This is a genomic window from Stenotrophomonas sp. 169 (genome assembly GCF_014621775.1).
Lineage (GTDB): Bacteria > Pseudomonadota > Gammaproteobacteria > Xanthomonadales > Xanthomonadaceae > Stenotrophomonas.
Genome location: NZ_CP061204.1, coordinates 172,758 through 390,000 on the forward strand (window position 1 = coordinate 172,758; position 217,243 = coordinate 390,000).

Consider the following 217,243-nt stretch of genomic DNA (forward strand, 5'->3'; position numbering starts at 1 on the left):
AGCGACCTGATCCAGGCGGGTGGCTTCCCGCCGTTCTTCCTGCAGCCGATCAACTTCGAAGGCCTGTACGCGGAAACCCTGCGCCAGCGCCAGGAGCAGGGTGAAGCGCCGTCGCTCGCCAACTCCGAGCCGGCCGGCAACGCCTGATCGGCGTTCCGACCCAGCGCATGAGCGATAACGCTGAAAAAGTAGCCGTCCTCGGCGCCGGTTCCTGGGGAACCGCGCTGGCCAGCCTGCTCGCCCGGCACGGTCTCCAGACCGTGCTGTGGGGACGCGATGCGGCGATGGTGGAAGCCATCGACCAGCGCCACGAGAACACCCGTTACCTGCCGGGCATCCCGCTGCCGGAGTCGCTGCGTGCGACCACCGACATGGCCGCTGCCGTGGAAGGCGCATCGTGGATCCTCGTGGTCACCCCGTCGCACGCGTTCAATGAAACGGTGACCGCGCTGGCGCCGCTGCGTCCGGCCGGTGCCGGCGTGGCCTGGGCGACCAAGGGCTTCGAACCCGGTTCGGGCCGCTTCCTGCATGAGGTGGCGCGCGAGATCCTGGGCGATGACGTGCCGCTGGCCGTGGTCACCGGTCCGTCGTTCGCCAAGGAAGTCACCCAGGGCCTGCCGACGGCCATCACCGTGCACGGCGACGTGCCCGAGTTTGCGCAGACCGTGGCCGAAGCCATGCATGGCCCCGCGTTCCGCGCTTATACCGGCGATGACATGCTGGGTGCCGAGCTGGGCGGTGCGATGAAGAACGTGCTGGCCGTCGCCACCGGTGTCGCCGATGGCATGCAGCTGGGCCTCAATGCGCGTGCCGGCCTGATCACCCGCGGCCTGAACGAGATGCTGCGGCTGGCTGCGGCGATCGGTGCCAAGCCGGAGACCCTGATGGGCTTGGCCGGACTGGGCGATCTGGTGCTGACCTGCACCGGCGATCTGTCGCGTAACCGTCGCCTGGGCCTTGCCCTCGGCCGCGGGCAGACGCTGCAGGATGCGATCCGCGAGATCGGCCAGGTGGTGGAATCGGTGCAGACCGCCGACGAAGTGATGCGCCAAGCGCGTCGTTACGGCATCGACCTGCCCATTTCCGATGGCGTGCGTGCCGTGCTGCACGGCGAACAGACCCCGTCCGAAGGCCTGCGTACCCTGCTGGCCCGCGAGCAGAAGCCGGAATACCCGGACACCCTGTTCCGTTGAACCCGGTAGTGACGGCCGCCGGCCGTCACGCCCTTGCCTGATGCATGTCGCCGAGCATGGCTCGGCGCTACAGAGCACCCACCGAACTTCCCCGCAGCGCGGTCGGGCCGAGCAACGCTCGGGGCAGTAAAGTTCAAAAGCTTCGATGACTTTTAAACTTTAAGCCTGTAAAGTTAAAAAGGCCTGCGGGCTTTTAAACTTTCGAGGCACCTGAGCATGCGACAGAACGACGTCGTTAAACGGCTGCACCCGTATCTCGTGCCCGTGGACGGTAAACCCAATGTCCGCGCAATGATTGCGCCACCGACGCCGCGGGTGCTTCCGCCGGGATCAGGCACTCCTGCGCTTGCCCACGCCGCCAGCCAAGCACTTGGACGCCTGAGCGGAGCGATGCAGGGCTGGAGCAATCCCGACATCCTCACCCGCACCTTGGCCAGGCGCGAAGCCGTGCAGAGCTCGCAGATCGAAGGCACGAGGACCGAGCTGGACGAGTTGCTGACCTACGAAGTGACGTGGAGCGCCGAGGGCCTACCGCCTGATGTCCGCACTACGCAGCACTACGTGGAGGCGCTTCAGCATGGTCTGTGCGCCGTGCGTGCGGGGGGGCGTGACGCATTGACTGCTGAGCTGGTCAGGGGCATCCATGCCATTTTGATGCAGGACGAAAACGTACCAAAGGGCGTCTATCGAGATGTCCAGGCGTGGATCGGTACCAGCAGGATCGAGGATGCGAGTTTCATTCCCGCGCCGCCTGCCGCGATAGATACCTGCATGCAGGATCTCGAGCGGAACATACTCCGTTACGCACGCAGCGAAGACGAGCAAGGCGAACTGACGGTGCTGGCTCAGATGGCCATCGCGCATGCTCAGTTCGAAACCATCCATCCCTTCAATGATGGAAACGGCAGAACTGGCCGTATCGTGATGCCACTGATCCTGGCGGCCGAAGACCTACCGCCCTTGTACCTGTCGGGGATGCTGATGCGCAACCGCGAGGGGTATTACGCCGCGCTGAAACAGGTGCAGCTGCGCGGAGAGTGGCAACCGTGGACGGACATGGTCTACCGCGCCGTCATCGAGGCGACCGATGACTGGATCGCGCTGGCCAACGACCTGCGCGCGATCGAAAGCCGCTGGGCAGAGAACACGGCGGCCTATCGCAGCGACTCTGTGACCAGACGACTGCCGTCCTTGCTGATCGATCATCCGGTCGTTACGGCGAGCAACGTAGCAAGCCTGCTGGACGTCTCAGTGGTCGCTGCCACCAAGGGGGTCAAGGAGCTGGCTTCGCTTGGCATCCTGAAGGCCAAGGATGAACGCAAGTGGGGTCGGTCGTTCCATGCGAGCGCCGTGATCGAGCGCCTGAATCAAGCGCCAGAAAAGCAGGCAGCAATTCGGTAGCGCCGAGCCACGCTCGGCGGGCGACTGACGCGCCGCATTGCACATCGGCAGGGGCTGGGACCCGGGCGCTGCGGTGACCTGGCCATCGCCAGTCGCAGCCTGCAGGCATTGCACGGTGTGCTGCAGATACTGCACGCCGCGCAGCGCACCCGTCGCCATGCCGGCCCAGAGCAGCAGCTGGGCGATCACCTGGAAGAGGCACTGTATTTCGCCGGGCGCCAGCTGGCGCAGACCGCGTCCGATGCCCTGCACGGGCGGCGGTAGTTCCACTCGACAGCGCGCCGAACGACTGCTGCACCTCATCGCACAAAAAAAAGAAGCCCGACCAAAAGGCCGGGCTCCGATGGCGTGTGGGAGAGAGAGCACACACCGGTAACGCACCACATTACTATTTTTTCAACAACGTATTACGCACTAACGACAGGCGTTCTTACCAGGTGAAGCGCGGACCCACGAACCACTCGCGGTCGCCGGCCTTGGCCAGCTTCACTTCGCCACTCAGGCCCCAGTTCTGGTTGAACTTGGCGGTGGCGCCGACACGGCCGTAGAACTCGCCGTCCGGATTGATGCCGTGCTTCTTGCTGTAATCCTCGTAACCGGCCAGCGCATACCCTTCAATCATCGGAGTGAACGCGGTGCGCACGCCGACTTCGGTCGAGTAGCCGTTGAAATCCAGGCCGCGCTTCGGATCGAACTTCTGGTACGCGACACGGGCCACCAGGTCGGTGGTCGGCGCGATGCCGTAGTTGTAGCCGACACCCAGGCGCCACTGATCGACGTCAGCATTGGTGCGCTCGGTTTCCTGCGCGGTGTAGTCGCCAAAGATATGGAAGTTCGGGTGTACCGCGACCGAACCCTTGACGCCCCAACCGTCGGCATCGCCGCCGCGGGCATCGGTGTTCACGTAACCACCTTCCACGTAGTTGTACGACAGGCCATCAGCTGCCGATGCCGCGAACGGCATGGCAACGGCGAGGCCCAGAGCGAGCAGCGAATTCTTGATCATCGGGATACACCTGTTTCTAGTTTTGGTAGATCGGACGAGGCTGAAAGGCCGCGTTCGACAGATGTGAATTATCCGTTTGCCAGCGCAATCAATCCTGAATATTGAACTGACTGGTACATAAACGAAGGCCCTGTTCAGGGAACTTGGGCGGATCGTCGCGAGGGGCGTGGTGGTTCCCGATGGAAATCTGCGCATGTAGAGGGATTCCCTGATAGCGGATGTAGCACGTGTCCTATTAAGGTTCGCTCCGGAAAAGGCGCCTTACCGCGCGGAACGACCGAACTCAGGGGACATCGTGTGAAGCAGAACAGGCGTAAGCGCAGCGTGGGACTGCGCCGGGGCGTAGTAGTGGGCGTGATGTTGGCAATGGCCAGCATGGAGGTGGCCGCACAGGCGGTAACGCCGCTGCCGGATCAGGAAATCCTCCGCCAGCAGGACCGCGAACGCGCCCTGCGCGAGCAACAGGAAAACCAGCCCGATGTGCGCCTGCAGACTGCGCCTGATGTCGCGATCGGCCGATTGCCCCCGGAAGAGTCACCCTGCTTCGTCATCAACCACATCGCGCTGGAAGGCGACCAGGCCGAGCGCTTCCGCTGGGCGCTGCGTGCGGCCGACCCCGCTGCCGATCCGGCCAATGGCCGTTGTCTGGGCACGGCTGGCGTGGACATCGTGATGAAGCGGGTGCAGAACGCCATCATCGCGCGCGGCTACGTCACCACCCGCGTACTGGCCGCACCGCAGGATCTGAAGACCGGCGTGCTCACCCTGACGGTCGTGCCCGGGCGCATCCACGCGATCCGCTTCAACGATGAAGGTACGCCCCACCCCGCGTTGTGGAACGCGCTGCCGTCCGGCCCAGGCGACCTGCTCAACCTGCGCGACATCGAACAAGCACTGGAAAACCTGCAACGTGTGCCGACCGCCGCCGTGGATATCCAGATCGCGCCGCCTGCCGAAGGGGCCGCAGCCAAGCCGGGAGAAAGCGATCTACTGATCAGCTGGAAGCAACGTACGAAAGTGCGCGTCAACCTCACCCTGGACGATGCCGGCAGCCGGGCCACCGGCAAGCTGCAGGCCGGTGCCACGCTGTCGTTGGACAATCTGGCCGGGCTGAGTGACCTGTTCTACTTCAATGCGGGCAAGTCCGCATTCAACGGCAGCGACCGTGGTACTGACAGCTGGGCGGCGCACTACAGCGTGCCGCTCGGGCGCTGGCTGCTGGGCGTGAATGCCAGCGACTACGACTACCGGCAGACGGTCGCCGGTGCCTTTGAAACCTACGAATACAGTGGATCCAGCCGCAACGCGGAAATGCGCCTGACGCGCATGCTGTTGCGCAACGCCCATTCCAAGACCAGCGCGTACGCCCGTGGCTGGTACCGCGAATCGGACAACTTCATCGACGACACCGAGATCGAGGTGCAGCGCCGGCGCATGGCGGGCTGGGAGTTCGGCCTGTCGCACAAGCAGTTCATCGGTAACAGCACGCTGGACGCCACGCTGGCCTACCGGCGGGGTACCGGCGCCTTCAACGCCCTGCATGCACCGGAAGAAGCCTTCGGCGAAGGTACCGCTCGCAGCCGCATCCTCACTGCCGACATGCAGCTGCTGGCGCCCTTCCAGTGGGGCCGGCAGAACCTTCGCTACATCGGTAGCTGGCGCGGGCAGTGGAACCGCTCGCTGCTGGTGCCACAGGACCGGCTGTCGATCGGCGGGCGTTACAGCGTGCGTGGTTTTGATGGCGAGCTGACGCTCACTGGTGAACGCGGCTGGGTGCTGCGCAACGAACTGGCCGCTGCGCTGGGCGGCGGCAACGAGGCCTATGTCGCCTTGGACCACGGCCATGTCAGTGGCCCGGCAGTGGCGTGGCAAGTCGGCAACCAGCTGACCGGCATGGCGCTGGGCCTGCGCGGTGGCAGCGCGCACGCGCAGTGGGATGTCTTCGTTGGCAGCCCGTTGCACACCCCGCGCGGCTTCCAGACCGCCTACACCACCTTCGGCATCAACCTCGGCGCGTCTTTCTGACCGCGACGTCCGCCCCCTCTTCAGCGTATTGATCAAGGAAACACCGCGATGAATCGTGTCTACCGTCTGGTCTTCAACCGTACCCTGGGTGTCATGCAGGTCGCATCGGAACTTGCCAAGGGCGCGCGCGGTGGCGCCGATACCGGCGGTGGTGCGGCCATGGCAACACTGCAGCCGATCAGCTTCGCACTATGGGTCGCGTTGGGCTGGGTCGGCATGGTGCAGCCGCTGTCGGCGCAGCAGGCCGGGCAGATCATCGCCGACCCCGGTGCGCCGGCGCATCAGCGTCCTACTGTCCTCACCACGGCCAACGGTACCCCGCAGGTCAACATCACCACCCCCAGCGCAGCCGGCGTGTCGCGCAACAGCTACCGGCAGTTCGATGTCGGCAGCCAAGGCGCGGTTCTCAACAACGCACGCGGCAACGTGCAGACCGAGATCGGCGGCTGGGTGCAGGCCAATCCGTGGCTGGCTACCGGCACCGCACGGGTGATCCTCAACGAGGTCAACAGCAGTGCGCCCAGCCAGCTTCGCGGCTACGTGGAAGTGGCCGGTGACCGTGCCCAGGTAGTGATCGCCAACCCGGCCGGCATCCAGATCGACGGCGCCGGCTTCCTCAATGCCAGCCGGGTCACGCTTACCACAGGCACGCCGGTGATCAGTGGCGGCAGCTTGGACGGTTACCGCGTGCAGGGCGGCCGCATCAGCGTCAGCGGCGCCGGGCTGGACACCAGCCGCGCCGACTACACCGACATCATCACCCGCTCGCTGGACGTCAATGCCGGCATCTGGGCCAACCGCCTGCAGGCCAGTCTGGGTGCCGCCGTCGTCAGTGCCGACCCGTCGAGCGTGGTTGCGCAACCCGCAGACAGCGCGGCGCCGGCGTACGCGCTGGATGTGGGCGCGCTGGGCGGCATGTACGCCAACCGCATCTGGCTGGTCGGCAACGAACACGGCGTTGGCGTGCGCAATGCCGGCCAGATCGGTGCGCAGGCGGGTGAGCTGGTCGTCACCGTGGACGGTCGGCTGGAGAACAGCGGCGCACTGCAATCGCAGCAGGACACCGTACTCACCGCCACCGCCGGCATTGCCAACCAAGGCACCATCAGCGCCGCGCGTGAAGCACGCATCAGCACAGCCGGCGAGGTCGACAACAGCAGCGGCACGCTCAATGCCCGTCGTATCCAGGTAAGTGCAGATACGCTGCGCAACGCCGGCGGTGCGATTGAGCAGGCCGGTACGCAGGCACTCCACGTGCGTGCGGACATCTTGGACAACCGTGCCGGCGGGGTGATCGGCACGGTCGCCACGACACCAGCCGGCGGCAGCAACGGAGCGCCGGGCAGCATCGATCCGGGTACCGGCATCTCACCGGGTAGCGGCACGACGCCGCCCGGGACCGGCACGCCCCCCGGCGCGATAATGCCCCCCACGCAGGGCCTCGCCACGGGCATGCTGGACATCGCCAACCGCTTGGACAACGACGGTGGCCGTATCGACGCAGTGGGCACGCTGGACCTGCAGGTCCGCAGCGGCCTGGACAACAGCGGCGGCAGCTTCGGCGTAGACGCGCTGCATCTGCAAGGCGGTGCGCTGCGCAATGTCGGTGGCACGCTGAATGTCCAAGGCGACGCCACGGTGCAGGCCAGTGAGGTGGACAACAGCGGTGGCCGCCTGAGCGTCAGCCGGGGCTTCGCGCTCGGCGCGCAGACGCTGCGCAACCAGGGCGGGATGATCGCCCATGGCGATACCCGTGCCACGGCGTGGTCGATCACCGGACACCTGGACAACCGCGATGGCAGCATCGCCAGCAACGCCACGGCCTTCGGACTCGCCGCCGGCAGTTTGGTGAATGCCGGCGGCGCGATCACTCACGCCGGTGCGCAAGGGTTGACGCTGCGTGCGGAGACCATCGACGGCAGCGAGGGCGCCATCTCCACGGCCGGTGCGCTCAGCCTCCATGCCGGGACGGTAGACCACCGTGGCGCTGCACTGACCGCTACGCAGATCAGCGTACAGGCCGATGCCTTCGACAACCGGGGCGGTACGGTTGCGTCCACCGGTGAACGTGGGGCCACGCTCAGCGTGCGCGACACCTTGGACAACGGCAACGGCGGTACGTTGGCCAGCAATGGTGATCTGTCCATCGCCGCGGCGACCTTCGGCAATGCCGGCGGCACCGTGCAGCAGGCCGGCAGCGGCCAGCTGCTGATCAATACCGGCACGCTGGACGGCGCCAAGGGCACGCTGCTCAGCAATGGGGCGTTGGCTGTGCGTGGCGACAGCATCGACCTGCGCGATGGCGTCACCTCCGCCCAGCGCATCAACATCATCGGCCGCGATCTGACCACCGCCGGTGGCAAGCTCACCGCCACGGGTACCGACGCTCTCACGCTGATGGCTTCGCGCCGGTTGGACAACAGCGGCGGCACGATCGGCAGCAACGGCGCGCTGGAGGTGCGTGCAGGCTCCCTCCTCAACAACCAGGGCACGCTGATCGCCGCTGGCACCGCCCCCTCCCTGCTGCGCGTCGACGGCACATTCGAGAACCGTGGCGGCACGCTGTCCGTCAACGGTGACACACAGGTGCAGGCCGTCAGCATGGACAACGCCGGCGGCCGGGTTGCCACTGCTGCCGACGCACGCCTTCAGCTCCATGTTGAGGGCCTGCTGGACAACCACAACAGTGGACGCATTGCGTCCGGTGGCGACCTGCAGCTGAGCGCAGCGCAGCTGGACAACCGCGACGGTGCCATCGAGCAGGCCGGTGACGGCGCGTTGGCCATCATCGTGGGCGACCTGCAGGGCGCCGGCGGCACCATCGCCAGCAACGGCGGGCTGGATCTGCAGGGCGGCACGTTGGACCTGCGCAAAGGCGATACCCGCGCACGACGCATCCACGTCGCCGCCGATTCGCTGACCACGGCCGAAGGCTCGCTGTCCTCCAGCGGCGACGACGCCCTGCAGCTGGACATCGCCGACACGCTCAACAACGACGGCGGGACCGTCGCCGCCAACGGCGCACAGCACATCACCGCCGGCGCGCTGTCCAACCGTGGTGGCACGCTCAGCGCGGCCGGCAACGCCGATTCGCGCGTGCAGGTCAGCGCTGCGTTCGACAACAACAACGGCACCGTGGCCGCCAATGCACGCGCGCTGCAGCTCAGTGCAGCCCACCTCGACAATACGCGCGGCAAGATCCTCCATGCGGGCGACCAGGGCTTGCATGTACAGGTCGGCACGCTGGATGGCCAGCACGGCAGCATCGCCACCGCTGGCGCAGTCGCGCTTTCGGCGGGCACAGTGGACCACCGCAACGCCACGATCAGCGCAACGCAGATCACGCTGGACGCAGTGCAGTTCGACAACCGCGGCGGCAGCGTGGTGGCGACGGGGCAGCAGGCCAATGCGCTGCAGGTAGCCGGTGCGCTGGACAACAGTGATGGCGGCACGCTGGCCAGCAATGGCGATCTGTCGATCACCGCCACGACGTTCGGCAATGCCGGCGGTACCGTGCAGCAGGCCGGCAACGGCACGCTGGCGATTACGGCGGCGACGCTGAACGGCGAGGGCGGAACGCTGCTCAGCAACGGCGCGCTGGCCATCAGCGGCAACGCTACCGATCTGCGCGGTGGCACTACATCGGCGCAGCGTATCCAGATCGCCACCGGTGACCTGACCACGGCGGGCGGACAGCTGACCGCACTGGGTACCGACGTGCTCGACCTGCAGGTACGCGGCACGCTGGATAATCGCGCCGGCTCACTGGCCAGCAATGGCGCACTGAGCGTCGGCGCGACCACGCTGCTCAACCAGCGGGGCACGCTGATCGCGGCGGGCGCCGATGCATCGCGCATCGCAGTGCGCCAGCAGCTGGACAACCAGAACGGGTCGATCACCAGCAACGGCGCGGTGCATCTCAGCGCCGGTGTACTGCGCAACGTCGATGGCACCGTGGTGGCCGCCGGCGAAGGCGCGTTGCGTATCGACACTGACACGCTGGACGGCGCGGGCGGCACCCTCGCCAGCAATGGGGCGCTCGACCTGCACGCCGACCACGTGGACCTGGCCAAGGGCAAGACCACGGCCAAGCAGGTGACCGTCACCGCCAACAGCCTGGTGACCGCCGACGGCACGCTGGTATCCACCGGCGACGACGCCATGACGCTGCAGGTGCGCGATACCCTGGACAATGACCGCGGCAGCATCGGTGCCAACGGCGCGCAGCACATCACCGCGGGTACGCTGTCCAACCGCGGCGGCACGCTGAGTTCGGCTGGCAGCGCAGACAGCCAGATCGGCGTAAGCGGCACCTTCGACAACACCCAGGGTACCGTGGCCAGCAATGGGGCCGCACTGGGCCTGCAGTCCGGCAGCCTGATCAACAGCGACGGCACCATCAGCCATGCCGGCAGCAATGGGCTGACCCTCAGCACCGGTGTACTGGACGGCCAGCGCGGCACCATCGCCACGGCCGGCGCCCTGCAGCTCACCGCAGAGCGGATCGACCACCGCAACGCCACCCTCAACGCCACGCAGCTCACGCTGCAGGCGGCGGACGTGGACAACCGCGGTGGCCGCATCGTGGCAACGGGCCAGCAGGCCAATACGGTGGATGTCAGCGGCCTCCTGGACAACGGCGCCGGCGGCACGTTGGCCAGCAATGGCGATCTGTCGATCACCGCCAGCACGCTGGGCAATGCGGGCGGCACCGTGCAGCAGGCCGGTACCGGCCTGCTGGCGATCACGGCCGACACGCTGGACGGCCAGGGCGGCACGTTGCTCAGCAACGGCACGCTGGACCTGCGCGGCGACCACACCGACCTGCGCAATGGCACCACGTCCGCACAGCGTATCCGCATCGCCACCGGTGACCTGACCACCGCTGGCGGCCAGCTGACCGCGCTGGGCGCCGATGTCCTGCAGCTGCAGGTACGTGGCACCTTGGATAACAGCGGTGGCACGCTGGGTGGCAACGGTACGCTGGATCTGCGTGCCGCGCATCTGCTCAACCACAGCGGCACCCTGCAGGCCGCGGGGGACGGCAGTAACCAGCTCACCATCGGCAGCAGCCTGGACAACCGCGACGGCCGCATCCTCACCACGGGCAACGCCACGGTGACGGCTGCAACGCTGGACAACCGGGGCGGCACCGTCAGCACCGCGGGCACCTCCACCCTGACCGTCGACGTGGACGGCGCGCTCGACAACAGCGCCAAGGGCATCCTGTCCAGCGGCGGTGACCTGCGCGTGGCTGCCGCCACCCTGGGCAATCAGGGCGGCAGCATCGAGCACGCCGGCGACGGCACGCTGGACATCGAGGTGACCGCGCTGATGGGCGAGGGGGGACGCATCGTCAGCAACGGTGACCTGCAGCTGCGCGGCGAGACCCTGGACCTGGCCGAAGGCAGCACGGCGGCCAAGCAGGTCAGCATCACCGCCGGCGCGCTCAGTACGGCCGGGGGCACGCTGTCCTCCACCGGCGACGCGGCGATGTCGCTGCAGGTGCGTGAAGCGCTGAACAACGACAACGGTCGCATCGCCGCCAATGGCGCACAGCACATCCAGGCGGGCAGCCTGTCCAACCGCGAGGGCGTGCTCAGCTCGGCCGGCACGGCCGATACCCTTATCGCCGTGGCGGGCGCCTTCGACAATACCGCAGGCACGCTCGCCAGCAATGCCGATGCGCTGGCGCTTTCGTCCGGCAGTCTGGTGAACCAGCACGGTACGATCAGCCACGCTGGACGCGATGGCCTGACCCTCACCACCGGTGCGCTCGATGGCCAGCACGGACAGATCGCCAGCGCAGGTTCCATCACCCTCAGCGCCGGCACGGTCGACCACCGCAATGCCACGCTCAGCGCCGCGCAGATCAACCTGCAGGCCGCCGGCTTCGACAACCGCGCCGGCAGCGTGGTCGCTACCGGGCCACAGGCCAGCAGCCTCACGGTCAGCGGCACGCTGGACAATGGTGCAGGCGGTACGCTGGCCAGCAATGGCGATCTGTCGATCACCGCCAGCACGTTTGGCAATGCCGGCGGTACCGTGCAGCACGCCGGCAGCGGCCTGCTGGCGATCACAGCCAGCCATCTGGCAGGCGAAGGCGGCACCCTGCTCAGCAACGGCACGCTGGAGGTGCGCGGCGACACCACCACGCTGCGCGATGGCACGACCTCCGCGCGACGCATCAGCATCAGCACGGGTGATCTGACCACCGCAGGCGGCACCCTGTCGGCTACCGGCACCGAAGCCCTCAGCCTGGACGTACGCAACCGCTTGGACAACAGCGGCGGCACGCTGGGCAGCAATGGGGCGCTGGATATCCGTGCCGCCGAGCTGCTGAACCACCAGGGCACCCTGCAGGGCGCAGGCACCGGCGGCCACCAGATCATCGCCAGCAATGCGCTGGTCAATCAGGGCGGCCGGATACTCACGGCAGGCGATACCACAGTGCGTGCCGGTACGCTGGACAATCGCAGCGGCACGCTCAACACCGGCGGCACCGCATCACTCACCGTCACCGTGGATGGCCTGATCGACAACACCGCGCAGGGTCTCGTCGCCAGCGGTGGCGATGCACAGATCACCGCGCAGTCGCTGGACAACCAGGGCGGCACGCTGGCGGCGGGCCAATCGCTGGCGCTGACCACCCAGGGCCGGGTCCACAATGACGCCGGGCTGATCCAGGCCAGTGGTGATCTGCAGCTGGCCAGCAGCGGTCTGGGCAACGCTGCTGGCAAGCTGATCGGGGCCTCGGTGGCCGTGGATACGCGTGCAGCGCAGCTGGACAACCGCGGCGGCACCATCGCCAGCCTCGCTGGCCCGCTCAGCGTGCGCAGCGGCGCACTGGATAACACCGCGGGTCTGTTGCAGTCCGCTGGCGCGCTGGACATCGATACGGCCGGGCAGACGCTGATCAATGTGGATTCCAACGGCAACGGCATCGTCAGCAGCGGCGCGCTGGTCATCCGCAGCGGATCGCTGGATAACCGCAACGGTGCGGTATTCGCGCAGCAGGGCGCGCAGATCAACGCGAATGACATCGACAACCGCAGCAACGGCTCGCTGGTCAGCGGTGCCGATCTGACCGTGCGTGCGCAGCAGCTGGACAATGCCGGTGGTGCCATAAAGGCTGCCACCAGCGCAGACATCGCCCTTCAGGGCACGCTGGACAACACGGCCGGGCTGGTCGCCGCTGGCGGCACGCTGCACCTGCAGGCCGGCGCCATCGACAACCGCAACACCTTCACCGCCGCAGATGCTCCTGCGCTGGGGCTGCAGGCCGGTGACCTGCGCTTGACCACCGGCGCGCTGGACAACCGCCAGGGCCAGGTACTGGCCGACAACGCCGTGCTGCAGGTCAACGGCCAACTGGACAACCGCAACGGCCAGGTGTCCACTTCGGGCAATTCGGATATCCGCGCCGACACGATCCTCAACACCGCCGGCACGCTGGCATCGGGCGGCAACCAGCTTATCGATGCGCGCTACCTGAGCGGCGACGGCAAGGTCCTGTCGCAGGGCGATGCCACCTTGACCCTGCGCGAGGGACTGACACACACCGGAGAAATGGCCGCCAACGGCACGTTGTCGCTGGCCATCCAGGGCACCTTGGACAACCACGGCAAGCTGCAGGGCGGCGGCGTGAGCGTGCAGGCCGGGCAGATCGTCAACGCGGCCACTGGCGAAATCACCAGCGTCGGCCTTACCCGGCTGGTTGCCGCGGATGCGCTGGTCAATCGCGGCCTGCTGGATGGCACGGTCAACCACATCACCGCCGCGACGCTGGAAAACCTCGGCAGCGGACGCATCTACGGCGACCACCTGGCCATCCAGGCCGGCACCCTGATCAACCGTGCCGAAACGCTGGATGGCGCCACCAAGGCCGCCACCATCGCCGCCCGCGAACGGCTGGACATCGGTGCGGGCAGCGTCACCAACAGCGGCCAGAGCCTGATCTACAGCGATGGGGATGCCGCCATCGGCGGCGCACTCGACGGCACCCGCGCGGTGGGCAGTGCGCAGAGGGTCGACAACCTCAGCTCGACCATCGAGATCACCGGCAACCTGGACGTCAACGCGCTGGCGGTCAACAACATCCGCGAGAACGTGGTGGTGGAACAGGTGAGCAGCACCGATGCGACCGTGCGCATGGATCAGCCGGGCTGGTTCAGCAACGGCCAGAACGACACCAACAACATCCGCAGCACGTCCAACTATGTCGCCAACGAGATCTATTACCTCAACCCGGCCGACATCCTCGAAGACACGCCTTACATCACCCCCGATGGCTACCAGATCCGCCGGGCGGTGGTCCGGCTGACCGCCAACACCAGTGCGTACTTCTTCGGCCGCGGTGGACTGAACGCCGGCAAGGGCGAGCGCTCGCGCATGGTGATGCAGGACGGCACCGTGGTGCTGTACTACACCAGCCGCCAGGACAACCAGAGCAATCCGGACCAGCTCGGCGCCGGTGCGGAAGATCCGTTCAGGGAAGTGTCGTACATGGAGCCGGGCAAGCCTGCCTTCTCCTACGTCAACGGCATGGACACGCTGAACTATTCGTCCGCCTACGGCACCTGCACCACCACCTGCGTGCAGCTGATCACGTGGGCGCAGTACAGCGATCCGGACCACACGCTGACCAACATGCAGCGGCATCCTTCCAACACGCGGGACAATGAGCAGTATCGTCTTGCCACCCACTCAACCGTGGAAGACGTGGTGCGCTCGGCGGGTGCGGAAGCCACCATCCACGCCGGTGGCAACATGCGCATCACCACAGATGCGCTGCTGAACCAGTACGCGCGCATCGCCGCGGGCGGCAACCTGGACATCGTGGGCCTGAACCGCGACACGTCCAAAGTGGAGAACGTCTTCCAGACGCTGTATCGCACGCATTCCTTCGACAACACCTCCGTGACCTACCGCGAGAATGTGAGTCACTGGAGCAATCCGGACATCTCCGAACAGGTAGGGGTGATCGGCGGCGGCATCACGGCAGGCGGCACGCTTACCGTGGACGTGGGCGACCTGAGCAACCTCAACACTGGCCGTGATGCGCCCAATGTGCAGGACGGCGACAGCGTCGCCAACCTGAACACCCAAGGGCCGGGGGGCGGCGCAGTGGGGCCGGGTGTCGGTCCGGTGCGCGGCCCGGGCCAGGCGCAAGGACAAGGTGCCGACACCGCTGCGGCGCAGGGCCCCTCGTCGGCCACCGCTGCGCAGGGCCAGATCGGCACCGGGCTGCAGGGCCCTGGCCGGCTGGGCGGCAACGGCGCGGAGGGCAGCAACGCACAGGGCCCGGATGCGGTGGCGGCGTTCGATCCGGGGGCCGGCAACGGTGTAACCCCCGGGGTCTCCGGTGCCGATGCCGGGCGTGCCATCGCGACCGGCCCACAGGGCGTGCAGGCGGGCCAACACGCCGGCAGCAGCGGCACAGCCGGCAACAGCGCCCTGGCGCAGACCACGGCGGTGAAGGCCGCAGGCGACGACCCGCGCATGGTGGTGATGACGCCGCCCAATGGCACCGCGCCGGTAGCGAGCCTGTTCAACGTCAATGCCAACCACGGCAGCCATCTGGTCGAGACCGATCCGAAGTTCGCCAGTTATCGCGAATGGCTCAGCTCGGATTACCTGCTGACGCGTGCCGGCTACGACCCAGCCACCCTGCAGAAGCGGCTGGGCGATGGCTTCTATGAGCAGCGGCTGATGCGCGAGCAGATCGGCCAGCTGACCGGACGCCGCTTCCTGGACGGCTACGCCAGCGATGAAGACCAGTACCGCAGCCTGCTGGAAGCCGGTGCCACGGTGGCCTCTGCATGGGGCCTGCGTCCGGGTGTGGCATTGAGCGCCGAACAGATGGCCCAGCTGACCAGTGACATCGTGTGGCTGGTGGAGCAGGACATCACCCTGGCCGATGGCAGCACCACCCGCGCGCTGGTGCCGCAGGTCTACCTGCGGGTGATGCCGGGCGACCTGGACCGCAACGGCACCCTGTTGGCAGGCGCCAACGTGGATATCACGCTGCGCGGTGACCTGGTGAACAACGGGGCCATTGCCGGCCGCCAAGTGGTATCGATCGATGCGGGCAACATCCGCAACATCGGTGGCGCGCAGATCAGTGGCCAGCAGGTGGATCTGCAGGCCACGCAGAACATCGACATCATCGGCAGCACCGTGACCGCCACCGATGCGCTGAGCCTGAAGGCCGGTGGTGACATCACCGTGGCATCCACCCTGCACACGTGGGAAAGCAACGGTGAGCTGTTATCGCAGCGCACGACCACCTTGGACCGGATGGCCGGGCTGTATGTCACCGGCGCGAACGGGCAGGGCATGCTCAGCGTGGATGCCGGTGGCGATGTGAACCTCAAGGGGGCACAGGTCATCAATGCGGGCAGCAACGGACTGACCGTGCTGGCCGCCGCGGGCGACGTCAACATCGCCGCGCTGACCGAACAGCGCAGCGTGGGGCTGGTCCACGACGCCCGCAATTTCAACAACCAAAGCGCGTTGAGCCAGATCGGCTCCAGCGTCAGCGGCGCCGGCCACGTGGTGCTGCAGGCCGGCAACGACATCACCCTGCGTGCCGCGCAGATCAACGCAGGCAAGGCGATGGTGGTGCAGGCGGCAGGAGACATCAACGCACTGGCGGCGATCAACACCGCGTCGGGTGACAGTGGCCACCACAGCCGCAACCACGCCGGTGCCGTGCAGTGGCAGGACCAGCAGGTAGTGGGTACCACGCTCAACGCAGGCAGCGACATCGCCCTGCAGGCCGGCCGGGACATCGTGCTGCAGGCCACCCAGGTGCGCAGTGAAAACGGCGGCATCGCCGCTGCGGCAGGCCGCGATCTGCTGCTGAGCACGGTGGATGAAACCCACACGCTGAGCATCGACCAGCGCGACAAGAAGCGCGGCACGCTGTCCAGCACGACGACCACCACGCACGATGCCTACCGCGACACCTATGCCATCGGCAGTTCGCTGTCCGGCGAGCGCGTGGACCTGGCCGCCGGCCGTGACCTGACCCTGGAAGCGGCCCTGGTGGCGGGCGACCAGGGCGTCAGCCTCACCGCCGGCAATGACATCAACATTCTGGCGGGGCAGAACACCCACAGCGAATCGCACAGCCGTGAGCAGGTCAAGCGCGGCGCGCTCGGCAACGGGGGAATCGGCTTCACGGTGGGCAAGCAGACCACCGGCGATACGATGGACCTGGAGCGCACGCAGCACACCGGCAGCATCGTCGGGTCGTCGGCGGGCCGCGTGGATATCCTGGCGGGCAACAACGTGGATATCGCCGGATCGGACGTGCTGTCGCAGGCCGGTACGTTGATCAGTGGCGAGAACGTGACCATCCGCCACGTGGAAGACAGCGAGACCGTACGGCAGACGCAGTACAGCAAGAGCGGTGGCTTGAACGTCAGCCTGCGCGGGGGAGCGGCCGATGTCGCCACGGCGGTGTACCAGAGTGGCAGGCGCGCAGGGGAGTCCGACGATGACCGCCTGAAGGCGCTGTACGCGGCGAAGGGGGCGCAGACGCTGTTCTCCGGTGGGGCGGGCAGCGGCATGAATGCGATCCGCGATGTGCAGAATCTGGATCCACAGTTGGTGCGCGATGCGGCCGGAAACACGCAGGTGGCTGGCACCGCCGGCATGAGCCTGCGGGTGGGTGTGGGCGGCTCATCGAGCAGCAGCGAGATCAACAGCAGCCAGACCACCGCGCAGGGCAGCCGCATCGCCAGCGAGGGCGACGTGGCGATCGTGGCGCGCAGCGGCGACATCAACGTCACCGGCAGCCATATCCAGGGTGACAACGTGGCCCTGGCCGCCGCCCGCGACCTGGTCCTGAAGAGCGCCGAACAGCGCCAGGAGCAGACCGAGCGCAACAAGGCCAGCAGCGGCGAGATCGGCGTGACCGTGGGCACCGAAGCGGGCCTCGGTGTGTACGTAAGCGCCAGCGCCGCCAAGGGACGCGGCAATGGCAGCAGCACCACGCACGCCGAAACCACGGTGCAGGCCAACAACACGCTGACCCTGGTCAGCGGCCGCGACACCACGCTGGAAGGTGCACAGGCCATCGGCGAGCGGGTGATCGCCAACGTGGGTCGCGACCTGACCCTGACCAGCCAGCAGGACCGCACCGACTACGACCGCAGCGACAAATCCGGTGGCATCGACGCAGCGATCGGTACCGGCGGCGGGCAGGTCAGCGGGTATTACAACCAGCAGAAGATCGACAGCAACTACGTCAGCGTAGAAAAGCAGACCGGCATCCAGGCAGGCGCGGGGGGCTTTGACATCAACGTCGGCGGCCACACGGCCCTGACCGGCGCGGCGATTGCCAGCACGGCCGATCCGTCCAGGAACGTGCTCAGCACGGGCAGCCTGAGCGTGCAGGATCTGCAGAACGAAGCACGCTACAAGGCGACCAGTGCCGGTGTGAGCGCAAGCTCGCAGGGTGGCAATCTGCTGGGCAATGCGGTGGGCGCGGGACTGAACCTGGCGGTGGGGCAGACGGACAACGCCAGCAGCGTAACGGCCAGCGACATCGCGGCCGGGACGGTGGTGGTGCGTGATGGGACCACGGCGGCGCTGGAGGGCATGAGCCGGGATGCTACGGCGCTGCAGCAGGATGGGCTGAAGGCCATCTTCGATGAAAAGAAGGTGGTGGATCGGTTGGAGATGGGGCAGTTGGCGGGGGAGGTGGGGTTCACCGCTGTGGGCGATATCGCGATTGCGATGCAGAACAAGGCTTTGGACAACTACCAGTCCGCACTTACGCAGTTCGACGAAGCGCAGGCGAAGGGGGATCCGGCCGGGATGGCGCAAGCGACGCTTGCAGCGAGCAACGCGAAGCAGGATCTTGCGCGATGGGCAGACGGCAGCCCAGCCAAGACTGCGCTCCATGTTGCAGCCGGCGGACTGCAAGCCGCGTTCGGCGGGGGGAATGCACTGGCCGGAGCGCTTGGCGCAGGCGCCAACGAGGTTGCCGCCGGCAGGTTCGACAGCGAGCTGGTAGGGGCAGGGATTGCCTTGGGTATGGGCATGCTGTCAGGAAGCGGAGGTTCCGGGCTGGCCACGGCAATCAGTGGAACGTCCCACAACAGACTGCTCCATGCATCAGAACAGGATGCAATCAAGAAACTGGTGGGAGAGGGTTACCCGCGCGAACTCTTGAATGCTGTGGCATGCAGTGAAGTGAGGTGCTGGGAAGGCAGCGATCTGGGCGTGATGGCGGAGGTAGTGCAGAAGCAGACTGCTGAAACGATGGCGAGCCTCGATCCGGCGCAGAAAGCAGCGCTGCTGACCAAGCTCAAGCAAGATGCGCCCAACCTGTTTAATTATAGCGTCGGGGACTATCTGGCGGACAACGAGGTTGTGCCCAAGCTGAAGTCGTTTGGCAATCTCGTGCTGGACGTCACGCCGGTGATCGGAGATGGCAAGGGATACTACGAAGCGGAAACACCTTCCGACTACTTCTGGGCGACCGTTGGCCTTCTGCCGCTGGCGGGTGACGCTGTGAAGGGAATTGCGAAGGCGGAGCGGAACGTACTGAAATCTGCTGATTCCGGGCTTCTAAATCATCTAGATCATTCGGCTCTCCAAGGCCCCTACAATCCAAAAGCATATCGATCAGAGCTTGAGGCGGTCTACGGTTCGGCGAATATTGTTTCAACAACAGTGCCGCCAGCCGGAGCGAAGAATGCAAGACTAGCTGGTAAATCACATCCTGTAACGGGCGTCGTCTTCGACAGTCGCGGATTTCCAATATTCGACGATATAACCGCATTTGACGTGAAAATACCTCCCCAAAAATTCTTGTCTGCAAGTTATGAAAATCAAATGAGGCTAGCTACTCAAGAGCTAGCTGGAGCGATACAGGCCGGAGCCGTAAAAGTGGCTGGGTTCACTCCACGTCAGCTTGAGCAAATCAGGAGTGGTTCAAAAAAAATTGAAGGATACACTTGGCACCATCATCAAGAAAGTGGAAGAATGCAGCTGGTCCCAGAAATTGTTCATCAGAAGACTGGACATGTCGGTGGTGAAGCAATCGGAAGTGGAATGTGAAAAAATGAATAAAGATATTTATAGTGATGAAAGATTAGGCTTTGTCATAGCATGCCTATTGTCCCAAGCGATTACGATAGATGAGTTCAATGACTGGGCTGGAAGAGCGCTCCTTCTAGAAGGTGCGCCAAATTTTTTGGTGGATTTGGCGGATTTTCATGAAGCGCCTTTCAAGGTGTATCGGGTAATCGGGTACGTTCCTGATTGGACTTTGGAGAGGTCTGTTGAGCACGCAATAATTGGCATAGCAGTTTCAAGAGGCATCATCCCGTTTGAGATGCCTATAAGTCGAGATGAGGCTTTGGAGAGTATTAGAAGTAATAAATTAGTATGCGATATGTTTTCGATGGAGTTTCCTTTGATAAGGATATAGTGCTATCGCTTTATCTCATTAGAATCAATTTCAAATGAAATACTCACTAAGGATTGAAAGAGTTAAGGCTGAAGTTGCCAGTCAAGCAGGAGATGCCTGATGACGAGATTCTTGACGCTTATCAAGAAGAGATGCAGGTAGAATTTACCAATGATTTTCGTTTCTTTTTGAAAGAGGCGAGTGATTCAATCTATAACGGAAAAGATGCTTTGGTCGTGACGGCATCAAGAAAGAGCTCGCGTGAACTCATTGTTGAGGCAAGGAGCGCTTGGGAAGCTGGGTTGCCCCGCGGAAACATCCCGTTTTGCGGGGATAACGGCAACTACTACTACATCTCTAAGCACGGTGGGGTTGGGTATTGGTCGCACGATGGCGTTTCGGGTGAGACGTGGCCTAATCGGGCGACTTGGATTGAAGAAGTGTGGATAGGTGGGGGCTGAAAAAATAGGCTCTTCGCGGATTCGTGTGGGCGTGGCGGGGCTCACTGGGTGGCAGAGAGGCCCTGAAAGAAGGGCTTCCCATGGCCCATGAGGGTGCTGCATTCTTGATGGGAACACGGCGGCGCTGGAGGGCATGAGCCGGGATGTGACGGCGCTGCAGCAGGACGGGCTGAAGGCCATCTTCGATGAGAAGAAGGTGGTGGATCGGTTGGAGATGGGGCAGCTGGCGGGGGAGGTGGGGTTCACCGGCGCCGGTGACCTCAGCAGTGCATTCTTGAACCAGGCAACGTCCGACCTTCAGACGGCGCTGGCCAACGGGGATGTCGTCGCTGCCGAAAAGTCCCGCAGCCAGGTCGAGGCATGGGCCGATGGCGGGACATATCGGGCGATCGTCCACGCAGCAGCGGGCGCGGTTACCGCCGCATTGGGGGGGAGCGACGCACTCAAGGGTGCCATTGGCGCCGGAAGTGTCGAAGCAGTCAGGGACAGCCTCGCCCGCTACCTGATCGACAGTGGCGTGACGTACGGCTCCACTGCCTTCGACACCTTGATGGAGGCGGCAAGCCTCGCGGTGGGGGCGGCCATCAGTGGGCAGAATGGCGCCGCAACGGCGCTTGCCGGTGACAAGTTCAACCGGCAGCTGCATCCCGACGAAACGAACTGGCTGATCGCCAACGCAGGCGAGTTCGCCAAGCAACTCTTCGGGTGTGCAACGCAGTGCACAGCGGAGCAGCTTCGTGAAGCGCAGAGCCGTCTTATCATCGAAGCCAGCGCAAGTCTTGACGCAAAGCTTGCAGCGAAGGCCGGCGGTGTAGACCTCGAGGCTCAACGCTTCATCAATGCAAACCCGGTGACCTTCGGCTGGGGCCAAGCATTCACCGCTACCGAAGACCAGTACTACGACTTCAAGTACTTCGCCGACTTGATGTCCAAGGACAAGCAGGCCTTCACTGACCTGACCAACGCGTTGAGCGATGCGGGCTGGACCAAGCGTGACATGCAGGACGCGTATTACGATCAGTTGCTTGCGTTGGCCTCGGCGCAGCGCGGTGCGGACGGCAAAGCGATTATCGAGACGTTCACCGGCGACGTCGGCATGGCGCTCGGCATCGTACGCAAGTTGATGGAAGGCGACACCGAGGGTGCCAGCTTTGATGCAGTGCTGGCGGCACTGCCATTCGGTATCGCCAAGACGCTGGGCGCGGTGAGGCCACTGGCTAAAGCCGGTGAGAACACCGTATGGCTGAACGGGTATGTGATTGACGCAGGATGGGTGAATGCCAAAGGTCAGCTAACGTGGAGGCATCCGCTGACCAACGTGATTGAAGCGCTGCCTGATAGCGCGCGCGTTCACGTAGACCGTATATTGCCTCAGAAGGCTTTGCATTCAATTGATGGGTTTGACGAGCTACCATCATTCTTGCAAAAGAAGCTGCTTGAAGACCCGCGCAACCTACAGCCAATGATTGCATCCGCCAACTGTTCCAAGGGATGTAGAGTGGAGTCAGGGCCAGATGGATGGATGACATGGAATGGTCAGCCAGTCTCTCCTGAATACAAGATGCAAATAGAGAGGCTACAGCGCTCATTCCGCGAACAAGTGCTGCGTGCGGTTAAAGAGTATCGAAAGAGCAATACCTAAGAGTGGGTGAATTTGTGATCTCTGAAAATTCTAGAAAAGATATTCTTGCAGGGCGTGTTGCAACAGCTGATTTCTACCGGTCCATGACCGGTGGCGTTTATGCGTCAATTTGCGAAATGCCTGACCAGCTCAAGATTCTAGCTGAAAGCGGGTTTAGTGATGAATCATGTCGGGATTACATGGGAGTTTTAGAGAAAGGAAAAAACTGGCTGATCGAGCCACTGAGGGACGTTCAGCCTCATTCCTACTCCGCTTTCAATGATGTTGTAGGGGACTTGAAAGTTGGCGTGGTGTGGATTGAAGGATTTGTTCCAGATAGTGCACCAGGTGCAGTACCTGTCATGTTCATGGACGCAGGTGGATACGTAATTGAGATAAATCCCACATGCAAGGGAGAAAGCTATGAGGAGGAGGACACATCCTTTGGATCATTGCTGGCCCTTCCCGAGTCGCTCGCTACATCTTGGCTATGGCGAACTGATGGATGGCGTGCTCCGAGTGAACCGTTCCAAGGCCCACTTAGAAATCGAATGCTTATCGGCCACCCATCATCCGCGTGGATACCGTTCGACAACTATCTCGATTCGCTGGGCGAGGGGTTCCAGGACGAATATCTTGAGAGGTTCGTCAGATTTTTGCCGGATATGGCTGTAGTGAAAGGGACGCGCCGCAGCTATAAGCTCAGATGCTTTTTGGATACTCGGCCTGCAAATTCGTGCGGGCCCTTTGGCGACCAATTTTTTGTGTGTTCCACACGTCTGGATCAAGTCGTTTACCATCTACGTGGTGGGGATCTTGAGCGTCCTTGCATCCTTGTAAATCCAGCCGAGGCAATCGATCTATACTGCGCCCATGTTCTGCGTGCGCAGTCAGGGGAGTTTGATTTCTCGCCGTGGAGCAGGCCAGTAGACGAGCTGGCGGCCTTCTAGGATTGTCCTGAATCAAACCGCATCTGGAAGAGATGCAAGTGGAATTCACGAAGAACGTTCAGCTGGCGGTAGATAATTACAGGAGATACGGCGAATGATTGATCCTATTCTTGGGGTGATTGACGATGCATATCGCACGAAGTCATCGGATTATATGGGTCGGCTAGACGGTGGAATATATACCTCATTCAGCCAAGTTCCCTCGGAGCTGCGCAATCAGATCAAGGGTGGAAGAATAGGCGATGGAAAATACGATTTCGCTGGTCTACTCGATAAGGGAAAGCAGTGGCTCATTGAGCCGCTGAGACAGTTGCAGCCGAATTCATACGTGGCGTTGCAGGAGGTGGCGGGCCCATTGCTCTTGGGCATTGCAATGACGGCCCAGAGATTCAAGCCCGATGAGCTTACAGATCCATTCCCCGTCCTATTCATGGAGTCGGCGGGATCCATTCTGCAGATATATCCTCCCTTCCAAGGAGAGACCTACGAGGGTGGAGACGACAGCTTTGGATCACTTCTGAGTCTCCCTTCTGCGATTTCAAAATCATGGCTCTGGAGGTGCGATGGGTGGCGCTTGCCGCTTCATACAGTTGAGGGACCCATGGTCAATCGCGGTTTAGTGGGTCACCCGTCCTTCATGTGGGTTCCGTTTGATCAGTACCTCGACTCCGCGGGAAGGGGTGTCAAGAAAAAATATCTCGAAAAGTACGTCACTGTCTTGCCCGACATGGTGACTTATCCAAATGGTACACCCGCATATAAGCTCAGATGCTTCCTGGATACCAGGCCCAGAGGCTACGGTGGTACTTCGGGAGACCAGCTTTTCGTCTGTTCCACGAGAACCGATCAGATCGTATATCACATCCGTAACGGAGACCTGGATTGCCTCCGCGTTATTGATAATCCAGCAGAGTCAATCGATCTTTACTGTGCTCATGTGATCCGGGCACTGCCTGGAAGATTCGATTTCATGCCGTGGAGCAGGCCGTTTGCGGACATGACGTAAAGCCCAGCAGTCAAGCATGAAGCCCACGTTGCATCGAATGATTCAATTGTTGAAGTCATTGAATCTTTCGTCGCCGCAGTAATTTGAAATGCGATAGCCGGCATGCCCGGCTCTAGCACGCAGCGGCGACATCAACGTCACCGGCAGCCATATCCAGGGTGACAACGTGGCCCTGGCCGCTGCGCGCGACCTGGTCCTGAGGAGCGCCGAACAACGCCAGGAGCAGACCGAGCGCAATAAGGCCAGCAGCAGCCCTGGCGACGCCGAGCATCGCGCAGAACATGGCGGGCATGGCGACGGTGGAGGCAATGTCCCAGCGCGAGTACGGCCGCAGCTTTGGCTCGCTGGATATAGACACGCAAACAGAGTTGTTGGGTCTGGTGGCGGTTGTCTATGTGGGCCAGCTGGAGAGCCTTGGCGCGACAGACCCCTCAGTACGTTCGGACGGAGGCCACCCGGCTTCGCAGGGAGCAGACGGTAACAGCGCTGGGGGCATGCTGCAGGCCGGCAAGCTGATCAGCGGCGTTATTGAGAGCGGAGGCAGAGGGGTAGAAAAGGCCGTCAACTGGATGGGCGAAGACACGGCCATGGCATTGGCTTACGTGGCAATGGCTGCAGCCGGCGGGCCGGTAAAGGCTTTGGGGAGCATGGCGTGGGAGGCGTCGCCTGCCGGCCAAGGCATCCAGCAGAAGAAACAGGACTACCTGGTGAATCCGCTGGGCGAGGTCGTGGGACGGTGGGGCTTCGGTGCGAAGACCGACGACCAGTTGCAGGCGGTACACCCTGCGAGCAACACCATGGCTGGGCTGGGTGTAGATGCTGTGTTGTCAGCGGTTGGTGTGCAGGCGGTGCGCACCGGTGCCAAGGGCGTTGTCGAGGGCTCGAAGGGCATCGGCGGAAAAATTTATGGGGCTGAGGCAGCTGTAGACGGAGGTGTGCTTGGGGGCGCGCATCGTGATACGAGTAAGCCAGCTAATGACGGATTCGACTCACATCACTGTCCGGCAAAAAATTGTTACAAAGCAGCGCCTGTCAGCTCAGATGATGGCCCGGCGATCAAAATGTCGCCCCAAGATCACCGCCGGACTCGCAGTCACGGGGGGTCACATGAGGCGCAAGCTTACCGGGCGGAACAACAGGCTCTTCTAAGGGATGGGAAGCTGATGGACGCCGTGCAAATGGATGTCGATGACATACGTTCAAAATTTGGTAATAAATATGATGATAATATTAAGCAAATGCTCGATTATGCAAAGACACTTGATCCGTCGCAATTCAAGGTGGGAGTTAAGCCATGATATTTGAGTATCAAACAGGCAAAGTTGGCTGCGTCTCAGCTGGAATGGATCGTAGTGAGGTTAGGAGGCTCTTGGGAAAATTCGAAGAGTTCCGTAAGAGTCCCGATAGCATAAACACTACCGATGATTTTGCGGATGCCGCAGCTCACGTATATTATGATAATCATGATCACGTGGTAGGTGTTGAGGTCCACCGAGAGTCAGGACTATTTTACAGGGGACTCTCTGTAATGGAGAAGACGCCCGAACAAATAGAAAGTTCATTGTCGACGTTGAGTGTGGAATGTGATCGTTCTGATTCTTCCATGATATCAATCGAGGGCGGGAAAGTAGGGATGTACTTGATGGAGGATAATGGAGGGGTTGACGTGGTTGTTTCCGTCTATGTGGATCTTTCAGAAACTTGACCTGTAGTAAATGACTGCATCCTCTATATTTGTACCTACTATAAGGAGGCGATTGGCGGGCGGCTCATCGAGCAGCAGCGAGATCAACAGCAGCCAGACCACCGCGCAGGGCAGCCGCATCGCCAGCGAGGGCGACGTGGTGATCGTGGCGCGCAGCGGCGACATCAACGTCACCGGCAGCCATATCTAGGGTGACAACGTGGCCCTGACCGCTGCACGCGACCTGGTCCTGAAGAGCGCCGAAAAACGCCAAGGCTGGAAGGTGCACAGGCCATCGGCGAGCGGGTGATCGCCAACGTGGGGCGCGACCTGACCCTGACCAGCCAGCAGGACCGCACCGACTACGAACGCAGCGACAAATCCGGTGGCATCGACGCAGCGATCGGTACCGGCGGCGGGCAGGTCAGCGGGTATTACAACCAGCAGAAGATCGACAGCAACTACGTCAGCGTATAAAAGCAGACCGGCATCCAAGCAGGCGCGGGGGGCTTTGACATCAACGTCGGCGGCCACACGGCGCTGACCGGCGCGGCGATTGCCAGCACGGCCGATCCGTCCAGGAACGCGCTCAGCACGGGCAGCCTGAGCGTGCAGGATCTGCAGAACGAAGCACGCTACAAGGCGACCAGTGCCGGTGTGAGCGCCAGCTCGCAGGGTGGCAATCTGCTGGCCGTTCCCTGACGGAAACGGCCGCAGCTCGCGACTGATGGCTGACCTGTTCCTGCAGTCGCGCGGTGAGCAGCCTTTCTCGTGGGGGCCAGCACCGCACAACAGCACCGTGCGGAAAAGCTACCTGCAGGCCGTACGGGAAGCTGACGCTGGCAACTGGCAGCCACTCCTTGGATTCGTCCGAAGCTAGAGGGATGGCCTGAGCAGATCACCCGCAACGCTGGATTCATGAGGCGAGCGTGTCCCGTGATCGCCTGCTGAGGTGGATTTCGATGGAAGTGGGGTTTCGGCGACACCGATGGGCACCTGCAGACGTACTTATCCCTTCCTCACCCATCCCGTGAAAACTCTTTAACGCTTGTCGCATTCGGCCAGTACCATGGCGAGAAAAAAGGAATTCCATGCTCGAGACAGGAAGCGCCCGCGGCAGCCGGGAGTGGCTGAGCCGCAAGTTCCCGGACCATGCGCAGTGGCCGCGCATCCAACGCCTGCTGCGCTTGAGCGGTGTGGTCTGTGTGCTGCATGGGGTGATCTGGGGCGCGTTCTACGGCGCTCACGGCATGGACGTGCTGGCCATCGTGCTGTTTTCCCTGATCCTGGTCGGTCTAGGCTGCCTGGGCATCGCCCGCAAGCGCGACCGGATCCCGCTGGTGTTGATCGCGCACGTGCTGCTGGTGATGACGATCTTCGTCAGCTTGGCCGAGACCCCGACGGCGGCGGCGGCGCGTTCGACCCACCTGTTCCTGCTGCCGATCGGCGTGGCCAGTTTCTTCCTGTTCCGTAGCGAGCGCGTCTATCTGCGCTGGCTGTTCCCTGGCATGTGCATCGCCGCGCTGGTGGTGCTGGCCATCAGCCCGGTCAGTCTCGGGCCGCAGCTGGAGCTGCTTACCGATGATGTGCGACGGCTGCGCCACGGCCTGAACACCCTCACCGCCATGGTGCTGACCTGCAGCGTGCTGGCGATCTTCCGCGAAGACCTGAGCGAGCAGATGGATCAGTATGCCGCGCTGGTACGTGGGCTGGCCCAACGCGAGCTGCGTGCCTATCTGCAGCCGCAGGTCGGGCTGGACGGACGCGTGCTGGGCGCGGAGATGCTGCTGCGATGGGACCGGCCGGGCCATGGCCTGCAGTCGCCGGACAAGTTCATCCCGCTGGCCGAAGAAACCGGTCTGATCCACGATATCGGCCTGATGGTGTTGGAACGCGCGTGCGTGCACCTGAAGAACTGGTCGACCCTGCCCGGTGTGGATGCCTGGATGCTGTCGGTCAATGTCAGCCCGCTGCAGTTGGCATCGGACAGCTTCGTGGACGATGTGCGTGCGACCCTGCGCAGGGTGGGCGCGCCACCGAATCGCCTAAGGTTGGAGATCACCGAATCGGCCCTGGCGACGGATCTGTCCGTGCTGGCCGCGAAGATGGGCGCGCTGCGCCAAGATGGCATCTCCTGGTCGCTGGACGACTTTGGTACGGGGTTCTCTTCGTTCTCCCTGCTGCAGGCGTTGCCGCTGGACGAGCTGAAGATCGACCAGACGTTCGTGCGGGGCATGGGCGATGACCCGAGCCAGCGCGAGCTGGTGCGCAAGATCATCGAGATCGCGGAAATCCTGGGCATCGCCACCGTGGCCGAAGGCGTGGAGACCGAGCAGCAGCGCGAGTGGTTGGCCGGCATGGGCTGCCGGGTGTTCCAGGGCTACCTGTTCGGCCGCCCCGTCAGTGCCGAGGCGTTCCATCAGGCGCACGTGCCGCAGGGGCGGTAGCTACGGCGTTGGGGCACCGGTGCGCACAGGCTGACGGCCGGCGGCCGTCACTACCGGGGGCAGGCTACCGGGGCATTGCTCGCCGCACTCCAGCGGCGCAGGCCCAGCACGGCCAGGCCGATGAACACCGCATACAACGCGGCGGTCACGTTGAGCGACTTGAACAGGTACAGCCCCACGTACACCACATCCACCACGATCCACATCCACCACGCGGCCACGTGGCGACGCGCCTGCCACCACTGCGCCACCAGGCTCATGGCGGCCAGCATGGCATCCAGCCACGGCAGCGCGGCGTTGGTCCAGGTATGCATGGCTGCACCCAGTGCCAGCCCCACCGCCACGCCGGCACCTAGATCGATGAAGCGGCGCCGCGCGGGCAGCGGCACGATGCTGACCAGGCCATCCGCCTGCGCGCTTTGCCGCCAGCTCATCCAGCCGTACACCAGGAAGCCGCCGAACACGATCTGCAGCAAGGTGTCCGAGTACAGCCGGGCCTCGGCGAACACGAAGGCATACAGTGCCACCGACACCAGGCCGATCGGCCAGCCGATCATCCGTCGCCGGGTCATCAGCCACACACCGAGCATGCTCAGCGCGGCGGCGGACCATTCCAGCAGTTCCGCGCTCATAGCGCGATGGTGACCGACAGGCGGGCCTGGCGCGGGGCGCCAGCGAACAGGTAGTAATCGCCGGCACTGCTGCCCGTGTCACGCCAGTAGAATTTGTCGAATACGTTGTCCACCGAAAGCCGCCAGGTGACCGGCCGATCGCGCAGCGCATGCTGGTAGCGCAGTCCGGCGTCGAACACGCTGTAGCTGGGCGCACGCACGCTGCCATCCACCGTAGCTGTGTTGGCCGACGCATAGCGCCAGCCGCCGGTAACGCCCAGCCCTGCAGCGAACGGGAGCTGGTAATCCACGTGCACGTTGGCGCGCGTCTTGGGCACGTTAACCAGCTGGTGGCCTTCGTATGCCGGTGTGCCCGCATCACGCGCACGCGCCTGCAACACGCTGGCGCTGGCGTTGAGCTGCAGGCGCTCGGTCAGTCTGCCGTTCGCGGTCAGCTCCACGCCGGTGTGGGTCTGCTGGCCGCGTTGCACGAAGGTGAAGCCGGCATCGCTGTCATCGGGCATGGCGTACTGGAAGGGCTGCGAGGTACGGAACAGTGCCGCTCCCAAGGTCAACGTATCGGTCGATGCGTACTTCACGCCCGCCTCCAGCTGGCGCGACAGAAGGGGCGGCAGGAAGGTGCTTTCGTTGGACGTCCAGAACGGCGCTTCCTGGCCCAGCGAAATGCCGCGCACGTAGCTCACATACGCGTTGACCTGATCGGTGGCGTTCCAGATGACAGCGGTCTGCGGCAGGAACCGCGACAGAGTGCTGTGCCGCTCCGGAGTGCCGCGCTTGTCGTAGGCGCGCTCATCCAGCTTGACCATGCGGCCACCCACCAGCCACTGCCAGTCATCGCCGAAGCGCATGCGGTCCAGTGCGAACAGTGCATCCTGCTTGCTGTAAAGGCGGCGCGCGGAAGCGCCGGGCATCAGCGGCGACGGCGCGTACTGCGGCACCCGGGCATCGCCGATGTTGGCGGTACCCACGTACTCGTTGACGTTCTGGCGCTTGTTCACCGTGCGGCGGAAGGTGTCAGCGCCGATGCTGAGCTCGTGGCTGACACGGCCGGTATCGAAGCGGCCACGCAGCTCTGCACGCAGTTCCTGGTTGACGCGGGTGTCGTCCGGGCTGCGGTAATCGTAGATGTCGTAGTCGCCATTGGGCGCGAAGTAGTTGCCCGGTACGCTGCCATCGGCGCACTGTGCAGCGTAGTAGCAGCCGTACGCGAACGCGACGTTGTCATCGATCACCGAGCGGCTGTGGCTGGCCGACAGGCGCGACTGCCAGCGCGCGTTGATATCGTAGGTATGCAACGCGGTGAGGTTGGTGCTGGCGATGCCCACCGGCTGCTGCCACGCCTGGTAGCCCAGCATCTTCGCGCGGTCCACGCCGCGCGGAAGCGCAGTCGCCCCCAGCAGCTGATAGCCCGATGCCGAGCGCTGCGCGCTGGTCTGGTAGTTGGCATCCACTTCCAGCTTGCTGCGGTCGCTGATCAGCCAGTCGGCGGCCACCGAGTAGAAGTTGCGGCGGCCGTCGGCATGGTCGATGTACGAACCGCTGTCTTCCCATGCGGCATTCAGGCGCACGCCGAAGCGGGGGGTGAGCCAGTGACCCACGTCCACGGCGGTGTAGCGCGTGCCTTCGGTGTCCGTGCCCAAGGTGACGGTGCGCACCTCGGCCGGGCGCTTGCTGACGTAGTTGATGATGCCGCCCGGCGCCATTACCCCGGCCGCCAACCCGGCTTCACCCTTCAGGATCTCGACCTGCTGGATGTTCTCCAGCGCGATGCGCTGCTCGCCGGCGGTGGCCAGTCCGTTGAAGCGGTAGCCGGTGGCGGTATCCAGCGCGAAGCCGCGGATGGCGATGTTCTGGTAATAGCCCACCGGGGCGTAGCTGTCGCCCAGTGATGCATCGTTGGCGGCGATCTCGCTGAGCGTGCGCACGTGGCGGCTGTCCAGCACCGTGCGGTCCAGCAGGTTCACCGATGCCGGCGTGTCCTTCCAGCTACCCGCGCCGAAGCTGCTTGATGGTGCGGTGGCGGCAGCCGCCTGCTGGGCCTGCACGCGCACGGCGGCCAGCTCGGTCGGCGTGCGGTCGGCCGCATCGGCAGGGGCATCGGCAGCGTGCAGCGGCAGCGCGGCACAGAGGGCAACGGTCAACAGCGTAGGGCGCAGGCAGCGGTTCATTCGATTCGTCATCAACAGGAAGAAAGACGAAGCGACGGCGCGCGCGCAGTGACCCGACGGGTCCATGTGCTTGCAGCTCAAAGCTCCCTACGCCGGTGCAAACCGGATCAGGTTCCAAGGGACTCTCTCAGCCTGGTCAACCCAGGCACCCCCGCTTCAGGGTGTCATTTCACACCAAATTGGCCGAAGAAGCGAATCAGCCGCTCAGGCCGCCGCGCGCAGCGTCGCCAGCAGGGCCTGCCCGTGGGCGGTTCTGAACCAGTCCGCATGGCCCAGCAGGAACGTGTAATACGCCACGTCGGCGTTGGCGGTGGATCCGGTGATGCCGTGGAAATACTCCACCTCGGACAGCGCGAAATCCAGGTGCACCAGCGGCAGCAGATCGGCCAGCAGATGCACCTGCGCGGCCGTCAACGGGCGTGCGTCGCGGTAGCCGACGATCAAGGCCAGCGCGATATCGCCACGTACCGCCGCGCCGCCGCGCTCCAGTTCCAGCCAGGCGATGGCATTGCGCTCAATGGCCGTGGCCAGGTCGAACAGGTGGCTGGCGGGCGAGGCGAGGCCGAAGTCCAGCACGGCGGCCACCGCGTTGGCGCGGCCGTGCTGGTGCCAGAGCAGGTTGGAGACATGCCAGTCGTTGTGTCCCCACCGATGCGGCACCGACGCCAAGCGCGCCGCCACGCCGAAGTGCCACGGCAGGATGGCGCGCTGCAGCTCTGCTTCCCATGGCCTGCCGGCCAGATAGTCGGCCAGCCCCGGTCGCTGCGGCAGCTGCGTCTTCAGCAGGGCAATCGGATCCTCGGCGCGGATCAGCTCGTCGCGGGCCACCAGCACGTGCGTGCCGCGCTGTGGCGCGTGGTAGCTGTCGGCCGCGTTGTGCAGGGTGGCCAGCATGCGCCCGGCCTGCCAGGCCTGCTCGACATCGTTCGGGGGCGTCCACGACGGCACATCGCGGTATACATCCTCGCCCGGTGCCTCGGCATGCAGTTCGAAGGTCCAGTCGCCGTGCTCCACCGCCGTGGCGCGGGCATGGTCTGGCAGCACCTGCACGACCGGAACGCCTGCGTCGGCCAGGTGCGCGATGAAGCGATGTTCTTCTTCCAGCACCGCTGCGCTGCGCACGTGATGGTGGTGGCGTTTGACGAAGAACCGGCCCTGCGGGCTCTGCAGCAGGGCTGCGGCAGAGAACGGACGCGGGCTGTGCCAGACCACCTCGCAATCGCCCGCCAGGTGCGGGTACCGGCCTTTCAGCCACGCCACGTCGGCGACGCTGATCGCAGGCCAATCGGCGATGACCTGGTCGTTGTCGAGGCCTTGGACGTGGTGGTCGGACGTGTGCATGGATATCGGTCGGGCGCGGGGCATGGTGCGCACGGCAAGCTGCCCGCGCGGCGCCCCATGGTACGCCGTCGGACCGATGCTGCCGCAGGCGGCTTCCCGCCAGATCAGGCTCTGTCCCCGTCTTCGACATCGGCGCAGAATGGCCCCATGTCCAGATTCAACACGGCCCGCCACTGGCTGCAGGCCCACTTGACCAGCGAGCGCTGGCGTCGTCGAGCGGCGCTGTGGGGCGGTGCGGTCGTCGTCGCCCTGGTCGCCATCGTGTTCGCCAAGGCCAGTGACGCGGCGTTCCAGGTCTTCCAGCGCATCATCCAGCACTCGCCCTGGTGGGCGCTGCTGCTGACGCCGGGCATCTTCGCGTTGCTGGCATGGGCCACGGGCGGCGTGCTCAAGCCCACCCGCGGCAGCGGCATTCCCCAGGTCATCGCGGCGCTGGACAAGCCGGATGAGCAGTTCCGCGCGGTGAACCTGTCGCCGTTGGTGTCGGTCGGCAAGCTGGCGTTGACCAGTCTGTCGCTGCTGGGCGGGGCGTCCGTGGGGCGCGAAGGCCCCACCGTGCACGTGGGTGCCAGCCTGATGTATCTGTTCGGGCGCCGCTTCGGTTTCCAGGATCCGCGCGAGCTGTCGCATTTCCTGCTGGCCGGTGGCGCGGCAGGCATCGCGGCGGCATTCAACACGCCGCTTGCGGGCATCGTGTTCGCCATCGAAGAACTGAGCGGCCGCTTCGAACATCGGTTCTCCGGCACGTTGCTGACGGCGGTCATCGTCGGCGGCGTGGTGTCGCTGGGGTTGCTCGGCAACTACACCTACTTCGGCCACGTCTCCGCGCGTCTGCCGCTGGGGCAGGGCTGGGCAGCGATCGTGCTGTGCGGGGTCGTGGCGGGATTGCTGGGCGGCCTGTTCGCGCGCGCTGTGCTGCTCACCGTGGCCGGCAAGCCGCGCTGGCTGGGGCGCCTGCGCGCGCAGCATCCGATCCTGCTCGCGGCCGGGTGCGGGTTGACCGTGGTGCTGCTCGCGTTCGCCTTCGGCGACGGTGCGTATGGGACCGGCTATGAGCAGGCCCGCAGCCTGGTGCAGGGGCATGCCGAGGTCGGCCACGAGTTCGGCCTGATGAAGCTGATGGCCAACCTGGCCTCGTACATTGCGGGCATTCCCGGCGGGCTGTTTTCGCCGGCCCTGGCGGTCGGTGCAGGGCTGGGCCACAACCTGGCCGTGCTGATGCCCGGGGTGGATCCCACTGCGTTCGTGCTGCTGGGCATGTGCGCGTATCTCACCGGTGTCACCCAGGCGCCGCTGACGTCTGCGGTGATCTCATTAGAGCTAACCAACACCAGCGACATGCTGCTGCCGATCCTGGCCACGGTGCTGATCGCCCGCAGTGTCTCCGGGTTGGTCTGCCGTACGCCGATCTATCGCGGCCTGGCGGATCAGCTGGCGCGGTAGGTACACCTGTTTCGGACAAGGGCCATCCAGCGCACGCCGCGCTCATATCGAAGTGTTTCCATTGAGCAGCATCGTGTTCGGGTGTCTGCTAGGCGACCTTGATCGCCGCAGCCCCGGAGGGGAGCCGGCGCGGTTGCGCACCAAGGGTGGGGGCCGGGACCAGGAAGGTCACCGGCCCCCTTTTTTTTCTCGTGAACGTTTTCGTGCCCTTCCGCGGGTCATCAGATGCGCTTGATCCTGGAAGCCAGATAGTCGGACACCCGTTCATGCGCCTCCAGCAGCACATCCACACATAAGCCTTCCCGTCCGGATCCGGGGAGGCGTGTGCCGTCCGGAAGCTCCGCAGCGACGAGGCACCACCGGTGCTCACCGCAGTTCCAGACCCTTGCCCTGTAACACTGACCGTCGATCGACAGGTCAACGAACATCACGGCCTCCGATGTCAGCCCTCGTGCCATGCCGCTCCTTTCAAGAAAAAAGAAAAAAGCAGTGACCCCCGCGAAGGGCTCACGTACCCCCTAGAGGAATTACTCGACTGCGCTTCGCACTCAAGCCTGATCAGTATCGTCACGGCTCAATCTGCACGACTTCGTGATGCATGGGTATAGCGCACATGCATTTTCGAACTGCTTCCATGGCATCGGCTGCGCCCGTGCGCTGAGATGAACTCCCCGCCGTTTCCCGACGGTACGGCGTCAACGCTGGTCAGTCTCTCGTTCAGCAATGCGCCGTTGCTGCCTTGATCCCCTTGGGGCAGTAGTGGGTAGGGCCGGCCCCCGCCGGCCCTCTTTTCTTTCCACGCCAGCAAGGACGTGATGAGCCTTATCAAAGGATGCGCGGTGCTGCTTGCCGTGCTGCTGGCCGGCTGCAGCAACCAGCAGACAGCGAATGAGGAGAATTTCGCATATGCCATCACGCGGCGTCTCGAGCAGGACGGGCATCTGTGTCTGGGCTTGCGTGCCTGGCCGATCGACGTGGATCTTGTGCAACGCCTTCGTGGCGTAGAAGGGTCTCTTGTTGCACTTGAGGCGGCCGGGCTGATCCGGGGAGAGTGGATGGGCAGCGGTGACGCATTTCTGGAGCCGGATGCACGCGTGAAGCGCTACACGCTGACCGATGCTGCTATCCCCTATATCCACCAGCGGCCGGCCGCCGAGCGACGCGTGCGCACAGGCAGCAGCGCGCCAGGGCGAGATCTGTGTTGGGGCAGAAAGGAGCTGGAGCGCATTGTGGACTGGTCGGGTCCCCTGCGGCTTGGGGAATATCGGACAGCGGACGTGACCTATCGCTATCGGATCGCTGACATGGCCGGCTGGGCGCTGCTGCCCCAGGTGCAGGAGGCGTTTCCGGAGATTCCTCGAATCATCGAACGGGCGGCGACGGATCGCAGGCAGATCGTGTACCTGTCACCGACAGGGTGGGAGGCAGGAAAACACGAAGAGTGAGGATCACTATCGATAAGCTCGGAAGAAGTGCCGGTGCAGCTTTTTGGGGGCAAGAGGGGCCGCATGCGCCGACCCCTTTTCTCTGTCTTAAGCGAGCAGGAGCAGACTCACGCCTGTTCGGCCGCTGCTGTAAATCGATGGCTGCAACCATCCGCTGCAAGCAGCGCACGGCTTACAGCCTGTCGCGTGTTGCAGCGAAGGCACGTCAATACCATTCCGCCACTGATCTCAAAGATCGATCTGGCTCCTGGCATGTTCCTTGTTCCGCAGCGATGACAGTCAAACGAAGACACTCCATTGCCCGATTCCACTCTTGAGGATTCACCGGACGTGGATCTATGGATACGGAAGACACCCGTTTCGCGCATGGTGGTTGACTCGGAAGGATTGAAGGGGTGAGAGGACGCGCCATGGACGCGGACTAGCGAACCTACTTACCTGCGGCCCGCTTCTCCATAGCGATACTTCGATATCTCAGCTCGCATTGGGTACGTGGTCTGCCGCTGTGATTTCCTTAGCGCAGAAGGCGACAGAAATATAGAAATCCTTCGGTTGAACATGGCGCGAGAACGCGCTGATATGTAATCCCGCCTTTCCCGAACGGCATGCTTCGCAGCCGTCATCAGCCTGGAAGTCTGGCTGCGCGGCATGCGCCCTCCCTCGGGGCGGTGCGGGAAGGGGCCGTTGAACGGCCCCTTTTACCTTGGTAACCGGTGGGACGAGACTACCGAGGAATTACCTGTTTCCTTTTTGCGACCCATCAAGGAGGACAGGATTGGCCGCTCTCGGGGGCGGCCACTTTTTTTAGCCAGCGGCTCCGAAAAATGACTGTGGACCCAATGGGTCGATGCTCGTTACCTTGGCTGCGCACCATTTAGAAGTTCTTCGATACCGTCCTCAAGCACCAGAAAATATCGTGAAGCCTGAATTCTCAAAATGGGCTGGCGACATGAAAACCTCGATCTCCAATCGACATGCTCTGGCGCTTGCGGTCAGCAGCGCGCTTCTGATGACCTCCTGGAACACAAGCGCGACGCCGGTAGTGGCCGATGGCGTACACCGCGAGGTGTCGGACATTGACGCTGACAGCGACGTGCGCGATTGGAGCCACGGCCTGTCAGCGGTAAATGGCGGCACGATCACTGCGACCGATGTCCATGCCACAGGCAATGGAGCCAACAGCTCCCACGGTGTCCATGCCGAGGGAAGCGGGAGCCGTGTCGATTTCACCGGCGGCGAATCAAGCGCCGTGGGATTCCAGAGCAACGCTGTGAACGCGCGCCTTGGCGGAATGGTGGTTGTCTCTGGTGCGTCCCTCTCCACGTCGGGCACAGAGTCGGCGGGTATGAAATCGATCACTGAAGGATCTGCGGTTGCCTTCTCTGACGTGGATATTGCGACAAGCGGACGCGGTAGTCATGCCATGCTCGTCATGGAGCAGGCCACCATGACCGGCGCCAATGCTCGTATCTCCACGACCGAAGAAGTAAGTGACGGCGTCCACGTGCTGGGGGGATCAAGTTTTACGGGTACAGGCTTGCAGATTGAAACGACCGGCGCCCAGTCGCGTGGCGTGGCCACGGGCGATGCCGGCTCGCGGCTGACGATCTCTGACAGCTCGATCGCCACCTCAGGGATGGTGGCCCACGGCGCCCGTGCGCGCGACGGTGCCCTCCTGGAGATGACCAACGTGCAGGTTAAAACCACCGGCGCACGCAGCAAGGGCGTGGATCTACAGGGCGGCAATGGTGTGATCATCGGCTCGTCGTTCGAGTCTGCGGGCCATGGTCTGGATGTGTGGCAGGGAGGTTCAGGTGACATCACAGACAGCGACTTCACGACCACCCAAGCTGATGCGTTTGGACTGCGGGTGATGCAGGGTGGGACGTTGGCCGTGCAGGGCAGCTCGATCACGACGCTCGGTGCCAATGCGCATGGCGGGGTGGCGTCTGCAAACGGGGCGGCAGAGCTTGCCGACACCCGCATCGAAACCCTGTCCAACCTGGCCGATGGGCTCAATATCCAGGATGGGGGGACAGTGATCGCTACGAATGTCGACATTCTCACTCAAGGTGGAGTGGCCTACGGCATCAAAACCGTAGGCACTGGCAGCAGCGCTGTTTTCACCGGAGGCTCCATCCGGACCGAAGGCGAGTCTTCGGACGGAGCGGAGGCTGCGGAGGGGGCTACGGTACAGATCGACGGCACGGAGATCGCTGGGACGGGCGCCTATGTGATCGGTGCGGGCGCAAACACGGGCGGGCAGGTGGAGGTGCGCAATGCATCCATCACGTTGGTCGGCGGCATCACCCAGCATGGACTTGATGTCCGCGACGCGGGGAGCCGTGTCGCTGCATCCAACACGACTGTCGATATGTCCGGCTACAACGGATCGGGGCTTTTTGCGAACACGGGCGGCGAAATGAACGCGACCAGCATGACCGTGACCACCTCTGGTGAGATGGGCGATGCGGTACGCGTGGGCGATGGCACGATGACGATCGCCAACTCCACCCTCTCCACCACCGGGGGCTATTCCAACGGCGTGCGCACCGTATCGGGCGGCCAGACAACCGTGGTGGGCTCTGGAATCAGCACCCAAGGCAAGGACGCTTATGGGGTGAAAGCCGAGGGCGCGAGTTCGCTGGTTTCCTTGTCAGGCGGTGAAATCACCACGACGGGAAGTGCGGCCAGGGCGATCTCGGCGGAAAGTGGTGCAAAGGTGACGGTGGACGGCACGATCCTCGACACCGCCGCGCTTGAGGGGCGGGACGCGCACGGTGTGTATGTGGCCACCGGCGGTTCGGCCGAACTTGCCAATGCATCGATCACGACCACCGGAGAGCGGTCTCGTGGCCTGCTAAGTGACGGCGTGGATTCGAGGATCACGGCGACCAACACCGCAGTGCAGACCAGTGGGCTTCAGTCCTTCGGTGCGATGGCCATTGCAGGCTCTGGCATTGAGCTGGACCGTGTGGACATCACCACCACCGGTGACAGTGCGCATGGCCTGTTCGCCAACCAGCGCAGTACGCTGACCGCCAACAACATCGGTGTGGCGACGTCGGGTGCCGGTTCCATGGGCATCAATGCCAACTCGGGCGCAACGATCGACGTCACTGGCGGTGATATCAGGGTGCTGGGCGCGGATGCGCGCGGCATCCTTTCCACGGCGGGGGCCACGGATCTCAACGCGGTGCGGGTGACCGACAGTCAGATCCTGACCGGCTCAGCCGCCGCCATCGAGGTGCGCGATGCGGGTCTTTCCCGTATCGAAGTGACGAACTCTCGTATCGAAGGCGGCGGCGGGCTGTTGATGACCAACGGTGCTGGGTCAGTGGGCCAAAGCGTGCTGCAGGCTCAGCGCTCGGAGCTCGTGGGCGATATCGTGTTCAGTGATGGCTACGCCGCGGTTGTCGATCTGTCTGAGGCAACCACGCTCACGGGGGCCGCTCAGAACGTTGCCCTGATGGACCTGAAAGACAGCGCTTGGGACATGACCGGCGATTCCCGCGTAGGGGGCCTGTCAGCCAGCAACAGCACCATCGCTTTCAATCATGACGACGGGGCATTCAAGACCCTGACCGTAACCGGCGATTACGTGGCCGACAACGCAGTGCTGCAGATGAACACCGTGCTGGGTGACGACACCTCGCTGACCGACAAACTGCACGTGCTGGGCAGTACCGCCGGGCAGAGCGGCATCCTGGTCAGCAACGTGGGCGGGCAGGGCGCGGAGACCTTCGATGGCATCCAGCTGGTGCAGGTGGATGGCGATTCGGCCGGTGTGTTCAACCTGCTGGGCCGTGCGGTGGGCGGCTCGTACGAGTACTTCCTGCATCAGGGCGGGCTGACTGATCCGACCGATGGTGACTGGTACCTGCGTTCGGAGTTGCCGGTTGAGCCGCCGGTGGATCCGGATCCGTGCACGATAAACGCCGGTGGCCCGGGCTGCCCGGTGATCGACCCGCCGACCGACCCCGTTACTCCGGTGGATCCGGTTGACCCGGTTGACCCGGTCAATCCGCCGGTCGATCCCGTGGAGCCGCCGGTGGATCCGGTTGACCCTGTCGACCCTGTCGACCCTGTCGACCCGCCGACCGACCCCATCGTCATCGACCCGCCGGTGGACCCGGAGATCGTTGATCCCCCGGTCGTGCCGCCGCCGACCAAGATCTACCGCCCGGAAACCGGCGCCTATCTGGCCAACCAGGCCGCAGCAGTGGGCATGTTCGACATGACCCTGCACGAGCGCCTGGGCGAGCCCAACCTGGCGCAGCGCCTGAAGTCGGACGACACGCTCGCCTCGGCATGGGTGCGTACGACCTCTGACCACACCCGATTCAACGTGGGCGAGGACCAGTTGGACGTGGCCAGCCGCCAGTCGATGCTGCAGGTGGGTACAGACTTTGCCAAGTGGGGCGATGACAGCCGCGGCCTGGCCGGCATCATGCTGGCTACCGGCAAGTCCAGCAGCCAGACCACCTCCAACGTCACCGGTTACGGTGCCAAGGGCGAAGTGGATGGCAAGGCGCTGGGGCTATATGCCACGTGGATGCAGAGCGCCGACTCGGAAAAGGGGGCTTACCTGGATGCCTGGCTGCAGACGGCGCGCTTCAAGAACGAGGTGCAGGGCGATGCCTTGGCGACCGAACGTTATGACAGCAAGGCGCTGATGGCCTCCATCGAAGCGGGCTACGCAATGCAGCTGCATGAAGGTGCAGATAAAGCCTTCTACCTGGAACCGCAGGCTCAGCTGACCTACACGGACTATTCCATGGACGGCGACAAGCACGTGGAGACCAATGGCACCACGGTGCAGACGGCTGATACCGGCGGCCTGCAGACCCGCTTGGGCGTGCGTTTGTACGGGCATGACACCTCCAGCAAAGGCAACCGCGTGCAGCCGTTCGTGGCCGCCAACTGGATCCATGGCGAAGGCGACAACGCGGTGGCGTTCAACGGCGTGCGCTTGGCCGGTGGCCAGCCTAGCGAGGTCTACGAGCTCAAGGCCGGTGCACAGCTGCAGATGGGTGGCGGCTGGACGGGCTGGGGCGAGCTGAGCACGCTGCGCGGCAAGAACGATTACCGCAACTACGGTGCGCAGATGGGTGTGAAGTACAGCTGGTAAAGGGACCGAAGGGGCGCTCCGGGAAGGGCGCCCCACTTCATTGGGGTCAAAACATGACAAACACGCTTGATCTGGATGCCCTCACTCGACGCGAGAGGGCCGTTGTCGAGCTGCTGGCGCAAGGATATGGAACGAAGGAGATCGCTGCTCGACTTGGCCGGGCGGCTCCTACGATCAGCACACAGAAGAAGAGTGCTCTTCGCAAGCTCAAGGTGAGTTCAGCTGTGGAACTTGCACTTCAGATAAATGGAGTCACTATGCGGAATTCTGAGTGACTGGCAGTCCCTGATCGTTGGCTGCTGTCCGCCCACCAATCCGGTCCGGGCCAGCGAAGCGAGTCGCGTGACACCTTTCAGGTCAAGGCTGGTGCGCAGCTGCAGCTGGGCGGTGGCTTCACCGGTTGGGGCGAAATGAACAGCACCCGGGGAAAGGGCAGCTAGAGCAACTAAGGCGGCCGGATGGGTAGGGCATACAGTTGGTAACGAGAGGCAAAAACGCATCACCACTACAGGCGCCGAAAGGCGCCTCTCTTGTATCTGAACTTTGTGCGGTGTATCCGATTGAAGAGCGCAACGCCCGCCATCTGAAAATGCGACGTGTTCAAGGAGGATTCTATTGAAGGAATTCATTGAATATTTAATCAGCGGGCGTGCATTCGAAGGAATTCGATAGGACAGCACGCGCCCAAAATCTATCGTGGTGCCCTGAATCTCAATCAAGGCACCCTCATGACGATGCAAGAATTTTCCAAGCGGCGCCTTTCGCTCGCCGTTGCCACCAGCCTACTGATGTCGGCGGGCGCAGTTCAGGCCGCTGACGCGGATCGTGTCGTCGCCGATGGCAGCAATGAAGTCGCTTCCCCAGGCCCCATCGATACCACGGGCGAAAGGTCCGCCGGTCTGGAAGCGCTCAACTCCGGCACGATCGTAGCTTCTCGCACCGCCATCACCACCGCGGGAGGCCTGGCCCATGGCCTATTCGCCAACGGAGCCGGAAGCGAGATAAGCCTGGACGGCGGCAGCATCGTGACCACCGGCGTCGCCGCGGAGGGAGTCCGTGCACAGAACGGCGGCAAGGTTCTCATCGATGGAACGAGCATCCATACGCTGGGTACCAGCGCACAAGGCGCCGGTGCGTTCGACGGCGGAATTCTGGACGTCCGCACCTCCACGATCATCAACAATGGCACGGTCACACACGGTCTGCAGGCGTCGACTTCAGGAAGCGCCACTGCTATGGAAACCAGCGTGACCATGACGGGTTTCCGGAGTTCGGCGATCTATACCGAGACGGGCGGGTCCCTTGTCGGCGAGGGTCTCGACTTGCGTACCGAAGGCGATGCCGGTAGCGGTATCTTTATGAACGGCGGCACTGAATCCGTGACAGTGTCCAACTCGCGGATCCATACCTTGGGCGCCGAAGCCACCGCCATCAACAACACTGCTGGCGTAGGGCGGTTCGAATCCACAAATGCACTCACCGAGGGCAACCTCTCCCATGGAGCAGCGATTCGTGGGCAGGTAACGCTGCGCAGCAGCTCCATCGTGACGCTGGGGCCGCGCGCGCTTGGAGTGGGTGTCTATGATGGGGGGGCGGGCGACCTGATCGATACATCAGTCGAGACGTTCGGCTCTGCTGCGCATGGCATCAGTGCCACGACCGGCGGCAACGTAAATGCTTTACGCGTGGACGTCACCACTCATGGATTTGGTGCCGCCGCGCTGCTGGCAAACGGCACCGGCAGCAGCATCTCACAAGACGGTGGTACGTTGCGCAGCAAAGGCGGCATGTACAACACCGCTTCGCCCGACCGTCTGGCCACCGTGACCGCGCAGGATGATGCAACCATCACCCTGGACAACGTGCGCATCGAAAATCTGAATACCAACACCGTATCCGGACCGGAAGGTGCGATTCCCGACGTGCGCCTAGGAATGGGCATTCTTGCCGACGGTGCAAATGTCTCGGTGTCCAACAGCAGCATCCAGGCCGAGGACGGTGTGACTGCGCTGGAGGGTAGCCGCGTGGCATTGGCCGATACCGCGATCGAAGCCTTGGGTGGGCGCGGCCTCCTGGTCGGCGACAGCTCGACGGCGACGGTTCAGGGAGGCAGCATCCTGGTGCGCCAGTCCGCAGTAACCCCCAACACCCCCAACGCGCATGCTACTGGCGTGTGGGCCACTGGTGGAACCGTTAACCTGACCGATACCACGATCGAAGTGCAGCAGCGTGGCGCAATCGGACTGCTGGCCTTCTCGGCCGGCTCGCAGATCGACATGACCGGTGGCAGCGTGCTGATGACCGCGGACAATGCCTATGGCGCCATGGCTGGCTACGGTGACTGGGTGCCGGGTCTGCTTGAAGGCACCATCAACCTCACCGGCACTCAAGTGGAGTTGCGCGGCAAGGAATCGATCGGCTTGCTGGCCCACCACGCAGGTGATATCCACGCCGTGGATACTACGGTGCTGGCATCGGGGGCGGACTCTTACGCCGCCTATGTCGACAATGGCAAGCTGGATCTTGACGCCAGTTCATTGGTGGCCGCCGGTGAATCCGGTGTCGGCCTGATGGCAAATGCAGGTTCCCAAGTGGATGCTCACGGGAGTGAAATCCTGAGCAGTACAGGCACCGCGATCATGGTGGACGGAGATGCCACCATTGACCTTGTCATGTCCAATGCATGGAGCGGGGCCGGTTCGCTGTTGGCAAATGATGTATCCGAAGATGGGACCGGCCTGGGCACCACCCGCTTCAACGCTGCCCGCTCCGAGCTCACCGGTGACATTGTCTTCAGCGATGGCTATACGGGAGTTGTTGATCTGTCGGACGGAAGCAGCTTGCACGGCGCCGCACAGAACGTCGACGATTTGCGCTTGGCGGATAGTCGTTGGGACATGACGGGTGACTCGCTGGTAGGAATGCTGTCAGCCAGCAACAGCACCATCGCGTTCAACCACGACGACGGGGCATTCAAGACCCTGACCGTGACCGGCGATTACGTGGCCGACAACGCAGTGCTGCAGATGAACACCGTGCTGGGTGACGACGCCTCGCTGACCGACAAACTGCACGTGCTGGGCAATACCGCCGGGCAGAGCGGCATCCTGGTCAACAACGTGGGCGGGCAGGGCGCGGAGACCTTCGATGGCATCCAGCTGGTGCAGGTGGATGGTGAGTCGGCGGGTGTGTTCAACCTGATGGGCCGTGCGGTGGGCGGCTCGTACGAGTACTTCCTGCATCAGGGCGGGCTGACTGATCCGACCGACGGTGACTGGTACCTGCGTTCGGAGTTGCCGGTTGAGCCACCGGTCGACCCTGTCGATCCGCCGGTCGATCCGGTGGATCCCGTTGACCCGGTCGATCCGCCGGTCGATCCGGTGGATCCCGTTGACCCGGTCGATCCGCCGGTCGATCGGGATCCGGACCGGTCCGGTCGATCCGGTGGATCCCGTTGACCCGGTCGATCCGCCGGTCGATCCGGTGGATCCCGTTGACCCGGTCGATCCGCCGGTCGATCCGGTGGATCCGGGGATCCCGTTGACCCGGTCGATCCGCCAGTCGATCCGGTGGATCCAGTTGACCCGCCGGTCGATCCAGTTGACCCGCCGACCGACCCCATCGTCATCGACCCGCCGGTGGACCCGGAGATCGTTGATCCCCCGGTCCTGCCGCCGCCGACCAAGATCTACCGCCCGGAGACCGGCGCCTACCTGGCCAACCAGGCAGCAGCAGTGGGCATGTTCGACATGACCCTGCACGAACGACTGGGAGAGCCCAACCTGGCGCAGCGCCTGAAGTCGGACGACACGCTCAATTCGGCATGGGTCCGCACAACCTCAGACCACACCCGGTTCAATGCGGGCGAAGGCCAGTTGGACGTGGCCAGCCGCCAGTCGATGCTGCAGGTGGGTACGGACTTCGCCAAGTGGGGCGATGACAGCCGCGGATTGGCCGGCATCATGCTGGCCACCGGCACGTCCAGCAGCCAGACCACCTCCAACGTCACCGGTTACGGTGCCAAGGGCGAAGTGGATGGCAAGGCGCTGGGCCTGTATGCCACGTGGATGCAAAGCGCCGATTCGGAGAAGGGGGCTTACCTGGATGCTTGGCTGCAGACGGCGCGCTTCAAGAACGAGGTGCAGGGCGATGCCTTGGCGACCGAACGTTATGACAGCAAGGCGCTGATGGCCTCCATCGAAGCCGGTTACGCGATGCAGCTGCATGAAGGAGCAGATAAGGCCTTCTACCTGGAACCGCAGGCGCAGGTGACCTACACGGACTATTCCATGGAAGGTGACCAGCACGTAGAAACCAACGGCACCACGGTGAAGACGGTCGATGCCGGCGGCCTGCAGACCCGCTTGGGCGTGCGTTTGTACGGGCATGACACCTCCAGCGAAGGGAACCGGGTGCAGCCGTTCGTGGCCGCCAACTGGATCCACAGCGAAGGCGACAACGCGGTGGCGTTCAACGGCGTAGGCCTGTCCGGTGGTCAGCCGAGCGATGTCTACGAGCTCAAGGCCGGTGCGCAGCTGCAGATGGGCGGCGGCTGGACGGGTTGGGGCGAGCTGAGCACGCTGCGCGGCAAGAACGAGTACCGCAACTACGGTGCACAGATGGGCGTGAAGTACAGCTGGTGAAACACAAGGCATCGGGTGCCCGCCGGGCGCCCGATGCCTCACGCATTGCTGGTGGTTCCCCTGATCGTCAACACCGAGGCCGCGACCGACTTGAAGATATTCAGCTCCTATCTGCTTCTCCAGCAGAAGCATAAGCAGGCAGAACGAGAGGCCCGCGCCTGGCGTCGGGCGGCGGTAGGAATAGGTGCTATCGCCTTGGTGGCTGTCGCCGGGCTGGCTGCGTCGGTAAACCGACCGCCGCCCAAGCCACTCATCACCCGGGTCGATGCGGATGGCAGCGTTGCCGTGCTTGGGCGGGCGACTGCCGATTACACCGCGGCCGCACCGGAGATCGAGCACTTTCTCAAGACGTGGATACTGTGGGTGCGTGCCGTGCCTGCGGACGCGTCTCGGCGTGAACAGAATCTTGCCAGTGCGATGCGTGTCCTCCGCCCAAGGGCGCTGTCCAGGCTGAAGGGCTGGTTGGCGCAATACCGACGCCCGCACGATCCGCCGCCGTTGACGGTGGAGATCATCTCAATCACCGCAGAGTCGGGAGAGCGTTACGAGATCCGCTGGAATGAGGTCGCATCAGATCCTCAGGGTGCCGACCCGCTCACCTTGCGGTGGACGGCAGAGGTGAATGTCCAGCAGGTAGCTCCCGCCCACGACGTGGACCTGACCAACCCTTTGGGGCTGTACATCACCGACTTCCGCTGGATGCCGTCCTCCGGGATGCCGGCAGGCTCTCCGTCTTCACATCAATTCGAATAATTTCGAATTGTGGTGCGTGCTACGGTGGCACCCCGTCGATGGTTCCGGTTGCCTGCGGCAGCGCCTCGTCCTGCCAACGTCGGATATACGGCCCGCCAGAGGAAACTCCCTGTGACTGCTGCACTTCAGCGATGGTCCATCGCATTGCGGCGCGGCTGGCCAAGCGCGGTCGCGATGCTGATGTTCACCCTCCCGGCCTTGGCCAGCACGCCTGGCTTCACCGCGGCCGAGCGCCAGTGGATTGCGGAGCATCCGGTTGTCTACTATGCCGGCGCACCGAACGTCAGTCCCCTTGAAGACATTGTGGACGGCACATACCAAGGCCTGATCGCGGCGTATCTGGAGACGCTTTCCGAGCGCACCGGATTGTCCTTCCAGCTCGTTCCCACGCGCACCTGGGAAGAGTCCCAGCAGGTCTTCCTGCAGGGACGCGTGGACCTGTTTCCCAATGCCAGCCCCACCACGGTAAGTCCCGAGGTGGACCGCTCACTCCGCTACTCGCAGGCGTACTTCGCCAGTCCATTGATTCTGGTGACGCGCGGCGACGCCGCCTCGACGTTCGGGCCGGACACATTGACGGGCAAGCGTGTGGCGATCCGTGGCGGCCCTGATATCCAGAAAGTCCTGACCTATCGTCGGCCCGGCGCTATACCCATCGAGGTCATCAGCCCCGAGGACAGCCTGCGGAAAGTGGTGGACGGAGAGGCCTACGCTTCGGTGGGCACCGAAGCCACCCTGTCGCCGCTGCTGCGACGCAAGTACGGGCGCCAGCTGGGTATTGCCAGCACGCTGGACATCCCGCCTTACCGGGCGCGGATGGGGGTGCGCGCCAGCAATCCAATGTTGCTGACGATTCTGGACAAGGCATTGGGATCAATCACCGCGCGCGAGAGCAACGAGATCTACGAACGTTACCTGTCCCAGGCAGATTACGGTGCGCCCACCATCTGGTCGATCCTTCACTACCGCCGCGTGGAACTGACCCTGTTGCTGCTGGCGGTGGCGTTGTTGGCCTTCTTCGGCTGGCGGGCACGCGAGGCGCGACGTCGCGCCGTACGCAGCGAACAGACCAAGGCACGCTTCCTTGCGACCATGAGTCACGAGATCCGCACGCCGATCAACGCCATGCTCGGCTCGATCGAGCTGCTGGGCCGTACTTCGCTCGATGAGAGGCAGAGAGGCTTTACCGACGGTGCCACGGTCGCGGCCGAGGCGCTGATGGACCTGCTGGACAACGTCCTGGACTTGTCCAAGCTGGATGCAGGAAAGCTGACGTTGGAAAAGCTGCCCACGGATGTCCGCGTGCTGCTGCAGCAGGCGGTCGACCTCATCCGCCCGCGTGCAGATGAAAAAGGCTTGATGATCAACTACGGGCTGGAGTACCAGGTCGATGGCTTGGTGATGATCGATCCTACGCGCCTGCGTCAGATAGTGAACAATCTGCTGGGGAACGCGGTCAAGTTCACCAAGCGCGGATGCGTCAACCTGGACGCCCGGCTTGAACCATCGAGCCCGTCGGATCCGCGTAGCGCCACGCTGCTGATCCGGATCACGGATACCGGGGTGGGCATTCCCTTTGACCAGCAGCACCACCTGTTCCAGGCCTACTCCCAAGCTGATGGGTCGACGACGCGTGAGTTCGGCGGCACCGGCCTGGGACTCACCATCTGCCGCGAGCTGGTCACGATGATGGGGGGCAGCATCACGCTGGACAGCATCCCGGAGACCGGGACCACCGTGGCGCTGGCGATCCCGGTCAGTCTGGTCGAGGCGGCCTCGCGCCTGACCTTGCCGGCCGAGACCGATCGCGCTCGAACGGCCACGGCCGCTGCTGCGCAGCATGCGCCCCCCGCTACGGTATTGGTGGTCGAAGACCATCCTGGTAATCGGGCGCTGATCAGACAGCAGCTGCACGAACTGGGTGTCGCGCCAACTCTGGTTGAAAGTGGCGAGGCTGCCTTGGAGGTCCTTGCACGTGAGTCCTTCGATCTGGTGTTGATGGACTGCCACATGCCGGGCATGGATGGCTATGAGACGACACGGCGAATCCGGGCGGTGCCCCGGGCCGAGCATCTGCCGGTGGTGGCTATCTCGGCATCCACCGGCGCAGAGCATCTGGCGCGGTGCCTGGAATGCGGCATGGACGGCGTGCTGCGCAAGCCACTGCGCCTGCAGGAGCTACAAGGCATCCTGGAGCTGTGGCCCGTCCGGATCGGTTCACCCCGCATCGAGCCCGTAGAGCCGACAGTGATCGGGATCGACCATGAAGCACTGCTGCGGGAGGACATGAATGCGCTGGATGCTGCGTTGGCCAATGTCGATCTGGATCGGGCACATCACTACGCACACCGGATCAACGGGGCCGCGTTGATGTTGGGCTGGACAGCGTTGGCGCGCTGCGCGCAGGCGGTGGAGTCAGCAATAAGCGAAGGCGCTATGCCTCCCGACAGCTTCGTCGACGCGCTGCGTACGGCATTGGACGCAGCAACAAGATAATGTCACGCACGGTAGAGTGAATGGAGGCAGCCAGCCTCCATCAATACCGTGGCGTTGAATCAACACGCTCTGGTAATCTCGCTTCGGCAGCTCACTCCGGGATTATCGACGATGCATCCGAAAAAGATTCGCGTGGTGCTGGTCGACGACCACCCCATCGTCTTAGAGGGTATCCGTGGGCGGCTTTCCGGCGTGGAGGGTATCGATATTGTGGGTACCTACACCAGTGCGCGCGATCTCATCCGCGCACTCGGCGCAGCCGGTAATCCAGCGGATCTGGCAATCGTGGATTTCTCGCTGGGGCCGCAGGATGTGGACGGCGTCAACCTGCTGCGCTCGCTGCGCACGCGCTTTGGCGACCTCGCCATCCTGGTATTGTCCTCCCACTTCAACCCGGCGACCGTATCGCTGGCGCTGCAGGCTGGTGCCAATGGATTCCTATCGAAGGGAGAAGGGGCCGATGAGTTGCTCGTGGCGATCCAGGCCGTCACCAGTGGCAAGACCTACCTGAGTGGCGCCATGCGACAGCAACTGGCCGATCTGAGCGGCCTGCGCGCCCAGCGCGACGCCCTCCCGCAAGGTCTTGCAGAACCGCTTACACCTAGGGAGCATGAGGTGCTGCGCTGTATCCTCGATGGCATGTCGACGACGGAAATCTCAGCCAAGTTCTCGCGTGCGGTAAGTACCATCAGCACGCAGAAGAAATCGGGCTATCAGAAACTGGGGATCCGTACCGATGCCGAGCTGTTCAAGGTGCGCGCCTTGATCGAGAAGACCGGCTGATCCTCTGCGTTCCGATCAGTGGAGCGGCCAGCGGAAATCAGGCGGCAGCAGTTTCAGGAACTCGTTCTCACTGCTGACCTGCAGTTTCCGCAGCCCGCTCCATTTCTGCGCACTCACCGTGCTGGTGGCACGATCCAGCGCCTTGGCAATCTGGGTCGTACACAGGCCATCGGCAACCAGTTGCATCACTTCCTTTTCCCGAGGCGTGAGCTCGTGCAATGCCGAAGCAAGAAAGTCGATTCCGGCCCCGGGGATGCGTGGCCGGCTCATCTCGACGACTGACCGCACCGTGGATGCCAGCGTGTCCAAGACCTCGCACTTGCCAACATAGGCATCTGCACCTGCGGCGATGCACATGGCACGTGCGCTGCTTGTCAGATCGGAACTGAAGACCACCAACCTGCAGTGGGAGCGGTGCTGTATGGCTTGGAGCAGTGCCTGCGCTTTGGCGGCATGCTCGCCCTGGAAGCAGTCGAGTACCACCACGTCTGCATGATGATCCTGCAGGTGCTCCAGCAATGCGCCGGCGCTACGGAAATCTTCAGTGATCCGGATGCCATAGAGCGTGTTGAAGAACGCGCGCAAGCCGGTGCGCACAAGCGCATGCTGATCGAGCACGATCACGGTTGTATCAGAACGCATGCGACGCCCTCCATCTGTTAATTCATGGGCCGCACCCATGATCAGATAAAAGCGATCCGAACGATTTCGAAATGCAGGGCTGCACGACAATGAATCGTCTCGAATGGGTACTGCAGACCACGGGCGCGAGGTATCGTGCGGGCACGCGGACGACGAGCGCCGCCCGCTTGGTCATCTGTCTGCACGCTTTACCCCGGAGTACCACGAAATGTCATCTGTTCACGACACTGACACCATGGAGGTCCTGCCCCACACCTGCGAGGCGGGTGACTTGCGTTCGGGTGATCTGATACTCGCGTGCATTCCAGGCTGCGCCGAGTTTCTGTGCCGCGTTGGACGTGTCAGACGTAACGAGCGAGGACAGGTAAGGGTGGATCTGACGGATGGATTCGGCAGCATCTATTTCCACCCGCATGACAGGATCCGCTGCTTCTGAGGCGCGGCCGCAACGCATTTCGAGGTTCTTCGATTCTTAATTCGGAGTGTCCTTCCTATTCTCCGTCGGCAGCGCCGGATTCCTGGCCAGTGAGTGAGGGAATAGATGGAAACCGTGTTGAAGATACTGCTGGTTGTAGCCGGTGCATGGACCGCGGTAGCGGCGTGTCTGGGCCTGATGCTTGGGCGTTGGATGAGCCTGCAGAAGGATGTGTCCGACCGCGATGGGCTGACGGGGCAGGTACGGTGAGCCTGTCAGGTCCATCGATGGACGCTACTGACCCCTTGCGCAACCGGTTGGCAACGATCGTCCACGCATGGCTGACCCACCTGGCCATGAACGACGAAGAGTTCGAGATGGTGGCCGGCAAAGACAAGCTGCGGATGACGATGGCGACCGCTGCGATCCTGCAGGTTCTCATTGGTGACGATGCACGCCTGGGTGCTGCCACCAAACGCATCACCACGCTGCTGCAGCGACGGGATCTTGCAGTAGGGACAGGCGACACCAAGGCCGAGAACGCACCGAAGTTTGAAGCACGTGTGGTCCGCGACGGCGATGCCAGTACTCCGACTTCACTGGATCGGCGCTCGACGTTGCGGTAGCTCGCCGCTGTGCACGGAGTCTGCCTTCTTTCATCAGAGCAAAGCATGAGCTGTAGAGCTATCCCGAACCGATTCACCACCGGCTTCACCTTGTTGGAATTGATGGTCGCGTTGGCGGTGCTGGCGATCCTGGTATCGCTCTCGATGCCCTCCTTCTCCGCGCTCATTGCACAGACGCGAATTGCCAGTGCAACCAACGACCTGTTGAGCGACATGGAGTTTGCTCGTCATGAGGCCATTCGCCGCAATGACAGCGTGGTCCTGTGCGGTTCGCGAGACCGCTCTGGATGCGCGTCCGACGGCTGGCAGCAGTGGATCGTCACCACAGGAAAGGGGCTTGTGCTGCGTACTGGTCACATGCCGGACAGGAGTGACGTGACGGTTTCCGATGCGCTCCGACGTGGCCTCGTCTTCCAATCGACCGGGCTGGTTCGCATGGGCGGCCGCATGCCGGCAGAGGGTTCGATCCTGGTTTGCAGCACGGCGGTACTGAAGCGTTATCGGGTGGTCATAGGGAGTGGTATCTCGCTCCAGCGTCAGAAGGAGGATCAGGGGTGCGGATGATGACGCGGGGAGCGGGTTCGAGGCGGGGCGTGGAAGGAGCAGGCCTGATCGAAGTCATGGTGGCGGTGCTCTTGCTATCCATCGGCGGGCTGGCTACGGCGTCTGCGCAGTTGGTTGCACTGAAGCGCAATGAAGGGGCGCTGGTCAGAACGGCCGCCGTCTACGCCACGTCCAGCCTCGCCGAGGCAATCCGTGCCAACCCGGCCGGATTCCAGTCGGGTGCATATGACACGAAGGGCAGGGTCTGCACGCATGACGAGGCCCCGATCGGGGATCTGGCACGGCAGGACATCAGTCGCTGGTTGCAGGGGCTGAGCGGCCAGGGGGATGCCACCATGCAGGTGTGCGGTGCAGTGCGCTGCACGGCCGACGCCTGTATGGCGTCGATCATGTGGGACGACCAACGCGCCGGTGCGGGCACGGATCCGGGTGTGGTCGAGATCGAACTGGGATTCACGCCATGAGGCGCGCGGCGTGCAGTGGACTCAGCCTGGTCGAGCTCATGGTGGCGCTCGCGCTTGGCCTGATGCTCATCATGGCATGCGGCAGCATTTACCTGAACTCGGCCGCCAATGCCCACAGCACGATAGGCGTGTCACGGACCCAGGAAGCTGCCAGGGTCGCCATGGAGCTTATCGGCCAAGACCTGCGTGGCGCGGGCGATACGCTGTGCGACAACCGGCATGCGGTGGTCAATCTTCTCGCCCAACGGGACAGCCTGTTCTGGCAGACGCTGTCCGAGCCCGTACGAGGGGCCGATGAGGCAAGCAGTGGACAGGTCTTTCAGATGCCTGCCCTCGACTCTGGAACCGCTGAAGCCGAGCGCCTGGCCGGAACAGAGAGCATCCGGCTGTGGACGTTGACTCCGCTGCAGCTCTCGGTCACCGACACGGCGCAGTCCACGCATCCGATTCCGGTAACGGGTGTCGACACGCCGGCGGTAGGCGATGCGTTGCTCGTATGTGATTTCAAGGTCACCACCCTGCTGCGCGTGACCGCAACGGGCGCTGCCATCGGGCATGCCGCTCCCGCCAATTGCGTGGATTACTTCGTCCGTGCCAATGCCTGCGCGGGCGCCATGCCACCGCTGGCAACCATGCAGCGCTATGGTCCTGATACCGCGATGGCGCTACCGGAACAAGTACGCTGGTATGTGGGCACCGGCCCGGACAAGCGCGCGGCCCTGTATCGCAGCGTGGTGCGTGACGGTATACCGGCACGCGCTGCGGCGATCGTGCCCGGCATCGACAGCTTCCAGCTCAGGTACCTGGTCCGGGGTGGGTCGCGCTACGTCACGGCCGCCGAGGTCCCGGATGCGGAGTGGCACAACGTGACCGCCGTCTCCGTGCGCTTCTCTGTCGTACCCCAACTGCCGGGGCGCACCGGCGACACGGCGGCGCGGCATTTCCAACACACGTTCCAGATAAGGTCCCGCAGCTGATGCGCGCCGTTCAAAGCAATCGCGGCGGACAGCGTGGCATCGCCCTGTTCGTCGTCCTGATCACCTTGTTGCTGCTGTCGATCGTCGCAGTGATGAGCTTGAATGCCGGCGTACTGCAGGAGCAGATGACATCGTCCATGCGCGACCGCGCGCTGGCGCTGCAGAACGCGGAGGCCGCACTCGCGGCGGCCGAAAAGACGATCCAGCTGAAACGGTTCGGTGCTGGTGGCGAAGGGACGAACTGCTCTGAAAGCGGGCTTCCTGGCAGCCCTGCGTGCCGTCCCCTGCCCATCAGCAGCGGCGCAACCGAGGCCGGCCGAAGCTGGCAGGTGGCGCCGGATGTTCAGAGCAACGGGATCAGCGCGGGTGCGCCTGAGTATTCAGTGCAGTACATGGGCCGGCGCGAGACACATGTCGAACTGGGCTTGGGTAACGAGCCCAACTACGGTGAGTCACCGGGTCTGGTAGAGGCGGAATACTACCGCGTGCTGGCCCGTGGCTCGAACCCGGATGCCAACGGGCGGGCACGCGTGGTGCTGCAGACCGTCGTCGTACGTGAGTGAGGTGAAGTCATGCTGAGATATGGATACGCCGCCGCAGTAGCGGGCTTGACCCTGGCACTGGCGCTGGGCAGTGGTGGATTGCACGCGGAAGTCGCACAGACACCACTGACTGCGGAGATCCAGGTGCCCGCCAATCTGGTGCTGGTGCCGTCGGTGGAGTTTCCGACGCTGATCAGTGCAGCGAACCTCGGGAACTACGATTCGACCAGCGCTTATGTGGGCTACTTCGATCCTGGCAAGTGCTACCGCTACGTATATGCAGCGCAGGAAGCGCAGCGTCATTTCGCACCCGCATCGCTGCGCCCTGCAGCAGGCTGCGCTGGCAAGCTATGGGATGGCCGCTTCATGAACTGGGCCGCCACCCAGACGATCGATCCCTTCCGCAAGGGCCTGACCGGCGGCTACAGGGTGCGTGACACACCGACAGAGACGTGGCTTGAGAAAGCCGACTTCTCCATCCAGGGACGGGCCGCCAATTTCGAGACGCGGCGGCTGCCCAGTGGCACGGCTGCCAACGAGCGCGCGGTCAATGCGGCCACTGCGGCGCAGTACAGGGCGTTCTATGCGCGTGTGTACGGGTTGGGTGCACGCATGTATTTTTCGTCCACCAGAAACCTGGACACGGCGACATCATCGGTCGCCTACAATCCAGACAACACGCGGCATACGCTCTCGCCGCCACGCGGTAGCAACCCAGGCGACGAGGGGGTCATCTATGAAGTCAGCATCAGGGTAAAGGTCTGCGACCCGTCCGTTGGTCTTGAAGAAAACTGTGTGGCCTACTCCAACGGCTTCAAGCCAGAGGGTCTGCTGCAGAAGAACAGCGATCGCTTGCGTTACTCAATTTTTGGGTATCTCAATAACGGCGGGCCCGGCGCCGCCGATACCGGCGGGTATGAAACCGCCGCCGAGGGCGGCGTGTTGCGGGCCCGGCAGAAGTTCATTGGTCCCTTTGCCCACGATCCATTGACGCCACCGACGATCAATCCGGCGCGCGAATGGGACCCTGTCACCGGGGTGCTGCTGGACAATCCGGATCCGGCCGACGCGTCCTCTACAGGGGGCGGCGTTCGGCACAGTGGCGTGATCAATTATCTCAACCGCTTTGGCCAGATGAGGACGGGTCGTACGCCCAAGTATTACGACAACGTCAGCGAGCTGTACTACGCCGCGCAGCGCTATATCCGCGGCCTGGGTAACGTGAAGGAATTCAGCGAACTATCGAAGAACACCACGACGCGCTACCGTCAGGCGGACGGGTTCCCCGTCATCGCCGCATGGGACGATCCGATCCGATACCAGTGCCAGAGCAATACCCTGCTCGGCATCGGCGATACCAACACCTGGACCGACAAGAACCTGCCCGGAGCAACCAACAGGGGGGGAGAGCCTACTAAACCTGCAGGGGTTTCATCGGACACGTCGGTGGATGTGGTGAAGGCGTTGAAGCAGATCTGGTTGATGGAAGGGCTTTCTGCTTCCCAAGCCAGCTCACGTGCGGTTGCGCCCTGGTACAACGGTGTGGCGGCACAGCAGAACTCTGCCTACATCGCGGCCCTGGCCTATCTGGCCAACACGACGGACATCCGGCCGGACGACGCGCGCAACGGCTTTCCCGGCAAGCAGACCCTGCAGACATATTGGGTTGATGTGGTCGAGAAGGGCGATTACAAGCTCACCAACAACCAGTATGTTTTGGCTGCGAAGTATGGCGGCTTCGAGGTCCCCAGTGGCTACGAGACCTATAACCCAAAAGCGCCGCCGTTGCTGCCGGAGTGGTGGTGGAATGGCGTTGACTACGTGAACAATGACAGGCGGGAACGTCGTCCGCGCAACTTCTTCGCCGCTTCCGATGCGACGCGGATGGTGGCCAGCCTTGAGCAGGCCTTCAAGGCAATCACCCAGGTCAAGCTGGGCGCCGGCTCTGCCGTTTCGACCAATGGCGGTGAGCCCGGGGACGATGGACGCATCTACAGTGCGACCTATCAGACAGGGAGCTGGCGCGGAGACCTCAGCGCATACGAGGCCGATGCGCGTACCGGAGTGGTGGGGACTACGGCGGTCTGGAGCGCGTCGACGCGGCTGGATGCACGCCCGTGGCGTGATCGGAAGATACTCATCCCAAAGGGTGGCGCGCTGGTGACGGCAAGCTGGAGTGCCCTGAGCGCAGAGCAGCGCAGTGCATTGGGTGAAGAGCGGGTGCTGCAGTATCTGTTGGGAGACCGCAGCATGGAGGGAAAAGAGGACTTCCGGCTGCGTGCAGGCGTACTCGGTGATTTCGTCAACTCTTCGCCCGTGTACGTCGGTCCGCCCAATCCCAATCTTTACTGGGGCAAACGCTTCCAGGGCGCTGACCGCTATGCCGCTTTCGTGCAAACGCTGTCCGGGCGCAGGCCGGCGCTGTACGCCAGTGCGAACGACGGCATGCTGCATGGCTTCGATGCAGCCAGTGGCGACGAGAACGTCGCGGTGATGCCAGGCTCGGTTCCGTTTGAGGGTCTGCAGCAGTATGCCCGGCAAGGCTACCAGCACCGTTACCTGCTCGATGGCGAGCTCACCGTCGCGGACGCCTATGTCGGCGGCAGCTGGAAGACCATCCTGGTGGGAACGCGCGGCCGCGCTGGCCCGGGGGTCTTCGCGCTCGACATCACCCGGCCAGGCGACGTCCGTCTGATGTGGGAGCTGGATGGCAAAGCCCTTGCAGGCATGGGCGCTGTGATCGGCAAGCCTTTGATCGCGCAAGTGGCCGATGGGGATTGGCGCGTCGTGCTGGGCAATGGTGCAGACGGTGGCGATGATATGTCTCGGCTCTACAGCATCACACTCGATTCCGCGCAGGTGCATACCACTGTGCTGGATCGAGCCGGTGGTGGCGCGTTCGGTGCGCGGCCATGGGATGCCGATGGGGATGGGTTTGCCGAGACGGCCTACGTGGGCAATGCCGCTGGTGGTCTGTTCCGCGTGGACCTGGTCCGCTCGCAATCACAGCGTCTGTTTACCGCACAGTACGGCGGCGCACCGCAACCCATCACGGCAACCCCCTTGGTTGGCCGCAATCCGGAAGACGGTACAACGTGGGTGTTTTTCGGTACGGGCGCACTACTGGAAACGCGTGATCTGACCAACATGGGCGTGCAGTCCTGGTATGGCATCCGCGATCGTGGACAGACCGTCGCCGGGCGCTCAGGGCTGGTGATGACACGCATCCTTGCCGAGACGGTGACGGGGCGGGCGCTGGACAAGAACGACCAACCGGGAGCGGATGGTTGGGTGATCGACTTCATTTCACCCGGCGCTGCGCCGCGTGGCGAACGCATGGTGTTGCCCAATCAGTTCCGCGGCCGGACGCTGGTCGGTACGACCCGCATTCCCGATGCCAGCAACCCTTGCAATCCATCAGGGTCAGGCTATTTCATGGCCATCGATCCGTTTACCGGCGGGCGACTGGACGACAGCTTCTTCGATATGGACGGCGATGGCACGGTGGGCAATCCTGGCGACCTGATCGATGCGGACGGACATCCCGTGCCGTCATCGGGCTTTCTGGTTGGACAGGGACCCAACGGTCCGGGTTTCCTGGGTGACTGGCTGGGCGGGTCGCTGGAGGATGGTGGCCTGTCCGGTGTGATAACCAATCCGATCGGCAACCGGCTGCGTCGGGCCAGTTGGCGCGAGCTGCGCTGGCGCGGTGATGCAGGCCTACCACAGTGAGGCGCCGCAACCGCGGTATCACGCTGCTGGAGCTGATGATCGTGTGCGCGATCGTGGCGATCCTGGCGTCCATCGCGTTTCCCTCCTACACCCGATACATCATCAGAACCCGTCGAGTGCTGGCCCAACACTGCATGCTGGATCAGGCTTCGGTGCTGGAGCGGCTATACACCCGGCAGCTCAGCTACCAGAATCCTCCGACACCTGCCTGTGCGGGCGAACTGGTCGGCTACCGCTTGGACGTGACAGTACCCACTACGGGCGGGTATCTGGTGCGTACCACGCCCATCGACGCGCGAGCAGACAGCCGCTGCGGTGTCATGACGCTTGATCGCGCAGGCAAGCGCATGGCCGCGGCAGACGATTGCTGGTAGTGGACACATCGCACTTCATGTAACAGCCACGTCACCGCCCCCGCCAATACTCCGCTGGACCCCACCCCATGACCTGACCCGATGCCCGCTTACGGACGTAGCCGCTATCCCCGTGCTTCTCTGCTCACCGTCATGCTGCTGCCCGCCCTGCATGCGTACGCCAACGATGCCGCCCCCACACCGGCCGACGAGGCCCGTACCCTCGACCAGGTGCAGGTGATCGGCCAGGCCACCAGCTACGCCAAGACAACGGTCAGCAAAGAAACCCTCAACCGCCAGACCATCCTGAGCAGCGTCAACAACGCGCTCAACGAGCTGCCCGGCGTGGTCGTCAGTGAAGCAGACGCCACCGGTTCATCGGTCTGGGGTACGCAGATCAGCATGCGCGGCTTTGTCACCAACCGCGATACGCAGCAGATCGGCACCACCATCGATGGCCTGCCCAACGGGGGATCGGGCTACGGCGGTGGTTCGCTGGCCAACCGCTACATCGACACGCTGGATCTCGAAACCGTGGAGGTCAGCCAAGGCACGGCGGATATCTCGTCGCGTTCCAACGAAGCCCTCGGTGGCACGCTGAACTTCCTGACCAGTGATCCGCTGCACGAGCAGCGCGTGCGCTTCGTCGTCGGTGGCGGCGATAACGATGCACGCAAGTATTACGCCCGCTACGACACCGGCCTGCTGGCCGGGCACACCCGCGCCTGGATCAGCGCCTCATCGGCTGAAGTGCGCGATTGGATCGACGGCAGTGGCCGGACCAGCAACGACCACGTGGCGGCCAAGTTCATCACTGAGCTGGACCGCTGGACGTTGACCGGGTACGCGTCGTACAACGATGCCAACGAACCGGAGTACACCAGCGTGTCGCCCGCCAGCTTCGCCACCAACCCCGAGCGTGACGGCCTGGTCGGCACCCTGACCGGCATCCCGAACCTGGACCAGAACTTCCGTTCCGGCTCGCGCGCGCTGCGCGAGAACACGTTCGGTTACCTGCGTGCGGCATTCGACGGCGGCAGCGGATTCAAGGCGTCGGTGGCGGGCTATGCGCACCGGATGGAGGGGCGCGGTGACTGGCTGCCGCCGTATCTGGTGCAGGCGCGCGCAGATGGCGTGGGCAATCCGGAATCGGAATACCGCGGTGGCGATACGGTTTACGGCGGCTCGGCCTTGGGCCAGTTCTACTTCGTCAATCCTGATGGCAGCGCGGCGCAGGTGCGTCCGGGTTGCACGCCGCGCGCGGGCTTCACTGCCGACTATGATCCGGCCTGTTACGACGCGGGCGTGCAGGGCGTGCAGTCGTATCGCCACTCGCACTACGACAACGACCGCGCCGGCCTGACCGCCGACGTGGAATGGAAGCAGGATTTCGGCGATATCGACAACACCGTGCGCGCCGGCCTGTGGGTGGAGAACGTGGACCGCAGCGTGCGCCGTGACTGGCATCGTCTGCTCAACGTGGGCACTGACATCAGCTTCGACCACGTGCCGTACTGGGTGCAGTTCGAAGACCGCTACACCGTGGACGAGCAGATGTACTACGTGGAAGACGTGGCACGCTTCGGTCCATTCAGTGCGCGCGTGGGCGTCAAGCAGTTCTTCGTCGACCAGAAGCGGGAACGCCGTATCGGTGCGGCCGAGAACGTGCGGTCGGATTCGAAGTCTGATCCGCTGCTGTCGGCGGGCGCAACGTGGACGCTACCGGTGGAAGGGCTGGAGCTGTTCGGTGGCTACTCGCAGAACTTCGCCGCCATTCCATCCGGGGTGCTGGGCGAGACCGATGCGCAGCGCTTCGCCCGTGTCGAGCCGGAGACCGCGGACAACATCGAGCTGGGCCTGCGCATCAGCCGCTGGCCGTTGACCGGCTCGATCACCCTGTACAACATCAAATTCGACAACCGCATCGTCTATCTGCCGGCGCGGTTGGCCGATGGCATCGATTACCTCGACGAAACCGATGGCGTCTACGAGAACTTCGGCGGCGTGGAAAGTACGGGCGTCGAAGCCGCGTTGGGCTATGGCTGGGACAACGGCTGGCGGGTCAATGGTGCGTACACCTATAACCGTTCGGAATACCTGGGCAGCGGCAACGCGGCCCGTGACGCCGAGCTGGATATCGTGGATGGCGCGCAGGTGATCGGCCAACCGCGCCACACCCTGGTGGTGTCGGCGGATTGGCAGGGCGACAGCTGGAATGCCGGCATTTCAGGCCGTTACCTGGGTGCGCGCTACCTGGATGCCTCCAACGCCAACAAGCTGCCCTCCGCCACCGTCTTCAACGCCAACATCGGCTTCGACCTGCAGAACCTGTCGCCGCGCTTGAAGGGCGTGGGTGCCAGCTTCGTCGTCAGCAACCTCACCGACCGTCGCTACCTGGCGGGTGTGGACGGCAGCGACAGCGCGTTCATCGGTGCGCCGCGCACGGTGGGGTTCTCGGTGCGGGTCGATCTGTGAGCCACGCGCCGACGCCGCCTTCCGACATCGGCCGCCGCCGCCTGTTGCAGGGTGGCGTGGCAGCGGGCATCGCCGCGTTGATGCCGAGCATCGCGCGCGCGGCGTCCATCGCACCGGACGCCCGCACGCGCAGCCTGCAGGACCTGCAGCACATCGTGGTGCTGATGCAGGAAAACCGATCGTTCGATCATTACTTCGGCACGCTGCCGGGCGTGCGCGGCTTCGGTGATCGCTTCGTGGTGCCGGCCCCCGGCCTGCAGCCCGGCGAGCCGCATCGCACGCTGTGGCTGCAGCCCAATGCGGCCGGTACGCACGGCATCGCCCCGTTCCCGCTGGATACCGCCGCGCACTTCGGTTACATGCGGGTGGAAGGCACGCCGCATACCTGGCCCGATGCGCAGAAGGCATGGGACCACGGCCGCATGGCGCATTGGCCCGCGGCGAAGCAGGACCATGCGATGGGCTATTACCGCCGCAGCGACCTGCCGTTCCAGTTCGCCCTGGCAGAGGCCTTCACCGTCTGCGATGCGTACCACTGCGCCATGCAGGCGGGCACCAATCCCAACCGGCTGTTCCTGTGGACCGGCCACAACGATCCGCAGGCGCAGGGCGGTGGCCCGGCGGTGGCCAACTCGCACGACAACTTCCCCGAGCTGGGCGGCAACCCGGCGTCGTACACCTGGACCACCTATGTCGAACGCCTGCAGCAGGCGGGCGTGGACTGGCGGATCTACCAGGACATGGCGGACAACTTCACCGACAACCCGCTCGCCGGCTTCCAGGCGTTCCGCGCGGCATGGCGGGACGCACCGGGCCACGACCCGCAGCTGCGCGAACGTGGGGTCAGCACGCGCGGGCTGGCGCAGTTGCGGCAGGACGTGCTGGACAACCGGCTGCCGCAGGTCAGCTTCCTGATTGCCGATGCCGCCGGCAGCGAGCATCCGGGGCCTTCCAGTCCCGCTCAGGGCGCGGCCTATACGGCGCAGGTGCTGGACGCATTGACCGCCGATCCGACCGTCTGGAGCCGCACCGCGCTGCTGGTGATGTTCGATGAGAACGATGGCTTCTTCGACCATGTGCCACCGCCCGCTCCGCCATCGGCGGACGCCACGCAGCAGGGGGGATGGGCCGGTGCATCGGTGATCAGCACCGTGGGTGAGTATCACCGGCATCCTTCGCCGGGCAACGAAACGCATGACGAACCGGCACTGCGTGGCCGGCCTTACGGCTTGGGTCCGCGTGTGCCGTTGTACGTGATATCGCCGTGGAGCCGAGGGGGCTGGGTGGATTCACAGGTGTACGACCACACCTCTGTGATCCGCCTGATCGAGCGGCGCTTCGGCGTGGCGGCGCCGGAGCTTTCGCCGTGGCGGCGCGCGGTATGCGGCGACCTGACCCAGGCATTCGATTTTACCCAGTCCGATACGCGTCCGTTCGTACGCGCGCTGCCCGACACCGCAGCGGTAGCCTCGCGGGCGGCTGCCTTGCCGGGTCGCACGCTGCCGTCGCTGCCCGAGGCCCTGCAGCCAGCGCGGCAGGAGCGCGGCGTGAGACCTTCGCGTGCAGTTCCCTATCGCCCGGCGATCGCCATCCAGACCGATGCGGTGGCCGCCGAGGTGCGGCTGACGCTGGCCAGCGAAGGCGCGGCGGCGGTGATCCATGTGTACGACCGTCTGCAGCTGGAGGCGATCCCGCGCCGTTATACCGTGGCCCCTGGCCGCGACCTGCAGGGCAGCTGGCCGCTGCACGCGGTGCACGGCTATGACCTGTGGGCGCTGGGTCCGAATGGCTTCCATCGGCACTACCAGGGTGATGCAGCGGCCGCCATGCCCGTGGAAGCCCGCATCGAGCGTGTCGCAGATGACATGGTTCTGCAGCTGCGCAACCCGGGTCCGCAGACGATTTCACTGGATGTGCGTGGGGGTGCGTATGCGGACCTCATGCCCACGCGCACGCTGCGTCTGGCCGTGGGTGAAGAGGCAGAGATCCGCTGGGCGGCGACTACGACCGGTGGCTGGTATGACCTGCATCTGCAGCAGCAGGGGGCACGCCAGCGGTTGGCCGGGCGTGCGGAGAACGGGCGCCATGCCAGCAGTGATCCCGCATTCGGCAGCGAGCCGATGCGCTTCGCTGCAGGTTGAAACCGGGAGTCACCGCCTGCGGCGGTCAGCGTCTTACAGCTGGCCGTTGCGCAGGTAGTCGAACAGTTCGGCGTCGCTGTTCAAGCCCAGCTTCAACATCGCATCGCCCTTCTGCCGGCTGATCGTGCTGGCACTGCGATGGAGCATGTTGGCGATCTCTTTCACGGTCATGCCTTTGCCCAGCAGGCGCAGCACTTCCACCTCGCGCGGTGACAAAGGGCGACTCTCGCCTTCCACCATGGCACTGCTGCCGGTCATTTCCACGCGTTCCTTCAACGAGTGACTGATGTAAGGCAGGCCGCGGTGAACCGTGCGGATGGCGACCGGCAGTTCGTCCATCGACGACCCTTTGTCGACCAGTCCCAGCACGCCGGCGTCGCGCACCATGCGCAGGATCGCCAGGTTGCTGGATACACTCAGCATCAGCACCGGCAGCTGCGGATAACGCCTGCGGATCATGCTGATCATGGCGAAGCCATCGGGCACGCTGCTGTCGGGCATCGAGTAGTCGGTGACCAGTACGTCGCAGGGCAGGTTCGACAGATGGGTCAGCAGATCCTGGGCGGTGGCCGCTTCGGCGATGACGTCACCGACGCCGCTGTCATGGATGACCGAGCGGGCGCCGATCCGTACTACCGGATGGTCGTCAGCGATGATGATGCGAAGCGTCATGCTCTAGTATGGCCCCGGGTGTCATGGGTTGGGTGGAAAGCAGGCATCGACGATATCCCTATTTCATGGAGAACGAACCTGGTGCGGACGATCCTGGCTCACGGCAGGCGGTGGGGAATGGGCATCGTCCTGTCACTGCTGACGGCGTCGGCGTGGTCCGTCCCGCGTTCGCCGGGTGGTGACACCCAGGCATGGATCGCAGCGCATCCCCAGCTTTCGGTGGGGGTCTACGACAGCGGTTGGCCTCCGCTGGAGTATGTGGAGGGCGCGCAGGTACGTGGCCTTGCACCGGATGTGCTGGCCTCCTTGGCTGCGGGGCTGGGGGTGACGTTGCATTACCGCCATTATCCCAGCTGGGCGCAGGTCCTGGAGGCGGCCTGCCGCGGTGAGATCGACATTGTGATGAACGTCGCACCGAGCAGTGACCCGGCGCGTTGTCTGGCCTACACCGGTGCCTATGCGGACGCACCGTTGGCCGTGGTGGGACGTCCCGGTGATCTGCGTGCATCCGACGACCCGGATTTGTCCGGTCTGCGCGTGGTCAGCGAGCAGGGCTTCCTGACCCAGGAAAAGATCCGCTCACGGTTCCCCCGCGCGCGCCTGATGGCGGTGCCGACCACCCTGGATGCGCTGCGGAAAGTAGCGCAGGACCAGGCCGATGTGTTCATCGGCAACGCCTACGTCGCCGGTCATCTCATCCAGGCCCATGGGTTGGACAACGTCGCCCTGCTGCGGCCCAGTGATCTGCCGGTGGAGTCGCTGCACTTCGGCGTGCCGCTGTCGAAAGCCCCGCTGGTGGAAGCGCTGGACGAGGCGATGGCCCGCCAGCCCGTTTCCCTGCGCGCCGAGCGCGCGGCCCGCTGGCTGCGCGTACCGGTATGGTCCGATCCGGCACGGCAGGCACTCAACCAGGCCGAGCGGCGCGCGCTGTCCACGCCGCTGCGGCTGGGCTTTGCGCCGAATGCCGCGCCGTTGTCGTACGCCGATGGCAGCGGCGCGCCCAGCGGGCTGGCCAGCGAGTACCTGCAGCGGCTGCGCCAGGCCGGTGCCACGCTGGACGTGGAGGGCAGCCATGACTGGTTCGACCTGCGCGAGAAGATGCGCAGCGGCCGCCTCGACGCGGTGATGGGGGTGCCCACCGATTCGCATTACCTCGGCACCGACTGGGTGTTCAGCCAGCCCTTCATCAGCGTGCCGAACGTGATCGTCACCGGACCCGGCAGCGGCACCGTGCTGCAGATGGGCGACCTTGCCGGCAAGCGCGTGCTGCTGTCCGATCCCGAACGCCTGCGTGCGCAGGTACTGCAGCAGGCACCGCAGGCCCGCATCCTGGCCGCGCGCAGCGCCGAGCAGGCACTGCAGCGGCTGCTGGATGGTGAGGCGCAGGCGTACATCGGCAACCTGGCCATCGTCGATCGCCTGCTGCGTGAGCGTTTCCCCGGCCAGCTCCAGGTGGCCGCGCCCGCAGGTTTCGACGATCACCTTTCGCTGGCGGTGAAACGCGAGTACGCCCCCTTGGCGACGCGCTTCGATCGCCTGTTGCAACAGATGGGCCCGCGTGAACGCGAAGCGCTGCGCAACGATTGGCTGGCCGTGGAATACCGCAGTGGGACCGACTGGCGCACTGCGGCCCGTTGGGCGGTACCGATCGTACTGGTGCTGCTGACGGCGTTACTGGTGCATGCGCTCGGCTACTGGCGGCTGCGGCGCGAAGTCGCCGGCCGACGTGCATTGGAGCAGCGCTTGGCCGATGTCACCCGCAACCTGCCGGCCATCGTCTACCAGATGCGCCGCACCGCCGATGGTACGTTGGGATTCCCGTACGTGGCCGGCGACATGCAGGCCTTGTTCGGCATCCAGCAGGAGGTGGCGATGGCGTCGGCTGCGGCGCTGCTGGACTGCATCGACGCACGCGACCGGCCGCAGGTGGAGGCCGCGATCGCCCACGCGGCGCGCGATTTCCTGCCGTTGTCGCTGGAGTTCCGCACCACCGCCGAGCCCTCGCGGTGGGTGCGCAGCCAGGCGCAGCCGTATGCCACCGATGCCGGTACGGTGACGTGGAGCGGGTACTGGGTGGATATCACCGATGCCCACCGCCAAGCCGACGCACTGGCCCAGGCCAACGCCGCCGCCGAGCAGGCGGCCGATGCCAAGGCGCGTTTCCTGGCGACGATGAGCCATGAGATCCGTACGCCGATGAGCGGCGTGCTGGGCATGCTGGAGATCCTGGCCCATTCGCCGCTGCAGCCGCAGCAGCGCGTCCATCTGGCCGAGGCCGAGCAGGCCGCGCAGTCGCTTCGGCGCATGCTCGATGACATTCTGGATTACGCCAAGATCGACGCCGGTGCACTGCGCCTGGATCCCTTGCCGTTGCCGTTGCAGCCTCTGCTGGAATCGCTGCAGCGGCAGTTCGATGAAGCGGCTACCCGCAAAGGGCTGGCACTTCGGCTGGACATCGACTCGCGCCTGGCCACCGCCCATGAGGTGGACGGCCTGCGGCTGCGTCAGGTGCTGGGCAACCTGCTTGCCAATGCGATCCGGTTCACCGACACCGGCACGGTGCTGTTGCGGGTGGAGGTGCTGGAAGGCAGCTCGCCCAGCCTGCAGGACCTGCGCCTGCAGGTCATCGATACCGGTGTGGGAATGGACCAGGGTCAGTTGCGGGGTGTGTTCCAGCCGTTCGCTGCGGGCGACGTGCCGGTCACGCGTGACGTGGGCGGGACGGGGCTGGGACTGACCCTGTGCCAGCGCCTGGTGCAGCTGATGGGCGGCCGCCTGCTGGTGCACAGCACGCTGGGCAGCGGTACCGAGGTGGATGTGCTGATGCAGCTGCCGGTGGCCAGTGACGACGACATCGCCGCCGCGCTGCCGGGCCCGGGCAGCGTGCCGCCGTTGCCTGCCAACCTGCAACAGGCCCGGGTGCTGGTGGTGGAAGATCACCCTACCGCGCAGGCCATGATGGCGTGGCGGCTGGAGCAGCTGGGCGTGGCCCACGCCGTTGCCAGTGACGGACGGGAGGCCCTGCAGATGCTGGCTGCTTCCGCACAGGGTGAAGCATTCGACCTGGTCATCACGGACTGCCGCATGCCGGTGATGGATGGCTACGCCTTCACCCGCCTGCTGCGCGAGCGCGAGCAGCGCCAGGGCGGGGCGCGCCTGCCGGTGGTGGCGCTGACCGCCAGCCTGCTGGAGCAGGACCTGCGCCGCTGTCGCGAAGCGGGCATGGATGAAGTGCTGACCAAGCCGCTGTCACTGGCCCACCTGCGCGAGTGCCTGCTGCGCTGGCTGCACCCCACCGACCCGCCCCCGGTAGTGCCGACCGGGTAGTGCCGACTTCAGTCGGCACCGTGGACCAGCAGCCGACTGAAGTCGGCTCTACCGAGGGCGACTCCGGACCAGCAGCCGACGCACGTCGGCTCTACCGGTTGACGTGGCACGCGGCGGGGTCACTGCGCGTTGTGCTGCAGGTACTCGATGACCAGCCGGCGCCGTTCGGGATCGGGAAACGCGTTGTACATGCGCGTACCGGGTACGCGGGTACTGGGCGAGCGCAGGAATGCGTCGAGGGTTTCCGCGCTCCACACAATGTCAGCCGCCCGCATGCCATCGGAATACGCGTAGTCGGGCAGGCTGCCAGCGCGTCGGCCGAGTACGCCGTGCAGGTTCGGTCCGTAGCGATGGATGCCGCCCGCCTGCACCGTATGGCAGCCCGCGCACAGCGCAAAGGCGCGTTCGCGCTCCAGCGCCGCGGCCTGTGCAGGATCCTGCGGAACCGGCGCGCCGCACGCGGCAAGGGACAGCAGCAAGGGGGCGAGGAAGACGGTGCGCATGGCGGAATCCGGGTGGGTCCCCTCGCGGGGACCCATACCCGGTCTGCATCACATGCCGGAATAGTTGGGGCCACCGCCGCCCTGCGGTGTCACCCATACGATGTTCTGGGTGGGGTCCTTGATGTCGCAGGTCTTGCAGTGCACGCAGTTCTGCGCGTTGATCTGCAGCCGCTCCTGGCCCTGCGCGCCGACGAATTCATAGACGCCGGCCGGGCAGTAACGTGCTTCCGGCCCTGCGTATTCGGCCAGGTTCACCTGCACCGGAATGCTCGGATCCTTCAGCGTCAGATGGCTCGGCTGGTCTTCCTCGTGATTGGTGCTGCTGAGGAACACCGAGCTGAGACGGTCGAAGGTGAGCACGCCATCGGGCTTCGGATAATCGATCCGGGTGTGCTGGGCGGCAGGTTCCAGGCAGGCGTGGTCCGGCGTGCTGTGGCGCAGCGTCCACGGCGCGTTGCGGATGCCCAGCTTGGGCAGCAGCCATTGTTCGATACCGGTCATCAAGGTGGCCACGGTCTGGCCCTTCTTGAACCACTGCTTGAAGTTCTTCGACTGCTGCAGTTCGGCGTGCAGCCAGCTCGATTCGAAGGCCTGCGGATAGGCAGTCAGTTCATCGTGCTGGCGACCCGCGGCGAGCGCATCGAAGGCGGCATCCGCGGCCAGCATGCCCGTCTTCAGCGCGGCGTGGCTGCCCTTGATGCGGCTGGCATTGAGATACCCGGCCTCGCAACCGACCAGCACACCGCCGGGGAACACCGTCTTCGGCAGCGACAGCAGGCCCCCGGCGGTGATCGCGCGGGCGCCGTAGCCGATGCGCTTGCCACCTTCCAGGTGTTTGCGGATGGCCGGGTGGGTCTTGAAGCGCTGGAACTCTTCGAAGGGGCTCAGCCAGGGGTTCTTGTAATCCAGGCCGACCACGTAGCCGATGGAGACCTTGCCGCCCTCGGCGTGATACAGGAAGGCGCCACCGTAGGTGTTGCCATCCAGTGGCCAGCCGGCGGCATGCACCACCAGCCCGGGCTCATGCTTGGCCGGATCGATCTGCCACAGCTCCTTGATGCCCAGGCCGTAGGCCTGCGGGTCCTTGCCCTGGTCCAACTGGTAGCGGGCGATCAGCTGGCGGCCCAGATGGCCGCGCGACCCCTCGGCAAAGACCGTGTACTTGGCATGCAGGGCCATGCCGCGTTCGAAGTTCGGACCCCGGCTGCCATCCTTCTCGATGCCCATGTCACCGGTTGCCACGCCGATCACTTCACCGGCATCGCCGTAAAGGACCTCGGCCGCGGCAAAGCCGGGGAAAATGGCCACTTCCAGCGCTTCGGCCTGCTGCGCCAGCCAGCGGCCCACTTCGCCCAGGCTGACGATGTAATTGCCTTCGTTGTGGAAACATTCCGGCAGCAACGGCTTGGGTGTGGTGCGGGCACCGGTCTCGCTGAGGAACAGGAACTCATCGCGGGTGACTTTCTGCTTCAACGGCGCGCCGCGCTCGGCCCAGTCGGGGAACAGCTCGGACAACGCGCGCGGATCCATCACCGCGCCGGACAGCAGGTGCGCGCCGGGCTCGGACCCTTTCTCCAGGACGCAGACGGACAATTCGCTGCCGGCTTCGATGGCACGCTGGCGCAGGCGGATGGCGGTGGCCAATCCCGCCGGTCCGGCGCCGACGATCACGACGTCGAATTCCATTACTTCGCGGGCGGGCAGTTCGATGGCTTCAGCGCTCATGGATAACCTGACTCTTGGGTAGGCCGCCCTCCAACACGGGGCGACGGTTGCCTGGAAAACGCGCGTGCTGCCACGGCGAAACGGGTGTTTGAATCCATCAGGTTAACGGTAGTGGCGGCTGTCGGCCAGCCGGGCGCGTCGGCGTGGGAATGCTGCAGCGCAATAGATCGAGCGGGGTGACAGGACCACGCCGTGCAGGACCACGGGATAGGCCGCATGGCTCGATTTGTCATATCTGATCGTTTGTACAGAAGCCCAGACGTTTTGAGCACAGCATCGCCCCTCGCGACAGCGTTCCTTCCTAGGCTGGTCATGTCCAGTGGGATTAGGGGGACGTGCGATGGCTCAGGAGCTCTTTGTCCGCGATGTATCGCCGTCGTATGCGCTGCACATCGCCTCGCCCCTCCTCGCAGCAGCAGATACGCCGGCGGACTGTCGTGGGGTATCGGTGTACGCCGTGCTGGCGTGTCTGCTGCTGCGCCTGCATGACCGACTGCGGTGTGGGACCGCATCGCAGATGCCCTGCACGTGTCTGCGTTTCTCCACGCAACGCTTGCCCTCGGCGAAGTTTGTCGAGCTGGATCGGCAGTTGGCTGGCCAGCAGGCAGGCCTGAACGCATTGACGGTGGCGGAATATCTGCAGGCGCGTGCCGGCTTCAGCCCGGCAGGTCGTGATCCGCAGGTGGCCCGCCGCGCGCGCGCTTCCTGGCGCAGCAAACTGGTGCAGGCCCGTAGCGAAGCACTGACGCATGCGGGGGGCGGGGAAGCTGACGCGACCGCGCAGGCGCAGTCCCACGCGGACCGGCAGATGCGCTCGCTGCATGCCCTGCACAATCCCGATCGTATCGCCGGTGGCCATGATGTCATCGCCGACTTCGGCGATGGCCAGGTGAACTCGACCATAGGTCGGCAGTGGAACCTGATGCGGGGTAGGTTGCCCTCCCGTGTACAGCAACTGGACGCGGCGGCATCCTCCGTGCCGGAAGCCGTCCGGGCCGAGACGCACATGAATGGCATGCTGGTGCGTGACACGTGATAACGAGCAGAATGCAGCCTGCTCCCATGACGCTGCCGGTGTGCTCGATGAGTCTTGATCCGTGTGATCTGTTCGATGTCCGTTCCCTGCTGAGTGAGCAGGAGCGCGCCGTGCAGGATGCCGTGGCACGCTTCGTCGACCAGCGCGTGCTGCCGATCATCGGTGACTGCTTCGATGCGGCACGATTCCCGATCGAGCTGGTGCCGGAGATCGCTGGCCTCGGCCTGCTCGGTGCGACCCTGCCGACGGAGCTGGGCGGCGGCGGCCTGGATGCGGTGGCCTATGGGCTCATCTGCCAAGAACTGGAGCGTGGCGACTCGGGGCTGCGCAGCTTCGTGTCGGTGCAGAGTTCGCTGTGCATGTATCCGATCTTCGCCTACGGCAGTGAGGCGCAGCGTCAGCGCTGGCTGCCGGCGATGGCGCGCGCTGAGCTGATCGGATGCTTCGGCCTGACCGAGGCCCATGGCGGATCGGACCCTTCCAGCATGAAGACCCGTGCGGTTCGTGATGGCGACGACTGGCGCCTGACGGGAAGCAAGATGTGGATCACCAACGCGCCGATCGCGGATCTGGCGATCGTGTGGGCGCAGACCGACGAAGGTGTGCAGGGCTTCGTGCTGGAGAAGGGCATGCCCGGTTTCAGCGTGCAGGAGATCCTGCGCAAGATGAGCCTGCGTGCCTCATCGACCGGTGCGCTGTTCTTCGATGATGTGCGGGTGCCGGACGGCAACCGCTTGGGTGGGGTAAAGGGGTTGAAGGGACCGCTGGGCTGCCTGAACCAGGCGCGCTACGGCATCAGCTGGGGGCCGATCGGCGCAGCCATCGCATGCCTGCGCGAAGCCATCGCCTACGCCAAGGAGCGCGAGCTGTTCGGGCGCCCGTTGGCGGCCACCCAGAGTGCACAGATCAAGCTGGCGAAGATGGCGCGGCGGATCACCACCGCCCAGCTGCTGGCACTGCAGTTGGGTCGCCTGAAAGAGGCGGGCGCCGTGCAGCCGCAGCAGGTCAGCCTGGCCAAGTGGAACAATTGCCGCATGGCGATCGACATCGCCCGCGAGTGCCGCGACCTGCTGGGCGCGGCGGGTATCACCACCGAGCACGCCGCCATCCGCCACGCCTTGAACCTGGAGTCGGTGATCACCTACGAAGGCACCGAAACCGTGCACCAACTGGTGATAGGCCGCGAACTGACCGGGCTCAACGCGTTCTGAGCATCAGCCGCGCTGTTTCGCGCGCCCCCGACGCGTCAACAACGCCTGCGGTAGCGCCGACCCATGGTCGGCGGAATGTTCCCGCCAACGGCCCGCTGCGCTCGCCGACCACGGGTCGGCGCTACCGCTTTTCTCTTTTTTTCATACGCGGCGGGCGGCCACGGAACCCGTCAGGGGGCCGGGCGGTGGGGCGGGGCGGGGGCGTTGAGCGCCACGGATGGCGCGAAACGAGGCACGCAGGAGCGGCTTTTGCCGTCCCCCGCCCCGCCCCACCGCCCGGCCCCCAACACGTAATCCGCTTTTCGCAGCAGCCCACCGCGAGGGGGTCTCACCCGTTCGACCAACCTCACACCCCGCCGGCAAACCCGTGCTGCCGCCACGCCTCGTACATCACCACCGCCACCGTGTTGGACAGGTTGAGGCTGCGGTTGTCCGGGCGCATGGGAAGTCGCAGGCGTTGCCCACCCGGTAGCGCATCCAGAATGTCCTGCGGAAGGCCGCGGCTCTCCGGACCGAACAGGAACGCATCCCCATCGGCGAAGGGCACGCTGTCGAAACGCACGCTTGCACGGGTGCTCAGGGCAAACAGGCGCTTCGGGGCGATGCGCGCGAGGGCGGTGTCCAGATCCGGATGGACCTGCAGCCGCGAATACTCGTGGTAGTCCAGGCCGGCGCGCTTGAGCTGCTTGTCATCCAGTGCGAAACCCAAGGGCTCGACCAGGTGCAGCTGCGCGCCGGTGTTGGCGCAAAGACGGATGATGTTGCCCGTGTTGGGCGGTATTTCAGGCTGGAACAGCACGACGTGGAACGTTGGGACCTGGCTCATCGACGCAGTGTAATGCGCGGCGCGGAACTTCGCGGCTGGCCGGGTCCTCTCGGGTCAAGGGAGCCCGGCTTTCAGGGGATCAACAACCGGTGAGGCGCAGCGACAGCCATCAGGCGTGAACTCACGGACGCACCAGCACCATCGCGGTTTCCATCGCCAGCGCCTGCAGCTCGCTCTGGCTCGGGCGCACCTGCACGACCGGCAGGTTGACGATCACGTTGTTGGCAAACGCGCTGGCCGCCGTGGCCAGGGCGACGGTGTAACGCTCGGCCTGCAACTCGGCGGCCAAGGCGACCTTCTGCTCCAGGCTGGGGCGCACTTCGACGGCAGCCAGCGTGGTGATCGGCGCGGCGACCGCTGGGGCCAGCACGACGACATTCTGTTCGCCCAGCTGGTCAGCACTGGGGCGCACCTGCACGGCAGCGAGCGTCGGGATGGTGCTGCTGCGTTCCCATGCCTGCTGGGCCAGCTGCGCCGTGTCGGGGCGAACCTGCACGGCCTGCAGGGTCGCGATGGAGGGAGCAGCCTGCACCGGAGAAACAACAGCCGTACCGGCGATCAGGGCGATGGCGATGGCGAGGATCTTGGTGTTCATGGCGGGGCCTGTTTAGTGTGTGTGGGCGGTGGTGTGGTAGTAAGGTAGTACACCAAAACTGGGGTTGCAAGAACAATCGGGGCTTTTTTACTTGCGTTCAGCTTTCAGTCAGGTTGAGCTTGATCGCTGGCTTGGTGCAGGTAAGGCACAGCAATCGCCGTGCCATGTTTTAGTTGTTTAAGTTCAATGGCTTGGCGAGTGGCTGTGCTGTCCGCCGTCCGGACACCTGTCCGCAGGTAGAGCGGACTTCAGTCCGCTTGCCTTGGACCGCAGCCGACTGAAGTCGGCTCTACCGGTTGCCTCTACCCCACACCGCAGCCGACTGAAGTCGGCTCTACCTAAGCCGCAGCGGAACGTGACGCCTGGCCGATGCCGGGGTAGCGCCCAACGCGCTAGCATCGGCCCTCACTCAGATGACCAAGGATCCGGAATGACATCCCGACTGCGCCCGCGCACTGCACTGCTTGCTGTCGCTCTCACCACAGCGCTCGGTGGGCTGGCGCCCGCCCCGCTGTTCGCCAAGCCGGCTGCGGTGGCCAAGGTCGACATTCCATTCGAGCAGTTCACCCTGCCCAATGGCCTGCGCGTGGTGGTGCATACCGACCGCAAGGCGCCGATCGTCGCGGTCAACGTCTGGTATCACGTGGGCAGCAAGGACGAGCCGGTAGGCCGCACAGGCTTCGCTCACCTGTTTGAACATCTGATGTTCCAGCGCAGCGAAAACCACGACGGCGAGTACTTCGAGCCCTTCAAGCAGGTCGGTGCCACCGGCCAGAACGGCACGACCAATACCGACCGCACCAACTATTTCGAGAACGTGCCCACCACGGCGCTGGATATGGCGCTGTGGATGGAATCGGACCGCATGGGCCACCTGCTGGGGGCCATCGACCAGGCCGCACTGGATGAACAGCGTGGCGTGGTGCAGAACGAAAAGCGCCAGGGCGAGAACCAGCCCTATGGGCAGGTGTGGACGCAGCTCAACCGTGCGCTGTATCCGAAGGGGCACCCGTACCACCACAGCGTCATCGGATCGATGAACGATCTCAACGCCGCCTCGCTGGATGACGTAAAGAACTGGTTCCGCACCTGGTACGGCCCGAACAATGCGGTGCTGGTGCTGGCCGGTGACATCGATCTGGCCACCGCCAAAGAGAAGGTGGCCAAGTACTTCGGCAGCATCCCGGCCGGCCCGACGATGGCCCAGCCGCAGGTGGACGTCGCCGTGCGTCCTGCCGATACCCGCGAGACCATGACCGACAAGGTGCCGCAGGTGCGGATCTACCGCGCCTGGAACGTCGCCGAAGTCGGTACCGCCGACGTCGACCAGCTGCAGCTGCTCGGTCAGGTGCTGGGCGGTGCGAAATCATCGCGTCTGGCCAAGCGCCTGGAGCACGAAGAGAAGCTGGTGGACAACATCAGCGCCGGCGCGTACGCCTCGCAGCTGGGCTCGAACTTCATGGTCATGGCGACGGTGAAGCAGGGCGTGGACCCGGCCAAGGTCGAGGCGATCATCGACGAAGAGATCGACCGTCTGGTGGCCGAGGGTCCCAGCGCTGAAGAGCTGAGCCGCGCCAAGACCGCATTCCGCGCCAGCTTCATCCGCGGCATCGAGCGCATCGGGGGCTTCGGTGGCAAGGCGGACGCCCTGGCCGAATGCACGGTCTACACCGGCGACCCCGGCTGCTTCCGCGACTCGCTGAAGAACATCGACGGCGCCACGGTCGCGCAGCTGCGCACCGTCGGTGGCAAGTGGCTGGGCAAAGGCAGCCACACGCTGATCGTCGAGCCCGGCGATCGCGTGGTGCTGGAAGAAGAAGCCTCGCAGAGCCCCAAGCCGTTCGAGCTGCCGGCCGCGGATGCCAAGTACAGCACGCTGCCGGCGCAGGTCGATCGCAGTGCGGGCGTACCGCAGACCAAGACGTTCCCGGAGCTCAAGTTCCCGGCCCTGCAGCGCGCTACGTTGAAGAACGGCACGCGGGTCATCCTGGCCGAGCGTCATGAAATCCCCGTCGTGCAGTTCAGCTACCAGTTCCCGGGTGGGTTCAGTGCCGACCAGGACCGCAAGCCGGGCACCGCGAACTTCGCCATGGGCCTGATGAGCGAGGGAGCCGGCAAGCTGGGTTCGCTGGCGTTCTCCGATGCGGCCGATGCGCTGGGTGCGGATCTGGGCGCATCCGCCGGATTGGACTTCAGCACGGTGGATCTGTCCGCACTGAAGGAAAACCTGGCACCGTCGCTGGGCTTGTATGCCACGCTGCTGCGCCAGCCGCGCTTCGACCAGTCGGAGATCGACCGGGTCAAGGGCAGCTGGATTGCCGGCATCAAGCAGGAGAAGGCCAACCCGACCGCATCAGCGATGCGCGTGCTGCCGCCGCTGCTGTACGGCAAGGGTCACCCGTATGCGATTCCGTTCACCGGCAGCGGTGACGAGGCGGCCATCGCCAGCCTGACCCGCGACGATCTGGTGGACTTCCACCGCGATTGGCTGCGTCCGGAAGAGGGCACGCTGATCGTGGTCGGCGACACCACCCTGAAGGAAATCGTGCCGCTGCTCAACCGTCAGTTGGGTGATTGGAAAGCGGAAGGCCCGGCGCCGAAGGTCAAGGCGGCCGTGGATGTCGCGCTGCCCAGCACCGCCCGTGTGTTCCTGATCGACCAGCCCGGTGCGGTGCAGGCGAACCTGTTCGCCGGTCAGGTCGTGCCGTCGTCGGTGGACCCGGGTTCGATCCGCTTCGATATCGCCAACGGCGTTCTTGGCGGTGACTTCACCTCGCGCTTGAACATGAACCTGCGCGAGGAAAAGCATTGGTCCTACGGCGCGCGCAGCAGTGCCAGCAGCACCGTCGGCCAGCGGCCGTGGATGGCGATGGCGCCGGTACAGATCGACAAGACCGGTCCGGCACTGGCGGAGATGCGCAAGGAGATCGTCGAGTTCGCCAATGGCAGCAAGCCGGCAACCGCCGCTGAAGTGCAGCGCATCCGCAACATCCAGACCCTGAGCCTGCCGGGTGCGTATGAAACGGCGAGCTCGGTACTGGGCACGATCGGCAGCATGGTGCAGTTCCAGCGGCCGGACGATTACGTGTTCCAGCGCAAGGCGGAGATCGAATCGCTGACCCCGGCACAGGTGCAGCAGGCCGCCGCGGCGATCAAGCCGGATGCGCTGACATGGGTGGTGGTCGGTGACCTGAAGCAGACCGAGGCGGCCGTGCGCGCGCTGAAGCTGGGCGAGGTCAGCGTGATCGACGCCGATGGCAACCCGGTGAAGCCCGCGAAGTAATGCAACAGGGTGGCGACCTTGGTCGTCACCCTGCTTCCGGATGGGACCGGATCGGATCGGATTGGGTTGGATTGGATTGGATCGGTAGAGCCGACTGAAGTCGGCTGCCTTTCAAGGCCCAGCCGACTGAAGTCGGCTCTACCTGTAATGCGGCAGCCGACTGAAGTCGGCTCTACCGGTCACACACCGTGCGGGGTTATTTCTTTGCCGGCACCGGCTCGTTGACGATCGTTTCCAGGTCTTTCTGCAGGTCGACGAACAGCGGCTGCATGCGGGTCTGGATCGCCACCATCACGTTCTGCATCAGCGCTGGGGTCTTGTCCAGCAGACTCTGTCCCGCGGAGCTTTCATAGAATTCCGCCATGGCCAGCACGTCTTCCTTGCTGAAGGTCTGCTTGTACAGGTCCACGTACATCGGCCGCAGCTGCTGCCAGGACAGGGCCTGCTTCAACGTCTGCCCGGTGCGTACCTGGATGCGCTGCAGCTGTTCCTGCTGCTGCGGGCTCAGCTGGCGCTGCTGGGTGATCTGGTCGAACTGCTGGCGCTGCATCGCTTCGATCTGCGGCAGCATGGAATCAAGCATGGCCTGCGCGCGCGAGGCTGAAAGCAGGCGGTTGATGTCGCCATCGGACGGCGGCGCGGCCAGCGCAGGCAGGGACGCAAGCGCGAGGGCCAGCAACAGGGCGGCGCGTGGCAGGTGGCGGGAGAAGCGGATCATGCGGACGTCCTGGATGGATGATCTGGCCAGCATACCCGGCTATCTGGCGAAGGCGGCGTGTTGAGCCCCTGATCGCGGTGGAACGGCCCGCGATGCCGACAGCCAACCGTCACCGCCAGCCGCTACAATGGGCACATGGGTAATGGACCAGTCGTCATCTCCGCGCAGCTCGTGATCCCCGACGATGAACTCGTCGAGCGGTTCGTGCGTGCCAGTGGCGCAGGAGGCCAAAACGTCAACAAGGTATCGACCGCGGTGGAGCTGCGGTTCGACCTGGCCGGCTCGCCGTCGCTGCCGGAACCGTTGCGTGCGCGCTTGCTGGTGCGCCGCGACCGACGCGTGACCGGCGAAGGCGTGCTGGTCATCGATGCGCAGCGTTTCCGTACCCAGGACCGCAACCGCGAGGATGCGCGCGAGCGGTTGGCCGAGTTCATCCGCGCCGGACTCAGCGTACCCAAGCCGCGTAAAGCCACCAAACCTACCTACGGGTCGACCCTGCGTCGCCTGGACGCCAAGAAAGGCCGCGCGCAGGTCAAGCGCGGCCGCACAACCCGCAACTGGGAGTAAGCCTTGAACCACCCCTCACCGCTGCTGCCACCCGTTCCGCCGAACATGCCGCAGGTAAAGCCGAATGCCTTCATCCGCTGGATCGCCCGCAGTGCGCTGCGCCTGCGCGGCTGGAGGGTGGTCGGCACGCTGCCCGACGTGCCCAAGGTGGTGATGATCATCGCCCCGCACTCGTCCAACTGGGACGGGTATTGGGGCATGGCGGTGAAGCTCGCGTTGGGCCTGGACGTGCGCGTGCTGGGCAAAGCCTCACTGTTCTGGTGGCCGCTGGGCCCGTTGCTGCGCAAGCTGGGCGTGATCCCGCTCGATCGCAGTTCGCCGCAGGGCACGGTGGAACAGGCCGTGGCGGTGATCCGTCGCTCGGAAAAGATGTGGTACGCCATCACCCCGGAAGGCACCCGCAAGAAGGTGACGAACTGGAAGGCCGGCTTCCTGAAGATCGCGCGGATGGCGGACGTGCCGATCCTGGCGGCGTATTTCCACTACCCGGACAAGATCATCGGATTTGGGCCGTTGTTCCGCGCCACCGGTAATGACGCGGCTGACATGGCCAGCATCCGCGAGTGGTACCGGCCGTGGGTGGGCAAGACCCGCGGCACCGTCTGAGTGGCCACGCCCCGGCAGCGCACGCGCCACGTCCGGCACATGCTGGCGCGACGGCGTGGGAGTAGGCTGGAAGGCTGGCGGTCGGTCCTGATCGCCCCTCTAGGAGCCTTTTGCATGTCGCGTACCGTCATCCTGGCCGCCGCCATCAGCCTGGCGCTGGCCGCCTGTTCCGGCAAGGAGTCCACCCCCGTGTCCGAAGCCCAGAATGCCCCGGCCCAGCAGCCGGCCGATGCCTCCACCAACCCGCTGCTGAGCGCCAGCACGCTGCCCTTCCAGGCACCGCCGTTCGACAAGATCCAGGACAGCGACTACCTGCCCGCCTTCGAAGAGGGCATGCGCCAGCATCTGGCTGAAGTGCGCGCCATCGCCGACAAGAGCGAACCGGCGACCTTCGACAACACCATCGTGGCGATGGAGCGCAGCGGCGAAACGCTGACCCGCGTCTCGCGCATCTTCTTCGGCTTGGTACAGGCCGATACCAACGAAGCGCGCCAGAAGATCCAGGAAGAAGTGGCGCCCAAGCTGGCTGCCCACCAGGATGAAATCAACCTGGATCCGAAGCTGTTCGCGCGGGTGAAGTCGCTGTACGACCAGCGCGCCACGCTGGGCCTGGATCCGGTGCAGACGCGTCTGGTCGAGCACTACTACGATGGCCTGGTGCGGTCCGGTGCGCAGCTCAACGACGCCGACAAGGCCAGCCTGCGCAAGCTCAACGTGGAAGAAACCACGCTGTCCACGCAGTTCCACACCCGCCTGGTGGCGGCGACCGCCGCCGCAGCCGTGGTGGTGGATGACAAGGCCAAGCTGGCCGGGCTGAGCGAAGATGCGATCGCCACCGCCGCCGCCGATGCCACCGCGCGCAAGCTGGACGGCAAGTTCCTGCTGCCGTTGCAGAACACCACCCAGCAGCCGGTGCTGGGCTCGCTGAGTGATCGCGAGCAGCGCGCGGCCGTGCTGAAGGCATCGGAAACCCGTGCCCTGCGCGGTGATGCCAACGACACCCAGCAGACCGTGCAGCGTCTCGCCCAGCTGCGTGCGCAGAAGGCCAAGCTGCTCGGCTTCGCCACGTATGCCGATTACAACCTGGGCGACCAGATGGCCAAGACGCCGGCTGCTGCCTTGAAGCTGCTGACCGACACCGTGCCGGCGGCTACCGCCAAGGCGCGCGTTGAGGCCGCCGACATCCAGAAGGTGATCGACGAACAGAGCGCTGCATCGAAGACCGCCAGCTTCAAGCTGGCCGCATCGGACTGGGACTTCTACGCCGAGCAGGTGCGCAAGGCGAAGTACGACCTGGACGAATCACAGATCAAGCCGTACTTCGAACTGGACAACGTGCTGCAGAACGGCGTCTTCTATGCCGCCACCCAGCTGTATGGCATCACCTTCAAGCCGCGCACCGACATCCCGACCTACCACGCGGACATGAAGGTGTACGAAGTGTTCGACAAGGACGGCACCTCGCTGGCGCTGTTCTACACCGACTACTTCAAGCGTGACAGCAAGTCCGGTGGCGCATGGATGGATGTGTTCGTCGAACAGGATGGCCTGACCGGCACCAAGCCGGTGGTGTACAACGTGGCCAACTTCACCAAGCCAGCGGCCGGCCAGCCCGCGCTGCTGAGCTTCGACGACGTCACCACGCTGTTCCATGAGTTCGGCCACGCGCTGCACGGCATGTTCTCCAACGTGAAGTACCCGTCCATCGCCGGTACCGCCACCTCGCGCGATTTCGTCGAGTTCCCGTCGCAGTTCAACGAGCATTGGGCGCTGGACCCGAAGGTCTTCGCCCACTATGCGAAGAACTACAAGACCGGCGAGCCGATGCCGCAGGAACTGGTCGACAAGATCCTCAAGGCACGCAGCTTCAACCAGGGCTACGCGACGACCGAGTATCTGTCGGCCGCGCTGCTTGACCTGGCCTGGCACACGCAGAAGGCCGACGCCCCGCTGCAGGATGTGCCGGCCTTTGAAGCTGCCGCCTTGAAGAAGTTCAACGTCGATCTGGCGCAGGTGCCGCCGCGTTACCGCACCACCTACTTCGACCACATCTGGGGCGGTGGCTACTCGGCCGGTTACTACGCCTACTTCTGGGCCGAAGTGCTGGACCACGATGCCTTCGCCTGGTTCACCGAGCACGGTGGCCTCACCGCCGAAAACGGCCAGGTGTTCCGTGACAAGGTGCTGTCGCGCGGCAACAGCGTCGAGCTGAGCCAGCTCTACCGCGACTTCCGCGGCAAGGACCCGTCGGTGGAACCGCTGCTTGAGTTCCGCGGGCTGAAGTAAGGTGAACGAACGGCGGGGGAAACCCCGCCGTTCTGCTGTTGCGCCCCCTTCCGCGTGCCGGCTTTGGTAGCGCCGAGCCGTGCTCGGCGGCTCTTCGTTCCGGCACTACGATGCCTGACACAGGCCGCGCGCTGCGCTCGCCGAGCGTGGCTCGGCGCTACCCGGTTTCCGCTCGGCTCACGTGCCGACGTGCACGCGTTCGGCCTGCTCAGCCAATCCCAGGTGGTCCAGCGCGATGTCCAGCGCCAGCACGTAACTCTGCGCACCGTAGCCTGCGGCGATCCCCAGCCGCTGCCCCATGCCCGCCGGCAACCAGGGCTCGGCGACCGCCCCATCGTCATGCACTTCCACGTAGGCGTTATGCAGGTGCGGGAGCAACTGCTGCAGACGCATGCTGTCCGCGCAGGAACCCGGATCCAGCAGCGTCACCTCGCCACGCGCGTGGTCGGCCACACGTAACGCATCCAACAGTTCCTGCTCCGAGCCGCACGCCCGGATCGCCACGCTGGTGCCGGCATCCACGGCGCGGTGTACCAGCGTTTTCAGTACCAGCCCCGGCAGCGGCTCGGCGGTACGGATCAGCGCACCCGCAGTTTCTGGCCCCCGGATGATGAAGATCGACATGACGCAACTCTTGTTCGCAAGTGCGCCTGCGGCGCGGTAGACACACAATGCGCGCACCGCCCGTAACGCCTCCATGGCACGCACCGCGCAGCAGCGTAAATTCTGCGTAGCGTTCGTAGTGTCCCGGTAGAGCCGACTTCAGTCGGCTGCTTTCAGCTTGCCTGGGGCTTGCCTTGGTAGAGCCGACTTCAGTCGGCTGCTTCCAGCGCACGCAAGGGCAGCCGACTGAAGTCGGCTCTACCTGTCGGCTCTACCCGTCGGCGCTACCCGCCAGGGAACCCAACCGCCTTTCCGCGGTCTTACCCCCACACCCACCCGAGCCTCGCCATGGACGCCACTGCCCGCCTCCCCGTTACCCGACGCGCCCTGCACTGGCTGAAGAAGGAGGCCCTGCCACTGGTGGTGATGCTCGGTCTGCTCGCTGCCGCCCGTGACACGTTGGCCAACCACTACGTAGTGCCCAGCGGTTCCATGCAGCCTACGTTGGAGCCCGGTGACCGCGTGGTGGTGGACATGCGCGCCTATGGCCTGCGGCTGCCCTTCACCGCGCACGGGCTGGTGAGCACCGGCACCCCGCAGCGTGGCGAAGTGGCGGTATTCGATTCGCCCGCCGATGGCACCCGGCTGATCAAGCGCGTGGTCGCCGTGGCCGGTGACAGGGTGGATGTACACGACGGCCATCTGAGCATCAACGGGGTGCCGCTGCGGCTCGGCAACACGGCGGCCGCCGAGCAGTTCGGCACGCGCACCGCGCAACTCGACCTGGACATGGGCGGCGGCCCGGATGTCGCTGACGTGGTGGTGCCGGCCGGCAAGCTGCTGGTCATGGGTGACCACCGCGGCAACAGTTTCGACGGGCGCTTCTTCGGTTTCGTCGACGCCGACAAGGTGTATGGGCGTGCGGTCGCGGTGTATTACCGGCGCGGCGAAGGGGTGGAGTGGTTGCGTCTTTGACCACCAACCCGCGCCGAGTGCCGGATGCCGATGTCTGATGCCCGATGCCGATGCCGATGCCGATGTCGGGTGCCGGGGAACGGCGAACGGCGAACGGGGAACGGCGAACGGTAGAGCCGACTTCAGTCGGCTGCTCTTTGACCGGGGATCCGGACCATCGCGTCCAGGGCAGCCGACTGAAGTCGGCTCTACCCCAGCCTACCCGTGCCGCCACTAACCAAGACGTAATACATATCAATCCGTACCGATCAGGTTATGGATCGACTCGTGATCGGGGTCTAGCCTAGTCATCTCCCCACCCCGGCCACTTCTGTGGCCTCTCGATCCCATGAACGGTGACACCGCGGCAGCCATCGCGCACCGCACGTCCCACACGGACACCACTTCAGCGACGGCCACCCACATCGAGCAGGGCACCCCGGCGTTCCGGCGCACCGCGGTCGCGCTGTTCCTGGCTGGCTTCTCGACCTTCGGGTTGCTCTACACGGTGCAGCCGCTGCTGCCGGAGTTCAGCCGCCACTTCGGTGTATCCGCCGCCAACAGTGCGTTGGCGCTTTCGCTCAGTACCGGCCTGCTGGCGGTGATGATGTTGATCGCCGGCCTTGTCTCCGACCGCATCGGCCGCCGCAACGTCATGATCACCGCGCTGCTGGCCTCCACCGTGCTGTCGGCGGCCAGTGCGATGGTGGACGACTGGACCACCCTGTTGATCCTGCGCGCGCTGTTGGGCGTCGCCCTGAGCGGCGTGCCTGCCGTGGCCATGACCTATCTGGTCGAAGAGATGGACAGCCGCGCGATGGGCTTGGCGATGGGGCTGTACATCGGCGGCAACGCGGTTGGCGGCATGAGCGGCCGGTTGATCGCCGGCATCATCGCCGACCACTGGGGCTGGCGCTGGGGCATCGGGGTGGTATCGATCATCGCCGTCGCCAGTACGTTGCTGCTGTGGATGCAACTGCCGCCGTCGCGGCACTTCCAGAGCCGACGCGGCGGGCTGCGCCAGTTGCCATCGCGCTGGCGGCAGCTGTTCGCGGACCCTGGGCTGCCGTGGCTGTTCGCTACCGCGTTCCTGCTGATGGGCGTGTTCGTCACCACCTACAACTATCTCGGCTACCACCTGCTTGCCCCGCCGTATGCATTGAGCCAGACCGTCGTCGGCCTGATCTTCAGCGTGTATCTGGTCGGCACCTTCAGCTCGGCGTGGATGGGCCAGCAGGCGATACGCCATGGCCGCGGTCGTGTGCTTTCCATCAGCTATGCATTGATCATTGCGGGCATCGTGTTGCTGGTGATGCCGTGGCTGTGGACCATGGCGCTCGGCATCGCACTGGTGACGTTCGGTTTCTTCGGTGGCCACTCGGTAGCCAGCAGTTGGGTCGGCAGCCGCGCCGGATCGATCCGCGCCGAAGCGTCTGCGTTGTATCTGTTTTCGTACTACCTCGGGTCCAGCGTGCTGGGCGCCGTGGGCGGGCTGGCGTACACAGCGTGGGACTGGGTGGGCGTATGCGCCTTCACCGGTGCGCTCACGCTGATCGGGGCCGGCATTGCCTGGCGCCTGTGGCGCTGCCCCGCGATGGCCTGAGCGGCGCCCCTCATTGCATTTGGTAGAGCCGACTTCAGTCGGCTGCCCTTGGGTGATCGCGCGATGTTGCAAGCCGACTGAAGTCGGCTCTACCGGCCGTCGTCAACCGGACTTACCAAACTCCGCCTGCAGCAGTGCGGTGAAATTGCGGATCAACGGGGTGATGCCTTCGCGCCGCCACACCAACTGTACTTCCGAATGGGCACCGCGGTCGCCGAGGGCCACGAAACATGCGCCTTCAATCTGTATGTGGTCGCACGACGAAGGCAGGATCGCCGCGCCCAGTCCGGCGGCGGCCAGGCTGATCAGTGTTGATGCTTCACCGGCCTCCTGCACGATGCGCGGGGTGAACCCGGCTGCCGCACACAAGGCAATCATCTGATCGTGGATGCCGGCACCTACACTGCGGTGGAAACCTACGAAGGGCTCGTGCGCGAACTGCTTCAGCGGCAGCACGGTCGTCGCGGGGTCACGTCCACGCAGGGCAGGGTGGTCGCGATGCAGCACCAGCGCCAGTGGGTCGGTGAACAGGCTGCGCGCCACCAGTTCCGCCGGCAGCACGCGCTTGCGGATGATGCCCACGTCCAGTCGATTCTCCAGCAACGCGTCGATCTGCTGCAGGGTATTCATTTCGCGAAGCTGCAAGCGCACCTGCGGGAAGCGCTCCCGGTAACCGAAGATCGCGCGGGGGATCTGCGGCACCAAGGGGGTGGCGCGGGTCAGGCCGATGTGCAGTTCGCCTTGTTCGCCGCGCTGTACGCGCTGCACCTCGTCGACTGCGACGTCCACCTGCTGCAGGATGGCTCGCGCCTTTGCCTGAAGCAGTGCGCCGGCTTCGGTCAGTTGTACGCGCCGATGGCTGCGCACGAACAACGGCGCACCGAGCAGGTGTTCCAGCTGGCGGATCTGCTGGCTGAGCGGCGGCTGAGACATACCGAGCCGCTCGGCGGCCTGACCGAAGTGCAGCGTGTCGGCCACGGCGAGGAAATAGCGGAGATGGCGCAGTTCGATGGACATGGGGGCATTGTAGGTAACCGTAGACCCGTCAGGCGATGCCGAGGGTAGAGCGGACTTCAGTCGGCTGGCGGGGAGCAGCCGATGGGAGAGCCGACCTCAGTCGGCTGACCGGAAAGCAGCCGACTGAAGTCGGCTCTACCAAGTGCGGAGCAGCGCAGCGCCAGCACCAAGTGCAGAGCAGCGCAGCGCCATCACCGAGCGCGGGGTAGCGCAGCGCCAGCACCAAGCGCAGCGCCAGTACCTCGCGCAGCGGCACCAGCGCCGCCGTCGTCGCTATCAGCGCTCGGAATGCCCACTCTGGTCGTACTCGCGCGGTGAGAACAGCTCCGGCTGGATCATCTCCACGAACGCGCGCGCCTGCGCCGACAATGCCTTGCCACGCCGCACGATGACGCCATAACTGCGCTCGGGGAACCACTCGCGCATCGAACGCGCCACCAGCTTGTGGGGGTCGGCATCATTCAGGCACAGCGACGGGACGATGGAAATGCCCATCCCCATCGCCACGTACTGCTTGATCACTTCCCAGCCGCCGACTTCCAGCGCCACGGTATAAGGCAGGCGGTGGCGCTGGAACACCTGGTCCACCAGCCGGTAGGTGATCTGGCGCTTCGGTGGCAGTACCAGCGGGTGTTGGGAGATCGCCTCCAGGCTCAGCTTGCCGCGCGCCAGCGGGTGGTCGTGCGGGGTGATCAGCATCTGCTCGAAGCGGTAGGCGGGGGCGTAGGTCAGGTCGGCCGGCACGTCGGTCATCGAGCCCACGGCCAGATCCACGGCATCGTCGCGCAGCAGGTCGGTGCCGTCGGCGCTGATGGCGTTGTGCAGGGTCAGGCGCACGTCCGGGTGCAGCTGGCGGAAGCGTTCGATGATGCGCGGCAGCAGGTACAGGATGGTGGAGCTGTTGGCCGCGATGTTCAGCTCGCCGGCGTCCATGCCGCTGACCTTGTCGCGGAACCGCGCCTCCAGTCCGTCCAGGTCTTCCACCAGCGGCTGGGCCATCTCGAACAGCAACTGGCCTTCGCGGCTGGGAACCAGACGCCGCCCACTGCGCTCGAACAGCACCACGCCCAGCTCGCGCTCCAGCGCCTGCAACTGCTGGCTGATCGCCGGCTGGCTGACGAAAAGCGCCTCCGCGGCGCGTGACACCGACCCGAGTCGCACCGTCTGGCAGAACGCCCGCAGCGGTTTCAACCGGTCGGATTTGTAGGAAAAACGAGGACTTGGCGGTGGTCGCGTGGACATCGTGTCATGAGTATAAGCGCAACTTATCCAACGCATTGCAATATCTGCTTTGTCAAATACATTGCCGGCACGTCACGGTAGGGGCGTCCCTCGATCCAGGAGTGTCCCGATGCCTGCCGTTGCTACTGCTCTTCCATCGCCGCCCGCCAAGCCGACGCCCGGGATCTCGCTGACCACCCAGGTGGCCGGCCAGGCCGCCCTGCTGCCTGCCCCGCTGCTGGCGCTGCTGGTGTCGTTGCACCGCGCCGTCGAGCCGGGTCGCCAGGCCCGCTTGGCCGCCCGCGTGCAGCGTCAGGCGTTCTTCGACCAAGGCGGTCTGCCGGACTTCCGCGCCGATACCGCGCCGATCCGTGCGGAGGATTGGAAGGTGGCACCGCTGCCGACGGCGCTGCTGGACCGCCGCGTGGAGATCACCGGGCCGACCGACCCGAAGATGGTCATCAACGCGCTGAACTCCGGGGCCAAGGTGTTCATGGCCGACTTCGAGGACGCCACGGCACCGACCTGGCGCAACCTGCTGGCTGGCCAGCAGTCGCTGATCGGCGCGGTGCGCGGCGACCTGCAGTTCACCGCCCCGGCGAGCGGCAGCAAGCCGGCCAAGCACTACACGCTGCGTCCTTATGAAGAGCGCGCGGTGCTGATCGTGCGCCCGCGCGGCTGGCACCTGGACGAAAAACACGTGCTCGTGGATGGCCAGCGGCTGGCCGGTGGGCTGTTCGATGCGGCGGTGTTCGCCTACCACAACGCCCGCACGCTGATGGCCAACGACCGCGGCCCGTACTTTTACCTGCCCAAGCTGCAGAGCATGGAAGAAGCCGCGCTGTGGGAAACCGCGCTCTCGCACATCGAAGGCATGCTGGGCCTGCCGCAGGGGCAGATCAAGGTCACCGTGCTGATCGAAACGCTGCCGGCGGTGTTCGAAATGGACGAGATCCTGCACGCCCTGCGCGAGCGCATCGTCGGCCTGAACTGCGGCCGCTGGGATTACATTTTCTCGTACCTGAAGACGTTCCGCCGGCATGCCGACAAGGTGCTGCCGGATCGTGGCCAGGTGACCATGACCCAGCCGTTCCTGAAGGCCTATTCGGAGTTGCTGATCCAGACCTGCCACCGGCGCGGTGCACATGCGATGGGCGGCATGGCTGCGCAGATCCCGATCGGCAACGATGCGGCCGCCAACGAACAGGCGATGGCCCGCGTGCGGGCAGACAAGCTGCGCGAGGTCACGGCCGGCCACGACGGCACCTGGGTGGCGCACCCGGCGTTGATCCCGGTGGCGATGGCCATCTTCGATGACCACATGCCCGGCGCGAACCAGCAGCAGGTGCTGCGCCAGGACGTGCGCGTGGACCGCGACCAGTTGATCGCGCGTCCGCCGGGCACCATCACGCGTGCCGGCTTCGATGGCAACGTGGAAGTGTGCGTGCGCTACCTGGCGGCCTGGCTGGATGGGAACGGCTGCGTGCCGATCCACAACCTGATGGAAGACGCCGCCACCGCCGAGATCAGCCGCAGCCAGCTGTGGCAGTGGCTGCACACGCCCGGGCAGCAACTGGACGACGGCACGGCCATCGACCCGCCGCTGCTGGACAGCGCGTTGGCGCAGCTGCCGGCCCGCCTGGGTGACCGCGCGGCACTGCCCGGTGGCGGCCGCGTGGACGAAGCCATCGCGCTGCTGTCCGAGCTGAGCCGCGCCGATGAACTCAACGATTTCCTGACCCTGCCGGCCTACGCACGCATCGACTGATGCCTGCGCCCGCCCGCTTTTTCTTCCTGCTGTAGCACCGACGAACTGGAGATAGACATGAGCACGCTGCCCACTGCCGAACAGATCCAGCACGACTGGGACACCCACCCCCGCTGGCAGGGGATTGAACGCAACTACACCGCCGCCGACGTGGTGCGCCTGCGCGGCACCGTCCACGTGGAGCATTCGCTGGCGCGGTTGGGGGCGGAGAAGCTGTGGACGTACCTGCAGGAAAAAGAGTTCGTCAACGCGCTGGGTGCGCTGACGGGTAACCAGGCGATGCAGCAGGTGAAGGCCGGTTTGAACGCCATCTACCTGTCCGGCTGGCAGGTCGCCGCCGACGCCAACCTCGCTGGCCAGATGTACCCGGACCAGTCGCTGTACCCGGCCGATTCGGTGCCGGCGGTGGTCAAGCGAATCAACAACACGCTGCTGCGCGCCGACCAGCTGCACCATGCAGAAGGCAAGGATGACATCGACTTCCTGCAGCCCATCGTAGCGGACGCCGAGGCCGGCTTCGGCGGCGTCCTCAACGCCTTCGAGCTGATGAAAGCAATGATCGAAGCCGGTGCTGCCGGGGTGCATTTCGAAGACCAGCTGGCCTCGGTGAAGAAGTGCGGCCACATGGGCGGCAAGGTGCTGGTGCCGACCCGGGAAGCCATTGAAAAACTGAACGCGGCTCGGCTGGCGGCCGATGTGCTGGGCGTGCCGACCCTGCTGGTGGCCCGCACCGATGCCGAGGCAGCCGACCTGCTGACCAGCGACATCGACCCCAATGACCAGCCCTTCGCCACCGGCGAGCGCACCACCGAAGGCTTCTACAAGACCCGCAACGGCCTGGATCAGGCCATCAGCCGCGGCTTGGCCTACGCGCCCTATGCCGACCTGGTGTGGTGCGAGACCGGCAAGCCGGACCTGGAGTTCGCCCGCCAGTTCGCCGAAGCCATCCATGCCAGGTTCCCGGGCAAGCTGCTGGCCTACAACTGCTCACCCAGTTTCAACTGGAAGAAGAACCTGGACGACGCCACCATCGCGAAGTTCCAGACCGAGATTGCCAAGTACGGGTACAAGTTCCAGTTCATCACCCTGGCCGGCTTCCACGCGCTCAACTACTCGATGTTCAACCTGGCCCACGGCTACGCCCGCCGCCAGATGAGCGCCTTCGTGGAGCTGCAGGAGGCCGAGTTCGCCGCCGCCGACCGTGGCTTCACAGCGGTCAAGCACCAGCGCGAGGTGGGCACTGGCTATTTCGATGCGGTCACCCAAGCGATCCAGCAGGGCCAGTCCTCGACCACCGCGCTGACCGGATCCACCGAAGAAGAACAGTTCAGCGCCGGCCGCGCCGCCTGACGATCAGGATAGTGACGGCTGCTGGCCGTCAGCCCTGCCCGGCATGCCCCGGGCAGGGCCGCTGACGCCTTCTTTCAACTAGCTGAAATCATTGGGCCCGGCCCTCTAAACTGAGACGCAGCGCACGGTTGAAAGCGGTGCTATGCTCCGCTCCTCAGAATGGGCAGTCTGATCACTGGGGCAGGGAATGAGCGGCAGGGGTGCGGTCGCAGACGCGTGTGCACGGACAGGCATTGCCACCACGGCGATGGCTGAGATCGTGCACGCCGTCCTGAGTCCCGAAGAGTTCGCCCTGTTTGCCAGCTTCGCCAACCAGCGCAGCCTGCGTGATGGCGATTGCCTGTTCCGCCGAGGTCATCGTGGCAGCAGCATGTTCGTCATCGCAGAAGGCGCCATCGAGCTCGACTTCGGCGAAGACCTGGTGATGAAGCGGCTGGGCCCGAACGAGTTCTTCGGGGAGCTGGGCCTGCTGATCGGCGATCACCTGCGCAGTGCTGATGCGCGCGCGACCTGCGATACCGAAGTCCTTGAACTCGGTCATGTCGACTTTCATCGGCTGGTGGAAAGCGAGCCGGGGCTGGTAGCTTATTTCCTGCGCCGTACCATCATGCGCGTGGTGGGCAACGAGCAGGCACTGATCAGCCAGCTGCGCCGCCGCAACCATGACCTCGAAACAGCGCTGGACAACCTGTACGTCACCACCCACCAGCTCAGCCACACCCGCGAGCTGGTGCGTACCGACGAGCTGACCGGCCTGCACAACCGGCGTGGACTGGCGCTGTACCTGCAGGAATGCCGCGGACACGAAGAGGGACCCGCGCAGGGACTGCTGCTGATCGACTGCGACCACTTCAAGCAGATCAACGACCAGTTCGGCCATCAGGCGGGCGACCGCGTGCTGCAGAGCGTGGCCAACATCCTGCGCTCGATGGCCGGTGCCGACGATCTGGCCTGCCGCCTGGGCGGTGATGAGTTCTGCCTGCTGCTGCGCCGGGCCAATGCGCAGATCGTGCAGCACGCCGCCGAGTTCGTGCTCAGCGCGGTGCACGGCCTGCTGGAACGCAGCCATGGTACGCCGCATGTGTGCCATCTCAGCATCGGCGCCAGCCTGGTCGATGCCACCGCCGACTGGAGTGAGTGGTATGCCAATGCCGATCGCGCGTTGTACCAGGCCAAGCGCGATGGTGGTGATCGGCTGCGATGGGTGCATGATGTGACGGACAGCGACTAGGGCGGAAATGACCATGCGCGGCGACAAGGAACCGTCCCCCCACGTCCCGCAACTGCGGGCGTTGTTGTTCACCGATCTGGTGGACTCCACATCGCTGGTGGAGCGCATTGGCGACACTGCCGCTGCAGAGTTGTTCCAGCAGCACGATCGCCTGGTGCTGGCCATGCAGCAGCGCTGGCGCGGCCAGCAGATCGATCGCTCCGATGGCCTGTTCCTGCTGTTCGAACGCCCGGTGGATGCGCTGGGATTCGCGCTGGACTACCAGCAGGGGCTGCGCCAGCTCGGCCAGGCCAACCACGTGCCGCTGTTCGCGCGGGCCGGCCTGCACGTGGGCGAGGTGATCCTGTGGGACAACAGCGCCGAGGCCATCGCCTTGGGTTCCAAGCCGGTGGAAGTGGAAGGCCTGGCCAAGCCGATGGCCGCACGCCTGATGCAGCTGGCGCGGCCGGGGCAGGTGCTGCTGTCGGCCACCGCCGAGTCGATGGTGCGGCGCGCGACCGATCGCTTGGGTGACGTCGGCAAGGGGCTGAAGTGGAAGTCGTACGGCCGGTGGCGTTTCAAGGGCGTGGCGCAGCCCATGGATGTCCATGGCGTGGCGACGCCCGAGTTGCCGTCGGTGGGCCGACCGCGGCCGACGCCGAAGGCCATGCGCGATATCCCGTTCTGGCGCCGGCCGATGGCGATGGCGGCGGAGGCCACGTTTGCGATGGTGCTGCTGGTGGGAGGATGGTTCCTGCTGCGCCCACAACCCGCGATTGCGTTTGTCGAGCGCGACTGGGTGGTGTTGGGCGATGTAAACAACCGGACCACCACCGCGCTGCTGGGTGATGGCCTTCAGCAGGCGCTCTACATGAGCCTGGGCCAGTCGCGTTTCGTCAACGTCCTGAGCGAGCTCAAAGTCCGCGAAACACTGCAGCTCATGCAGAAGCCTGTGCGCCAGCCTCTCGACAGGGATCTTGCCGTGCAGGTGGCGATCCGCGAGGGGGCGCGGGCCGTACTTCTCCCCAGCGTCTTCGAAGTAAACAACAAGGTGCGTATCAGCGTCGAGGTGCTTGATCCGCGGACGGGAAAGACGGTGTACACACGGTTCGCAGATGGCCATGGCCTGGAGTCAGTGCTCGCCTCGACAGACAAGGTCGTCGCATCGTTGCGCGATGATCTGGGCGAAGCCATGCGCGATGTGTCGACCGATCACAAGCCGCTACCGACCGTGGCGACCGCTGATCTCGATGCGCTGCACGCCTATGCCAAGGGAGTGGAGGCGCTTGCAGAGGCACGTTACAGCGATGCGGTGATGTTCTTCGAGCAAGCGACCCGTCTGGATCCTGAGTTCGCGTTTGCGTACGTAGGCCAGATGCGCATCAAGTATGCGATGGGAAATCTTGCAGAAGCCGCCGCACTTTACGAGACGGTCAGAACCAGGCGCGCTCGGCTGACTGCACGAGATCAGCTGTATCTGGATGCGTGGGCGTTGGAGTTCACGGGTGAGCAGGCAGCAAAGACAGCCGAAAAGTGGCGGCTCCTTACTGAGCTCTATCCGGACGACAGTGCCGGCTGGATGAATTACTCGAAAGCACTGTTTGCCTACGGTTCCTACGATCTCGCACTGGACGCGGCAACGCCGCTGCTGGGTCGACAGCAGCCGTATCGTGCCCAGGTTCTTGTCTGGATTGCACGCGTGCACCTTGCCAATGGCAATACGGCCGCAGCGAGAAGTCTACTCAACGAGGCGGCGCGGCAGCCGGGATGGCGGGGTGATGGACTGGAGGCCGCGCTTCTTGCTCTTGAAGGGAATTTTGACTCTGCGAACAGCCGATTCAGTGCCATGACGTCTCCTTCGCTGGGCACGCGTCTGGAGCATGCTGCGGTTCTTGGCCTTCAGGGAAAGCCTGGAAGCGCCGCAGCGATGGCGGAAGAGGCCGTTACTCAGTGCCGGACCGTTGCAGAGATGTGCAGCGTAAGTCGGGCGCAGGCCGCCGCTTGGGAAGATCAGCAGGGGCACCCCACCGCTGCAGTCCAGTACCGGAAACTGCTCGACGCAGCAGTGGCGGAAGCGGATGTTCCCCGGACCGCGTCAAGCCGGCACCTTACGTTGGTAGCACTTGGCATTGCCTATCAGGCCGTGCGTGCTGGGCACGGTTCTGCCATTCCCAAGCAGCTGGCAAGACTTCAGGTGCTGGCGGGACAGCAGGACGACGATCCGCGTGTGCATGAGCTCAGTGCGATGCTGGGCGCACGGATGGCGCTGGACGAGGGCGACCTGGAAAGAGCGACGGCCCAGATGTCCCTGGTTCCAGCGGGGACGCTGTACCAGTGGCGAGTACTGGCGCACGACGTTGCGGCGGCGAGGGGTAATGAGCCCGAGTCTGCCAATCAGGCGAGGTGGTTGCAAGGTCATCGCGGACTCGCATTCGCGGAGGATGCGGGCGGCTATGTGCTGCTGGCGCTCAATATTGGCGACATGCGCAGGCTGGCTGCCAAGGCAGTCCAGCCCGCGACGTGAAACATCGTCGGTGTTTCAGCCGTTCAGGCCAGGCAGCCCGCTCAGGAACAGGAAGGGCACGTTGAACGGACCTTGTACTTCAAGGCGCTCAGCCAATTGCAGCTCCGCCTGAGCGAACTCGTCCTTGGTTCCCAACGAAGGAAGTGGATCGCAGCAGAGCACACCGAACGACGCATCGGCGCCCAGCCCGACCAACGCATCGCCGGGATTGGAGGCGAACGAGCTGCGGAAGAGATCGTCGGAGGACAGCAGTTGAAGGAGCTGCTGGACAAGAGCGGGGGGTAGGGTCGGCGAAGCGGTCATGTCGGACTCTGCAGGTGGGAGAAACCTATATAGCGGCCAAGCCTGCTGACAATTGATGGATGACTCCTGCAGATTCTCCCGATCGATTTCGTCTGCGGCGTGACCACGTCTGTCACCGGCTCGGCTACCCTATCCGCGTCAATCGCCATCGAGCTTTTTGAATGCGCTTTCGTCGCTGCGCGGCACTGGTTGTCGAGACCGTTGAGTCACACGTGTTCGATCTTGCGGGGGTTCTTGCTGGCACAACGGGTGTAACCGCGGAGCAGTCGTTGCAGGTGCGGGCTGCCCACTTGGACGACCCATGCGTGGTTGATCGTGATGACTGTGCGCTCCTGCTGATGCTGAGCCCGACGATCTGGCAATCCGTTCCAGAAGAGGAATCGTCTCGACGTCAGGTGTTGGGTCTGCTCGATCGCGGGCTGTTGGTAAGCGATGATCCGGCTCATGCAGATCATCACGCCTCCGATGGACGCGTGCGCAGTGCACACTGGTGGCCACTTTCAGCGATCCATTACCGGCATTCGCGCTGGAGCGCAACGGATAGTGTTGCGGAAATGGAGGATCGGCAGATGGTGACCGCGCAGGACCTGGTCAGGCAGCTCGGACCGCCGCCGCCTGCATGGCCACCTCGTGCGGCAGGGGCCATTTCTCTGCCGCTTCGGCCTGCAGCGCCGCCTGACATCCTGCTTCAGGAACGCGCTACCTGCCGGAATTACGACGCTGCCCGCAGTCTGCCCCTGCAGACCGTATCTGACGTGCTCCAGCAGGTCCTGATGGCACAGGCCACCGTGGAGACAGAACCCGGCGTCCACTTCCTGAAGAAAAACGTGCCTTCCGCGGGGAGCATGCACCCGCTCGAGGCATTCATCGTCGCGCGGGGCATAGAAGGGCTGGAGGATGGCCTGTACCACTATCACGCGATGGCGCATGAGCTGGCGAGGCTTCCCGAGCAGCCTGCCGATCTGGCCGCCTTTTCGACCAAGCTTCTCTCAGGACAGCACTGGTTTGCCAACGCGCATGTGCAGGTTGTGCTTGTCTGCCGCTTCCAGCGAAATTTCTGGAAATACCGTAACCACGCAAAGGCCTACAGGGCCGTGATCCTCGACGCCGGGCATATATCCCAAGCGTTCTACACGGCAGCGACACGGCAGGGTCTGGGGGCTTTCGTCACGGCGGCGATCAATGAGGCTGAGATCGAAACCCTGCTGGGGCTGGATCCCATGGCGGATGGCGCGCTGGCGGTCTGCGGCTTTGGTTGGCGCTCGGGTGAACAGGCCACCGCAGAACTGGATCCTGCTGGACACGTGTGGACGAACGGATCGCTGAGCATCAAGCAGACAGGCGGCTGAGCCGTCTGCTGCAGCCGCCTCCACTCGGATCAACGCGACAGGTTCTTCGGAGCAGCTTGCATCACGCCGCCTCGAAATCCACCAGCACCGCGCCGTCTCCCACCTGCTCGCCCGCCTTCGCGCGGTACCCGTGCACCGTGCCATCGGCCGGTGCCGCCAGCGTGTGCTCCATCTTCATCGCCTCCAGCACCACCAGCGGCGTGCCGCGGGTGACCTTGCTGCCCGGCTCCACCAGGGTGGCGACGATCTTGCCGGGCATCGGCGCCAACAGGCTGCCGGCATCGGCGCTGGCCTGTTCGGATTCCCCCACCGGGTCGTGCACGGTGTAGCGCTGCTGGCCCTGCGCGGTGAACAGATACACCTGCACGCCATCGCGCTGCACGCCCACACGCAGGCGCTGTTCCTGCACGACCACAACCAGGTGGCCGTCATTGAACGAACCCTGGACCCTCACGGCGGGCTCTGCGTCACGCTGAACCTGCCAGCCGCCCGGTTGCACGGTCACGCGCACGACATGCTCGCGCTCGCCCTGCTGCAGCGGCAAGGTGCGGGCGGCGGTCGCACCGATCCGCCAGCCATCCTGCGCCTGCCACGGTGACTGCGCATCGCGCGCATCCACACGTGCAGTGGGTGTGGTGACAGCGGCAGCGATGGCAGCCAGCGCCCAGAGCGATTCGTCGCCTGCCGCGGGCGCGGCCAAGGCCTCCTGCTCGCGTTCGATCAGCGCCGTGTCCAACTTCGCCTGCGAGAAGGATGCGGTCCCCACCAGCCGTCGCAGGAAGCCGGCGTTGGTGGTCACGCCCACCACCTGGCAGTCGGCCAATGCCTGCTGCATGCGGCGCAGTGCCGCGTCACGATCGATGTCCCAGACGATCAGTTTGGCGATCATCGGGTCGTAAAACGGGGTGATGGTGTCGCCTTCCTCGACGCCCGTATCCACCCGCACGTTTGCCGTCGGGGTGGGCAGGCGCAGGTGGCGCAGCGTGCCGATCGAGGGCAGGAAGCCCTTGTCGGCGTCTTCGGCGTACAGCCGCGCCTCCAGTGCATGGCCGTGGATGGCCAGCTCGTCCTGGCGCTTGGGCAGGGGCTGGCCAGCGGCCACCTGCAGTTGCCATGCCACCAGGTCGGTGCCGGTGATGAACTCGGTGACCGGATGCTCCACCTGCAGGCGGGTGTTCATTTCCATGAAATAGAAATCGCCGTCCGGCGAGGCGATGAACTCCACCGTGCCCGCACCGACGTAGCCCACCGCGCGCGCTGCATCGACGGCTGCCTTGCCCATCGCGGCGCGACGTTCCGCCGTCATGCCCGGGGCAGGGGCTTCCTCCAGCACTTTCTGGTGGCGGCGCTGCACCGAGCAGTCGCGCTCGAACAGATGGACGACGTCGCCGTGACGGTCACCGAACACCTGTATTTCGATGTGGCGCGGGCGCAGGACGTACTTTTCAACCAGCACGTGCTCGTTGCCGAAGGCCGAGCGCGCTTCGCGCTGGCAACTGGCCAGGGCGTCGATGAAGGCTGCGCTGTCGTCCACGCGACGCATGCCCTTGCCGCCGCCGCCGGCGCTGGCCTTGATCAGCACGGGGTAGCCGATGGCATCCGCCTGCCCGCGCAGGAACTGGGGGTCCTGGTTGTCGCCGTGGTAGCCGGGGGTAAGCGGTACGCCGGCCTGTTGCATCAGCGCCTTGGCCGCGCTCTTGTCGCCCATTGCACGGATCGCGCTGGCCGGTGGGCCGATGAACACGATCCCGGCCGCTGCGCAGGCATCGGCAAAGGCGGCGTTCTCGGACAGGAAGCCGTAGCCGGGGTGGATTGCCTGCGCGCCCGTTCGCCGCGCTGCGTCGAGGATCACCTCGGCACGCAGGTAGCTCTCCGCGGCGGGCGCCGGGCCGATCGCAACCGCCTCGTCCGCCAGGCGCACGTGACGTGCGTTGCGGTCCGCGTCGGAGTACACCGCCACGGTGGCGATGCCCAGCGCGCGGCAGGTGGCGATGACGCGGCAGGCGATCTCGCCGCGGTTGGCGATGAGGATCTTGTTGAACATGGTGGAGTGCTCGGTCATGGCGCAGGTCACATGCGGAACACGCCGAAGCGTGTCTCGCGGGCCGGGGCGTTGAGGCTGGCCGACAGGGCCAGGGCAAGCACGCGGCGGGTGTCGGCCGGATCGATGATGCCGTCGTCCCACAGGCGCGCGCTGGCGTAATAGGGATGACCCTGGCGCTCGAACTGGTCGCGGATCGGTGCCTTGAAGGCGTCCTCTTCCTCGGCGGCCCACGCGCCTCCCTTGGCTTCGATGCCGTCGCGCTTGACCGTGGCCAGCACGCTGGCTGCCTGCTCGCCGCCCATCACGCCGATGCGTGCGTTGGGCCACATCCACAGGAAGTTGGGCGAATACGCGCGCCCGCACATGCCGTAGTTGCCGGCACCGAACGAGCCGCCGATGACCACGGTGAACTTCGGCACCTTGGCGCAAGCGACGGCCATCACCAGCTTGGCGCCATCCTTGGCGATGCCGCCTTGTTCGTACTTGCGTCCGACCATGAAGCCGGTGATGTTCTGCAGGAACACCAGCGGGATGTTGCGCTGGGTGCACAGCTCGATGAAGTGCGCCCCTTTCAGGGCGGACTCTGAAAACAGGATGCCGTTGTTGGCGATGATGCCCACCGGATAGCCGTGCAGATGAGCAAACCCGGTGACCAGGGTGCTGCCATAGCGTGGCTTGAACTCATCGAAGCGCGAGCCATCGACCAGGCGCGCAATCACCTCGCGCACGTCGAACGGCTTGCGCGTGTCGGCCGGGATCACCCCGTACAGCTCGTGTGCCGGGAACAGCGGTTCCTGCGGCGGTTGCAACGCCATGGCCGGCTCGGGCTTGCGCCAGTTGAGCTGGGCAATGATCGCCCGCACCCGCGCCAGGGCCTGCAGGTCGTTGTCGGCCATGTGGTCGGCCACGCCGGACAGGCGGGTATGCACATCCGCACCGCCCAGGTCTTCGGCGCTCACCACTTCGCCGGTGGCGGCCTTCACCAGCGGCGGGCCGCCGAGGAAGATGGTGCCCTGCTCGCGTACGATCACCGTTTCATCGCTCATCGCCGGCACATAGGCGCCGCCGGCGGTGCAACTGCCCATCACGCAGGCGATCTGCGGAATGCCCTGTGCGGACAGGTTGGCCTGGTTGTAGAAGATGCGGCCGAAATGATCGCGATCCGGGAAAACCTCATCCTGCAGTGGCAAAAAGGCGCCACCGGAGTCCACCAGGTAGATGCAGGGCAGGCGGTTCTGCTCGGCAATCTCCTGCGCGCGCAGGTGCTTCTTTACCGTCATCGGGTAATAGGTGCCGCCCTTGACCGTGGCATCGTTGGCCACGATCACGCATTCCACGCCGCTCACCCGGCCGATGCCGGCCACCACGCCAGCACAGGGCACCGCATCGTCATACATGCCGTGCGCGGCCAGCGGGGCGATTTCCAGGAAGGCACTGCCCGGGTCGAGCAGGGCATCGATGCGATCGCGGACCAACAGCTTGCCGCGTGCGGTGTGCTTGTTGCGGGCCGCTTCGCTGCCGCCCAGCGCGGTGCGCGCCAGGGTGGCGTGCAGGTCATCGACCACCGCCTGCATGGCGCTGCGGTTGCCTTCGAAGGTATCGCTGCCTGCCTGCAGCTGGGTGCTCAGTATGCTCATGGGAGGCCCTTACAGCGTGCGCTGGAACAGTTCGCGACCGATCAGCATGCGGCGGATTTCCGAGGTGCCCGCGCCGATCTCATACAGCTTGGCGTCGCGCCACAAGCGTCCGGTCGGGTATTCGTTGATGTAGCCGTTGCCGCCCAGGATCTGGATCGCCTGGCCGGTCAGCCAGGTGGCCTTCTCGGCGGCATACAGGATCGCGCCGGCCGAATCCTGGCGCGTGGTGCGGCCCTGGTCGCACGCGCGTGCCACCGCATAGACGTAGGCGCGACAAGCGCCCAGGCCGACATACATATCGGCGATCTTGGCCTGGATCAGCTGGAAGCTGCCGATGGCTTCGCCGAACTGGTGGCGCTCGTGTACGTAGGGCATCACCACGTCCATCGCCGCGGCCATCAGGCCCAGTGGACCGCCGGACAGCACCACGCGTTCGTAATCCAGCCCGGACATCAGCACGCGCACGCCACTGCCTTCCTGGCCGAGCACGTTCTCCACCGGTACCTCACAGTCCTGGAACACCAGCTCGCTGGTCGGCGAGGAGCGCATGCCGAGCTTGTCCAGCTTCTGCGCGGTGGTAAAGCCCTTCATGCCCTTTTCCACCAGGAAGGCGGTGATGCCCTTCGCGCCGGCATTCATGTCGGTCTTCGCGTAGACCACCAGCACGTCGGCATCCGGGCCGTTGGTGATCCACATCTTGTTGCCGTTGAGCACGTAGTGGTCGCCGCGCTTTTCCGCACGCAGCTTCATCGACACCACGTCCGACCCGGCACCCGGCTCGCTCATGGCCAGCGCACCGACCAGTTCGCCGCTGCACAGGCCCGGCAGGAAGCGCTGCTTCTGCGCTTCGGTGCCGTTCTTGCGCAGCTGGTTGACGCACAGGTTGGAGTGCGCGCCGTAGGACAGGCCGATGCCGCCGGAGGCGCGCGAGACTTCTTCCATCGCCACCACGTGGGCCAGGTAGCCCATGCCGGTGCCGCCGTATTCCTCTTCCACGGTCATGCCGAGCAGGCCCTGCTCGCCGAGCTTGCGCCACAGGGCCAGCGGGAACTGGTTGGTTTCATCGGCGTGCGCGGCCAACGGGGCGATCTCGGCGGCGGCGAACTGGGCCACGCTCTCGCGCAGCAGGTCGATGTCTTCGCCAAGGTCGAAGTTGAGGGAAGGAACGTGCATGCGGGCGACTCCACGACAACGGTTGGAAAGGGGGCGCGCCGGCGGGGGAGCAGGCAGGTGGCCCGCACAGGCGATGGATCCAGCCTACGCCCGATCGGCTAAAAAGTGAACACAAGTTCAAAAATTGAATCTACAATCATCCCATGGCCTACAAACGCTCCCCGCTGATGGAAGAACGGATGGCGGGAGCGCGCGAGCGGATCCTGCTGGCAGCCCGCGAACTGGTGGCGGCCGGCGGCTACCGCAATGCGCCGGTGACCGCCGTTGCGACCCAGGCGGGGGTGTCGACGGGGCTGATCTACCGGCACTTTCCGTCCAAGGCCGAACTGTTCGTGGAAGTGCTCAGCGCGGCGGTGGAGCATGAGGTCCAGATCCTGGAAGGCATCGCGGCGGGCACTGAGCCGGCCCCGCAGCGGCTGCGGCTGGCGATTACCGCCTTCGTGCGTCGCGCGCTGGCCGGACCTGGGCTGGCGCACGCCTTCATCGTGGAACCGGTTGACCCGGAGGTCGAAGCCGAGCGCATGCGCGGGCGGCGGCGCTTCGGTGACGTATTCCGTCGGCTGGTGCAGGACGGCATGGCCACCGGGGCTTTCCCTGCGCAGGACGTGGACGTCACCGCCGCCTGTATCGTCGGCGCGTTCACCGAGGCCCTGGTCGGCCCCACCGCCCCCAGCCGCCAGACGCCGCGCGACGAACACGCCCTGGCCGATTCGATCAGCGCCTTCTGCCTGCGCGCGGCCGGTGCCCCCGCCCCTGACGGTAACGCGCCTGCCCCCCGGTAGCGCCGAGCCATGCTCGGCGAGCGCAGCGGCGCTGCTCCCCCACCGCAGCCGGTAGCGCCGAGCCATGCTCGGCGAGCGCAGCGGCGCCGTTCCGCCTGGTGCAGCCGACTGAAGTCGGCTCTACCTCGCGCCCGTACCCGCGACCCCACCTGCGACGCTTTGCTGCACTGCGCTGTTGTTGCCGATGAACAGCGTTCTATACTCGGCCGGCAGGCTCATTCGCTCAGCCATGGTCCACCGACTATCAGCCAGGGGTAACGAAGAGTGCGGAATCATGATCTTGAGTTCCTGAAACGCTTTTCCATGATCATCGGCCTGTTGGTCATGATCACCCTGGGGTTGATCCTGCTGGCCGCGTGGTTGCATACCCGGATCCCAGCGGAGGTATCGCCCACGGCGGCCAAACGCACCGAGCAACGCATCGCCCCGGCGGGCGCGGTGTATGCGGGCAGCACCGGCGCGGCAGCCCAGGCATCCGCGCAGGCAGCCGCTGTGGCCAAGGCGGCTTCGCAGGTCGCGTATGGCGGCACCACCGACGGCAAAGTGATCTACGACAACCTGTGCACGGCCTGCCACACCACCGGTGTCGGCCTGGCCCCCACGCTGGATCATTCGCACTGGGATGCGCGCATCGCGCAGGGCAAGGAAACCCTCTACAAGCATGCCATCGAGGGCTACACCGGCCCGGATGGCGGCATCATGCCGCCGAAGGGCGGAAACCCGGCGCTGACCGAAGCCCAGATGCATGCCACGGTCGACTGGATGATCGGCAACCTGAAATAGGGCCGACCATGCCGCCTGTGGCCGCTGGTCCCATGACGCATCAGGCTTTCATGTTTTGTGGTTACAGTGGCGGCCTACCCCTTCCGTTGCCGCTGTAACTGTCTGGAGCCGTTGTCGATGCGTCGTTGCCTGCTTGCCCTTGCCGTGGCTTTGTCCGTTTCTCCCGCGTTTGCCCAGCCGCAGCAGACGGCGCAGCCGCAGCCCGTGCCGCAGGCGATGCCCGGCCAGTTGGCGAGCGCGGACGGCGCGACGATCACCCTTGCCCGTGCCCCCAGCGACTGGCGCGCACTGGACGGCAAGTACGTGCGCATCGCTGCCCCCCTGACCTTGGCGGGCACCGACGGTCTGGAACGTTTCGGCCAGCTCACCGTGGCCTTCGAAGGTCGTCTCTGGCAGCCCACGGAAGTGGCCGCGCCGGGCACGGCGGGCTACAGCCAGGTGGTGGCGGACAACCAGCGTCGCCGCCTGCTGCTTGATGACGGCAGCGATGCCCGTGACCCGCAGCAGGTGCCCTATCTGGCCACCGACGCCGTGCTGCGCACCGGCATGTCGCTGCGCGGCGTGGAAGGTCGGGTACGCGTGGATGCACAGGGTCGCCCCAGCCTCCAGTTGGGGCGTGCCTTGGCGCTGCCGCCGCTGCAGCGTCCGGCCGCACCGGCGGTGGACGGCGCCTTGAAGGTGGCTGCGTTCAACCTGGAAAACTTCTTCAATGGTGACGGGGAAGGGGGTGGCTTCCCGACGCTGCGCGGCGCGCGCACGCTGGAAGAACACCAGGCCCAGCTCAAGAAGCTCATCGCCACGATCGGCCCGCTGGATGCCGACGTCGCCGCGTTGATGGAACTGGAAAACGATGGCTACGGACCACGCTCGGCCATCTCCACACTGGTGGAGGCGCTCAATGCGGCGTCGGGCAGTCCGGGTGACTGGCGCTTCGTCGATGCGGGCAAGGGGCCGGGTGACAATCCGATCCGGGTGGGCATCATCTACCGCGCCGGGCGCGTGACGCCGGTGGGCAAGCCGGCCACCCTGGAAGGCGGGCCCTTCGCCGAGCACAGCCGGGCGCCGCTGGCGCAGGCCTTCCGGGCAACAGCGGGCGGGGCTCCCTTCATGGTGGTCGCCAACCACTTCAAGTCGAAGGGTTGCCGGGACGCGGTGGCACCGGATGCCGACCGCGATGATGGCCAGGGCTGCTGGAACGCCACGCGGGTGATGTCGGCGCAGAAGCTGGATGCGTGGATGAAGGGCGACCCGACCGGCACCGGCACGCGCGATGCCGTCCTGCTGGGCGACTTCAACGCCTATGCGATGGAAGACCCGATCCGCACGCTGCGCAGCGCCGGTTGGCAGGATGCCTTCTCCGTGGCGCGGGTGGAGCGCCCTTACAGTTATGTGTACAACGGCTTCAGCGGGCGCCTGGATCACGCGTTGTTGAATGCCGGCATGGCCAAGCGGCTGAAAGGTGCGGCGGAATGGCACATCAATGCCGATGAGATGGATGCCAGTGGGTACCAGAAGCGCAACGTGGAGGGTGCCTGGCGCAGCTCGGATCACGATCCCCTGCTGTTGGGCTTCGACGGCTGACTCCTCGCACAACGCCCGGTAGCGCCGAGTCACGCTCGGCGCCCCCGGCGATCGCATGGTGCGCGTGCCCTGCGTGCCCGTGCCGTGTCGCGCGGTACCTCAGCCCAGCGCGATCATCGCAATCGCCACCACCGCCAGTGCCAACCCTGCGCGGTTCCAGCCGCTGGTGCGCTCGCCGAACACGAACACACCGACCAGCGCGCCCAGCACCACCACGCCGATGTTCATGCCAGCGAATACCGTGGCCGGGCTGTCCGACAGATGTTGATGCGCGCGGACATAGAACAGGATGTTGCCGAAGTTCAGCAGGCCCAGCAGGGCGCCGCCGGCAAGATTGCGCCATGCCATCCGGCTGCGGCCCGTGACATGGCGCCACGACTGCACCGCCAGCATCAGCGCGAACGCGAGGCTGAAACACACCAGCAGGGCTGCCATCGAGGGCGTGCCGGACAGCGCGACCTTCTTCAACAGAATGTCCACCAGCGCGAAGCCGACCCACACCCCCAACAACCAGCGCCAGCTGCCAGCTGACTGCCGGTCGGCGCTGCCGCTGCGCGCGGTGATCGCCGCGATGGCCAGCAGGCCGATGGCCAGGCCCCCCAGCCGTAACGGGCCGGCCTGTTCACCGAAGAAGACGAATGCGGCCGCCAATGACAGCAGCAGTGACAGGCGCTGCGCCACGTCACTGCGCACGATGCCGGCCTGCGCCACGGCGCGGCCCAGCACGAGGAAGATCGTCGGCAGGATCACCGCCAAGGCCAGCAGAGCGCCCCACGGCGCATGACCGTGGGTCAGCGAGTCCAGCGAGGGTCGCAGCAGCAGGGCGCTCAGGCTGGCAGCGACGAGATAGTTCCAGGTCACCATCTGGCTGATATCCAGCTGCCGGCGGCGTGCGAGTTTCAGCACCACCGACACCAGAACGCTGCAGATCACCGCAAACACGAGGAAGAGCATGGGGGTCGGGCGCAGGGGACGGGTGGGGGACGCTATCATGTTGCCATGCGCAATCCCTCTTTCCCCACGCAATCAGACACCCTTGTCCTTGCCGGCCCAGTGGGTCCGCTGGACGTAGCGGTCGATCTGCCCAAGCCGGAGGTGCCGGTCCAGCCGGTGACCGCCATTGTCTGCCATCCGCTGTCCACCGAGGGCGGCACGATGCACAACAAGGTGGTCACCATGGCCGCCAACACGCTGCGCGATCTTGGTGTCACCACCGTGCGCTTCAACTTCCGCAGCGTTGGCGAATCGGCCGGCAGCTTTGACCACGGCGATGGCGAACAGGACGACCTGAAAGCCGTCGTGGCCTGGGTGCGCGAGCAGCGCCCGGATGACCAGCTGTGGCTGGTGGGCTTCAGCTTCGGCGCCTTCGTTTCGTTGAAAGCAACCGCCGACGTGCAGCCGCAGGCGCTGGTCTCCATCGCGCCGCCGGCCGGACGCTGGGATTTCAGCGGCATCCAGCCGCCTGCCCAGTGGCTGGTGATCCAGGGCGAGCAGGACGAAATCGTCGACCCGCAGGCCGTGTATGACTGGCTGGAGACCGTGGACGCACCGCACGAGCTGGTGCGCATGCCGGACACCAGCCACTTCTTCCACCGCAAGCTGATCGACCTGCGCGGTGCGATCACCCATGGGGTGAAGCGCTGGCTGCCGGTACAAGCGGATCCGGCGGCATGAGCGAGGCGGTGATGACGCCGTCGCTGCGGTACGCCGACGGCGTGGCGCGCGGTGAGTGGCAGGACGATGTGGCCCAGCACGCAGCGCTGGCCGAGCTGGATCGCATCCACCTGGCGCTGCTGGAAGATGCCGACGACGGCTGGCTGGACCGGCTGTCCTCCTTCTTCAAGAAGCCCGAGGCGGTCAAAGGCCTGTACTTCTGGGGTGGGGTAGGGCGCGGCAAGACCTTCCTGGTCGACCTGTTCTACGACGGGCTGCCGATCCAGCAGAAGTACCGCACGCACTTCCACCGTTTCATGCGCGGCATCCACGAGCGCCTGCGCGAGCATCAGGGGCAGAGCGACCCGCTGGCGAAGATCGCGCAGGAATGGCGCAGCAAGCTGCGCGTGCTGGTGCTGGACGAGTTCTTCGTCACCGACATCGGCGATGCCATGCTGCTGGCCCGGCTGCTGGAGCGTATGTTCGCCGAGGGCGTAACCCTGGTGACCACGTCCAATACCGCAGTGGAAAACCTGTACCTCAATGGCCTGCAGCGGGACAGCTTCCTGCCGGCCATCGGGCTGCTGCAGCGCTATTGCGTGGAGCTGTACGCTGAAGGCACCGAGGACTACCGCATGCGCGCGCTGACCCGGTCGCCGGTATACCGCGCGCCGCTGGCGTCTGACAGCGACGACTGGCTGGGCACGCGCTGGGCTGACCTCAGCGGGGGCCAGCCGGCAAAGGCCGGCAACATCGAGATCGAAGGCCGCAAGATCCCGGTACGGGGCCGTGGCAAGAGCATCGCCTGGTTCGATTTCACGGCGCTGTGCGAAGGGCCGCGCGGGCCGTCGGATTACATCGAGATCGCCCAGGAGTTCAACACCCTTCTGCTCGGCGGCATCCCGGCGTTCGACCGCAACAACGAAGACGCCGCACGCCGCTTCGTCAATCTGATCGATGAACTGTACGACCGCCACGTCAACCTGGTCTGCACCGCCACCACCTCACCGATCGAGCTGTACACCGGCACCCGCCTGCAGGGCGCCTTCGAGCGCACCGCCTCGCGCCTGATCGAAATGCAGAGCGCCGAGTACCTCGGCACCCCGCACAAAGCCTGAAAAAGGGGACGGAGGGGATTAAGTCGCAAACGGCCGCCTTCTGGCCGTTTGCGACTTAATCCCCTCCGTCCCCTTTTTGGTTGCACAGCCAGCTTTGTGCACGTGGCGTGAGGGCGGATTGTTGCGTTGGTTGGACCCCGCTGTCGCGTCAAAAAGACGACTTCCGGCCTTGACTGCGCAGCCGATTCTGGCGGGGTCCCCGCCGCGCCGGGGGGTCGGAATGGAGCGGTCCTTGCGCTGCAAGGGATTGGGTCAATTCCCTACATTTGGCGTTGACGCACCCCTTGGACCCCACTATCTTGTGGCCGTCGGTTCCGGTGACCCCAAGTCACCGGTGCAGACGGGACGCCCGGAACCCCTGTCATCAGAGGTCCCGGCACTGCCCCGCAACGGTACCTACGGGAGCACTTCCGTTTTACCGACAGCCGCTCATGCACATGTGCGGCGCTGGCTGCGTGATCTCTGATCGTGTGACGGGTTTTGCAGGGAGCGGTGCGCGGTCATTTCCGTCACTGTCGCGCCTGTTGCGACACCCTCACCCCATTCTGTCGGATCCGCACCGGAACGTGCCTGCCCAGGCGCGCCGTGCATCCCATCTCACGCTCAGAGGACCACCCGCCGTGACCAGCGAAACCAGTGCCACCATCGACAAGGAAAGCGAGTTCCTGCTTACGTCGCCGCCGACTTCGAACACCATGAGTGTGACCAAGCGCAATGGCACGACCGAGCTGGTGGATCTGAACAAGATCGTGCGCGCGGTGCAGCGTTCTTCCGAGGGCCTGCATTCGGTGGACCCGATGCGCGTGGCCACCCGCACCATTTCCGGCCTGTACAACGGCGCGACCACCCAGGAACTGGACGAGCTGTCCATCCGCACCGCAGCGCTGCTGATCGGCGAAGAGCCGGAGTACGGCCGCTTGGCCGCGCGCCTGCTGGCCAACTACATCGCCAAGGAAGTGTCCGGCCAGGAAATCCACGCGTTCTCGCAGTCGGTCGGCCGTGGCCACGAAGTGGGCCTGATCAACGATCGCCTGCTGGGCTTCGTGCAGACCAACGCACGCAAGCTCAACGATGCCATTGATCCGACGCTCGACCTGCACTTCGATTACTTCGGCCTGCGCACCCTGTACGACCGGTACCTGCTGCGCCACCCGCATACCCGCAAGGTGATCGAGACCCCGCAGCAGTTCTTCCTGCGCATCGCCAGCGCGCTGAGCGAAGACGTGCTGGAAACCCTGGCGCTGTACAAGCGCATGGGCAACCTGGATTACCTGCCGTCCAGCCCGACGCTGTTCAACTCCGGCACCACCCACGAGCAGCTGTCCTCGTGCTTCCTGCTGGACTCGCCGCAGGATTCGCTGGAGTCCATCTATTCCAAGTACGGCGACATCGCCCAGCTGTCAAAGTTCAGCGGCGGCATCGGCGTCAGCTACACCCGCGTGCGTTCGCGTGGCTCGCTGATCAAGTCCACCAACGGCCACTCCAACGGTATCGTGCCGTGGCTGAAGACCATGGATTCGTCGGTCGCGGCCGTGAACCAGGGCGGCAAGCGCAAGGGCGCGGCCTGTGTGTACCTGGAAAGCTGGCACGCCGACATCGAGGATTTCCTCGAACTGCGTGACAACACGGGTGACGAGTCGCGCCGTGCGCACAATCTGAACCTGGCCAACTGGATCCCGGACCTGTTCATGAAGCGTGTCGAGGCCGACCAGGAATGGTCGCTGTTCGATCCGCGCGTCGTGCCGGAGTTCACCGATCTGTTCGGCGAAGCCTTCGAAGCCGCCTATGTGCAGGCCGAAGCGCAGGGCAAGGCCAACCGCACCATCTCCGCGCGCAAGCTGTACTCGCGGATGATGCGCACCCTGGCCGAGACCGGCAACGGCTGGATGACCTTCAAGGACAAGTGCAACCGCGCCAGCAACCAGACCCTGCGTGCGGGCAACGTGATCCACCTGTCCAACCTGTGCACCGAAATCCTGGAAGTCACCTCGGCCGAAGAGACCGCGGTGTGCAACCTGGGCTCGATCAACCTGGGCAACCATTTCGACAGCCACGGCGAGTTCGACTTCGACAAGCTGGCCGACACCGTGCGCCTGGCCATCCGCCAGTTGGATCGCGTGATCGACCTGAACTTCTACCCGATCGAATCGGCACGCCGCGGCAACCTGCGCTGGCGTCCGGTCGGCCTGGGCTGCATGGGCCTGCAGGACGTGTTCTTCCGCAAGCGCCTGGCGTTCGACAGTGTCGAAGCCCGCGCGCTGTCGAAGAAGATCGCCGAAAGCATCTACTTCCATGCCCTGGAAACCTCGTGCGAGCTGGCGCAGGAGCGCGGCAAGCATCCGTCCTTCGCCGACACCCGTGCGGCCAGCGGCGAGCTGCAGTTCGATGCATGGAACGTGGTGCCGGAAGACACCGCACGCTGGGATGCCCTGCGTGAGCGCATCAAGGAGCACGGCCTGCGCAACTCGCTGATGATCGCGATCGCACCGACCGCCACCATCGCCTCGATCGCCGGTTGCTACGAGTGCGTCGAGCCGCAGGTGTCCAACCTGTTCAAGCGCGAAACGCTGTCCGGCGACTTCCTGCAGATCAACCGTTACCTGGTGACCGAGCTGAAGAAGCTGGGCCACTGGACGCCGGAAATGCGCGATGCGATCAAGCTGGCCGAAGGCTCCATCCAGGGCATCATGCAGATCCCGGAAACGCTGCGCCACGTCTACCGCACCGCGTGGGAACTGCCGATGCGTTCGCTGATCGACATGGCTGCCGAGCGCGGTGCCTTCATCGACCAGTCCGCCTCGCTCAACCTGTTCATGGAAAGCCCGAACATCGGCGCGATGTCCTCCATGTACATGTACGCCTGGAAGCAGGGCATCAAGACCACCTACTACCTGCGTTCGCGTCCGGCCACCAAGATCGCCAAGACCACGGTCAGCACGCACGTCGCGGCCGTCGATCCGGTCGATGCCGTGGCCTGCTCGCTGGAGAATCCGGAAAGCTGCGAGGCGTGCCAGTAATACGCAGCACCGATGTAACGCCGAGCCCTGCTCGGCGTTTTTACCCGTAAACCCAGGAAACACCCATGGCCGATAAACCCACCCAGATGCTGCTCGACCCAGGTTTCGAACTGACCCTGCGTCCGATGCGCTACTCGCAGTTCTATGAGATGTACCGGAACGCGATCAAGAACACCTGGACGGTGGAAGAGATCAACTTCCAGATCGACATCAGCGACCTGCACAGCAAGATGTCGCCGGCCGACCGCCACCTGATCCACCGCCTGGTCGCGTTCTTCGCCACCGGCGATTCGATCGTGTCCAACAATCTGGTGCTGAACCTGTACCAGCATCTCAATGCGCCCGAAGCGCGCATGTACCTGTCGCGCCAGCTGTATGAAGAAGCGCTGCACGTGCAGTTCTACCTGACCCTGCTCGACAACTACCTGCCGGATCCGGACGAGCGCGTCAAAGCCTTCGCCGCGGTGGAGAACATCGACTCGATCAAGAAGAAGGCCGACTTCTGCTTCAAGTGGATCGACTCGATCCAGGACCTGCGCCGCATTGAAACGCGCGACCAGCGTCGTCAGTTCCTGCTCAACCAGATCTGCTTCGCCGCCTGCATCGAAGGTCTGTTCTTCTTTGCTGCGTTCGCCTACGTGTACTACTTCCGTTCGCGCGGCCTGCTCAACGGCCTGGCGTCGGGTACGAACTGGGTGTTCCGCGATGAAAGCGCGCACATGGAGTTCGCCTTCGAGTGCGTGGACGTCATCCGCGAAGAAGAGCCGGATCTGTTCGACGATGCGATGAAGCAGCAGGTGTACGACATGCTGGCCGAAGCGATCGAATGTGAAGTGCAGTTCGCCGAAGACGTGCTGTCCGGCGGCGTGGCGGGCATTTCCACCCGCGACATGCGCCAGTACCTGCAGCACTGCGCCGACAACCATTTCCATCGCCTGGGCATGGACAAGAAGTACAACGTGCGCAACCCGCTGTCCTTCATGGAACTGCAGGACGTGCAGGAGCTGACCAACTTCTTCGAGCGCCGTTCTTCGGCGTACCAGGTCGGCGTGAAGGGCGAAGTCGCCTTCGACATGAACTTCTGACCTGATCGTTTCTGCGTGATTTCAAGGCCCCGGCACCAGACCGGGGCCTTGTGCGTCCAGGCTTCACCATTCGGCTCGATGGGTTCATGCACATCGCATGCCTTCGGTAACGGCTTGCAGCTCGCGCACGATATCTTCTGCTCCGGTCCGGTCCGGGGTGTCATCTGCATTATTGAAGCCGCCTGTCTCCGCGACGTTCTGCACGAGTATCCCGTCACGACGTGGCATGACCAGAAAGCGGCCGGAACGCAGCGCATAGCGTACGGCGGGCTGTACCGATAGACGCACGGTTTGCCCTCTGACGGGAATGACGGACTCATCCCCGACCAATGCTCTGGCGCCGTAGCCTGTGGCATTGATGACCACGTTCTCAGGCAGAGCCGCCAGCTCGCCCAGAGAGCGGAATTCACGGATCTCGATGCGCCCCCCACGCGCCAGGAACTCATCCATCAATGCCTGCGCGTAAAGAGGGAGATTGAACATCATCCCCGTGAAGCAGCGTGCATGAGGCAATGGAAAAGGATGGCTGCCGGGAGGCAGTTCAACCGATGGGGGGAGAAAGTTGCTGGCGAACTTCGCGTAACGCGGTTCGTCCATTGCGTACGGTAGCGCCTCGAAGGAACGGTCGTCGTCGCGCAATGAGTTGTGCGACAGCCTGTAGCCATTGAACCATTCCACTGACATGCCCGGCTGTGCGATCGCTTGGGAATGTTCCTGGAATGAGAAGTTCGCCATGTCATTCCAAGCGCGGGTCCAGTCATCACCGTAGTCCGAAGCACAGAAGCGGGAGTCAGGCGACCACAGGCCGGTGGCACCCAAGGAAGCGATGGTGGGGGGCAATGCCTTGGCGTAGATGCGGACGGAGATACCCGCACGCTGTGCCAGCAACGCAGCACTGAGCCCCAACGGTCCGCATCCGGCAACTGCCATGGAATCGACGTTGCCCGAGGATGCTGCCTGCGCCAGGCCCAGCGCCTGTCGGCTGGACCCCCAGCACAGTGACCAGCCGCTTCCGCCATGACCATAGTTGTGGATGATCAGCTTTTCACCGATCTTTTCTGCTTCGATCCGCGGTCCAGCATGACGGAACGGACGCCTGCAGGTATTTACCCGGGTTATCAGGTCAACATGCGCCTGTAGGGCGGCGACCAGACTGCAGTCGTGCGGGCATTGCGGAGGTAAGGTCGCATTCCGGTGACGATGAGCGGGCTGTGCCTGTACCGCCCGGGGAAGAAGAGAGGACGGCACGCTGGTGATCAACGCAGCCGCAGTGCCGGCAAGTAGCGCACGTCGCTTCATGTTTCGCCCTCCTCGTCCAGGGGTCCGAGTTTCTGCACGGATCGGCTGGTTCTCAAGAGAAGGGGCTCACGCATTGCAGTATCATTGAAAAAATCACTCATTCGCCGATGGTTGCCGCTATGACGTCACTTCCTGCTGAGCTGCCGCCCATTGAAGTGCGCATGGCCGAGATCGTGTTTCCCAACCACACCAACCACATGGGCACGCTGTTCGGTGGCCAGGCGCTGGCATGGATGGATAAGGCCGCCTTTCTCGCCGCAGCACGCTATTCGCGCCGCACCGTGGTCACCGCGCGCAGCGACCAGGTCGATTTCAAGCTGCCGATCCGCATCGGACAGATGGTGGAAACGATTGGCCGCATCGTCGAGGTGGGCCGCAGCTCGATGAAGGTGCAGGTGGAACTCATCGCCGAAGACCTGCACAACGGCGAGCGCCAGCTGTGCACGCGCGGCCACTTCGTGATGATCGCGCTGGACGACGAAGGCCATCCCACGGCGGTGCCGGCCCTGCCGGATATCTCCCCGATCGTCTGATCCGACGCTTGCGCGGGGGCGCCGCTGCCCCCATTTGATTGCGTATGAGCCAGCCGCTTACCGATTTCATCACGCGCGCCCGCCGCCTGTTCGTCCTGACCGGCGCCGGCTGCAGCACCGCGTCGGGCATTCCGGATTACCGGGATGCCGATGGCCAGTGGAAGCGAACCCCGCCGGTGACGTATCAAGCCTTCATGGCCGAACCGGCCACGCGCCAGCGCTATTGGGCGCGCAGCCTGGTCGGTTGGCCGCGCTTTGGCCACGCCGTGCCCAATGGCACCCACCATGCGCTGGCGGCGCTGGAGGCCACCGGCAAGCTGCAAGTGCTGCTGACCCAGAATGTGGACGTGCTGCACCAGCGCGCCGGCAGCCGCAACGTCATCGATCTGCATGGCAGGCTGGATCAGGTGCGCTGCATGGGCTGCGAACAACGCACTGGGCGCGAAGACCTGCAGGATCGCCTGCTGCAGGCCAACCCTGGCTGGGATGCGTTGGACGCCGGCATCGCGCCCGATGGCGATGCGGATCTGGAAACCGATTTCTCTGCGTTCAACGTGCCTGACTGCCTGCAATGCGGTGGTCTGTTGAAGCCCGACGTGGTGTTCTTCGGTGAAAACGTTCCACGCGATCGTGTCGCTGCCGTGCACGATCATCTGCAGCGCGCCGATGCGGTGCTGGTGGTGGGCTCGTCGCTGATGGTCTATTCGGGCTTCCGGTTCGTGCAGGCGGCGGCGAACGCCGGCCTGCCGGTGGCCGCGCTGAATCGCGGCCGCACCCGCGCGGACGGGTTGCTGGCGTTCAAGGACGAACGTGACTGTGCCGAGGCATTGGCACCGTGGCTGGCAGGATGCTCTCCCGCCGCGTGAGGCCAGACGCAGGCCGCGCTTCGCGCTCGCCGAGCACGGCTCCGCACTACCGGACTGCCCGCAGCGTGGTAGCGCCGAGCCACGCTCGGCGGATTGTTTCCGGCATCGAGGGGCCTGACGCAGGCCACGCCACCCCCCGCGCAATCCTGTGATCCAACACAGCGCTTGATCTGAAACCCCATCGGCGCTGCAATAGACCCCTGTCTTTTTCCCCCTGCGAATCCCCCCACGTGAGCCAGCTGCTGTCGCCCGTCACTCTCGGGCCCCTGACCCTGCCCAACCGCATCGTGATCGCGCCGATGTGCCAGTACTCCGCCGAAAACGGCCAGGCCACGGATTGGCACACCATCCACCTCGGCAACCTCTCGCAGTCCGGCGCCGGCCTGCTGATTCTGGAAGCCACCGCCGTAGAGCCGCGCGGCCGCATCAGCCATGCCGATCTGGGCCTGTGGGACGACGCCACCGAGGCGGCGCTGGGCACGGTGCTGGAATCGGTGCGGCGCTGGTCGCCGATGCCGATCGGCATCCAGCTCGGCCACGCCGGTCGCAAGGCATCGGTGTCGCGGCCTTGGGAAGGCGGCAAGCAGATTCCCGCCGATGATGACAATGGCTGGACCCCGGTTGCACCGTCGCCGCGTCCGTTCCACGCCGGCAACCCGGCCCCGCATGAACTGACCGAAGCCGAGATCGCCGGGATCGTTGAAGCGTTCGCTGAAAGTGCGCGTCGCGCCGAGCGTCTGGGCATCCAGCTGATCGAACTGCACGCAGCGCACGGCTACCTGCTGCACCAGTTCCTGTCGCCGCTGAGCAACCAGCGCACCGACGGCTACGGTGGCGCGTTGCCCAACCGCATGCGGCTGCTGATCGAGGTGTACGACGCGGTGCGTGAGGCGGTGTCGCCGAAGATCGCGGTTGGCGTGCGCATCTCCGCCACCGACTGGGTACCGGGCGGCTGGGACATCACCCAGACCGAGACCGTGGCGATGATCCTGGAATCGCGCGGCTGCAACTTCCTGCACGTTTCCAGCGGCGGACTGGACGAGCGCCAGAAGATCGAGATCGGCCCGGGCTACCAGGTGCCTTTCGCTGCGGCGATCAAGGCCAAGGGCCGCATGCCGGTGATCGCCGTGGGCCTGATCACCGAGCCGGACCAGGCCGAGTCGATCCTGCGCCACAACCATGCCGACGCCATCGCCTTGGCCCGCGGCATCCTGTACGACCCGCGCTGGCCGTGGCATGCCGCCGCCGCTTTGGGAGACAGCGTGGCCCCCGCGCCGCAGTACCTGCGCTGCGAACCGCGCGAAGCCCGCGGCGTGTTCGAGACGCGCTGATCCGAGAACCGTCGGTGCGTGGGATGCCCACGCACCGCTTAGGTAGAGCCGACTTCAGTCGGCTGCTCTCCCGAACGCAACCGGATTCCCGTGCAGAGCAGCCGACTGAAGTCGGCTCTACCCCGTCGGTTCTACCGCGTCGCGGCGTCAGCTCGCCTGCACCTGCCATGCCGTCGGCAACCCCGCCTGCAGATGCTCGAACAACACCCGGATGCGGGCAGTGAAGTCGCGGCGGTCGCTCAGGCAGAAGAACATCTCCATCGGTTCCGGCATCCAGCGCGGGTCGTCGGCCAGCACGGTCTGCAGGCGTCCGTCGCGCAGGTAGGGTTCGGCAACGAAGGCGGCCAGCCGGGTGATGCCGCCGCCTGCGGCTGCCAGTTCAGCCAATGCGTCGATGTCATCGCAGATCATGCCGGTCTGCATCGTGGCTTCCACGCGTCCCTGTTCCCCCAGCATCCCCCAGCGCAGCGGCCGGCCATCAGCGGGGAAGCGGAACAACAGCGCGCGGTGAGCGGCCAACTGCTCTGGTGACGTGGGCGTGCCGGCCTGTTCCAGATAGGAGGGCGCCGCGCAGAACACGAACGGGATGCGCGCCAGGGGCCGTGCCACCAATCCGTCCTGCAGTTGGGCGCCGATGCGGATGCTGACATCCACCGACTCTTCGGCATGCCGCACGGCGCGGTCGGACAGCCGCAGTTCCACCTGCAGTTGCGGGTGGCGCCGCTGCAGCGCTGGCAGCATGGGGGCCAATACGTGCCGGCCGAACGCACGGCTGCAGGCAATCCGCAGGGGTCCCACCGGCTCGATGTCGCCGCTGCTCACGGCGGCCTGCGCGCCGGCCAGGTCGGCCTCGATGTGCTGCACTTTGGCCAGGTACAGCGCGCCGGCCTCGCTGAGCGACAGCGAGCGGGTGCTGCGGTTGAACAAGCGCACGCCCAGGTGCGCCTCCAGCCGTGCGATGTTCTGGCCGACGGCGGTGGCGCTGATGCCCAGGGCACGGGCTGCGCCGGCAATGCTGCCGGCCTCGGCGGTACGGGTGAAAGTGCGGATGAGCTGGAGCAGGTTCATGACCGCACAGCGTGCCACGGTCGCCCCCAAAGATCTGCTTCGGTCTGTCCCAAGCAGCGGACGGCTGTGCCGGCCGGCCGTCTCGGGCATGCTGGCCCGCTGTTCCCGCAGCGCCCGTCTGATGACCGATTCCACCGCCTCTGCCCGCCGCGGCCTGAAACTGAGCCACCGCACCACGCCCTACGTGTTTGCCTTCTTCATGGCCGGCATCATGGCGATGCTGATGTGCATGGTCATCACAGCGGCGCATGCCGGCGTGGACGGGGCTTACCTGGCGCGCGTGCTGCAGGCCTATGCCCTCGCCATGCCGGTCGCGTTCTGCTGCGTGCTGGTGGTCCGTCCCCTGGTGCTGCGGCTGGTGGCCTTGACCGTGCACCCGCCCGGCTGACGCGGCAGGCGCTGGCTCCGCGCATCGCTTCGTGGCAGGCTCAAGGCGTTCAATCTGGAAAGGAATTCCCGATGCACTCGATGACACGCGCCCTGCTGCTGTCCCTGCTGCTGTCTTCCTCGGTGGCGGCGGCTGCGCCTTTGGATCCGGCGACGGGCCTGGCGGAACGGCTGCAAGCGCTCGACGAAGGCAGCGGAGTGCAGCCGATCGCGCAGCGCATCCAGCATCTGCGCGCGGTCTATGTATCCGACGCACGCGTTGCAGCGCTGGACACGCAGCCATCCGACCTGTGCGATACCGTCGCCGCCAGCGACCTGGACGAGCTCTTCGCAGGGACGTGGCGACTCAACTTCTACGCGCGCGAACCAGCCCTGCTGCAGCGGATGACCTGCCTGTTCCAGCGCATGAAGCAATCCGGGACTGCCAGCGCACAGGCGGCGCGGGACCTGTACGGCGCACTGGTCGCACAGCGTCGGTTCGTGGCCGCCAACGCGCTGCGTCAGAGCGAAGCGTTGAAGGTGGACGAACTGCCTGTGGTCAGTGGTGAACGCACGACCGGTCTGCAGGTGCTGCAACTGCAGGATGCGCTGCATGCCCGCCTGGCTGAGTTGCCACGCGATGGCACCCGGGTGATCGCACTGGTGCATCCGTACTGTGGTTTTTCGATGGACGCGCTGGCCGCGATTGCCGACGACCCCACGCTGGCCTGGCTGCGGCCACAGCTGCAGGTCGTAGTGCCCAGCGACAATAACTGGCCGGTCACCCGGATGCTCGAGTGGAATGCCGCACATCCGGATCTGCCGATGCAGCCGATGCAACCCGGCACTGCATGGGCTCCGTTGTTGACCGGCTCGACCCCGACGTTCCACGTGCTGCGTGACGGCGAGCTGCGGGCCAGCGCCAGCGGGTGGGCAGACGATGGCGCCGCACTGCGCAAGCTGCGGCCCGTGATCGGGGAGGGACGCTGACAGTTGCATCTGACAGCATCCATTCCGCAGCGCAGCATGGTGGCCTAGACTTGGCCGGATGCGACCCGACTCCATCCTTACCCTGTCCTGCCCTGACCGTACCGGCATTGTGTACCGCGTGTCCGGACTGCTGTACGAGCATGGCTGCAACATCCTCGACGCTCAGCAGTTCGGCGATGAGGAGAGTGGCCGATTCTTCCTGCGCGTGCATTTCGACCGCGATGCCGGCTTGCCGCTGGAGACGGTGCACACGGCGATGACCGCGCTGGGCGAAGGCTTCGGCATGGACTGGCAACTGCATGACGGCCGTCGCCGGGCGCGCCTGCTGGTGCTGGTCAGCAAGCAGGGCCACTGCCTCAACGATCTGTTGTTCCGTGCCCATAGCGGCCAGTTGAAGGTGGATATCGCGGCGGTGGCCTCCAACCACGCCGACTTCGCACCGTTGGCGGCCTCGTATGGCATTCCGTTCCATCACCTGCCGGTCAACGCGGATACGCGCGACGTGCAGGAACGGCAGCTGATCGATTTGGTCGAGCGTGAGCAGATTGATCTGGTGGTGCTGGCGCGCTACATGCAGATTCTTTCGCCGACGCTGTGCCGCGCGTTTGCCGGGCGGGCGATCAACATCCATCACAGCTTCCTGCCCAGCTTCAAGGGTGCGCAGCCGTACCACCAGGCGCACGCGCGCGGGGTCAAGATCATCGGGGCCACCGCGCACTACGTGACCGAAGACCTCGATGAAGGGCCGATCATCGAACAGGATGTGGCGCGTGTTGACCATGCGATGACCCCACGCGACCTGGTGCGGCTGGGCAGCGATACCGAATCCCAGGTGCTGGCCCGCGCGGTACGCCGGCATGTAGAGCACCGCATCCTGCTCAACGGGCATCGGACCGTGGTGTTCCGCTGAGGCCGAGCCCGGGTAGCGCCGAGCCACGCTCGGCGAGCGCGAAGCGCGGCCTGCGTCAGGGATCACGATGTCGGATGGAATCCGCCGAGCACGGCTCGGCGCTACCATGCGTAGCGCTCCCATTCCGGGTAGCGCCGAGCCACGCTCGGCGAGCGCGCAGCGCGGTCTGCGTCAGGCATCATGAAGCCGGATGGAATTCGCCGAGCATGGCTCGGCGCTACAGCGCGCGGCGCGGCCTGCGTCGGGCATCGCGTTGCGCGTTCCCGCGCGGGGCCTCAGGTCACAGCAGCGCGATACCCGCGGTCGCCAACGCCTGTCGGGTGGCATCGTCGTTGTCGGCACTGACCGGTCGGGTCAGGTCCCAGTGGAAGCCCACGGCGAAGCCGGCACTGACGGCGTCCTGTGCGGTCCACAGCACGCAGTAGTCACGCGCCAGCCCACACACATGCACCTCGCTGATGCCGCGCTCGCGCAGCCAGCCGGCCAGACCGGTTGGCGGACGGTTGCCGTCCGGACCGTGGTTCTCGCGGAACGCGCTGTACGAATCCACCTGCGGGTTGCTGCCCTTGCGCAGCACCATGTCGGCTGCATTCCAATCAACGCCCGTATGCAGCGCGGCGCCTGCCGAGCCTTGGATGCAGTGATCCGGCCACAACGTCTGCGCATGTCCGTGCAGCGGGATCTGGGCGAACGGCTGCCCGCCAGGGTAGTGACTGGCGAAGGACGCGTGGTTGGCCGGGTGCCAGTCCTGGGTGGCCACCACCGTGCGATACCGCTTCTGCGCCAACAGTGCGGCAATGGGCGCGACCAGCGCATCACCCTCAAGACAAGCCAGGGCGCCACCGGGCATGAAGTCCGGTTGCAGGTCGACGACGATCAGGGCCACGTGGGCGGGCAGGGTGTTCATGGCATCAGGGTAACGGCAGGGCCGTCAGCGGGGTAGAGCCGGAAGGGTAGAGCCGACCAGGTAGAGCCGACTTCAGTCGGCTGCCTCCCGCATCGCGCATCGTGCTGATGGCAGCCGACTGAAGTCGGCTCTACCTTGGTCGCCCCCCACGTCCGACCCGCAGGTCTGACCGACAACCGGGCCCACAGGTGGACCCAACCGTCCTCTCCCGGTCAGGCCACGCTGGACTCCGCATGCTCGGCACGCAGTTCTGCTGCAGCGGCCACCAGCGCTTCCAGCGCGGCGCGGGTTTCCGGCCAGCCGCGGGTCTTCAGGCCGCAGTCCGGATTCACCCACAACTGCTCCGGCTTCAGCACCGACAGGGCCTTGCGCAGCAGGTCCACCATCTCCGCCTTGTCCGGCACGCGCGGGGAATGGATGTCATACACGCCCGGGCCGATCTCATTGGGATAGTTGAAGCGCACGAAGGCATCCAGCAACTCCATCCGCGAACGCGAGGTCTCGATCGAGATCACATCCGCATCCATCGCCGCAACGGAGTGGATGATGTCGTTGAACTCCGAATAGCACATGTGCGTGTGGATCTGCGTAGCGTCGCGTACCCCACTGGTGCTGATGCGGAACGATTCCACTGCCCAGTCCAGGTAGCCGCGCCACTGTGCGCGACGCAGCGGCAGTCCTTCGCGGATGGCCGGCTCGTCGACCTGGATCACGCCGATGCCGGCCGCCTCCAGGTCATTCACTTCATCGCGCAGGGCCAGCGCGATCTGCCGGCAGGTGACATCGCGTTCCTGGTCATCGCGCACGAACGACCACTGCAGCACCGTCACCGGTCCGGTCAGCATGCCCTTCATCGGCTTGCGGGTGAGGGACTGCGCATAGCGAGACCAGCGCACCGTCATCGGCTGCGGCCGGCTGACATCGCCGAAGATCACCGGCGGCTTCACGCAGCGCGAGCCGTAGCTCTGCACCCAGCCGTTGCCGGTGAAGGCGAACCCTTCGAGCTGCTCACCGAAGTACTCCACCATGTCGTTGCGCTCGAACTCGCCATGCACCAGCACGTCCAGTCCCAGTTCCTCCTGCACGCGCACACAGTCAGCGGTCTGTTGCTCGAGGAACGCCTCGTAGTCGGCCAGCGAAAGTCTGCCGGACTTGTGCCGGGCGCGGGCGTCGCGCACGTCCAGCGTCTGCGGGAACGAACCGATCGTGGTCGTCGGCAGCAGCGGAAGTCGCAGCGCGGCATGCTGGGCCAACCGTCGCTGCGGATAGGTCCCATGGCGCTGTGCGTCGGCCTTGCCCAAGCCGGCCAGACGCGCGGCCACGGTGGGGTTGTGCACGCGGGGCGAGCGACGGCGCGCATCCAGTGCATCGCGGTTGGCGGCCAGCCCGGCGTCCGCAGACGGCTGGCCATCAAGTGCGTCGGCCAGCACGCGCAGTTCCTGCAGCTTCTGCCGCGAGAACGCCAACCAACTGCGCAGGTCATCGTCCAGCTTCTTTTCCAGCGACAGATCCACCGGGGTGTGCAGCAGCGAGCACGACGGTGCCAGCCACAGCAGATCAGGACCGCGATCGGTCTGTGCATAGCGCGCCAGGATCAGCGCATTGTCCAGTTGGGTACGCCAGATGTTGCGCCCGTTGACCAGGCCGGCCGACAGCACGCGGTCGGCCGGCAAGGCGTTCAGCACGGCATCCAGCTGCTCGGGCGCGCGCACCAGGTCCACGTGCAGGCCCTCCACCGGCAGCGACGTGGCCAGGGCCAGGTTGTCGTCCAGCGCCCCGAAGTAGGTAGCCAGCAGGAGCTTGGGTCGCGCTGCCGCGTTCGCACCCAGCACCGCATACGCGCGCTCGAACGCCCCCTGTGCCGCCGCATCCAGGTCCTGCACCAGCAGCGGTTCGTCCAGCTGCACCCAATCGGCACCCGCTGCCTTCAGGTGCGCCAGCAGGTCCACATAGGCCGGCAGCAGTGCGTCCAGCAGGTCCAGCGCGGAAGACCCATCGGTCGTCTTGGCCAGTAGCAGGAAACTCACCGGCCCCAGCACGACCGGGCGGGTGTGGATGCCCAGTGCCTTGGCCTCGCGGAATTCGCTCAGCGGCTTGTCACCGCGCAGGGCGAACGCCTGCCCGGCCTGCAGTTCCGGTACCAGGTAGTGGTAGTTGGTGTCGAACCACTTGGTCATCTCCAGCGCGTGCAGGTCGATGCCATCGCGCTGCAGGCCGCGGGCCATCGCGAAATACGCGGCCAGCGGCTCACGTTCGGCAAGTGCGCGGTAGCGCGTGGGAATGGCGTCGAACAGGAAGGCGGTATCCAGCACCTGGTCGTACAGGCTGAAGTCATTGCTCGGCGGCACGTCGACACCTGCGTCGACCTGCAGTTGCCAGTGGCGTGCGCGCAGTGTGGCGGCGCTGGCCTGCAGGGTGGCGGTGTCATCCTCGCCACTCCAGTGGCGTTCGAGAGCCCGCTTCAATTCGCGCTTGGCGCCGATGCGGGGAAAACCCAGGTTGGTAACGATAGTCATTGCAGCGTGTCCTCATTGCATGTCGGCATTGAGGAACGAAGGAACCGCAGGACGTCGCGCGCCGTTGCCGGCCTACGCCCATCCTGCCAGCGACCTTCGCCCCCGCGGGCGAACCGGATGCCGTGGACAGGTGCACGTGCCGACGCATCCCGCAGGCGGCGGGACGGCATGGGCCCGGGCAACCTCCCCGCGGAGATTCCAGGTCAGATCGGGGGACGGTCGTGTCCCCCGGCCGGGGCCGGTATTCGGGCTGTTGGACACGGGCGTTACCGCCCACCTAGTGTCCGCCGCTTCCCAGGCGTTGGCCCAGTGCTGTTGGCGGAGGTCGTTTCCATTCACCGCTGCGGGGCAGCTCCGGAATGCGTGCACAGGGCACGGTCACCGGATTCCCGTTTAAATCCATCCCTTCATCCGAATGAAGCGATGGATACCTTCGGCGACCACACGTTAGGCCGAAGCGGCTGCGCGGTCAAGCGCCGTTTCGGTCACCCTGCATCCAAAGTGCCGCCTGCGCCGTATATGCCCATGAGCCCCCTGCGGACCCACGCCATGCGCGCCTCTTTCGCCCCGTTCCTGTTGCTGACCGCCTTCATGCCCCTTGCCGCGGGTGCGGCCCTGACCCGCGTGGAGGGCGTAGCGGTGTCGCCCAAAGAGGGGCGTCCGCTCTACCGCGAGACCCACTACCTGCAGGACGTGGACGGGCGGCAGGCGCGATTGGTGCTGTATCGCTGCACCGACGGGCGGGCCTTCGCGCGCAAATGGATGCCGCCCGCCACCGATGCGCAGGCGCCGGATTTCGACTTCGTCGACGGGCGCGACGGACGCCGCGAGTCGGTGCAGCGGCAAGGGAGCAAGCGGGTAGTCAGCATCCGCTCCGCTACCGCCGCGGCCGAACAGGGCAAGGCGCTTGAGATGCCGGCCGGGGGGGTGATTGATGCCGGATTCGACGCCGCCGTGCGTGCGCACTGGTCAACGCTGCTGAAGGGCGACACCGTGTCCTTGCCGTTCCTGCTCACCAGCCGCCAGCGCTGGGTGCCGGTCACGCTGCGCCGCGTCGCCGCCATCGACTGGCAGGGGCAACCGGCCGAAAAGCTGCAGATGCAGCTCGATGCCTGGTTCGGCTTTGCGGTGCCCGCCGTGAGCCTTGTCTATGCCCGTGAGGGTCGCCGCCTGCTGGAGTTCGAAGGCACCGGCAACGTGCGCGATGCCAACGGGGCGTGGCCGCAGGTCCGCGTACGCTTCAAGGATCCGCCGCAGGCCACCGATGACAACGCGCTTGCACAGGCGCGCGCGCAGCCCCTGGTGGCCTCATGCACGGGCTGACGGGCTTGCGATATGCGTCACGAGCAACGAGGATGCAGGTCTATCCCAGTGTGATGCGGAGCCTGCGATGCCCCAGCTGGACGCCCACGACGGTGCCGACGCGCGCCGCCTCGACGCCCTGCTCGAACAGGTGGCGGCGCAGGATCGGCCGGCCTTCGATGCGCTGTACCAGCAGTCTGCGGGCCGTCTGTTCGCTATCTGCCTGCGCCTGTTGCGCGACCGCGGTGAAGCCGAGGACGTGCTGCAGGAGGTCTTCGTGACCGTCTGGCACAAGGCCCCGCGCTTCGACCGCAGCAAGGCATCGGCGATGACCTGGCTGTCCATGCTGGCGCGCAACCGGGCCATCGACCGCCTGCGTGCAGCGCCCCCGCGCGCGCTGGACGATGTGTCCATCGCCGAGGAACTGCCGGACGGTGATCTGCAACCGGCGCAGTTGGCCGAGCACAACGATGAAAGTGCACGGCTGACGGCCTGCCTGCAGGCGCTGGAACCGCGGCGGCGCAGTCTGATACGCGCTGCTTTCCTGGATGGCGCCAGCCACGATGAACTGGCGCGCCGTCTTGCCACACCCCTGGGCACGGTCAAGAGCTGGATCCGCCGTGGCCTGTCCCAGTTGCGGGTATGCCTGGAACCATGAACATCCGAGACCTCCAACAGGAAGACGAACAGCCACCCAGCGCCGATCAGTTGGCCGGTGAGTACGTGCTGGGCGTGCTGGAAGCCGGGCAGCGTGCCGACGCCGAGCAGCGGATCAGCGCCGATGCAGGCTTCGCGCGACTGGTGAGTCAGTGGGAAGTGCGGCTGGCGCCCTTGCTCGAGGAAGTCGGCAGCGCGCCGGTGCCTGCGCATGTCTGGCTGCGCGTCCGCCGCGAACTGGGCTGGGCGGCCTTCGATGCGGCGCCCGCTCCCCGTCCGTGGAAACGTACCGGCTTCTGGCAGGGCGCGACGGCGCTGGCGGCGGCGTTGGCGTTGGTCGCGGTGTTCACCCGCCCGGCACCCGAGCAGCCGTTGCCGACTCCGGTCGCCACGACGCCGACGCCGGTACCGGCCAGCGAGCCGGAGCAGGCCACCCGCCCGGTTACCCCGCTGCTGCATGACGATGGGCGAGCCGGCTGGCTGGCCTCCGTGGATGCCGCACTGGGCAAGGTGCTGATGGTGCCGGTGCCCAGTGCAGCCGACGCGCAGGGCCGTGCACCAGAGCTGTGGGTGATCCCGGCCGGCGGCGCGCCGATATCGCTGGGCCTGGTGTCCAATGACCGCGCCCACACGGTGGACGTGCCGACCGAACTGCGCGCTGCGCTGGTCAACGGCTCGGTGCTGGCCATCACCCTGGAGCCCACCGCAGGCGCACCGCATGCCGCGCCGACCGGGCCGGTGGTCGCCAAGGGAGATATCGCCAACCTGTAGGGGTCCGGAATTTATTTTCCGGACACTGCATCCACACGGCCGTTGTCATCGTATCTCCTGTCAGTAGCTCCAGGAGGGATGCACGATGTCGGCCACACCTGCTTCACCCCCGCGCCGCCCGCGGCGCTGGTCCACCCTGCTGCGCTGGTTCGACACCGATGCGCGGTCGCCTGCGGCTGCAGAATCGGCCGACCCGGACGGTCATCGCATCGACTGGCTGCGGGCAATTCCGTTCGTGGGCCTGCATCTGGCCTGCGTGGCCGTGATCTGGGTAGGGGTGTCCTGGGTAGCCGTGGCCGTGGCCGTCCTGCTTTACGCGGTGCGCATGTTCGCCATCACCGCGTTCTACCATCGTTACTTCTCCCACCGCACCTTCCATACCTCGCGTGTCGTGCAGTTCCTGTTCGCCCTGATCGGGGCGTCCAGCGTGCAGCGTGGCCCGTTGTGGTGGGCTGCCCACCATCGCAACCACCACCGCCACGCCGACCAGCCGCTGGATCCGCATTCGCCGCGCGAGCAGGGCTTCTGGTGGAGCCACATGGGCTGGTTCCTGACCCGTGAGGGCTTCCGCACCGACTGGTCGCGCATCCCCGACCTGGCCAAATACCCGGAACTGCGCTGGCTGGACCGGTTCGACACCCTCGTACCGGTCGCCTTGGCCGCCGCGCTGTTTGGCCTGGGCGCGCTGTTGCAGCACGTTGCGCCGTCGCTGGGCACTACGGGGCCGCAGATGCTGGTGTGGGGCTTCTTCGTGTCCACCGTGGTGCTGTTCCATGCCACGGTGACGATCAACTCACTCGCCCATCGCTTCGGCAAGCAGCGCTACGACACCGGCGATGACAGCCGCAACAACCTGTGGTTGGCCCTGCTGACCTTTGGCGAGGGCTGGCACAACAACCATCACTTCTTCCCCGGCACGGCCCGCCAAGGCTTCCGCTGGTACGAAGTGGACATCACCTGGTACGGGCTCCGGCTGATGCAGGCGCTGCGCCTGGTGAACGGCCTGAAGCCGGTTCCCGCCTGGGTGCTGGCCAAGGCGAGGAGCTGACATGCGCATCGCCGTGATCGGGTCGGGCATCGCAGGATTGGCGAGCGCCTGGTGGCTGGACCGCCAGCATGAGGTCACCCTCTTCGAAGCAAACGACTATCTGGGTGGCCATACCCACACGCACGCGGTGCAGGTGGATGGCCGCACCGTGGCGGTCGATACCGGCTTCATCGTCTTCAATCCCCAGCACTATCCGCTGCTGACCGGCCTGTTCGACGAACTGCAGGTGGCCTCGCAGCCGACCACCATGAGCTTTTCCGCCCACAGCGAACGCAGCGGTGTCGAGTACAACGCGACCTCGTTGAACACGTTGTTCTGCCAGCGCCGCAACCTGGTGTCGCCGCGTTTCTGGGGGATGCTCGGCGACCTGCGCCGCTTTTATCGCGAGGCACCGGCATTGCTCGAAGGCGATGAAGCCGGTCCGACGCTGGGCCAGTACCTGCACGATCATCACTATGGCGAGGCCTTCATAGAGGAACACATGCTGCCGATGGCCTCGGCGCTGTGGTCATCGCCGGCCAGCACGGTGCGCGATTTCCCGGCGCGCTATCTGGTGCAGTTCATGGCCAATCACCAGATGCTGCAGATCAGCGCGCGCCCGGAATGGCGCGTGGTGCAGGGCGGATCGGCACGGTATGTGGATGCGCTGCGCCGCCGCTGGCAGGTGCGCGAGCGGCTGGAGTGCCCCGTGCTGGCGGTGGAACGGCTGGCCGATGGCGTACTGATCCACAGTGCGGCCGGTGCCGAAGGCTTCGACCACGTCGTGATGGCCTGCCACAGCGACCAGGCACTGGCGCTGCTGCAGGATCCTGACGCGGTGGAACGCGGTGTGCTGGGCGCCATCCGCTACCAGCAGAACGAGGTGGTGTTGCACACCGATGCCAGCCTGCTGCCGCGCAACCGGAAGGCGTGGGCCGCCTGGAACGCCCACGTGCCGCGCGACCCGTCGCAGGCCTGCACGGTGAGCTACTGCATGAACCTGCTGCAGGGCCTGGATACGCCGACACCCCTGGTGGTGACCCTCAATCGCAGTGAGGCCATTGATCCGTCGAAGGTGCTGCGCCGCCTGCGGTACGCGCATCCGGTGCACGATCACGCCATGGTGCGCGCACAGCGCCGCTGGCATGAAGTGCAGGGACGCCGCCACACCTGGTTTGCCGGCGCCTATTGGGGGTGGGGTTTCCACGAGGATGGCATCCGCAGCGCACGCCGCGTGGTGGACGCCCTGCATGCCGTCAGTGCCGAAACGCACTGGCCGCAGCGCGAGGCAAGCACGGTATGAGCAACAGCGCGATCTACCGCGGACACGTCGTGCACCGTCGGCACCTGCCGCATGCGCATGCGTTCCGCTACCCGATCGCGCAGCTTCTGCTGGATCTGGATGAAGTGGACACCGTATTCGACCGACGCTGGTTGTGGTCGGTGGGTCGCCGCAACCTGGCCGAGTTCCGTCGCAGTGACTACCTGGGCGACCCGGATCAGCCACTGGCCGAGGCGGTGCGTGACCGCGCTGAAGCGGTGCTGGGCCATCGTCCGGTCGGCCCGGTACGCCTGCTTGCCCACCTGCGGCATGCCGGCCATGTGTTCAACCCCGTGAGTTTCTATTACTGCCACGCCGCCGATGGCGAGACCCTGGACTGCATCGTCGCCGAAATCACCAATACGCCCTGGAAAGAGCGCCATGCCTATGTGCTGCCGGTAGCCGATGCGGAGACGCGTGGCCGTGCGCTGCGCTGGCGCTTCGACAAGCAGTTCCATGTCTCGCCCTTCATGCAGATGGACTGTCGCTACGACTGGCGCTTCACCGTACCCGGCGACGACCTGCGCGTGCACATGCAGGTGTGGCGCGAAGGGCAGCGGCAGTTCGATGCAACGCAATCGATGCAGCGGCGTGCGCTGGACGGCCCCGGTTTGGCGAGCGTGCTGGCCCGACATCCGCTGATGACCCTGCAGGTGGTGGGCGCGATCCACTGGCAGGCAGTGCGGCTCTGGCTCAAACGCAATCCCGTACATGACCACCCTTCGCTTGCAGGCAAAAACCAATGAACGACATGAGCCACCGCATCGCCCTGCCCCAACCCGGTCGCTTGGACGCATTCCTGCGCCGGCAGCTGCTGGCCAAGCTGGCACCGCTGCAGGGCGGCTGCCTGCAGGTGCGTGACGCGCTGGGCGAAGTGCAGCTCGGCGTGGCGGGCAGCGGGCCCATCGTGACCGTGACGGTCGACGATCCTGCGTTCTATCGCGCCGTGGCGACGCAGGGCAGCGTCGGCGCCGGCGACAGTTACATCCGCGGCCAGTGGCGCTGCAACGACTTGGTCGCGCTGGTGCAGTTGCTGGTTCGCAACCGCGACCTGCTCGACGGGGTGGAGCGCGGTCCGGCGCGGATGGGGGGTTGGATGCTGAAAGCCTGGGCGTACCTGCGCCGCAATACGCGCGAGGGCAGCCGACGCAACATCGCGGCGCATTACGACCTGGGTAACCCGTTCTTTTCGTTGTTCCTGTCCGACGACCTGATGTACTCCTCGGCGCTGTATGAAGACGGCGATACCCTGGAGCAGGCCTCGCAACGCAAGCTGGCCCGCATCTGCGAGCAGCTGCAGTTGAAGCCGACCGACCGCGTGGTGGAGATCGGCACCGGCTGGGGTGGCTTCGCGCTGTATGCCGCACGCCATATCGGCTGCCATGTCACCACCACCACCATATCGGTGGAACAGCACGCACTGGCCAGCCAGAGGATCGAAGCGGCCGGGCTCAGTGATCGCGTGACGCTGCTGCTGAAGGACTACCGCGACCTGGAGGGGCAGTACGACAAGCTGGTGTCCATCGAGATGATCGAGGCGATCGGCGCGCAGTACCTGCCGACCTACTTCGCTACGCTGACCCGCCTGCTGAAACCAGAGGGCCTGGCCCTGCTGCAGGCGATCACCATCGAAGACGAGCGCTACCAGCAGGCACGACGCAGCGTGGACTACATCAAGCGCTTCGTGTTTCCCGGCAGCTTCATCCCGTCCATCAACGCCATCCTGGCGGCGAAGACGCACAGCAGCGACCTGCAGCTGATCGGCCAGCACGACTTCGGCTATTCCTATGCACTGACGTTGCGCACATGGCGCACGCGCTTCATGGCGCAGTTGCCGGCAGTGCGTGCGCAGGGGTTCGACGAGAACTTCATCCGCATGTGGGAGTTCTACCTGGCGTATTGCGAAGGCGGTTTCCTGGAGCGGTCGATCGGCGTGTCGCATCTTCTGATGGCACGCCCGGGCTACCGTCCCGTTGCGCTGAGCGGAACGCGCTGACATGCATTTCTGGGGCAACGTGATCGGCAACCAGCTGGTCTGGTTCTGCGCGGTGGCCGGGGCCGGCCGCGGCCAGTACTGGCCGGCCGTGCTGGCCGCCACGGCCTACATCGTCAGCCAGTTGCTGCTGTCGGCACATCCGAGCATCGAGCTGAAGCTGATGGCGGTGGCGATCATCTGCGGGCTGCTAGTCGACGGTGTGGCCGGTGCCAGCGGGCTGGTGGTGTACGCCGCCTTAACCCCGGCCGTGTGGCTCGCCCCTGTGTGGATTCTCGCGTTGTGGGCATCGTTCGCGATGACCTTGACGGTCTCTTTCGCTGCCCTGCAGCGACAGTGGAGGCTGGCCGCCTTGGTCGGCCTGCTGCTGGCCCCGCTGGCGTATCTGTCTGCTGCGCGGGGATTTTCTTCAGTGGCCTTCGCCGCGCCGGCATGGCGGGGCATCGCCGTGCTCGGCATTGGCTGGTCGCTGGCACTGCCTGCCCTGGCCGCCTGTGCGCGGCGATGGCAGCCGCCGTATCAACGCAGCGCCCGGCTGCAATCAGGAGAGGGTCGATGAAGCTGTTGTGGTGGGTATGGTTGTATGCGGCCGTGGTGATGAGCTGGGGTTGGTGGTGGCAACGTCGCAACGAGAATATCGGTGTCGTGGATGTGCTGTGGGCAAAGAGTGTGGCGGCCGCCGCGCTGCTGCTGGCGCTGCTGGGGGAAGGCGCGCTGCTGCCGCGGATGGCGCTGGGCGTGCTGGGCGGGCTGTGGGGAGCCCGCTTGGCGCTCCACCTGTGGCAGCGCGTGCGCAGCGAGGATGAAGACGGCCGCTACCGTTACCTGCGCGAGCACTGGAACGGGCACCAGGGCAAAATTTTCGGCTTCTTCCAGGCGCAGGCGCTGCTGGTGGTGCTGTTCGCGCTGCCCTTCATCGCCGTGGCGCTCAACCCGCGCACTGACGGCGTGGGTTGGGTGATCGCGGCGGCGGTGGTGTGGTTGGCGAGCGTCGGCGGTGAAGGCCTGGCCGACCGCCAGCTGGCCCGCTTCCGCGCCAAGCCGGAGAACAAGGGCCGTACCTGCCGCGATGGGCTGTGGCGCTACTCACGGCACCCCAACTACTTCTTCGAGTGGCTGCACTGGTTCACCTACGTGCTGCTCGCGGTGGGTTCGCCGCTCTGGTGGTTGTCGTGGTCCGGTCCGCTGGTCATGTACGTGTTCCTGCGCTGGTTGAGCGGTGTGCCCTTCACCGAAAAACAGGCGCTGCGCAGCCGCGGTGATGACTACCGCGAGTACCAGCGCACCACCTCGATGATCTTCCCGTGGTTTCCCCGCAAATCTGCTGCATCCAAGGAGTTCCGCCCATGAGCACCGATATCCAGAGTCTGCCTGCGGCCGACTACGCGCCGGGGCTGACCGGCCTGGCAGAACGTGGCCTGCTGCCTGATGCGCTGCTGCGCCTGGGCATCCGCCAGCAGTGCGCACAGCGCCTGCGCGAAGAGCAGGAAGGCGGTACCGATGCGCAGTCCGCGCGCTTCTCCGAGCGTATCGCCGAGCTGGCCGGCAGCCCACTGGCACTGCATGTGGACGCCGCCAACCGCCAGCACTACGAGGTACCCGCCGCGTTCTTCGAGGCCTGCCTGGGCAAGCGCCTGAAATACAGCAGCTGCTATTACCGCACCGGCCATGAAACGCTCGACCAGGCCGAGGAGGCCATGCTGGAACTGTATGCCGAGCGTGCGGGTCTGGCAGACGGTCAGGACATCCTGGAGCTGGGCTGCGGCTGGGGGTCGTTGACGTTGTGGATGGCCGAACGTTATCCGAACGCGCGCATCACCGCCGTGTCCAACTCCAACGGCCAGCGGACGCATATCGAAGCGCAGTGCAAGGCGCGCCGGTTGGGCAATGTCACGGTGCTGACGCGCGATGTGAACCACTTGGAGCTGCCCGAGCGCGCGTTTGATCGCGCGATCTCCATCGAGATGTTCGAGCACATGCGCAACTACGACCGCCTGCTGGGCCGCATCGCCGGTTGGCTGCGCAGCGACGGCGCGCTGTTCGTGCATATCTTCGTGCATCGCACGCTGATGTATCCCTTCGAGACCCAGGGGGATGACAACTGGATGGGGCGGCATTTCTTCACCGGTGGCCTGATGCCCGCCGCCGATACCCTGCTGCATTTCCAGCACGACCTGCTGCTGCAGCAGCGTTGGCTGCTGGACGGCACGCACTACGAGCGCACCGCCAACCATTGGCTTGCCAACCAGGACAGCCAGCGCGATGCGCTGATGCCCGTGCTGCGGCAGACCTACGGCGATGCCGCTGCCGCGCTGTGGTTCCAGCGCTGGCGGATGTTCTGGATGGCGTGTGCCGAGCTGTTCGGCTATGAAAACGGCCAGCAGTGGCAGGTCGCCCATTATCTGTTCCGTCCCCGCTGAAGGAGAACGCCATGCGTCTGTACAGCCTGCTTCCCGTCGTTGCGATGGCACTATCGGCCAGTGCCTGTTCGTCCAGCCCCGAGCGGCCGCTGCCGCGTGCACCGCAGGTCGATGTGCCACGTTTCATGGGCGACTGGTACGTCATCGCGCAGATTCCCACCTTCATCGAGCGCAAGGCCTTTGATTCGGTGGAAACGTACGCACTGCGTCCGGATGGCCGCATCCAGACGACCTTCACCTACCGCAAGGGCAGTTTCCAGGCCCCGGTGAAGACGATGCACCCTGTCGGTCGGGTGGAGAAAGAAGGCAACGGCGCCGTGTGGGGCATGCAGTTCATCTGGCCGATCCAGGCCGAGTATGTGATCTCGTGGCTGGACGCGGATTACCAGCAGACCATCGTGGCGCGCAGCAAGCGTGACTACGTGTGGTACATGGCGCGCACCCCGCAGGTCAGCGACAGCGACTACCAGCAAGCGATCGAGCGCATCGCCGCGATGGGCTACGACACCAGCAAGATCCGCCGCGTCCCGCAATCAAACCGCTGAACGGCGGCAGAGCCGACTTCAGTCGGCTGTCTTCGAAGCCCAGGTAGAGCCGACTTCAGTCGGCTGCCCCGAAGCCGACTGAAGTCGGCTCTGCCACCCCATCCCAACCCGCCCACGGCACACTCCACCCAACCCGCCCACACCCCACCACACCCCACAAACTGCGCCACCCATCTCATGCCGTGAGAGGCACACTTGCCATAATCGGAGCCGTATCCAGCAGAGGGTCGGCCCATGGCAGCCAAGTACTGCGATCTGGTCATGAAGGGGGGCATCACCAGCGGGATCGTCTACCCGAACGCGGTGCTGTCGCTGGCCAAAGCGTATCGGTTCAAGAGCATCGGTGGCACCTCGGCAGGCGCCATTGCCGCGGCCGTAGCGGCGGCTGCCGCGCTCGGTGACCGCCGCCGCCACGCCGGCGAGGCGATGGACGCGCAGGCAGGTTTCGAGGGGCTGTCCGCCGTATCCGCGCAGCTGTCCACGCGCGGATTCATCTACCGCCTCTTCCAGCCGGCGCGTGGCGGGCGTGCGGCCTACCGGCTGCTGGTGGTACTGGCCAGCCACGCTGGCTGGCCGCGAAAGATCGTCTGTCTGCTGGCCGCAGTGTTCACCATCGCGCCAGTGGAGGTGCTGGTATCGCTGACCCTGCTGCTCGGCATCGGCGCGTGGGCCGGCGGCGGCCCTGGCGTGCTGGCCACGCTGCTGCCCTCGCTGCTGTGCGCTTATGGAGCCGGCGTAGCGGCGGCGTTGCTGCGCGTAGCGCGTGTGGCACGCGGCAATCTGCTGGGGCTGTGCAACGGCCGCAGCGAGGACCCGCAGCGCCCCGCACTCACAGACTGGCTGCATGCCAGCCTGCAGGCGTTGTCCGGGCGACCGCTGGACCAGCCGCTGACCTTCGCCGACCTGCATTCGGCGCCGCGTTACGCGGGCGAGCCGCAGGATGCGCATGCCGTGACCCTGCAGATGATCAGTACCTGCGTCTCGCACAACGAACCGCGCACGCTGCCCTTCAGCGATGCGACGTTCTGGTTCCTGCGCGAGGAGTTCGATCTCCTGTTTCCGTCCAGCGTGGTGGACTGGCTGGTGCGACACGCCGGGACGCCCGAGACCTTCGACGGGCGGGACTACCATCGGCTGCCCGCAGGAGATCAACTGCCGGTGCTGGTTGCCACGCGGATGAGCCTGAGCTTCCCGCTGCTGATCAGCGCGGTGCCCCTGCATGAGCCGGCATGGTCGGCCACGCGGCCTCCGCTGCAACGCGTCGAGCCCGGTCGGGGGGGCAAGAACGTGGCAGACAGCATGGAAGGGCTGACCCAAGGCGGGCAGGGGGCGCCAACGGCACCCGCTGCAGCGGAGGCGCCGCGCTTCCGGCGCTGCTGGTTTTCCGATGGCGGCATCGGCAGCAACTTCCCGATCCACCTGTTCGACGCGGCGCTGCCGCGCTGGCCCACCTTCGCCATCAACCTGGTGTATCCGGGCGGTGCCGTGTCAACCGTGGACCCTGAGGATCCGCAGGGCGCGCTGGAACGTGCCGTGGTATTGCCCGCCGGCAATCGCGAGGGCTGGCAACGCAGCTACCGCGACATCAGTGCGCCGCTCGCCGCCAACGAAGTGCTGCGGTTCCTTTTCGCGGTGATATCCACCATGCAGAACTGGCGCGACCTGTTGCAGGCGCGGGCACCCGGCTACCGCGACCGCATCGTCAACGTGGCGCTGGAGGGGGACGAGGGCGGCATGAACCTGGACATGCCACAGGACGTGCTGAGCCGAATCGCGGAGAAAGGCACGCTTGCCGGGGAGCGCTTCTGTGCGTTCTCTTTTGAAAACCACTACTGGGTGCGTTGGCGCAACCTTGCCTCGGCCTACCAGCGTTACACGCTGGAAGTTTCACGCACCGATGATGCCAGCCAGCAGGTGGTCGCCTACCGGGCGGTGTATGCCAGCGTGGCGACCGGGCAGCCTCTGCCACCGTCGTATCCACTGGGCTCGCAGGAAAGGCAGCGCGCGTCGCAGGCGCTGTATGCGCGCATGGTGGAGCAGGGCACCACGTGGGAAGACTGCGGCCCGGACCTCACCGAGGGCGCACCACGCCCCCTGCCGCAGATGAAGGTCACGCCGATCTATTGAGCAGACCGTCAGGGTAGAGCCGACGGGTATAGCCGACTTCAGTCGGCTGCCTTTGCATCAGGCGAAATGCAGCCGACTGAAGTCGGCTCTACCCCGCCATCCCCACCATTCCCATCATTCCCATCATTCCCATCACCCGCCACCCGCCAGCCACCCGCCCGCCCGCCCGCCACCCGCCGCCCCCCTGCCTCAGCGCCCCGGCAGCTGCGCGAACGCGCGCTGCATGCAGTCCTCGCGCGGGCATACCCGGCAGCCGGGTCCTATGGATACCGAGTTTCCTGGGCTCTGGATATCCAGCCCCCGGGTGTAGACCAGCCGCTCTGCATGCTGCAGATCGCAGCCCAGCGCCACGGCAAAGGTCTTGCGTGGCTGGCCATGGCCGACCGGGCCGCTGCTCACCTGCCGGGCCAGCCAGAAATGGCGCCGCCCATCCGGCATGCGGGCGGTCTGGGTGAGGATGCGTCCGGGCTGGTTGAACGCCTCGTAGACGATCCACAGCGGGCACGAACCGCCTACCTGCGAAAAGTGGAAGTCGGTGGCCGAGTGGCGTTTGGACACGTTGCCGGCACGGTCCACGCGGATGAAGAAGAACGGCAGGCCCGGTGCACTGCGCCGCGCCAGCGTGCTCAGCCGGTGGCAGACCGCTTCGAACCCTACGCCGAACTGGTGCGCCAGCAGTTCGATGTCGTAGCCGCTGTGCTCGGCTGCGCGCAGGAACGGGCCGTAGGGCATCACCAGCGCGCCGGCAAAGTAGTTGGACAAGCCGATGCGGGCCTGGGCGATGCGCGCATCATCGCGGAAGTCGGCACGCTCGATCACCGCATCCACGGCCTCGCCGTGCCCGCGCAGGGCCAGCTCGGCGGCCATCTGGAAGGCCTGCTGGCCCGGTTCCAGGTAATCCGGCAGCCACAGCGTGCGCGCCTTAGCATCCAGCAGGCGCTTCTCGCGGCCAGCCTGCAGCGGTGCCACTTCCACCATCACGCCGTGACGGTCGGCCAGCAACTGGCGTAGCCGCGGCGCCATGTGGCCGACGGTCAGCCCCCACTCGGCAAACAACTGCTCGGCCAGCTCATCCAGCTCCGGGATGTGGTTGTGCATGCGGTTGAAGAAGTCGCGCACCTGGTCGCCCGCGGGCAGGCTCAGTCCGGCGCCGGGCTCGCCCAGCTGGAACTCCAGCGCTGCTGCATGCTCGCGCAGCGCCAAATGGCGGCGGTGCAGGTCCAGCAAGGCCTGGCTGACCTGCGGCAGGTTGCCGGCCATGGCCCGCAGTTCGGTGGCACTGACATCGGCCAGGCCGAGGTCACGCAGCGTCTGCCCCAGCGCATCCTGCAGCGCCGCCGGTCCCCCGGCATCGAACAGGTCGCCCAGTTCGCCCAGCACGGCGCGCAGACGCTGCTGCACCGCCGGGGTCAGCGGCCGCTTGTTGCGCTCGATCTGGTTCAGATAGCTGGCAGAAACGCCCAGCCCCTGCGCCAGTTGCGCCTGGGTGTAACCGCGCTGCTCCCGCAGCTTGGCCAGGCGCAGACCGAGATGACGCTGGGGCACAAGGTCATTCACAGGATTAACAATAATCAGCAGGCCGGTTGGCCAGATTAAGCGCAGACAGCTCAGAAATCGAGCAGTGGCCTGTGAATAATGCCAAGTATCTTCAGCACTCCGATGGAACCGCCATGACTGTTGCAGCGCCCCGTATCCGTCTGTTGATCGATGGCCAGTTCATCGAGTCGTCCACCGCGCAGTGGCAGGACGTCGTCAATCCGGCCACGCAGGACGTGCTGGCCCAGGTGCCGTTCGCCACCACCAGCGAAGTCGACGATGCCGTCGCTGCCGCCAAGGAAGCTTTCAAGACCTGGCGCAAGACGCCCATCGGCACCCGTGCGCGCATCTTCCTGAAGTACCAGCAGCTGATCCGCGAGAACATGAGCGAGCTGGCGCATACCCTCAGCGCCGAGCAGGGCAAGACCGTGCCGGACGCCGAAGGCGATGTGTTCCGCGGCCTGGAAGTGGTCGAGCACGCCGCAGCGATCGGCAACCTGCAGCTGGGCGAGCTGGCCAACAACGTGGCCAATGGCGTGGACACCTACACCTTGATGCAGCCCTTGGGTGTGTGCGCGGGCATCACGCCGTTCAACTTCCCGGCGATGATTCCGCTGTGGATGTTCCCGATGGCCATCGCCACCGGCAACACCTTCGTGCTCAAGCCGTCCGAACAGGATCCGATGGTCACCATGCGCCTGGTCGAACTGGCGCTCGAAGCCGGCATCCCGAAGGGTGTGCTGAACGTCGTCCACGGCGGCGAAGAAGTGGTCAACGCGATCTGTGACCACCCGGACATCAAGGCGATCTCGTTCGTGGGCTCCACCCGCGTCGGCACCCACGTGTACAACCGCGCCTCGCTGGCCGGCAAGCGCGTGCAGTGCATGATGGGCGCGAAGAACCATGCGGTCGTGCTGCCTGATGCCAACAAGGAGCAGACCCTCAACGCGATGGTTGGCGCCGCCTTTGGTGCGGCCGGACAGCGCTGCATGGCCGCCTCCACGCTGGTGCTGGTGGGTGATGCACGCGCCTGGGTGCCGGACCTGGTGGCGAAGGCGAAGACGCTCAAGGTCAGCGCTGGCTCGGTGACGGGCACCGATGTCGGCCCGGTCATTTCCTGCAGTGCCCGCGAACGCGTGGAAGGCTTGATCGCTTCGGGCGTGGAGCAGGGCGCAACGCTGGACCTGGACGGCCGCAATCCGCAGGTCGATGGCTTCGAGAAGGGCAACTTCGTCGGGCCGACCATCTTCTCCGGCGTCACCACCGACATGCGCATCTACCAGGAAGAAATCTTCGGGCCGGTGCTGGTGATCCTGGAAGCGGAAACGCTGGAAGACGCCATCGCGCTGGTCAACAGCAACCCCAATGGCAACGGCACGGCGGTGTTCACCCAGTCCGGCGCCGCCGCGCGTCGCTTCCAGGAAGACATCGACGTCGGCCAGGTCGGCATCAACGTGCCGATCCCGGTGCCGGTGCCGCTGTTCTCCTTCACCGGATCGCGCGCATCCAAGCTGGGTGACCTCGGTCCATATGGCAAGCAGGTGGTGATGTTCTACACGCAGACCAAGACCATCACGGCACGTTGGTTCGATGACGAGACGCTGAGCCACGGCGTCAACACCACCATCAGCCTGAAGTAACCACGGAGTTGCAGACATGAGTAACTCGATGACGACGGAACTCGACGAAGCGCAGCAAGCCTATCGAGAGGCAGCGCGTGACTTCGCCCAGGCAGAATTGGCGCCACACGCAGCGCGGTGGGATGCGGAGGGCATCTTCCCGCGCGAGGCAATCGCCAAGGCAGGGGAACTCGGTTTCTGTGGCTTGTACATGGATCCCGAGGTCGGTGGCAGCGGCTTGAGCCGTCTGGACGCCGCCGTCGTCATCGAGGAACTCGCCAACGTGGATCCCTCCACGGCGGCCTATGTCAGCATCCACAACATGGCCTCGTGGATGGTCTCCACCTGGGGCCAGGAAAGCCTGCGCGCCGCGTGGGGCGCGGATCTGTCGGCCGGCACCAAGCTGGCCTCCTACTGCCTGACCGAACCGGGAGCGGGCTCGGATGCGGCATCGTTGAAGACCACGGCCGTGCGCGATGGCGACGACTATGTGCTCAATGGCGCGAAGGCCTTCATTTCCGGCGCTGGCGCGACCGAGCTGCTGGTGGTGATGGCACGCACCGGCGGCCCCGGCGCGAAAGGCGTAAGCGCCATCGCGGTGCCGGCCGACCTGCCGGGCATCAGCTACGGCCGCAAGGAAGAGAAGATGGGCTGGAACAGCCAGCCGACCCGTGGCATCACCTTCGACAACGTACGCGTGCCGGTCAGCCACCTGCTGGGCGAAGAGGGCGGCGGCTTCAAGCTGGCCATGAAAGGCCTGGACGGCGGGCGCATCAACATCGCCGCCTGTTCGCTGGGCGCCGCGCAGGGTGCGCTGGATGCGGCACGACGCTACATGGGCGAGCGGCGCCAGTTCGGCAAGGCGCTGGCCGAGTTCCAGGCGCTGCAGTTCAAGCTGGCCGACATGGCCATCGAGCTGGTCGCCGCACGGCAGATGGTGCACACCGCGGCCCGCAAGCTCGATGCGGGTGCCAGCGATGCCAACGTGTGGTGTGCGATGGCCAAGCGCTTCGCTACCGATGCGGGCTTCACCGTGTGCAACGAAGCGCTGCAGATCCACGGCGGTTACGGTTATATCCGCGAGTACCCGATCGAGCGCCTGCTGCGTGACTGCCGTGTGCACCAGATCCTGGAGGGCACCAACGAGATCATGCGGGTGATCGTTGCCCGTCACCTGCTCAATACCGAAGAGGAACTGCGATGAACGATTGGCGCATCCATGAACATGCCGGCCTGAAGGTCGAGGCCGATGGCCACGTTGCGGTCATCACCCTGCACAATCCGCCCGCGCATACCTGGACCGTGCACAGCCTGTCGGCCCTGCGCGACCTGGTGGGTGCGTTGAACGCGGACCGTGATGTCTATGCACTGGTGATCAGTGGCGAGGGCGAGAAGTTCTTCTCCGCCGGCGCCGACCTCAACCAGTTTGCGTCCGGCGACAAAGCCGCTGCGCGGGAAGCCGCGCGCCGCTTCGGTGAGGCATTCGAGGCGCTCTCCGCGTTCCGCGGCGTGTCCATCGCGGCCATCAACGGCTATGCCATGGGCGGCGGCCTGGAATGTGCGTTGGCGTGCGACCTGCGCATCATCGAAGAACACGCCCAGGTGGCGCTGCCGGAGGCCACCGTCGGCCTGTTGCCGTGCGCTGGCGGCACGCAGAACCTGCCGCGCCTGGTCGGCGAAGGCTGGGCCAAGCGGATGATCCTTCTCGGTGAGCGCATCGACGCAGATACCGCCGTGCGGATCGGTCTGGCCGAGCAGAAAGCCGGCAAGGGCGAAGGTAAAGCGCTGGCGCTGGAGTGGGCGAAGAAGGCCGGCAAACAGAGCCCGACCAGCATCGCCGCCTGCAAGACGCTGGTGCAGTCCACCCGCACCGGTACGCATGCATCGGCGCTGGTCGCAGAGCGCGAAGCGTTCGTGGACCTGTTCGATACCGCCGACCAGGTAGAGGGCGTCAGCGCCTTCCTGGAAAAGCGCAGCGCGCAGTGGAAGAACGCATGAGCCGGGAAACCGACATCGTGGTTGATGAAGCGCCGGTGCTGTTTGAAGAACGCACCGCGGCCAACGGCACGCGCATCGGTATCGCCACGCTCAACGCACCGCGCACGTTGAATGGCTTCTCGCTGCCGATGGCCCACCTGCTGTTGGAAAAGCTGCGTGCGTGGGCAGACGATGACGGCGTGGCCATGGTCGTGCTGCAGGGCGCTGGCGAGAAAGCATTCTGCGCCGGCGGCGACCTGCACAGCCTGTACCAGAGCATGCAGGCCTACCGCGCGGCAGGGCAGGTGGACATCCGCCAGAACACGCATGCCGCCGAGTTCTTCGATGTCGAATACCGCGTAGATTTCCTGATCCATACCTACCCCAAGCCGATCCTGTGCTGGGGCCACGGCATCGTCATGGGCGGCGGCATCGGCCTGATGTCCGGCGCCAGCCATCGCGTGGTCAGCGAGCGCTCGAAACTGGCGTTCCCGGAGATCACCGTCGGCCTGTTCCCGGACGTCGGCGGCAGCTGGCTGCTGCAGCGCGTGCCGGGCAAGGGCGGACTGTTCCTGGCGCTGACCGGCGCGCTGCTTGGCCCGGGTGATGCGATCCATGCCGATCTGGCAGATCTGCACATCGCCGAATCGCAGCGCGCCGAAGTCTTCGACGCGTTGCTGCAGGCGGACTGGGGCCGCGACAGCGAGGGCAACCACGGCCGCTTGGACACGCTGCTGCAAGCCTTCGCCAGCGACGCACCCACGGGGCCGCTGCAGGCCCATGCGGACCTGCTGGTAACGCTGTGCGCCGGCGATGAACTGCCGGCGATCATCGAACGCATCCGCGCCCTGCAGACCGACGACGCGTGGCTGCAGAACGCACAGAAGACGCTTGCCGCCGGTGCACCCGGTTCGGCGCGGCTGGCGTTTGAACTGCAGCGCCGCACCGCCGGCGCGGACCTGGCGACGGTGTACCGGCTGGAGTACGTGACGGCCCTGCATTGCGCCGCGCACGGTGACTTCGCCGAGGGCATCCGCGCGCTGTTGGTGGACAAGGACCGCACCCCGCACTGGAGCCCGGCTTCGCTGGCGGACGCCAGCGCGGCGTGGGCCGAAGACTTCTTCATTTCCCCGTGGCCGGCCGACCAGCACCCGCTGGCCGACCTTGGCGCCACCGCTGCTGAAAGGACCGTCGCATGAGTCGCATTGCATTCATCGGGCTGGGCAACATGGGCGGTCCGATGGCCGCCAACCTGGCCAAAGCGGGCCACGCCGTGCGCGTGTTCGACCTCGTGCCCGCCGCCGTGCAGGCGGCCGTGGATGCCGGCGCAACGGCTGCCACCTCCGCATTGGATACGTTGACCGATGCCGAGGTGGTGATCTCGATGCTGCCGGCCAGCCGCCACGTCGAAGGCGTCTATCTGGGCGATGACGGCCTGCTGGCCGACATCCCGGGCGGTGCGCTGGTGATCGACTGCAGCACCATCGCACCGGCCACCGCGCGCAAGGTTGCCGAAGCCGCCGCGGCGCGTGGCCTGCAGATGCTGGACGCGCCGGTATCGGGGGGCACCGCCGGGGCCACCGCCGGCACGCTGACCTTCATCGTCGGTGGCGAAGAGGACGCATTGGAACGTGCACGCCCCTACCTGCAGGCGATGGGCAAGAACATCTTCCATGTGGGGGCCAGCGGCGCCGGCCAGGTCGCCAAGCTGTGCAACAACATGGCGCTGGGCGTGATCATGGCGGTGACCGGTGAATCCATCGCGCTGGGTGTGGCACACGGGCTGGACCCGAAGGTGCTGTCGCAGATGATGGCGGTCAGTACCGGCCGCAGCTGGGCGACCGAAGTGTGCAATCCGTGGCCGGGGGTGCTGGACAACGCGCCGGCCTCGCGCGGCTACAGCGGTGGCTTCGGCAGCGACCTGATGCTCAAGGACATGGGCCTGGCGGTGGAAGCGGCGATGAGCGTGGGCGCCTCCATCCCGCTCGGCGAGCTGGCGCGCAACCTGTATTCGATGAATCACCAGGCAGGCCGCGGCAAGCTGGACTTCTCCAGCGTGGTGCAGCTGGTGAGCAACGAGAAGTAACCGCGAGCTGGGTCGGATCGCTTTCGCCGAGCGAAAGCGATCAGGCGCTTGGTGTTTTGCTGCTGTCGCGTGTCCCTTCATCCATGAAGCGGATCGACGAGCGCCCCCCGATCCCGTTGCCATGGCTGAGCAGATCCCCGCGCAGGTCGTCACGATCTGCGGTGGAGGGCAGACCCTTTGCCGTGGCGTAGGCCTGTGCCTGGTGATCACCGCATCCACGTAGGTCTTTTCGCCCGCCTGCGTTGGGCGACTTTCGATGGAACCCACCGGCCACGTGCCGAGCTGGCCGAAGTCCACCTGGATCGCGCCCAGGCTGTATCCGCTGCTCTGCGCAACGCTGCTGACGGTTCCCCAGTCGGGCTCGCGCATGCCGCGCGTGATCCCCGCGATGGACAGGTGGCACGACGCTGGCCCACCCTCGGTCAGCCGCTTACTCCAGCAGGTCCAGATACTGCTGCAGCTGGTCGGCGCGCGCGCTCAGGCGGCGCATCTGCGCATCGCTGCCCTGCAGGTTGCCGGCCTGGGTGCTGTCCTGCACGTATGTCTCCAGCTCGGCATCGCGGTCACGCGATTGCAGCCACGCACGCTGGGCTGCGGTGAGGGCCGCCTTTCCGCTTGCGTCCAGCTTTGCCTGCAGCGCTCTGTAGACGCGGTTGAGGCGCTGGTCCTGGCGGGTGGTTTCTGCGGAAATGCACGCAGCCTGCACGATGGCGCCCTGGGCGCGCTGCTGGCAGGTCGTGAAAGTGGGGCTGATGCCCTTCGCCGGGGTGGCCGGAACAGGCGACAAGGCGAGCGCGGCGCTGCTGGCCAGCAAGGCGCTGAGCAGCGTGATCGAACGACAGAACGGCTTCTGCAACAGCTGCATGCGCTACTCCACGATCATGGGGCGTGGAGTATACGAAGCGGTTGCTGACAGGCGCGTTAGACCCGACCCGGACACCCGTGCACACGGCCGGGCGATCCGGCCGCGTGCAGGGGATGAAAGTCAGGCCACGATCAGCTTGACGTCGATGTTGCCCTGGGTCGCATTGGAGTACGGGCAGAGGATGTGGGCTTTCTGCACCAGCTCTTCCAGCTGTTCGCGCGGCACACCCGGGGCGGTGATGGTCAGCTCGGCCTCGATGCCGAAACCGGTCGGGATCTGGCCGATGCCGACCTTGCCGGTAACGGTGGTGTCAGCCGGCAGCGCGACCTTGGCCTGGCCGGCGACGAACTTCAGCGCGCCGAGGAAGCAGGCCGAATAGCCGGCAGCGAACAGCTGCTCCGGATTGGTGCCCGGGCCGCCTGCGCCGCCCAGCTCGCGCGGGGTCGACAGCTGGATGTCCAGCACGTTGTCGGAGGACACAGCGCGGCCTTCGCGGCCGCCGGTTGCGGTGGCCTGGGCGGTGTACAGAACCTTTTCGATCGACATGGCGGAGTTCCTTGTTGGGGTGGCCGGTTGGCCGGTGAGGTGTACTTTGCGCGCCTTGGCTGGACGTGTGGCAACATGGAGTCCGGAAAACTTGATGGATCGTCCAGCCATGCTCGATCGACTTGAATCCCTGCTCGACCGCTTCCCGGTCAGTGCGCGGCTGCTGCAGGGTGGCGAGATCAGCGGCCACTGGGTGCCGGCGCAGGCCGCCAGCCAACCCCTGCTGCACCTGCTCAGCCAGGGCGGCGTGGAGGTGATGGACAGCGATGGCACCCGCCTGCGCATCGATCAGCCCAGCGTGCTGTTGTACACCCGGCCGCGCGAACATCATTTCAGCATTGATGACGGGCTGCAGGTGCCGCTGGTGACGGCGGGGCTGCGTTTCGAAGCCGGCGAAGGCAGCCCGGTGGCCGACGCGTTGCCGAGCCCGATCTGCCTGCCACTGGCCGACCTGCTGGGTAGCAACGCGGTGCTGGGTGTGCTCTTTGAAGAAGCCTTCACCGAGCGCTGTGGCCGGCAGGCGATGCTCGACCGCCTGTTCGAACTGGTGATCATCCAGGTGCTGCGCACGCTGATGGAAAACGGCCAGATCCAGGTCGGGCTGCTGGCCGGAATGGGCCACCCGCGGCTGCGCCATGCACTGGTGGCCATGCACGAACGACCGGCCGAAGAGTGGTCGCTGCAGACGCTGGCCGAGCGTGCCGGGATGTCACGCAGCGCCTTCGCCGAAGGGTTTCGCGATGTCGTAGGCAGTACGCCCGGGCAGTACCTGCAGGCGTGGCGGACGCGACTGGTGCAGCAGGCCCTGCGCCGTGGCCAACCGCTGAAGCGCATTGCCGGCGACGTCGGGTATGGCAGCGAGGCCGCGCTGTCGCGCGCGTTCAAGGCCCAGACCGGGCAGTCGCCGAGGGAATGGAAACAGGCCGCGCGGTGACGCTGGGTATGGCAATTGCCGTGGTAGCGCTGAGCCACGCTCGGCGAGCGCCCCGCGCGGTGAAGCATTCCACCGAGCACGGCGTGGCCCTACCCGGTCATACCGCCCATTCCAGGTCGGTGGTGAACATGATGGTCAGCCAGCGATCCGGCGACTCCTCACCCAGCAGGTCGCCGATCTCATCGCGCAGGCGATCCCATTCGGCCAACGCACGCGGCGGATCGTCCGCACGGACGACGAAGAACAGTTCGATCTGCTCACCGCGACCGACCTGCGCCACGTAGCTGCGGTAATCGATGAATCCATGTCGAGTGACCACATCGCGGGCCACCGCATCCACGTGCGCCCGCAGCTCCTGGGGCGCCACCAGCAGGATGCCGGCCAAGGCTTGGCGCACGGTGCCCAGCGGCGCCACCATGACGAACAGGCAGACCACTGCCAGGATGCCCGGATCGATGTACGGCCCGATCCAGTCCAGCGACGTGCCACGCACCAGTGCACCGCCGATGAAGGCCAGCAGATAACACGCGGACATGCTCGCTGCGATGATCCAGTTCTTCGCATCCAAGGCGATGAAGTCCGAGCCGATCTGCCGGTTGGCACGCAGCACGAACGCCGCCAGCGCCCCTTCGGCCAGCAGCGAGATCACCCCGAAGGTGATGGCCGGGCCGAGCGCGATCAGACGCCCGCCCGAGGTCAGCGCATCCACCGCATTGACGAACGCGTACAGCGCCGCACCAATCATCAGCGTGCCACTTACGCCCAGCACGATGGGTTCCAGATGCCAGAATCCCATCGAAAAACGCTGGTTCAGGCGCGACTGCAGGGTATCGGTATTGGTGGACTGGGCAATCAGCCGGGCGACCAGCAGCGACAGCCACGTCATCACCACATCGATCATTCCGTAGATGCCATCGAAGATGATCAGCGAGGAATTGGCGTACAGCCCGAAGCCTACCGCCATGGAGGCCATGACCAGGGTGCCGGCGATCGAAAGGCGCAGCACCCCCTGCTCGGTGCGGGTATCGAAGAAACGTGGGGGAATGATGGCCATGCCGTGATTGTAGGCCGGGACCATGACCAGCCCGTAGCGCCGAGCCACGCTCGGCGAGCGCGCAGCGCGGCAGCACGCAGCATGCAGCGTCAGCAGCCCTAGGCCGGTCCCCCGGTAGCGCCGAGCCACGCTCGGCGAGCGCGCAGCGCGGCAGCTTCGTTCTTCCGCCGAGCACGGCTCGGCGCTACCACGGCGGCAGCATGCAGCGTCAGCAGCCCTAGGCCGGTCCCCCGGTAGCGCCGAGCCACGCTCGGCGAGCGCGCAGCGCGGCAGCTTCGTTCTTCCGCCGAGCACGGCTCGGCGCTACCACGGCGGCAGCACGGCTCGGCGCTACCCGCCAGGCCGTGGCTGCCGTAGACTTGCGCGCTTCCCGCCCTCCGCGAAGCCCGTACGCAGTGACCACGCCACCCTGACCCCTGCCGCATGGCAGCCGGACCTGTCCGGCATCAGGAACCCGCGTACCCATTGCAGCGCTGCGTGGCCGTGACCACGTGCGCCAAGGAAATCCCATGCAGACCCATTACCCGCTGCGCCAGCAGTGGCTCGGCAACGTCCGTGGCGACGTGCTGTCCGGCATCGTCGTCGCGCTCGCGCTGATCCCCGAGGCCATTGCTTTCTCCCTCATTGCCGGGGTCGATCCCAAGGTCGGCCTGTACGCCTCGTTCTCCATCGCGGTCATCACCGCCATCGCCGGCGGCCGCCCGGGCATGATCTCCGCCGCCACCGGTGCGATGGCGCTGGTGATGGTCGATCTGGTCAAGGACCACGGCCTGCAGTACCTGTTTGCCGCCACCATCCTCACCGGCGTACTGCAGATGTTGGCCGGCGCATTGAAGCTGGGCTCGCTGATGCGCTTCGTCTCGCGCTCGGTCATCACCGGCTTCGTCAATGCGCTCGCGATTCTGATCTTCATGGCGCAACTGCCGGAGCTCGTCGGCCGTGGGCCGACGGTCTACCTGCTCTGCGCGGCTGCGCTGGCGATCATCTACCTGCTGCCACGCATCACCCGCGTGGTGCCCTCGCCGCTGGTGGCGATCGGCGTGCTCACCGCCGTGGTGATCGGATTCGGCATCGACGTACGCACGGTCGGTGACATGGGCCAGCTGCCCGACAGCCTGCCATCCTTCTTCCTGCCGGACGTGCCGCTGAACTGGGAGACGCTGCGCATCCTGCTGCCGGTGTCGGCCACGCTGGCGGTGGTGGGGCTGCTCGAATCCATGATGACCCTGCAGATCGTCGAGGACATCACCGAAACCCCAAGCGAGCGCAACCGCGAGTGTGCCGGGCAGGGCCTGGCGAACACGGTGACCGGCTTCTTCGGCGGCATGGCCGGCTGCGCGATGATCGGGCAGTCGGTGATCAACGTGACCAGCGGCGGGCGCGGGCGCCTGAGCTGCCTGGTCGCCGGCAGCGTGCTGCTGATGCTGGTGGTATACGGCAGCGAGCTGGTGCGGCAGATCCCGATGGCTGCCCTGGTGGCGGTGATGATCATGGTCAGCATCGGCACCTTCAGCTGGCGCTCGCTGCGTGACCTGCGCACCCATCCGCGCAGCTCTTCGATGGTGATGCTGCTGACGGTGGTGGTTACTGTGGCGACGCATGATCTGGCCAAGGGCGTACTCAGCGGCGTGCTGCTGTCAGCGCTGTTCTTCGCGCGCAAGGTCGGCGGCATGTTGGACGTGCAGCGTGATGACCACGAAGGCGCGCAACGGTATGTGGTGCGTGGACAAGTGTTCTTCGCATCGGCCGGGCAGTTCGGTGCGGCCTTCGATTACCAGCACGTTGCGCCGCGGGTGGAGATCGACCTGCAGCACGCGCACCTGTGGGACCTCACGGCCGTGGGTGCACTGGAACGCGCTGCCGAAAAGCTGCGTGCGCATGGCGCCGTGGTGGACATCGTTGGCCTCAACGCGGCCAGCCGGACGCTGGTGGAGCGGGTGGGACGTAAGGGCGCACCGGACAGCGTGCACTGACCGCTGCGACCCGAGCCGTAAGGCGCGCTGTGCTTGCCTCAGCGCGCCTTCCAGACTGACGCATGGTCCGCCGAGCAGCGGTCGCGAACGCAGCACCGCGCGCGTGCCGTTGCAGCCAGACACGTTGCGCTACCTGCAGCATCGCCCGGTTGTTGGCGTTGGGCTTGCGGCCCAACCGGCCGTAGACATCACTCACGCTCTTGTCCTTGGCGGGATCATTCCGCGGCGATGCAGGCCTTCTACTGCGCCCGCCCTCCCGGATTTCAGGGGGCGGTAAAGATAGCGGTGGAGCAGCTCACATCAGGAGAACCTTGCCGGTCGAAGACGAACTGGAACTTCACGTTGCCGGGTCCGGCCGCCTTGGGCCGACGCACGGTGGTCAATTTGTCATGCCACCTGCCGTCCATGATCAGATCATCTCCGGAATCCTTGCGCTATCCCGTGCCGATCATGTTCAGGTTGTTGCGAAACGTCGGGTTTCCGTTCGGCGGCACCATCTTGTAACGCGTGAGCGTAAAAACATGCTCGTCGCCGTCCAGGTGATAGCTCAGGCTGCCCTCACCCTCCCAGATCTGGGTAATGGTGCCCGTCGTCAGCTTGGCTCTGCATCCGAGCACGTAATTACCGGCATTTCCGCCATCATTGGCCGGGCGAAAATAGGCGTCCCCGATGGGGGCATCCTCCGTTCCTATGCGTTCGACGGGCGGAGTGTTGAGTGCCAGCAAGCCGATGAGTGATGCGTTGATGAGCGCGTTCATAGCTGTCTTCAAAAGAGCGGGTGGAGCTTCCAACGTAGTGCTTCGAGAGCCGGGAATACGGCTTTGGGCGAATGGGGGGCCGGTCTGTGCGCGGGCTCACGGATCAGACCAGAACGACGTTCAGCTCAGGCACAAAGGACTACGCCGCGTGCGCCGAGCTCCGCTTATGCCGGCGCCATCGATGTCCAGCATGGTCGGCAGGCATTTCCAGCGTGCGGCTGGGTGTCCGCGTTGCAGACGGCCCGGTAGCAGGCGCGAATGCGGGAACGTCAGGATGGGAACTGGGGCAACGTGCGGTGGGAGGACGCCAAGGGTCGCGATGGAAACGCATCAACGGGTGCCGCCAAACTGCACTCGGGTCCGTGCGTGCAGCCGCTCGGGCCCATGGCCGAAGAAGGGCGGCCTGTCCGCATGCCTTCATTCTTCCATCCGGGCTACCGCCGTACGGCAGCCCGCGCGCTTGGGCGCTGTCAATGTTCGCAGTTCTGGTGGACGATTACGGTGTTGGCATCGATGACGTTGACCTTGGGCTCACCCACCAGTTGGCCAACCAACTTGTCGCACCCGAACTTCAGCAGGCGATCTGCCTCCCGACGTTGAGCTTCACCAAATTTGCCTTTGAATGTCACGCTGAGGGGAGTGACGGCAGCGTTGGCGCTGGGGGCCATGACGAGGGCAACGAGCAAGCCAGACAGAACAGACTTCAATCGGTGATTGTTCATGATGTCTCTCTTCAGGGTGAGCGCGGCGACCTGCCGCGAGAGGCATGGTGGACGGCTGGTTGAAGAAAGGCTGTAGGGCAGCGCGCCGCAGACGGCAGCAGGCTTGCTGGTAGCCGCATAGGAGACTCCGATGCGACGAAGCGGGCAGCTCCCGCGTTGAGGCTGACAGCTCCGGCCTTGTATCCCGCCCCGCAGTCGCCGGACACGTTCATTGCGCCACGTTGCCGGGCAAGGCCGGTCTTGCTGCGTGGGTGCTTGGCGTCCCTGAGCATCGTCCTGGGGTTCGCCGCGCCGAGGTCAGACCACAGTAGCCGGGTGATCCCGCCTCCACGCTGCGCCGTGAGAATGACGAAAGGCAAATTACCAAGCGCCAGGCCTCGGCCACGAATCGGTTGTCGACTTCAACACCTTTCATCGGCCTGGCCGGTTTGAGTCGTCGGAAAGGAATCCCGCGGCTACGTTCATGATTGCAGGCGCGCGCGAGGGATAATGCGCCCCTTGGCGTTCATGTGGCGCCCCGCACCTGCTGTCGGGAATGCGCGATCACACGGGGGGCGGTCAGCTGTTTGGCCACCCTGGTGCCCAGGGCTTCACTCAAGCGAATTGCTGTGGCCGCCAGTCGATCTTTATGACCTTAAGTACATGAAAATATTGAAATCTGAACGTATCCGCCTGTGCGTCGCCCCTATGATGGATTGGACGGACCGCCATTGCCGCGTGTTCCATCGGCTGCTGGCGCCCGGCGCGCGGCTGTACACGGAAATGGTGCACGCCAACGCGGTGATCCATGGCGACCGCGAACGGCTGCTGGGCTTCGATCCGGTGGAACAGCCGCTGGCGCTGCAGCTGGGTGGCAGCGAGCCGGCCCTGTTGGCGCAGGCCGCGCGTATCGCGCAGGACTGGGGCTATGACGAGGTCAACCTCAACTGCGGGTGTCCGTCTGATCGCGTGCAGGCGGGGCGCTTCGGTGCGTGCCTGATGCGCGAACCGGCGTTGGTGGCCGACTGCGTGGCGGCGATGGTGGCGGCCGTGGACATCCCGGTGACGGTCAAATGCCGCCTGGGTGTGGACGATGACAGCGAGTACGAGCGCTTCGCGGAATTCGTCGACCGGCAAGTGCAGGCGGGTGCCCCGATGGTGGTGGTGCACGCGCGCAACGCGTGGCTGAAGGGCCTTTCGCCCAAAGAAAACCGTGAAGTACCCCCGCTCCGTTATGACTGGGCGTACCGCCTCAAGCAGGAGCACCCGCAGCTGCCCGTGGTGCTCAACGGCGGGCTGGCCAGCATCGACGCCGTACAGGCGCAGCAGGGCAAGGTGGACGGGGTGATGCTGGGCCGTGCGGCCTACCATGACCCCTACCTGCTGCATCAGCTGGAGTCGCTGCACACGGGCGCACCGCTGCAGACGCGGCAGGCCCTGCTGCGCGCGCTGCGTCCCTACGTCGAAGCGAAGCTGGCGGAGGGCGCCGCGCTCAAGCACATCAGCCGCCACATCCTGGGCCTGTTCCATGGCCAGCCCGGGGGGCGCGCATTCCGGCAGATCCTCAGTGAAGGCGCGCACCGTGAGGGAGCCGACTGGTCGTTGGTGGAACAGGCGCTCGCGGTCACCGAGCGGGATGGCGGACGCGTCGCGGCTTGAGGACTTCTGCAGGGCGACATCCGGCGCAACATACCTGCTAGTATGTTCACTTACCTGAACATAGACATCCGATCTTCAGAAAAGTTCAGACCGGATTCACTGGTAAAAGCCGAAATTTGGGAAAGATATGTAAAGCCCCGGGTCCCTGATCCGGACGCGGACTTCACATTTTTTGAACGAATTGCCGACCTCGGCTAGGATCGCAACGATGTTCTTCCGTTTCCACACCTGCCAGCTCACCCTTGCCACCTGCGTGGCGCTGGGTGCATTGGCGCCGCTGCCGTCCCATGCGCAGGCGCCTCCACCGGCGCAGATGCAGCAGGGCGTGCCGCAGCGCATGCAGATGGCCGAGCGTGCGGACATGGTGCGCGGTGGCCCCAGCGAAGAGCGGCGGTCGTTGTCCGATGCGGTGCGTCGGGTGCAGCGGTCTACCGGTGGACACATCCTTGGCGTGGAGCAGGTGCCCTTTGATGGGCGCAACATCAACCGCGTGAAGTACATGGATGAGCGTGGTCGCGTGCGTTACATGGACGATCCTGTGCAGCAGCGTTCACAACCCCGCCCGCCCCGATCGGATATGTCTTCACTACGCGGCGATAACCCCTGAACAGGGATCATCGTCGCATCAAACCCGATTTCCACCGGCCCAACAGGCCGACCCCAGCACACTAGGGAGAGTTCATGCGTATCCTTCTGGTCGAAGACGAAGCCCCGCTGCGTGAGACCCTTGCAGCCCGGCTCAAGCGCGAAGGCTTTGCCGTCGACGCGGCGCAGGATGGCGAGGAAGGTCTCTACATGGGCCGCGAAGTGCCGTTCGACGTGGGCATCATCGATCTGGGCCTGCCCAAGATGTCGGGCATGGAACTGATCAAGGCCCTGCGCGACGAGGGCAAGAAGTTTCCGGTGCTGATCTTGACCGCACGGTCCAGCTGGCAGGACAAGGTCGAGGGCCTCAAGCAGGGCGCCGACGATTACCTGGTCAAGCCGTTCCACGTTGAAGAACTGCTGGCGCGTGTCAATGCACTGCTGCGCCGTGCAGCCGGCTGGAGCAAGCCGACGCTGGAATGTGGCCCGGTTGCGCTGGACCTCGCGGCGCAGACGGTCAGCGTGGCGGGCAGCAATGTCGATCTCACCAGCTACGAGTACAAGGTGCTGGAGTACCTGATGATGCACGCCGGTGAACTGGTCTCCAAGGCCGATCTCACCGAGCACATCTACCAGCAGGACTTCGACCGCGACTCCAACGTGCTGGAGGTCTTCATCGGCCGCCTGCGCAAGAAGCTGGATCCGGACGGCGAACTGAAGCCGATTGAAACCGTACGCGGCCGCGGCTACCGTTTCGCGATTCCGCGTAACGAAGGCTGAGCCTGCACCTGGCGAGCATCTGATGTCCGGCCGTCTGTGGTTATTCCGACGCTGGCGGCCGCGATCCCTGCAGGCACGCCAGCTGCTGGCTGCGTCGGTGGGCCTGGTGGCCTTCCTGGCGCTGGCCGGTTACGCATTGGATGCGGCCTTTGCCGATACCGCGCGTGCCAACCTGCGCGAGCGCCTGAAGAACTACGCCACGGCCTACGCGGCGGGCAGCGATTTCACCCGCGACCGCTCTTTGTACCTGCGCGAGCAGCCGCCGGATTCGCGTTTCGACGTCCCCGGCAGTGGCCTGTACCTGCAGGTGGTGACGCCCGATGGCAAGGTCACCTCGATGTCCGCCGAAGGTCCCATGCTGCCTACGGTGGGCGGTGGCCTGCTCGCGCCGCGTCAGGAAGTCTTTGAAGGCCCGTTGCCGATCATCCAGATCGATGGCAGCGAGGGTTCGGTGTATCGCTACGGCCAAGGCCTGGTGTGGGACGTGGAAGCCGATCCGGCGACCGAGTTTCCGTACACGATCTACGTGATGGAAGACAGCAGCGCACTGGGTGCGCAGCTGCGCGTGTTCCGTGGCCGTGTGTGGTTCTACCTCGGTGGTATCGGCCTGATCCTGCTGCTGCTGCAGACGGTGATCCTGCAATGGAGCCTGCGGCCGATGCGTCGGGTGATCACCGAGCTGACGCGCGTGCAGCGCGGCGAGAGCGAGCGCATGAGCGAGCGCCACCCGCGCGAACTGGAACCGCTGACCGACAGCATCAACGCCTTCATCGAGAGCGAGCGCGATAATCTGGAGCGGCAGCGCAACACGCTGGCCGATCTGGCGCATAGCCTGAAGACGCCGATCGCGGTGCTGCGTACGCAGATGGACAGCGGATCCAGCAACGATGCGTTGCGCGAAGAGCTGGATGTGCAGCTGCAGCGCATGAACAACCTGGTGTCCTACCAGCTCGCACGTGCCGCGTCGTCGGGCCACAAACTGTTCTCCGCGCCGCTGCCGATCGAGTCCAATGCCGAGGAGATCGTGCGCGGGCTGGAGAAGGTGTACGCCAGCAAGGGCGTGTTGTGCGAGTTCGACATCGATCCGGGTTCGCGCTTCCACGGCGAGCCGGGTGACCTGCAGGAACTGTTGGGCAACCTGCTGGAAAACGCCTTCAAGTGGGCCAGCCGCCGCGTGCTGCTGACCGCGCAACCGCTGCCCGCACCGAACATGCGTCGACCCGGCCTGCTGCTGGCGGTGGACGACGATGGTCCGGGCATCGCGCACGATGACATCGCCAAGGTGCTGCAGCGGGGTGTGCGCGGCGATGAGCGCGTGCAAGGCCATGGCATCGGCCTGTCGATCGTGCAGGACCTGATCAAGGATTACCGCGGCGAACTGCTGGTGACGCGCTCGTCGGAATTGGGTGGCGCGCGTTTCGAAGTGCGGCTGCCGCCCGGCCCGTAAGCCGGCGTTCCAGCCGCTGCAGGATCCATCACCGCGCGGGCATCACGCACCGCGCGGTGCGCTCGCCGAGCACGGCTCGGCGCTACCGGCTAGCCACTTCACCGTGCGCGCGGATCGATCACCTCGCGGCATCTTCGGTAGCGCCGAGCCACACTCGGCGGAATCCATCACCGCGCGGACATCACGCACCGCGCGGGGCGCTCGCCGAGCATGGCTCGGCGCTACCGGCTCGCCACTTCACCGTGCGCGCGGATCGATCACCTCGCGGCATCTTCGGTAGCGCCGAGCCACGCTCGGCGGAATCCATCACCGCGCGGACATCACGCACCGCGCGGTGCGCTCGCCGAGCATGGCTCGGCGCTACCTGCTCGCCATTTCACCGTGCGGCATCATCCAGCGCAGGCACTGTCGGCGGCTCACCATAGAAGCGCCGCAGGTGCGCGGCGACGACCGGCAGCGCCTCGGCCAGCACATCCGGCGCGGAAAAATGGTACTCCGTGGTCACCGCGAAAAACTCTTCCGGCGCCTCCGCTGCATACGGGTCGATCAACGTCGCTTCGCCGGCATCCACCTGCGCGCAGAACGCATCGTAGGCCTGCTGGAAATCGTGTGCCCACTGCCGCTGCCACTCACGGGGCAGCGGGGGCGTGCCATCGATCGCACCGTCCAGTGCATCTATCTTGTGTGCCATCTCGTGTACCGCCACGCAGTAGCCATCGAACGGCGCCTGCAGGTCGGCCTGGATATCCGCCCACGACAGGATCAACGGTCCACTGTCCCAGCTCTCACCGATCAACTCGTCATCCCACTCGTGCAGCACGCCTGCGGCATCGACGTGGCTGCGTTGCACGCGGAAGGCGTCCGGATACAGGATCAGCTGCGACCATCCGCGCAGCCCGGCCTCGCCCAGTTGCAGCAGCGGCAGGCAGCACAGCGCGGCCAGCAGCAGCACGTCTTCATCGTGCAGGGTCAGTCCCCCCACCGGGCTGATGGTCTTCTCGTGCAGGAAGCGGGTGGCCAGCGCGCGCAGCCGCTGCTGTTGATCGTCGCTGAGGCCGCGCAGCCACGGCACATCCTGGCAGGCCTGCTGCCATAGCGCGTCAGGGACAGGACGGGGGGCCGGCCGCAGCCAGCGCAACAACGCCTCGATCAGCGGAACATACCCGGCAGGAAGCTGTGCCACTTCGGCGCACGCAGGCGCTGCAACACGTCGTCGTCACCGCCGCCACCGCTGGACGTGGCCTGCGCGGGCACCGGCTTGGGCGCGGTCGGCACGGCTGCTGCGGCACTGCGCGCGTTCGGCGGTCGCTCGGCATCGGGCGTGGAATAGACACAGTCACCTCGCCCTTCGCTGGCCATCGCCGTGGCGGCGTTGGCAAGTACGGGGGCCATCAACAGGACCAGGCAATGGGCAAAGCAGCGCATCGTCGACATCCGTGGTCAAGGGCGGGTGAGCTCTCGATTCTAGCCCGATTCGCGCCCTCAATTGGAACCCCCGCGGGCAGGCTCGATTCCTTTGCCGCATACTTTCCCCGTTTACTTGACGGAACCTGCCGTGGACGACCGCCAACTGCTGGCCAAACTGGCCGCCGGACCGCTGTCCGGCGATGCGCTCGCGCGTGAGCTGGGCCAGACCCGCGCTGCAATCTGGAAGCGGATTCAAGGACTTAGATCTGCAGGCGTGACGATCGAAGGCCGTGCCGGGGGCGGATACACGCTGTCCCAAAGCGTCGACCTGCTGGACCCCACGCAGATCCGTGCCGCACTGTCGGCGCCGGTGGATGCCCTCGTTGATGACCTGCAGGTGCTGTGGAGCACCGGCTCCACCAACAGTGAATTGCTGCGCTGCAGCGCGCCGCCGCGCGGCAATCGCGTGCTGCTGGCTGAGCGCCAGACCGGTGGGCGTGGCCGTCGCGGGCGCGAGTGGGCCTCGCCGCTGGCCGCCCACATCTACCTCTCGGTGCTGCGTGGTTTCGCCGGCGGGCTGGCCCAGTTGGGCGGCCTCAGCCTGGTGGCCGGCGTAGCGATCGCCGAGGCGTTGCAGGGCCTGGGCCATGCCCAGGTGCAGCTGAAGTGGCCCAATGATCTGGTGGTGGACGGCCACAAACTGGGCGGCCTGCTGGTGGAAGGGGGCGGCGAGTTCGCCGGCCCGGCGCGGGCGGTGATCGGCATCGGCATCAACGTGCACATGCCTGCCGCGGCGGCTGAGCACATCGACCAGCCGTGGACCGACCTGGATCGTCTCAACGGTGCGCCGGTTCAGCGCAACACCGTGGCCGCTGCCGTGCTGTCCCATCTGCTGCCCGCGCTGGAGCAGTTCGAAGCGGAGGGTCTGGCCCCGTTCCTGGCACGCTACACCGCGCTGGACAGCCTGGCGGGCCGTGAGGTGCAGGTGGAGCAGGGGGGACACTGGCAGCACGGGCGCGCGCTGGGGCTGGCCGATGACGGCGCGCTGCGCGTGCTGATCGATGGCCGCGAGCACCACGTGCACGCCGGCGAAGTCAGCGTGAGGGCGCGATGAGCGACTGGTTGTTCGACCTCGGTAATTCCCGTTTCAAGTACGCCCCGCTGCTGGGCGACCGTGCCGGTGAGGTACAGGCGTGGACGCACGGTGCCGAAGACCTGCGTGGCGACGCGCTGCGAACCTTGCCGCAGGGCCGCGTGGCGTACGTTGCCAGCGTGGCAGCAACCGGCCTGACCGCGACCATGCTGGAAATCCTGCGCATGCGCTTCACCCACGTGCATGTGGCACGCACGGAGGCCGCGTTCGCCGATGTACGCATCGCCTATGCCGACCCTGCGCGCTTCGGCGTCGATCGCTTCCTGGCGCTGCTGGCGGCGGCGCGCACGCATCGGCATGTGCTGGTGGCCGGCGTTGGTACCGCGCTGACCATCGACCTGCTGGATGCGCAGGGACAGCACCATGGCGGCCGTATCGCGGCCTCGCCGACCACCATGCGCGAAGCGCTGCATGCGCGTGCGGTGCAGCTGCCACCGCAGGGTGGCCATTACATGGAGTTCGCCGACGACACCGACGATGCGCTGGCATCAGGTTGCGACGGGGCGGCGATCGCGTTGATAGAGCGCAGCCGGGAACAGGCCCGCCAACGCCTGCAGGCGCCGGTGGACCTGTTGCTGCATGGCGGCGGTGCACCGGCGCTGCTGCCGCACCTGGCAGACGATGCGGGCCACCAGCCGCTGCTGGTGCTCGATGGGCTGGCACGCTGGGCCGTGCACCTGCCTGCGGCGACAGGCTAGGATCAGCGGATGCTGACTCGTGCCCTGATCGTCTTTCTGGTCCTGCTCAACGTGAGCGTCGCGCTGTGGTGGATGCTGCGTGGCGAGCCGGTGGTCGCGGACGTCGAGCCACCCGCTGGCGTGGCGCAGTTGCAACTGCTGGACGACACGGAAACCCGACAGCCTCAACAGGGCAGTGTCGCTGCGCCGCCGTTGCAGGACACGACGGTCGAGAGCCCATCGGCATCGTCGCCCACGCAGACCCCGTTACCACCGTCCGCGACGCCGTCGGCGCCGGAGACGCCGCCCACCGTGGAACCGGCATCCGGGACGCTGGCTGCAACGCCGGCCGCCGCCGTGACGCCCGCGGCCGCCTCGCCGGCCACTCCGCAGCGCTGCATCGCGCTGGGACCTTTCCCTGACCGGACCGGCGCCCAGGCCGCGCAGGGCAAGACGGGCAACGCCCTCACCCAGGCGCGCCTGCAGGAGCAGGCCGTGCCCGGCAGCACGACCCGCTTCCGCGTGATGCTGCCGCCCGCCGCCAGCCGCGAGGCCGCACAGGCGACGGTCCAGCGCATCGTCGCGGCCGGTCTGAGCGACTACTACATCATCGCCCAAGGCCCTGACGCGAACGCCATCGCACTGGGCCAGTACCGCAACCGCGAAGGCGCCGAGCGCCGCTTGGCGGCGGTGCAGGCCGCCGGCTTCCAGGCCCGCCTGAGTGGCGGCGAGGGTAGTGCCACGTGGTGGCTGCAGGGCGCGTTGGCCGAGGGCCAGACCCCCGCCGGCGTGCGCCAGCGCAGCGGGGCCGCACAGCAACGCTCGCTGGACTGCGCAGGTCTGCGGTAGAATCCACCCTGCTTCGCGGCCACGCCGCGGACGCGTCAGTACCCCGCCGCTTTAGCTCAGTTGGTAGAGCAACTGTCTTGTAAACAGTAGGTCATCCGTTCGATTCGGATAAGCGGCACCATCCTCCTAGCCTCGCTCGACCGCTGCGGTGCCCGTATGGGGTTCAGCTCCCTCCTGCGGGGCGAGCGGAAACCGACCCCCACCCGTGCGCGTCAGCTCGATTCCGCGTACCGATGCGACAGCAGCGACCGCACCAGGAAAGTCACCTGGGTGGCCGAGCGCGCATCCACGCGCAGGACCGGCAGGCGAAAGCCAGCCGCGAACAGGGCGTCACGGACCGCGGTCACCATCAGCTGCGGATGCTCATCGGTGCGGGTGATGCCCACGGCCAGGCTGGCGTCGGGTGCGATGCGGGAGAACTCCTGCAGCAGCTCCAGCGTCGAGCCCACCGGGTCCGGCGATGCCGCGCTGACGAGCACGATCACGCCCAGTGCGCCTTCGCAGACCATCGGCCACATGAAGTCCAGGTAGCGCTGGCCGGGTACGCCGTACAGGTGCAGCAGCTCGCCGTCATCCAGTTCGATGGAGCTGTAATCCAGCGCGACGGTGGTCTCCACCTTGTCTGCCGTGGCGTCCTCGCTGAGCGGCATTTCGGTGCTTACCGGTTCGATATCGGAGATCGCGCGCACGGCAGTGGTCTTGCCGGCCCCCATGCCGCCGACGAACACCAGTTTGTTGGCCGGCAGGTTCATGCGCGGCCACCCTGCAGATCCAGGCCGAAGCGGCGCGCCACCCAGCCCAGGAACCGTGAATCGCGAAGACCGGCGGAGCGCGGTGGTGAGGGCACGGTGTTCTCCTGGTGCGGGACAAGGCCGCTGGCGATCGCGGCGGAGAAAATGGATTGCACGGTATCGTGCGGCAATCGGCACGCGGCGGCCAGCGATGACGAAGTCCAGCGGCGCGCGTGCAGCTGGGCGATCGGCAGCAACCACTCTGCGGGTACGTCGCTGTGTTCCAGATCGGGCCAGTGCTGCAATCGCACCGGGGTGCCTGCGGCGGGCCTGTCGAGCAGGCTCGGTCGATGCCGGGCGATGCTGAAATACAGCGCTTCGAACGAACGTCGTCGCGGCAGCAGATAGCCGTATTGGTGTTGGAAGGTGGCTGCATCCAGCGGGGTCGACGACCACGCCTGGTCATCCAGCAGCGGCACCAGTTCGGCCAACGAAAGTCCCGGCGGCAGCGCAACGCTGCGCGTCGCCGCGTCTACCGCAAAGCGCACCGCACCCCGCTGCAGCAGCAACAGGCCACCTTCGGCAGGCGACTGCAGGGCCTGCAGCAGTGACACGGGCAACGCGGCCAGTGACGCAGCATCGTCCTCGGCCGTTCCGGTCGAGGCGAGCAATACGGCGAGCTGCTGGTTGATATCGCGCACGCTGGCGCCGTGTGGCAGCGCACCTGCCGTGGCGGCTTGTACGCTGCGCGCGATGGTCAGCCGCGCAACGCCCAGCGCCTCGGCCTCGCGGGTGGCCTCGGCAGCAGACGCATCACCGCCCACCACCAGCAGGTCGGCGTCCTGGCCATTCCACGGATGCAGGGTGACGTCCATGCGTTCGGCAAGCAGCAGCGAACACGCCAGCTTCAATCGCGTGGCATGCAACAGGTCGAGGCCGGCCACGGCGACCTTGAAATGGCGGATGGGTGCGTTCATGCAGAAAGAGGCCGAGATGCCGCCCACCGCGTCCGTGCCGGCACGCGGCACCGGACAGGGCAGGCGTGCGGGCTCAACTGAAATCCAGGGTCTTTTCGAACGACTTCAGCTCATGGCGCGCCATCGCCAGGTTCGAGCGGCTGCGATCCAGCACGACGTACAGGAACAGCATCGGATTGCTCTCCAGCGGCCGGATCAGGTGGTACTGGCTGCTCAGGCTGATCAGGATGTCTTCGAGGGTGTCGGACAGGCCGAGCGACTGTGCCACGCGACGCTTGGCGCGCACGACTTCGGTGTTGCCCGCAGCAGCCAGTTCGAGGTTGACGTCGCCGCCACCGATCATTCCCAGCGCCATGCCGCTGTCACTGTCGACAAGGGCGGCACCGACGAAGCCGGCGATCGAATTGAGGTTTTCCAGATTGAGCTTTGACACAGTCATCCTTTTTTGGGTCGTGCAGAGTGGCAGGGCAGACCGTGTGGCCTGCCTTCGGAAAAGCAAAGAGGGGAAGCGCGGTCAGCCTGCGCGTGTGCGCAGGGTGGTCTCGAGGCGGGCAGCGCATTCGCGCGCATGGAACAGCAGCACGGCGAGGTTGACCTCCGCGGAGGCAACGGCGGTGAGTGTCATCGGCTTGTCGGCGTTTACCCGGATCAGCACCACGTTGCCCTGCCGGGTGCACACCGTGGCGTACTCAGCCTCGCTCAGCGAGAGCTCGCGCGACACGGTTTCGCCCAGCGTAAGGAACGAGTTGGTCATCGCCGCCAAGCGGCGACCGTCTACGCCCAGCGCTGAATCTTCGGCCACCGCACGCCCATCGGCCGTGGACAGCATCAGCAGCGTCAGTCCGGCCTCGCGCTCACGTGCCTGGCGGAAGATGTCGGTGATGCGGGTCGTATCGTAAAGCTGGCGCACGGGCTGGCTTTCGCCGGTCGCACCGCGGACGATCTGGTTGATGGCACTGCGTTGCACTGGTTTCCCCCTGGAACCGTTCGCGGACCGCCGAGTGGCGACGCATTTTCCAACCGTTGGAAGGCTGAAAGTGTGAACCGTAGCACAGTATATCGGACCACTTTTGCAACGCAGGATTAACCGTGCCGCGTGTCAAGTCTTTGACAGGGCAGCCTTTTAACGTGAAAGGCAGTGGCCTTCCGCTCCTGCGGCCGTAATGGCTGCTGCACTGCCGCGAGAGGACGCCGGTCGTGCTGGATAGACTGGCTTCTTTGTTCTGTACAGAGGTTGCAATGACCCATCTTCCCGTCTCGCTGATCGGCGTCCCCACCGACATCGGCGCTGGCCATCGTGGTGCCCGCCTGGGGCCAGAAGCCTTGCGCATCGCCGGGCTGCCCGAGGCGCTTGCGGCACGTGGTGTCGAGGTACGTGACCTGGGCAACCTGGACGGTCCGCGCAATCCCTGGACGCCCCCGGTGGCTGGCTATCGCCATCTGGACGAAGTCGTGGAATGGAACCGGCTGCTGATGGAGGCCACGCTGGCCGAGCTGCGCGATGGGCGGATGCCGATCATGCTGGGCGGCGACCATTGCCTGGGCGTGGGCTCGGTCACGGCCGTGGCGCGCTGGTGCCGCGAACAGGGCAAGGACCTGCGCCTGCTGTGGCTGGACGCACATTCGGATTTCAACACCAGCGATGTCACTCCGTCGGGCAACGTGCACGGCATGCCGGTTGCCTGCCTGTGCGGCCTGGGTCCGGACGCACTGACCCGGCTCGGCGGTGATGCGCCGGCGCTGCTGCCTTCGCAGGTCCGGCAGATCGGCATCCGCTCGGTGGACCCGGAAGAAAAGCGTCTGATCAAGCAACATCGGGTGGATGTCTATGACATGCGCTACATCGACGAAGCAGGCATGAAGCGCACGATGGAGGCCGCACTGGCAGGCATCGATGAAAACACCCACCTGCACGTCAGCTTCGACGTCGACTTCCTCGACCCCAGTATCGCGCCCGGCGTCGGCACCACCGTGCCGGGCGGGGTGAATTACCGCGAGGCACAGTTGGTGATGGAGATGATCGCCGACAGCGGGCGCATGGGTTCGCTGGACATCGTGGAGTTGAACCCGCTGCTGGACAACCGCAACAGCACGGCCGAACTGGCCGTGGATCTGGTGGAAAGCCTGTTCGGCAAGTCCACCCTGATGCGGGACTGAGGGGGGCGCCAGCCTGCCGCGGGGGTCGCCGATGAACAGGCGACCCCCGCGTTCACACTCGCTCCACGCCGATAACGCCAGATTGCTCCTCACGCGGCACGCCCGGTCGTTCCGGACGCCGCGACTTGAACCAGGAGAAGACGATGAAGCGAATCATTTCCGTACTGTTGTTTGCGCTGTGCACCGCAGGTTCGCTGACCGCCTGCAATACCGTTGCCGGTGCCGGCAAGGACATGCAGAGCGCTGGCGATGCTGTCCATGACACCGCGCAGGACTGCAAAAACGGCAAGTGCTGAGCGACGGCTTCTTACCCCTCTTTACCGCATGAGCGGTGATGTAATTCAATCAACCAGGAGAAACCCATGAAGCGTGCTATTGCCCTGATGCTGTTGTCCATGTTCTCGGTCGCCATGCTGGCCGGCTGCAACACCGTTGCCGGCGCCGGCAAGGATGTGCAGGGTGCAGGCGAGAAGGTGGAAGACGCCGCCCGCAAGAACTGATCGCACTCGCGCATCAAACGGAAAGGCCCGGGATTCCCGGGCCTTTCTTCGTTCTGGGCGCTGCGCTGCAGGGCGATGTCTGCGGTTCAAGTACGTGAGCACCCGTTTCATCCGCGCTTGACTGTTCCTCAACGTGCTGTGTTGCAAGCTGCAGATGCGGTAACACCACCGTTCCATTCTGCAACGAGGCCATACCATGAACGAAGACATCATCAAGGGTAAGTGGAAGCAGCTGAAGGGCAAGACGCAGGCCAAGTGGGGCGAGCTGACCAATGACGAGCTCGACGTTGCCGAAGGCGACTCGACCTACCTCGCCGGCAAGGTCCAGGAACGCTACGGCGTGACCAAGGACGAGGCCGAGAAGCAGGTCAGCGAGTATCGCGATTCGCTGCACAAGGATTATCCGGACTTCAAGTAGTGGCCTGAGCCGTTACTGATCCGAAAACAACGGGCCCTTGCGGCCCGTTGTTGTTTTCGTGCGTCAACGACGCGGTGGGTCGGCCACGAAGCGCTGTGGAAACGCCTGCGGGATACGATCGCCGTTCGAAGCTCGATCCTCCAGTACGATGCCGCGTGCACGCAGGTTGCGCGCGCTGTCATAGCGCAGTTGACTGATCTGCACGGGCTGCGCCGTGGCCCGCTCGAATGACGTGTCGCGCACCGACGAAAATTCGCGATCGCCGTGGGCGGTACCGAGACGTTGCGCCGGAGCCGGTGCGGACGACATTTCAGCCATGGAGCGCGTGCTGCTGTCTGCAGCGGCCTCCGCCCGCGACGCGGGCTTGGCGATCCGCCCGCGCGGCGTGGGCGGGCCAGGCAGCCAGCGCACGGCGCGCTTCTCGCCGAACACGGCGATGCCGACCACGCCCAGGTCCTCGCCGCGCCCGGTCCGCTGCGCGTAGCTGTCGCGGGGACTGCTGAAGACGAACTGGGCCACTTCGTCATTCGACTTGCGCCAGCCGGTGATGTCCGTCGATTGCCAGGGTGCCAGCACATAGCCGGTCTGATCAGGGGTCGCCGACTCGCCACTGACCGCGTTGATGCCATCGACCGACAGCACGACGAGCACCCGTTCCGGGCTGGCGTTGTACAGCCGAACGGCATAGCGGTGGCCACGCTCGCCCGCGACCCAGTATTGGCCGTCATGACGGTAGCGGGGCAGGGCGTCATCGCGGTCGCGGTCCACCAGGGTCAGCTCGACCGGACCTCGCTCGACGCGCGACTGCTCGGGTGCCACCGGCGTGAAGCCGGCCAGCAGGGCAATGCTAAAAAGGGGCAGCAACAGGCGTTTCATCGTGGTTCTCCGTGGCAGGGTGACAGGGAGAACGCCCCACCAGGGGCGGCGGGGTTGCGCCGTTCGAGGGTAAACTGGGGCCGTTCACCGCAGGTTTCCCGTCGAGCAGTCAATGACCACCCGAGTCCTTACCGGTATTACCCCCTCCGGCACCCCGCACCTTGGCAACTATGTGGGCGCGATCCGCCCGGCCATCGCCGCCAGCCGCGCGCAGGGTATCGAAAGCTTTTTCTTCCTGGCCGATCTGCACAGCCTGATCAAGGCGCAGGAACCGGAGCGCACCCAGCGCTCCACGCTGGAAATCGCCGCCAGTTGGCTGGCCTGCGGGCTGGACCCGGAACAGGTGTGGTTCTACCGGCAGAGTGACATCCCGGAAACCAACGAGCTGATGTGGTTCCTCACCGTCGTTGCCAGCAAGGGCATTCTCAATCGTGCCCATGCCTACAAGGCCGCGATGGACAAGAACGAGGCCGACGGACTGGACCAGGACGCCGGTATCAGCGCCGGGCTGTTCATGTATCCGGTGCTGATGGCAGCGGACATCCTCATCTTCAAGGCGAACCGGGTACCGGTCGGCCGCGACCAGATCCAGCACATCGAGATGGCGCGCGATTTTGGCCAGCGCTTCAACCATGTCTACGGCAAGGAATACTTCCCGCTGCCCGAGGTGGTGATCGACGAACAGGTCGCCACGCTGGCCGGCCTGGACGGCCGCAAGATGAGCAAGAGCTACAACAACACCATCCCGCTGTTCGCCCCGCGCGAAGAGTTGAAAAAGCTGGTGTTCTCCATCCTCACCGACTCGCGCGCGCCTGGCGAAGCGAAGGACACCGAGGGCTCGCCGCTGTTCCAGATGTACCAGACATTCGCTACACCGGAACAGACGGCGGCCTTCGCCGCCGCCTTCGCAGCAGGCATCAGCTGGGGTGACGCGAAGCAGCAGTTGTTCGAGCGCGTCGACGCCGAGCTGTCGCCCCTGCGCGAGCGCTACGATGCCCTGATGGCTGAGCCGGAGAAGATCGAAGCGCTGCTGCGCCGTCGTGGCCGGCAGTTGCGCGAGCAGTACGCGGTGCCGCTGCTGAAAGAGCTGCGCCACGCCGTTGGCCTGCGTGACCTGGCCGACGTACCGCAGGCGCCGGCCGCGGCGTCAGTGCGCGTCGCGCTGCCTGTGTTCAAGCAGTACCGTGAAAAGGATGGTCGCTTCTATTTCAAGCTCAGCGACGGTGAAGGCGCGTTGCTGATCCAGAGCACGGGTTTCGACTCGCCGCGTGATGCGGGCCAGCTGATTGCCGTGCTGAAGCAGGCCGAGCAGGGTGATGCCCTGCAGAGCGAGTTGTTCAAGCTGGAAGCGGAAGTAGACCAGGTCCTGGCCGCGCTGTTGGCGCTGCGCGAGGCGGCCTGAGGTCAGACGGATCAGGGTCGACGCGTCGACCTGGCCCCATCGCCACACCACGTCCGAGGACACCCGCATGGCCTGGCTGTCGTTGCTGCTGTTCCTGCCTTGGTTCGTGGTACTGGGCACGCTGTTCTGGTGCTATCCCCGCGGAGCCCGTTCGGCGCGCCGTCGCATGATCGATGTGTCGACGCTCGTGCTTTCTCTCGTGCTCAGCGTCCTCGCCATGCACTGGGGATACCGCATCGGCAGCGCGCAGCCGGATGCGGGACCGATCTGGCCGCAGGTACTGGCCGTGTTGTACGCCTACGGTGCGTTCCTGGCGGTAATGAGTGCCGCACTGCTGCTGCGCAGGCGACGCGCGCCAACGGTGTAGGGCGCCGGCGCCTGCCCGTCCGACCAAAGCCGCATCGAACCCGAGCGGCCTGCACGTCTACCATGGGGGCCTGTCCTTGACCCTGCCAGGTGCGCGCCGATGTCCGCCGATCCCAGCATCCATACCATCGATACCGGATTCCAGCGCGCCGCGTTCGATGCGGCCTACCTGATCGTAGAGAACGGCCGCGCTGCCTTCGTCGATTGTGGAACGTCGCTGGCCGTACCGGCGATGCTGCAGGCGCTGGCCGATGCCGGGCTGACACCCGACGCGGTGGACTGGCTGCTGTTGACCCACGTCCACTTGGACCACGCCGGCGGTGCCGGCCTGCTGATGCAGCAGTTGCCGAGCGCACGCGCCGTGCTGCATCCGCGTGGCGCGCCGCACATGATCGATCCCGCGCGGTTGATCGCCGGCGCTACCGCCGTGTACGGCGAGGAAGAGATCGCACGCAGCTACGGCCGCATCGACGCGATTCCTGCCGAGCGGGTAGTGATTGCCGGCGACGGTCACCGCATCGACGTGGGCGGGCGCGCGCTGCTGCTGGTGCACACGCCGGGGCATGCCCTGCATCACTACTGCGTGTGGGATGAACGCAGTCGCAGCTGGTTCACCGGCGATACGTTCGGACTGTCTTACCGCGAACTGGACAGCGCACAGGGTGCTTTCATCATCCCGACCTCATCGCCCGTGCAGTTCGATCCTGATGCGATGAAGTCGTCCATCCAGCGCCTGCTGGCCCGCCAGCCCATTGCCATGTATCTCACCCACTACGGCCGCGTGGAGGGGGTCGCGGCGCGCGGCGATGATCTGCTGGAGCAGATCGATGCGATGGTGGCCATCGGTCGCCAGTGCGATGGGCGTCCCGACCGCCACCGGCACCTGCTGGCGGCACTGCGCGCGCTGTACCTCGAACGTGCGTTGGCACACGGGTGTTCGCTGGACCAGGAGGCCGTGGCGCGGGTGCTGGCGATGGATATCGAGCTCAACGCACAGGGCCTCGCGTGCTGGCTGGACCGCGACCGCCGCTGATCATTCCGCGTCATCGCGCTGTCACGTACACTCGGGGGCATCCCTGTTTTCCTGTCCCGGTGATCCGTGAATCCGATGCGCGTGCTGTTGTTGTCGTCCTGCCTGTTCGTCGGTGGCCTTGCCCATGCGGCGAATGATCTTCCTGGCGGCGGCATCGATCCGCAGGCGCTCTCCCGCCATGTGCGCGTGCTCGCATCGGACGAGTTCGAAGGACGTGCGCCTGCCACCGAGGGTGAGGAGCGCACCGTGCAGTACCTGATCCAACAGTTCCGCAGCTACGGCCTGCAGCCCGGCGGCGTTGATGGCACCTGGGTACAGCCGGTGCCGCTGGTGCGCGCGCAGCTGGCGGGTCCGGCGGTCGCGACGCTGTCGTTGAAGGGCGGCACGCGTCGCCTGGTGAACGGTGAGGATGTGACCCTGCAGAGCCTGCAGCCGCGCGACAGCGTGCAGCTGAAGGACGCGCCGCTGGTGTTCGTCGGCTACGGCATCGATGCGCCGGAGCGCAACTGGGACGACTACAAGGGCACGGATCTGCGCGGCAAGATCGCGGTGATGCTGATCAACGATGCCGACTTCGAGACCGATGCCCCGGGCGCGTTCGATGGCAAGGCCGTTACTTACTACGGTCGCTGGACTTACAAGTTCGAAGAAGCGGCCCGCCGCGGTGCGGCCGGCGTCCTGATCGTGCACGAGACCGCACCGGCGGCCTATGGCTGGGCCACGGTGAAGAGCTCGGGCACCTCGCCGCTGTTCGACATCCAGCGCAGCAACGACGACGCGATGGCGCAGCACACGCCGTTGCGCGGCTGGATGCAACGCTCGCTGGCCGAGGCGATCTTCGCCGATGCCGGCCTCGATTTCGATGCGGAGAAGCGCAAGGCGCAGAAGGCGGATTTCAAGCCGGTGGTGCTGGACAATGCCACGCTGAGTGCGGCCTTCAAGCTCAAGCGCGAAGCGGTGGTCACCCGCAACGTGGTGGCCAAGCTGCCCGGTGGAGAGCACGGCGATGAAGCGGTGATCTTCTCCGCTCATTGGGATGCCTTCGGCATCGGCCAGCCGGATGCCAAGGGTGACCGGGTACGCCACGGTGCCATCGACAACGCCACCGGCGTGGCGACCGTGCTCGAACTCGGCCGCGTGTTCGCGGCGGGCCCGCAGCCGCAGCGCACCCTGTACTTCGTTGCGCTGACCGCCGAAGAAAAGGGCCTGCTGGGCGCGAGTTACTACGCCACGCATCCGCTGGCGCCGCTGGAGAAGACCGCGGCGGTGCTGAACATCGAGATGTTCAGTCCGGACGGGGCAACGCGCGATATCGCCTCATGGGGCAAGGGGCGTGTGTCCCTGGAAGGCGATCTGGAGCGGGTGGCGAAGGCGCGCGGCCGCACCTACAGCCCCGATCCGAATCTGGAAGCGGGTTTCTTCTACCGTGCCGACCACTTCGCGTTCGCCCGTCTGGGCGTGCCGGCGATCACCGTAGGCCCAGGCCTGGACAAGCGGGAAGGCGGTGTCGAAGCGGGCCGCGCGTTGCGGGAGAAGTACTTCGCCGACTGCTACCACCAGGCCTGTGATGCCTGGACCCCGACGTGGGATCCGGCCGGCCATGCCGCTGACACGCTGCTGGTTTACGACCTGGGCGCGGAACTCGCCAACAGCCGTACGTGGCCGACGTGGGAAGAAGGATCGGAGTTCCGCAAGGCACGCGAGGCCAGCGACGCCGCGCGGCGCTGACGCGGGCGATTATCCAGGAGGTAGCGGGGTCGGCACGCGTTCGCCATGCGAAACGGCGCTGACCCCGGTTGGTGCGCGGTGCCGGCTTCTGTCCAACGTCCTGTCGGCCACACGTGCACGTCAGGGCGTTGGTGACTTGCTCGCGGGCAGCAGCAGGTTCAGTGCGATCGCCACCACCGCGCACAGCGCGATGCCCTTCAGGCCGAAGTCGTCCGGGCCCGTGCCGGTGCCGACCAGCACGCCGCCGATGCCGAACACCAGCGTCACCGATACGATCACCAGGTTGCGGGCTTCGCCCAGATCGATCCGGTGGCGGATCAGGGTGTTCATGCCCACCGCCGCGATGGAGCCGAACAACAGGCACAGGATGCCGCCCATCACCGGCACGGGAATGCTCTGCAGCAGCGCGCCGAACTTGCCGATGAAGGCCAGGCTGACGGCGAAGATCGCCGCCCACGTCATGATCTTCGGGTTGTAGTTCCTGGTCAGCATCACCGCGCCGGTCACTTCAGCGTAGGTGGTGTTGGGTGGGCCTCCGAACAGGCCGGCCGCGGTGGTCGCCACGCCATCACCGAACAACGTGCGGTGCAGGCCCGGCTTCTTCAGGTAATCACGCCCGGTCACGCTGCCCACCGCGATCACCCCGCCGATGTGTTCGATGGCCGGCGCCAGCGCGACGGGCACGATGAACAGGATGGCCTGCCAGTTGAAGGCGGGCGCGGTGAAGTGGGGCAGGGCGAACCACGGTGCGGCGGCGATACGCGCGGTGTCGACCACGCCGAACGCGAACGACAGCCCGAACCCCACCAGTACGCCGAACATGATCGGCAGCAGGCGGAACATGCCGCGCCCGAACACCGCCACCACCAGCGTGATCAACAAGGCGGGCATCGAAATCAGCATGGCGGTCTGGTAGGGGATGAGCACCGTGCCGTCGGCATCCTTGCCCATCGCCATGTTCGCTGCGATCGGTGCCATCGCCAGACCGATCGAGATGATCACCGGGCCTATCACGACGGGAGGCAGTACGCGATCGATGAACCCGGTGCCTTTGATCTTCACGGCGAAGCCAAGGAACGTGTACACGAAGCCGGCCGCCATCACCCCGCCCATGGTTTCGGCCAACCCGAACTGTTGCTTGGCAAGAATGATCGGGGTGATGAAGGCGAAGCTGGAGGCCAGGAATACCGGCACCTGCCGGCCGGTCACCAGTTGGAACAACAAGGTGCCCAGTCCGGCGGTGAACAGCGCGACGTTGGGGTCCAGGCCAGTGATCAGCGGCATCAGCACCAGCGCACCGAAGGCCACGAACAGCATCTGCGCACCGGACAGCACCTGGCGCCACAGCGGGTCGTTGAATTCATCCTGCATCGTCAGGCCTTCCTCGGTGTGGCGCCGGCAAACTATTCGCGGGCAGTGCCGGAGCGCCATGATATAGACGGCTGCGGCCATCCGTCGAAAACAGCATGCCGCGTTATTGACTGCTCGCGGGGCCGGCAAAGGCCTAGAATCCCCCTTCCCCCGCATCGTGGTGGCCCATGGCCGTCGTCCCTGAATCTCCCGCCGCCCCGCGCGGCGGTGCCGTCGCCCTGGCCTTGCTGCTGGTCTATGTGGTGTGGGGCTCGACGTACCTGGGCATTGCCAAGGCGCTGCAGGCCGGCGTGCTGCCGCTGACGTCGGTGTCCGGGGCGCGCTTCATCGTGGCGGGCAGCCTGATGTATGCGGCGCTGCGGCTGTTCTGGAAGGTGCCCCGGCCGACGCTGCCCCAGTGGCGCAACCTGGCCATCATGGGCTTCACCATGCTGCTGCTGGGCAACGGCATGGTGGTGCTGGCCGAGCGGGATGTGTCGTCCGGCCTGGCGGCCACCGCGGTGGCATCGGTGCCTTTGTGGATGGCGTTGTTCTCCGCCGTGCGCGGCCAGCATGCCACGCGCGGGGAGTGGCTGGGCATCGCCATCGGGTTCCTCGGCGTGGTCTGGCTCAATGCGGGCAGCAGCCTGGCCGCCTCGCCGACCGGCCTGGTCCTGCTGCTGGTGGCACCGGTGGGCTGGGCCTTCGGCTCGGTCTGGGTGCGCGGGCAGAACCTGCCCACGCCGTTCATGACCGCGGCCGGGCAGATGATCTGCGGTGGCGTGCTGTTGGTCATCACCGGGCTGGCCGTCGGCGAGCGGCCGACCAGCCTGCCCACCCGCGAGGGCCTGTTGGCCGTCGCCTACCTGTGCGTGTTCGGTTCCATCATCGCCTTCACCGCCTACGTGTGGCTGCTGCACAACGTGCGCCCGGCGCTGGCCGGCAGCTATGCCTACGTCAATCCGGTGATCGCGGTGCTGTTGGGCGTGCTGCTCAACGGCGAGCATTTCGGCTGGCGCGACCTGGTGGCGATGGCGGTGATCCTGGTCGGCGTGGTGGTGCTGATGCTGGCGAGGGCGCGCAAGTGAGCGTGGCACTGGTCAGTGAGCAGGAGCAGCGACGCGGCTTTGCGGTTACCGCCTTCACCTTCGTGTTGTGGGGGCTGGTGCCGGTGTACTGGCATCTGCTGCGCGAGGTGCCCTCGTTCCAGATCATCGCCCATCGCATCATCTGGAGCACGGTGCTGGTGGTGGCGTGGCTGCTGCTCAGCAGCCGGCTGCAGTGGTTCAGGGCCATCGCCGCACAACCGCGGGCGCTGGCGACGCTGGCCATCAGCAGCATCGCCATTGCCTTCAACTGGGGGTTGTACATCTGGGCGATCAACGCCGGCCATGTGATCGATACCAGCCTCGGCTACTTCATCAACCCTTTGGTGAGCGTAGTGCTGGGCGTGGTGGTGCTGAAGGAGCGCCTGCGCCGCCTACAGTGGCTGGCCGTGGCCTGCGCCGCCGTGGGCGTCGCGTGGCTGACCTGGCAGGCCGGCGCACCGCCGTGGATCGCCTTGGGTCTGGCCGGCTCGTTCGGCCTGTACGGCCTGCTGCGCAAATTGATCTCGGTGGATCCGGTGGCCGGATTGGCGGTGGAAAGCCTGTACCTGTTCCTCCCCGCGCTGGGCTTCGCGCTGTGGAGCGAAAGCGGTCATGGCGGCGGTTTCTTCGGCGGCTGGGGCTGGCGCAACGACCTGCTGCTGATCTTCGGTGGCGTGGTCACTGCCGCCCCACTGATCGGTTTCGCTTACGGCGTGAAGCGCATCGCGCTCTCGACGGTGGGCGTGCTGCAGTTCATCGCGCCCAGCCTGGGCCTGGTGCTGGGCGTGTTCTTCTTCAACGAATCGTTCGACAGCGCCCGTGCCGTCGGCTTCGCCGCCATCTGGGCCGGCCTGGCCCTGTTCGTCTTCGACGGCCTGCGCCGAACCCGCCGCTGAAAAAAGGGGACGGAGGGGATTAAGTCGTTTTTGGCTCTTCGGGTGCCAAAAACGACTTAATCCCCTCCGTCCCCGTTTCTTTGTGATTTGCAGCATTTATGGAAGTCCTGCAGCGGATATCCACTTTCAATGACGGCTCTTGCCCAGCGGGCTGCACGGAGAGTCACCATGCGATGCGTTGCATTGTTGTTCCTGCTTTTCGCCCCCTCGGCCTGGGCAGATGATCCGATCGCCTACACCTGCTACTACTGCACCCCGGCAGAGATGGAGCATGTCGCCCTCCAGCAGGGGCTGGGTGAGCATTACGTCTATGATGCGGCCCGCGTGGACATCACCGGATTCACGGTAACGGCGCAGGGCAACCAACTGCGTGCAGTGTCCTTCACACCAGCGGCCTGGATCACGACCCAGTTCGAGGCCATGTTGGCGGCCTATGACACCGACCGTGACGAGACCATCCATGTGTTCTCGAACACCTATCTCCATGCACCCGGCAGCTCCCATGGGCGGAGCATGACCGTCCTTTGGGGACATCACCTGGGTGGGCTTAATCCGGATCGCGAAACCGGGCGCGAGATCGTACGGCGGCATCTGTCTGATCAGCCTGGACTGGCCTACCTCTCCGCCGATGTGCAAGAGGGGCGCGTGCTGCGCTTCTGGTTCGAGCGTGATGATGCAAAGCCTTTGCTCGCCCGTCTGAACTTCACCAGTAGACCCGGCTACCTGAGGTCCCTCGGCAATGCGACTTTCTACTTCGACCGTGGCACGCGTCGATGGGAGTATCTGGCGTCGGAGGGAATCTCGTCCCGTGCCGTACCCGACAGTGCAGAGGATATTGTTGGTCCGGACGGATCTGAATCCTACAGCTTTCCCGTTTATACATCGGCCGGGGACGAGCTGCCGGCCTTTCTGCAGTGGCTGGACTGGGCGGGGATTCCGGTTACTGGCGAAGTAAAGCCCGGTAGTTCGGTCTCCTTCAACTGCAGAAAGACCAACGGGCACATTGCTTGCGAACGCAGATGAAAAAAGGGGACGGAGGGTGCTAAGTCGTTTTCCGCACCTTAAGGGCCAGAAACGACTTAATCCCCTCCGTCCCCTTTTTGCTCAGACCTCGCGCAGGGCGGTGGTGATCGGCAGGCGGGCGGCGCGCAGGGCGGGGAACAGGCCGCCGACCAGGCCGATGCCGAGTGCCCACTTCAGGCCGCTCCACAGCAGCTCCGGCGAGACGTGGAACTTGAACACCACGGCGCTGAAGTTGCTGCCGATCGTCGATACGCTGTAGCCGTTGAACAGCAGCCACGCCACCGCGCAGCCCAGCAGGCCACCCAGCAGGGCCAGCAGCATCGTTTCCAGCATCACGGCGGTCACCACAGGCAGGCCGCGGAAACCGATCGCGCGCATGGTGGCGATCTCGCGGGCGCGCGTGGCGACAGCGGCATACATGGTGTTCAGCGCGCCGAACACCGCACCGATGGCCATGATCGTGCCGATCACCTTGCCCAGGATGTTGATCAGGGTGGTCAGGCCGCCGCCCTGCTTGCTGTAGTAGACCCGGGTGGTTTCCACGTCGAGCTTCAGCCGGGGATCGCCGGCGACCGCTGCCTTGAACTGTTCGAAACCGGGCTTGCCGTCGGTGCGCACCGTCACCGACTGCAGGGCACTCCGCTGGTAGGTGGTGGCCAGCGTATCGACGTCGGTCCACAGCTCCGAATCGTGCGCATCGCCGGAGGCGAACACGCCCACCACTGTCCACGTCTGGTTGCCCAGGTTCAGCGTGCTGCCCACGTCCATGTCGCGGAACTGGGTCTTCGCCCCTTGGCCGACCACCATCTCGCGCTTGCCGCTGGCGAACTTGCGGCCCTCGATGATGCGCACCTTGTCGTGCACCGCCCAGGCCATGTCGCCCACCCCGCGGAACTGCGCGTTGACATCGGTGCCGTCGGACTTCGATACCAGGTTGACCACCTGTGACAGCTCCGGCGACAACAGGGCGCGTCCCTTGTCGTCCCGCGCTACGCCGGGCAGGGTCGACAGCAGCGGTACCTGCGTGCGGGTGATCACCGAGTTGGTCTCTGCCTGCGAGCCGCCACGCAGCACGATGGCGGTGGTGTCATCGCCGGTACTGTTGAGCGTGGCCTGGAAGCCGGCACCCATCGCCAGCATCGCCACCAGTACGCCGACCACGCCAGCGATGCCGACCACGATCACCGACGAGGCGCCCCAGCGCTGCGGCAGGCTGGCGATGCCGATGCGGGTGGCCGCCAGCGCAAGCCGTCCACTGCGGCCCAGCAGCAGCCACAGCGCCAGCAGCACGGTGACGGCCAGCACCCCCCACCAGGGCAGCCAGACCCAGAACGCCAGGCCGACCGCGAGCGCGAACAGCATCGCGGCATTGAGCAGCCACTTCTTCAGGGTGTTCTTCATGGTCATGTCCTCAGCGTCCGGCCAGCGCGTCGACGATCTTCAGCCGCTTGGCGCGCAGCGCCGGCAGCAGTCCGACCACGATGCCGATCACGATGATCAGGGCGATGCCCACCAGCCACGTGGCGGTGGGTACATGCGGCGGCAACAGGCCGCGCGTCTGTGGCGCCAGTACCGGCAGGATGAGCGCCGCCAGGCCCATGCCGATCGCGCCGCCCAGGCCGACCAGCAGGATGGCTTCCACCATCACCAGGGTCAGTACGGTGCGGTCCTGGAAGCCCAGTGTCTTCAGCGTGGCCAGCTCGGGTATGCGTTCGCGCACGGCCTGCGCCATGGTGTTGCCGGTCAGCAGCAGCAGGGTGAAGAACACCGCGCCCATGATCGACGTCACGATCATGCCGATGTCCGCGAACTGTTTGACGAAGGCCTGCTGGAACGCCGATTCGGTCTGGGTCTTGGTCTCATGGTCGGAGTTGGCCGAGATCGCATCGATGGCCTGGGCGACGCGCGAGGCGTGGTCCGGATTGTCCAGGGTGATGGTGTACCAGCTCACCTGGCTCTTGATGTAGTCGTTGGACTCATCGAAATATTTCCAGTTCATCACCAGCTGCTGCTCTTCATTGCCGGCCACGGTGCGGTCTTTGGAGCGGAACGTGCCGACCAGCTCCAGCGGCCAGTCATTACTGCCACCGCGCGGGAAGATGGTGGCCTGCAAGGGAATGGTGTCGCCGACCTTCCAGCCGAACTTCTTCGCCAGGGATTCGCCGACGATGGCGCCGGTCCGTGTGTCCTGCCAGCGCTTCAGCTGGTCGGGGGCGACCTCCAGCTCGCGGTAGATGTCGAAGTAGTTCGGTGCCACCGAGAAGTTGGGGAAAAAATCCTTGGGATCGCGGTAGATGCCCCCGAACCACATGCCGTAGGTGACGTCGCGTACGCCGGCGACCTGCCGGATCTGTGCGTCCAGGCGGATCGGCAGCGACTGGGTGATGGACAGCCGCGAGGCAGTGATCAGCCGATTGGCGCCTTCCACGCTACCGCCCGCAGTGAACGCCACGCGGACCGAATCCAGCATGCCGAACAGCAGGAAGGCCGCTACCACCGACAGCAGGGTCAGCAGGGTGCGGGTGCGGCTGCGGAACAGCTGCGCCCAGACCAGTGAGAAGTATTTCATCAGCGTGCCCTCGGTCAGTGCGCCAGCGGTGCGGCGGCAAGTTCGCCCTTGTCCAGGTGCACGGTATGGGTCGCGTACTCGGCGGCCTTCGGATCGTGGGTGACCATGATGATCGTCTTGCCGTGCTCGCGGTTGAGCTGCTGCAGCAACTGCAGGATCTCTTCGGCGGACTGGCGGTCAAGGTCGCCCGTAGGCTCGTCGCAGATAAGGAACGTGGGGTCGGACACGATCGCGCGCGCGATGGCCACGCGCTGCTGCTGACCACCGGACAGTTCGTTGGGGCGGTGGCTGCGGCGGTCCGCCAGGCCGACCAAGGTCAGGGCGATTTCCGCGTTGCGCTTGCGCTGGGCCGCGTTGAGGTGGGTCAACAACAAGGGCAGCTCGACGTTCTTCTGCGCGGTCAGCATCGGCATCAGGTTGTAGAACTGGAAAACGAAGCCAACGTGGTGGCTGCGCCAGGTGGACAGCTGGCCGCCGCTCATCTGGTCGATGCGCTCGTCTTCGATGGTGATCTCGCCGTCGCTGGGCGAATCCAGTCCCCCGATCAGGTTCAGCAGGGTGGTCTTGCCCGAACCGGAAGGCCCCATCAGCGCGACGAAGTCGCCCTTCTCGATGTCCAGGTCGATCCCGTGCAGGACCTTCACCTGCTCTGGTCCGCGCTGGTAGGTCTTGATGATGTTGCGCAATGAAACCAGGGTCGACATGCCGATTCTCCAGATGCGGTTGTAACGGCCGCTGGCCGTCAGACAGAAAACCTACGGTTGTTCCTTTACCTTGCTGCCGTCGTGCAACGCGTCCGTCGGATCGATCACCACCGCCTCGCCAGCGCGTACGCCCTGCAGGATCTGTCGGTCTGCGTTCAGTGCCAGCCCCGGGGTCACCGTGCGCTGCTGCACGCGGTCATCGGCCAGCACGAACACCACGCTGCCTCCGTCGCGCTGCACGACCGCCGTGGCCGGGATGCGCACGCCCTTCGGCCTGTCCTGGGTGTCCGCCTTCGGCTGCTCCAGGAAGCTCACCCGCACGCCCATCTCCGGCACGATGCGTGGGTCGCGGGTCTTGATCGATACACGTACCTTGACCGTCGCCTTGCCACGGTCCGCCGTGGGAACGATGGCAATCACCTCCGCCGGGATCTTCCAGTCCGGGTAGGCATTGAGCGTGGCCTCGACCGGCATCTTCGGCTGCACGCGACCGATGAAGGCCTCGCCGACCTCGACTTCGATCTCCAATGAATCCATGTCCACGATGGTGCCGATACCGGTACGGGTGAAGCCACCGCCTGCCGACAACGGCGATACGATCTCACCCGGCTGCGCCGCCTTGGCGGTGACCACCCCGGAGAACGGTGCGCGCACGATGTTGTTGTCCACGCCGAGGTCGGCGATGGCCAGCTGGTTGCCCGCCACCTGCACGTTGCGCTGTGCGGTATCCAGCTGCGCACGCAGGCTGTCGCGCTGGGCGATGGACTGGTCGAACTGCGAACGCGACACCAGCTGCTGCCCGACCAGGGATTGCAGGCGGCCCGCTTCAGCATCCGCCTGTTTCAGCTGCGCCTGCAATCCGGCCACCTGGCTGCGGGCTGCCTGCACCTGCGAGGCAGACAGGTCGCGCTGGGCGCCCGCATCGATCGGGTCCAGCGTCGCCATGATCTGGCCTTCCTCGACGCGCATGCCTTCTTCGATCATCACCTCGCGGACTTTGCCGGTGATCTTGGCCGATACCGTGGCCATGCGCCGTGCGACCACGTAGCCACTGGCATCAAGCACCGATGAGGCAGCGCCCGCCCCGTCCAAGGCCACTGCGGGTGCCGTCTGTACCTCAACGGCCTGCGGGCGCAGCATCCACACCGCCGCGGCGATACCGAGCAGCACCACCACGGCAATCACGATCCACAGCCAGCGGCGGCCACCCGGCGTGGGCGGCGGCGGCGTCTTGCGATCGATGCGAAGTTCTTTCAGGAGTTCACTGGAGGCGTTCATAGGGACCATGACGATGGATCGAGCGGAGTGTGACCCCCCGGTCCCCGAGGGGCAAACGGGAGCTCCGGTGCCTGCACAGAATGCGCGCTCCTGCGTTGCCGGTGCAGTGACAGCTGTCACCTGATATGGCTGACGGCGGGCACTGCGTGCCACAGGCGGAAACCGCGAAGCTGCCAGCGTGATCCACGATCCATGCAGACCACCGCCCGCCCGCCAGGATGCCCCGCATGCACACGCCCTCCGTTACACCGCTCGCTTCACTGGACACCGTAAAGGTGACCTACCGCGCTGCCCCGGCGCTGCGTGGCATCAGCCTGCAGGTGCACGGCGGCGAGGTGCTTGCGCTGCTGGGTCGCAACGGGGCGGGAAAAAGCACCGCCATTGCCGTGCTGCTCGGCTTGCGCCATGCCGACGCCGGCACCGCGGTGCTGATGGGCGGGGACCCACAGTCGCGGCGCCAGCGCGCGCAGGTGGGGGTGATGCTGCAGAGCACGGCGCTGCCGGAGAAACTGCAGGTCGGCGAACTGGTCGATCAGTTCCGTGCCAGCTATCCGGATCCCCTGCCGCTGCAGGAGGCGCTGGCAACGGCCGGTATCGAATCCCTGCAGCATCGCCGCTACGGCCAGCTGTCCGGCGGTCAACAGCGGCGCGTGCAGTTCGCCATCGCGGTCTGCGGCCGGCCGCACCTGCTGTTCCTGGACGAGCCGACGACCGGGCTGGACGTCGATTCCCGACAGGTGATGTGGAAAGCGATCCGCAGCCTGGTCAGTGACGGCTGTGGCGTCGTCTTGACCACCCACTATCTGGAGGAAGCCGAAGCCCTGGCGGATCGGGTGATCGTGCTGGAGCAGGGACGGGTCCTTGCCGATGGGCCGATCGCCTCGTTTCGTCCACAGTTGGCACCGCGCCGCATCCGTTGCCGCAGCGCCCTGCAGGTAGACGTCGTGCGGCACTGGCCTGGCGTGCGCGAGGTGCAGCGCGACGGTGCGTACCTGCAGCTGCTGGCCGAACCGGCCGAAGCGGTGGTCGCGCGTCTGCTGGCCGACGACCCGCAGTTGCAGGAACTGGAGGTACGTGGCGGCGGGCTTGCCGAAGCCTTCGTCGAAATGACCCAGGAGGCCGAATGAACGCCACGTCCCGGACGTCCACCGCTGCGGCGCGTCGTCCTGCCACGCGCGCGTTGGCGCCCTATGTCGCCGAGCTCAAGGCAGAGCTGCGCCGTACGTGGCGCACGCCGGCCTTCGTGTTGCCGTGCCTGCTGTTCCCGGTGCTGTTCTATCTGATGTTCGGGGTGTTGCTGGGCCGCGGCCACGCGGCGCGTTACCTGCTGGCGACCTACTGTGTGTTCGGTGCGATGGGACCGGCGCTGTTCGGTTTCGGCGTGCAGTTTGCTCTTGATCGCGCCGGTGGCCTGTTGACCCTGAAACGCGCCTTGCCGGTGCCGCCGTTGGCGCCGCTGCTGGCGCGCCTGCTGATGGCGGTGATCTTCGCGCTGATGGTTGCGGTATTGCTGATTCTTGCCGCGCGCCTGCTGGGAGGGGTGCAGCTGGCCCCAGGGCAGGTCTGCGGACTGCTGGGCGTGGCGGCGCTGGTTGCCTTGCCACTGGGTGCGATCGGCCTGTTGATCGGGACCTGGGTCGGTGCCGATGCCGCCCCTGCCGTGGTCAACCTGGTCTACCTGCCGATGGCCCTGCTGTCAGGTCTGTGGGTGCCGTTGTCCGCGCTGCCCACGGTGTTCAGCACCTTTGCGCCGTTATGGCCGACGTGGCATGCGGCGCAGCTTGCGTTACCGGTGATGGGCGAGCCGACCAGCGGCAGCGCGACCGTGCACGTACTGGTGCTGGTCGCGGTGACGGTGTGCTGTGCACTGCTTGCCTCTCGCCGCCTGCGCCGCATCGGCTGACATGGCATGATCGGCCGCGACCGTCCCCTGCTGGAATCCCCTGTGCCATTGAAGTGGCTTGCCCCCCTCGTGCGCCCTGCGCCGGATTCCGCTGCAGCCGATCATCGGCGGCGGGGACAGTCCGCCTGGAGTGATTACATCCACCTGTTATGGACGTCGTGGGTGTTCCTGACGCCGCTGTTCGGTGGCGGCTACACCGCGCGCTGGGGGGTGCTGACGCTGATCAGCTACCCGACGTTCCTTTTCCTCTATGCGCGCACGATGCTGTCGCCGCGCCACCACGCGCCCCGCTACGCCTTGGCGATGGTGGCGTTGAGCCTGGTGCTGGTGCCGTGGTATCCCTCGGGCATCAGCTACTTCGTGTTCGGTTGCGTGATGCTGCGCGTCTGCCGCAGCGGCAGTACCTGGCGCTATGTTCTGCAGTTGCTGCTGCTCAATGCCGTGTATGTCAGCACGGCGTATCTCTCGGGGTGGGCATGGCAGAACCTGGTCTGGATTCCCTTCATGTCGGTGGTGATCGGGCTCATCTCCAACACCGAGTCGCTCAACAGGGACCGCGACGCCCAACTGCAGCTTTCGCAGGACGAAGTACGGCGCCTTGCCGCCACCGCCGAACGTGAGCGCATCGGGCGCGACCTGCACGATCTGCTCGGCCACACCCTGTCGCTGATCACATTGAAGCTGGAGCTGTCGCGCAAGCTGTACGATCGTGGCGACGCACGTGCCAGGCTGGAGATGGGCGAAGCGGAAGATATTGCGCGGCAGGCGCTTGCAGAGGTGCGCAGCGCCGTCACCGGATTCCGCTCCAGCGACCTTGCCGGTGAACTGGCGTCGGCACGTCTGCTGCTGGAATGCCAGCAGGTGCACCTGGCGTACCAGCCACCGCCGCCCATGCCGCTGGAAACCGAGCGGGCGCTGGCCCTGGTGTTGCGCGAAGCGGTCACCAACATCGCCCGCCACGCGCGTGCCGGCACGGCGCAGGTCGACTTCGAGCGTGTGGGCAACACCTTGCGTATGCAGGTCTGTGACAATGGCCGCGGTGGAGTGACGCGCGAAGGCAATGGTCTCGCCGGAATGCGTGAACGCATCGTGGCACTGCAGGGCACGCTGCAGATCAGTACAACGCCGCAGGGCGGCACCTGCATCGCGGCCAGCGTGCCGATGCCGGTAACGCCCAAGGGAACGCACAGTGTGCCCGCCCCCTTTCATCCCACGTCATCCAGGGAAGCATCATGATCCGGATCGTATTGGCCGAAGACCAGGCCATGGTGCGCGGTGCCTTGTCGGCGCTGCTCGGCCTTGAGCCGGATATCGAGGTGCTGGGCAGTGCAGCGGACGGCGAAGCCGCATGGCGCATGCTGCAGCAGGTGCAGCCGGACATCCTGGTCACCGACATCGAAATGCCCGGACTGACCGGACTGGAGCTTGCCCAGCGCATCGCACGGCAACAGCTGCCGATCAAGGTAGTGATCGTCACCACCTTCGCGCGTACGGGTTTCCTGCGCCGTGCGTTGGATGCCGGCGTGCTCGGCTACCTGCTGAAGGACGCACCGGCTGACCATCTCGCCGATGCGCTGCGGCGCGTACAGCAGGGCGCCCGCGCGATCGACCCGCAGCTGGCCTTGGACGCCTGGTCGCAGGCCGACCCATTGACCGACCGCGAGCGCCGCGTGCTGCGCCTGGCCGGCGAGGGCAAGACCGCCGGCGAAATCGCCACCGACCTCGGCCTTTCACACGGCACCGTACGCAACTACCTGTCCGAGTGCATCGGCAAGCTGGGCGTCGCCAACCGTATCGAAGCCTACCGCCTCGCCCGCCAGAAAGGCTGGCTCTGAAAAAGGGGACGGAGGGGATTAAGTCGCATCTGGCCCAACAGTGCCAGATGCGACTTAATCCCCTCCGTCCCCTTTTTTACTTCCTGGGGCCGCGGGCCATGGACGGGAACACGCCATCGCGGCGGACCCAGGCGTGGTACAGCGCGGCGCCGATGTGCAGCAGCACCGTGGCGAACAATACGTAGGCGAGCAGACTGTGTGCGCTGCGTAGTGCGGTGTATACCGCCGGGGAGTGCGGCGCGATCGCGGGCAGGTTCATCCCGCTCCACAGCACGATGGGATAGGCACCGGCAGACAGCATCGACCAGCCGATCAAGGGCATCGCCAGCATCAGCGTGTACAGCAGCCAGTGCGAGGTCTTGGCGGCCAGGGCCTGCCACCATGGCAGGTCGGCCGGTAGCGGCGGTGGACGGTGACGCAGGCGGTTGTACAGGCGCAGCAGCACCAGCAGGCCGATCGCGATGCCCAGTGGACGATGGATATCGACCAGCATTGGACGCAGGTGCAGCGAGGCCACCATGGTCACGCCGATGAACAGCATCGCGAGGATCATCAGCGCCATCGTCCAGTGCAGCACCCGTGCCAGCAGATTGAAATGGCCGGTGCTCTTGTCAGGCGTGTTCATCGTGCGACCCCTGCATCATTGCCGGCCTGGCCCCGCGCACTTTCGCGCTCGCGGCGGTTGAACGAATGGGAATACACCGCGGAGCGTGTCGCCAGAATGGCGTCATCGCTGCCCTCGATACCTGCAGGCAGGATCAACGGATCGAAGTTGAGGTCGTTGCAGGCGCCGCCGGCCTGCGGCTGCAGGTGGTCCAGGGTCAGTACGCCCGCCTGCACGTGGCGACGCTCGCTCGGCCACGGCGTGGACGGATCCTCGATCGCATCACCGGCATCGGCCAGCGTGACGATCAGGTTCCAACGCACCGGCCCCTGCGCGAGACGCTGCTGGAACTCGTCCGCCAGATAGTCCAGTCCCGCCGTGCGCCGGGCCTGCTCGTCCAGTTCGACGACCGGCGCTTGCGGCTGCCAGCTCCAGCGCACGGCCTGTCGTGTGCCGTCCGCAGCAGTGAACCAGAAGCTGTTGACGCTGTTGAACGTGGTGTTGGCCCAACTGTTCGACCAGGGTGCGGTCTTTGCCCATTGCTGGAACGCGCGTGCGCTGGGGTACTTCGCCAGCACGGCGGCCATCTTTGCCGGGTCGGGCTTGCCCGTGGCCGGCTCGGGCAGCTGTGCGCGGGTCTGTTCGAGGAAGGCCTCCGGCGTAGGGACCGCGAAGAACGGGAAGCTGTTCATCGCCATCCGCCACTCCTGGCCATTCTGGCTGATGAGTTGCAGCGCGATGCTGCGGACGCGGGCCTGCGCATCGGCGCCATGCGGGTCACCGCCGCCGATCGACAGCCGGCCCAGCACCGGGACGCGCGGCTGGGCGAAAACCTCCGCCTTGGACAAGGCGGCCCCCTCGGGCGAACCGGTAAACCAGCCGCTGACGCAGACGCCTTTGCTGTGCGCGCGGCGGAAGCCGGGGTGCGCGGCGCCGGTGGCCTCGATGGTGTCGGTGAACTGCTGCGCGGTAGGCCGATCGCGGCCGATCCAGCCGGCCAGCCAGGCGAAGGCCAGCGCCACGATGCCCAGGATCATCGCGATCAACGCGATCCAGGGCAGCGGCGAATGCGCTCGCGGGCCACGCGGTGTCCCGCCATGGCGGGTAAAGCGGAACAAGGGCATTGGCGGTTCCTGCCTGGCAATAGACTTGCGGGGATAGCGCCATCGTAAACAGAAAAGGGGACGGAGGGGATTAAGTCGCAATCGGCCTGAACGGGCCAATCGCGACTTAATCCCCTCCGTCCCCTTTTTCGGGGTTCAGGCGTAGCGGGTCTTCAGCATGGCCCAGGCCGAGCGCAGGGCGAGGGCTTCGCCGCCGGCCGGGCGGCCGGGGCGTTCGCCGTCGTTCCAGGCGTACACGTCCAGGTGGGCCCAGCGCTGGCCCTCGGCCAGGAAGCGCTCGAGGTACAGCGCGGCGGTGACTGCGCCGCCCATCCGCGAGCCGGCGTTCGCCAGGTCCGCAATGCCGCTGTGCAGGTAACGCAGGTACGGCCGCCACAACGGCATGCGCCAGACCGGATCGCGCGTCTGTTCGCCCGCCTGCAGCCACTGCTGGGCCACGGCATCGTCATTGCTGAAGAGTGCGGGCAGGTCCGGGCCCAGCGCGATGCGCGCCGCGCCGGTCAGGGTGGCGAAGTCCAGCACCAGGTCCGGCTGCTGCTCGCTCGCGTACGTCAGCGCGTCGCCCAGGATCACCCGGCCTTCTGCGTCGGTGTTGTCGATTTCCACGCTCAGCCCCTTGCGGGTGGCGATCACTTCCCCAGGACGGAAGGCATCGGGCCCGATCGCGTTCTCCACCGCTGGCACCAGCAGGGTCAAGCGGACAGGAAGCGCCTGCGCCATCACCAGCCCGGCCAGCGCCAACGCGTGCGCGGCCCCGCCCATGTCCTTCTTCATGTTGCGCATGCCATCGGCCGGCTTGATGTCCAGCCCGCCGGTATCGAAGCACACGCCCTTGCCGACCAGCACCAGCGACGGATCGCTTTCCTTGCCCCAGCGCAGCACGATCAGCCGCGGGGCGCGATGCGATGCACGGCCCACCGCATGGATGGCCGGGAAGTTCTGCTGCAGCAGCGCATCGCCGGTGATCGCTTCGACCTGCGCGCCGTGCGCCTGCGCCATGGTGCGCGCCGCGTCTTCCAGCTGCTGCGGTCCCATGTCTTCGGTAGGGGTGTTGACCCAATCGCGGACCCGCAGGCTGGCGTGCACCAGGGCAACGACTTCCGCCGACGGACTGGCCAGCAGCTGGGCCGGTGCGCGGTTGCGCTTGCGGTAGCGATCGAACCGGTAGCTGCCCAGGCCCCAGCCCAGCTGCAGCAGCTCGTGCTGTGCGGCATCCAGTGAGCTGGCCAGCTGCCACACGCTGCCCTCTGGCAACGCGTGCGGCGCATGGGCGTAGCTGTAGGCATCGGCGGCGTCACCGATGCCGATCACCGCGCCGGCGATGCCCTGCTCACCCGGCAGCAGGGCGACGCTGTGCGCGCTGCCGTTGAAGCCCTGCGCCTGCAGCCATGCCTGCATGGCCGGCGGTTGGCCGGCGTTCCAGTCCTTGAAACCGGCGCGGTCCAGCACATGCAGGGGCAGTGCGTGCTCGGACGCGGCAACGAAACCGACGATATCGCTCATGGGTCAGGAACTCCTGGTGGCGGTGGCGGCGACGTTGGCATCAAGCCAGTCGGCCAGCCCGGTAAGGGTGTCGAACTGCAGGTCAGGCTGCAGCGAAGGGTGGTTCCAGGAAGCGGCCTCGCGGTTGATCCAGCAGCCACGCAGGCCCGCGGAGATGGCACCGGCTACGTCCATGTCGATGTGGTCGCCGACATGCAGCACGTGCTCCGGCGCCACGCCCAGCCGCGCGCAGGCGGCGTGGAAGATGCTGGCCACCGGCTTGGCGGCGCCGTGCTCGCGCGCGCCCAGCTGGAAGGCGAACAGGTGCGATACGCCGATGCGCTCCAGGTCCGCATTGCCATTGCTCAGCGCGGCCACGGGCACTTTCGCGGCGATCCGCTGCAGGGCCTCCAGCGCATCCGGGTAGTACTCCACCTGGTTGCGCGCGGCATGGAACGCTTCGTACGCCGGCTCGACCAGCGCGAGGTCGGCGCCGCTGGCCTGCAGCGCCTGCTGCAGCGTCAGGCGTCGCAGCGCGCTGAGGTCATGGTGCAGGTGGGGGTTGTCGACGTACGCACGCTCGCGCAGCTCACGCATGGCCGCCAGCGGGAACATCGCCGCGGTGGCCGGGCTGTGTTCCTGCATCCAGTCGTGCAGCACGGTGTCGATGCGTGCGCCGATGGGAGCAAAGGGCCACAGGGTGTCGTCGAGATCGAGGGTGATGGCTTGGATGGGAAAGTTCACCCGACCATTCTACGCCCGTCGCAACTGGCTTTCATTCCAGCAGCCGTGACCACCCCTGCATGCCATCCAGCCGCGCCAGCACCAGCTTCACGCACACCAGCAGCGGAACCGCCAGCAACAGGCCGACGAAGCCCCACAACCAGCCGAAGATCATCAGCGCAAGGATCAGCACCAGCGGGGAAATCTTCATCCGCCGGCCCAGCACGATCGGCGTGACCATCTGCCCTTCCAGGGTATGCAGGGCCAGATACGCCGCCGCCGGCAGTACGGCCTCCAGCGGGTCGGGGAACTCGACAAAGCCGACCAGCAGCATCAGCGCTACACCGATCAGCGGCCCCACGTAAGGGGCGAAGTTGAGCAGCGCCGCCGCGGTGCCCCACAGCAGGGCATCCTGCATGTCCAGGCCCAACAGCATCAGCACGCCCGCGAACAGCAGGCCGACCAGGCTGTTGATCACCGAGATGGTGAGCACGTAGCGGGAGACCTCGCGTTCGATGGCGCGCAGGATATCGGTGGTGAAGCGCTGTTGCTGGCGGCTGGGGAACAGGGCGATCGCGTGGCGCTGCAGGTTCTGCCCGTAGATCATGAAAAACAGGGTAAGCAGCACCACCGCCAGCACCGAGGCGAGCAGGCGCGGTGCCTGGGTGATGGCTTTATACGGGTCATCGAGCTGGGTGCGCACCACCTGTACGCGTCGGGTGCCTTCGCCGGCAGCAACGCGGGCGAAATTCTCCGCCGCCTGGTTGGCCTGCTGCACCGGCTTGGTCAGGTTCTGCACCTGGCGTCCGATCTTGCGCAGCTGCTGCGGCGCCTCTTGGGCCCATTCCATCGTCGGTACCACCAACTGCACGGCCAGCGCCGTGGTGGCGCCCAGGCCGAGCACGATCACCAGGATCGCGCCCAGCGGACGCGGCACCCAGATGCGCTGCAGCAGCCGCAGGATCGGATTGCCGACCAGGGCAAAGAACATCGCCAGCAGGATCGGCAGCACGATCGCCTGCGCCGCCCACAGGGTGAACGCCACCGCCAGCGTCGCCAGCACCACGAGGGCAACCGGGGCACGCGGACGGGGGGATGGAGGGGTGGGCGCTGTCTGCGCCGGACCGGTGGTAAGGGACTCGCTCATCGACGCACCGGCAGGGGAAAGTACGTCATTATCCGCCCGCCGCGATCAACGCGGCGGGGTGACCATGTCAACGTTCGGACAATTCCGTGGCGGCCTCTGCGGGACGCGGACCGGTGCCCGCATCACGCTCCTGCGAGACGCCGGTAGTTCCCGTTCGTGGCGTGTTCCGTGCGGCGGCTGCAGCACCCGCTGCCGCACCGGCCGCGGCCGCCGTTGCCGTCGGGTTGACGGCATCGTCTACTTTCTCCGCGGCCGCATCGGCCTGTTCGGCGGCATCGTCAGCGGTGCCGGCGGCATGGGCGGCCATCGCCGAAGCGAAGGCGGCCTGGCCGCTGGCCACGAGATTGGAGACCGAGCCGACCATCTGCAGCCAGCGTGCGCCGCTCACCTTGCCGGGTATCTCCAGCTTGCCGGCGACGAAACCACTGGCCACGCCGGCCACGATGATGCGCAACGGCGACCAGCCACTGCGCCACACCTGGCTGAGCACGCCCCAGTTGTCCTGGGTGTCCACCAACCGCACGGCGACGACCTGTTCGCAGCGCTTCACGCGGCTGCGCAGGGTGCTGAACTTCATGGCTTGCCCTCCGGAATCTTGACGCCCGCATCCGGATCTTCTTCGCTGGGTTCGTCGAACAGACCCAGCTTGGACAACTGGCGGCGCGTGGAATGCATGCCGGTATGGTGGAAGAAGTAAGACACCCGCCATGCGGCGAGCCCGGTGATGACCAGGCTGAGCACCGACGTCATCAGCAATGCATGCAGCCATGACATGCCCCAGCTCTGCAGCAGGGCAATGAAGGTGGCCGCCAGGAACAGCCAAGCGGACGCACCGAATACGATGGCCACGCCGGCCCAGGCCAGCGCCCGACCGAATGCGCTGCGCGCAAGCGCGAAGTCAGCCGATGCCAGGCGGCGCAGCGAACGCAGCGAATGCTTCGCTGCGTCGGCCGTTGCGCGGCTGGCACGGGTGACCTCGCGGATGCTTTCATCCAGCGGCGGGGTGGCCGCTGGATCTGGACCGCGTGCGCTGTCTTCGCTTTCGCTCACGCCGCGGCTTACTTGTCGTTACCGCTGTTGGCGAACTTGGCGATCAGCCAGCCAGCCGCGAAGGCCACGCCGAACGAAGCCAGCGGACGCTCACGGATCAGCTCGGCAGCGCTGTCGACCAGGTCCTTGCCCTTGTCCATCAGCGCATCGACCTGTTCCTTGGCGGCGGCACCGCCGAACTCGGCAGCAGCAAGACCAGACAGGGCGGTGTCAGACAGCTCGGCCTTGACGTTGGCCTTGCCGATACGCAGTTCGTCACCTGCCGCGCCAGCGGCACCCTTGATCGCGCCGCCTGCCGCATTGGCAGCCGACTTCAGGTGGGTGGACGCTTCGCCCAGCTGGTCTTTCAGGTTTTCGGTATTGGTGGGGCTCATGAAAAACTCCTGTTCTGTGGGATTGGCAGCCGCCATCCGGGAAGCGGAATGGCCACGGACGACATGGATACCACCGCCCGGGTATAGGGGGCGTTACGGTAGGGCATGCCGTCAGCGCATGACCAACTGCCCACGGGCATTGCCGCGCACGATGCGCAGCACCAGCTGCGGCGGGCGCTGCTGGAAGTTGGCTTTCCAGCTCGCCAGGTCGGCGAACTCACCGGCGCTGGCCTCGGTGACGATGTCGCCCTTGGCCAAGCCGGAAGCGGCAGCCCGGCTGCCACGCGTGACCTCGTTGACCAGCACCCCGCTGATGCCCGACTGCCGCAGTGACTCGGGCAGGTCGATGAACGTGGCGCCGCCCAGGCGCGGATCGAGGGTGTCGCCGGCGATGGCGCGCGCCTGTTCCTTCAACGTCGCCTTCAACTGCAGGGGTTTGCCATCGCGGCGCAGTTCAAGGGCCATGGTGCTGCCCACCGCCGCCAGCCCTTCGATGTTGTGCAGCGCCTGTGCACTGTCCACCCGCTGTCCGTTGGCGCTGAGCACGACATCACCGGCGCGCACCCCTGCCGCCGCGGCGGCCGATCCAGCCAGCACGCGGCTGACCAGCGCACCACGCGACTCGGACAAGCCCAGCCCCTGCGCCAACTGAGGCGTCAGATTCTGGCTTTCGATACCCAGCGTGCCACGCACCACCACGCCATGTTTGACCAGCTGGTCGACGACGTTGCGTGCCAGGTTGGAGGGGATGGCCAGGCCGAGGCCGATGTTGCCAGCCATGCTGCCCTGCGGATTGAAGCTGGCGGTGTTGATGCCCACCAACTGCCCCTGCAGGTTGACCAGTGCACCACCGGAGTTGCCCGGGTTGATCGATGCATCGGTCTGGATGAAATTCTGGTAACCGAGCCCACGGATGCCGCTGCGGCCCACGGCCGACACGATGCCCGAGGTCACCGTCTGGGTGAAGCCGAAGGGATTGCCGATCGCCACCACGAAGTCGCCCACGCGCAGCTGGTCGCTGTTGCCGAGGCTGATGGCGGTGAGCCCATCGGCGGGAATCCGGATCAGCGCAATGTCGGTGTCGGCGTCGGAGCCCAGGAATTCGGCCTTTACGGTGCGCCCATCGGACAGCGTGACCTGCACATCGTCGGCGTTGTCGATGACATGGTGGTTGGTCAGCACCAATCCCTCGGCCGCATCGATGATCACGCCCGAGCCCAGCGACTCGTTGATCCGCTCCTGCGGGACGTCGGGGAACAGGCGGCGGAAGAACGGATCGTCGAAGAAGGGATTGCGCACCCGCACGACCTGCTTGGTGTTGACGCTGACCACGGCGGGGGTGACTTTCTCCAGCATCGGCGCCAGCGAGGGTACGGGCTGGCCTGCGACCGAGGCCGGCAGCGCGGTCGTCGTCGGGATGCTCACCGGCGCAGGCGCGGCTTCGGCGCGGTTATCCAGGTGTGCGTTGATGCCGGTGGCAACGAAGCCGCCGAAGGCAGCGGCCAGCGCGAGCGTAAGCAGGGTCGGAATCGGTCGCATGGGAATCGTGGTCCGTGCAGGAACAGGTAGTGGATGGAGCGAGCTTGCGTGATCGCGGCGGCAGCGTCGAGACCTGGCGATGCACACGATGCAGTTGGGTGGCTGCGTTGCCCGGGAGGGGCTGCCGCAGTGTCTCCCGCAAGGACTAAACATGCCATGAAAGTGGTCGCTTGCTGCTGGCAAAGTTGCGCAATTCCGCGCAAACACCGATGTCGATGCGCGCTTCGCATGTCACGCCGGGTGCGCTGCAGGCAGGTCCGCTCTGTTGCCTCCGGTACCGCGGTATTTGCTGGAAACCAGCATAAAAGCGCTGTTTTATCGATATTGGTGATCGCGCATGCGGTGCATCTGCGGCACATAGGGGCCCAACGGTTGCTTGCACGCGCGCAGTTTCCCGTTCCACGATGCAGGCTGCCGGTATAGCATCGCCTCCGTTTTGACATTCCAGCCCCCCAGGAGGGCAAATCATGAGCAACGGTAATGGTGTGACGACGACGCTGAGCGAAACCGTCGAGAACGTGAAAGAAGCTGCAAGCAACGTTGGCGAGACCATCGCCCACACTGCCGAGGACGCCGTGGCTGCGGTCAAGACGACGGCCAAGCGTGTTCGCAAGGCGGCAACCACCCGCGTCGCCGCGGCGAAGAAGTCGGTCGCCAAGGTCGAAAAGGCCGTGGCAAAGAAGGCAGACGATGCAGCCAAGTCGGTCGGCAAGTCCCTCTCCAAGGCGCGCCAGAAGCTGGAAACGGCCAAGAAGAACGCCCAGGCTGAAGCCGCTGCGCTGACCAAGACGGTCGCCAAGAAGAAGGCCGCCGCCACCAAGGCCGTGACCAAGAAAGCAGCTGCAGTGAAGAAGACCGCGACCAAGAAGGTGGCCGTAGCCAAGAAGACCGCGACCAAGAAGGCCGCTGTTGCCAAGAAGGCCGTCGGCAAGAAGGTCGCCGTGGCCAAGAAGACCGCGACCAGGAAGGCCGCTGTTGCCAAGAAGACCGTCGGCAAGAAGGTTGCCGTGGCCAAGAAGACCGCGACCAGGAAGGCCGCTGTTGCCAAGAAGACCATCGGCAAGAAGGTCGCCGTGGCCAAGAAGGCTGTCGCCAAGAAGTCTGTCGCCAAGAAGGCAGTGGGCAAGAAGACGGCTGTTGCCAGGAAGGCTGTCGCCAAGAAGACCGCTATCGCCAAGAAGACGGCGACCAGGAAGGTAGCGGTTGCCCGCAAGACCGTTGGCAAGAAGACCGTTGCTGCCAAGAAGGCTGTCGGCAAGAAGTCCGCCGTTGCCCGCAAGACCGTCGCCAAGAAGAGCGCTGTTGCCAAGAAGACCGTCGCGCGCAAAGCCGCACCGGTGAAGAAGGCAGTGGGCAAGAAGACGGCTGTCGCCAAGAAGACCGTTGCCCGCAAGGCTGCACCGGCGAAGAAAGCCGTAGCGCGCAAGGCGCCGGCGAAGAAGGTTGCCGCACGCAAGGGCGCGACCAAGCGCGCCAAGTAAGCGCGTGGCCGTATCCCCTGCCGCCCGTTGATGGGCAGGGGAGCGGACGATGATGCCGCTGCACACAGCGTGCAGGGCATCATGGGCACCTCCCTCTGCGAGGCATGGCCCGATGCGCGGTCTCGATTTCAGTTCCTGGCAAGCCGTGCTGTCCACCCTGGGTGGGCTGGCAATCATCACCCTGCTCGGCGTAGGCATCCGCCTGTTGGTGATGCAGACCCTGCAGGCACGCCGCGAGCGCGAGAACCGGCAGATCAACGAACGCCTGCGCACGCTGATGGCCGCCTACAAGACGTTGGGCGGATCGTTCACCGGCGACCTGGACGTCAGCCCTGCACACCTGCGGCAACTGCGCGAGCGCGCGCATGTGGACGGTGTGATGGAACCCGGATCGGACCGGGCGCGTCGCATCCGCGATGCCGTCGAAGCCGCCCTGTCGGACATCCTGCTGCTGGGCACCGACGAGCAGGTGCGGCTGGCGGCCCACGCGGCGACCGAACTTGCGCAGGGGCGACCGGTGCACACCCACGAGCTGGTGCTGTCATTGCGCGACTTCGTCCGTGAGGCGCTGGATCTTGCGCCGATCCCGGCCGGCCTGGCCATTCCACGGCAAGGCCCGACCCGCCCCGCCAGCAGTGGCGGTGGGGCAGGCAAGGGCCGCGGCGATGGCGGCGAACGCGGTGGTGCCGGCAAGGGCGGCGGTGGCGCGGGGGGCGCCGGCATGGGCGCCATGGGGGGCATGGGGGCAGGCATGGCGATGGGTGCGCCCGCCAGCGACGAGCCGGATCCACGCGCACCCTGAAAACGGCCACCCTCCCTTACGGCAACTCGACCACCGGCACGAAGCCGCCAAAGATCATCCGCTTGCCGTCGAAGGGCATGGGGTTGGTTGCCGGATCCATGCGCGGGTCGTCCATCATCTTCTTCATGCCGGCATCGCGCGTGGCCTTGTCCGGCCACTCGATCCAGGAAAACACGACGGTCTCGTCGTCCTTGGCCTGTACCGCACCGAAGAAATCGGTCAGCTTGCCGCGCTGGACGTCATCGCCCCAGCATTCGACCACCCGTGTCGCACCGAACTCCATGACCACCGAGCCGCCCGTACGCGCGTGGTCGATGAAGGCCTGCTTGTTCGCCGTAGGTACGGCGAGAACGAATCCGTCGATGTAGCTCATGGCGTTGCTCCTGCTGGCCTGCGGACGCAGTGCCTTCATGGGTATGACGAACCCAGGCGACGGAAATCGACACGCTGCAGCCGCGATGGGTGCGCTTTCCCGTCTGTTTACGCCGCGCGGCCGGCGTCTGCCGTGAACGCCCTCTGCACGCTTGGAAATGAAAGGCGCGCGCGTATGCCTGAAAACAGCTGAATACAGCCCCAAAATCACATTTCTGCTTTCAGGATGGGGTTAGGTCAAAAAACGGAAACTTTACATACCCGATGCGACGGCGCTCTGGCGCTGCTGCAACAAAACCAGAAAGACAAGAGGTTGTACCCCCATGAAGACTTCGCTGATTGCCCTGGCTCTGGCCACTGCCCTGCCGTTCGCTGCTTCGGCCGCTGAGAACCTGTCGTACAACTACGCCGAAGCTGATTACGTGAAGACCCAGGCCGATGCGCTGAAGGCCGATGGTTGGGGCGTGAAGGGTTCCTACGGCGTGCTGCCGAACATGCATGTGTTCGGTGAGTACAGCCAGCAGGAACTGGACGCAACCAAGACCGACCTGGACCAGTGGCGCCTGGGCGTCGGCTACAACGTCGAAATCGCGCCGTCGACCGACTTCGTGGCACGTGCGGCTTACAACAACCGCAACCTGAAGGGTTCGAACCTGGACTTCAATGGCTGGAGCACTGAAGCCGGTATCCGTACCGCGTTCGGTGAGCATGCCGAGGTCTACGCGATGGGCGGCTACGAAGATTACGACAAGAAGAAGGGCGTCAATCCGGAAGGCCAGTGGTACGGTCGCCTGGGTGCCCAGGTCAAGCTCAACCAGAACTGGGGCATCAACGGCGACATCAAGATGAACCGTGATGGCGACAAGGAATGGTCGGTCGGCCCGCGCTTCAGCTGGTAAGACCCTGCGCGCGTGTCATGTGCACGCCCCGCGCATGACGAAAAGGCCCGGCAATTGCCGGGCTTTTTCCGTTCCAGCACACGGCCTGCGCGTTACTCGCCCTGGTACTGTTTTTCTTCCACCAGCGCCGAACCGGCGACCCGGTTGATCTCGTTCTTCACCTGCACACGTTCGCCGTTGGTGCCATAGACACCGCGCGCGAGCTGCACGAAGGCGTCGTCGAACACCTGCGCCGCTTCTTTGTCGCGCAGCTGGTCCTGGATATCCCACATGCGCTCGTTGATGGCCTTCAGCTGCTGCTTCAGGGCATCCAGCGCCGGCTGGCTGCTGCGTTGCGCGGCGAACAACGGCAGCAAGCCGTCCAGTTCGGTGCGTATGTTGGCCAGTTTGTCCGCATCCGAGATGCGTTCGGCCTTGATTTCCAGGATGGTGATCTTGTCGATCAGCTCGCCGATCGATACAGGGGTCAGGATCGCGTCCACGCAGGTGCTCCGTTGAACAGGGGGCCATGATAGCGCGCGCGGACTTTACGTCGTCTTTGCGCGCAACCGGGGCCGGCGCCATCGATCGGTTACGCCCCGTCCTTCCACACTGCTTAGCTCCGACGGCCCTGCCGTCATTGCACAGGACAGCAGCATGAAGTGGGATGGGATGCGCAGGTACACAGCGGCAGGGCTGCTGGTGGCAGGGATGGGGGCGCAGGCCACTGCGGGCGCAACGGGCAGCGGAAGCCTGGCCTTGGCCAGCGACTATGTCTGGCGTGGCAGCTCGCAGACCGGTGGCGATCCCGCGGTGCAGGCGGGCGTGCGGCTCAGCGCGCGCAATGGGCTGTATGCCAGTGTGTGGGGATCGAATGTCGCGTTCACGCCGGACGTCGGTGCGCGTAGCGAGTTCGATGCGGCACTGGGGTGGAGCGGTGATCTGACGCCCGCATGGGGCCTGGACGGCAGCGTCGTGCGCTACGTCTACCCCGCTACTGGACGCGCGCTGGACTGGACCGAACTGTCCGCCACGGCGACCTTCCGGCAACGCGCGTGGCTGCAGTTGGCGCATTCGCGCGATGCCCTGGCCGGTGGTGACGCCGGTACCTATGCACAGATCGGTGGACGCCTCACACTGGGGGCCGACACGCGCCTGGAGGCCGTCTACGGCCGCTATTGGCTGGCCAGCGCGCAGGCGCGCAACTACCAGCATGTGCAGGTCAGCCTGATCCGCGCGATGGCCGAACACTGGGAACTGCGCGTCACCGGCCACGCTACCGACGGCGCTGCCCGCACCTTGTTTCCCGGCAATGCCGGCGGCCGTCTGGAACTGGCGCTGCAGGCCAGCTTCTAGCCGCAGCGCCGAGCCGTGCCCGGCCGCCCGTCCGTCACGATGCCCTGATGTCGCCCGCCGGGCGGGGCTCGGCGCTACCGTGCGCGTTCGTTACAGGGCGGCGCGAGGGACTCTTACCCGTTCGCCGCGCCGCGCACCCGCAGTACCAGGCCCTTCAGGAAATACCGCAGCAGCTGGTCGCCGGCCTTGCGGAAGTTCTTGTGGTCGCGCTGGCGGAACACGGCGCTCAGCTCCGGCTTGGTCACGGCGAAGCCGGCGTCGACGAAAATCTCGTGCAGGTCCACGTCCCGCAGCTGGAAAGCAACGCGCAGCTTCTTCAGGATCAGGTTGTTGTCGATGCGCGTCTCGATGGCGCGCTGTGGCTGGGTCTCGTCGCGGCCGCGCAGGTGCACGATCAGGCCGTCCAGCACATGGGCCAGCGCCTCATCGCTGCAGGGTTCGAAGCCTGCTTCGTTTTCCTGCTTCAACCAGGCATTGACCTGCTCGGCAGTCACCGGAAAGGCGGGATCGGCCAGTTCGCACAGCACCACAATGTGGTTGTCGCTCAGGTCGAGGGCAAAGCGCAGGCTGCGCAGGACATCGTTGTTGATCATGATCTTCCACACCACCGGTACGGCGTACCGGGACCACCATTGTACCGTCCCCATCCGCTGTCATCCGGCGGTCACGGAACTGCAGCACAGTGCGCGCTGTGACCCTCTGCAGCAGGACCCCCGATGCGCGCTCGCTTTTTCCTTGCCTTGGCGGCCCTGATGCTGGCATCTCCGGCCTGGGCGCAGCCTGCCTTCGTGCCACTGCAGCAGCGGGTCGACCCGACGAAGCTGGCCGATATCGGACTGAGCACGGCGCAGCTTGATGCGCTGAACCGGCTGCTGCAGGACACAGAAGCCGCGCATCCGCAGACCGTGCCGGACGTCGCCCGAGCCGGCGTCCCGTCGGCGGCGGATGCGTCGCCACGGCCTGCCCCCATGCATATCGGCCTGGACGAGGGGCCCATCAAGGCACGCGCCACCGGCACCATCGCCGGGTGGGAGCCGGGCACGCTGTTCACCCTGGACAACGGCCAGCAATGGCAGGTGTTGAAGGGCCGGATGACCCTGCGACATGCCGTGCAGGATCCGCAGATCGAAGTGGTGCCCGGCATCGCCGGCCGCTGGTTCCTGCAGGTCGATCCGGACCTGCCGAAGGCGCGCGTGTTCCGCGTACGCTGAGCGCACCGCAACCGATCCGGCAACACAGGCGCTGGCCGACAGTGACAGAATGTCCGCCTGACCCCATGGAGTTGCCAGATGACCCGTACTGCCCTGATCACCGGCGCCACCTCCGGCTTCGGTGCCGCTGCCGTCCATCGCTTTGCCAAGGCGGGCTGGAACGTCATCGCGACCGGCCGTCGCAGCGAGCGACTGCAGCCGCTGGTGGACACCTACGGGGCTGACCGGGTACACGCCGCCGTATTCGACGTGCGCGATGCAGAGGCGATGGATGCCGCGCTCGCGGCGTTGCCGCCGGCGTTCGCGCAGATCGATCTGCTGGTGAACAACGCGGGCCTGGCGCAGGGCACCGCGCCTGCCCAGCTGGCCCGTCTGGAAGACTGGCGCACGATGATCGACACCAATGTCACGGCGCTGGTCACGCTGACCCACCGCCTGCTGCCGCAACTGGTCGCGCGCAAGGGCGCCATCATCAATATTTCGTCCGTGGCCGGCGTCTACCCGTATCCGGGTGGCAATGCCTACGGCGGCACCAAAGCATTCGTCAGCCAGTTCTCGCTGGGCCTGCGCGCGGACCTGCACGGCAGTGGCGTGCGGGTGACCACCATTGAACCGGGCATGGCGGAGACCGAGTTCACCGTGGTGCGTACGCACGGCGACCAGGCGGCGTCGGACAAGCTGTATACCGGAGCCAATCCGATGACGGCCGACGATATCGCCGAGCAGATCTTCTGGGTGGCCAGCCTGCCGCCGCACCTCAACATCAACCGCTTGGAAGTGATGCCGGTCAGCCAGTCCTTCGCCGGGTTCCAGGTCGCCCGCGAAGGCTGACCCCGAACGCAGCAGGGATCGGATTCCTTTCGCTGGACGAAAGGGATCCGATCCCGGGCGGCCGGTTACTGTGCCTTGATCGCCATCGCCTGCAGGCCGGTACCGTCTACCTTCTGCTTGGCTTCTGACAGCTCGCCGGCGGTGCCGTAAGGCCCCATCCGTACACGATAGACCGTCTTGCCGTTGATCTGGGCCGATTCCACGCGGGCCGGCAGGCCGATCATGGCCAGCTTGGCCTTGGTCGCTTCGGCATCACCCGACGCACCGAAGGCGCCGGCCTGCAGGATGTAGCGCACGTTGCTTTCCGCAGCGGCGATGGCCGGCGCGGGTGCTGCCGTTGCGTTGGGGGCAGCAGCAGGCGCGCTGGCTACCGGCGTGGCGGCCGCCGGCGGGGGCGACGCCGGACGCTCATTCAATGGGGCGGGCAGGGCCGTGCTGGCCGGCGCGGTGGCCGTGCCTGCCGTGGTCGTTGCCGCCGTGGACGACGGCGCGGGGGCCGCAGCGGGCGGTACCGGCTTGCCTTCCAGCGCCGCCTGCGCGCGCTGCGCTTCCGTCCGCACCCGACGCTGGTCTTCGGCACGCGCGCTGGCAGCCAGTTCCGCGTCGGACATCTCCACTTCCTTGCCGGGCAGCAGCGTGTAGAAGTCGTACTGCGTCGCGGCGGGCTTGGCGGGCTCGGCCGGCTTCGCCGCCGCAGGCGTTTCCACCTGCGAACCCACGTCGCCCTCGGCCTCGGCTACCGGCGCCGGCTGCGCATTCGGGTCCGGGCGCGGGCCCGCACGCAGGAAGCCGTCGGCATCGCCTTTGAACAGATTCGGTGCGGCCAGGAACACCACCGCGGCAATCGCCACGCCGGCGATCAGCCACACCCATCCCGGCGTTCCCTGGCTGCTGTTGCGCCGTGCCTGACTTTTGCCGCGTCGTGCTGCCATGTCTACTACGTCTCCAGTGCTTACATTTTTTCCGGGGCGCCCACGCCCAGGAGTTCGAGGCCATTGCTCAGCACCTGGCGCGTCGCGCAGGCGAGGGTGAGCTTGGCATCGCGGTCGGCGGCGTCTTCCACCAGCACCGGCGTCCCGTGATACCACGTGTGGAACGCGTGTGCCAATTCACGCAGGTACTGCGCGACCAGATGCGGTTCCAGCGCAATGCCGGCGGCTTCCACCACCTCCGGATACCGCGAGATTTCATTCATCAGGTTCAGCGACGACTCGTCGTCCAGCGTACGCAGCGCGGTCAGTCCCTGCTCCTGTGAATACCCCATTCCCTTCTCGTTCGCCTGGCGAAGCAGGCTGCACACGCGGGCATGGGCGTACTGCACGTAGAACACCGGATTGTCGTTGCTCTGCTGCCGCGCCAGATCGATGTCGAAGGTCAGCTGCGAGTCCGGCTTGCGCGCGATCAGGAACCAACGGGTCGCATCGCGGCCGGCTTCCTCGATCAGGTCGCGCAGGGTGAAGTAGCTGCCGGCGCGCTTGGACAGCTTCACCTCTTCGCCGCCACGCATCACCGTCACCATCTGGTGCAGCACGTACTCGGGCCAGCCCTGCGGGATACCCACGCCCATTGCCTGCAGGCCGGCGCGAACGCGCGACAGCGAGCCGTGATGGTCTGCGCCCAGTTCAGTGATGGCGCGCTCGTAGCCGCGCTGCCACTTGGTCAGGTGATAGGCCACGTCCGGGACGAAGTAGGTGAAGGTGCCGTCGGACTTGCGCATCACGCGGTCCTTGTCGTCACCGAAGTCGGTCGAGCGCAGCCACAGCGCGCCGCCTTCCTCATAGGTATGTCCCGACTCCTGCAGGCGCTGCACCGCTTCGGCGACTTTGCCGTCGTTGTACAGCGAGCTTTCCAGGAAATAGATGTCGAAATCCACGCCGAATGCGGCCAGGTCGAGATTCTGCTCGTTGCGCAGGTAGGCCACGGCGAAACGACGAAGTGCCGCCATGTCGTCGGGATCCTTGGCGCCGACCACCATGGTGCCTTCCAGGTCGACGCTGGCGCCGCGCATGTACGCGTCGGCCACGTCCTGGATGTAATCGCCGCGGTACCCGCCTTCCGGCCAGCCGGGCTCGTCGGGCTTGATGCCCTTGACCCGTGCGTGGGTGGACAGGGCGAGGTTCTCGATCTGCACGCCGGCATCGTTGTAATAGAACTCGCGCTTGGCGTTCCAGCCATTGGCATCCAGCACGCGGGCAACGCAGTCACCGATCGCGGCGGCACGGCCGTGGCCGACGTGCAAAGGTCCGGTCGGGTTGGCGGACACATACTCCACGCCGACCGTACGGCCATTGCCGGACAGGTTGCGACCGTAGTCGACACCTTCCTTGATCACGCTGACGGCCTCGCGCTGGAACGCGCTGGCCGCGAGGTGGAAATTGATGAAGCCGGGGCCTGCGATCTCGACCTTGCTGACATCGGTGCTGTTCGGCAACGCCTCTACCAACGCCTGGGCGATGGCGCGCGGATTGCTGCGCGCAGCCTTGGCCAGCAGCATCGCGGCATTGGTGGCGAAGTCGCCGTGTTCCCGGGTCTTCGGGCGTTCGACCACGAATTCCGGCGGCAGGGAGTCGACGGGCAGGGTGCCATTGGCGCGCAGGGCTTCGATGCCTTGGCTGATCAGGGCGCGGAGGAGATTTTTCACGAGGCCTGCTGTGAAGTGAGCGGCGGAATCCCCCATTTTAGCCGATCTGTCCCCCCACGGCGGCAGCAACCGTACGTCGCAGCGTGGTGCCGCTCAGCTGGGGCCGCCGCAACCGCTGTGGATCCCCGTGGCGTGGGCGGGTCTGGCCGCCCTGGCCCGGCGCTAGCGGGGCGTGCGGGCGGCGACAGGCAACAACCAACCGCGTTCAGCAAACGACACAGGGGGGCCTTCGCCGATGACCAGATGGTCCAGCAGGCGGATGTCCATGACCGCCAGCGCCTGCTGCAGCGCATGGGTCGCGTCATGGTCGGCCGAGGACGGTTCCGCATGGCCGGAGGGATGATTGTGGCTGACGATCACCGCTGCGGCGTTGTGGGCCATGGCGCGGCGGACAACCTCGCGCGGATGGACCGACGCCGCATTGATCGTGCCCTGGAACAGTTCTTCATAGGCCAGCAGACGGTGCTGGTTGTCCATGAACAGCGCCGCGAACACCTCGTTGGGGCGTCCGCGCAACCGGTGCTGCAGATAATGGGCTGCCACCGCCGGTGAATGTCCGACCACCTCGCGTTCGCCGAGACGGGCGGCGAGATGACGCTGGGCGAGCTCCAGTCCGGCCACCAGCGCGCAGCTGCGGGCCGGCCCCAGTCCCGGCAGCCGTGCCAGCTGGGCGGCGGGGAGGTCCAGCAGGCGACGCAGTGGTCCGTGCGCGCCGAGCAGGGCGCGGGCGGTCTGCACCGCATCCTGGCCACGGGTGCCGGAGCCGAGGAAGAGGGCCAGCAGCTCGGCTTCGGACAGCGCGCCGGGGCCTTTGGCCAGGAGTCGTTCGCGGGGGCGCTCATTGGGGGGCCAGTCATGGATTGCCATGCCGGCAGTGTGCGGTGACCGCAGGCGGCGGCCCATCAGGTACCGGCGTGTCGCCGCTTCAGACCTTGGCAGGGACCCGGATCGGGCAAGTCTGCAGGAAGGCATGCAGCTCATGGTTGCCGGTCAGCCCCAGCTTCCGCATCGCGTCGGACTTCTGCCGGCTGACGGTCTTCGGACTGCGGCCACGACGCTGGGCGATGGCGTTGATGCTCAGGCCCACCCGCAGGCCCTCCAGCACCTCGCATTCACCGGGCGACAGGCTGGCCGGGCGCGTCCGGTGGGCGAGGTCGCGGGCTTCCAGATGGGAGCGCAGGTGCTGCGACACATAGGTTTGGCCGGAAGCGGCCGTGCGTACCGCCTGTGCCAGTTCGTCGAAGTCGACGGCCTTGTCCAGCGCGCCGCGCACGCCGCTTCCCAGCAGCATGGCCAGCACGCTCGGGCTGGCGGTGCCGGTGAGTACCACCAGCGGCAGGTCGGGATGGTCGGTCCGGATGCGGTCCAGCAGCTCGGGTCCGTCCAGCCCTTCGCCGGGCATGGTCAGGTCGGTCAAGACAACGTCGCAGGGCTGCCGGGACAGCAGGGCGAGCAGCGTTTCACCGCCTGGCGCCTCGCCGACCACGTCGATCTGTGCGTTCTGCAGGACCACGCGGGCACCGTACAGGATGATCGGATGATCGTCGGCGATGATGGTCCGGATATACAAAAAGACGTCCTGCGCTGGTGCGGAACCGATAACAGACGCCCGCTTGTTGCAAGCGGCGGGGGCGACATCCGGCTTCGTTTGATGCTGCCATACATGTCCTTATATCCGTCGGTCATATCTCCTCAAATAGGGGGTCTACGGGGCTTTCGGCTAAGCTAATGTCTTTGCGCGCATAGGATTTTTCCGGTGGCTGACTCACCCAAGGCTTCCCCGGCACCGCCGCGCCCTTTGCAAGGGCGTCGGGTGCTGCTGTGTGTCGGTGGCGGAATCGCGGCCTACAAGTCGCTGGAGCTGGTGCGCCGGCTGCGTGATGCAGGTGCGCAGGTGCAGGTCGCGATGACCGCGGGTGCCCAGCAGTTCGTCACGCCGCTGAGTTTCCAGGCGCTGTCCGGGCATCCCACGCGGACCACCCTGTGGGACAGCGCGGCCGAACAGGCGATGGGCCATATCGAGCTGGCGCGCTGGGCCGATCGCATCGTGATCGCTCCCGCCACCGCCGACCTGCTGGCTCGGCTGGCGCAGGGGCATGCTGACGATCTGGTCACCACGCTGTGCCTGGCCAGTACCGCAGCCCTCACCGTGTGCCCGGCGATGAACCACCGCATGTGGCTGCATCCGGCCACGCAGGCGAACATCGGGCTGCTGCGCGCGCGCGGTGCGCAGGTGGTCGGGCCGGTGGACGGTCCGCTGGCCGAAGGCGAGTCCGGTCCCGGCCGGCTGGCCGAGCCGGATGACATCGTGGCCGCGCTGGTGGCCGCCGAACGCGCTGACGCGGACACGCAGCAAGCGGTTGCCGGCAGCCAGTTGGCAGGCCTGCGCGTGGTGATCAGTGCCGGGCCGACGTATGAAGACATCGACCCGGTCCGCTACGTCGGCAACCGCAGCAGCGGCAAGATGGGCTATGCGCTCGCCGCCGCCGCCGCCCGGCTGGGCGCCAGCGTGGTGCTGGTCAGTGGGCCGGTCCATCTGGCCACGCCAGCAGGCGTGCAGCGCATCGACGTGCGTTCGGCGGCGCAGATGCGCGATGCGGTGCTCGGCGCACTGCCCGCCGACATCTACATCGGGGCGGCCGCCGTTTCCGATTACACGCCGCGCCACGTAGCACCGCAGAAGCTGAAAAAAACCGCCGACAGCCAGTCACTGGTGATCGACCTGGTGCGTACGCCCGACATCCTGGCCGAGGTCGCCACCCAGACCCAGTCGTTGAAGCTGGTGGTCGGGTTCGCTGCGGAAACCCACGACGTGGAGAAGTACGCGCGCGGCAAGCTGGTCGACAAGCGCCTGGATCTGGTGATCGCCAACCAGGTGGGGCAGGGCACGGGCGGGTTCGAGAGTGACGACAACGCCGCCACGGCCTACTGGCAGGGCGGCGAGCAGGTATTCCCGGCCACCTCGAAGACCGAACTGGCCACCCACCTCCTCGCCCTCATCGCGCAAAGGCTCAAAGCATGACCACCGCATCCCGTCCCGCCACGCCGTCCCTGCAGCCCTTGCAGGTGAAGTTGCTTGATCCGCGCTTCGGCGACAGCTGGCCATTGCCGGCCTACGCTACCGAAGCCAGCGCCGGCATGGACCTGCGTGCGGCGCTGGAAACCGCGCTGACCCTGCAGCCGGGTGACACCGCGCTGGTGCCCAGCGGGCTGTCCATCCATGTAGCCGATCCGAACCTGTGTGCGGTGATCCTGCCACGGTCCGGGCTGGGCCACCGCCACGGCATCGTGCTGGGCAACGGGACCGGCCTCATCGATGCCGATTACCAGGGACCGCTGTTGATCAGCGTCTGGAACCGGGGCCGCGATGCCTTCACCATCGAGCCCGGTGACCGGATCGCGCAATTGGTCGTGCTGCCGATCGTGCGCGTCGGCCTTCAGGTAGTGGATACTTTCAGCGACAGCACGCGCGGCGCGGGTGGATTCGGCCATACCGGAGTGCGCTGAACTCTCGGGGGACAGGATGATCGGCAAGGGGAAGGGAGTAGCGGCAGGCGGGCGCACGGGACCGTTGTTGGCGGTGTTGCTGCTGTTGTTGGCCGGGTGGTTCGGTTGGAGTGCCGCGCAACAATGGCGGCAGACGCATACCGGCACGCAGCTGGAACAGGCGCGCGATACCGCCGTGCAGGGACTGCAACAAGCGCTGGACGGTCAGGTGCAGCAGTTCGCCAGGCAGTTGCAGGCGCCGCGGGTGCAGCAGGCACTGCAGGCCGGCGACACGACCGCTGCGGCAACGGCATTGCGTGAAAGCTGGACCGGCGTCGAAGACGTGCAGGTGTGGAATGGCACGCTGGACAGCGCCTACGCAGATCCGCCGGCCTTTGGGTACGCGCGTCTCGCCTTGCTGGAGGCCGCGCTGGGCGCGGAGGCGCCGGTTGCCCGGGTGGTGCGTGCAAAAGAGGGCGCGCGGTTCGGATTGGCCGCGCGTGTCCCGCTTGGCCCGGAAGACGCTGCCGTGGTCTACGTACAACAGCCGCTGATGCAGCTCACCGGACCGCTGGATGCCGTGCAGGCGCCGGAAAGCGGCTACCTCGCGCTGCGCCAGGGAAGTTTCAACGTGCTCGAGCGCGGTAACCCAGCGCTTGCCGACAGCGGTGAAGTGCTGGCGCGCCCGATCAAGGGCAGCAGCCTGCGGCTGGCCGCCGGGGTGCCCTCCATCGAGGCCGGTCCGCTGGGACTGGGGCCGCTCGGCTGTTCCATCGTGGCCCTGTTGCTGGTGCTGGTTGCCGTGCTGGTGGTGGTGGGCAAGTCGCGCCTGCCATTGCCTTCGCGCACATCGCGCACCGCGGCCGAAGAACACGGGTTGACCCTGCGCGAAAGCCTGGCGCAGACCGCCGTCGACACCGAAGCAGACGCGCCCGCGCTGGATGACAGCAGGCCCGTCGCGCCGCCGGCCGCCGCCGCTACGCTGGCGGCAGGCATCTTCCGTGCGTACGACATCCGTGGCGTGGTCGGTGATGAGCTGAGCCCCAAGGTGGCCGCGCTGATCGGCCAGGCCATCGGCAGTGAAGTGGTGGAGCAGGGCCTGCGCGAAGTCGTGATCGGTCGTGATGGTCGCCTGTCGGGCCCGGAACTTGCCGCCGGCCTGGCCGAAGGGCTTCGCCGCGCGGGCTGCGATGTCATCGACATCGGCCTGGCACCCACCCCGGTGGTGTACTTCGCCAGCCATCACCTGCGTACCGGCAGCTGCGTCGCGGTGACCGGCAGCCACAATCCGCCGGAGTACAACGGCTTCAAGATCGTCATCGCGGGCCAGACCTTGTCCGGCGACGCGGTCACCGCGCTGTATACGCGCATCGTCGAGGGCCGCTTGACCCAGGCCGCGACGCCCGGCAACTACCAGCAGCGCGAAGTGAACGATGAGTACGTGCGGCGCATCGCCGACGACGTGCAGCTGGAACGGCCCTTGAAGGTCGTGGCCGATGCGGGCAACGGCGTGGCCGGTGCCCTGGTGCAGCCGCTGCTGGAAGCCATCGGTGCGGAAGTCATCCCGCTGTACTGCGATGTGGATGGCACCTTCCCCAACCACCATCCCGATCCAAGCGTGCCGGAAAACCTGCAGGACCTCGTGCAGACGGTGAAGCGTTTCGGTGCGGACCTGGGTATCGCCTTCGACGGTGATGGTGATCGCCTTGGCGTGGTCACGCCGGACGGCACGATCATCTTCGCCGACCGCCTGCTGATGCTCTTCGCCGCAGACGTGCTGCTGCGCAATCCGGGTGCGATGGTGATCTATGACGTGAAGTGCACCGGCAAGCTGGCCGACTTCGTGCTGCGCCATGGCGGCAGCCCGATGATGTGGAAGACCGGACATTCGCTGATCAAGGCACGGATGGCCGAGACGGATGCGGAGCTGGCCGGCGAGATGAGCGGCCACTTCTTCTTCCGCGAGCGCTGGTTCGGCTTCGACGATGGCCTGTATGCCGCCGCGCGCCTGCTGGAGATCCTTGCCCTGCGCGAGGAGACGCCGCAGGAGGTGCTGGAGGAACTGCCGCAGAGCCTCTCCACGCCGGAGATCAAGGTGCCCGTTGCCGATGGCACGCCGCACGCGCTCGTATCGCTGGTGGTCAGTGCGGCGCAGGCGCCGGAGAACCCGTTTGTCGGCGGCCGCATCTCCACGATCGACGGTCTGCGTGTCGACTTCGCCGACGGATGGGGCCTGGTGCGCGCGTCCAACACCACCCCGGTGCTGGTGCTGCGTTTCGAGGCCGACACCGATGCGGCACTGGAGCGCATCAAGGGCCAGTTCCGCGCACAGCTGCAGCCCCTGCTGGGTGACCAGGACCTCGGTACCTGGTAGCGCCCTGCTTCGGTAGCGCCGACCCATGGTCGGCGAGCGCAGCGGCTCCTACCCCTTGAACCGCAATCCCACGCCCGGTTCGGTGAACAGATAGCGCGAGTGCAGCGCGGAATCGCCCAGCTTCTGCCGAAGCTTGCCGACCAGGATCCGCAGGTAATGCGTATCGTGCTGGTGGGTCGGCCCCCAGATGTCCTTCAGGATCTGCGGCTGCGTCACCACCCGGCCGGCATTCACCAGCAGCAGCGACAACAGGGCGTACTCCTTGCGCGTCAGGGTGACGGGCATCCCCTCCAGCGCCACCTCGCGGCGCACCAGGTCGATGCGCAGATGCCCATCGTCGAACACCGGCGGCTGCCCGTCGAGCGGCAACGCGCGCGTGCGCAGCAGCATCCGTACGCGTGCCATCAGCTCCTGCGTGCCAAACGGCTTGGTCACGTAGTCATTGGCCCCGGCATCCAGCGCACGCACCTTTTCTGCTTCGCCTGCGCGGACCGTCAGCATGATCACCGGCACCTGGCTCCACTGCCGGAGGTCGGCCAGCACCTCGTGCCCTTCCCGGTCCGGCAGGCCGATATCCAGGATCACCAGGTCCACGTGCTCCGCGACCAGTCGTTCCAGCCCTTCCTGGCCGCTGGCGGCCTGCACCACCCGGTAGCCCTGCGCACGCAGGCTGATATCCAGGAAGCGGCGGATCTGCGCTTCATCGTCGATGACCAGCACGCAGGCGGGGGGGATGGAGGGAGCGGTGTCAGGCGGCAGCGGCATCGGGGTGACCGGCAGGGGTGAGCAGAGGCAGCGAAATCCGTATCAGCGTACCGCGTCCGTCCTGTCCTGCCAGCGCCTGCACGCTGCCTCCATGTGCGCCGATCATGCCCTGGCAGATGGCCAGGCCCAGCCCGGTGCCGTGGCGGCCGCGATCACCGCGTTCCACGCTGTAGAACATATCGAAGATGCGGGCCCGCTCATCGGCCGGGATGCCGGGCCCATGGTCGAGCACGTCGACCACCAGCGTGGCGCCCTGCAACCGCGCGCTGACCGTCACCGGCGCGCCCGGCGGGGAAAACTTCGCGGCGTTCTCCATCACGTTGAACAGGGCCTGTTCGACCAGTGCAGGATGCACCCAGATGGGGGCAAGTGACGGCGGGATGTCCAGTACCAATTGCACCGTCGGCTGGTAACGCTGCAGCCGTCGTGCGGCCGAGCCGACCAGCTCGTCCACGCCGATCCAGTCGCGGTTGATCGTCAGCCCGTCATGGCCGAGCCGGGTCATGTCCAGCAGGTTCTGGATGTAGCGGTCCAGGCGTTCGCCTTCCAGCATGATGGTGTCCAGCAGCGCACGGCGGTCGCTGCCATCCATTGCCTCGCCATAGCTGGCCAGGCTGTCGGCCGACCCGATCATTGCGGCAAGCGGCGAACGCAGGTCATGGGAGACCGATGACAACAGCGCCGAGCGCAGTCGTTCGGTCTCGTTGCTGACGTGGGCCTGTTCCAGCTCGGCCACCAGGCGCGTACGCAGCGCGGCCTGGGCAATGTCATCCACCATCGCCATCGCCAGCTGCCGTTGTTCCGGTGCCAACCGGGCCAGTCCCTGCGGAAAGCACAGCGCCGCCACGCCGATGCAGCGTGCGTCGCCATCCAGCAGGGGGAGGCACCACCACCGTGCGCCGGCCAAGGTATCGGTGAAACGGCCGCTGGCCTGCCCTTGGCGCTGCGACCAGTCGGCGGCGGCCAGGTCCGTATCGCCCGGCACGGCGCTGCCACTGCGGGCCACGTCGCTGCCGATACGAAGCCATGCCGGTGCCTCCAAGGCCTGCTCCAGGGCTTGCCGTCCGGCGCTGGCCACCGCTTCATTGCTGGCGGCGCGGGTGAGCTGCAGGCCCAGCTGCTGGCGGGCATGTGCATGCCGGTTGGCAGCGCGCAACGCGACCACCTGCATGCGCAGGCGTGACGCAAGGCGGCCCGCCACCAGCGCCGCAGCCAGGAACAGAAAGACAGTGATCACGCCTTGCCGCGCGCTGATGGCGAAGGTGAAGCGCGGTGCGATGAACAGGAAGTTGTACGCCAGGAAGCACAGGCCGGCGGCGAGCACCGCAGCGCTCGCGCGGGTACGGGCGGCGACCAGCACCACCGCGACGATGAACACCATCGACAGATCCGCCATGCCCACCCAGCGTTCGGCGACCCACGCCACCGCGCAGGCCAGGGTGCACGCGACCAGCGCCTGCAGCATTTCCATGCCTTGGCCCGGTGAGGGCGACAGCTGGCGATCACGCCGCGACCTGGCGCGCGCACGCGGCGTGCTGATGATGGTGATCTCGTAGTGCGCGCCATGCTGGATCAGCTGCTGGGTGAGCGTCCGGTTGAGCATCCGGGCCAGTGGACGTTCGCGCGTACGCCCCAGCAGCAGCGTCGATACGTTGTTCTGAGCGGCATGGTCCAGCAACGCGTCAGCCACGCTGGCGCCGTGCAGCAGTTCAGCGTCCGCCCCCAGCCGGCGTGCGAGCGCGAACGCCGCGTCGATCTCACGCTGGGTCGCTTCGTCGGCGCGCCGTCGTTGCACGGTGACCACGGTCCACGGCGCATCGCGGCGCTCGGCGATGCGCCGTGCCACGCGGACCAGATACTCGCTCTGCCCAGCCCCATCGATCGCCACCAGCACGCGTCGGCGCAACGGCAAGGCCGCCTCCCCGCCCGCGGCGCGGACCTCGCGCAGGCTGCTGTCGACGCGGTCGGCCGCTTCCTGCATCGCCAGTTCGCGCAGCGCGGTCAGGTTGGCGGTGGAGAAAAAAGACTGCAGTGCCTGCGAGGCCTGTTCCGGTATGTAGACCTTTCCCTGCTGCAGGCGTGCGATCAGTTCGCGCGGCGGCAGGTCGACCAGCACGATGTCGTGCAGTCGATCCAGCACGACATCGGGCACGGTTTCGGTGACCCGGATGCCGGTGATGCGCAGGACGACGTCATTGAGGCTTTCCAGATGCTGGATGTTGACCGTGGTCCACACATCGATGCCGGCATCCAGCAGCTCCAGCACATCCTGCCATCGACGTTCATGGCGGCTGCCCGGTGCATTGCGATGGGCCAGTTCGTCCACCAGCACCAGCGCGGGCGCGCGCTGCACGATGGCGTCCAGGTCCATTTCCTGCAGCGTCCGGTCGCGGTAGGTCAGCTGCCGCTGCGGCAGCGTGGGCACGCCGTGCAGCAGCGCGGCGGTCTCGGCGCGGCCATGGGTTTCCACGACGCCCGCCACCAGGTCCACGCCACGCCGCAGCTGTTCCTGCGCACGCGTGAGCATGCTGAAAGTCTTGCCCACGCCCGGTGCCGCGCCGAGGAACACGGTCAGCCTGCCCCCGGCATCGCGCTGCAGTCCTTCGATGAGGGCATCGGCCTGGCGGCTGCGGGAATCGGTCATGGTGCTGATTGTGCGCCAGCACGGTGCGCCACGACATCACCGTGCATGCGCGGCCGCCTGCACGGACTGGTTGAGCCGCATCACGTTGATCCGAGGTTGGCCGAACACGCCCCAGCGCGGCGCCTGCACCTGCGCATCGACCAGCGCCTGTACGGCGGCAGGGGACAGCCCACGCGCATGCGCCACGCGGGCCACCTGCACCTGCACGGCGGCCGGCGAGAGATCCGGATCCAGACCGCTGCCAGACTGGGTCACCAGATCAGCCGGCACCTGCGCCGCGGGGATGCCTTCGCGCGTAGCCACAGCGGCGGTGGCTTCGGCAACGCGGGCAGCCAGTGCGGGATTACTGCGCGCCATGTTGGACCCGGCCGCCGCCATCGGATCGTGGCTGGCCGCGGACGGACGTGTCTGGAACCAGCCATCGCCGACGAAAGGCTGTGCCAGCAGCGCTGAACCGCGCACCCTGCCCTGCGCGTCGTGCAGCAGGCTGCCGTCGGACTGCGCCGGAAAGGCCAGCCGTGCCAGCCCCGTGCCGACGCCGGCGTAAAGCGCGCCGGCCAGCAGCAGGCTGCCCAGCCCCAGCACCACGGCGGGGCGCCAAGGGGCGTCATGCTGCAGTCTCGCTTCGCGCTCGGCCGCAGCCCGGGCATGTGCGCGCGCCGGTGCGGTGGTCTCTGCGGGGGTCATCATCGAACGATTCATGCGCCAATCACCATCATCAGGAGGAAGTCGATCGCCTTGATCGCCACGAACGGCAGCAGCACGCCACCGAGCCCGTACACCAGCATGTTCCGCCGCAGCAACATCGTGGCCGTGGCCGGACGGAAGCGGACGCCGCGCAATGCCAACGGAATCAGGGCAGGGATCACCAGCGCATTGAAGATCAATGCGGCGAGCACCGCGTTGCGTGGACTGGACAGGCCCATCACGTTCAACGACGCCATCGCAGGCACGGTCGCGGCGAACAGCGCCCGCAGGATGGCGAAGTATTTGGAGATGTCGTTGGCCAGCGAGAACGTGGTCAGCGCACCGCGGGTGATCAGCTGCTGCTTGCCGATTTCGACCACGGCCAGCAGCTTGGCCGGATCCGAATCCAGGTCGACCATGTTGCCGGCCTCCTTGGCGGCCTGCGTGCCGGAGTTCATCGCCAGGCCGATGTCGGCCTGCGCCAGCGCGGGCGCATCGTTGGTGCCATCGCCGACCATCGCCACCAACCGGCCGCCGGCCTGCTCCTGGCGGATGCGCGCCAGCTTGTCTTCGGGACGGGCCTCGGCGATGTAGTCGTCCACGCCGGCCTCGGCCGCGATCGCGGCGGCGGTAAGCGGGTTGTCGCCGGTGATCATCACCGTGCGGATGCCCATCGCCCGCAGCTGGGCGAATTTCTCGCGCATGCCGTGCTTGACCACGTCGGACAGTTCGACCACGCCCAGCACATGGCGACCTTCGGCCACCACCAGCGGTGTGGCGCCCTTGCGCGCAACCTGTTCCACGCGTCCGATCAGTTCGGCCGGCACCTCGCCGCCCAGCGCCTGCACGTGCGCCCGGATGGCGTCGGCGGCGCCTTTGCGGATGCTTCTGGACGTCCCCAGGTCGACGCCGGACATCCGTGTCTGTGCGCTGAAAGCGAGGTAATGGGCCTGTTCGGGCTCTGCGTGGCGGCAGCCCTGTTCGCGCCCCAGGCGCACGATGGATTTACCCTCCGGCGTGGGGTCGGCCAGCGATGACAGCAGGGCCGCCTCGCGCAGCTGTGACACATCCACGCCCGCCAACGGATGGAACGCGGTCGCCTGCCGGTCGCCATGGGTGATGGTGCCGGTCTTGTCCAGCAGCAGCACATCAATGTCGCCGGCCACTTCCACGGCCTTGCCCGACTTGGCCAGGATGTTGGCGGACAGTGCCCGGTTCATGCCCGCGATGCCGATGGCCGGCAGCAGTCCGCCGATGGTGGTCGGGATCAGGCAGACCAGCAGCGCAACCAGCAACAAGGGATCCACGCGTACGCCCACCGATGCACCGATCGCCGGCAGGGTCGCCACCACCACCAGGAAGGTCAGCGTCATCGCGGCCAGCAGCAGGGTCAGCGCCACTTCGTTCGGTGTTTTCTGCCGGTTGGCCCCTTCCACCAGCGCGATCATCCGATCCAGGAAACTGTGGCCGGGTTCGGCGGTGATGCGCACCACGATCTGGTCCGACAGGACCTTGGTGCCGCCGATCACCCCGGACCGATCGGTGCCGGCTTCACGCAGCACCGGCGCCGATTCGCCGGTGACGGCGGCTTCGTTGATGGTGGCCAGGCCTTGGACGATTTCACCATCGGCCGGCACCAGCTCGCCCTCGCTGACCAGCACGTGGTCACCCGGGCGCAGTTCGGCAGCGGCGACCTGTTCCTGCTGCGCATCAGGGTGCGCCGAGCACAGGCGTCGCGCGACCAGATCCTGACGGGCGCGTCGCAGGGAGGCGGCCTGGCCTCGGCCACGTGCTTCGGCCACCGCCTCGGCGAAGTTGCCGAACAGCACGGTGAGCAGCAGGATCGCACTCACCGCCAGGCCGAAGCCGAGCGGTGCATTGCCGCTCAGCGTGATGACCAGCGCGAGCAGGGTGCCGGCCAGCACCACGGCCATCACCGGGCTGTGCATCAGGTGCCGGGGGGAGAGCTTGCGGACGGATTCCAGCAGCGCGTGGCGCAGCCCGGCGGCATCCAGCAGGGCAGGGCGACGCGGCAGGGAAGAAGGAGCGACAGGGTTCATGGGCATTGCCTCAATGCAGGCCAAGGCTGAGGTGATCGGCCACCGGGCCGAGCACCAGAACCGGCAGGAACTGCAGGACGGTCAGGATGACGATCACGCTGAGCAGGGTCAGCGCGAAGGTGGGGGTTTCGATCTGCAGCGTGCCCGGCGACTCCGGTGCCCGGCGCTTGGCGGCAAGCTGTGCGGCGATCACCAGCGGCACGATCAGCAGCGGGAAGCGGCCCAGCAGCAGGACCAGCGAGCAGGTCAGGTTCCACCACGGCGTGTTGTCGCCCAGCCCCTCGAAACCCGAGCCATTATTGGCGTAGGCCGAGGCGTACTCGTAGAACACCTGGCTGATGCCATGGAAGCCGGGATTGGACGTGCCGGACAACCCCGGTACGGCCAAGGTGATCGCGGTAAGCACCAGCAGAGTGATCGGCTGCAGCAGGACCAGCAGCGCGAGCAGGCGGATCTGCGGTGTTTCCAGCTTGCGACCGAACAGCTCCGGCGTACGGCCGGTCATCAGGCCGGCCAGGAACACGCCCAGCAGCAGGTAGACGATGAACTGCTGCAGGCCGCAGCCGAGGCCGCCCCAGATGGCACTGACCAGCATGTTGACCAGCGACACCGCACTGGCCAGCGGACTCATCGAGTCGAGCATGCCGTTGACCGAACCGTTCGACACCTGGGTGGTGACGGCCGCCCACAGCGCCGTGGCGTCACTGCCCAGCCGTACTTCCTTGCCTTCCATCAGCAGGGCGCTGGCGGCGGTGGGGGAGTGGCCTTCCAGCCAGACGGTGGCCGCGATGGAGACCGTGGACATGCTGGCCATGCAGCCCAGTACCAGCCAGCCGAAGCGGCGGCGTCCGGTGAAGGCGCCGATCATGAAGATGATCGCGATGGGGATCAGCAGGATACCGACCAGCTCCAGTGCGTTGGACAGCGGCGTCGGGTTCTCCAAGGGAAACGAGCTGTTCGGCCCATACCAGCCGCCGCCGTTGGCGCCGAGCTGCTTGGCGGCGACCATCGCGGCGACCGGGCCCAGCGGGATCTTCTGCGTTTCCATGCCAGCGCTCGCGTCCATCGGCGTGGCCTGCGGGCCTGACGCGAACGTGGACGGCACGCCCTGGCTCGCCAGCAGCACGGTCCACAGCAGGCACAGCGGCAGCATGAAACGCACGCACAGGCGCAGCACGTCGCGGTAGTAGTTGCCGACATCGATGCGGCGGTCGCCATCGTCGGTCATGTCCGTCCGTGTCGGCGCGAACATCGCGCGCAGCGTGGCCACCGCCAGTGCCAGGCCCATCATCGGCGTCACCACCTGCAGGCCGGTGATACCGGTCATCTGCGAGAGATAGGACAGCTGCGCCTGGCCCGAATAATGCTGCTGGTTGGTGTTGGTGAGGAAGGACACCATCGTATGCAGCGCTGTATCCCACCGCAGGTTGGCAATGCCATCGGGATTGAGCGGCAGCCAGGCCTGGGTCATGAACACCGCCCAGACCAGCACGGCAATGACGAGGTTGCTGAGCACGAACGCCCCCACGTAACCGCGCCAGGACATGCCACGCGCCGGGTCGACGCCGAGCACGCGGTACAGCGGTTTTTCAATCCAGTGGAACAGGGGGTCGATGCGCATGGGGGCGCCCCGCATCACCCGCGCCAGGTACAGGCCCAGCGGCCAAGCCAGCAGCACGCTGGCGGCCAGCAGAACGAAGATCTCGGTCATGTCAGGGGCCCGTCAGAAGGATTCGGGCCGGAGCACGACGTAGAGCAGGTACGCGGCCGCCACCAGCACCAGCACGCCGCACAGCAGGGAAAGCCAGCCGGGCATGGTCAGCACCCCGCCCGGCAGGAACAGCAAGGGCCGCCGGCCGGGTGGGCGGCGGTGCAACGCGAAGTCGATGACATGACAGTGATCGTCCTGGTGGAACCGCTCCACCTCAGGACGTCATGCTCCGCCTGGCACGCGTAAAGCCTCCATGGCGCACTCCCTGCGGCCGCATAAAGTCAGCGTAAATACTGCGAACGGGTGATACCCCCTGCGGCTGGCGCTGACAGCGGGTTATGAGCTTGGGGCCGGGCGGTGGGGCTGGTCGGGGGACGGGTCCACGTCATCGCATTCGCGCTGCCGCTCCCACGCTTTGCTTCGCAAACCATGGGCCCCGTCTTACCAGCACCCACACCCCGCCGCTTCGCGGCCGCCCCTGACTCAGGGGCTCCCTCCACCCGACGGATTGCTGTCATCGGTAGCGCCGACCCATGGTCGGCGGAATGTTCCCGCCAACGGCCCGCTGCGCTCGCCGACCATGGGTCGGCGCTACCGCATTTCTTTTTTTCATACGCGGCGGGCGGCCACGGAACCTGTCAGGGGCCGGGCGGTGGGGCTGGGCGGGGGCGTTGAGCGCCATGGATGGCGCGAAACGAGGCCCGCGTGGATGCGGTTTTTGCCGTCCCCCGCACAGGCCTACCGCCCGGCCTCATACCACTAATACGCACGTCGCAGCCGTGTGCCCTCAGGCCGCCGGCGTACCGCCTTTCAGCAGGCGGAAACGCTGCACCGTCTCGTCGATCTCCACATCCAACTCCTTGCGCTGGCGCTCGAAGGTCGCCTGCATGCGTTGCTGTGCGATCAGTTCCCCATGCCGCTGGCGGATGGTGGCGGCGGGCTTGTCGCCCACGGGGCGGCCGGCCAGTTCCTGGTCGCCGGCGCTGGCCAGTGCAGTGAACAGCGCATCGCGCAGGCTGGCGACGTTGTACCGCGCTGTATTGATGTTGTTTTCGAGAATGCCGATGCGTTCGCTGAAGACCCGCCGCAGTTCGGCTTCACTGCCATAGGTGGACAGCATCGCCTGCTCGGTACGTTGGCGGGTCTCGCGCGCCATTTCATCCAGGCGCGCTTGCGCGTCTGCCACGGCGGCCTGTGCGCGCTCATCCTCGTTGAGCGCGCGCTGCACCTGGCCGCTGCGCAGGCCGCTGCTGGCGCTGAACTCTTCGCGCGCATTGTTGACCGCGTCGGCGGGCAGGGCATCGCTGCAGATGCGTTGAGTGCCCTGGTTCCAGCAATACAGCTTCTTCGGCTTGGGATCTGCCGCGCCCTGTGCGCTGGCCACGCAAGGCACGGTCAGCAGCACGACCGCTAACAGAGATGAAATCCTCACCATGGCGACCACCCCCTTGGGCCGTTTCAGTGCGTAGGACGGCTGCCGTAGCGGGACCGATAGTCCTCCAGCGGCTGCCGGTAGCCGACAAGTTCCGGGTTTCCGGACGCGAAATCAAGCAGATCCGCCATCGTCGCAACGGCGATCACCGGAATGCCGGCTTCTTCGGCCACGGCCTGCGCGGCCGAGCGCTTGTCGGTTTCCGAGGCGATCTCCTGGCGATCCAGTGCCACCACGATGCCGGCCGGAATGCCGCCCGCCGCACGGATGATCGCCATCGCTTCACGGATCGCGGTGCCCGCGGTGATGACGTCATCGACGATCAGCACCCGCTTTCCGGTCATGTCGGCGCCGATCAGCTGGCCGCCTTCGCCGTGGTCCTTCACTTCCTTGCGGTTGAACGACAACGGCAGGTCGCGGCCACGCTGCGCCAGCTCGCAGGCCATCGCGGTGGCCAGCGGAATGCCCTTGTAGGCCGGGCCGAACACCACGTCGTACTTCAGGCCGACCGCATCGACGGCGTCGGCGTAACACAGCGCCAGCTGCGCCATCTTGGAGCCGGAATCAAATCGGCCGGCATTGAAAAAATAGGGGCTCAGGCGGCCGGACTTCAGGGTGAACTGGCCGAAGCGCAGGGCGTCGGCGCTCAGGGCCAACTGCAGGAAACGGTGACGATGGTCGCTCATCTGACTCTATCTATCTTCTTCTTGGAACGTAAAGCGTACTGCAAAGCCCGCGTCAGGTCCCTTTCAACCGGGGAGAAAGGGGGCCGAGGCCGGTGGCAACAGGTATGCTGGGCCGGTTTCCGCCGACACCCTGAATCGACCGCATGCGCATCATCAGCTTCAACGCCAACGGCATCCGTTCGGCTGCCAGCAAGGGCTTCCTCGAGTGGTTCCGCGCCCAGGACGCCGACGTCCTGTGCATCCAGGAAACCAAGGCGCAGGAGGCGCAGCTGTCCGATCCGATGTTCCGTCCGGATGGCCACCATTGCTTCTACCGCGACGCCAGCACCAAGAAGGGCTACAGCGGCGTGGCCATCTACAGCAAGCGCGAACCCGACCAGGTCATCACCTCGCTGGGCTGGGCGCCGTTCGACGAAGAAGGGCGTTACATCGAGGCCCGCTTCGGCAATCTCAGTGTGGTCTCCTTCTATATTCCGTCGGGCAGTTCCGGCGATCTGCGCCAGGGCTTCAAGTTCGAGGTGATGGAATGGCTCCGGCCGATCCTCGACCAGTGGCTGCACAGCGGCCGTGATTACGTCCTCTGCGGCGACTGGAACATCGTCCGCTCGGCGCTGGACATCAAGAACTGGAAATCCAACCAGAAGAACTCCGGCTGCCTGCCGGAAGAGCGCGACTGGCTCAATGCGGTGTGCGCCGACCATGGCCAGGCCACCGACCTGGCCAGCGGGCGCGGCTGGGCGGATGCTTACCGCGTGCTGCACCCGACCGGCGAGGACTACACCTGGTGGAGCAACCGCGGCGCGGCGCGGGCCAACAACGTGGGGTGGCGCATTGACTACCAGTTCGTCAGCCCGGGCCTGCGCGACCGCCTGCAGGGGTGCTCGATCTACCGGGACGAGCGCTTCTCCGACCATGCCCCCTTCTGCGTGGACTACGCCACATGACGGACGCGCCCGTGCCGGCGTCGTACAAGGGCTGGGCCGGCATCAAGCGCGCCTTCGGCACGCCCTCGGCCCTGACCATGGCGCTGCTGGGCTTCGGCAGCGGCCTGCCGTTCCTGCTGATCGCCTCACAGACCCTGTCCACGCGCCTGCGCGACGTCGGCCTGGAGCTGGGCAGCATCGGCCTGATCAGCCTGGCCAGCTTCTTCTACCTGCTCAAGTTCCTGTGGGCCCCGATGCTGGACCGCTACGCGGTGCCCCTGCTGGGTTTCATGGGCCGCCGCCGTTCCTGGCTGCTGGTGTCGCAGGTCATGGTGCTGGTGGGTCTGGTCGCGCTGGCCTTCGTGCGCCCGGAACAGGGCGTGTGGCCACTGGTCTGCTGGGTACTGGTGGCGTCCTTCGCCGGCGCCACCCAGGATTCGGTGGTCGATGCGTATCGTATCGAGATCGCACCGGATGCCTCGCAGGCTGCATTGGCGGCCACGTACACGCTGGGCTACCGGATCGGCCTGATCCTGGCCGGGGCCGGCGCGCTGTACCTGGCGCAGTTCGAAGGCTGGATCATCGCCTACCTGGCCATGGCCGCGCTGATGCTGCTGCCGATCCTCACCACGGTGTTCTGCCGCGAGCCGGCGCACCCGGAAGCGGCCGTCGTGCGCCGCATCGATGTGGCCGAAGCCTTCATCCAGCCGATCAGCAGCTTCTTCACCCGCAACGGGGTAGCGCTGGCGGTCGGCCTGTTGGCCTTCGTCGGGTTGTTCAAATTCCCGGACCAGGTGATCGGCGTGATGGCCGGTCCCTTCTATCTCGATTCGGGCTTCGACAAGGCGGACATCGCCACCGTGTCCAAGCTGTTCGGTGTCTGGATGGGCATCGGCGGGGCGTTCCTCGGCGGCATCGCGGTGGCCGCGTTCGGCTTCCGCCGGATGCTGCTGGTGGCCGCCCTCGGCGTCGCCCTGTCCAACCTCGCGTTCCTGCTGATGGCCCATAACCCCGGCCAGCTGTGGGCGTTCTATGCGGCGCTGAGTGCCGACAACCTGTTCCAGGGGTTTGCCGGCACGGTGCTGGTGGCGTTCATGTCATCGCTGACCGATCGCAACTTCACCGCCACCCAGTACGCGCTGCTGGTCTCGCTGGCCAACCTGCCGGGCAAGTTCGTCGGCGGTGTGTCCGGATACATCGTGGAGGCCACCTCGTATAGCGTGTTCTTCATGCTCAGCGCGGTGACCGTGGTGCCGACGCTGCTGCTGCTGGCGTGGTTGTGGCCACGCCTGTCCGACACCGCATCGCCTGCAGGCTGATTGCCTGCGGGCGCGCGGTACGGGATGATCGACTGTCGGCACCGTGGGGACGGGGCCATGCAAGGGGGAGCACACTCATGGCGGACCTGCTGCTGCAGGAAGTGGATCCGATGATCCTGGACCGTATCGCGCGGTTGGCGGTGGCGCGAGGCTGGACACAGGCGCAGGCCTGTGTCGCCGTGCTGGAACAGGGCCTGTTTTCCACCGAACTGGAAGTCCGCAGCGGCTTCGAGAATCCGGAAGTCGATGCATTGGCCGATGCCATCGCGGCCCTGCAGGCCCTGCCGGCCGGCCACGGCTTCTGACGCGTCGCCAAGCACCGGGCCACGCTCGGCGAATCCCGAACGGCCTTACCCCGGATGGATCGCGCCCAGGATCCGCGGCCCCTGTGCGCCGGTGACGCTGGGCAGGTTGCCCGCCAGTCCGTCCAGCGTGCGCTGCGCCAGCCACGCGAACCCCATCGCCTCCATATAGTCCGGGTCCAGCCCGTGCACGGCGCTGGATTCCACCACCACGCCGGGCAAGCGTGCGCCCAGCCGCAGCAGCAGTTGGCCATTGCGGACGCCGCCGCCACACACCAGAAGACGACGGGTGCCAGGCTGGTTGCGCCGCAGCGCATCGGCGATGGTGGCGACGCTCAGCTCCAGCAGCGTGGCCTGCACATCGGCCGCCGGGCGCTGGCCATCGGCCAGGAAGCTCTGTGCCCATGGCAGGTGGAACTGCTCGCGGCCGGTGCTCTTGGGAGGCGGCAACTGGAACCACGGGTCGGCCCGCCAGCGCGCCAGCAGGCCCTCGTCGACCACGCCACTGGCGGCGAAGGCACCATCGGCATCGAATGCCTGGCCGGTGTGGCGCTGGCACCACGCATCCAGCAGGGCGTTGGCCGGGCCCGTATCGAAGCCGAGCAGGGTGCCCGATCGCGGGATGAGCGTCAGGTTGGCGATGCCGCCGAGATTCAGCACGGCACGGTCTTCGTCGGCCGTGCCCAGCATGGCCAGATGGAAGGCCGGCATCAGCGGGGCGCCCTGGCCCCCGGCGGCGACATCGCGACGACGAAAATCGGCGACGGTGGTGATGCCGGTGCGCTCGGCGATGCGGTTGGCATCGCCCAGTTGCAGGGTGAACGCAGGCGATGCACTCGGGCGATGACGGACCGTCTGGCCGTGCGAACCGATGGCCCGCACCTGCCGTGCCGCCACACCGGACTGCGCAAGCAGGGCAGCGGCAGCCTCGGCGAAGGCCAGGCCGATGCGCGCATCCAGATCGCCCAGCTCGTCCAGTGACGCCAGTTCACCGCCTTGCCCCAGGACCACCAGGCGCTCGCGCAGTGTCGGCTCCCAGGCGCCGGTCAGGCCGTCGATGAAGTGGCATCCGCCCTCAGCGGGAAACTGCACGAGGGCCGCATCGATGCCATCGGAACTGGTGCCGGACATCAGCCCTATATAGAGCGGGCACGTCGGATCGAACGAGGCGGTCATCGGAACTCCAGAAACGACAAGGGCGCCAGCTTGGGCGCCCTGTCATGAGCCGTCAATGCAGGAACAGGCTGCGGCCTCAGCCGCGCTTGTTGCCGGTCGCCACCCGCGGCGCACTCGCCACTTCAGTGCCGGAGGCACGTCCGGCCGGGGCCGGGCTGGCATCGGCGTAGATCATCTTCTCCATGCCCTGGATGCGCGCCATCGCCGGCGAGGTCTGCGCGCGGAAGGCCACCAGTTCGGCGCCACGCAGCGGCTCGGGCGGCGGCATGGTCACGCTGAGCGGATTGCGATGCTCGCCGTTGACGCGGAATTCGTAGTGCAGGTGCGGGCCGGTGGCCAGTCCGGTGGAGCCGACGTAGCCGATCACCGTGCCCTGCGCCACGCGCTGGCCGGCCTTGATGTTGCCGAAGCGCGACATATGTCCGTACAGCGTGGTGTGGCCGCGACCGTGGTCCAGGATCACCACGTTGCCGTAGCCGCGCTGGGTACCGGCGAACTGCACGCGCGCATCGCCCGCGGCCATGATCGGGGTGCCGGTGCGTGCGGCGTAGTCCACGCCCTTGTGCATGCGCATCTTGCCCAGCACGGGGTGCTTGCGTGCGCCGAAGGTCGAGCTCAACCGCGCGAACTGGATAGGCATGCGGATGAAGCTCTTCTTCAACGGGCGGCCATCGAGATCGAAGTACTCCGCCTTGCCGTTGCGGTCGAAGCGGAAGCCGGAATAGGTCTTGCCGCCGCTACTGAAGGTGGCGGCCAGGATCTTGCTGGTGTCCACGCGCTCGCCTTCGCGCCAGGTTTCATCCATCACCACACTGAAGCGGTCGCCCGGCTGCAGGTCTTTGGAGAAATCGATGTCGTATTTGAAGATCTCGTCGGTCATGGTCGCGATTGCCGAAGGCGAAAGCCCCGCCTTGCGCGCGGCGGCGTACAGCGAGCTGGTGATCTCGCCGCTGGTGACCACGGTGCGGGTGCTGGTCTCGCGCTTGCTGACCGTTTCCTTGATGGTGTCCCCGGCCAGCGCCAGTTCCACCCGGTTGGCATCGTCCCGGTTGAAGCGGATGCTGCGCAGCTCACCGGACAACGGCATGTCGAAGGCGATCTCGGTGCCTGGGCGCAGCTTGACCAGCGCGTCGCGGGCACCGGGATGCTCAAGTACCCGGTGCATGGTGGTGGCTGGGATACCCGCCTGGTCGAACAGATCGCTCAGGGTCTGGCCGCGCTGCACGCGCAGCACCTGCCAGCTGTCGCCCGGGGTGTGCTGCTGGCGCGCGAGGGACAGCGGCGGCAGTGGCAGCGCCAGACTGGTGTGCGCGTTCGGATACGGGGTTTCGATGGTGCTGGAGAAACCCGGCACGATCGTGGCCACCAGCATGCCGATGGTGGCGAACAGGCTGGCGTGCACCCAATGACGCCGGGTCCAGCGTTCATTGAATGCAGCGGGGAGGTGTTGCCTGAGCTTCCGGTGCAGGGCGTTGTCGTGAAGGACGTGGAGCCGTTCCTTGAAGCGCTGTTTGCGCGCGCGGCCGTGATCGGAATTGAGCATCAGTAGTGTTTTCCTGGCGGGCCCGGGAACACGGGCTGGATCGCCGGTTACCATAGACACCTATGAAAAGCGCGTCAAACCCTTGTGCCTATTGGTTTTTGTGAAGCCGATGCGGTTAACTTGGTCTTAACACCCCACAAGAAAATACGGCGTTGCCGGGAGTAGTGAACGTGTCCTCCATTGATGAAGCCCTTGCCCTGATCAGCCGCGGTGCCGACGAGATCCTGAAGGTCGACGATCTGCGTGCACGCCTGGAAAGCGGCAAGCCCCTGCGGGTAAAGGCGGGGTTCGACCCTACCGCCCCCGACCTGCACCTGGGCCACACCGTGCTGTTGAACAAGCTGCGGCAGTTCCAGGACCTCGGTCACCAGGTGATCTTCCTGATCGGCGACTTCACCGGCATGATCGGCGACCCGTCCGGCAAGAGCCTGACCCGCAAGCCGCTGAGCCGTGAGGATGTGCTGGAGAACGCACGTACCTATGAAGAGCAGGTCTTCAAGGTGCTGGACCGGGAAAAGACCGAGGTCCGCTTCAATTCGGAATGGTTCGGCAAGATGTCCGCCGCCGACATGATCCGCTTGGCCGGCCAGCACACCGTGGCCCGCATGCTGGAGCGCGACGACTTCGCCAAGCGCTATGCCGCCCAGCAGTCCATCGCCATCCATGAGTTCCTGTACCCGCTGGTGCAGGGCTACGACTCGGTCGCGCTGGAAGCGGACGTGGAGCTGGGCGGTACCGACCAGAAGTTCAACCTGCTGATGGGCCGTGGCTTGCAGGAGCACCATGGGCAGAAGCCGCAGGTGGTGTTGACCATGCCGCTGCTGGAAGGCCTGGACGGCGTCAACAAGATGTCCAAGTCGCTGCACAACTATATAGGTGTCAGTGAGCCGGCCATCGACATCGTCACCAAGACCATGAAGGTGGACGATGCGCTGATGTGGCGCTGGATCGAGTTGTTGTCCTTTGACATCAGCCAGGCCGAAGCAGCCGCGTTGCGGGAACAGGTCGCGTCCGGCGGATTGAACCCGCGTGAGGTGAAGTTGCGCCTGGCCCGCGAACTGGCCACGCGGTTCCATGATGCAGCCGCCGCCGAACAGGCCGTGGTGGGCTGGAATGCCGCCGTGACCGGGCAGGGTGACATCACCCAGTTGCCGCTGCAGGATGTCGCGGTTCCTGCCGAAGGCCTGCGCATGGCCGCGCTGCTGACGGCCGCCGGGCTGACCCCGAGCAACTCCGAGGCCAACCGCAAGCTCAAGGAGCGCGCGGTCAAGGTGGACGGTGTCGTGGTGGAAGACGGGCAGCAGGTGCTGCCGCCGGGTTTCGAAGGCCTGCTGCAGGTAGGCAAGCGGACCTTCGCCCGCATCCGTCTGGTCATTGCCTGACACGTATCTATAGAGGAGGAGCGGGCCCACGGCCCGCTCTGGATGCCGATACACGAGCAACTGCAAGGCGATGTGAAAAAATATCGCCAAACCCCTTCCCAAAGTCTGGGGAAAGGGACATACTTCACCTCCCCCGTCGCAGGGGTCGCCACCAAGGGGCTTCAGCGACAAAAGGAACGCCACCACCGCCGAACGATTTGATCGAACGAAGGTGTTGACGGACTCGAAAAGTCCGGCATAATAGGCGGCTCGCAACGACGAAACGCCTTCGGGTTCAACGTCGAAGCAGCAGAGTCAACAACGTCCACTTCGGTGAGGCGGCCTTTGAAAAAAGGTGTTGACGAAGCGGAAAAGCTCGCTATAATGGGCGGCTCGCAACGACGGAAACGTCGCTGCACACGGGAACGGCGCTGAGGCCACTTCCCCTGATCTTTGAAAGTATGCGCAGGTATTATTGTGAAGGCGCCCTGCAGGAAGGATGACTAGTCCATTTTGCAGACGTTTGATCAAGCAATAAAGCACGTTCGAAAGAACGTATTGAGTTGCCGGAATCATTCTTCTGTAGCTTTAAGTATTTTGTCTTCGGACATGTAATTTTAAGTGAAGAGTTTGATCCTGGCTCAGAGTGAAC

General features: G+C 65.7%; 186 protein-coding genes, 1 tRNA gene, 1 rRNA gene and 2 riboswitches (2 of these 190 only partly in view). Of the genes, 118 read left to right on the forward strand and 70 right to left on the reverse strand.

Features of this window, described 5'->3' with window-relative positions; all coding sequences use genetic code 11:
- From secB to ICJ04_RS00710, 4 genes are all read left to right on the forward strand, one after another.
- Positions 1-147: the 3' end of a protein-export chaperone SecB gene (secB, locus tag ICJ04_RS00695; RefSeq protein WP_188325666.1), read on the forward strand. It extends 372 nt beyond the left edge of the window; 147 of the gene's 519 nt are visible here — the last part of the coding sequence; its start codon lies beyond the left edge, outside the window; it ends in the stop codon at positions 145-147.
- Between the two features lie 20 nt (positions 148-167).
- Entirely contained in the window at positions 168-1,193 is a 1,026-nt protein-coding gene (locus ICJ04_RS00700) for an NAD(P)H-dependent glycerol-3-phosphate dehydrogenase (RefSeq protein ID WP_188325667.1), read from the forward strand.
- 216 nt (positions 1,194-1,409) lie between these two features.
- Positions 1,410-2,594: a Fic/DOC family N-terminal domain-containing protein gene (locus ICJ04_RS00705; protein ID WP_188325668.1), complete on the forward strand. Its 1,185-nt coding sequence runs from the start codon at positions 1,410-1,412 to the stop codon at positions 2,592-2,594.
- A 117-nt stretch (positions 2,595-2,711) separates the two neighbouring features.
- A complete protein-coding gene (locus ICJ04_RS00710; RefSeq protein WP_188325669.1) occupies positions 2,712-2,858 on the forward strand; it encodes a hypothetical protein in 147 nt (48 codons plus the stop codon).
- 166 nt (positions 2,859-3,024) lie between these two features.
- Here ICJ04_RS00710 and ICJ04_RS00715 read toward each other — a convergent pair whose 3' ends face one another.
- The gene (locus ICJ04_RS00715; RefSeq protein ID WP_188327152.1) at positions 3,025-3,597 is read right to left on the reverse strand and encodes an Ax21 family protein; all 573 of its coding nucleotides are present in this window, start codon (positions 3,595-3,597) and stop codon (positions 3,025-3,027) included.
- Between the two features lie 360 nt (positions 3,598-3,957).
- Here ICJ04_RS00715 and ICJ04_RS00720 point away from each other — a divergent pair, with 360 nt between their 5' ends.
- The 7 genes from ICJ04_RS00720 (at position 3,958) to ICJ04_RS00750 (ending at position 24,091) form a co-directional block, all read left to right on the forward strand.
- Positions 3,958-5,625, forward strand: a complete 1,668-nt coding sequence (locus ICJ04_RS00720) for a ShlB/FhaC/HecB family hemolysin secretion/activation protein (protein ID WP_188327153.1) — start codon at positions 3,958-3,960, stop codon at positions 5,623-5,625.
- Between the two features lie 48 nt (positions 5,626-5,673).
- The gene (locus ICJ04_RS00725) at positions 5,674-19,701 is read left to right on the forward strand and encodes a hemagglutinin repeat-containing protein (protein ID WP_188325670.1); all 14,028 of its coding nucleotides are present in this window, start codon (positions 5,674-5,676) and stop codon (positions 19,699-19,701) included.
- A complete protein-coding gene (locus ICJ04_RS00730) occupies positions 19,667-20,074 on the forward strand; it encodes a hypothetical protein (protein ID WP_223202949.1) in 408 nt (135 codons plus the stop codon). The genes ICJ04_RS00725 and ICJ04_RS00730 overlap by 35 nt, the downstream gene beginning before the upstream one ends.
- A 53-nt stretch (positions 20,075-20,127) precedes the next feature.
- The gene (locus ICJ04_RS00735; RefSeq protein ID WP_342589183.1) at positions 20,128-20,514 is read left to right on the forward strand and encodes an SMI1/KNR4 family protein; all 387 of its coding nucleotides are present in this window, start codon (positions 20,128-20,130) and stop codon (positions 20,512-20,514) included.
- Between the two features lie 133 nt (positions 20,515-20,647).
- The gene (locus tag ICJ04_RS00740) at positions 20,648-22,156 is read left to right on the forward strand and encodes a hypothetical protein (protein ID WP_188325672.1); all 1,509 of its coding nucleotides are present in this window, start codon (positions 20,648-20,650) and stop codon (positions 22,154-22,156) included.
- A gap of 2 nt (positions 22,157-22,158) precedes the next feature.
- Positions 22,159-23,085: a hypothetical protein gene (locus tag ICJ04_RS00745; protein ID WP_188325673.1), complete on the forward strand. Its 927-nt coding sequence runs from the start codon at positions 22,159-22,161 to the stop codon at positions 23,083-23,085.
- Between the two features lie 94 nt (positions 23,086-23,179).
- Complete coding sequence (locus ICJ04_RS00750; protein ID WP_188325674.1) at positions 23,180-24,091, forward strand: hypothetical protein; 912 nt, start codon at positions 23,180-23,182, stop codon at positions 24,089-24,091.
- A gap of 112 nt (positions 24,092-24,203) precedes the next feature.
- On the opposite strand, the gene ICJ04_RS18445 is transcribed toward ICJ04_RS00750, so the two are convergent.
- Positions 24,204-24,383, reverse strand: a complete 180-nt coding sequence (locus tag ICJ04_RS18445; protein WP_240008883.1) for a hypothetical protein — start codon at positions 24,381-24,383, stop codon at positions 24,204-24,206.
- Positions 24,384-24,399: 16 nt separating this feature from the next.
- On the opposite strand from ICJ04_RS18445, the gene ICJ04_RS18210 reads away from it, so the two are divergent.
- The 5 genes from ICJ04_RS18210 (at position 24,400) to ICJ04_RS00775 (ending at position 28,222) form a co-directional block, all read left to right on the forward strand.
- Positions 24,400-25,389 (forward strand): hypothetical protein, encoded by a 990-nt coding sequence (locus ICJ04_RS18210; RefSeq protein WP_223202951.1) that lies wholly within the window; start codon positions 24,400-24,402, stop codon positions 25,387-25,389.
- Positions 25,386-25,796 (forward strand): hypothetical protein, encoded by a 411-nt coding sequence (locus tag ICJ04_RS00760; RefSeq protein ID WP_188325675.1) that lies wholly within the window; start codon positions 25,386-25,388, stop codon positions 25,794-25,796. Before ICJ04_RS18210 ends, ICJ04_RS00760 begins: the two co-directional genes overlap by 4 nt.
- Positions 25,797-25,806: 10 nt before the next feature.
- On the forward strand, positions 25,807-25,986 hold the full coding sequence (locus ICJ04_RS00765; protein WP_188325676.1) for a hemagglutinin repeat-containing protein: 180 nt from the start codon (positions 25,807-25,809) through the stop codon (positions 25,984-25,986).
- Positions 25,987-26,051: 65 nt separating this feature from the next.
- Positions 26,052-26,252, forward strand: a complete 201-nt coding sequence (locus ICJ04_RS00770; RefSeq protein WP_223203097.1) for a hemagglutinin repeat-containing protein — start codon at positions 26,052-26,054, stop codon at positions 26,250-26,252.
- Between the two features lie 614 nt (positions 26,253-26,866).
- Complete coding sequence (locus tag ICJ04_RS00775) at positions 26,867-28,222, forward strand: EAL domain-containing protein (protein WP_188325678.1); 1,356 nt, start codon at positions 26,867-26,869, stop codon at positions 28,220-28,222.
- Positions 28,223-28,272: 50 nt separating this feature from the next.
- On the opposite strand, the gene pnuC is transcribed toward ICJ04_RS00775, so the two are convergent.
- The 3 genes from pnuC to ICJ04_RS00790 all read right to left on the reverse strand — a co-directional run bounded on the left by pnuC (position 28,273) and on the right by ICJ04_RS00790 (position 32,363).
- Positions 28,273-28,854 carry a nicotinamide riboside transporter PnuC gene (gene pnuC / locus ICJ04_RS00780; protein WP_188325679.1) on the reverse strand — a complete coding sequence of 194 codons (582 nt, stop codon included), beginning with the start codon at positions 28,852-28,854 and terminating at the stop codon, positions 28,273-28,275.
- A complete protein-coding gene (locus ICJ04_RS00785) occupies positions 28,851-31,022 on the reverse strand; it encodes a TonB-dependent siderophore receptor (RefSeq protein WP_188325680.1) in 2,172 nt (723 codons plus the stop codon). Before ICJ04_RS00785 ends, pnuC begins: the two co-directional genes overlap by 4 nt.
- 67 nt (positions 31,023-31,089) lie before the next feature.
- A riboswitch (TPP riboswitch) is annotated at positions 31,090-31,185 on the reverse strand.
- Between the two features lie 41 nt (positions 31,186-31,226).
- Positions 31,227-32,363: a phosphotransferase gene (locus ICJ04_RS00790; protein ID WP_188325681.1), complete on the reverse strand. Its 1,137-nt coding sequence runs from the start codon at positions 32,361-32,363 to the stop codon at positions 31,227-31,229.
- Positions 32,364-32,510: 147 nt separating this feature from the next.
- Between ICJ04_RS00790 and ICJ04_RS00795 the strand changes: the two genes are divergently transcribed.
- On the forward strand, positions 32,511-33,806 hold the full coding sequence (locus tag ICJ04_RS00795; RefSeq protein WP_192082445.1) for a chloride channel protein: 1,296 nt from the start codon (positions 32,511-32,513) through the stop codon (positions 33,804-33,806).
- Between the two features lie 221 nt (positions 33,807-34,027).
- On the opposite strand, the gene ICJ04_RS00800 is transcribed toward ICJ04_RS00795, so the two are convergent.
- Positions 34,028-34,234, reverse strand: coding sequence for a hypothetical protein (locus ICJ04_RS00800; RefSeq protein ID WP_188325683.1), 207 nt, complete (start codon positions 34,232-34,234; stop codon positions 34,028-34,030).
- A gap of 387 nt (positions 34,235-34,621) precedes the next feature.
- Between ICJ04_RS00800 and ICJ04_RS00805 the strand changes: the two genes are divergently transcribed.
- The 3 genes from ICJ04_RS00805 to ICJ04_RS00815 all read left to right on the forward strand — a co-directional run bounded on the left by ICJ04_RS00805 (position 34,622) and on the right by ICJ04_RS00815 (position 40,657).
- On the forward strand, positions 34,622-35,251 hold the full coding sequence (locus ICJ04_RS00805; RefSeq protein WP_188325684.1) for a hypothetical protein: 630 nt from the start codon (positions 34,622-34,624) through the stop codon (positions 35,249-35,251).
- An 847-nt stretch (positions 35,252-36,098) separates the two neighbouring features.
- Positions 36,099-40,382 carry an autotransporter outer membrane beta-barrel domain-containing protein gene (locus tag ICJ04_RS00810; RefSeq protein WP_188325685.1) on the forward strand — a complete coding sequence of 1,428 codons (4,284 nt, stop codon included), beginning with the start codon at positions 36,099-36,101 and terminating at the stop codon, positions 40,380-40,382.
- A gap of 53 nt (positions 40,383-40,435) precedes the next feature.
- Positions 40,436-40,657 (forward strand): helix-turn-helix transcriptional regulator, encoded by a 222-nt coding sequence (locus ICJ04_RS00815; protein ID WP_188325686.1) that lies wholly within the window; start codon positions 40,436-40,438, stop codon positions 40,655-40,657.
- Here ICJ04_RS00815 and ICJ04_RS00820 read toward each other — a convergent pair.
- Positions 40,601-41,101, reverse strand: a complete 501-nt coding sequence (locus ICJ04_RS00820; protein WP_188327395.1) for a hypothetical protein — start codon at positions 41,099-41,101, stop codon at positions 40,601-40,603. The genes ICJ04_RS00815 and ICJ04_RS00820 overlap by 57 nt on opposite strands.
- Before the next feature lie 9 nt (positions 41,102-41,110).
- Here ICJ04_RS00820 and ICJ04_RS00825 point away from each other — a divergent pair, with 9 nt between their 5' ends.
- From ICJ04_RS00825 to ICJ04_RS00845, 5 genes are all read left to right on the forward strand, one after another.
- The gene (locus tag ICJ04_RS00825) at positions 41,111-43,840 is read left to right on the forward strand and encodes an autotransporter outer membrane beta-barrel domain-containing protein (RefSeq protein WP_188325687.1); all 2,730 of its coding nucleotides are present in this window, start codon (positions 41,111-41,113) and stop codon (positions 43,838-43,840) included.
- 111 nt (positions 43,841-43,951) lie between these two features.
- Positions 43,952-45,025: an autotransporter outer membrane beta-barrel domain-containing protein gene (locus tag ICJ04_RS00830; RefSeq protein WP_188325688.1), complete on the forward strand. Its 1,074-nt coding sequence runs from the start codon at positions 43,952-43,954 to the stop codon at positions 45,023-45,025.
- A gap of 51 nt (positions 45,026-45,076) precedes the next feature.
- Positions 45,077-45,778: a type IV secretion system protein gene (locus ICJ04_RS00835; RefSeq protein ID WP_188325689.1), complete on the forward strand. Its 702-nt coding sequence runs from the start codon at positions 45,077-45,079 to the stop codon at positions 45,776-45,778.
- Positions 45,779-45,889: 111 nt separating this feature from the next.
- Complete coding sequence (locus ICJ04_RS00840; RefSeq protein ID WP_188325690.1) at positions 45,890-48,274, forward strand: ATP-binding protein; 2,385 nt, start codon at positions 45,890-45,892, stop codon at positions 48,272-48,274.
- A gap of 111 nt (positions 48,275-48,385) precedes the next feature.
- The gene (locus ICJ04_RS00845) at positions 48,386-49,057 is read left to right on the forward strand and encodes a response regulator transcription factor (RefSeq protein ID WP_188325691.1); all 672 of its coding nucleotides are present in this window, start codon (positions 48,386-48,388) and stop codon (positions 49,055-49,057) included.
- Positions 49,058-49,072: 15 nt separating this feature from the next.
- Here ICJ04_RS00845 and ICJ04_RS00850 read toward each other — a convergent pair whose 3' ends face one another.
- Entirely contained in the window at positions 49,073-49,681 is a 609-nt protein-coding gene (locus tag ICJ04_RS00850; protein WP_188325692.1) for a response regulator transcription factor, read from the reverse strand.
- 559 nt (positions 49,682-50,240) lie between these two features.
- On the opposite strand from ICJ04_RS00850, the gene ICJ04_RS00855 reads away from it, so the two are divergent.
- The 10 genes from ICJ04_RS00855 to ICJ04_RS00900 all read left to right on the forward strand — a co-directional run bounded on the left by ICJ04_RS00855 (position 50,241) and on the right by ICJ04_RS00900 (position 61,988).
- A complete protein-coding gene (locus tag ICJ04_RS00855; protein ID WP_188325693.1) occupies positions 50,241-50,384 on the forward strand; it encodes a hypothetical protein in 144 nt (47 codons plus the stop codon).
- Between the two features lie 17 nt (positions 50,385-50,401).
- Positions 50,402-50,740 carry a hypothetical protein gene (locus ICJ04_RS00860; protein WP_188325694.1) on the forward strand — a complete coding sequence of 113 codons (339 nt, stop codon included), beginning with the start codon at positions 50,402-50,404 and terminating at the stop codon, positions 50,738-50,740.
- A 45-nt stretch (positions 50,741-50,785) separates the two neighbouring features.
- Positions 50,786-51,304 carry a GspH/FimT family pseudopilin gene (locus ICJ04_RS00865; protein ID WP_223202952.1) on the forward strand — a complete coding sequence of 173 codons (519 nt, stop codon included), beginning with the start codon at positions 50,786-50,788 and terminating at the stop codon, positions 51,302-51,304.
- A 29-nt stretch (positions 51,305-51,333) separates the two neighbouring features.
- On the forward strand, positions 51,334-51,768 hold the full coding sequence (locus tag ICJ04_RS00870; RefSeq protein WP_188325696.1) for a type IV pilus modification protein PilV: 435 nt from the start codon (positions 51,334-51,336) through the stop codon (positions 51,766-51,768).
- A complete protein-coding gene (locus tag ICJ04_RS00875) occupies positions 51,765-52,745 on the forward strand; it encodes a PilW family protein (RefSeq protein WP_223202953.1) in 981 nt (326 codons plus the stop codon). Before ICJ04_RS00870 ends, ICJ04_RS00875 begins: the two co-directional genes overlap by 4 nt.
- Positions 52,745-53,308, forward strand: coding sequence for a PilX N-terminal domain-containing pilus assembly protein (locus tag ICJ04_RS00880; protein ID WP_188325698.1), 564 nt, complete (start codon positions 52,745-52,747; stop codon positions 53,306-53,308). Before ICJ04_RS00875 ends, ICJ04_RS00880 begins: the two co-directional genes overlap by 1 nt.
- Positions 53,309-53,317: 9 nt before the next feature.
- Complete coding sequence (locus tag ICJ04_RS00885) at positions 53,318-57,019, forward strand: PilC/PilY family type IV pilus protein (protein WP_188325699.1); 3,702 nt, start codon at positions 53,318-53,320, stop codon at positions 57,017-57,019.
- A complete protein-coding gene (locus ICJ04_RS00890) occupies positions 57,016-57,393 on the forward strand; it encodes a type IV pilin protein (protein WP_188325700.1) in 378 nt (125 codons plus the stop codon). Before ICJ04_RS00885 ends, ICJ04_RS00890 begins: the two co-directional genes overlap by 4 nt.
- 81 nt (positions 57,394-57,474) lie before the next feature.
- Entirely contained in the window at positions 57,475-59,847 is a 2,373-nt protein-coding gene (locus ICJ04_RS00895; protein ID WP_188325701.1) for a TonB-dependent receptor, read from the forward strand.
- A complete protein-coding gene (locus ICJ04_RS00900) occupies positions 59,844-61,988 on the forward strand; it encodes a phospholipase C, phosphocholine-specific (protein ID WP_223202954.1) in 2,145 nt (714 codons plus the stop codon). Before ICJ04_RS00895 ends, ICJ04_RS00900 begins: the two co-directional genes overlap by 4 nt.
- Positions 61,989-62,021: 33 nt before the next feature.
- Here the strand turns inward: ICJ04_RS00900 and ICJ04_RS00905 are convergent, their stop codons facing one another.
- Complete coding sequence (locus ICJ04_RS00905; protein WP_188325702.1) at positions 62,022-62,660, reverse strand: response regulator transcription factor; 639 nt, start codon at positions 62,658-62,660, stop codon at positions 62,022-62,024.
- A gap of 117 nt (positions 62,661-62,777) precedes the next feature.
- On the opposite strand from ICJ04_RS00905, the gene ICJ04_RS00910 reads away from it, so the two are divergent.
- A complete protein-coding gene (locus ICJ04_RS00910) occupies positions 62,778-65,987 on the forward strand; it encodes a transporter substrate-binding domain-containing protein (protein WP_188325703.1) in 3,210 nt (1,069 codons plus the stop codon).
- Between the two features lie 119 nt (positions 65,988-66,106).
- On the opposite strand, the gene ICJ04_RS00915 is transcribed toward ICJ04_RS00910, so the two are convergent.
- Together ICJ04_RS00915 and ICJ04_RS00920 are read right to left on the reverse strand one after the other, a co-directional pair.
- Positions 66,107-66,490, reverse strand: coding sequence for a c-type cytochrome (locus ICJ04_RS00915; protein ID WP_188325704.1), 384 nt, complete (start codon positions 66,488-66,490; stop codon positions 66,107-66,109).
- Positions 66,491-66,538: 48 nt separating this feature from the next.
- The gene (locus ICJ04_RS00920) at positions 66,539-68,215 is read right to left on the reverse strand and encodes an electron transfer flavoprotein-ubiquinone oxidoreductase (protein ID WP_188325705.1); all 1,677 of its coding nucleotides are present in this window, start codon (positions 68,213-68,215) and stop codon (positions 66,539-66,541) included.
- A gap of 340 nt (positions 68,216-68,555) precedes the next feature.
- On the opposite strand from ICJ04_RS00920, the gene ICJ04_RS00925 reads away from it, so the two are divergent.
- Positions 68,556-69,251 (forward strand): polymorphic toxin type 15 domain-containing protein, encoded by a 696-nt coding sequence (locus tag ICJ04_RS00925; RefSeq protein WP_188325706.1) that lies wholly within the window; start codon positions 68,556-68,558, stop codon positions 69,249-69,251.
- Positions 69,252-69,298: 47 nt separating this feature from the next.
- Positions 69,299-70,462 (forward strand): acyl-CoA dehydrogenase family protein, encoded by a 1,164-nt coding sequence (locus ICJ04_RS00930; RefSeq protein ID WP_188325707.1) that lies wholly within the window; start codon positions 69,299-69,301, stop codon positions 70,460-70,462.
- A gap of 346 nt (positions 70,463-70,808) precedes the next feature.
- On the opposite strand, the gene ICJ04_RS00935 is transcribed toward ICJ04_RS00930, so the two are convergent.
- The gene (locus ICJ04_RS00935) at positions 70,809-71,288 is read right to left on the reverse strand and encodes a tRNA (cytidine(34)-2'-O)-methyltransferase (protein WP_188325708.1); all 480 of its coding nucleotides are present in this window, start codon (positions 71,286-71,288) and stop codon (positions 70,809-70,811) included.
- Between the two features lie 121 nt (positions 71,289-71,409).
- The gene (locus ICJ04_RS00940; protein WP_188325709.1) at positions 71,410-71,883 is read right to left on the reverse strand and encodes a hypothetical protein; all 474 of its coding nucleotides are present in this window, start codon (positions 71,881-71,883) and stop codon (positions 71,410-71,412) included.
- A 430-nt stretch (positions 71,884-72,313) separates the two neighbouring features.
- Here ICJ04_RS00940 and ICJ04_RS00945 point away from each other — a divergent pair, with 430 nt between their 5' ends.
- Positions 72,314-75,166 (forward strand): pitrilysin family protein, encoded by a 2,853-nt coding sequence (locus tag ICJ04_RS00945; RefSeq protein ID WP_188325710.1) that lies wholly within the window; start codon positions 72,314-72,316, stop codon positions 75,164-75,166.
- A 196-nt stretch (positions 75,167-75,362) separates the two neighbouring features.
- Here the strand turns inward: ICJ04_RS00945 and ICJ04_RS00950 are convergent, their stop codons facing one another.
- Positions 75,363-75,884, reverse strand: a complete 522-nt coding sequence (locus ICJ04_RS00950; RefSeq protein WP_188325711.1) for a DUF2059 domain-containing protein — start codon at positions 75,882-75,884, stop codon at positions 75,363-75,365.
- Between the two features lie 135 nt (positions 75,885-76,019).
- Here ICJ04_RS00950 and arfB point away from each other — a divergent pair, with 135 nt between their 5' ends.
- The 3 genes from arfB (at position 76,020) to ICJ04_RS00965 (ending at position 79,343) form a co-directional block, all read left to right on the forward strand.
- The gene (arfB, locus tag ICJ04_RS00955) at positions 76,020-76,451 is read left to right on the forward strand and encodes an alternative ribosome rescue aminoacyl-tRNA hydrolase ArfB (protein ID WP_188325712.1); all 432 of its coding nucleotides are present in this window, start codon (positions 76,020-76,022) and stop codon (positions 76,449-76,451) included.
- 45 nt (positions 76,452-76,496) lie between these two features.
- Complete coding sequence (locus tag ICJ04_RS00960; RefSeq protein ID WP_188327157.1) at positions 76,497-77,057, forward strand: lysophospholipid acyltransferase family protein; 561 nt, start codon at positions 76,497-76,499, stop codon at positions 77,055-77,057.
- 114 nt (positions 77,058-77,171) lie between these two features.
- Complete coding sequence (locus ICJ04_RS00965) at positions 77,172-79,343, forward strand: M3 family metallopeptidase (RefSeq protein WP_188325713.1); 2,172 nt, start codon at positions 77,172-77,174, stop codon at positions 79,341-79,343.
- Between the two features lie 177 nt (positions 79,344-79,520).
- Here ICJ04_RS00965 and ICJ04_RS00970 read toward each other — a convergent pair whose 3' ends face one another.
- Positions 79,521-79,967 (reverse strand): 3-dehydroquinate dehydratase, encoded by a 447-nt coding sequence (locus ICJ04_RS00970; RefSeq protein ID WP_188325714.1) that lies wholly within the window; start codon positions 79,965-79,967, stop codon positions 79,521-79,523.
- A 327-nt stretch (positions 79,968-80,294) separates the two neighbouring features.
- On the opposite strand from ICJ04_RS00970, the gene lepB reads away from it, so the two are divergent.
- Both lepB and ICJ04_RS00980 read left to right on the forward strand, forming a co-directional pair.
- The gene (lepB, locus tag ICJ04_RS00975) at positions 80,295-80,921 is read left to right on the forward strand and encodes a signal peptidase I (RefSeq protein ID WP_188325715.1); all 627 of its coding nucleotides are present in this window, start codon (positions 80,295-80,297) and stop codon (positions 80,919-80,921) included.
- Positions 80,922-81,249: 328 nt separating this feature from the next.
- The gene (locus ICJ04_RS00980; protein WP_188325716.1) at positions 81,250-82,503 is read left to right on the forward strand and encodes an MFS transporter; all 1,254 of its coding nucleotides are present in this window, start codon (positions 81,250-81,252) and stop codon (positions 82,501-82,503) included.
- A 102-nt stretch (positions 82,504-82,605) separates the two neighbouring features.
- Here ICJ04_RS00980 and ICJ04_RS00985 read toward each other — a convergent pair whose 3' ends face one another.
- Entirely contained in the window at positions 82,606-83,520 is a 915-nt protein-coding gene (locus ICJ04_RS00985) for a LysR substrate-binding domain-containing protein (RefSeq protein ID WP_188325717.1), read from the reverse strand.
- A gap of 276 nt (positions 83,521-83,796) precedes the next feature.
- Positions 83,797-84,762, reverse strand: coding sequence for a LysR family transcriptional regulator (locus tag ICJ04_RS00990; RefSeq protein WP_188325718.1), 966 nt, complete (start codon positions 84,760-84,762; stop codon positions 83,797-83,799).
- Between the two features lie 109 nt (positions 84,763-84,871).
- On the opposite strand from ICJ04_RS00990, the gene aceB reads away from it, so the two are divergent.
- From aceB to ICJ04_RS01010, 4 genes are all read left to right on the forward strand, one after another.
- On the forward strand, positions 84,872-86,509 hold the full coding sequence (gene aceB, locus ICJ04_RS00995) for a malate synthase A (RefSeq protein ID WP_188325719.1): 1,638 nt from the start codon (positions 84,872-84,874) through the stop codon (positions 86,507-86,509).
- Positions 86,510-86,566: 57 nt separating this feature from the next.
- The gene (gene aceA, locus ICJ04_RS01000) at positions 86,567-87,859 is read left to right on the forward strand and encodes an isocitrate lyase (RefSeq protein ID WP_188325720.1); all 1,293 of its coding nucleotides are present in this window, start codon (positions 86,567-86,569) and stop codon (positions 87,857-87,859) included.
- A gap of 187 nt (positions 87,860-88,046) precedes the next feature.
- The gene (locus ICJ04_RS01005; RefSeq protein WP_188325721.1) at positions 88,047-89,090 is read left to right on the forward strand and encodes a GGDEF domain-containing protein; all 1,044 of its coding nucleotides are present in this window, start codon (positions 88,047-88,049) and stop codon (positions 89,088-89,090) included.
- Between the two features lie 13 nt (positions 89,091-89,103).
- Positions 89,104-91,593, forward strand: coding sequence for a putative peptide modification system cyclase (locus ICJ04_RS01010; protein ID WP_188325722.1), 2,490 nt, complete (start codon positions 89,104-89,106; stop codon positions 91,591-91,593).
- Positions 91,594-91,608: 15 nt separating this feature from the next.
- On the opposite strand, the gene ICJ04_RS01015 is transcribed toward ICJ04_RS01010, so the two are convergent.
- Positions 91,609-91,896 (reverse strand): NHLP-related RiPP peptide, encoded by a 288-nt coding sequence (locus ICJ04_RS01015; protein ID WP_188325723.1) that lies wholly within the window; start codon positions 91,894-91,896, stop codon positions 91,609-91,611.
- 161 nt (positions 91,897-92,057) lie between these two features.
- Between ICJ04_RS01015 and ICJ04_RS01020 the strand changes: the two genes are divergently transcribed.
- The gene (locus ICJ04_RS01020; protein ID WP_188325724.1) at positions 92,058-93,245 is read left to right on the forward strand and encodes a putative peptide maturation dehydrogenase; all 1,188 of its coding nucleotides are present in this window, start codon (positions 92,058-92,060) and stop codon (positions 93,243-93,245) included.
- A gap of 61 nt (positions 93,246-93,306) precedes the next feature.
- Here the strand turns inward: ICJ04_RS01020 and ICJ04_RS01025 are convergent, their stop codons facing one another.
- Genes ICJ04_RS01025 through ICJ04_RS01035 form a run of 3 tightly spaced genes read right to left on the reverse strand, consistent with a single transcriptional unit; the run spans position 93,307 to position 98,099 of the window.
- A complete protein-coding gene (locus ICJ04_RS01025) occupies positions 93,307-95,289 on the reverse strand; it encodes an acetyl/propionyl/methylcrotonyl-CoA carboxylase subunit alpha (protein ID WP_188327158.1) in 1,983 nt (660 codons plus the stop codon).
- Between the two features lie 26 nt (positions 95,290-95,315).
- Positions 95,316-96,926: a carboxyl transferase domain-containing protein gene (locus tag ICJ04_RS01030; protein ID WP_188325725.1), complete on the reverse strand. Its 1,611-nt coding sequence runs from the start codon at positions 96,924-96,926 to the stop codon at positions 95,316-95,318.
- Between the two features lie 9 nt (positions 96,927-96,935).
- On the reverse strand, positions 96,936-98,099 hold the full coding sequence (locus ICJ04_RS01035; RefSeq protein ID WP_188325726.1) for an isovaleryl-CoA dehydrogenase: 1,164 nt from the start codon (positions 98,097-98,099) through the stop codon (positions 96,936-96,938).
- Between the two features lie 143 nt (positions 98,100-98,242).
- On the opposite strand from ICJ04_RS01035, the gene ICJ04_RS01040 reads away from it, so the two are divergent.
- The 3 genes from ICJ04_RS01040 (at position 98,243) to ICJ04_RS01050 (ending at position 101,245) form a co-directional block, all read left to right on the forward strand.
- Positions 98,243-98,881 (forward strand): TetR/AcrR family transcriptional regulator, encoded by a 639-nt coding sequence (locus ICJ04_RS01040; RefSeq protein ID WP_188325727.1) that lies wholly within the window; start codon positions 98,243-98,245, stop codon positions 98,879-98,881.
- Between the two features lie 264 nt (positions 98,882-99,145).
- Positions 99,146-99,664, forward strand: coding sequence for a c-type cytochrome (locus tag ICJ04_RS01045; protein ID WP_188325728.1), 519 nt, complete (start codon positions 99,146-99,148; stop codon positions 99,662-99,664).
- A 117-nt stretch (positions 99,665-99,781) separates the two neighbouring features.
- Positions 99,782-101,245, forward strand: coding sequence for an ExeM/NucH family extracellular endonuclease (locus tag ICJ04_RS01050; RefSeq protein WP_188325729.1), 1,464 nt, complete (start codon positions 99,782-99,784; stop codon positions 101,243-101,245).
- Between the two features lie 99 nt (positions 101,246-101,344).
- Here ICJ04_RS01050 and ICJ04_RS01055 read toward each other — a convergent pair whose 3' ends face one another.
- The gene (locus ICJ04_RS01055; RefSeq protein ID WP_188327159.1) at positions 101,345-102,199 is read right to left on the reverse strand and encodes an EamA/RhaT family transporter; all 855 of its coding nucleotides are present in this window, start codon (positions 102,197-102,199) and stop codon (positions 101,345-101,347) included.
- A gap of 45 nt (positions 102,200-102,244) precedes the next feature.
- On the opposite strand from ICJ04_RS01055, the gene ICJ04_RS01060 reads away from it, so the two are divergent.
- The 4 genes from ICJ04_RS01060 (at position 102,245) to ICJ04_RS01075 (ending at position 108,118) form a co-directional block, all read left to right on the forward strand.
- Positions 102,245-102,919, forward strand: coding sequence for an alpha/beta fold hydrolase (locus ICJ04_RS01060; protein WP_188325730.1), 675 nt, complete (start codon positions 102,245-102,247; stop codon positions 102,917-102,919).
- Entirely contained in the window at positions 102,916-104,016 is a 1,101-nt protein-coding gene (gene zapE / locus ICJ04_RS01065; protein ID WP_188325731.1) for a cell division protein ZapE, read from the forward strand. Before ICJ04_RS01060 ends, zapE begins: the two co-directional genes overlap by 4 nt.
- Before the next feature lie 620 nt (positions 104,017-104,636).
- Positions 104,637-107,033 carry a ribonucleoside-diphosphate reductase subunit alpha gene (locus ICJ04_RS01070; RefSeq protein ID WP_188325732.1) on the forward strand — a complete coding sequence of 799 codons (2,397 nt, stop codon included), beginning with the start codon at positions 104,637-104,639 and terminating at the stop codon, positions 107,031-107,033.
- 65 nt (positions 107,034-107,098) lie between these two features.
- On the forward strand, positions 107,099-108,118 hold the full coding sequence (locus ICJ04_RS01075) for a ribonucleotide-diphosphate reductase subunit beta (protein ID WP_188325733.1): 1,020 nt from the start codon (positions 107,099-107,101) through the stop codon (positions 108,116-108,118).
- A gap of 84 nt (positions 108,119-108,202) precedes the next feature.
- Here ICJ04_RS01075 and ICJ04_RS01080 read toward each other — a convergent pair whose 3' ends face one another.
- Positions 108,203-109,417, reverse strand: a complete 1,215-nt coding sequence (locus tag ICJ04_RS01080; RefSeq protein ID WP_188325734.1) for an FAD-dependent oxidoreductase — start codon at positions 109,415-109,417, stop codon at positions 108,203-108,205.
- 119 nt (positions 109,418-109,536) lie between these two features.
- Between ICJ04_RS01080 and ICJ04_RS01085 the strand changes: the two genes are divergently transcribed.
- The 3 genes from ICJ04_RS01085 to ICJ04_RS01095 all read left to right on the forward strand — a co-directional run bounded on the left by ICJ04_RS01085 (position 109,537) and on the right by ICJ04_RS01095 (position 112,147).
- A complete protein-coding gene (locus tag ICJ04_RS01085) occupies positions 109,537-109,950 on the forward strand; it encodes an acyl-CoA thioesterase (RefSeq protein WP_188325735.1) in 414 nt (137 codons plus the stop codon).
- 44 nt (positions 109,951-109,994) lie between these two features.
- Positions 109,995-110,816 (forward strand): NAD-dependent protein deacetylase, encoded by an 822-nt coding sequence (locus ICJ04_RS01090; protein WP_188325736.1) that lies wholly within the window; start codon positions 109,995-109,997, stop codon positions 110,814-110,816.
- A 230-nt stretch (positions 110,817-111,046) separates the two neighbouring features.
- Entirely contained in the window at positions 111,047-112,147 is a 1,101-nt protein-coding gene (locus ICJ04_RS01095; RefSeq protein ID WP_188325737.1) for an NADH:flavin oxidoreductase/NADH oxidase, read from the forward strand.
- A 147-nt stretch (positions 112,148-112,294) separates the two neighbouring features.
- Here the strand turns inward: ICJ04_RS01095 and ICJ04_RS01100 are convergent, their stop codons facing one another.
- Positions 112,295-113,215, reverse strand: coding sequence for a LysR family transcriptional regulator (locus tag ICJ04_RS01100; RefSeq protein ID WP_188325738.1), 921 nt, complete (start codon positions 113,213-113,215; stop codon positions 112,295-112,297).
- Between the two features lie 121 nt (positions 113,216-113,336).
- On the opposite strand from ICJ04_RS01100, the gene ICJ04_RS01105 reads away from it, so the two are divergent.
- From ICJ04_RS01105 to purU, 3 genes are all read left to right on the forward strand, one after another.
- Positions 113,337-113,603 (forward strand): DUF2798 domain-containing protein, encoded by a 267-nt coding sequence (locus ICJ04_RS01105; RefSeq protein ID WP_188325739.1) that lies wholly within the window; start codon positions 113,337-113,339, stop codon positions 113,601-113,603.
- A gap of 71 nt (positions 113,604-113,674) precedes the next feature.
- Positions 113,675-114,571 carry a hypothetical protein gene (locus ICJ04_RS01110; RefSeq protein WP_188325740.1) on the forward strand — a complete coding sequence of 299 codons (897 nt, stop codon included), beginning with the start codon at positions 113,675-113,677 and terminating at the stop codon, positions 114,569-114,571.
- Positions 114,572-114,629: 58 nt separating this feature from the next.
- Positions 114,630-115,481, forward strand: a complete 852-nt coding sequence (purU, locus tag ICJ04_RS01115) for a formyltetrahydrofolate deformylase (protein WP_188325741.1) — start codon at positions 114,630-114,632, stop codon at positions 115,479-115,481.
- Positions 115,482-115,761: 280 nt separating this feature from the next.
- On the opposite strand, the gene pncA is transcribed toward purU, so the two are convergent.
- Both pncA and metE read right to left on the reverse strand, forming a co-directional pair.
- Complete coding sequence (pncA, locus tag ICJ04_RS01120; RefSeq protein WP_188325742.1) at positions 115,762-116,388, reverse strand: bifunctional nicotinamidase/pyrazinamidase; 627 nt, start codon at positions 116,386-116,388, stop codon at positions 115,762-115,764.
- 212 nt (positions 116,389-116,600) lie between these two features.
- On the reverse strand, positions 116,601-118,904 hold the full coding sequence (metE, locus tag ICJ04_RS01125; RefSeq protein ID WP_188325743.1) for a 5-methyltetrahydropteroyltriglutamate--homocysteine S-methyltransferase: 2,304 nt from the start codon (positions 118,902-118,904) through the stop codon (positions 116,601-116,603).
- Between the two features lie 218 nt (positions 118,905-119,122).
- Positions 119,123-119,354, reverse strand: a riboswitch (cobalamin riboswitch).
- A gap of 75 nt (positions 119,355-119,429) precedes the next feature.
- On the opposite strand from metE, the gene ICJ04_RS01130 reads away from it, so the two are divergent.
- From ICJ04_RS01130 to ICJ04_RS01185, 12 genes are all read left to right on the forward strand, one after another.
- Complete coding sequence (locus tag ICJ04_RS01130) at positions 119,430-120,227, forward strand: hypothetical protein (RefSeq protein ID WP_223202955.1); 798 nt, start codon at positions 119,430-119,432, stop codon at positions 120,225-120,227.
- Positions 120,228-120,294: 67 nt separating this feature from the next.
- Positions 120,295-120,864, forward strand: coding sequence for a sigma-70 family RNA polymerase sigma factor (locus ICJ04_RS01135; protein WP_188325744.1), 570 nt, complete (start codon positions 120,295-120,297; stop codon positions 120,862-120,864).
- Positions 120,861-121,634: an anti-sigma factor gene (locus tag ICJ04_RS01140; protein ID WP_188325745.1), complete on the forward strand. Its 774-nt coding sequence runs from the start codon at positions 120,861-120,863 to the stop codon at positions 121,632-121,634. Before ICJ04_RS01135 ends, ICJ04_RS01140 begins: the two co-directional genes overlap by 4 nt.
- Before the next feature lie 85 nt (positions 121,635-121,719).
- A complete protein-coding gene (locus tag ICJ04_RS01145) occupies positions 121,720-122,682 on the forward strand; it encodes an acyl-CoA desaturase (RefSeq protein WP_188325746.1) in 963 nt (320 codons plus the stop codon).
- 1 nt (position 122,683) lies between these two features.
- Positions 122,684-123,964 (forward strand): FAD-dependent oxidoreductase, encoded by a 1,281-nt coding sequence (locus ICJ04_RS01150; protein WP_188325747.1) that lies wholly within the window; start codon positions 122,684-122,686, stop codon positions 123,962-123,964.
- On the forward strand, positions 123,961-124,728 hold the full coding sequence (locus ICJ04_RS01155) for a DUF1365 domain-containing protein (protein ID WP_188325748.1): 768 nt from the start codon (positions 123,961-123,963) through the stop codon (positions 124,726-124,728). The genes ICJ04_RS01150 and ICJ04_RS01155 overlap by 4 nt, the downstream gene beginning before the upstream one ends.
- The gene (locus tag ICJ04_RS01160; RefSeq protein ID WP_188325749.1) at positions 124,725-125,978 is read left to right on the forward strand and encodes a cyclopropane-fatty-acyl-phospholipid synthase family protein; all 1,254 of its coding nucleotides are present in this window, start codon (positions 124,725-124,727) and stop codon (positions 125,976-125,978) included. The genes ICJ04_RS01155 and ICJ04_RS01160 overlap by 4 nt, the downstream gene beginning before the upstream one ends.
- A gap of 1 nt (position 125,979) precedes the next feature.
- A complete protein-coding gene (locus ICJ04_RS01165; protein WP_188325750.1) occupies positions 125,980-126,534 on the forward strand; it encodes a DUF2878 domain-containing protein in 555 nt (184 codons plus the stop codon).
- Positions 126,531-127,325, forward strand: a complete 795-nt coding sequence (locus tag ICJ04_RS01170) for a DUF1295 domain-containing protein (RefSeq protein WP_188325751.1) — start codon at positions 126,531-126,533, stop codon at positions 127,323-127,325. The genes ICJ04_RS01165 and ICJ04_RS01170 overlap by 4 nt, the downstream gene beginning before the upstream one ends.
- Positions 127,322-128,395, forward strand: coding sequence for a class I SAM-dependent methyltransferase (locus ICJ04_RS01175; RefSeq protein WP_188325752.1), 1,074 nt, complete (start codon positions 127,322-127,324; stop codon positions 128,393-128,395). The genes ICJ04_RS01170 and ICJ04_RS01175 overlap by 4 nt, the downstream gene beginning before the upstream one ends.
- 11 nt (positions 128,396-128,406) lie before the next feature.
- Complete coding sequence (locus tag ICJ04_RS01180; RefSeq protein ID WP_188325753.1) at positions 128,407-128,940, forward strand: lipocalin family protein; 534 nt, start codon at positions 128,407-128,409, stop codon at positions 128,938-128,940.
- A gap of 234 nt (positions 128,941-129,174) precedes the next feature.
- The gene (locus ICJ04_RS01185) at positions 129,175-131,067 is read left to right on the forward strand and encodes a patatin-like phospholipase family protein (RefSeq protein ID WP_188325754.1); all 1,893 of its coding nucleotides are present in this window, start codon (positions 129,175-129,177) and stop codon (positions 131,065-131,067) included.
- Between the two features lie 189 nt (positions 131,068-131,256).
- On the opposite strand, the gene ICJ04_RS01190 is transcribed toward ICJ04_RS01185, so the two are convergent.
- Positions 131,257-132,624: a short-chain fatty acyl-CoA regulator family protein gene (locus ICJ04_RS01190; RefSeq protein WP_188325755.1), complete on the reverse strand. Its 1,368-nt coding sequence runs from the start codon at positions 132,622-132,624 to the stop codon at positions 131,257-131,259.
- Between the two features lie 113 nt (positions 132,625-132,737).
- Between ICJ04_RS01190 and ICJ04_RS01195 the strand changes: the two genes are divergently transcribed.
- Genes ICJ04_RS01195 through mmsB form a run of 5 tightly spaced genes read left to right on the forward strand, consistent with a single transcriptional unit; the run spans position 132,738 to position 138,285 of the window.
- Positions 132,738-134,243 (forward strand): CoA-acylating methylmalonate-semialdehyde dehydrogenase, encoded by a 1,506-nt coding sequence (locus ICJ04_RS01195; RefSeq protein WP_188325756.1) that lies wholly within the window; start codon positions 132,738-132,740, stop codon positions 134,241-134,243.
- 16 nt (positions 134,244-134,259) lie between these two features.
- Positions 134,260-135,426 carry an acyl-CoA dehydrogenase family protein gene (locus tag ICJ04_RS01200; RefSeq protein WP_188325757.1) on the forward strand — a complete coding sequence of 389 codons (1,167 nt, stop codon included), beginning with the start codon at positions 134,260-134,262 and terminating at the stop codon, positions 135,424-135,426.
- Complete coding sequence (locus ICJ04_RS01205) at positions 135,423-136,220, forward strand: enoyl-CoA hydratase (RefSeq protein ID WP_188325758.1); 798 nt, start codon at positions 135,423-135,425, stop codon at positions 136,218-136,220. Before ICJ04_RS01200 ends, ICJ04_RS01205 begins: the two co-directional genes overlap by 4 nt.
- Positions 136,217-137,398: an enoyl-CoA hydratase/isomerase family protein gene (locus tag ICJ04_RS01210; RefSeq protein WP_188325759.1), complete on the forward strand. Its 1,182-nt coding sequence runs from the start codon at positions 136,217-136,219 to the stop codon at positions 137,396-137,398. Before ICJ04_RS01205 ends, ICJ04_RS01210 begins: the two co-directional genes overlap by 4 nt.
- Positions 137,395-138,285: a 3-hydroxyisobutyrate dehydrogenase gene (gene mmsB, locus ICJ04_RS01215; protein WP_188325760.1), complete on the forward strand. Its 891-nt coding sequence runs from the start codon at positions 137,395-137,397 to the stop codon at positions 138,283-138,285. The genes ICJ04_RS01210 and mmsB overlap by 4 nt, the downstream gene beginning before the upstream one ends.
- A 430-nt stretch (positions 138,286-138,715) precedes the next feature.
- On the opposite strand, the gene ICJ04_RS01220 is transcribed toward mmsB, so the two are convergent.
- Positions 138,716-139,150 (reverse strand): lysozyme inhibitor LprI family protein, encoded by a 435-nt coding sequence (locus ICJ04_RS01220; RefSeq protein ID WP_188325761.1) that lies wholly within the window; start codon positions 139,148-139,150, stop codon positions 138,716-138,718.
- Between the two features lie 120 nt (positions 139,151-139,270).
- A complete protein-coding gene (locus tag ICJ04_RS01225) occupies positions 139,271-139,696 on the reverse strand; it encodes an organic hydroperoxide resistance protein (protein WP_188325762.1) in 426 nt (141 codons plus the stop codon).
- Between the two features lie 109 nt (positions 139,697-139,805).
- On the opposite strand from ICJ04_RS01225, the gene ICJ04_RS01230 reads away from it, so the two are divergent.
- Positions 139,806-140,630: an AraC family transcriptional regulator gene (locus tag ICJ04_RS01230; RefSeq protein ID WP_188325763.1), complete on the forward strand. Its 825-nt coding sequence runs from the start codon at positions 139,806-139,808 to the stop codon at positions 140,628-140,630.
- Between the two features lie 97 nt (positions 140,631-140,727).
- Here ICJ04_RS01230 and ICJ04_RS01235 read toward each other — a convergent pair whose 3' ends face one another.
- On the reverse strand, positions 140,728-141,684 hold the full coding sequence (locus tag ICJ04_RS01235; protein WP_223202956.1) for a cation transporter: 957 nt from the start codon (positions 141,682-141,684) through the stop codon (positions 140,728-140,730).
- Between the two features lie 509 nt (positions 141,685-142,193).
- Between ICJ04_RS01235 and ICJ04_RS01240 the strand changes: the two genes are divergently transcribed.
- Entirely contained in the window at positions 142,194-143,657 is a 1,464-nt protein-coding gene (locus ICJ04_RS01240) for a SulP family inorganic anion transporter (protein ID WP_188325765.1), read from the forward strand.
- Between the two features lie 434 nt (positions 143,658-144,091).
- On the opposite strand, the gene ICJ04_RS01245 is transcribed toward ICJ04_RS01240, so the two are convergent.
- Both ICJ04_RS01245 and ICJ04_RS01250 read right to left on the reverse strand, forming a co-directional pair.
- Positions 144,092-144,415: a hypothetical protein gene (locus ICJ04_RS01245; RefSeq protein ID WP_188325766.1), complete on the reverse strand. Its 324-nt coding sequence runs from the start codon at positions 144,413-144,415 to the stop codon at positions 144,092-144,094.
- A 470-nt stretch (positions 144,416-144,885) separates the two neighbouring features.
- The gene (locus ICJ04_RS01250) at positions 144,886-145,137 is read right to left on the reverse strand and encodes a hypothetical protein (protein WP_188325767.1); all 252 of its coding nucleotides are present in this window, start codon (positions 145,135-145,137) and stop codon (positions 144,886-144,888) included.
- A gap of 642 nt (positions 145,138-145,779) precedes the next feature.
- On the opposite strand from ICJ04_RS01250, the gene dusA reads away from it, so the two are divergent.
- The 4 genes from dusA to ICJ04_RS01270 all read left to right on the forward strand — a co-directional run bounded on the left by dusA (position 145,780) and on the right by ICJ04_RS01270 (position 149,587).
- Positions 145,780-146,775, forward strand: a complete 996-nt coding sequence (dusA, locus tag ICJ04_RS01255; RefSeq protein ID WP_188325768.1) for a tRNA dihydrouridine(20/20a) synthase DusA — start codon at positions 145,780-145,782, stop codon at positions 146,773-146,775.
- A gap of 337 nt (positions 146,776-147,112) precedes the next feature.
- Positions 147,113-147,382 (forward strand): hypothetical protein, encoded by a 270-nt coding sequence (locus ICJ04_RS01260; protein ID WP_223203025.1) that lies wholly within the window; start codon positions 147,113-147,115, stop codon positions 147,380-147,382.
- Positions 147,383-147,456: 74 nt separating this feature from the next.
- The gene (locus ICJ04_RS01265; RefSeq protein ID WP_004136763.1) at positions 147,457-148,140 is read left to right on the forward strand and encodes a response regulator transcription factor; all 684 of its coding nucleotides are present in this window, start codon (positions 147,457-147,459) and stop codon (positions 148,138-148,140) included.
- Positions 148,141-148,162: 22 nt separating this feature from the next.
- A complete protein-coding gene (locus ICJ04_RS01270; RefSeq protein ID WP_188325770.1) occupies positions 148,163-149,587 on the forward strand; it encodes a sensor histidine kinase in 1,425 nt (474 codons plus the stop codon).
- A 376-nt stretch (positions 149,588-149,963) separates the two neighbouring features.
- On the opposite strand, the gene ICJ04_RS01275 is transcribed toward ICJ04_RS01270, so the two are convergent.
- Both ICJ04_RS01275 and ICJ04_RS01280 read right to left on the reverse strand, forming a co-directional pair.
- Complete coding sequence (locus ICJ04_RS01275; RefSeq protein ID WP_223202957.1) at positions 149,964-150,770, reverse strand: M90 family metallopeptidase; 807 nt, start codon at positions 150,768-150,770, stop codon at positions 149,964-149,966.
- On the reverse strand, positions 150,737-151,012 hold the full coding sequence (locus tag ICJ04_RS01280; RefSeq protein ID WP_188325771.1) for a hypothetical protein: 276 nt from the start codon (positions 151,010-151,012) through the stop codon (positions 150,737-150,739). The genes ICJ04_RS01275 and ICJ04_RS01280 overlap by 34 nt, the downstream gene beginning before the upstream one ends.
- A gap of 130 nt (positions 151,013-151,142) precedes the next feature.
- Between ICJ04_RS01280 and birA the strand changes: the two genes are divergently transcribed.
- The 4 genes from birA to ICJ04_RS01300 all read left to right on the forward strand — a co-directional run bounded on the left by birA (position 151,143) and on the right by ICJ04_RS01300 (position 153,794).
- Positions 151,143-152,108 carry a bifunctional biotin--[acetyl-CoA-carboxylase] ligase/biotin operon repressor BirA gene (gene birA, locus ICJ04_RS01285; protein WP_188325772.1) on the forward strand — a complete coding sequence of 322 codons (966 nt, stop codon included), beginning with the start codon at positions 151,143-151,145 and terminating at the stop codon, positions 152,106-152,108.
- Positions 152,105-152,845 carry a type III pantothenate kinase gene (locus ICJ04_RS01290; protein ID WP_188325773.1) on the forward strand — a complete coding sequence of 247 codons (741 nt, stop codon included), beginning with the start codon at positions 152,105-152,107 and terminating at the stop codon, positions 152,843-152,845. The genes birA and ICJ04_RS01290 overlap by 4 nt, the downstream gene beginning before the upstream one ends.
- 9 nt (positions 152,846-152,854) lie before the next feature.
- Positions 152,855-153,673, forward strand: a complete 819-nt coding sequence (locus ICJ04_RS01295) for an SPOR domain-containing protein (RefSeq protein WP_188325774.1) — start codon at positions 152,855-152,857, stop codon at positions 153,671-153,673.
- A gap of 45 nt (positions 153,674-153,718) precedes the next feature.
- Positions 153,719-153,794: transfer RNA gene (locus ICJ04_RS01300), tRNA-Thr, on the forward strand.
- A 91-nt stretch (positions 153,795-153,885) separates the two neighbouring features.
- On the opposite strand, the gene ICJ04_RS01305 is transcribed toward ICJ04_RS01300, so the two are convergent.
- The 4 genes from ICJ04_RS01305 to ICJ04_RS01320 all read right to left on the reverse strand — a co-directional run bounded on the left by ICJ04_RS01305 (position 153,886) and on the right by ICJ04_RS01320 (position 156,348).
- Positions 153,886-154,425: a GTPase gene (locus ICJ04_RS01305; RefSeq protein WP_188325775.1), complete on the reverse strand. Its 540-nt coding sequence runs from the start codon at positions 154,423-154,425 to the stop codon at positions 153,886-153,888.
- Entirely contained in the window at positions 154,422-155,381 is a 960-nt protein-coding gene (locus ICJ04_RS01310; RefSeq protein WP_188325776.1) for a hypothetical protein, read from the reverse strand. Before ICJ04_RS01310 ends, ICJ04_RS01305 begins: the two co-directional genes overlap by 4 nt.
- Before the next feature lie 73 nt (positions 155,382-155,454).
- Positions 155,455-155,814, reverse strand: coding sequence for a roadblock/LC7 domain-containing protein (locus ICJ04_RS01315; protein WP_188327162.1), 360 nt, complete (start codon positions 155,812-155,814; stop codon positions 155,455-155,457).
- Positions 155,815-155,895: 81 nt separating this feature from the next.
- Entirely contained in the window at positions 155,896-156,348 is a 453-nt protein-coding gene (locus ICJ04_RS01320; RefSeq protein ID WP_188325777.1) for a roadblock/LC7 domain-containing protein, read from the reverse strand.
- A 272-nt stretch (positions 156,349-156,620) separates the two neighbouring features.
- Here ICJ04_RS01320 and rocF point away from each other — a divergent pair, with 272 nt between their 5' ends.
- The 4 genes from rocF (at position 156,621) to ICJ04_RS01340 (ending at position 158,456) form a co-directional block, all read left to right on the forward strand.
- Positions 156,621-157,538 carry an arginase gene (rocF, locus tag ICJ04_RS01325; RefSeq protein ID WP_188325778.1) on the forward strand — a complete coding sequence of 306 codons (918 nt, stop codon included), beginning with the start codon at positions 156,621-156,623 and terminating at the stop codon, positions 157,536-157,538.
- A 143-nt stretch (positions 157,539-157,681) separates the two neighbouring features.
- Positions 157,682-157,834, forward strand: coding sequence for an entericidin A/B family lipoprotein (locus ICJ04_RS01330; protein WP_188325779.1), 153 nt, complete (start codon positions 157,682-157,684; stop codon positions 157,832-157,834).
- Positions 157,835-157,900: 66 nt separating this feature from the next.
- Positions 157,901-158,038 (forward strand): entericidin A/B family lipoprotein, encoded by a 138-nt coding sequence (locus ICJ04_RS01335; RefSeq protein ID WP_188325780.1) that lies wholly within the window; start codon positions 157,901-157,903, stop codon positions 158,036-158,038.
- A gap of 196 nt (positions 158,039-158,234) precedes the next feature.
- A complete protein-coding gene (locus ICJ04_RS01340; protein WP_188325781.1) occupies positions 158,235-158,456 on the forward strand; it encodes a CsbD family protein in 222 nt (73 codons plus the stop codon).
- A gap of 63 nt (positions 158,457-158,519) precedes the next feature.
- Here the strand turns inward: ICJ04_RS01340 and ICJ04_RS01345 are convergent, their stop codons facing one another.
- The gene (locus ICJ04_RS01345) at positions 158,520-159,332 is read right to left on the reverse strand and encodes a hypothetical protein (protein WP_188325782.1); all 813 of its coding nucleotides are present in this window, start codon (positions 159,330-159,332) and stop codon (positions 158,520-158,522) included.
- A 112-nt stretch (positions 159,333-159,444) separates the two neighbouring features.
- On the opposite strand from ICJ04_RS01345, the gene ICJ04_RS01350 reads away from it, so the two are divergent.
- The 4 genes from ICJ04_RS01350 to ICJ04_RS01365 all read left to right on the forward strand — a co-directional run bounded on the left by ICJ04_RS01350 (position 159,445) and on the right by ICJ04_RS01365 (position 163,861).
- Positions 159,445-160,734 carry a tryptophan--tRNA ligase gene (locus ICJ04_RS01350; RefSeq protein WP_188325783.1) on the forward strand — a complete coding sequence of 430 codons (1,290 nt, stop codon included), beginning with the start codon at positions 159,445-159,447 and terminating at the stop codon, positions 160,732-160,734.
- Positions 160,735-160,801: 67 nt separating this feature from the next.
- On the forward strand, positions 160,802-161,101 hold the full coding sequence (locus ICJ04_RS01355) for a hypothetical protein (protein WP_188325784.1): 300 nt from the start codon (positions 160,802-160,804) through the stop codon (positions 161,099-161,101).
- A gap of 99 nt (positions 161,102-161,200) precedes the next feature.
- Positions 161,201-162,133, forward strand: coding sequence for an MBL fold metallo-hydrolase (locus tag ICJ04_RS01360; RefSeq protein WP_188325785.1), 933 nt, complete (start codon positions 161,201-161,203; stop codon positions 162,131-162,133).
- A 75-nt stretch (positions 162,134-162,208) separates the two neighbouring features.
- Positions 162,209-163,861, forward strand: coding sequence for a M28 family metallopeptidase (locus ICJ04_RS01365; protein ID WP_188327163.1), 1,653 nt, complete (start codon positions 162,209-162,211; stop codon positions 163,859-163,861).
- Positions 163,862-163,981: 120 nt separating this feature from the next.
- Here the strand turns inward: ICJ04_RS01365 and ICJ04_RS01370 are convergent, their stop codons facing one another.
- Complete coding sequence (locus ICJ04_RS01370; protein ID WP_223202958.1) at positions 163,982-165,313, reverse strand: uracil-xanthine permease family protein; 1,332 nt, start codon at positions 165,311-165,313, stop codon at positions 163,982-163,984.
- A gap of 86 nt (positions 165,314-165,399) precedes the next feature.
- Between ICJ04_RS01370 and yedA the strand changes: the two genes are divergently transcribed.
- The 3 genes from yedA to ICJ04_RS01385 all read left to right on the forward strand — a co-directional run bounded on the left by yedA (position 165,400) and on the right by ICJ04_RS01385 (position 168,218).
- Positions 165,400-166,299, forward strand: coding sequence for a drug/metabolite exporter YedA (gene yedA / locus ICJ04_RS01375; RefSeq protein WP_188325786.1), 900 nt, complete (start codon positions 165,400-165,402; stop codon positions 166,297-166,299).
- Positions 166,296-167,195 carry an EamA family transporter RarD gene (gene rarD / locus ICJ04_RS01380; RefSeq protein WP_188325787.1) on the forward strand — a complete coding sequence of 300 codons (900 nt, stop codon included), beginning with the start codon at positions 166,296-166,298 and terminating at the stop codon, positions 167,193-167,195. Before yedA ends, rarD begins: the two co-directional genes overlap by 4 nt.
- A gap of 168 nt (positions 167,196-167,363) precedes the next feature.
- Complete coding sequence (locus ICJ04_RS01385) at positions 167,364-168,218, forward strand: hypothetical protein (RefSeq protein ID WP_188325788.1); 855 nt, start codon at positions 167,364-167,366, stop codon at positions 168,216-168,218.
- Positions 168,219-168,299: 81 nt separating this feature from the next.
- On the opposite strand, the gene ICJ04_RS01390 is transcribed toward ICJ04_RS01385, so the two are convergent.
- The 4 genes from ICJ04_RS01390 to ICJ04_RS01405 are packed head-to-tail and all read right to left on the reverse strand — an operon-like array spanning position 168,300 to position 172,769.
- Positions 168,300-169,619, reverse strand: coding sequence for an ABC transporter permease (locus tag ICJ04_RS01390; protein WP_188325789.1), 1,320 nt, complete (start codon positions 169,617-169,619; stop codon positions 168,300-168,302).
- A 10-nt stretch (positions 169,620-169,629) separates the two neighbouring features.
- The gene (locus ICJ04_RS01395) at positions 169,630-170,787 is read right to left on the reverse strand and encodes an ABC transporter permease (RefSeq protein WP_188325790.1); all 1,158 of its coding nucleotides are present in this window, start codon (positions 170,785-170,787) and stop codon (positions 169,630-169,632) included.
- A 14-nt stretch (positions 170,788-170,801) separates the two neighbouring features.
- Positions 170,802-171,491, reverse strand: coding sequence for an ABC transporter ATP-binding protein (locus tag ICJ04_RS01400; RefSeq protein WP_188325791.1), 690 nt, complete (start codon positions 171,489-171,491; stop codon positions 170,802-170,804).
- Positions 171,492-171,542: 51 nt separating this feature from the next.
- A complete protein-coding gene (locus ICJ04_RS01405) occupies positions 171,543-172,769 on the reverse strand; it encodes an efflux RND transporter periplasmic adaptor subunit (protein ID WP_188327165.1) in 1,227 nt (408 codons plus the stop codon).
- Between the two features lie 227 nt (positions 172,770-172,996).
- Between ICJ04_RS01405 and ICJ04_RS01410 the strand changes: the two genes are divergently transcribed.
- The 4 genes from ICJ04_RS01410 to ICJ04_RS01425 are packed head-to-tail and all read left to right on the forward strand — an operon-like array spanning position 172,997 to position 176,507.
- Positions 172,997-173,896, forward strand: coding sequence for an ABC transporter ATP-binding protein (locus tag ICJ04_RS01410; protein WP_223202959.1), 900 nt, complete (start codon positions 172,997-172,999; stop codon positions 173,894-173,896).
- Positions 173,893-174,672: an ABC transporter permease gene (locus ICJ04_RS01415; protein ID WP_188325793.1), complete on the forward strand. Its 780-nt coding sequence runs from the start codon at positions 173,893-173,895 to the stop codon at positions 174,670-174,672. The genes ICJ04_RS01410 and ICJ04_RS01415 overlap by 4 nt, the downstream gene beginning before the upstream one ends.
- Before the next feature lie 6 nt (positions 174,673-174,678).
- Positions 174,679-175,908, forward strand: a complete 1,230-nt coding sequence (locus ICJ04_RS01420) for a sensor histidine kinase (RefSeq protein WP_188325794.1) — start codon at positions 174,679-174,681, stop codon at positions 175,906-175,908.
- Entirely contained in the window at positions 175,905-176,507 is a 603-nt protein-coding gene (locus ICJ04_RS01425) for a response regulator transcription factor (RefSeq protein WP_188325795.1), read from the forward strand. Before ICJ04_RS01420 ends, ICJ04_RS01425 begins: the two co-directional genes overlap by 4 nt.
- A 76-nt stretch (positions 176,508-176,583) precedes the next feature.
- Here ICJ04_RS01425 and ICJ04_RS01430 read toward each other — a convergent pair whose 3' ends face one another.
- The 9 genes from ICJ04_RS01430 to ICJ04_RS01470 form a co-directional block, all read right to left on the reverse strand.
- The gene (locus ICJ04_RS01430) at positions 176,584-177,132 is read right to left on the reverse strand and encodes a cytochrome b (protein WP_188325796.1); all 549 of its coding nucleotides are present in this window, start codon (positions 177,130-177,132) and stop codon (positions 176,584-176,586) included.
- Positions 177,129-178,235, reverse strand: coding sequence for a catalase family peroxidase (locus ICJ04_RS01435; RefSeq protein ID WP_188325797.1), 1,107 nt, complete (start codon positions 178,233-178,235; stop codon positions 177,129-177,131). The genes ICJ04_RS01430 and ICJ04_RS01435 overlap by 4 nt, the downstream gene beginning before the upstream one ends.
- Before the next feature lie 135 nt (positions 178,236-178,370).
- Positions 178,371-179,738: a leucyl aminopeptidase family protein gene (locus tag ICJ04_RS01440; protein WP_188325798.1), complete on the reverse strand. Its 1,368-nt coding sequence runs from the start codon at positions 179,736-179,738 to the stop codon at positions 178,371-178,373.
- Positions 179,739-179,741: 3 nt separating this feature from the next.
- Entirely contained in the window at positions 179,742-180,461 is a 720-nt protein-coding gene (locus ICJ04_RS01445; RefSeq protein WP_188325799.1) for an HAD family hydrolase, read from the reverse strand.
- Positions 180,462-180,492: 31 nt separating this feature from the next.
- Positions 180,493-181,587, reverse strand: coding sequence for an AI-2E family transporter (locus ICJ04_RS01450; RefSeq protein WP_188325800.1), 1,095 nt, complete (start codon positions 181,585-181,587; stop codon positions 180,493-180,495).
- A 67-nt stretch (positions 181,588-181,654) separates the two neighbouring features.
- Positions 181,655-182,164 carry a protein sip-5 gene (locus tag ICJ04_RS01455; RefSeq protein WP_188325801.1) on the reverse strand — a complete coding sequence of 170 codons (510 nt, stop codon included), beginning with the start codon at positions 182,162-182,164 and terminating at the stop codon, positions 181,655-181,657.
- Positions 182,161-182,637 (reverse strand): phage holin family protein, encoded by a 477-nt coding sequence (locus tag ICJ04_RS01460; RefSeq protein ID WP_188325802.1) that lies wholly within the window; start codon positions 182,635-182,637, stop codon positions 182,161-182,163. Before ICJ04_RS01460 ends, ICJ04_RS01455 begins: the two co-directional genes overlap by 4 nt.
- Before the next feature lie 8 nt (positions 182,638-182,645).
- Positions 182,646-183,011 carry a hypothetical protein gene (locus tag ICJ04_RS01465; protein ID WP_188325803.1) on the reverse strand — a complete coding sequence of 122 codons (366 nt, stop codon included), beginning with the start codon at positions 183,009-183,011 and terminating at the stop codon, positions 182,646-182,648.
- A 111-nt stretch (positions 183,012-183,122) separates the two neighbouring features.
- Positions 183,123-184,550 carry a Do family serine endopeptidase gene (locus tag ICJ04_RS01470; RefSeq protein WP_188325804.1) on the reverse strand — a complete coding sequence of 476 codons (1,428 nt, stop codon included), beginning with the start codon at positions 184,548-184,550 and terminating at the stop codon, positions 183,123-183,125.
- A 467-nt stretch (positions 184,551-185,017) separates the two neighbouring features.
- On the opposite strand from ICJ04_RS01470, the gene ICJ04_RS01475 reads away from it, so the two are divergent.
- Together ICJ04_RS01475 and ICJ04_RS01480 are read left to right on the forward strand one after the other, a co-directional pair.
- Complete coding sequence (locus ICJ04_RS01475; protein ID WP_188325805.1) at positions 185,018-186,031, forward strand: histone H1-like repetitive region-containing protein; 1,014 nt, start codon at positions 185,018-185,020, stop codon at positions 186,029-186,031.
- A 112-nt stretch (positions 186,032-186,143) separates the two neighbouring features.
- Positions 186,144-186,833, forward strand: a complete 690-nt coding sequence (locus tag ICJ04_RS01480; RefSeq protein ID WP_188325806.1) for a hypothetical protein — start codon at positions 186,144-186,146, stop codon at positions 186,831-186,833.
- 16 nt (positions 186,834-186,849) lie between these two features.
- Here ICJ04_RS01480 and ICJ04_RS01485 read toward each other — a convergent pair whose 3' ends face one another.
- On the reverse strand, positions 186,850-187,206 hold the full coding sequence (locus ICJ04_RS01485; protein WP_188325807.1) for a DUF1428 domain-containing protein: 357 nt from the start codon (positions 187,204-187,206) through the stop codon (positions 186,850-186,852).
- Positions 187,207-187,528: 322 nt separating this feature from the next.
- Between ICJ04_RS01485 and ICJ04_RS01490 the strand changes: the two genes are divergently transcribed.
- Positions 187,529-188,104 (forward strand): Ax21 family protein, encoded by a 576-nt coding sequence (locus ICJ04_RS01490; RefSeq protein WP_188325808.1) that lies wholly within the window; start codon positions 187,529-187,531, stop codon positions 188,102-188,104.
- A 92-nt stretch (positions 188,105-188,196) separates the two neighbouring features.
- Here ICJ04_RS01490 and ICJ04_RS01495 read toward each other — a convergent pair whose 3' ends face one another.
- On the reverse strand, positions 188,197-188,586 hold the full coding sequence (locus ICJ04_RS01495; RefSeq protein ID WP_188325809.1) for a DUF6165 family protein: 390 nt from the start codon (positions 188,584-188,586) through the stop codon (positions 188,197-188,199).
- A gap of 169 nt (positions 188,587-188,755) precedes the next feature.
- Between ICJ04_RS01495 and ICJ04_RS01500 the strand changes: the two genes are divergently transcribed.
- Positions 188,756-189,439 carry a TorF family putative porin gene (locus ICJ04_RS01500; protein ID WP_188325810.1) on the forward strand — a complete coding sequence of 228 codons (684 nt, stop codon included), beginning with the start codon at positions 188,756-188,758 and terminating at the stop codon, positions 189,437-189,439.
- A 113-nt stretch (positions 189,440-189,552) separates the two neighbouring features.
- Here the strand turns inward: ICJ04_RS01500 and ICJ04_RS01505 are convergent, their stop codons facing one another.
- Positions 189,553-190,032, reverse strand: coding sequence for a DUF1456 family protein (locus tag ICJ04_RS01505; RefSeq protein ID WP_188325811.1), 480 nt, complete (start codon positions 190,030-190,032; stop codon positions 189,553-189,555).
- Between the two features lie 123 nt (positions 190,033-190,155).
- Here ICJ04_RS01505 and ICJ04_RS01510 point away from each other — a divergent pair, with 123 nt between their 5' ends.
- Together ICJ04_RS01510 and ICJ04_RS01515 are read left to right on the forward strand one after the other, a co-directional pair.
- Entirely contained in the window at positions 190,156-190,650 is a 495-nt protein-coding gene (locus tag ICJ04_RS01510; protein ID WP_188325812.1) for a hypothetical protein, read from the forward strand.
- 78 nt (positions 190,651-190,728) lie between these two features.
- The gene (locus ICJ04_RS01515; protein ID WP_188325813.1) at positions 190,729-191,481 is read left to right on the forward strand and encodes an SDR family NAD(P)-dependent oxidoreductase; all 753 of its coding nucleotides are present in this window, start codon (positions 190,729-190,731) and stop codon (positions 191,479-191,481) included.
- A gap of 65 nt (positions 191,482-191,546) precedes the next feature.
- Here ICJ04_RS01515 and ICJ04_RS01520 read toward each other — a convergent pair whose 3' ends face one another.
- The 4 genes from ICJ04_RS01520 to ICJ04_RS01535 form a co-directional block, all read right to left on the reverse strand.
- Positions 191,547-192,413: an SPOR domain-containing protein gene (locus ICJ04_RS01520; RefSeq protein ID WP_188325814.1), complete on the reverse strand. Its 867-nt coding sequence runs from the start codon at positions 192,411-192,413 to the stop codon at positions 191,547-191,549.
- 20 nt (positions 192,414-192,433) lie between these two features.
- The gene (gene argS, locus ICJ04_RS01525; protein ID WP_188325815.1) at positions 192,434-194,122 is read right to left on the reverse strand and encodes an arginine--tRNA ligase; all 1,689 of its coding nucleotides are present in this window, start codon (positions 194,120-194,122) and stop codon (positions 192,434-192,436) included.
- A gap of 162 nt (positions 194,123-194,284) precedes the next feature.
- Entirely contained in the window at positions 194,285-194,989 is a 705-nt protein-coding gene (gene radC / locus ICJ04_RS01530) for a DNA repair protein RadC (protein WP_188325816.1), read from the reverse strand.
- Between the two features lie 58 nt (positions 194,990-195,047).
- Positions 195,048-195,692 carry a response regulator transcription factor gene (locus tag ICJ04_RS01535; RefSeq protein ID WP_188325817.1) on the reverse strand — a complete coding sequence of 215 codons (645 nt, stop codon included), beginning with the start codon at positions 195,690-195,692 and terminating at the stop codon, positions 195,048-195,050.
- Between the two features lie 186 nt (positions 195,693-195,878).
- Here ICJ04_RS01535 and coaBC point away from each other — a divergent pair, with 186 nt between their 5' ends.
- The 3 genes from coaBC to ICJ04_RS01550 are packed head-to-tail and all read left to right on the forward strand — an operon-like array spanning position 195,879 to position 199,982.
- The gene (gene coaBC, locus ICJ04_RS01540; RefSeq protein WP_188325818.1) at positions 195,879-197,144 is read left to right on the forward strand and encodes a bifunctional phosphopantothenoylcysteine decarboxylase/phosphopantothenate--cysteine ligase CoaBC; all 1,266 of its coding nucleotides are present in this window, start codon (positions 195,879-195,881) and stop codon (positions 197,142-197,144) included.
- Positions 197,141-197,629 carry a dUTP diphosphatase gene (gene dut, locus ICJ04_RS01545; protein ID WP_188325819.1) on the forward strand — a complete coding sequence of 163 codons (489 nt, stop codon included), beginning with the start codon at positions 197,141-197,143 and terminating at the stop codon, positions 197,627-197,629. The genes coaBC and dut overlap by 4 nt, the downstream gene beginning before the upstream one ends.
- A gap of 16 nt (positions 197,630-197,645) precedes the next feature.
- The gene (locus tag ICJ04_RS01550) at positions 197,646-199,982 is read left to right on the forward strand and encodes a phosphomannomutase/phosphoglucomutase (protein ID WP_188325820.1); all 2,337 of its coding nucleotides are present in this window, start codon (positions 197,646-197,648) and stop codon (positions 199,980-199,982) included.
- Between the two features lie 48 nt (positions 199,983-200,030).
- Here the strand turns inward: ICJ04_RS01550 and ICJ04_RS01555 are convergent, their stop codons facing one another.
- The 8 genes from ICJ04_RS01555 to pyrE all read right to left on the reverse strand — a co-directional run bounded on the left by ICJ04_RS01555 (position 200,031) and on the right by pyrE (position 209,967).
- A complete protein-coding gene (locus ICJ04_RS01555; RefSeq protein ID WP_188325821.1) occupies positions 200,031-200,747 on the reverse strand; it encodes a response regulator transcription factor in 717 nt (238 codons plus the stop codon).
- Positions 200,731-203,391 carry a sensor histidine kinase KdpD gene (locus ICJ04_RS01560; RefSeq protein ID WP_188325822.1) on the reverse strand — a complete coding sequence of 887 codons (2,661 nt, stop codon included), beginning with the start codon at positions 203,389-203,391 and terminating at the stop codon, positions 200,731-200,733. The genes ICJ04_RS01555 and ICJ04_RS01560 overlap by 17 nt, the downstream gene beginning before the upstream one ends.
- A gap of 36 nt (positions 203,392-203,427) precedes the next feature.
- Positions 203,428-204,093: a potassium-transporting ATPase subunit KdpC gene (gene kdpC / locus ICJ04_RS01565; protein WP_188325823.1), complete on the reverse strand. Its 666-nt coding sequence runs from the start codon at positions 204,091-204,093 to the stop codon at positions 203,428-203,430.
- Entirely contained in the window at positions 204,090-206,144 is a 2,055-nt protein-coding gene (kdpB, locus tag ICJ04_RS01570; RefSeq protein WP_188325824.1) for a potassium-transporting ATPase subunit KdpB, read from the reverse strand. The genes kdpC and kdpB overlap by 4 nt, the downstream gene beginning before the upstream one ends.
- A gap of 4 nt (positions 206,145-206,148) precedes the next feature.
- Positions 206,149-207,849, reverse strand: a complete 1,701-nt coding sequence (kdpA, locus tag ICJ04_RS01575) for a potassium-transporting ATPase subunit KdpA (protein WP_188325825.1) — start codon at positions 207,847-207,849, stop codon at positions 206,149-206,151.
- A gap of 12 nt (positions 207,850-207,861) precedes the next feature.
- Positions 207,862-207,954, reverse strand: a complete 93-nt coding sequence (locus ICJ04_RS01580; RefSeq protein ID WP_188327166.1) for a potassium-transporting ATPase subunit F — start codon at positions 207,952-207,954, stop codon at positions 207,862-207,864.
- A gap of 682 nt (positions 207,955-208,636) precedes the next feature.
- On the reverse strand, positions 208,637-209,284 hold the full coding sequence (locus ICJ04_RS01585) for a hypothetical protein (protein WP_188325826.1): 648 nt from the start codon (positions 209,282-209,284) through the stop codon (positions 208,637-208,639).
- A gap of 23 nt (positions 209,285-209,307) precedes the next feature.
- Positions 209,308-209,967, reverse strand: a complete 660-nt coding sequence (gene pyrE / locus ICJ04_RS01590) for an orotate phosphoribosyltransferase (protein ID WP_188325827.1) — start codon at positions 209,965-209,967, stop codon at positions 209,308-209,310.
- Between the two features lie 143 nt (positions 209,968-210,110).
- Between pyrE and ICJ04_RS01595 the strand changes: the two genes are divergently transcribed.
- The 3 genes from ICJ04_RS01595 to ICJ04_RS01605 all read left to right on the forward strand — a co-directional run bounded on the left by ICJ04_RS01595 (position 210,111) and on the right by ICJ04_RS01605 (position 212,514).
- Entirely contained in the window at positions 210,111-210,911 is an 801-nt protein-coding gene (locus ICJ04_RS01595) for an exodeoxyribonuclease III (RefSeq protein WP_188325828.1), read from the forward strand.
- Complete coding sequence (locus ICJ04_RS01600; RefSeq protein ID WP_188325829.1) at positions 210,908-212,209, forward strand: MFS transporter; 1,302 nt, start codon at positions 210,908-210,910, stop codon at positions 212,207-212,209. The genes ICJ04_RS01595 and ICJ04_RS01600 overlap by 4 nt, the downstream gene beginning before the upstream one ends.
- Positions 212,210-212,286: 77 nt before the next feature.
- Positions 212,287-212,514 (forward strand): hypothetical protein, encoded by a 228-nt coding sequence (locus ICJ04_RS01605; protein WP_188325830.1) that lies wholly within the window; start codon positions 212,287-212,289, stop codon positions 212,512-212,514.
- Between the two features lie 45 nt (positions 212,515-212,559).
- Here the strand turns inward: ICJ04_RS01605 and ICJ04_RS01610 are convergent, their stop codons facing one another.
- Positions 212,560-213,687, reverse strand: coding sequence for an anhydro-N-acetylmuramic acid kinase (locus ICJ04_RS01610; RefSeq protein ID WP_223202960.1), 1,128 nt, complete (start codon positions 213,685-213,687; stop codon positions 212,560-212,562).
- Between the two features lie 76 nt (positions 213,688-213,763).
- Entirely contained in the window at positions 213,764-215,230 is a 1,467-nt protein-coding gene (locus ICJ04_RS01615; protein ID WP_188325831.1) for a peptidoglycan DD-metalloendopeptidase family protein, read from the reverse strand.
- A 170-nt stretch (positions 215,231-215,400) separates the two neighbouring features.
- Here ICJ04_RS01615 and tyrS point away from each other — a divergent pair, with 170 nt between their 5' ends.
- Together tyrS and ICJ04_RS01625 are read left to right on the forward strand one after the other, a co-directional pair.
- Positions 215,401-216,612, forward strand: coding sequence for a tyrosine--tRNA ligase (gene tyrS, locus ICJ04_RS01620; RefSeq protein WP_188325832.1), 1,212 nt, complete (start codon positions 215,401-215,403; stop codon positions 216,610-216,612).
- Positions 216,613-217,209: 597 nt separating this feature from the next.
- Positions 217,210-217,243 (forward strand): 16S ribosomal RNA (locus tag ICJ04_RS01625) (it continues 1,513 nt past the right edge of the window).

What these genes read in the sequence shown, in the direction of transcription:
- ICJ04_RS00875 (WP_223202953.1), top strand. Translation starts at nt 51,765, where the DNA reads ATGAGGCGCGCGGCGTGCAGTGGACTCAGCCTGGTCGAGCTCATGGTG.
- ICJ04_RS01260 (WP_223203025.1), top strand. Translation starts at nt 147,113, where the DNA reads ATGCAGATGGCCGAGCGTGCGGACATGGTGCGCGGTGGCCCCAGCGAA.
- ICJ04_RS00965 (WP_188325713.1), top strand. Translation starts at nt 77,172, where the DNA reads ATGTCGCGTACCGTCATCCTGGCCGCCGCCATCAGCCTGGCGCTGGCC.
- ICJ04_RS01075 (WP_188325733.1), top strand. Translation starts at nt 107,099, where the DNA reads ATGGCCGATAAACCCACCCAGATGCTGCTCGACCCAGGTTTCGAACTG.
- ICJ04_RS01350 (WP_188325783.1), top strand. Translation starts at nt 159,445, where the DNA reads ATGACCACCCGAGTCCTTACCGGTATTACCCCCTCCGGCACCCCGCAC.
- ICJ04_RS00720 (WP_188327153.1), top strand. Translation starts at nt 3,958, where the DNA reads ATGTTGGCAATGGCCAGCATGGAGGTGGCCGCACAGGCGGTAACGCCG.
- lepB (WP_188325715.1), top strand. Translation starts at nt 80,295, where the DNA reads ATGGACGCCACTGCCCGCCTCCCCGTTACCCGACGCGCCCTGCACTGG.
- ICJ04_RS00785 (WP_188325680.1), bottom strand. Translation starts at nt 31,022, where the DNA reads ATGAACCGCTGCCTGCGCCCTACGCTGTTGACCGTTGCCCTCTGTGCC.
- ICJ04_RS01585 (WP_188325826.1), bottom strand. Translation starts at nt 209,284, where the DNA reads ATGGTGAGGATTTCATCTCTGTTAGCGGTCGTGCTGCTGACCGTGCCT.
- ICJ04_RS01170 (WP_188325751.1), top strand. Translation starts at nt 126,531, where the DNA reads ATGAAGCTGTTGTGGTGGGTATGGTTGTATGCGGCCGTGGTGATGAGC.
- ICJ04_RS01210 (WP_188325759.1), top strand. Translation starts at nt 136,217, where the DNA reads ATGAGCCGGGAAACCGACATCGTGGTTGATGAAGCGCCGGTGCTGTTT.
- ICJ04_RS01225 (WP_188325762.1), bottom strand. Translation starts at nt 139,696, where the DNA reads ATGTCGATCGAAAAGGTTCTGTACACCGCCCAGGCCACCGCAACCGGC.
- ICJ04_RS01410 (WP_223202959.1), top strand. Translation starts at nt 172,997, where the DNA reads ATGCACACGCCCTCCGTTACACCGCTCGCTTCACTGGACACCGTAAAG.
- purU (WP_188325741.1), top strand. Translation starts at nt 114,630, where the DNA reads ATGCGACCCGACTCCATCCTTACCCTGTCCTGCCCTGACCGTACCGGC.
- ICJ04_RS01510 (WP_188325812.1), top strand. Translation starts at nt 190,156, where the DNA reads ATGCGCGCTCGCTTTTTCCTTGCCTTGGCGGCCCTGATGCTGGCATCT.
- ICJ04_RS00945 (WP_188325710.1), top strand. Translation starts at nt 72,314, where the DNA reads ATGACATCCCGACTGCGCCCGCGCACTGCACTGCTTGCTGTCGCTCTC.
- dut (WP_188325819.1), top strand. Translation starts at nt 197,141, where the DNA reads ATGACCACCGCATCCCGTCCCGCCACGCCGTCCCTGCAGCCCTTGCAG.
- ICJ04_RS00740 (WP_188325672.1), top strand. Translation starts at nt 20,648, where the DNA reads ATGAGCCGGGATGTGACGGCGCTGCAGCAGGACGGGCTGAAGGCCATC.
- ICJ04_RS01390 (WP_188325789.1), bottom strand. Translation starts at nt 169,619, where the DNA reads ATGAAGAACACCCTGAAGAAGTGGCTGCTCAATGCCGCGATGCTGTTC.
- ICJ04_RS01355 (WP_188325784.1), top strand. Translation starts at nt 160,802, where the DNA reads ATGGCCTGGCTGTCGTTGCTGCTGTTCCTGCCTTGGTTCGTGGTACTG.
- ICJ04_RS01155 (WP_188325748.1), top strand. Translation starts at nt 123,961, where the DNA reads ATGAGCAACAGCGCGATCTACCGCGGACACGTCGTGCACCGTCGGCAC.
- ICJ04_RS00880 (WP_188325698.1), top strand. Translation starts at nt 52,745, where the DNA reads ATGCGCGCCGTTCAAAGCAATCGCGGCGGACAGCGTGGCATCGCCCTG.
- dusA (WP_188325768.1), top strand. Translation starts at nt 145,780, where the DNA reads ATGAAAATATTGAAATCTGAACGTATCCGCCTGTGCGTCGCCCCTATG.
- radC (WP_188325816.1), bottom strand. Translation starts at nt 194,989, where the DNA reads ATGGCAATCCATGACTGGCCCCCCAATGAGCGCCCCCGCGAACGACTC.
- ICJ04_RS00950 (WP_188325711.1), bottom strand. Translation starts at nt 75,884, where the DNA reads ATGATCCGCTTCTCCCGCCACCTGCCACGCGCCGCCCTGTTGCTGGCC.
- ICJ04_RS01025 (WP_188327158.1), bottom strand. Translation starts at nt 95,289, where the DNA reads ATGTTCAACAAGATCCTCATCGCCAACCGCGGCGAGATCGCCTGCCGC.
- ICJ04_RS01030 (WP_188325725.1), bottom strand. Translation starts at nt 96,926, where the DNA reads ATGAGCATACTGAGCACCCAGCTGCAGGCAGGCAGCGATACCTTCGAA.
- ICJ04_RS01580 (WP_188327166.1), bottom strand. Translation starts at nt 207,954, where the DNA reads ATGCCCGGCTGGCTTTCCCTGCTGTGCGGCGTGCTGGTGCTGGTGGCG.
- ICJ04_RS00825 (WP_188325687.1), top strand. Translation starts at nt 41,111, where the DNA reads ATGACGATGCAAGAATTTTCCAAGCGGCGCCTTTCGCTCGCCGTTGCC.
- ICJ04_RS01145 (WP_188325746.1), top strand. Translation starts at nt 121,720, where the DNA reads ATGTCGGCCACACCTGCTTCACCCCCGCGCCGCCCGCGGCGCTGGTCC.
- ICJ04_RS01080 (WP_188325734.1), bottom strand. Translation starts at nt 109,417, where the DNA reads ATGAAGCGACGTGCGCTACTTGCCGGCACTGCGGCTGCGTTGATCACC.
- ICJ04_RS01465 (WP_188325803.1), bottom strand. Translation starts at nt 183,011, where the DNA reads ATGAGCCCCACCAATACCGAAAACCTGAAAGACCAGCTGGGCGAAGCG.
- ICJ04_RS01405 (WP_188327165.1), bottom strand. Translation starts at nt 172,769, where the DNA reads ATGAACGCCTCCAGTGAACTCCTGAAAGAACTTCGCATCGATCGCAAG.
- ICJ04_RS01220 (WP_188325761.1), bottom strand. Translation starts at nt 139,150, where the DNA reads ATGCAGCTGTTGCAGAAGCCGTTCTGTCGTTCGATCACGCTGCTCAGC.
- ICJ04_RS01605 (WP_188325830.1), top strand. Translation starts at nt 212,287, where the DNA reads ATGGCGGACCTGCTGCTGCAGGAAGTGGATCCGATGATCCTGGACCGT.
- ICJ04_RS01100 (WP_188325738.1), bottom strand. Translation starts at nt 113,215, where the DNA reads ATGAACCTGCTCCAGCTCATCCGCACTTTCACCCGTACCGCCGAGGCC.
- ICJ04_RS00925 (WP_188325706.1), top strand. Translation starts at nt 68,556, where the DNA reads ATGGCTCAGGAGCTCTTTGTCCGCGATGTATCGCCGTCGTATGCGCTG.
- ICJ04_RS00725 (WP_188325670.1), top strand. Translation starts at nt 5,674, where the DNA reads ATGAATCGTGTCTACCGTCTGGTCTTCAACCGTACCCTGGGTGTCATG.
- ICJ04_RS01335 (WP_188325780.1), top strand. Translation starts at nt 157,901, where the DNA reads ATGAAGCGTGCTATTGCCCTGATGCTGTTGTCCATGTTCTCGGTCGCC.
- ICJ04_RS01550 (WP_188325820.1), top strand. Translation starts at nt 197,646, where the DNA reads ATGATCGGCAAGGGGAAGGGAGTAGCGGCAGGCGGGCGCACGGGACCG.
- ICJ04_RS00865 (WP_223202952.1), top strand. Translation starts at nt 50,786, where the DNA reads ATGAGCTGTAGAGCTATCCCGAACCGATTCACCACCGGCTTCACCTTG.
- ICJ04_RS00895 (WP_188325701.1), top strand. Translation starts at nt 57,475, where the DNA reads ATGCCCGCTTACGGACGTAGCCGCTATCCCCGTGCTTCTCTGCTCACC.
- ICJ04_RS01195 (WP_188325756.1), top strand. Translation starts at nt 132,738, where the DNA reads ATGACTGTTGCAGCGCCCCGTATCCGTCTGTTGATCGATGGCCAGTTC.
- ICJ04_RS00970 (WP_188325714.1), bottom strand. Translation starts at nt 79,967, where the DNA reads ATGTCGATCTTCATCATCCGGGGGCCAGAAACTGCGGGTGCGCTGATC.
- ICJ04_RS01520 (WP_188325814.1), bottom strand. Translation starts at nt 192,413, where the DNA reads ATGGCAGCACGACGCGGCAAAAGTCAGGCACGGCGCAACAGCAGCCAG.
- ICJ04_RS01270 (WP_188325770.1), top strand. Translation starts at nt 148,163, where the DNA reads ATGTCCGGCCGTCTGTGGTTATTCCGACGCTGGCGGCCGCGATCCCTG.
- ICJ04_RS01150 (WP_188325747.1), top strand. Translation starts at nt 122,684, where the DNA reads ATGCGCATCGCCGTGATCGGGTCGGGCATCGCAGGATTGGCGAGCGCC.
- ICJ04_RS01430 (WP_188325796.1), bottom strand. Translation starts at nt 177,132, where the DNA reads ATGAACACGCCTGACAAGAGCACCGGCCATTTCAATCTGCTGGCACGG.
- ICJ04_RS01515 (WP_188325813.1), top strand. Translation starts at nt 190,729, where the DNA reads ATGACCCGTACTGCCCTGATCACCGGCGCCACCTCCGGCTTCGGTGCC.
- ICJ04_RS01200 (WP_188325757.1), top strand. Translation starts at nt 134,260, where the DNA reads ATGAGTAACTCGATGACGACGGAACTCGACGAAGCGCAGCAAGCCTAT.
- ICJ04_RS01450 (WP_188325800.1), bottom strand. Translation starts at nt 181,587, where the DNA reads ATGAGCGAGTCCCTTACCACCGGTCCGGCGCAGACAGCGCCCACCCCT.
- ICJ04_RS01555 (WP_188325821.1), bottom strand. Translation starts at nt 200,747, where the DNA reads ATGCCGCTGCCGCCTGACACCGCTCCCTCCATCCCCCCCGCCTGCGTG.
- zapE (WP_188325731.1), top strand. Translation starts at nt 102,916, where the DNA reads ATGAGCGAGGCGGTGATGACGCCGTCGCTGCGGTACGCCGACGGCGTG.
- ICJ04_RS01470 (WP_188325804.1), bottom strand. Translation starts at nt 184,550, where the DNA reads ATGCGACCGATTCCGACCCTGCTTACGCTCGCGCTGGCCGCTGCCTTC.
- ICJ04_RS01035 (WP_188325726.1), bottom strand. Translation starts at nt 98,099, where the DNA reads ATGCACGTTCCTTCCCTCAACTTCGACCTTGGCGAAGACATCGACCTG.
- ICJ04_RS01105 (WP_188325739.1), top strand. Translation starts at nt 113,337, where the DNA reads ATGACCGATTCCACCGCCTCTGCCCGCCGCGGCCTGAAACTGAGCCAC.
- ICJ04_RS01360 (WP_188325785.1), top strand. Translation starts at nt 161,201, where the DNA reads ATGTCCGCCGATCCCAGCATCCATACCATCGATACCGGATTCCAGCGC.
- ICJ04_RS01440 (WP_188325798.1), bottom strand. Translation starts at nt 179,738, where the DNA reads ATGAGCGATATCGTCGGTTTCGTTGCCGCGTCCGAGCACGCACTGCCC.
- ICJ04_RS01485 (WP_188325807.1), bottom strand. Translation starts at nt 187,206, where the DNA reads ATGAGCTACATCGACGGATTCGTTCTCGCCGTACCTACGGCGAACAAG.
- ICJ04_RS01435 (WP_188325797.1), bottom strand. Translation starts at nt 178,235, where the DNA reads ATGCCCTTGTTCCGCTTTACCCGCCATGGCGGGACACCGCGTGGCCCG.
- ICJ04_RS01415 (WP_188325793.1), top strand. Translation starts at nt 173,893, where the DNA reads ATGAACGCCACGTCCCGGACGTCCACCGCTGCGGCGCGTCGTCCTGCC.
- rocF (WP_188325778.1), top strand. Translation starts at nt 156,621, where the DNA reads ATGACCCATCTTCCCGTCTCGCTGATCGGCGTCCCCACCGACATCGGC.
- ICJ04_RS01310 (WP_188325776.1), bottom strand. Translation starts at nt 155,381, where the DNA reads ATGAACGCACCCATCCGCCATTTCAAGGTCGCCGTGGCCGGCCTCGAC.
- ICJ04_RS00920 (WP_188325705.1), bottom strand. Translation starts at nt 68,215, where the DNA reads ATGAGCGCTGAAGCCATCGAACTGCCCGCCCGCGAAGTAATGGAATTC.
- ICJ04_RS00805 (WP_188325684.1), top strand. Translation starts at nt 34,622, where the DNA reads ATGAGCCTTATCAAAGGATGCGCGGTGCTGCTTGCCGTGCTGCTGGCC.
- ICJ04_RS00845 (WP_188325691.1), top strand. Translation starts at nt 48,386, where the DNA reads ATGCATCCGAAAAAGATTCGCGTGGTGCTGGTCGACGACCACCCCATC.
- aceB (WP_188325719.1), top strand. Translation starts at nt 84,872, where the DNA reads ATGCCTGCCGTTGCTACTGCTCTTCCATCGCCGCCCGCCAAGCCGACG.
- ICJ04_RS01175 (WP_188325752.1), top strand. Translation starts at nt 127,322, where the DNA reads ATGAGCACCGATATCCAGAGTCTGCCTGCGGCCGACTACGCGCCGGGG.
- ICJ04_RS01135 (WP_188325744.1), top strand. Translation starts at nt 120,295, where the DNA reads ATGCCCCAGCTGGACGCCCACGACGGTGCCGACGCGCGCCGCCTCGAC.
- ICJ04_RS00930 (WP_188325707.1), top strand. Translation starts at nt 69,299, where the DNA reads ATGAGTCTTGATCCGTGTGATCTGTTCGATGTCCGTTCCCTGCTGAGT.
- ICJ04_RS01400 (WP_188325791.1), bottom strand. Translation starts at nt 171,491, where the DNA reads ATGTCGACCCTGGTTTCATTGCGCAACATCATCAAGACCTACCAGCGC.
- mmsB (WP_188325760.1), top strand. Translation starts at nt 137,395, where the DNA reads ATGAGTCGCATTGCATTCATCGGGCTGGGCAACATGGGCGGTCCGATG.
- ICJ04_RS01245 (WP_188325766.1), bottom strand. Translation starts at nt 144,415, where the DNA reads ATGAACGCGCTCATCAACGCATCACTCATCGGCTTGCTGGCACTCAAC.
- ICJ04_RS01600 (WP_188325829.1), top strand. Translation starts at nt 210,908, where the DNA reads ATGACGGACGCGCCCGTGCCGGCGTCGTACAAGGGCTGGGCCGGCATC.
- arfB (WP_188325712.1), top strand. Translation starts at nt 76,020, where the DNA reads ATGGGTAATGGACCAGTCGTCATCTCCGCGCAGCTCGTGATCCCCGAC.
- ICJ04_RS01420 (WP_188325794.1), top strand. Translation starts at nt 174,679, where the DNA reads ATGATCGGCCGCGACCGTCCCCTGCTGGAATCCCCTGTGCCATTGAAG.
- ICJ04_RS01395 (WP_188325790.1), bottom strand. Translation starts at nt 170,787, where the DNA reads ATGAAATACTTCTCACTGGTCTGGGCGCAGCTGTTCCGCAGCCGCACC.
- ICJ04_RS01140 (WP_188325745.1), top strand. Translation starts at nt 120,861, where the DNA reads ATGAACATCCGAGACCTCCAACAGGAAGACGAACAGCCACCCAGCGCC.
- ICJ04_RS18210 (WP_223202951.1), top strand. Translation starts at nt 24,400, where the DNA reads ATGTCCCAGCGCGAGTACGGCCGCAGCTTTGGCTCGCTGGATATAGAC.
- ICJ04_RS01240 (WP_188325765.1), top strand. Translation starts at nt 142,194, where the DNA reads ATGCAGACCCATTACCCGCTGCGCCAGCAGTGGCTCGGCAACGTCCGT.
- ICJ04_RS00960 (WP_188327157.1), top strand. Translation starts at nt 76,497, where the DNA reads ATGCCGCAGGTAAAGCCGAATGCCTTCATCCGCTGGATCGCCCGCAGT.
- ICJ04_RS01365 (WP_188327163.1), top strand. Translation starts at nt 162,209, where the DNA reads ATGCGCGTGCTGTTGTTGTCGTCCTGCCTGTTCGTCGGTGGCCTTGCC.
- ICJ04_RS01020 (WP_188325724.1), top strand. Translation starts at nt 92,058, where the DNA reads ATGCGCTTTCGTCGCTGCGCGGCACTGGTTGTCGAGACCGTTGAGTCA.
- ICJ04_RS01160 (WP_188325749.1), top strand. Translation starts at nt 124,725, where the DNA reads ATGAACGACATGAGCCACCGCATCGCCCTGCCCCAACCCGGTCGCTTG.
- ICJ04_RS01230 (WP_188325763.1), top strand. Translation starts at nt 139,806, where the DNA reads ATGCTCGATCGACTTGAATCCCTGCTCGACCGCTTCCCGGTCAGTGCG.
- ICJ04_RS01295 (WP_188325774.1), top strand. Translation starts at nt 152,855, where the DNA reads ATGCTGACTCGTGCCCTGATCGTCTTTCTGGTCCTGCTCAACGTGAGC.
- ICJ04_RS01165 (WP_188325750.1), top strand. Translation starts at nt 125,980, where the DNA reads ATGCATTTCTGGGGCAACGTGATCGGCAACCAGCTGGTCTGGTTCTGC.
- ICJ04_RS00940 (WP_188325709.1), bottom strand. Translation starts at nt 71,883, where the DNA reads ATGAACACCAAGATCCTCGCCATCGCCATCGCCCTGATCGCCGGTACG.
- ICJ04_RS01340 (WP_188325781.1), top strand. Translation starts at nt 158,235, where the DNA reads ATGAACGAAGACATCATCAAGGGTAAGTGGAAGCAGCTGAAGGGCAAG.
- ICJ04_RS01490 (WP_188325808.1), top strand. Translation starts at nt 187,529, where the DNA reads ATGAAGACTTCGCTGATTGCCCTGGCTCTGGCCACTGCCCTGCCGTTC.
- ICJ04_RS00760 (WP_188325675.1), top strand. Translation starts at nt 25,386, where the DNA reads ATGATATTTGAGTATCAAACAGGCAAAGTTGGCTGCGTCTCAGCTGGA.
- ICJ04_RS01330 (WP_188325779.1), top strand. Translation starts at nt 157,682, where the DNA reads ATGAAGCGAATCATTTCCGTACTGTTGTTTGCGCTGTGCACCGCAGGT.
- ICJ04_RS01180 (WP_188325753.1), top strand. Translation starts at nt 128,407, where the DNA reads ATGCGTCTGTACAGCCTGCTTCCCGTCGTTGCGATGGCACTATCGGCC.
- ICJ04_RS01235 (WP_223202956.1), bottom strand. Translation starts at nt 141,684, where the DNA reads ATGGCCATCATTCCCCCACGTTTCTTCGATACCCGCACCGAGCAGGGG.
- ICJ04_RS00795 (WP_192082445.1), top strand. Translation starts at nt 32,511, where the DNA reads ATGTCCAGATTCAACACGGCCCGCCACTGGCTGCAGGCCCACTTGACC.
- pncA (WP_188325742.1), bottom strand. Translation starts at nt 116,388, where the DNA reads ATGAACACCCTGCCCGCCCACGTGGCCCTGATCGTCGTCGACCTGCAA.
- ICJ04_RS01040 (WP_188325727.1), top strand. Translation starts at nt 98,243, where the DNA reads ATGGCCTACAAACGCTCCCCGCTGATGGAAGAACGGATGGCGGGAGCG.
- ICJ04_RS01010 (WP_188325722.1), top strand. Translation starts at nt 89,104, where the DNA reads ATGCGCGGCGACAAGGAACCGTCCCCCCACGTCCCGCAACTGCGGGCG.
- yedA (WP_188325786.1), top strand. Translation starts at nt 165,400, where the DNA reads ATGGCCGTCGTCCCTGAATCTCCCGCCGCCCCGCGCGGCGGTGCCGTC.
- pnuC (WP_188325679.1), bottom strand. Translation starts at nt 28,854, where the DNA reads ATGAGCGCGGAACTGCTGGAATGGTCCGCCGCCGCGCTGAGCATGCTC.
- ICJ04_RS01085 (WP_188325735.1), top strand. Translation starts at nt 109,537, where the DNA reads ATGACGTCACTTCCTGCTGAGCTGCCGCCCATTGAAGTGCGCATGGCC.
- ICJ04_RS01290 (WP_188325773.1), top strand. Translation starts at nt 152,105, where the DNA reads ATGAGCGACTGGTTGTTCGACCTCGGTAATTCCCGTTTCAAGTACGCC.
- pyrE (WP_188325827.1), bottom strand. Translation starts at nt 209,967, where the DNA reads ATGAGCGACCATCGTCACCGTTTCCTGCAGTTGGCCCTGAGCGCCGAC.
- ICJ04_RS01090 (WP_188325736.1), top strand. Translation starts at nt 109,995, where the DNA reads ATGAGCCAGCCGCTTACCGATTTCATCACGCGCGCCCGCCGCCTGTTC.
- ICJ04_RS00885 (WP_188325699.1), top strand. Translation starts at nt 53,318, where the DNA reads ATGCTGAGATATGGATACGCCGCCGCAGTAGCGGGCTTGACCCTGGCA.
- ICJ04_RS01500 (WP_188325810.1), top strand. Translation starts at nt 188,756, where the DNA reads ATGCGCAGGTACACAGCGGCAGGGCTGCTGGTGGCAGGGATGGGGGCG.
- ICJ04_RS01385 (WP_188325788.1), top strand. Translation starts at nt 167,364, where the DNA reads ATGCGATGCGTTGCATTGTTGTTCCTGCTTTTCGCCCCCTCGGCCTGG.
- ICJ04_RS01205 (WP_188325758.1), top strand. Translation starts at nt 135,423, where the DNA reads ATGAACGATTGGCGCATCCATGAACATGCCGGCCTGAAGGTCGAGGCC.
- aceA (WP_188325720.1), top strand. Translation starts at nt 86,567, where the DNA reads ATGAGCACGCTGCCCACTGCCGAACAGATCCAGCACGACTGGGACACC.
- ICJ04_RS00810 (WP_188325685.1), top strand. Translation starts at nt 36,099, where the DNA reads ATGCTCGTTACCTTGGCTGCGCACCATTTAGAAGTTCTTCGATACCGT.
- ICJ04_RS00915 (WP_188325704.1), bottom strand. Translation starts at nt 66,490, where the DNA reads ATGCGCACCGTCTTCCTCGCCCCCTTGCTGCTGTCCCTTGCCGCGTGC.
- ICJ04_RS01005 (WP_188325721.1), top strand. Translation starts at nt 88,047, where the DNA reads ATGAGCGGCAGGGGTGCGGTCGCAGACGCGTGTGCACGGACAGGCATT.
- ICJ04_RS01595 (WP_188325828.1), top strand. Translation starts at nt 210,111, where the DNA reads ATGCGCATCATCAGCTTCAACGCCAACGGCATCCGTTCGGCTGCCAGC.
- ICJ04_RS01110 (WP_188325740.1), top strand. Translation starts at nt 113,675, where the DNA reads ATGCACTCGATGACACGCGCCCTGCTGCTGTCCCTGCTGCTGTCTTCC.
- ICJ04_RS01250 (WP_188325767.1), bottom strand. Translation starts at nt 145,137, where the DNA reads ATGAACAATCACCGATTGAAGTCTGTTCTGTCTGGCTTGCTCGTTGCC.
- ICJ04_RS01265 (WP_004136763.1), top strand. Translation starts at nt 147,457, where the DNA reads ATGCGTATCCTTCTGGTCGAAGACGAAGCCCCGCTGCGTGAGACCCTT.
- ICJ04_RS18445 (WP_240008883.1), bottom strand. Translation starts at nt 24,383, where the DNA reads ATGCCCGCCATGTTCTGCGCGATGCTCGGCGTCGCCAGGGCTGCTGCT.
- ICJ04_RS00765 (WP_188325676.1), top strand. Translation starts at nt 25,807, where the DNA reads ATGACTGCATCCTCTATATTTGTACCTACTATAAGGAGGCGATTGGCG.
- ICJ04_RS00905 (WP_188325702.1), bottom strand. Translation starts at nt 62,660, where the DNA reads ATGACGCTTCGCATCATCATCGCTGACGACCATCCGGTAGTACGGATC.
- ICJ04_RS01185 (WP_188325754.1), top strand. Translation starts at nt 129,175, where the DNA reads ATGGCAGCCAAGTACTGCGATCTGGTCATGAAGGGGGGCATCACCAGC.
- ICJ04_RS00910 (WP_188325703.1), top strand. Translation starts at nt 62,778, where the DNA reads ATGGGCATCGTCCTGTCACTGCTGACGGCGTCGGCGTGGTCCGTCCCG.
- ICJ04_RS00815 (WP_188325686.1), top strand. Translation starts at nt 40,436, where the DNA reads ATGACAAACACGCTTGATCTGGATGCCCTCACTCGACGCGAGAGGGCC.
- ICJ04_RS01060 (WP_188325730.1), top strand. Translation starts at nt 102,245, where the DNA reads ATGCGCAATCCCTCTTTCCCCACGCAATCAGACACCCTTGTCCTTGCC.
- ICJ04_RS01425 (WP_188325795.1), top strand. Translation starts at nt 175,905, where the DNA reads ATGATCCGGATCGTATTGGCCGAAGACCAGGCCATGGTGCGCGGTGCC.
- ICJ04_RS01015 (WP_188325723.1), bottom strand. Translation starts at nt 91,896, where the DNA reads ATGACCGCTTCGCCGACCCTACCCCCCGCTCTTGTCCAGCAGCTCCTT.
- kdpB (WP_188325824.1), bottom strand. Translation starts at nt 206,144, where the DNA reads ATGCCCATGAACCCTGTCGCTCCTTCTTCCCTGCCGCGTCGCCCTGCC.
- ICJ04_RS01055 (WP_188327159.1), bottom strand. Translation starts at nt 102,199, where the DNA reads ATGCTCTTCCTCGTGTTTGCGGTGATCTGCAGCGTTCTGGTGTCGGTG.
- ICJ04_RS01505 (WP_188325811.1), bottom strand. Translation starts at nt 190,032, where the DNA reads ATGATCAACAACGATGTCCTGCGCAGCCTGCGCTTTGCCCTCGACCTG.
- metE (WP_188325743.1), bottom strand. Translation starts at nt 118,904, where the DNA reads ATGACTATCGTTACCAACCTGGGTTTTCCCCGCATCGGCGCCAAGCGC.
- kdpA (WP_188325825.1), bottom strand. Translation starts at nt 207,849, where the DNA reads ATGACCGAGATCTTCGTTCTGCTGGCCGCCAGCGTGCTGCTGGCTTGG.
- ICJ04_RS01475 (WP_188325805.1), top strand. Translation starts at nt 185,018, where the DNA reads ATGAGCAACGGTAATGGTGTGACGACGACGCTGAGCGAAACCGTCGAG.
- ICJ04_RS00775 (WP_188325678.1), top strand. Translation starts at nt 26,867, where the DNA reads ATGCTCGAGACAGGAAGCGCCCGCGGCAGCCGGGAGTGGCTGAGCCGC.
- ICJ04_RS00990 (WP_188325718.1), bottom strand. Translation starts at nt 84,762, where the DNA reads ATGTCCACGCGACCACCGCCAAGTCCTCGTTTTTCCTACAAATCCGAC.
- ICJ04_RS01560 (WP_188325822.1), bottom strand. Translation starts at nt 203,391, where the DNA reads ATGACCGATTCCCGCAGCCGCCAGGCCGATGCCCTCATCGAAGGACTG.
- ICJ04_RS01480 (WP_188325806.1), top strand. Translation starts at nt 186,144, where the DNA reads ATGCGCGGTCTCGATTTCAGTTCCTGGCAAGCCGTGCTGTCCACCCTG.
- ICJ04_RS00700 (WP_188325667.1), top strand. Translation starts at nt 168, where the DNA reads ATGAGCGATAACGCTGAAAAAGTAGCCGTCCTCGGCGCCGGTTCCTGG.
- ICJ04_RS01050 (WP_188325729.1), top strand. Translation starts at nt 99,782, where the DNA reads ATGCGTCGTTGCCTGCTTGCCCTTGCCGTGGCTTTGTCCGTTTCTCCC.
- ICJ04_RS01305 (WP_188325775.1), bottom strand. Translation starts at nt 154,425, where the DNA reads ATGAACCTGCCGGCCAACAAACTGGTGTTCGTCGGCGGCATGGGGGCC.
- ICJ04_RS00705 (WP_188325668.1), top strand. Translation starts at nt 1,410, where the DNA reads ATGCGACAGAACGACGTCGTTAAACGGCTGCACCCGTATCTCGTGCCC.
- ICJ04_RS01615 (WP_188325831.1), bottom strand. Translation starts at nt 215,230, where the DNA reads ATGCTCAATTCCGATCACGGCCGCGCGCGCAAACAGCGCTTCAAGGAA.
- ICJ04_RS00980 (WP_188325716.1), top strand. Translation starts at nt 81,250, where the DNA reads ATGAACGGTGACACCGCGGCAGCCATCGCGCACCGCACGTCCCACACG.
- ICJ04_RS01455 (WP_188325801.1), bottom strand. Translation starts at nt 182,164, where the DNA reads ATGAAGTTCAGCACCCTGCGCAGCCGCGTGAAGCGCTGCGAACAGGTC.
- ICJ04_RS01280 (WP_188325771.1), bottom strand. Translation starts at nt 151,012, where the DNA reads ATGCGCTGCTTTGCCCATTGCCTGGTCCTGTTGATGGCCCCCGTACTT.
- ICJ04_RS00985 (WP_188325717.1), bottom strand. Translation starts at nt 83,520, where the DNA reads ATGTCCATCGAACTGCGCCATCTCCGCTATTTCCTCGCCGTGGCCGAC.
- ICJ04_RS00860 (WP_188325694.1), top strand. Translation starts at nt 50,402, where the DNA reads ATGGACGCTACTGACCCCTTGCGCAACCGGTTGGCAACGATCGTCCAC.
- ICJ04_RS00800 (WP_188325683.1), bottom strand. Translation starts at nt 34,234, where the DNA reads ATGTTCGTTGACCTGTCGATCGACGGTCAGTGTTACAGGGCAAGGGTC.
- ICJ04_RS01610 (WP_223202960.1), bottom strand. Translation starts at nt 213,687, where the DNA reads ATGACCGCCTCGTTCGATCCGACGTGCCCGCTCTATATAGGGCTGATG.
- ICJ04_RS00730 (WP_223202949.1), top strand. Translation starts at nt 19,667, where the DNA reads ATGTCGGTGGTGAAGCAATCGGAAGTGGAATGTGAAAAAATGAATAAA.
- ICJ04_RS00855 (WP_188325693.1), top strand. Translation starts at nt 50,241, where the DNA reads ATGGAAACCGTGTTGAAGATACTGCTGGTTGTAGCCGGTGCATGGACC.
- ICJ04_RS01370 (WP_223202958.1), bottom strand. Translation starts at nt 165,313, where the DNA reads ATGGCCGCAGCCGTCTATATCATGGCGCTCCGGCACTGCCCGCGAATA.
- ICJ04_RS00750 (WP_188325674.1), top strand. Translation starts at nt 23,180, where the DNA reads ATGATTGATCCTATTCTTGGGGTGATTGACGATGCATATCGCACGAAG.
- ICJ04_RS00935 (WP_188325708.1), bottom strand. Translation starts at nt 71,288, where the DNA reads ATGAGCCAGGTCCCAACGTTCCACGTCGTGCTGTTCCAGCCTGAAATA.
- kdpC (WP_188325823.1), bottom strand. Translation starts at nt 204,093, where the DNA reads ATGAATCGTTCGATGATGACCCCCGCAGAGACCACCGCACCGGCGCGC.
- ICJ04_RS01130 (WP_223202955.1), top strand. Translation starts at nt 119,430, where the DNA reads ATGAGCCCCCTGCGGACCCACGCCATGCGCGCCTCTTTCGCCCCGTTC.
- ICJ04_RS00790 (WP_188325681.1), bottom strand. Translation starts at nt 32,363, where the DNA reads ATGCACACGTCCGACCACCACGTCCAAGGCCTCGACAACGACCAGGTC.
- ICJ04_RS01345 (WP_188325782.1), bottom strand. Translation starts at nt 159,332, where the DNA reads ATGAAACGCCTGTTGCTGCCCCTTTTTAGCATTGCCCTGCTGGCCGGC.